This window comes from Urechidicola vernalis, assembly GCF_031846385.1.
In the GTDB taxonomy this organism is placed as follows: domain Bacteria; phylum Bacteroidota; class Bacteroidia; order Flavobacteriales; family Flavobacteriaceae; genus Urechidicola; species Urechidicola vernalis.
Genome location: NZ_JAVRHV010000003.1, coordinates 57,672 through 288,357, shown reverse-complemented (window position 1 = coordinate 288,357; position 230,686 = coordinate 57,672). Strand labels below are relative to the sequence as shown.

Genomic DNA, 230,686 nt, shown 5'->3' with positions numbered 1-230,686 from the left:
ATAAAAATGAATTAAAATTAGGTCCTTTTACCGGAGAACCTACCGAACATACAATTATTCCATTTGGAAAAGGAATTTGCGGACAGGTTGCCGTTAGTAATGAGAATTTTGTAGTTCAAGATGTTTCTGAACAAGACAATTATATTTCTTGCGGTTGGAAAGTAAAATCCGAAATTGTGATTCCCATTTTTGTTAATGGAAAAAATATTGGGCAAATTGATATCGATTCTCATACTCCCAATACTTTTACAAAAAAAGATGAAGAATTATTAGAATTTGTTTGTGAACAAGTGGCTAAAATTGTTTAAAAGTAACGTTTGAATTAACACATTTTTAGGTTGTAGAACCTAATCAGTTTTAGTAGTTTTGCGTGAAACACACAACACACAAAATGAGCACTACTAAAACAGTAAAATCAGCATTAATTTCGGTATTTCACAAAGATGGATTAGGTCCTATTGTTCAGAAATTAAACCAGTTAAATGTAACTATCTACTCAACCGGAGGTACAGAGAAATTTATTAAAGATATGGGAATAGATGTTGTTCCTGTTGAAGATTTAACCTCTTACCCTTCTATTCTTGGAGGACGTGTAAAAACATTACACCCAAAAGTATTTGGTGGAATTTTAAACCGAAGAAATAACGCAGGTGATCAATCTCAAATTGAAGAATTCGAAATTCCAGAAATTGATATTGTAATTGTAGATTTATATCCGTTTGAAAAAACGGTAGCAAGTGGTGCATCCGAACAAGATATTATTGAAAAAATTGATATCGGTGGAATCTCACTTATTAGAGCGGCTGCAAAAAACTACAAGGATGTAATCTGTGTTTCATCAATGGAGCAATATGATGAATTCTTAAGTGTTATTTCTGAAAACAATGGAGCAACAACCATTGAACAACGCAAATCATTTTCCGCAAAATCATTTGCCGTTTCAAGTCATTACGACTCCGCTATTTTCAATTATTTAAATGATGATCAGCCAACATTTAGACAAAGTTTTGATACTGTAAAACAATTACGATATGGAGAAAACCCTCATCAAAAAGGATATTTCTATGGTAATTTGGAAGAACTTTTTGATCAATTGCATGGTAAAGAATTATCTTTCAACAACCTATTAGATGTTGATGCTGCTGTTAATCTTATTCGTGAATTTAAAAATGAAGCCCCTACGTTTGCTATTTTAAAGCACAACAACGCTTGCGGATTTGCACAAAGAGACACATTGGCTCAAGCATATGTTGATGCCTTAGCAGGTGACCCTACTTCAGCTTTTGGTGGCGTGTTAATTGCAAATAAAGAAATTGATGAAGCAACAGCTTCGGAAATTCACAAATTATTCTGTGAGGTTGTAATTGCTCCTTCTTTTACAGACGAAGCTTTATCAATATTAAAAGGAAAGAAAAATAGAATTATTTTAGTTCAGAAAGATGCTGATTTTCCAAATATTAGTTACAGAACTGCATTAAATGGGGTTTTAGCACAAGACCCAAATAATGTTACAGATACTAAAGAAGATTTAAAAAACGTTACTAAGAGAGTTGTAACAGATGCTCAAATAGAAGATCTACTTTTTGCATCTAAAATTTGTAAGCACACAAAATCAAATACTATTATCTTGGTTAAAAACAAACAATTATGCGCTGGCGGAACGGGACAAACAAGTCGTGTAGATGCTTTAGAGCAGGCAATTGCAAAAGCTAATCATTTTAAGTTTGATTTGAAAGGTGCCGTTATGGCGAGTGATGCATTTTTCCCATTCCCTGACTGTGTTGAGATAGCAGACAAGGCTGGAATTAAGGCGGTTATTCAACCAGGAGGTTCAATAAAAGACCAGTTATCTATAGATTATTGTGATGAAAATAATTTAGCTATGGTAATGACTGGAACACGTCATTTTAAGCATTAATTTTATTACATTTGTGAATTAACCTCAATACAAGAATACAATATGAGCTTTTTCGACTTCATGACTGAAGACATCGCTATTGATTTAGGGACTGCAAACACTTTAATAATCCATGAAGGAAAAGTGATTGTAGACGAACCTTCCATTGTTGCTCGAGACAGAATTTCTGGTAAAATTATAGCTACCGGAGATAAAGCTAGTTTAATGCAAGGAAAAACGCACGAAAACATCAAAACGATTAGACCGTTAAAAGATGGGGTTATTGCCGATTTCGAAGCATCGGAACAAATGATAAAGCAGTTTATCAAAAACATCCCTAGTATTAAAAAGAAATTTTGGACACCATCTTTACGAATGGTAATTTGTATTCCTTCTGGTATTACTGAGGTTGAAAAACGAGCGGTTCGAGATTCAGCTGAACATATGAACGCAAAAGAAATTTATCTAATACACGAACCAATGGCAGCAGCAATTGGTATTGGAATAGATATTACACAGCCTAAAGGAAATATGATTATTGACATAGGTGGTGGTACAACTGAAATTGCAGTAATTGCATTAGGTGGAATTGTTTGTGATAAATCTGTTAAGGTAGCAGGTGACGTCTTTACAAATGACATCGCTTACTACATGAGAACACAACATAACTTATATGTTGGGGAACGCACTGCTGAAAGAATTAAATTAACTATTGGGGCTGCTACCGAAGAATTAGAAACTCCACCAGAAGATATGTTGGTTCAAGGTAGAGACTTACTAAGCGGAAAACCAAAACAAGTTCAGGTATCTTATAGAGAAATTGCAAAAGCACTTGACAAATCTATTCTAAGGATTGAGGATGCTGTAATGGAAACACTATCGCAAACTCCACCAGAGTTAGCAGCTGATATCTACAATACTGGAATATATTTAGCTGGAGGAGGTTCAATGCTTAGAGGATTAGATAAAAGATTGTCTAGAAAAACAGACTTACCTGTTTATGTAGCTGAAGATCCATTACGTGCGGTTGTTAGAGGAACTGGAATTACTTTAAAAGATATTGAAAAGTACAGTACTGTTTTAATGAAATAGTAAAATTCCGCTAGCCATCTCATATGCAACAAATATTCAAGTTTATTGAAAAATACAGGTACTTCCTACTTTTTTTGTTGCTAGAAATTGTTGCGCTTTTTTTTACAATAAACCATCATTCTTATCATAAAAGTAAGTTTATTAATTCGGCTAATTTTGTTACCGGTGGCATCTACAAAAGAATTAGTTCAATAAACGAATTCTTTAGTTTAAAAAAAGAAAACAGCCGGCTAGTAGAAGAAAATATTCGGTTAAAGAACCTTTTAGAACTGACCCCTTATAAAATTGATTCTTCATTTACTGAAAGTATTGACACTTCTTTTTATTATCAAAAATTTAAGTTTACATCTGCAAAAATTACAAATAACAGCTATAAGAGCAGAAACAACTTTCTAACAATTAACAAAGGAACCATTAATGGGATTACTCCAGAGATGGCCGTAGTAAATAGCCATGGAATTATAGGTGTCACTCACAATGTATCTAAACACAATGCTACTGTTATTTCCATTTTAAATAACTACTCACAAATAAATGTAAAGTTGAAAAATAATGATCATTTTGGCTCTCTAACTTGGAATGGCAAAGACTATAAAACTGTTCAATTACTAGATTTACCAAGGCAAGCGCAATTAAAAGTAGGAGACACAATAATTACTGGAGGAAAGTCAGCTATTTTTCCAGAAGGAATTTTAGTAGGAACCATCAAAGATGTTAAAATTAACAACAACACTTTCGAGCCAATTGACATCGCCTTATTCAATGACATGAGTTCCATAAAAAACATCAACATTATTACAAATTTAGAAAAACAAGAAATTAAAGAATTGGAAGCCAGAAATAATGAATGATTTTATAAAAAATATAATTTGGCTTTTTCTATTGGTACTGCTACAAGTATTAATATTTAACAACATCAATCTGTTTGGGTATACCAACCCTCTAATCTACGTTGTATTTGTCTTTTATTATCCCCTTAAAAAAGAAAAAGGTGCCTTTTTATTTCTCAGTTTTCTCTTAGGTTTGTTTATTGATTTTTTCTCGAACTCTGGAGGAATTCACGCTGCAGCAACTTTATTCATTGCATTTATTAGACTACCCCTGCTAACGTCAATTTTAAATAAAACGGATTTCGATTATCATCTATTTAATATTAGAAGTATTTCATTTTTTAAAGCCTTTTCGTTTATTTCTATCCAGGTTTTAATTCACCATTTAATCGTTTTTAGTTTAGATTATTTCAGTTTTAGTGATTTCGGAAAAATAATTTCCAAAACGCTTACAACATCTGGATTAACTATCGTTTTAATTTTAATAGGAATCGTATTATTTACTAAAAAGAAATAAAGTGCAAAAAGGAGCATTACTCTATATTTCGGTAATTCTAGTCGGCGTTATATTTATAGGCCGTCTTTTTTATTTACAAGTATTAGACAATCCTTACCAAACTTCTCCCTTAAATAATGCTTCTATCAAAAGAATTTACGACTATCCTGAAAGGGGCTATATATACGATAGAAACCTTGAATTATTAGTTGCTAATGAGCAAGCCTATGACGTTATGGTAATTCCAAAAGAAGTTAAACCATTAGACACTATAGAATTTTGTTCTCTTTTAAAAATTGACAAAGCGACATTCCTTAAACAATTCAATAAAGCAAAAAAGTATTCTACTTGGCTACCACATGTATTTATAGGACAAGTTTCTAAGGAAGATTACGGTCCATTACAAGAGAAACTTCACAAATATAAAGGCTTTTATATTCAAAAAAGGTCCATTAGAAAATACCCGATGAAAACTGCAGCGAATATTGTTGGCTATTTAAGTGAGGTAAATGAAAACAAAATTAAAGACAATCCATACTACCAACAAGGAGAATTGATTGGACATATGGGAGTTGAGCGAGTTTACGAGAACACCTTAAGAGGTGAAAAGGGCGTAAAACGAATTCAAAAGGACAGATTTAACAGAGAAATTGGATCTTACAAAGAAGGACTTTACGATTCACTGTCTTCTCCTGGTAAAGACTTAACGCTTTCGCTAGATGCGGTTCTTCAACAATATGGAGATCAATTAATGACAAATAAGCGAGGTGGAATCGTTGCGATTGAACCTTCAAGTGGCGAAATTCTTGCTCTTGTTAGCGCTCCCACTTACGATCCAAATAAAATGGTAGGAAGAATTAGATCTAAAAATTCTTCAATTTTCTTTGGAGATACCATTAGCAAGCCAATGTACGATAGAGGATTACAGGCTCAATATCCTCCAGGCTCTCCATTTAAAATCATTACAGGACTTATTGGCTTGCAAGAAGGCGTAATAGACGAAAATACAATGGTTACCTGTAATCATGGTTTTCGATATGGACCAAGAAATAAAATGGGTTGTCATCCACATGCAAGTAAGGTTAAATTGAACTTTGGAATTTACACCTCGTGTAACGCCTATTTTGCTAGTACATATTTAAAAATTCTAAATAAATATGACAAGGTTCAAGATGGAATGGATGCCTGGAGCGAGCATTCTAAGAGTTTTGGATTGGGTAATTTTCTAGGCTATGACTTACCAAGTGGACAGAAAGGTTTAATTCCGGATGGTGATTATTATGACAGATGGTACCCCTCTAAAAGATGGGCATCAACTTACACAATTTCAAATGCTATTGGACAGGGAGAAGTTATAACTACACCTATTCAATTGGCAAATATGACGGCCGCAATTGCAAATAGAGGTTATTATTACACACCCCATATTGTTAAAAATATTGAAGGACAAGAATTAGATAAAAAATTCACTACAAAACATGTCACTACCATAGATAAAGAACATTTTGAACCAATAATTGAAGGTTTATCCGATGTTTTTAATCATCCCGATGGAACGGCCTACGCATCTAGAGTTAGTGACATAGAAATATGTGGAAAAACTGGAACAGCTGAAAATTTTGCAAATATAAACGGTGAAAGAACTCAATTAACAGATCATTCTATTTTTATCGCGTTTGCACCAAAGGATGATCCGAAAATTGCGATTGCCGTATTTGTTGAAAATGGCTATTGGGGTTCTCGTTGGGCGGGACCAATTGCAACTTTAATGATTGAAAAGTATTTAAAAGGCGACACAAACAGAAAATATTTGGAGGAAAGAATGTTTAATGGAAGTCTTCAGGAAGAATATAACAGTCAACTAGATAGTTTATACCGTGCAGAGGGAAAAAAATAACATATTTAAAGGAGTCGACTTTTGGTTAGTTATCATTTATGCCGCTTTGGTATTTATTGGCTGGCTTAATATTTATGCTGCATCAACTTCAGAAATTCATACAGAAATTTTAGATTTTTCCTCGAGATACGGTAAACAATTAATTTGGATTGGACTTACCATTCCTATTATAACTATTGTTTTATTCATAGAAACCCGCTTTTATGAGCGCTTTTCATCTCTTTTTTACCTCGCCGCAATTCTTTCCTTGTTAGGTTTGTTTCTTTTTGGAAAAAATATCAATGGAGCAAAATCGTGGTATGCTATTGGTAGTTTTACATTGCAGCCAACTGAATTTGCAAAAGCTTTTACCGCCCTTGCAGTTGCAAAACTTTTAAGCGACAATGCTTTTACCTTTAAACCGTTTAAAAACCATATCAAAGCCCTATTTATAATTTTATTTCCAGCATTTTTAATAACGCTGCAACCCGATCCTGGTTCAGGTTTGGTATACCTAGCGTTTCTTTTTGTTTTTTATAGAGAAGGACTTCCTGCTTACTATTTTGTATTGGGTATAATTGCCATTGCCTTGTTTCTACTAACCATAAAATTCGGTTATTACGCATCTATTCCAATAATGATTTATGTCTGTGTAATTCTATTTTTAGCCTTTATTGCATATACAGCTACTTATAAAAAGAACTACCTAAAACATCACTGGATTCAACTCACTGGCCTTTTATTTATCACCTGTCTTTATATATTAAGTATCAACCCAATCTTTAATAATGTATTTGAGCAAAGACATAGGGATCGTTTTAATATTGTATTAGGAAAAACAACTGATACCCAACAAACGGGTTACAATACAGACCAGTCAATAAAAACAATTGCTTCTGGGGGTTTTTTTGGTAAGGGCTATTTAGAAGGAGATCGTACTCAGGGAAAATTTGTTCCAGAACAAGATACAGATTATATATTTAGTACCGTAGGAGAAGAATGGGGATTTGTAGGTGGCGTTCTAGTTATCGTTCTCTTCGTTATCTTCATTTTAAGGATATTGAAGATCGCAGAGCGCCAAAAAACAACCTTTAGTCGGGTATATGGCTATAGTATTGCCGCCATTTTCTTTTTCCACTTTTTAGTAAATATTGGAATGGTAATCGGTATACTACCAACTATTGGAATACCCCTGCCCTTTTTTAGTTATGGCGGATCATCTCTTTGGGGATTCACCTTGCTTCTTTTCGTATTTATTAGACTCGACGCCAATAGAGCGTATGAATGGTAAACTGTGGTTTTTCTTTACTCCAAACTATTAGACACAAAAAAAACCGTTCAAAAAATTGAACGGTTTTTAAATTCCTTTAAGAAGTTTCTTATAACGCTGCTACCTGCTTCGTTAATTTAGACTTTAAGTTCCCTGCTTTGTTCTTGTGGATAACATTGTTCTTCGCCAATTTATCCAACATTGCAGCTACTTTTGGCAATAATGCCTCAGCCTCTTTCTTGTCAGTTGTAGCACGTAAGTCTCTAACTGCGTTACGAGTTGTTTTGTGCTGATACTTATTTCTCAACTGCTTAACTCGGTTACTTCTAATTCTCTTTAATGCTGACTTGTGATTTGCCATTTCAATTAATTTGTTTAAAAAACTTGTAGTCCGTAGGGGAATCGAACCCCTGTTACCAGGATGAAAACCTGGCGTCCTAACCCCTAGACGAACGGACCATTATTTATTTCTTTTCCTTAGCGGTTGCAAATATACAACCTTTTTTAAAATCGCAAAGTTTTTTTTTATTTTTTTTAATATGCTTTTGCAAAAAGAACTCTTCTGTCAGATTTCTTACCTGAAAACACACATATACCCTCTTCTATAACCGTATCATTAGGGATACATCTTATTGTTGCCTTCGTTAAATCTTTTATTTTTTCTTCGGTTTCTATAGTTCCATCCCAATGCGCAGATACAAATCCTCCTTTACTTTCTAAGACCTCCTTAAACTCATCAAATGAATTTACTTCTGAAATATGGTTTTCTCTATAATCTAACGCCTTGTTAAATAAATCATCTTGCATTTGCTTTAAATTCGATGCTACAAAATCTACTGTTTCATCAATTGCAATTGTCTGCTTTTCTAAAGTATCCCTTCTAGCAATCTCCAACGTTCCATTTTCTAAATCTCTAGGCCCCATCGCAATTCTCAATGGAACTCCCTTTAATTCATATTCTGCAAATTTCCATCCAGGCTTATGCGTATCTCTCTTATCATACTTCACAGAAATACCTTTTGCTCTAAGCTCTTTAGTAAGTTCGTTTACCTTTTCTGTAATCGCATCTAATTGTTCATCTTTTCTGTAAATAGGAACAATTACAACTTGTATAGGAGCCAAATTAGGAGGTAATACCAATCCTTTATCATCTGAATGTGTCATTACCAATGCACCCATTAATCGAGTAGATACTCCCCAAGAGGTAGCCCATACATGTTCTCTCTTTCCTTCCTTAGATGTAAACTGAACGTCAAATGCTTTTGCAAAATTTTGACCTAAAAAGTGTGAAGTTCCAGCTTGTAACGCTTTTCCATCCTGCATTAACGCCTCAATAGTATAGGTTTCTAATGCCCCTGCAAAACGTTCGCTTTCAGATTTAGAACCTTTTATAACTGGCATTGCCATGAATTTCTCTGCAAAGGTTGCATACACCTCTTGCATTTGTTTAGACTCTTCAATTGCTTCCACTTCAGTAGCATGCGCAGTATGCCCTTCTTGCCATAAAAACTCAGCCGTTCTTAAAAACAACCGTGTTCTCATTTCCCAACGGACCACATTTGCCCATTGATTAACAAGAATCGGTAAATCTCTATAAGACTCAATCCATTTTCTGTAAGTATCCCAAATAATTGTTTCTGAAGTAGGACGAACAATTAACTCTTCCTCTAACTTCGCTTTTTCATCAACTACAACTTTTCCGTCTTCATCGTTTTTCAACCTATAATGAGTTACAACTGCACATTCTTTGGCAAATCCATCAACGTGACTCGCTTCTTTAGAAAAGTAGGACTTTGGAATAAAAATTGGAAAATATGCGTTTTCATGTCCTGTTTCTTTAAACATCCTATCCAACTCAGCCTGCATTTTTTCCCAAATAGCATAACCATAAGGCTTTATAACCATACATCCTCTCACTCCTGAGTTTTCTGCAAGATCGGCCTTTACAACCAATTCATTATACCATTTAGAATAGTCTTCTTCTCTCGTTGTCAATTTCTTACTCATCCCTTAAAAGTTTGGCACAAATATTGTGTTAATGATAATATTATTATAATTTCGACAAAACTACTTATTTTTAGTAGTTCGACATAAAAAAACTCTATGATTATGAAAGTTTTTTACAATATTAAATTCAAAAATCACGGACTTGGACTCCTCCTAGTTTCATCTCTCATACTTGTTTCTTGTGGATCTTATGAAAGTGTTTACAATGATTTAGACGGAATTTACACTACCCAGAATGCCGATGTTATTGTTTTAGAAACAAGGCAACCAACTGAAGCCGAGATCTATTTTGCTCAAAAAGTTGAAGAATATGGAGCAATGGAAGATGGAGATTTAATTACAGATGTCGACGATTTATATTATGATGATCAATATGCTGTTGCAGATAGTACCGGCACACAATACGTGTATGTAGAATCAAATGCGCCATGGGGTTATTCTTCCGATGTTCAAATAAGTTTTAGTTTTGGAGTTGGAATGGGCTATGGTTATTATGGAGGTTTCTATGGTGGTTATTATGGAGGTTATTATCCACCATACTGGGGAGGTTATCCACCGTATTGGGGAGGATACCCACCATATTGGGGAGGATACCCGCCTTATTGGGGTGGTTACCCACCTTACTATGGAGGCTACCCACCGTATTATAGGCCATACGATTCTTATGGTAGAAGAGACTCTTATAATACAGGAGGAAATTACGGCAGAAGAAATGTAGCTAACAATACAAATTCAACTAGAAATGCTGTAGCATCTAACGGCAGAAGGACTGGAACAAGCGCTAGAACCAGATCTGTTTCTGATATTTTAAACGGTACAAATAGTAACAGACGTGTTGCATCCACATCAAACACCAGAACTTCTAAATTAAGTTCTTCCAAAGGCAGAACTGTATCTGGATCAAACAATAGAGCGGCTGGAACTAGAACAGCAAACTCTTCGTCTAGAAGCATTGTAAGAAACTCTAATAGCAGGCCTTCTAACTCGAAAAGAATTATTTCTAATCCACATAGATCACCAAGCAATTCTAACAGAGTAGCTAGCGCTTCAAGAAGTTACTCTAGTAGACCTTCTAGTTATTCATCGAACAGAGGCACGAGCTCAAGAGTTATAAGAAATAGTAGTTCTAATTCTTCTTCCTCAAGAGCAACCTATAGTAGACCTTCAACAACAAGTCGAAGTTCTTCAACAAGAACTAGTTCTTCTTCAAGGTCTTCTTCGAGCAGTAGAAGTACTAGTACTAGATCATCAAGTTCCTCAAGCAGGTCATCTGGCGTTTCATCTGGAAGAGCTGGTGGAGGCCGAAGAAATAACTAAGTACAATCCTGATTTAAAACTTATTAAAAATGAAAAAAATATTTTTCTATACGGTATTACTATGCTCAATTTCTAGTTTTTCACAGTCGATGGGATACAACGATCTAGGTGCATTATTCACAAGTGACGATAATTATGGAACCGCTCGATTTCGAGGAATGAGTGGTGCTTTTGGAGCCTTAGGTGGAGACTTAAGCGCTATAACTATTAATCCGGCTGGAGCAGCTATTTTTCTAAATAGTGAAGTTTCTACCTCTATGAGTTTTAGAAACGAATCCATTAACTCTAATTACTATGGAACCAATACAAAAGTGACCAGAGACTTTACTAATTTCTCCCAAATTGGGGGTGTATTCGTTTTTAATACTGGACAATCGAATTGGAGTAAAACATCTTTCGCATTCAATTACAATACTCAAAAAGATTTCAAAAGTAGGTGGGCCGCTAATGGAAATAGTAACTATCCTACATTTATATATGATGAGTTCGATAATTTATATCTGTTTTCTGATGGTCAGTATTTTGATAATTACACAGATGGAAGAAACGATAAATACACTTTTTCATTTGCATCTCAATATTCTGACAAACTCTATATCGGAGCATCATTTATAACAAATGATATTCGTTTTTATCAGTCGATTTATTTAGAAGAAGACAACCACGATGATGATGGAAATCGATTATTAGGACAACTTTCCGAAGACCTTTCTACCTGGGGAACAGGCTATTCTTTTAATATTGGAATTATTTCTAAACCAAATCAAAATATTCGCTTAGGGCTGTCATATCAATCACCAACTTGGTATAATTTAATCGAGGAATTTTATTCTGAAGGAAACTTAAATGGATTCGATTATTCTATGAGGTCTCCAAGCAAAACAACAGCAAGTTTTGCCTATATTTTTAACCAAAGTGGATTGATCAGTTTGGATTATGCTTATAAAAATTATAGCGGAATAGAACTGAGTCCTAACTACGACTTTAGTGAAGAAAACAGAATTTTTGACACCGATTTTAGAGGAACTTCAGAACTACGTCTTGGCACAGAATGGAGATTTAAACAATTAAGTGCAAGAGGTGGATTTCATTATCAACAAAACCCTTACAATGGAGCACCGTCATCATTTGACACAAACGGCTTTTCAGTTGGCCTTGGATATAACTTTGGTTTTGTAAAATTAGATTTTGCATATGAAGACGCAAACTATTCTAGCACATATGATTTTTACCCACAGTATGACGAGGTTGACGCGGCCTACTTAACAAATGACAATTCTAAATTCATCGCAACAATCGTTTTTAGTATCTAAATAATTGTTTAATAAAACTTCTCACCTCCAAGGTAACTTTATGGTGGTGTTTTATTTTCTTAAAAGACTAAAATGCCCTTTTCTATTTTTTATTTCACCGTTAGTATCAATTAGTTGAACTGAGAACCAATAATCGTCCGATGGGAGTTTAACTCCATTGTAATAGCCATCCCAGCCTTCTCCTAAGGGATCCACATTTGCTAATATCTTTCCAAATCTATCATAGATATAGATTAATGAAGTTGGATAAAAATCTTGACTCACACCTAAAATGGTCCAAGTATCGTTATGTCCGTCATTATTTGGAGTGAAAAATTTAGAAAATCCAATTACGGATACTTCTAACATAGCTAATCCACAACCGTTCTTATCTCGCACATAAATGGTGTGCAGACCGGGCATAACTTGTTCAAATAATGATTGATCTTGAAAAGGCCCTAATTCATCATCTAGAGCAAATTCATAATCACCTAATCCTAAATTGTTATTTTCATTATTTATGGTAATTGTGTTATTGGATGAATCATCTGTAATGGTGACATCATCGTGGTCTAAAATTGCAATATCCGATTCTATCACTGTTACAGTTTTTGGAAACGATTCACAATTCAATCCAGAAGTAGCAATAACGGTATATACACCTCCTACTGAAACTTCAACTGTTGCCTCTGTACTAATAACTTGGTTATTCTCATCAGTCCACTCATACGTATAAACATCTTTAGGATTAAAGGCTTCTAATATTATTGGCGGTAAGTTTAAACAAACTACGGCTTCTGAAATCACTTCAAATTCTGGGCGTTCATATACAATTAATTCTAAGAAAGGACCTACTCCAAAGCAAGCGCCATTGTCATTGCTTTCTACACGGACATATAAAGTTTGGTTTAAAGGAGCCTCACTCATATAATCGCTTTGAGAAACAATTTCATTCTGTTCTAACTGTGCATCGTTTTGGTTTGTATAATAATGCACCGAAAGATTTTGTCCGGATGGGAACTGAGCAATCATATCAGATGAAGCTTGAGTAAGGTCAAATAAATGCAGTCCATCTATAGTGTCATCATTATCACAAGTTTCTAAAGTATAACTGTACCCAGCAGGGAAAGAAGTTGTTGAAACTTCTAAAGATACTGTACTTACCCTATGACAGCCATCGATAGTTTCTACTCTTGCATAAACCGTTGCAGCTGTGGCATTGTTAAAAGGTGATGGGTTTACAGCATTTGAGCCTGCATCGGCATCTACCATACTTAAATGATAAGTTACTGTCACATCCGTTGCTCCGCCAGTGATATAAGCATTTGCTTCTTCTAAATTGTAATCTGTAAAACCATCTGGATTTCCATCTTCATCACAATTTTTAAATATCATGGTAGGTTGAATTACAGGTAATTCAAAGACCTCAATTGTAAAGGAGGTGTCCGAATAACAAGAACTTTCTAAATTGTTTGCCATACGAACATATATTGTTTGCCCGCCAACTACGGTATTTTGAAAATTAATCGGATCCAAAATTTCACTTGTAGGGTCATAATTAGAGGCCGTAAAATAAGTCAAGGTAAACTCCGAAGCCGCTTGTCCATTTAAAATATCTATAGACCTTTCCGTTAAATCAAATACAATAATACCATCGGTGTCAGTTCCTACAGAAGTATTATCACAATAAGCAACAGGCGTAATTGACGTGTTATCTAATGGGAAAGCAGCGTTATAGACTTCTAAGCCAAAAGAAGTCGTGTCGTAACAACTAGGATGTAGAGTGTTTTCAACTCTAACAAAAATTGTTGTAAAACCATTTTCATGTGGACTTATAATCGGATTCAAATTTAAATCGGCGTCATTTTGAGAAGCATGATAGGTAATAACCATACCAGGTTCTGTATTTATAAGCGCATTTTGTGATGTTAAATCAAATGACATAGTGCCATTATTATCATCATCACATAAAATCATATTGGCAGGTTGAGTTGCAATTGGTGTATCAAAAATTTCCAATTCTAACGGTTTTACCCCAAAACATCCCCCAACAAAAGACTCCATTCGAACCCAAATAGTTTGTGGATTACTAATATTCTGATAATTACCAATAATTGAATTTATAGAGTTAATGGCATCATTTTCGGTTAAATAATATGAAACTGAAACTCCTGCCCTACCATTTTTAATTGAAGTATCATTTAAAGTCAAATCAAAGTCCCAAACACCATCGTTATCAATATCACATACATTCACTTTTTGCGTAACAAAATCTATCTCCCCTTTAATCGAAATTTCAAAATCACTTACAGCAAAACACTGAGTAACTGTACTCTCTATACGAGCATAAATAATTTGAGGGTCTGAAATATTTGCGTAAGCACTAGGAGAACTTATTGCGTTATTTCCAGTTTGTGCGTCATTGTTATTTGCAAAGTATTTCACATCAACATTCGACTGATTACTTATTAGTTTAATTGAGTTTGAAGTTAGATCAAATAATGTTGAATTATCTAGCACTCCATCTGAATCACATTCTTCCAAATCATATGTGGTCCCAATAGTTGGAGGCGTAGCCACCGGAGGAGCATTAAAAGTTGCACTACCAGTCCAATCAATTTTAAAATTACTAGAGCCAATAGGTCTATCAATTACCAAAAAATAACTTTCACCGGCGTTAACATTTAACCAATTCACAAAACTGTTTCCATCAGCACCCGGCCCTTCAGATGTATCGAAATCACTAGATCGCATTCCCGTTAAATTATTTCCTTGGTTTGCCGCGCTTGGATTAGTTGTAGAACAACGGATGGCTTGTCCTATATTGGAACAACTTGCATTTGGGCCAAAAATAAAAAAATCAAAATCTATATTAATATCTGTATTTGTGGTTCCGTTCGTATTTGTAGGTGTAATTTCAAAGCCCAAAGTACCTCCTGAATTGATTTTTAGAGATAACCACAGGCTATTATTTTCTTGACTCGAACATGTATTTGAACCTGCCAATTCTTGAATCCCTACTCCAGTTGCACTTAAATCTTCATAATTGCTATTACCACAAACAACAATAGCATCAACACAATTATTCTGTGAAAAACTAATCCATGACGCAAATAGCATCAAAAAGAGAAGATTCTTTTTCATTAAACAGTTAGCAATTTTAATTTGAACAAATATATCAAAATCCTTAGCCATAGATTTAGTATTTTTGCCAAAAATTTAAATATCAATGCAAAGCATTTCCGTTTCTATTCAGGCAACTAGCAACTCATCCATTATAAAATTTGCACACACGGGGCAAATCACAAATGGTAGTTACGAATACAATAATATTGATGACGCAAAAAATTCAACTTTAGCGCAAGAACTATTTCATCTTCCTTTTGTAAAAAAAGTTTTTATAAGTGCTAATTTTGTAGCAATTGAAAAGTTTGATATTGTTTCATGGAATGATGTTCAAGAAGAAGTTAGAGAACAATTAGAGAAATATTTAAATGATGGGAAATCTTTAATTAATTCAACATCAAAATCTCCGTCTAAAACAGGAATTGAAATTTATGCGGAAACAACACCTAACCCTTCAGTTATGAAGTTTGTAGCCAATAAAATGATTGTTTCACAAACGTTTGAATTCAAGAACATCGATGAAGCCAAGGACTCTCCGATCTCAGTAGAATTATTCAAATTTCCATTTGTAAAAGAGGTTTTTATTTCTGAAAATTATATTTCAATTACGAAATATGAAATGGCAGAATGGTCAGAAATTGGACAAGAAATAAGAGGCTTTCTTAGAGAATATATTACCAAAGGAAAAATCATAATTTCAGAAAAAGCAGCTCCTATTGCCGAGAAAATTAGCAAATCTAACGCTGGTAATTACGATGAGATCTCACTACAAATCATTAGCATTTTAGATGAATATGTAAAACCAGCCGTTGCTTCAGACGGAGGTAACATTCAATTCGCTTCTTACGAAGAAGACTCTAAAACCGTAAACGTAATTTTACAAGGTGCTTGTAGCGGATGCCCATCTTCAACAATTACATTAAAAAACGGAATTGAAACGATGTTAAAGCAAATGATTCCGAATAAAATTGAAAACGTAATTGCCATTAATGGTTAGCAATATGTCAGAAAACATAACTCCATACAAAGATTCCGATTTAGGAAAGAAAGAGCAGGTTGCCCAAATGTTCGACAATATTTCGGAAAACTATGACGGCCTTAACCGTATGATTTCGTTTGGAATAGATGTAAAATGGCGTAAAAAAGTAGTTGCAATTGTAAAGAATGGAAATCCAGAAACCATTTTAGACATTGCTACCGGAACAGGTGATTTAGCTATAAATTTTGCAAAAAACACGAAAGCAACCTCCATAACCGGTTTAGACATTTCAGAAGGAATGTTAAATGTAGGTAAAGAGAAGATTGCAAAAGAAGGTCTTTCAGACAAAATTGAAATGGTTTTAGGTGACTCTGAAAATCTTCCCTTTAAAGACAATACATTTGATGCTATTTCAGTTGCTTTTGGGGTTCGAAATTTTGAAAACCTTAAAGTTGGGTTAGCAGAAATTTTAAGAGTATTAAAACCAGGCGGAACGTTTATCGTTTTAGAAACTTCATTACCTTCTAAAAGCCCTTACAAAGAATTTTACAATTTCCATAGTAAAACAGTTATGCCATTAATGGGTAAACTCTTTTCTAAAGAAGGTTCAGCATATACCTATTTATCGGAATCTGCATCTAAATTCCCATATGGAGCTACATTTAACAATATTTTAAAAGAAATTGGGTTTATAGATGTAGAAAATAAACCACAGACTTTTGGTGTAGCGACCATTTATACAGCTACAAAATAATATGAATAAAGTATCAACCCTTATTTTTGGTGTTCTTTTTTTGCTTTCTTATCAACTTAGAGCGCAAAAAGAAGTAATAGAATATCAAACGGGTTTTGATGCTAAAACTATTCATTTTGGTTATTATTTAGGGTTAAATAAAAAAGGTTTCAAAATAAATTACACCCAACCCAACACCTTTGTAGAAGTTCAATCTAGTCTTGGTTTTAATATTGGAATTATTGGAGGTTGGAAAATAAATGACTTTGTTACATTAAGACTTGAACCGGGACTTTCCAGCAACACCAAGGAACTTGCTTTTACAAACATAAAAGGTGGAGCACGAGATAGTATTAGAAAATTAGGAGGTACTTATTTAAGAGTTCCATTATTAGTAAAACTAAATACAAAACGTTTAGGAAATATGCGACCATACGTTGTTGGAGGCGCTTCTTATGATTATAATTTCTCAAGTAATGAGAACCATCCTGACGACAATTTTAGTGGAGAGTTTAGAATGAAAACTCACAACTTCTCTTACGAGATTGGACTAGGGGTTGACCTTTATTTATATTGGTTCATATTCTCTCCATCTATTAGAGGAGTCTTTGCTATAAACAACGAATTAAAGCCTGATCATACACCAAATAGCCCTTGGACTGAACCTATAGATTATTTCGGAACTCGAGGAGTATTCTTGAATTTAGCTTTCCACTAACTCCTTTTAAATTCACTAAGCAATATTGCCGTTGCGGTTGCAACATTTAAACTTTCGGTAAGTTGAGTTTTTCCAAATTTTGGAATGGCAATTTTATTTGTAATTAATTCAGACACTTCCGAACTTATACCGTTTGCTTCATTACCCATTACCAAAATCCCATTTTCTGGTAAAGACGCTTTATATACATTTTCTCCATTCATCATTGCCGCATAGATCGGTAAATTCGAATATTTAATAAACTGCTTTATATCTGTATAAATTATCGACACACGAGACAAAGATCCCATAGTAGATTGCACCACTTTAGAGTTGTAACAATCTACTGTGTTTTCTGAACAGATCAATTGTTCCACACCAAACCAATCACATAAACGAATAATCGTTCCCAAATTCCCTGGATCATTTATCTCATCCAAAACAATTGAAAATTTTTCCAGGTCTTGTTTTTTAGGTTTTGGAATTTTGAAAATTCCTAAAACTTCATTCGGAGAATTCAAATTACTTATTTTTTTTAATTCAACAGCAGAAATCACCTCTACAATTTCACTATCCAACTGATTTGAAAAATTTTCCGTACAAAATAATTTTTCGAGCGAAAAATGAGAATTCAAAAACTCATTTACACCTTTTACACCTTCAACAATAAACAAGTTATTCTTAGTTCGGTACTTTTTTTGATGTAAACTTTTTATTAATTTTATTTGGTTTTTGGATAACATATTAAAGTGTTATTTTTGAACAAATTTAAACTCTTATTTGTTGAAAAACAACTGCATTGTATCGTACATTTTTTTAGGAGTTATAATTCTTCTTCTTTCCGCTTGTAATGCTATAAAACATGTAAATGAAGGTGAGCACTTGCTCAAAAAAAACACCATCAAAGTCAATGACAAAAAAAATATTGATGATGAGGTAAACACCTATTTAATGCAACGGCCAAACAGTTTGGTTTTAGGAATTCCTGTCTCTTTAAATTTCTACAATCTTGGAAGCAAGAATTTTCTGCACCCATATGAGATTTGGAGAGATTCATTTCCAAAACGTCATCGGTCCTTTTCAAAGGCTTTTTCAGAAAAACAATCGCGAGGATATCGAAACTTTAAAAACAGCATAAATGAATGGTTTTTTAGAAGTGGAGAAGCGCCTGTTGTTTTAGACACTTTAAAAACAGTGGAGACCGCAAAAAATTTACGTGACTATTTTCAGAGTGAAGGATATTTTCGAGCAACAGTAGATTACAAAGAAACTTTTAAAAGTAAGAAACGTGTTACCGTAGAATATAACGTAAACACAGGTAAAGCATACAAAATAGATAGTATTTCTAAAAACATAAGAACTCCTATTCTCGATTCTATTTATGAGAAAAACAGCAATGCTTCATTAATTAAAAAAGGAAATCAATTTCGATTCAAAGATTTTGAAAATGAAGCGGATAGATTAACTTCAATTTATAGAAACACTGGAATTTATCATTTTAATAGAAATACAATTCATTTTGACGCAGATTCTTCTTTAGTTCCCTTCAAAGCAAATATTCATTTAAACATAAATAATCGACTTATTGAAGAGAATGATAGTATTTATTCGACTCCTTTTCGTGTTCAAAAAATATCAAAAATCGATGTTTATACTGATTACTCTTTTAGCCGAAAAAATGATCCATATAACGCAACAGACACTTACAATAAATATACGTTCCATGCACATGATGAAATTAAATACAACTCCAAACTTTTAACAAATAGTATTTTTATATACCCAGATAGTATTTACAAAGATGAAGATCGAGATTTGACAAGAAAAAACTTAAGAGGCCTCAAAAATTTTAGACTAGTAGATATAAAATATACAGAGTTAAATCAAGACAGTTTAGCTGCTCAAATATTTTTAACACCTTATAAGAAATACTCTTTTGCTGTTAACACTGAATTGTCACATTCAAACATTAAACAAATGGGTGTGTCAGGTAAAGTTTCTATTATGAATCGAAACATTTTTAGAGGGGCCGAGATTTTAAATTTTTCTTTACAAGGTTCATTCTTTAATTCTACTGATGTTGCAGACCAAGACAAAAATATTTTCTTTAATGCATGGGAATTTGGAGGTGATGTCTCTTTAGAAATTCCAAGAATACTGTTTCCTATTAATACTACCAAAATAATTCCTAAAAACATGGCACCTAAAACTAATTTCACTTTAGGTACTAGTTTTCAAAAAAACATTGGCTTAGACAAACAATTATTTACAGGCATCATAGGGTATAACTGGCAGTCTAGCAAAAAAATAAGACATCGTTTTGAATTAATAAATGCGCAGTTTATTAAAAATCTAAATCCAGAATCGTATTTCGAGATTTATACTTCTGAGTATAACGATTTGATTGATGTTTCTGAATCCATGTCAGAAACTATTACAATCCCTCCTGAAATGTATGATGATAACGGAAATTTAATTCCGCTTGATTTCATTGACTATATGCTAGACCCAAGTAACAACTTTGAATCTAGCCATCCAAACGAGTATGGAGATACACAGAACATAGATAGCAAGTACAATATTATTACAGAAAATGTTTTGGTCCCTGCAATTACCTATGAATTCACCTATAACAATCGAGAAGATTACAAGGACACTGACTTCTCTTTTTTCAGAGTGCGCCTTGCATCGGCCGGAGCACTTACAACTCAATTTGCAAAAGAAACACCTGAAAGTTCTAACAAGGAATTATTTGGAATTCCGATTGCGCAATACTTAAAAGGAGATTTTGAATACAAGAAATTTTGGGGGATGGGAGACGAAAACACGCTTGCCTACCGTGCTTTTTTAGGAGTTGCTGTTCCTTATGGAAACTCCTCAACCATTCCATTTAATCGAAGTTATTTTATTGGTGGAGCAAATGATTTACGTGCTTGGAAAATTTATGATTTAGGTCCAGGCTCAACTGAAAACGACTTAGAATACAACGTTGGAACGCTGAAATTCTTAACAAGTTTAGAATATAGATTTAATATCCTTAACAGTTTCAAAGGTGCCATTTTTGCTGATGCTGGAAACATTTGGGACATTACCAATTCTGAACTTATTGAAGAGGAAGGTAAATTCACTGGAATTAGTTCTTTAACAGACATAGCCTTAGGAACTGGGTTCGGAGTACGTTATGATTTTAATTTCTTAGTGGTTCGTTTAGATTTAGGCTTTAAAACTTACGAACCCTATTTAGCCAAGGGTAAGAAATGGTTTACGAACTACAACTTTAACCATTCGGTATTCAATTTTGGAATCAACTATCCTTTTTAAATTGGCAAATATGCCACCCTTATTCTATCGAATTTCAATTTTAAATTCCGCTTTTTTCATAATTTCGTTTTTTTATCCAATTACACTTTAACAAATAGTTAAATAAGTAAGAATCACGTTTAATTTAGTAAATTTGCAACTCAATTTAATAAACTATCAATATGAGTTACAATATTAAACCTGGAGTTGCCACAGGAAATGAGGTGCAAGAAATTTTCAAACTTGCAAAAGATAAGAACTTCGCAATACCTGCGGTAAACGTAATTGGATCAAATACAATTAATGCAGTATTAGAAACTGCTAAAGAATTAAATGCCCCAGTTATCATCCAGTTTTCTAATGGTGGAGCACAATTTAATGCCGGTAAAGGACTATCTAACGATGGACAAAAAGCGGCAATTGCTGGTGGTATTGCAGGAGCAAAACACATCCATTTAATGGCGGAAGCCTATGGTGTACCAGTTATTTTACATACTGACCATTGTGCTAAAAAATTATTGCCTTGGATCGATGGTTTATTAGATGCTAGTGAAAAACATTTTGCTGAAACTGGAAAACCATTGTACAGTTCTCATATGATCGACTTATCTGAAGAGCCAATAGAAGAGAATATTGAAATTTGTAAAGAATATTTAGCTCGTATGAGCAAAATGGGAATGACTTTAGAAATTGAATTAGGTATTACAGGAGGAGAAGAAGATGGTGTTGACAATTCTGATGTTGATGTTTCTAAATTATACACACAACCAGAAGAAGTTGCATATGCATATGAAGAATTGCTAAAAGTAAGCCCACAATTTACAATTGCCGCTGCATTTGGAAACGTACACGGTGTATACAAGCCAGGTAACGTAAAATTAACTCCAAAGATCTTAAAGAATTCTCAGGAGTATATTTCTGAAAAATATAATGTTGCTCCAAACACTATTGATTTTGTATTCCATGGTGGATCGGGATCAACTGTTGAGGAGATTAGAGAAGCAATTGGATACGGAACTATTAAAATGAATATAGATACCGATTTACAATGGGGTTTTGCTACAGGTATTAGAGATTTCTTTGGTAAAAATGCTGAGTATTTAAAAGCTCAAATCGGAAACCCAGAAGGTGCTGATGCTCCAAACAAGAAATATTATGATCCTCGTAATTGGCTGCGCCAAGGAGAGTTGACTTTTAAAGCGCGTTTAAAACAAGCATTTGAAGACTTAAACAATATAGATACCTTATAAGAAGTTATAAACTTCATTTAAAACAATTTTATAAAGAGAAACTATTTGTAGTTTCTCTTTATTTTTTTAGTAAATTGCCCCTCTATTTTAAACTTTAAAATCCTACTATATGTCATCTTGGTTTAAACGTAAAGACAAAGGAATTCAAACTCCGACTGAAGAGAAAAAGGATGTTCCTAAAGGCCTGTGGCACAAAACGCCTAGTGGTAAAATTGTTGATGCAGACGAATTAAAGCAGAATTTTTATGTTAGTCCAGAAGACGGATATCATACAAGAATTGGGAGTAAAGAGTATTTTGAATTGTTGTTTGACAACAACGAGTTTAAGGAATTAGACGCGAAAATGACCTCAAAGGATCCTTTAAAGTTTACAGATTCTAAAAACTACCCAGACAGATTAAAAGCAGCACAGGCGAAAACCAAGTTAAAAGATGCTGTAAGAACAGCAGTGGGAAAATCATTCGGTAATGAGTTAGTTGTTGCTGCGATGGATTTTGCTTTTATTGGTGGTTCTATGGGAAGTGTTGTTGGTGAAAAAATAGCACGAGCTGCAGATTATTCATTAAAAAATAATATCCCGTTTATGATCATTTCAAAATCGGGTGGAGCAAGAATGATGGAGGCTGCACTTTCGCTAATGCAATTGGCAAAAACTTCTGCAAAATTAGCGCAATTAGCTGATGCGGGAATTCCATATATTTCATTATGTACAGATCCAACAACAGGAGGTACTACGGCTTCATTTGCAATGTTAGGAGACATTAATATTTCTGAGCCTGGAGCTTTAATCGGGTTTGCTGGACCACGCGTAGTTAGAGACACTACAGGTAAAGAGTTGCCAGAAGGATTCCAAACAGCAGAATTTTTGTTAGAACATGGTTTCCTTGATAAAATTGTTGAGCGTAAAGATCTAAAGAAAGAAGTCAACCTTTATATTGATTTAATTTTAAATCAACCTATAAGATCTTAGAATGCGAAACAGTCGGATTTTCATTTTACTTTTATTAACTTTTTTGATTAATGCCTGTAAAACACAAAAACCTGAAGTAATCGCTGTAAAGGAAATACCTTATTTTACATTTTACACCTTAAATTCAGAACGTTTTACAAAAGACAGTTTTGATAAAAAACGCACAAAACTTATTTTGTATTTCAATTCGGAATGCGACCACTGCGCAAAACAAGCCAAGTGGTTACGGAAAGAAATAGATTTATTTTCTGATTTAGAACTTACATTTATTTCGTTTGAAGAAATGAGTGCTATTAAAGCATTTAGAGATAAACATGATTTTACTCAACCAAACATAACCTTTTTACAAGATGCGCGTCTAACGTTCGCTAATAAGTTTGGTGTTGGTGAATTCCCAAGTATATTACTCTACTCAAAAAAAGGTAAATTAATCCATAAGTTTGAAGGAGAAACGAGAGTAGAAAACATTATACCATATATGCAATAAAATAAGGTGGAGCAAACGCTCCACCTTATCTTTTTCATAACAACAATTTACACCTAATTTAATCTCTTTTTGGAAGTGTTACTTCAATTACAGTTCCATCATCTAAGGTCAAAGTTGCCATATTATCGCACTCACCTTCTCCAAAATCTAACACTCCATGCCTATCATTCTTCGTTAAATCTATAGATCCGCTAATTATAAACCTACACTCTAAATTTCTAATTAATGGATTCACAATTTGAGCCGTAATCTCCGTTCCATTTTTTCTTACAGTATTCCAATTACCTGTTGTAGAATAAACATTATCACTCCAAATCCAAGTATCCGAACCTGCAATCATTTCTCTCACTTTCTCTCCTACTCTAGAAGCCGTATCACCATTATCCCAAGTAACCATAATATCAAAAGTACTTGTAGATTGTGGGTTTCCGTTTTCATTTTCTCGAGTTCTAACAATTGTTTTACTTCCCTCAATTAATTTTTTATTCACTCTATACCCATCGAAAGTTACCGTAATTGTTTTAGTTTGTAAATCTGGGTCTTTTTCATAGGTCATCATAATAATTCCTGCAATAAACCTACCGCGTATTTCACAACCTTCACCAAAATCTAAGGTTACAATTTTCATATTTTGTTCTGTTACTACAGTCTTTGTTAAACACTCAGGAAAAAATTCTGGGCCTCCTTTATCAGTTTCACTTTTATCTAATACAGCCTTTGTAGATAGTGCACTTGCTCCTTCAACAAGCACAAAGGCCTGTTCTACATCCACACTAATATCATCCATTGCTGCATCTATTTCTTCAATAGCGGAAACATCTTCTGCTGTCAAACTTTCTTCAAATACTGTTGCAACCTCATCTTCAGTACAACTGATTAATGCGGTTGTTAGCGCTAATGCTAAAATTCCTTTTCTTAATACATTTAATTTCATAATTATAATTTTAGGGGATTACTTAATTTTTTGCTTTCCAATTATAAAACAACTCATTATAAAAAACTCCTACTTCCGGTTTTCATTTTATCTCATTTCTTAAAAATCTAGGGACATAATCATCATTGTTTTTATTTAACTAATAGATTGCCAATCAAAATAATAATAGTATCTTTGCGCCTTGATTCTTCGGACTCAAAAAATTACATAAAAATTATTAAAAATTAATGTTAGCATGTATTTAACAAAAGAAAAAAAAGCAGAGATATTCGCAAAACACGGAGAAACTGCAACAAACACAGGTTCTGCAGAAGGACAAATTGCATTATTCACTTACAGAATTAACCACTTAACTGGGCACTTAAAGAACAATCACAAAGATTTTAACACTGAGCGTTCATTGGTTAAATTAGTAGGTAAAAGAAGAAGTCTTTTAGATTATTTAATGAAGAAAGATATCTTAAGATATCGTGCAATTGTGAAAGAATTAGGATTAAGAAAATAATTCATAAAAAAGAGGCTCTACGCCTCTTTTTTTATTTTTATCCTAACATTTTCAAAAAAAGAAAGTTAAACTTTTCGTTGGCAATAAACACAACACAACTGTTAAAAACCAATAGTTTAATTTAAAATTTAAAAACATTTATGATTCCAAAAGTTTACAAAGAGGTCATAGACCTTGGTGATGGAAGAGAAATTTCTATCGAAACAGGAAAATTAGCAAAGCAAGCACATGGTAGTGTTGTTGTTCAATCTGGAAAATGTATGTTATTATGTACAGTTGTTTCAAATTACAAGCAAGCAGATGTGGATTTTTTACCATTAACGGTAGATTACCGCGAAAAATTTGCTGCAGCGGGTCGTTATCCAGGTGGATTCTTTAAAAGAGAAGCAAGACCAAGTGACGGAGAAGTATTAACAATGCGTTTAGTGGATCGTGTTTTACGTCCATTATTCCCAAAAGATTACCATGCAGAAACGCAGGTTATGATTCAGTTAATGTCTCATGACGAAAATGTAATGCCAGAAGCGATGGCTGGATTAGCAGCATCAGCAGCGATTCAATTATCAGATTTCCCATTTGAATGTGCTATCTCTGAGGCTAGAGTTGGACGTGTAAACGGAGAATTTGTAATAAACCCAACACGTGCTCAATTAGCAGAATCTGATCTTGAAATGATGATTGGAGCTTCAGCAGATTCTGTAATGATGGTTGAAGGTGAAATGGATGAGGTATCTGAAGAAGAAATGGCAGATGCTATCAAATTTGCACACGAAGCTATTAAAGTTCAGATTGCAGCTCAAGAACGTTTGGCGGAAGCAGTAGGTAAAAAAGAAACTCGTGAATACGAAACTGCTGAGGTAAACGAAGAATTACAAAAAAGAATACATGAATTAGCTTATGACAAATGTTACGCTATTGCTAAGAAGGGAACTTCAAAAGCAGAACGTGGTGCTGCATTTGCTGAAGTAAAAGAGGAAGTTAAGGCTTCATTTACTGAAGAAGAGATGGAAGAATTTGGTCATCTTGTTGGAGGTTACTACAGTAAAGCAGAAAAAGAAGCAGTTCGTGAATTAACATTGAGCGAAGGTGTTCGTTTAGATGGACGTAAAACAGATGAAATTAGACCAATTTGGTGTGAAACTAATTATTTGCCATCCACACATGGTTCTTCTGTATTTACGCGTGGAGAAACTCAAGCTTTGGCAACCGTTACTTTAGGTACATCTAGAGATGCTAATAAAATAGACATGCCATCTTACGAAGGAGAAGAGAATTTCTATTTACACTATAACTTCCCTCCTTTCTGTACAGGTGAGGCGAGACCATTAAGAGGAACTTCAAGAAGAGAAGTTGGTCATGGTAACTTGGCTCAACGTGGATTAAAAGGAATGATTCCAGAAGATTGTCCTTACACAGTTCGTGTTGTTTCTGAAGTATTAGAATCTAACGGTTCTTCTTCTATGGCAACTGTTTGTGCTGGTACAATGGCAATGATGGACGCAGGTGTTCAACTTAAGAGACCTGTTTCTGGTATTGCAATGGGGTTAATTTCTGATGGTGATCGTTATGCCGTTTTAAGTGATATATTAGGTGATGAAGATCACTTAGGAGATATGGACTTTAAAGTAACGGGTACTTCTGAAGGAATTACTGCTTGTCAAATGGATATCAAGATTAAAGGATTATCGTACGAAATTTTAGTAAATGCGCTAAAACAAGCACGTGAAGGTCGTTTACATATCTTAGAGAAAATTACTGATACAATCGCTGCTCCTGCTGAGAGCGTTAAAGAACACGCGCCAACTATGGTAACGCGTAGAGTTCCTAACGAATTTATTGGTGCTTTAATTGGTCCAGGTGGAAAAGTAATTCAAGAGATGCAAAAAGAAACTGAAACGACGATCGTTATTAACGAAGATCCAGTTACAGAGGAAGGTATCGTAGAAATTTTAGGTGTAGGAAGCGAAGGTATTAATGCTGTTATGGCAAAAATAGATGCGTTATTATTCAAACCTGAAAAAGGAAGTGTATACGAAGTTAAAGTAATTAAAATGCTTGACTTTGGTGCAGTTGTTGAATATATGGAAGCACCAGGAAACGAAGTGTTATTACACGTGAGTGAATTGGCATGGGAACGCACAGAAAATGTATCTGATGTTGTAAACATGGGAGATGTATTTGATGTTAAGTATTTCGGTTTAGATCCAAGAACACGTAAAGAAAAAGTTTCTAGAAAGGCATTGTTAGAAAAACCAGAAGGTTATGTAGCAAGACCACCTAGAGACAATAACAGAAGCGGAGGTCGTGACAATAGAAGAGACAATCGCGGACGTGATAATAGAAGAGATGATAGAAAAAGAGATTAATAATTTTTTTTATTGACATATTAAAAACCTCAAAATTTATTTTTTGAGGTTTTTTCATTTAAATAAATTTGCACTAGAATCTCTTTCCAATACTTATTCCAGCACGAGGGTAATACTCTTCTATAATATCTGTATTAATAAAATTACGTCCTGCTCCTAGGTATAATTCAACCAAAAAACCATTTTTATTTACGAATTTCCCTCCTATTGCAAATCCAGCACCAAATCCGGTTTCAAATTCTACTGGTGGAGGTGTCCCAAAATAAATCCAAGTTCCATAGTTTATTTCTTCTGAGTAAAATGCCATGTTCCCTTCAATAAAAAAACCACTGGCTTCTTTTTTTCCGAAAAACATTCTGTAATAGGGCGTTATTCCATATTTCCACATACTGTTCTTCTCATTTAATGTATGCATTAATGAAATTCCAAGACTGGAATTTTCATTCAAAATATGCTCATACGCAATATCAATAGTACTTCCAAGAAGATACATTAGATTCAATTTTATTTCATTTCTAACTGTTTTTTCCTTTGTAATTTCAACTTCTTGAGAAAATGATCCTACGCTTATTAATAACAAAAAGAATACAGCAATTTGCGATTTGACTTGGCTCTTAATCGATTTCATAGAGTTTAGTTTTTAGTTAATATTAAACCTTAAGCATTACGAATGACCTTAATACTTCGTATTTTAAAATCATTGAATTCAAAAATAAAATCAATTAATGTTCTCATTATCCTAGAATTTCCATCAAATACAAATTCGGACAATTAACGATTATTTCGGACTAGTCAACTGGCCCTCAATGTTTTTCTCGATAACTAGAAGGCGTTTCTGAAGTGAATTTTTTAAACGCCGAATAAAAAGTAGATTTTGAATTAAAACCACATTCCAAACCAATTGCAACCATAGTATAAGAGGCAAACTCATCATTTGACAGAATTTCTTTTGCCTGTTCAACTCTTAAAGAATTAATAAAATCGGAAAAATTATAATTACTGTAAGAGTTTATTAATTTAGAAAAATGACTTTTACTCATTCCTAATTCATAACTTAACTTCTCCATACTCAATAATGGATCTAAGTAATATTTACTTTCAATAATATACTTTTCTATGACCTCATACTCTTTGATGTGTTTTTTATTTCGTGAATTTGTTTGTCCTTCCGCAAATTCATCATCGAATTTTGGAAATATCAAAACTCCTCCCGCCTCAATAGAATTTCGTAAAAAAATACGATCTTGAACTACATTGTACTTATACACTCCTTGATAAGCAATCCAATACAATAATATTGAATCTCCTAAACGTAATGGATAATAAGCAATCATGCTACCATTTATATTTGAAATAATAACGGCTACAATCCAAAGAATCATTAAAACACTCCCAAATCTAATAAACCACTTTAACCAATTTAAATTATCGTATGCTAAAATTGGAGATACTAAATCATTCTTTTTGAAAATTAATATACTCGCTTTAAAAAAAATGAATAGGCAAAATAAAACATTAAAAATTTCTTCAAAATTTTCGTATTTTTTAATTAAAGCATCGTTTCGGTTCGGTACATAATAGTAAACTGCAGAAATTAAACTTAATCTAAGAATCAATTCAAAAACAAAAACTAGTAAAGTTAATTTTAAAAAATAATTTACTTCTTTTTCTATTCTTAAAAAATGGGTGGAAAATGCATAAAACATCGGAAAAATTAGCAGATACCATGGCAATTGCAACTTACTAATAAAAAAATTAGATGGTATAAAATCATATTCTATAAGCCAGGCTTGTAAATTATTTAATGAAATAAAAAAAACAACTAAATTCAAAAAAACAATTGCTTTTTGAAATTTCTTTTTTACAAAAATGGTAATAAGGATAAATGTAAACCCTTGAACAACACCTGCAATTAAAAAAAAATTGATTACTGAAACAAGATTCATGATAGCAATTTACTAAAAAACTAAGTAATAATTTAAGACTACCAATTTGACCTTAAAACGATATTTTAATATTTTACACTGTTTTTTTGTAACAAAACAATCAACTCTTACGTATATATATTTGACACCTAAAAATTATTAGATGAGACAACTTAAAATTACCAAGCAGGTTACTAATAGAGAAACTGCATCATTAGACAAATATTTACAGGAAATTGGTAAGGTAGATTTAATTACTGCCGATCAAGAAGTAGAATTAGCACAACGGATTAAAGCCGGAGATCAAGTAGCTTTAGAAAAGTTGACAAAAGCCAATTTACGTTTCGTTGTTTCTGTAGCAAAGCAATACCAAAATCAAGGATTAACATTGCCAGATTTGATTAATGAAGGGAATTTAGGTTTAATTAAAGCGGCAAAACGTTTTGACGAAACTCGTGGATTTAAATTTATCTCATATGCTGTTTGGTGGATTCGTCAATCTATCTTACAAGCCTTGGCAGAACAATCTAGAATAGTTCGTTTACCATTAAACAAGATTGGTTCAATTAACAAAATTAATAAAATGTACGCTTTCTTAGAACAAGAAAACGAACGTCCTCCTTCTGCAGAAGAAATTGCTAAGAAATTAGATATGACAATTTCTGATGTAAAAGAATCTATGAAGAATTCTGGACGCCATGTATCTATGGATGCTCCTTTAATTGAAGGTGAGGACTCTAATTTATACGATGTATTAAATACGGGAGAATCTCCAAATCCGGATAGAGTTTTAATGCACGACTCTTTAAAAATCGAGATTATCCGTGCCTTGGAAACATTAACCCCTCGTGAGGCTGATGTTGTTCAATTATACTTTGGTTTAGGAGATGCACACCCAATGACTTTAGAAGAAATTGGAGAAACATTTGATTTAACCCGTGAGCGCGTTCGTCAAATTAAAGAAAAAGCAATTAGAAGACTTAAACATACTTCTAGAAGTAAAATCCTAAAAACATATTTAGGATAATAAAAAAGTAAAACGTTATAGAAAATGCCGAGCAAATTGCTTGGCATTTTTTATTTCAATTTCAATCAAACTTTTATGCACTTTTTAATTTGACTCCCTATCTTTGCAAAACATAAATCTTTTTAATTTTAACACATGACAAAACTAATTGCTCCTTCAGTACTTGCAGCAGACTTTGCAAACATTCAACGTGATATAGAAATGCTGAACACAAGTGAAGCAGATTGGATTCATATTGATGTAATGGACGGTGTTTTTGTACCAAACATTTCGTTTGGAATGCCAGTAATAAAAGCGATGAAACATCATGCTAAAAAAACGATGGATGTGCATTTAATGATTGTAGATCCTGATAGATATATCGAAACATTTAAAAGTGTAGGTGCAGATATTTTAACTGTTCATTATGAAGCCTGCACTCATTTACACCGAACATTACAAGCCATCAAAGCGGCGGGTATGCAAGCTGGAGTAGCGCTAAATCCACATACACCTATCAGCGTCTTAGAAGATGTAATTAAAGACATTGATTTAGTATGTATTATGAGTGTTAATCCTGGTTTTGGCGGACAAAGTTTTATTGAAAATACTTACAAAAAGGTTATTCAATTAAAAGACTTGATTGAAAAATCTGGCGCTTCGACTAAAATTGAAATCGACGGAGGAGTTACGGATAAAAACGCGCATCAACTAGTTGCAGCAGGTGCAGATGTTCTAGTTGCTGGTAGTTTTGTTTTTAAAGCAGAAAATCCAATTGAAACTATTAAAAACCTGAAAGCCTTAGCGAACAGCTAAATTTAAAGTGTTGCAGTATTTAATATAATCGGTTTTACATTTTTAGCATAAGTTCGGCCAATTACATAGCGCATTCCACCTACTTCAACACTATTGCCTTCAATCATATCAATTTTATCTAATGATATTGTAAAGGAGCGATGAATTCGTAAAAATTTATCAACCGGTAAACCATCGGTAAAACTTCCTAAGGTCTGATGAATGATATAATTTTCAGTAGTCGTAATCAGCTTTAAATAATCTTTTAAACATTCTACCACCAACAACTCATCAAGGTAGAGTTTTTTCATCCTTTTCTTTTCTAATTTTATAAAAATAAAAGGCTTATCTAACGTCTCATTTTGTACAGTTTTAGAAACTGACAATATTTTATTTACTTTATTTACAGATTTTACAAATCTTGGAAAACTAATTGGTTTTACTAAGTAATCCAATACATCTAAGTCATAGGTTTCTGCGGCAAATTCTTTATATGCACTTGTTATTATTATTATTGGCCTTTTCTCTAAACTTTTAATAAAACTTAAACCGTCTAAAATGGGCATATTAATATCTAGAAAGATCAAATCAACCGCATTGTCATTCATAAAACTCAAACCATCAATAGCGTTATTAAATGTTTCTAACAACTCGAAATTATCTATTTGATTTAAATAGTTTTTAATAACGTTTACCGCTAAAGGTTCATCATCAATAATTATACATTTAATACTCATTATACTTTTATTTTAAGATTCACAGTAAAGTTGTTGTCTTTATTTTCAATTGCCAAATCAAATTCTTCCTCCTTATACCCTAGTTCCAACCGCTTCTTAACATTATTAAGTCCAATACCACCAGATGCATTCATTTTTTTATTGAAGTCATCTGTATCTGGAATGGGGTTTGAAATGCTAAAATAGAGGAAACTCTGAGTTATATCAAATTCAATTTTTATTTTAACTTTTTCAATCGTTTTACTGACTCCGTGCTTAAATGCATTCTCAACAAAAGACAAAAGTAAAATAGGTGCAATTTTCTTCTCTCCTATTTCTCCTTTTATATTCATTTCAATTTCTAACTTTTCTCCATACCTCAAACGTTCCAAATCCAAATAATTTTGAATACAAACTATCTCATCTTGAAGACTATTTCTTTTTGATTTTGTTTCGTATAAAAGATATCTCATTAATTCGGACAACTTCAATACAACTTGAGGGGTCTTTTTTGAATTCTCCAATGCTAGGGAATAGATATTATTAAGTGTATTAAAAAAGAAATGCGGAGACACTTGAGTTCTTAAAAATAACAACTCTGTTTCTAATTGCATCTTTTCCAAATTTGTAACCCTTCTATGTTCAGCTATCCAATCCATGGTAATTTTAATAGAAGTAACTACTGCAACTACATAAAACTCTCCAATTGACATATCTAAGGCATAATTAGCGGTAAATGTATTTGTTACTTCAGGACCTTCTGGCCAAACATTATGACTTATTAAATAGTATGTTAGATTAAACTTAAGAACAACAACCGCAAGAATTGAGACTACAAGTAAAACTATATATGACAAATATTTTCTTTTAAAAACAAAATTTGGCATTAAATAATAAATATTAAAATACGCCAACATCATGTGTATTGGGAAACCTATCGCTGTTGTTTTTAAAGAATATAAAAAATCATTATGAATACCAGCCCAACGAATTGTATTTAAACTAAAATACAATAGCCAAAATATGGCATGATATCTAAAGGTGATTTTAAATGTTTTTGCAGATTCTAAATTTCTATATTGATCGGTTAATGGCACAGATTTGTTTTTTGTTGAAGTTTAGCAGATACGAACTGCCATACGTCTAAATAAGTTTTACAACTAGGTAAATTTATAAATATTTATAGAACAAACTAAAATTTGCGCAACTGTTGAAAAAATATTTTTCCATTATTTCCATTATTTTTTTAGTTCTGTATTCTTGTTCAAGGTTAAATGAAACAGTTACTGTAAAAAATACAACTCTAACTGACTATGTAAATCCTCTTATTGGGACGGGTGGCCATGGGCATACTTATCCGGGAGCAACAGTTCCCTTTGGTATGATACAACTAAGCCCTGATAATGGCACTTCAGGCTGGGAGTGGTGCTCTGGATACCATTATTCAGATTCTATAACAATCGGATTTAGTCATCTGCATTTAAGTGGAACGGGTATTGGTGATTTGTACGATATTAGACTTATGCCAATTAATAAAAAAGTTGATTTAACAACACCTATTAAATCGCGAGATGATATTCCTTATAAATCTAGTTATACACATACTCAAGAAGTTTCAAAGGCGGGTTATTATAGCATAGATCTCATTAATCACAATATTAAGGCAGAATTGACCACAGACTTAAGAACAGGATTTCATAAATACACCTATGCAGAAAATGACACCCAATCAGTAATTATTGATTTAGGCTTTGCAATAAATTGGGATAGATTGACCGAAAGTGGATTAAAAATTGAAGATAAATTTACTATTTCGGGTTACAGACATAGTACAGGATGGGCAAAAAATCAGAAAGTATTTTTCGTTGCAAAATTTTCAAAATCATTGAAAGAATATGACTTAATTGTTGACAGCAAATACGTTGAAAAAACAAAATCAGTTAAAGGCACAAAAACTGCTGTTCAACTTTTTTTTAACGATGTTAATAATGAAAGTCTTGAAGTTAAAGTTGGACTTTCATCGGTTAGTATAGAAAATGCTCTTGAAAATATGAGCGATCATATGGAACGTTTTGAATTTGATAGAATTAAGAATGAGGCTGAAAAAAAATGGGAACAAAACCTAAGCAAAATTCTTATTGAAACTCCTAATGACTCATTAAAAGAAATATTCTATTCCGCCCTATATCATACTCAAATAGCACCAGTAACTTTTAGCGATAAAAATGGTGCGTTTAGACAAAGTAATGACAGTATTTATAAAACTGACAAATTTGTTACATATTCTTCGCTATCACTTTGGGATACCTTTAGAGCAGAACAGCCATTACTTACCATATTAGATCCTAATCGCGTGTCAGATATTGTAAACTCTATGTTGGTATACTATAACCAAAATAAAACTTTACCTGTTTGGAATTTATATGGAAATGAAACCAATACTATGACGGGCTATCATTCCATACCAGTTATTGCCGAAGCTTCTTTAAAAGGAATCACAGGTTTTGATATTGAAAAGGCTTATTCCGCAATGAAAACAACTATGATGCAGGATGCTCGGGGACTAAGTATCTATAAAGAGTATGGCTATATTCCATATAATTTATTAGATGAATCGGTTACAATTACCTTAGAATATGCCTATAACGACTGGTGTGTGGCACAAATTGCCAAACTATTAAATAAACAAGAAGATTACAAATACTTTTTAAATCGCTCCAAAGCATACAAATACTTGTTTGATCCTGAAACTGGTTTTATGCGAGGTAAAAATGATACAGGTACCGGTTGGCACGAACCTTTTGATCCAAAATTTTCAGCACATAGGGTACATGCAGACTATACCGAAGGAAATGCATGGCAACATAGTTGGTTCGTTTTACACGATACGAATGAACTTATTAAATTACATGGTGGCAATAACAAATTCAGTAATAAATTAGAGCAATTGTTCACTGAATCCTCTGAAATAACAGGCGAAAATGTTTCTGCTGACATTTCTGGTTTAATTGGGCAATACGCGCACGGAAATGAACCAAGCCATCACATAGCTTATATGTTTAATTTTGCTAACCAACCCTGGAGAACCCAATATTGGGTCAGAGAAATTTTAAAATCTCAATACTTTGCTACACCAGATGGGTTAAGTGGAAATGAAGATTGTGGTCAAATGTCTGCTTGGTATGTCTTTAGTTCAATGGGGCTTTATCCTTACAATCCTTCTTCTGGACTTTATCAAATTGGTAGCCCATTATTTGAAAAATCTGTCATTAAAATTTCAGAAAACACTAACTTTACAATCATCGCTGAAAATGTTTCTGATAAAAATAAATACATTCAATCTGCAACCTTGAATAATGTTAATTTTAACCGAACCGTTTTAATGCATCAAGAATTAAAAAACGGAGGCACCCTACATTTTGTAATGGGTGATGCACCCAATAAGAATTGGGGAGTCCATTAATAAACGTTAAGCTAATTAGTTTTATGAAAATTTTCTCTGACAAAGGAAGAATACACTCTATTGAATTGATAACAAACAAGAGCAAAATCAGATTGTCTTGTCTTTTTTTACTTATGATATCAACTCAACTATTCGCGCAAAGTATGAGTGGTATTCTACCAAAATCATACATTGCTAATTACACCACGAACGCTATTAAAATTGATGGTATTGCAAATGAAACGCAATGGAAAGACGCAATTTGGACGGATGAATTTATTGATATAGAAGGTGTAAAAACTCCAAAATATAAAACCAAAGTAAAAATGCTTTGGGATGATGAATATTTTTATTTCTATGCAGAATTAGAAGAGCCTAATATCTGGGGAGATATTACAAAAAGAGATGCCGTAATTTTTTACAATAATGATTTCGAAATTTTTATGGATCCTGATGGAGACTCTCATAATTACATGGAGTTTGAAATGAACGCATTAAACACCGTTTGGGATTTATTCTTAACCAAACCTTATAGAAATGGAAACAAGATTTTAGATAATTGGGATATTAAAGGAATGAAAACCGCTGTTTTTATTGATGGCACCTTAAATGACTCCAGTGATAGAGATACTAAATGGTCAGTTGAAATAGCACTTCCATGGAGTGTTCTTTTGGAGGGCTCTTCTTCTACTTCTATTCCAAAAAACAATTATTGGCGAGTGAATTTCTCAAGAGTTAACTGGGATTTTGACATAAAAGATGGAAAATACTCTAGAAAAAAAGATCCAAAAACAAAAAAACTATTACCAGAATACAATTGGGTTTGGTCGCCCCAAGGTGTTATAAATATGCATGAACCTGAAAAATGGGGCTACGTATTTTTTGCTGAAAATGAAAAACAAAAAAAATCATTTCAATTAACTAATGACGAATATATTAGATTACAACTTTTCGACATTCATAATAATCAGCGAAACTACTACTCAAAAAACAAAAAATGGAATAAGGATTTGTTTCCAAAATCTTTATTAATAAAAGAAACTACTATAAATATTACCACCGAAACAACAAAAACAAGTTATGTGCTTTCGGTGAAAAGCCCCTTTACGAACAAAACCCTATTTATAAACAACGAAGGAAAATTGACTACACATTAAATCATGAAATTTCTAAAACCTATAGTTACTATTGTTGCAATCACATTATTTTCTTGTATAACTGAATCAAAAGTTTTCACAGAAAAAGATATTACTATAATTCCAAAACCTGTTAAGACTGAATTAGGTCAAGGCAATTATATCATCGATAAAAATACTGTTATTGTCACTACTGAAGGAGTAAATAAAAATACAATAACTCCTTTTACAAATCAGTTTAAGATTGTAGCAGGAACTGCATTAAAACAAGTCACTTCAGACAATAAACCATCATCTAACTACATTGAATTATTAATCGACATTTCTTTAGAAAAAGAAGCCTACAAATTACAAGTTACCAAAAATGGAGTTTCGATTTCGGCTAGTGACCATAACGGTTTTGTATATGCCATACAATCTTTACGACAACTTTTACCAACTGAATTCGAAAGTACTTCTATGCAGAATACCTCTTGGATCTTACCTGAAGTTACAATTGAAGATGCTCCAAGGTTCGCATACAGAGGTTTAATGCTCGACGTGTCTAGACATTTTTTCGACAAGGATTATGTCCTTAAAACTATAGATAGATTGGCCTATCATAAAATGAATGTGCTTCACCTTCATTTAGTGGATGATCAAGGTTGGAGAATTGAAATTAAAAAATATCCAAAATTGACCGAAGTAGGTGGATTTAGAGTAGATCAAGAAGATGCTGCTTGGTCAGCAAGAGATGTTAACAAGCCTTCGGACCAAGTGACCTTTGGAGGATTTTACACGCAAGAAGAAATTAAAGAAATTGTGAGCTACGCAACATCCAAGGGAATCGATGTTATTCCAGAAATTGAGATGCCAGCACATGTTATGAGCGCTGTTGCCGCCTACCCAGAATTATCTTGCTTTGAAACTCCGATCGGAGTTCCATCAGGAGGTGTTTGGCCAATTACTGAAATTTACTGTGCTGGAAAAGAATCAACTTTTGATTTTTTAGAAAACGTACTAACCGAAGTAATGGATTTATTTCCTTCAAAATATATCCATATTGGTGGAGATGAAGCAACGAAAACAAACTGGGCTACATGTCCCCATTGCAAAAAAAGAATGAATACTGAAGGGCTACATGATGTTGAGGAATTGCAAAGTTATTTCATTAAACGAATGGAGAAGTTCATCAAAAAGAATGGTCGAAAATTAGTAGGTTGGGATGAAATTATAGAAGGCGGTCTCGCCCCGGATGCAACCGTTATGAGTTGGCGAGGTGTAAAAGGAGGTCTAGAAGCAGCAAAGCAAGGGCATGATGTTATTATGACTCCTGGCACTCATTGTTATTTTGACCATTATCAAGGACCTCAAAACGAAGAACCTGTTGCTTGGGGTGGTTACACCACTTTAAGCAAAGTATATCAATTCAACCCAATTGTGGATTCTATGACAAAAGAAGAAGCGGCACATGTTCTAGGAGGACAAGCAAATTTATGGTCTGAATATGTTCCTTCAAATGAGCATTCGGAATACATGATATTCCCAAGACTTGCGGCAATGTCCGAAGCACTATGGAGTCCTACCGAATCTAGAGATTGGGATGACTTTTCTATAAGAATCGAATCTTTATTTGAACGTTATAAACACCAAGGAATTAATTATGCAGAAAGCGCTTATTTAGTTACTGAAAACACTGAAATAAATATTGAAAATAAAACAGTTCAACTGTTTTTGAAAAATGAATTCCCAGTTTCAGATATTCGTTATAATTTAACGAATGAACCTTTAGATAATTCTGCTATTAAATATACAGAACCTATACAATTAACAAAGACGACCAATATAAAAGCGTCGCTTTATAAAAATGATAAACCAATTGGACGAGAGTTTAATAAAACGATTAAATTTCATGAAGCCGTTGGTAAAAAAGTGACCTATACAGAAGAACCTAACAAACGTTATCAAGGTGTAGGAAACTTTAATATGGTTAATTCGTTAAGGGGTACTAAGAACTTTCATGATGGACAATGGCAAGCGTGGTTAAACAAGGATATGGAGATCGTTATAGACTTAGGAACTAAAATAGATATGAACAAAGTAACAGTTGGGTCTATGGAAAGTCAAGGACCTGGCATTTATTATCCAATTGCCGTAGAAATTTCGATTTCTAATGATGGAAAATCATTTAAAAAAGTTGGTGAAACAAAAAGAGATTTTGTTAAGAGTGGAGATGTTACTCTTAAAGATTTTGTTGTAGAATTCACAAAAACAAATTCTCAATTTGTGCAAATAAAAGCCATTAACTATAGTAATATTGCACCTAATGGTGGTATATTTTTGTTTGTAGATGAAATTTTGATAGAATAATTCCACATAAATAAAACCAAAAGACAAATCTCATTTCAAATTTTACGAAATGAGATTTTTTTTTTAGTCGAACCTTAACCATTAACATTTGGTAATTCATCGAAAAAAGACGTTTAAAAGACCATGTTTTAGTATTTTGAACAAAATTTATCATTGTGCCACAAAAAAAGTTTTCATTTTTAAAATTAGGTCTCTTCTTTTTCATTCCTTTTTGTCTCGTAATTCTCGTGAAAATTGGAAATAATAAAATGAGTTCTTCTGAACCTAGTTATCAGGAATATGCAAGTTCAAATGCATTATCTAAAACAATCGTACCTGATAAAATTGATTATATTTTTGATGTTAAACCAATTCTGTCCGACAGGTGTTACCTATGTCATGGTCCAGATGAAGGTACTAGAGAAGCAGGGCTGAGATTAGACATTAAAGAAAATGCTTTTGGCGCCATTGGAGAAAACTTAGATAGACATGCCATAATTCCTGGCGATTTAGAAAATAGTCAACTAGTGTTTAGGATTAACAATCCGGACCAAGAGAAAATAATGCCACCGGTACATTCTAATCTCACCCTTTCAGATTACGAAAAAAAGGTTTTAACAAAATGGGTAGAACAAGGGGCCGAATGGAAAGATCATTGGGCGTTTATTCCACCAACAAATCCTAACGTTCCGGAAATTGAAAACAACATTTTAGCCGCCAATGAAATTGATAATTTCATAATAAATAAACTATCTCAAAAAGGACTTACTCCTTCTGAAAAGGCAACAAAAGAAAAACTAATTAGACGAGTTTATTTCGATTTAACAGGCCTACCTCCTACGCTTCATGATTTAGATAGTTTTTTACAGGATCAAAGCGAAAGTGCTTATGAAAAAGTTGTTGATAAACTTTTAGCATCTGAAGCATACGGAGAACGCATGACTTCAGAATGGTTGGACGTTGCTCGATACGCAGATACACATGGATATCAAGATGATTTAGAACGTGTAATGTGGCCATGGAGAGATTGGGTAATTCATGCTTATAATAAAAACTTACCGTATGACGAATTTATTAAATGGCAGTTAGCAGGAGATCTATTACCTGAAGCTACGCTCGAGCAAATTGTGGCCACTGGCTTTAACAGAAACCATAAAATAACTCAAGAAGGAGGTGTAATTGATGAGGAATATCGTGTAGAATATGTAATGGATAGAACCAACACCACTGCTAAAGCTTTACTTGGTCTTACCATGGAATGCGCACGTTGTCATGACCATAAGTATGACCCTATTTCTATGGAAGAATTTTATGGGTTCTATTCTTTTTTCAATCAGTTAAAAGAAAAAGGGCAAATTGGTTATAGCGAAATTCCAAAACCTAATATTGAAATTACACCAAAGGAAATTGAAGACGTTCTTTCGTTTATTAAAATGCCAGATTCTATTGAAAAAGTGAATCTTATGGTTATGAAAGAAGATGATGATTTTAAAAGAAAAACGCACATTTTAGGTAGAGGCGTTTACGATAATCCCACTGAAGAAGTTGAATTTTCTACACCGGCTGCTTTATTGGAATTTACCGACGAATATGATAAAAACAGGTTAGGTCTGGCCAATTGGTTCTTTGATGAAAAGAATCCGCTTACGGCTAGAGTGGCAGTGAATAGATTATGGCAACAGATGTTCGGTGTTGGACTTGTTGCGTCTATGGCAGATTTTGGAAATCAAGGTGATCTTCCTTCACATCCAGAATTGTTAGACTGGCTAGCAATAACCTATAGAGAAGATGGATGGGATACGAAGAAAATGTTGAAAAGAATTGCAATGTCTCAAACCTACCAGCAAACATCTAAAACAACTCCAAAACTGCAAACGACCGACCCTAACAATGTTTATTTAGCAAGAAATACTAGGGCAAAATTAACCGCAGAAATGATTCGTGACAATGCGCTTTCTGTTAGTGGATTGTTAGTTGAAAAAGTAGGCGGACCAAGTGTAAAACCCTATCAACCAGAAGGTCTATGGGCTGAAACTACATCAGGTCAAGGGCTTACAAAATACATACCTGACACCGGAGAAAGCTTACACCGAAGAAGTTTATATACGTTTTGGAAGCGTACTGTACCTCCTCCATCTATGACAACTTTTGATGCTGCCAGTAGAGATGACTGCACTGTACAACGTCAAAAAACGAGCACACCATTACAAGCACTTGTAATGTTAAATGACCCTCAATTAATAGAAGCATCTCAAACGTTAGCTGTTGAAATGCTAAACAAAAGTGAACTTTCCGATGAAGAAAGAATTACATCTATTTTCAGAAAAATCACCTCTAGAAACCCTGACAGTTCTGAATTGAATAATTTGATGGAATTTTTAGAAAATTCTGAAAACAACTTTAATCCAGAAACATCGAAAATTGAAACGAGCAACGAAAATATTGCTCCAGAAAAAATATATGGTTTATCAACTTTAACAAGTTTGGTATTTAATTTAGATGAAGCCATCGTAAAAGGATAATTATGGAAGAACATTTAAAGCATCATTTAAATAACAACAGAAGACATTTCTTAAAAAAGGTAGGGTTGGGAATAGGCGGATTGGCTGCTGCTTCTATGATAGACCCTTTTAATATGTTTTCTAAGGAAACTAGTGTTAACCCAACTGGATTAAATCTACCACATTTTGCACCCAAAGCAAAACGTGTAATTTATTTATTTCAAAGTGGCGGACCTTCTCAATTAGATTTATTCGATTATAAACCTATGTTGAATAAAATGAGAGGTCAGGACTTACCAGACTCCATTCGTAAAGGACAGCGATTAACGGGTATGACTTCTGGACAAGAACGATTTCCATTGGTTGGTAGTAATTTTAAATTTAACCAATATGGAGAATCTAGAGCATGGGTAAGTGAAGTTATGCCCTATACTGCTAAAATTGTAGATGAATTGTGTTTTATAAAAACAATGCATACCGAGGCCATCAATCATGACCCGGCAATCACTTTTTTTCAAACAGGATCACAACAATCTGGCAGACCAAGTATCGGTGCATGGATGAGTTATGGTTTAGGTAGTTTAAATGACAATCTTCCAACTTTTTCTGTACTACTTTCTAGAGGTTCTGGTAGACCGTTTGGCCAACCATTATATTCGCGTTTATGGGGGAATGGTTTTTTAAGTTCCCTGCATCAAGGTGTTCAATATAGAGCTGGTAAAGACCCTGTTTTATATTTAAAAGATCCTGAAGGAATGAGCAGAAGTGAACGTCGTAAAATGCTAGATCACCTTAGCGAATTAAATCAAAAACAAGAACAAGAATTTGGCGATCCTGAAATAAATAGTAGAATTGCACAATATGAAATGGCCTATAGAATGCAAACTTCTGTTCCAGAAACCATGAATATTGATGAGGAACCTGATCATATTATTCAAATGTATGGCGCCGACGCTATGATTCCTGGCACCTATGCCGCAAACTGTTTATTAGCAAGAAGATTAATTGAAAAAGACGTTCGTTTTGTTCAGTTATACCACATGGGCTGGGACCAACATGATAATTTGCCAACACAATTAAGTGGGCAAGCAAAAGATGTGGATCAAGCCACTGCTGCTTTAATAATGGATTTAAAACAACGTGGTCTGTTAGATGACACATTGGTTATTTGGGGTGGTGAATTCGGAAGAACTAACTACAGCCAAGGGGCATTAACGGATACAACTTATGGCAGAGACCATCATCCAAGATGCTTTACCATGTTTATGGCCGGTGGTGGAATTAAACCTGGATTTACTTATGGAGAAACAGACGAATTCGGATATAACATTGCAAAAGACCCAATGCATGTTCATGATTTACAAGCAACCTTAATGCACTTAACCGGAATAGATCACACAAAATTCACTTATAAACATCAAGGACGTAGATTCAGACTAACCGATATAGCCGGTCATGTTAACCACGATATTTTAAGTTAACCCATTTTTATGAGCAGACGTAGTTTTTTAAAACGATCATCATTTGCCACCTTAGGCATTTTATCGAGCCCAATGTATAGCAGTGCTTTTTCAATTGGAAGAAATGAAGACATTATCATAGGTCATAATTCGTACCAATATAAAGTTGATATGAATTGGGGGAATTTAGATCCAACCAAAACCCCTGTTAAGGACTGCCATGAAATGGTGCAAGATTCAAAGGGCAGATTGGTAATGTTAACCAACCACACAAAGAACAATGTAATTATTTACGATAAATCTGGCAAACTTTTGGAAACTTGGGGAACCAATTACCCAGGAGGCCATGGATTAACATTGCTTAAAGAAAATGGTGAAGATTTTTTATTGATAACCGATTATGAGAGACATCAAGTTATAAAAACAACTATTGATGGTAAAGTTGTTTTTGAAATTGACTTCCCTTCAGATAAGACTAAGTATCCAACCAAAGACGAATTTAAACCAACAGAGACTACCGTTCTACCAAATGGTGATTTCTATGTTGCAGACGGTTATGGAAATCAATTTATTTCACATTACAATCATAAAGGAGAATTACTAAATATGTTTGGCGGAAAAGGAACCGACAACAATCAGTTTTTGAATGCGCATGGTATTTGCTACGATGATAGAGATCCAAATAATCCTTGCCTACTAATTTCTGCAAGAGCTCAAAATGTATTGAAACGATTTAGTTTAGAGGGCAACTATTTATCATCTATTCCGGTTCCCGGGGCGCTAATTTGCAGACCAGTTATTCACAAAAAAGACATTTATTTTGCCGTTCTAAAATCTAAAGAAGCACCTAATGAAGATTCAGGGTTTTTATTAATTATGGATGAAAACAACAAAGTTGTTTCATGCCCTGGAGCAACGGTGCCAAGATATGAGCAAGGAAAATTAAACCAATTGTATCAAAGTATTAGGTTATTTCAATACCCTCATGATGTGTGTGTAGACGATGAAGAAAATCTATACGTTGCACAATGGAATTCGGGGCAATCCTACCCTATAAAATTAACTCGAATATGAGAACGATAGTTTTCTTAATAATAACTTTAGCGTTCATATCATGTAGTAAAAAAAGTTCTTCTAATTTTTTAAAAAAATCTGAAGTTCAATTGGTTCAACCAACAATACATATATCTAATCAATTAATTGATTCTTTTGTAGTCTTAAACGCAGAATTGAACTATCCGAATGTCGAAATTAGATACACAACAGATGATTCTGAACCTAATAAGGATTCAAAATTGGTTGATGGAGAACTGAAAATTACAGAGCCCATAAATTTTAAATTTAAAGCATTCCATCCAGAATTAGTGCCAAGCCAAACTATTACAACATCTCTTGCTAAAAAAGGAAAATCTATTAAATCAATTCAATGGATTTCAAGACCAAGTGAAAAATATTCTGGGTCTGGAGAAAATACATTGACCAATCATACAAAGGGTTCTTTAAATTTTGGAGATAAGCAATGGTTAGGGTTTGATAATAAAGCACATGCCACTGTCTATTTTGAAAAGCCTACAGATATTTCATCAATTGATTTAGGATATTTATCTAGTCCTGGCTCATGGATTTTTCCTCCTAGATTAATTAAAATTTCCATTTCAAAGGATGGAAACACTTTTATTTCAAAAGAAATTACTGAATTAAAGTCCTTAGAAAAAAATGTAAATTCTTCAATACAAATACTAAACATACCAATAGAAGAATCCGTACTTGCAATTGAATTAGAAATAGAAAATGAATCTGAAATCCCATCATGGCACGAAGGCAAAGGAAAAAAAGGCTGGTTGTTTATGGATGAGTGGATTTTTAATTAATTATTAAATAGATGCTGAAAAAATATATTCTCACATTTCTAATAGGGGTTATTTCTATCTCTACATTTGCAAATAGCGATTCTGAGGAACCTTCTAGACTAATTTTATTTTTAGGCCGGTTTCATCCATTGATTTTACATCTACCTATTGGAGCCCTTCTAATAACATTTTATTTAGATATTGTTGGACGATTAAAAAAACAATACCAACATAAGGCAGTTCATTATTCTTTAGGGTTCTCAGCTGTATTTGCAGTATTAACATGTTTACTAGGTTATTTTTTATCCTTAGAAGGAGGTTATGATGAATCCGTACTCGACTTCCATTTTTATTTAGGAATTGCAGCAGCGGTTATGATTATCGTCCTATTCTTTATGAGTAAATCCACTCAGAAGAATACAAGGTTACTTTTCTTTCCCTTTTTTGTTTTAACAATTGCATGTTTAAGTGCAGCGGGGCATTATGGAAGCGTCCTGACACATGGTGAAAATTTTATTACAGAATACGCTTATGCACCACAAGAAGAACCTTTAATTTTGGAAGTTGATAGTTTAAAAATATTCGAAAATGTTGTGTGCAAAATCTTAGATGATAAATGTATACAGTGTCATAATTCGACCAAAAAGAAAGGGGATTTATCTCTTCTAACGAAAGAAACCATTTTAAAAGGAGGTGAAAGCGGAGTTATTCTTCATCCAAAAGATCCGTTTGAAAGCCTAATATATTCGAGTGCTTTACTTCCAATTACAGACGATGCTCATATGCCGCCTGAAGGAAAACCTCAACTTACTAAAGACGAATTATGGGTGTTAAAATATTGGATTCGTAATAATGCAGACTTTCAGACTAAAATCCATTCACTACCTGTTAATGATACTTTAAAACGAATTGCAACAAAGTATCTTATACTCGAGAAAAAGAAAATTCCATTTGCATCGGATTCCGATATTTCAAAAGTTCAGAAATCGGGCTTTAGTGTTACTTCTATTGTTCCCAACAAACCTGAATTAACCGTTAAATTTTTAGGAAAAAACGCAACGAAAGCAAACCTAAAAAAATTAAACAATATTGTAGAACAAATTGTTGAATTAGACTTAAACAATTCTGGAATCTCAGATAACATGTTAGGAAATCTAGAACGTTTCTCAAATTTAAAAAGACTTAGGCTCGATAATACGGATATTGCGGATAAAACCTTATCAGCAATAACCAATCTAGAAGATTTGGAGTTTCTCAACCTGTACAATACTAAAATTACTTTAAATGGGTTAAAAGATCTTTTAGAAAACAATCCTATTCCAAAGATTTATACATGGAGTTCAGAAATTGCTAGTAGTGATGTGAGTAATATGGAAAAAGAATTTAATGTATCGATAAGCAATGGTGTTTTTGATGGATTTGTAGAAAAAGTAGCCTTAAAAAAGCCCGTTTTAAACACAGAAAAAACCCTTTTTGTTGATACTATATCTATTCGTTTAGAAACAAAAATGAGAGGTGCAGAAATTCGATATTCATTGGACAGTACACAACCTAATGAACATTCGGAATTATATACAAAACCAATAATTTTAAAGGAAGGTGCTTATTTAATGGCACGCGTATATAAAAACAATTGGTTACCAAGCGAAACATTAAATCGGAGTTTTTCTAAAATCGGAGTACAAATTGAAGATTTCTCATTAAAAGTTAATCCTGATAAAAGATATCCGGGAGCTGCAAAACTATTTGATTTTGAAGAAGGATCTTTAAATTTTAGAGATGGAAAATGGACTGGATTTAACGGATTAGATATTGAAGCAATTGTAGATTTAAAAGAGCAAAAATCTATTTCTTCATTATCTGTGAATTGCTTAGAAAACTTCAACAATTACATTTTATATCCAAATAAAATCTCTTTATACACTTCCAATTCCAAGCAAGGACCTTATAAATTTTTAGGAAGTACAAAAATTAAAAGTCTAGGACCATCCGCTATTGGCCATATAAATCGTTTCGTTGTAAAAATTCCCGAAACCAAATCACAATTTTTTAAAATAATAGTTAGTAATCCAAAAAAGTTACCCTCATCGCATCCCGCTGCCGGAGATAAACCTTGGATATTCGTAGACGAAATAATGCTACATTAACATCATATTAGAATCAACTTAATGAAACAATTCAAATTACACTTTATAGGATATTTAATTCTAGCCCTTTTTATTGCTTGTGATAAAACAACAGAGACTAAAAAGGTCGAATCAACTGCTCAATCTTTAGTAGATTATGTAAATCCACTAATGGGAACGGATTCTAGTTTTAGCCTTTCAAACGGAAATACCTACCCAGCAATTGCAACTCCTTGGGGAATGAATTTTTGGACGCCCATGACCTCCAAAATGGGTGATGGCTGGACCTATAAATATGATGAAAATAAAATTAGAGGCATCAAACAAACACATCAACCAAGCCCATGGATTAATGATTACGCTGCTTTTTCCTTTATGGCCACAACTGGAAAATTAAAATATAAGGAAGATGAAAGAGGTTCATGGTTTTCTCATAAAGCGGAAACTGTAAAACCTCATCATTACCAGGTGTACTTGGCAGATTATGATGTTACTGCTGAAGTTTCTCCAACCGAAAGAGCGGCACATTTTAAATTTACCTTTCCAGAATCTGATGAATCTTACATAATGCTCGATGCCTTTTTTAAAGGTTCCATGGTAAAAATTTTACCTAAAGAAAGAAGAATTATTGGGTATTGCAGAAACAATAGCGGTGGGGTCCCAGATAATTTTCACAATTATTTTGTCGCAGAATTCGACAAGGATTTTGAATTGAATCATACATGGGGAGATGACTGGAAATTGATTGAAAACTCAACTGATAACGAAGGGAATCATGTTGGTGCAATAATAGGGTTTAAAACAAAGAAAGGAGAAAAAGTACATGTAAAAGTGGCTTCTTCATTCATAAGCCCAGAACAGGCACAATTAAATTTAGACAGAGAGATTGGGACTGACTCTTTTGAACAAACAAAAGCAAAAGCAAAGCAAGCATGGGAGAAAGAATTGAGCAGAATAGAAATTGAAGATTCGAATACTGCCAATATTGAAACTTTCTACTCTTGTTTGTATCGTGTTTTACTTTTTCCAAGAAAGTTTTATGAATACGATGAAAACAATGAAGTTGTTCATTACAGTCCTTATAACGGAGAAGTTTTACCTGGTTATATGTTTACTGATAATGGTTTTTGGGATACGTTTAGAGCGGTATTTCCATTTTTTAATATGATGTATCCAGAATTGAATAGTAAAATAATGGATGGTTTGGCCAATACTTACAAAGAATCTGGTTGGTTACCAGAATGGGCTAGCCCAGGACATAGAGATTGTATGATCGGCTCCAACTCTGCCCCAATTATTTCCGATGCTTTCTTAAAGGGTGTAGACAATATGGATGCAGAAGTTTTATTAGAGGCCATGCTTAAAAACGCCACTGAATCTGAAGGTAGGCCAGTAAACTCTGTTGGAAGAGCGGGAATAGATGAATATAATGAACTAGGTTTTGTGCCTTACAATATTGGAATTCATGAAAATGCTGCACGTACGTTGGAATATGCATTTGCTGATTTTACCATTGCTAAAATGGCTGAAAAACTAGGCAAAGAAGAAATAGCACATAAATATTATGAACAATCTCTAAACTATAAAAACCTATTCGATCCAGAAACCAATTGGATGCGTGGTAAGAATAATGATGGCAACTTTATGACGCCATTCAATCCTTTAAAATGGGGAGACGCTTTTACAGAAGGAAATAGTTTGCATTATACGTGGTCCGTTTTTCATGATGTTCAAGGGTTGATAGACTTAATGGGAGGTAGTGATAGTTTTGTAAATAAATTAGATGAAGTGTTTGAAATGGCTCCAGAATTCGATGATTCTTACTACGGATTTACCATTCATGAAATTAGAGAAATGCAAATTGTAAACATGGGGAATTATGCACACGGAAATCAACCAATTCAGCACATGATCTATTTGTATAATTACGCTCAACAACCCTATAAATCGCAAAAAAAGATTCGCGAAGTTTTAACTAAATTATATTCAGCAACTCCAGATGGTTACTGTGGTGATGAAGATAATGGACAAACCTCTGCTTGGTATGTATTTAGTTCTTTAGGGTTTTATCCTGTAACTTCTGCGGTTGATGAGTATGTGATTGGAAGTCCTTTATTTGACAAAGCAACGTTACATCTGCAAAACGGAAATACTTTTACCGTTTCAGTAGAAAACAACTCAAAACAAAATTATTACATCCAAGATGCTACCCTAAATGGAAGGCCTCAAGAAAATAGTTTCTTAAAATTTGACGATATTCAAAATGGAGGTCAATTAAATTTTAGAATGGATAGCACTCCAAATAAAAAATGGGCTTCAAAACCAGAAAATGCTCCCTATTCACTGAGTAACCAACAGCCCATTAAAAAATAAATTTAAAATGAATAAATTTTCCATTTCGATTATACTTCTATTAGCTGCAGCATTTGTTTGTAATGCGCAAGAATTAACTGATTACGTAAACCCATTTATCGGCACCTCTAATTATGGAACCACAAATCCAGGACCAATCGCTCCAAGAGGAATGGTTAATTTAACACCATTTAACGCTGCGGGAAAACAAAATAAATTTGACAAGGATAGTCAATGGTTTTCAACCCCATACGAACATACAAATACTTTTTTAACCGGTTTCAGTCATGTTAATCTTAGTGGAGTTGGCTGCCCAGATTTAGGTGTGTTGTTGCTAATGCCAACCACAGGTAACTTAGAAACCAATCATTTTAAATATGGGTCTACGTACAAAAATGAAAATGCCGAACCTGGCTATTACAGGGTAGATATTGACAAGTACAACGTAATAACAGAACTTACGGCATCTAAAAGAGTTGGAATTAGTCGATATACATTTCCGAAAGGAAAATCTAATGTTTTATTGAACCTAGGGCTTGGATTAACCAATGAATCTGGCGCTATGGTACAAATAGTTTCGGACACAGAAATTGAAGGAATGAGAACGGTAGGTTCTTTTTGCTACAACAGTCCAGAAAATGCCTATCCCGTTTATTTTGTTGCTAAATTTTCAAAACCCGCAGATGAATTTGGAACTTGGAATACTCCTAAAAAATACGATGGTGTAGAAGCACAATGGATGGGTTATAATGGAAAAACCAGAATCATGAATAACAACACTAAAATGATTGCTGGTGATAGTATTGGAACATTTTTTACTTATAATTTTAAAGAGAAAAGCACCGTTGAAGTAAAACTTGGAGTTTCGTATGTTAGTATTGAAAATGCAAGAGAAAACCTTGAAAAAGAAACGATGAACAAATCGTTTGAGAATGTAAGAATCGAAACCAAAAACAAATGGAATGAAACGCTATCCAGAATAAAGGTTGAAGGTGGAACTGAAGAAGATAAAACTATTTTTTATAGTGCACTATATCATACACAAATACATCCAAACACATTTAATGATATAAATGGCGATTATCAAGAAATTGGTACGGGCAAAGTTGCCAATACCGACAGAACTCGATATACTGTTTTCTCATTATGGGACACCTATAGAAACACACATCAACTGTTATCTTTAATTTTTCCGAAGCAACAATCGGATATGATAAAAACCATGTTACAGATGTATGACGAAAACGGATGGCTTCCGAAATGGGAATTAAATTCGACTGAAACATTTACAATGGTTGGTGATCCAGCGGCAGTAGTAATAGCCGACACCTATTTAAAAGGCATCAAAGATTTTGATGTAAATAAAGCCTATGAAGCCATGCTTAAAAGTGCTGATCAAATTGAAAACAATCCCGTTCGTAAAGAATTAAAGGAATATTTAGAAAGAGGTTATATCACAGAAAAATCTACAAAGAGTGGTGCTGTTTCAATTACACAAGAATTTAATATTGCTGATTTTGCTATTGCCCAACTCGCAAATGAATTAGGAAAAGAAGAAGACGCGAAACGATTTTACAAGCGCTCTACTACTTATAGAATACTCTTTGACAAAGAGTTTAACCTTTTACGACCTAGAAGTAAAGATGGAACTTGGCATGAGCCGTTCAGTCCAGATACCGGCGCCAATTTTGTCAAAAACATAGCGTTTATAGAAGGAAATTCTTGGCAATATACCTTTATGGTAACTCATGACACTCCTGAACTCATTAAGTTAATGGGTGGCAAAAAAGGCTTTGTAAATCAGTTGGAAAAAGTGTTTAGCAACAAGCAATTTGACATGGCCAACGAACCTGATATTGGTTATCCATATTTGTTTAATTATATAAAGGGTGAAGAACACAGAACTCAAAAACATGTAAGCAACCTTATTAAAACACATTATAAAAACAATTCAAATGGAATTCCTGGAAACGACGACACAGGTACTATGAGTTCTTGGTTGGTGTACAGTATGATGGGGATTTACCCTATTATACCTGGCAAGCCTGTGTATACTATTACTAAGCCAGTATTTGATAAAGTAACAATTGAATTAGATACTGAATATTATAAAAATAATTCTATTACAATTACCAAACAAGGTACTGGAGCAATTGATAAAATAGAATTGAATGGGAGGAAGTCTGATTTCTTTATAAGTCATGATGAATTGGTAAATGGAAATAATTTAAACATCATATTAAAATAGCATAAAAAGATTTTCATCATTAAATGACAGTTGAAAAATTTAACATTTTGCTGGTTTCTGCATCTATAAACTATGAATAAACTTAGAAATAATATCACGCTACTTTCATTATCAATGCTATTCGTTGTGAATTTTTTTGGACAATCTTCAACTAAACTGACATATGGTAGTTTAAGTGATGTTGGATTAGATTCGGTAAAAATTTATTCTAAGGTCGATTCTATTATGACTTTAGGGATCCTGAACAAGGCCTTTCCCGGTGCTCAGGTTTTGGTTGCGAAAAAAGGAAAAATTGTTTTTCATGAAGCCTATGGTTTTCACACTTATGATAGCATTCAAAAAGTAAATTTGAATGATGTTTACGATCTTGCTTCTGTTACTAAAGTATTAGGCCCCTTACTTCCAATTATGAAATTAGTAGGAGAAGGAAGAATGGACTTGGATATTCCTTTTTATAATTTTTGGAAGCCCTGGAAGAATGATAAATCCAAAAAAGACTTAACTCTTCGAGAAATTTTAGCCCATCAAGCAGGGCTTAAATCTTACATTGTGTTTTTAGCGGAAGTGTTAAAAAAGGGTAAGCTAAAGCATCGATATGTAAGAACATCCTATTCTAAAAAATACAATCAACAAGTAAATGACAGTCTTTACATCAATAAAAATTTTCATAATAAAATTTATCGAAAAATCAATAAATCCAGGGTAAAAGAAGACAAGAAATATGTGTATTCCGGCTTGAGTTTTTTGCTCTATCCACAGATAATATCCGACATTACCAAAACCGAATACAGCAACTATTTATACGAAAACTTTTACGAACCCTTAGGACTAAATAGTTTAACCTACAATCCAAAAGCAAAGAATTCCAATCAATCTTTCATCCCAACCGAAAAAGATACTTTATTCCGTCATACAACGGTTAATGGCTATGTACATGATGAAAATGCCTCTTTGTTTGGCGGCGTATCGGGCAATGCTGGTCTTTTTTCAAACGCATTTGATTTAGCAGTAATTATGCAAATGTTAATGCAATATGGTCAGTACAATGAGAAACATTATTTAAGAGAGAAAACGGTTAAAGAATTTACATCAGTTCAATATCCAGAAAACGACAATCGACGTGGATTGGGTTTTGATAAACCACTTTTAAACAATTCCGCACTACCATTATCTGAGGCTTATCCAGCACCAGAAGTGAGCCCTGAAAGTTTTGGACATAGTGGATTTACTGGAACGTTTGTTTGGGCAGACCCAACACATGAATTGGTATTCATTTTTCTGTCTAATCGTGTATATCCAACAAGAGATAATAGAAACTTGTATAAATTAAATATCAGGCCAGCTCTTCAACAGGTTTTTTATACTGAAACCAACTAAACTTATTAAGACGATGAAAACTAAAACAAAACGACACCTAGGTAAAATTATATATTATAATCTTCTTTTCGTTTTAGTTCTTTCCTGTACTAGCAATTCAAATACCTTAGTTAATAATGGACATACCGATTATGAAATAGTACTGCCAAAAGACGCATCGAATAAAATTCAAAAGGCGGGTGAACAACTTCAATTTTACGTTGAAAAAATAACCGATGTCCGTATTCCAATCGTCAGGAATAATGAAGCGACCTCAAATAAAAATTACATTTATTTAAAAACGAATCCTGATCAAAAACATCAAATTCAAATTGAATCAATCGACAAAAATATTTTTATAAGTGGTTGGCATGAGGAGGCTGTACAAAATGGGGTTTATGAATTTTTAGAGGCATACTTAAATTGTAAATGGTACTCTCCTACAGTTGAAGATATCCCAACTTTAAAGGTGCTAAAACTAGCGCAATTTGAGTCATATTTTTACACGCCGCCAATAACAACAAGAACAGTACATTCTCGCTTATTTTATCAGAATGAATCTTTTGCTAATAAACATAAAGTTACCACGCTAGCATTCCCTAAATATGCACCTTCAGCAAGAGTTCATACCTTTCATAAATTTTTACCTGAAGAAAAATTCTTTGAGGAACATCCGGATTATTTTGCCTTGCGAAATGGAAAAAGAGTCCCAACACAATTGTGTTTAACAAACCCTGAGGTGCTAGATATTGTTAAGGATTCTGTATCCTCCCTTTTTAAGAGATATCCAAATTCTTCTGTTGTTTCTGTTAGTCAAGATGATAACCAACAACATTGTTTATGTCAAAACTGTAAAGCCATTGATTTTGAAGAAGGGAGTCCTTCTGGAACTATGATTCAATTTGTAAATAAGGTGGCGGCCGACTTTCCAGATAAAACCATATCAACACTTGCGTATCAGTACACAAGAAAGCCATGTAAAACCAAACCACTACCGAATGTTTTAATTACACTATGTTCTATTGAATGTGATAGAAGTGGCTCTATAGAAGAAAAATGCCCTGATTTTTCTGAAGATTTAAAAGGATGGGGGAAATTGACTGAAAATATTAGAATATGGGATTATACGACGCAGTTTACAAATTTCCTAGCTCCATTTCCAAATCTTCAAACCATCGAACCAAACATTTCCTTTTTTAAGGAGAATAATGCCAAATGGATATTTGAACAACATAGCAATAATCCGAGTGAATTATTTGAACTTCGATCATATGTTATGGCCAAATTACTATGGAACCCAAAATTAAAAATGGATGATTTAATTTCTGAATTTACAAATGGCTATTATAAAGAAGCAGGTATTTATATTAAAGAATATATAGATTTAATCCACGCAAAAATTAACGAGGACCCTGATTTCTTTTTGTTTTTATATGGCGATCCGTCTCAGGCTTTTGACTCCTACTTAAACTCTGATTTACTAGAACAATACAATGAATTGTTTAACGAAGCTATAAACGCAGTGAAATACAACGATGATTTAATTCAACGTGTAAATTCTGCGAAACTAGGCGTATCTTATGCCATTTTAGAGGCTTGTAAAAAAAGTATTTCTTCTAAATTTAGATTAGTTAATAAAGATGCTGATGACAATCCTCAAATTAATCCTTTCGTTAAAGAAGAACTGACCAATTTTCACAAAACTTGTAAAAATGAAAACATATCACTAATGAATGAAATGGGCTTTACGGTTCAGGAATATGTTAACAATTATAACATTGCGTTAGAGGTTGTTATGAAACCTAACAAAGGGTTAGGTAAAAAGGTAATCTTACTTACAAAACCAAAAAAATACGCAAATGAAAATCCACAAGTACTAACAGATGGAGCCATCGGAGGTAATAGTTTTTATGCGAACTGGTTAGGTTTTGAAGGAAATCATATGGAAGCAATTGTGGATTTAGGGCAAGAAATGCCAATTAGTTCTATCTCCACTGCATTTTTACAAGTGACCAATCATGTTGTCTTTTTCCCTATTGATGTGACCTATTCAATTTCTAATGATGGAAAAAAATTTAAACCTATTGGCATCGTTAAAAATGATTATCCTCTCATAAAAAAGAGTAAGGTAAATGATATTAAATATTTTAATTTAATTATTAATGAGGTTAAGACAAGATATATAAAAGTTTTTGCAAAAAGCATGAAACAGCCTCCTTATTGGCATCATGCGGCTGGCACAAAATCTTGGATTTTCGCTGATGAAATAATTATTGATTGATACGATTCAATAAAGTTATTTTATTATTCCAATCTTTTTATATAGTTTTAACATCTTCTAGTTTCTTAGTTAAAAATCACATCCGACCGTCATTTTTAATTAAAATCTTCAATACCCATGGGTCTAAAAAAATCTTTTGACAGTAAAGACAACATCATACGTGTTGCATTCTCACTTTTTTTAAAAAAGGGGTTTAAGGAAGTTACCATTACTAATATAATGGAAGTCACCAAATTGTCTAAAGGTGCTATTTACCATCATTTTAAAAGTAAAGAAGAAATTTACGCTGCAACTTTAGAAACTTATTATTTTGAGTTGTTACAACCAGATGGTGTAGATTTTAATTCTGGTAGTTTTAAAAAGGATATCGAAAGTTTGTACAATTATGTGGCTGAATTATTTCATAATATTGAGAATATATCGAAAAATGATTCAGACTATCCTATACGGAATTATTTTAGTTTTCAATTAGAAAGCGAAAAAAACACAGCCATTCGAGGGCAAACAACTCAGGCCGTTGCTGAGTTTAGAAAAACTGTTGAAGATATCGTTATAAATGGTTTTTCAAACCATCAAATTAAACCCGAATTGGATGTAAAAACAATCACGCTTCAGATTATCGGAATGGTTGAAGGGGTTGCTGTACATCATTCCACTCTTAAGGACAATGTAAAAGAAATTTTACTTAAAAAATACCAACTTGTATTTGATTCTTTTCTTTCGTTTATCTGCAACGAATAAATTGGCTCTCGACTTTTAAGCAACTAAACTACTCACAATAAGCAGTTTCCAAAAGTTAAATTTTGATTTTTTATTTTCTTAATTTTATTTTAAACAAAAAAAAATTTTATATTGCAACCGAACGAACGGTCGGTTTGTAAAAATTTTAACTTAATTTCTAGTTAAATCAACAATAAAAGAGCTTTGAAATAGAGAATTCCTCAACCGGAAAACCAGTATTAATAATCAAAAATTATTAAATTTATGAACAAACTATTACTAACACTATTTGCAATTGTTTATTCCATTGCAAGTTATTCTCAAAAATCAGTTTCTGGACAGATTCTAGATCAAGAAACAAAAGACCCTCTACCCGGAGTTAGTGTAAATGTCAAAGGGACCGAAAAAGGTGTCCCTGCCGATTTTGACGGTAATTACTCAATAAGCGGAGTTGACGAAAGTACAATCCTTGTGTTTTCATTTATTGGTTATAAAACTCAAGAAATTTTAGTTGGATCTCAAACTATTATAAACGTGCAATTAGAGATAGATGCTCAAAGTTTAGACGAGGTTGTAATTACGGCTTTAGATATTGAGAGAGACAAAGCATCATTGGGGTATTCTGTTCAGCAGGTCGAACCAGAAGAGTTTGCTGTTGCGCAAGAAAATAACGTAATGAATTCTTTACAAGGCAAGGTTTCAGGCCTTCAAATTACACAAGGTAATACAGGTGTAGATGGCTCTTCAAGGATTTTATTAAGAGGTATTACGACTATTGACGGCTCTAACAGACCTTTGGTTGTAATTGATGGTATTCCTGTTTCCAATAGCAGTAGTGGTGGAAATCCAAACGGAGGTATTGACCGTGGTGACGCTCTTTCTGACATAAACCCAGAAGATGTAGCCTCTATAACTGTATTAAAAGGTGCAGGAGCAGCGGCTGCTTATGGATCTTTAGGTATGCATGGTGTAATTTTAGTTACGACAAAATCAGGAACGACTCAAAATGGAATTGGAGTTACTGTAAATTCTTCTTTTAATGTGACTGAAATAATGTTAACTCCAAAATTACAAAACGAATATGGGATGGGTGCTTTCGGCGCTTTCTCGCCTATTGGAGGTGATGGAAGACCGAACTTAGACTATCCAAGTTCTTGGAGTTACGGACCAAAAATGGAGGGACAAGATTATGTAAACTGGTTAGGAAATGATGATGTGTTTTCTCCAAGAGAAGGCAACCCATACAAAGAATTTTATCAAACTGGTTATTCCTTTACAAACGGAGTTGCGTTTGAAGGAAATACAGACGAGAGTTCTTTTAGAGTATCCATAACAAACCAAAATACAGACGGAACAATCCCTAACAATACCTTAGATAAAAACACGATTAACTTTAGAGCGTCGTCAAATTTATCTGACAAATTAAAGATAGATGGCAAAGTAACTTATATAAAATCTAAAGTTAAGAACAGACCGGAATTAGGAGAAGGCGCGGCAAATACCGCACTTCAACTAGCCTTAATGCCTAGAGATATTCGTTTGGAAGATGCCAAAAACAATATAGAAGATGCAGACGGAAATGAAATAAAATGGAACTTAGACAACACATTTAACAACCCGTATTGGGCACTTAAAAATGTGTATAATGAAGATAATAGAGATCGCTTTCAAGGAGCCTTTTCTGCAAAATGGGATGTTTCTGACAACTTCTACATTACCGGTAAAACAGGTTTAAACTATGTAGTTACAGACTTCACTACTCATGCAGCAGCAGGTGCACAAGCGCAATACAACGGACTTGGAGGTTATTCTAATTCTAGCAGTAAAAGCACTTCATGGAACTCTGATATTTTAGGAACCTATACTAAGGATTTTTCTGGTTTCAACGTAACCGCTAGTGTTGGTGCTAATTACCGCTCTGATGGTGGTAGTTCAATAAGTGTTTGGGGAAGCGATGAAAAAGTTCCCGATTTTTATAGAATCTCAAACTATGCTGTAGTAGGAGATTCTGATTACGAATGGGAAAAAATTGTGTATTCATACTATGGTCTTGGTCAAATAAGTTATGGTGGTTATGTATATTTAGATGCAACTATAAGAAACGATAATTCATCTGCATTACCAGCAGATAATGATTCGTACTGGTATCATTCAGAAAATCTAAGTTTCTTATTTTCTAAATTCTTCGGAATTGAATCTGACACTTTTAACAAAGGAAAGGTTAGAGCATCTTACGCTAAAGTAGGTAATGACACAAGTCCTTATAGAACACAATCATCTTATAGTATTAATCAGGCAAGAACATTAGATTATACTGTGGCTTCTATTCCGGGGTCATTGCCAAATCCAAATCTTAGACCAGAAGTTTCTCATTCTTGGGAAGTAGGTACAGAACTTGGATTCTTCAACAATAGAATCCATTTAGATTTTACATATTATGAGACATTAACAGAAGATCAAATTATGGCTGTTCCAATTTCTGGAAGTACAGGGTTTTCTTCTTATACCACAAATGCTGGCTCTATCAAAAACAAGGGGTTTGAAACACAGTTAAACCTTGTTCCTATTCAGAATGACAAGTTTACTTGGGACATGGGATTATCAATTACCAAAAGTAAATCAACTGTTGAAAGTATTGATGAGTCCTTAGAGAGTATTACACTTAATTCTTTAATGGGTGTTTCTATAGAAGCAAGACCAGGGGAGGAATTTGGAACAATTTACGGACTGGATTATTTACGAGATAATTTTGGAACAAAACTAATTACTGATGAAGGGTTGGCGCAACCTGGAGAGCGCATTAAACTAGGCTCAATCAACCCAGATTTTTATGGAGGTATTTCTAATAACTTTAGTTTCAAAAACTTCTCAGTTAGAACTTTAATCAGTTATCAAAGCGGCGGTGAATTCTTCTCTTGGGGAAGAGGTTACCGACAAATGTTTGGAACGGACGCTACCTCACTTATAGGTAGAGAAACAGGAATCATAGAAGAAGGAATTAATGAAAACACTGGGTTTGAAAACACAGTACCAATCAGTCCACTACTTAAAAATTACACCAATAATTTCGTTAGTAACATCAGAAAAGATTTAATTTTTGATGCTTCAAATGTGAAATTTAAAGAATTGGTTATTTCTTATGACATACCTAAAAAGGCATTGAACAGTGTCGGTATCCAAGGTGCAACGGTTTCGGCTGTAGGAAGAGATTTGTTCTTTATCTACAATCCGAATGGAGATTTAGATCCTGATGCAAGTAATGGAAGTAGTCCAACCGCAACAGCGCTAGAACATGCTTCATTGCCATCTACTAGGACTTATGGAATTAATTTAAGACTAAACTTTTAAAATAAACTAAGATGAAAAATTTACAAAATATAGCATATAAGGTTTTAGTTATTTTATTGGTTGGATTCGTAGTAACATCTTGTGAAGACACTTTAGAAGATGTTCGTGAAAATCCAAACAACGTTACCAGTATAGATGACGCACCGTTATTTGCCAATGCGGCAAGAAGTTTATTTAATGGAACCTTAGATGAAGGTTCATATAGATTTGCTGGACAATATGGCCATTATTATGTAGCCGGAAGTACGGCAAGACAACCAGATCAATATACTGACGGTTTTGATGGAAATTACAATGGAATTTATAATGGCATGTATAGTGGTGTTATAAAACATATTGAAGAAGTTCTTGTTTTAACATCTGAACCAGAAACGGAGAACCCTGTCCGCCATGCAATTGCTGATGTGGTTGCTGCCATGGGATTTGCTAGAATTACTGATGGGTTTGGAGAAGTTCCTTACACCGAAGGTGGCAAAGGAAAAACAGAAGATATCTTAACACCAAAATACGATACACAAGAATTTATTTATAACGACCTAATTGATCGTTTATCACAAAGTATAAATGTTCTAAAAACGGCTGATCCAGCAATGGGATACCCAGACTCTGATCCTGTTTTTGATAATGATTTAGATCGATGGGTACGTATGGCAAACTCAATGCGATTGCGCTTAGCAATGCGAATGCGTTTTGTAAATCCAACGCTGTCTCAACAAGTAGTAGCACTTTGTTTATCGGAACCTTTAATGGAAGACAATGCACATAATGCTTATATGATAGAAACTGAAGGACAAGGAAATGCATGGTACGGAAGAAGAACAGGATTTCCTTCTATTAAAATGTCTACAATGTTTATTGGTCAATTAGAAGGAACTGCAGATCCTAGATTATCAGTATTTGTTGAAAAGGACGGGAATGGAAATTATACAGGTCAGAAAAACGGATTGAATGATGAGGCTTTTGGTCAATCAGATTTTGCAAGTAAGTCAGATATGGGAATTCCACTTTCTTCAAAAGACAGTAAAATTTTCCTAATGACAGCTTCAGAAATATATTTCCTTAGAGCAGAAATTGCATTGATTTATGACAACAACCCTACTGATGCAAATAACTTATACAGAATGGGAATTGAAGCATCCTTAGAACAGTGGGATATAGATGCTGCAGAAATCACATCGTTCTTGGCAAGCCCAACTGCTACACTTACTGGTTCAGTTGATGAGCAAGAAGAGCAATTAGGGACACAAATGTGGATTGCTTTAACGCCAAATTATTACGAAGGTTGGACTCATATTAGACGAACTGGATATCCTGTTATTGAACAAAGAACAGATCCTGATTTGGAGAAAGGTGCTACAAATGGAATCTTACCTACGCGTTTTTTATATAGTTCATTTGAGATGAGTTCTAACGGAACAAATGCTTCTGAAGCTATTAACAGACAAGGTGCCAATAAAATTGATACGCCAATTTGGTGGGATAAAAACTAAAAATGACAACGATGAAAAAATTTAAAAATATGAAATCATTCAAATTATTATTTATAGCCATTTTGTCATTAGCATTGGTACAATGTGATGACGACGATGATGATATGGTCATGCACAAACCATTGTCAGACTTTCAATTTTTAGTTGAAGGTTCGTTAGTAACATTTAATGGAAAAGTCTCTGATGATACTGATTCTTTTTCATGGGATTTTGGTGATGGAAATACGAGTGCAGAAGAAGATCCAGTTCATGCTTATGCAGCAGCCGGAGATTATGAAGTGAGTCTTACAGCTGTGGGTTCTGGAAGTTCTTTTACAGAAACAAAAACTGTAACCATTTTACCATCGTTAGAAATTCTTTTAACTGGTGGACCGGCAAAACCGGAAGGAAAATCTTGGAGATTGAAAGCGGCATATACTGCAGGTATTGAAGGAGCCAGTGGTGTAGAAAATAGTTTATCAATTTTTCAACCTTCTATAGATAATTTATTACATGCAGTAGGGTTAGGTGCTTCATACGAGGATACGTTTACCTTTATTCATGATGGTAGATATGTAATAGACAATAAAGATGGAAACAGTTTAATGGGATTAATTTATGCTAATTTTGAAAGAGGTGCTGATATTAGAGAAGTCTCTTGGGATCCAAATTTGGTACCATTGGCAAATGTATTATATACGCCTGCAACTGATGCAACTTGGAGTATAGATGAAGAAGATTTTTCTGTAATGGCTACTGACCCAGCAACAGGAGCGCCTTATCAGGCAAACTTCACTGGACATCAAAGATTAATTACTGGTGATTATTTCGGATTTAAAGATGCAAATGCCTTTACAATTATTAAAAGTATTGATGAAACAACTATGAATGTAGCCTTATCTATTGGTGCTGTACCGCATCCTGATTTGTACACATTCCCAACGTTAATGTTCCATTTGTCTTTTGAAGCAATGTAATTAACAAATAAAATTATTGAGCCGTAGAATCAAGGAACTCCAAAATTTGAAAGAGTTCCTTGATTTTACAATTTAAAAAATGAGAAAAATTAAAAACATATATCAACTCCTATTGGTTTCAATTAGTTTGATTCTTATGGCTTCATGCTCTAATACAAAGAGTAATGAAGAAAAGGAATACGTTGAAGTTAAAAATAATTCTAACGATATCACATTAAATTCTAATTGTCCGCCAGGATTTCAATTAAATGAAAACAATGAATGTGTTGCTCGTAATTTATACGATCAATATGTTTACGATACTTACGAGAACAGAGGTGTTGGTGGATTAAAATCTGGCTTACCAAAAATAAGAGAAGGTTTTAGCCCACAACAAATAGATTTAGGAAGATATTTGTTTTTTGACCCAGCCTTATCTGGCGATGGTTCTGTCTCATGCGCAAGTTGTCATGACCCGAACCAAGGCTTTAGTGATGGCAAAGCTCTCGGAACTGGAATACATAATGCAAAAATGAAGCGCTCCTCCCCCACACTTTGGAATGTTGGTTATTTAAAAAGTCTTTTTTGGGATGCAAGGGCAGGTAGTTTAGAACAACAAATGTTAGGGCCGTTGTATTCGGAAGAAGAAATGGGTAACACTGAAGAACAATTGTTTGAAACCTTAAATGGAATCGAAACATATCGCGAATTATTTGCAAAAGCTTTTCCAAATAGAGATTATAATGATAGTATTCAATTACATGAAGTTTATACATCTATCGCAGCATTTGAAACCTCTTTGATTTCATTAAACAGTAAATATGATCAATATGCACATGGGTATCATGAAGCATTGAATGAAAACGAAATTAAAGGATTAAATATCTTTAGATCATTTGTTGCGCGTTGTGCGGAATGTCACACGCCACCGCTATTTACAAATCAGCAAGTAGCCGTAATTGGCACTCCAGAACAAGATGGATTACCATTGGATCCTGGAGCGGAAATAACTTTTAACGACCCATCTAGAAGAGCAGGTTTTAAAGTACCTACTTTAAGAAATATTGAAAAAACAGCACCATATATGCATTCGGGTAAATTCAAAACACTTAGAGAGGCGGTTGAATTTTACACCAAAGGACGGGGACATGCCGTACCCGAAGGAGAAGATTTATTTATTCATTGGCATATTTGGGAACCGAATTTAACAGATACAGAATTAGATCGCTTAGTCGATTTTTTAAAGACTTTAACGGACGAATCCTTTAAACCAAGAATACCGAAGGTTTTACCTTCAGAATTAAAAACAAAACAAAACAACTCATAAAAACAAAAACCATGGGAACATCTAAAAAACCATCGATTGGAAAACGAATATTTTTTGCCCTATTATTTATAGGAGCAGGAATATTTGCTGGCTACAAATTATTTAGCCCAACTGCAGAAACACAATTGGTCAAAAACGCGTTGTATAGAAATGCAGGAGCTGGAGAAGCTGTATTAAATCAAGCGAAAGAATTTACTGGAGAAATTTTTGAAGTAAAGGATGGAGATTTAATAATGGATGCTGTAAAAAAAGCAAATGCGGGAGACTTGATAAGAGTTTATCCTGGAACGTATTCTGAAACGGTATATGTAGATAAAAATGATATTACTTTTCAAGGTATTATTGAAGATGGAGAATGGCCAACTTTAGATGGTAAAACAGAATTGAATGATGCCTTTTTATATTCAGGGAACGGTATTCATATTGAAGGATTCAAAATTACTAAATACAAGGGTAACGGAATTATGGGGCAAGCTGGAAATAACTTTGTAATAAGAAATAACTGGGTTATAGACACTGGTGTTTACGGTATTTTCCCTCAGTATGGCAAAAATGGACTGATTGAATACAATACGTTAACTGGTATTGAAGATGCTGCCATTTACGTTGGAATGTGTGATAATATAGATGTTTTACATAACGAAGTTTTCGGTAATGTTGCAGGTATCGAGTTTGAAAACTCGCGCCATTGTATTGCAGAAAACAATAATGTTTATGACAATGCCGGTGGAATCTTAGCATTCATTACTCCGGGGTTACCTATAAAAACTACTTATGATATTATTATACGAAACAACTTTGTAAATGCTAATAATCACGAAAATTTTGCTACTCCAGGGTCAACAGTAGCAGGGATTCCTCCAGGAACTGGAATATTAGTAATGGCTGCCGATGATGTTATTATTGAGGATAACATGATTACAGGAAACGATAATGTTGGTATTTTAATTACTGACTTTGAAAGCGGTGGCATAAAAGCGTCTAGAGATCCAGAATCTGAACCAAACCCAGATAATGTAACCGTTTTAAACAACTATATGTTTAGAAATGGCAAAAATCCAATTGGAGAGGTAAAATTATTAATGAAGGCTCAATTTAAAGACAGAGGTCCTGATGTGTTAGCTATTGGCGGTGGAACTGGTAGTACTATTGCAAACCGAGATCGATATGTAACTTTTGGTATTGGTAAATTTGGCAACCCTAAAATTGAAACTTCTTATGGCGTAAAATCTTTCTTATTAGATAAACCGGCAGAACATAGAGATATAACAAAAGAGCAATTGGGTGAGTTCACATATTACGGTGTTTGTTCTGGATGCCATGCAGTAAACCAAAGACTTATTGGAGTTCCTGTAGAAGTTATTCAAATGATTTATAAAGACAGACCAGAAGCGATGGTAGAATACATGAGTGCTCCAAAAAATTTAAGAGAGGATTATCCAGAAATGCCACCTCAAAATCATTTATCACCAGAAGCAAAATTGGCAGTTGCAGAATACATTTTAACCATTGGAAAATAATATTATTCAACCCTAAAATTTGATTTATTCCTTAATTTAAATTCAATAAAAAGGCTCCATTATGGAGCCTTTTTTATTTTAAAATTGATCTAATAAATAATTGATCAAATCAGTTGTTGTTACAATACCTACTAACTTCCAATCATCCACAACAGGTAGGGCATGGAATTCGTTATTCGCTAAAATATGAGCCACATCTTTAATAGTTGTAGTAGAAGAGACACTAACCAAATTTTTTGCCATTACTTGTTCAATGGTAAACATATTATAGACAACGGCATCCACCGTATTTTCGTCTTCATTAAAAGAATCTGCAAAACTGATACGAAGTAAATCCGTATAGCTAAGTATTCCGATAATTTTTTCACCACTTACTACAGGAATATGACGGATTTTATTTTCTCTAAACAACTGTTCGGCCTTCATCAGGTTATCTGTCGTATTTAAAGTTATTATTTCGCTTGTCATTATGGTTGATACTGGAGCACGTTTTTTCATGATATATACATTTAAATTATGTATAAAATTAATCCTCTAAATGGTTAAAAATCATGATAAAAGTCATTAAAACGAATTAATTAGTACTTAAATAAAGTAATTTAAACTTTTAGACCTCAAAACAATTATTAGTCATTTTTTTAACCTCTTTTAAAAGTAATTGATCGAAGGTATATTTAGTTATTAGAGAATGTTAGTGGTACAAAAAATATTATCCTTAAATTGTTGAAAAAATTCAATGCTATGAAAATATTACTTGCGCTTATCTTATTATGTTGTTTTTCAATAATCACCATTCATGGACAAGAAAAATCACTTTTTACACAAGAAGAAGTAATCTATAATAGAAAGCACGGTATGGCCTTAACAATGATAGTTTTAAAACCAGAAAAGGCAAATAGAAAAGGAATTGTTCAGGTAGTAAGTGGATCATGGTATTCTGGTTATTCGCAATTGGAAAATGAAATTAGTAATGCAGAACCATTTCTTGAAAACGGATATACTGTTTTTGTAACAATTCACAGTTCAAACCCTAGATTTGATATTTCAGAGGCTGCTTTGGATATTAAACATGCGGTTCAATACGTACGCTTCAATTCTGAAAAGTTTAACATTGACCCAAACAATATTGGAATTACTGGAGGCTCTGCGGGAGGGCATTTATCTTTGGTTGTAAATACATCTAGCGATATTAAAAATCTAAATTCCAAAAATCCCGTAAGAAGGGTTTCTTCTAAAGTGCAAGCGGTTGCTGTTTTTTATCCTCCCACCGACTTCTTAAACTGGGGGCAACCAAATGCATATATGAATTATTTAGAACATTCTCCAATTTTGGCTGAATCATACGTTTTAGGAGCCATGACTTATCACGAATATGACTCTATTAATGTAGTATACAAACCTATAGCTGATCCTAAATTACTTAAAGAGGTAATAACTACTGTTTCTCCGGCTCAATTGGTTAGTAAAGATGATGCTCCAACATATATTATTCATGGAGACATGGACCAGGTAGTGCCATTGCAACAATCACAGCATATTCAAAAAAAGTTCGACAGCATTGGTGTCCCATTAATACTTAAAATAAAACCAGGTGCAGATCATGGATGGCAAAACATGAATGAAGACCGACAAGAATTTGTAAATTGGTTTGATAAATACTTGATTGAGGAATGATTAATAAATGCCGAATTTTTTAAGAATCGACCATTGAATTTCCGGCAATAAATCCACCTGTCCAAGCATTTTGAAAATTAAAACCACCTGTTACGGCGTCAATATCCAACACTTCTCCTGCAAAAAACAAATTCGGGTGTAATTTGCTTTCAAATCTTTTGAAGTCTATTTCCTTTAAATTTACTCCTCCAGCAGTAACAAATTCATCCTTAAATGTACTTTTACCATTGGCATTGAAAACTCCTTTGGTTAATTGATTTGCTATTTCTTGCAGTGTTTTATTACTTAAATCTGCCCAACGATTTTGAGCTTGTACACCACTAATATTACCTAAACGCTCCCAAAGTCTTCTGGATATATCAGTAAAAGGAGATTTTTTTAAAACTTCTTTTTTGGGTTGTTTTCCCTTTAGTTCTTTCAACTCATTAAATACACTTTCCGTAGCACGAGATAACCAATTGACCTCAACATTATATTGGTAGTTTTTATCTGCTAAAATACGTGCGCCAAAAGCAGATAATTTCAATACTGCAGGTCCACTCATTCCCCAATGTGTTATTAATAATGGTCCTGAAGATTCTAATTTTGTTTTTACGATCTTCACCGTTGCGTTCGGAACCGCAACACCCATTAAATCTTTTAAACGGGGGTCATTTATATTGAATGTAAATAATGATGGAACAGGTTCGACTATTGAGTGTCCTAAAGATCTACATAATTCCCAAACCTTCGGGTTACTTCCTGCTGCAATTAATAATTTGTCAGCGATTAGGACATCAGAACTCGTTGTTATTTTAAATTGATTTCCTAAGGGTTCTATAGTAGAAACATTTTGCTGAAATTTCACTTCAACTCCTGCCTCATTAGCACTCTCAATTAAACAATCAATAATTGACTGCGATGAATTAGACACAGGGAATATGCGATTGTCGTCTTCAATTTTTAATTCTACTCCCCTATTTTCATACCATTCCATAGTATCACCTGTCATAAACTGATGAAAAGGTCCTAGGAGTTCCCGTTGACCTCTTGGGTAAAATTCCACCAATTCTCTTGGTGTAAAGCAAGCATGTGTTACATTACAACGTCCTCCGCCGGAAATCTTTACTTTTTGCAATCCACTTTTCCCTTTTTCAAGGATCATCACTTCTGCTTCAGTATTCGCTTCTGCTGCAGTAATCGCCGCAAAATAACCAGCAGCACCTCCACCTATGATTATTATTTTACTCATAAAATCATGTCATTATATGGGATTACTGTTTCAAACCCTTTTGATTTAAAATAAGCCGGAGTGCTATCATTACCCGTTGCCAAAACAAAATCTCCGCCCCAAGCACCTAAACTTTTAATCGCTCCAAAATAATCTCCAAAAACAATTTCTTTTATAGGTTTATTCTGAATTATTTCTGAAATTAATTCTTCATGCCTAACAATCAAATCTTCAAACCTCTTTAACTGATTACAATGAATCATTTGTTCTGTAATTTCATTTATCATATCAAATGCATTTGATTCCAAACCATTTCTTTCTCTATATCTTTTGATCCCCTTTTTACTATCTTGTTTTTGGTTTAGGTGAACGAAAAACAATTTATCGGCAAATGGTGGTTTAAAATCCAATGGAACGACTTTGTAATTGTCATTTAAAATTTGATAAGTAATTGGACTATCGTTTTGAGCACAAGCGATATCATAACCACTCCCTCCAAATGATTTTTGCAACAATAAAAACGCATTTACATCAGCCCATTGGGCAATATTATTAATTAATGTAGAGGATGTTCCTAAACCCCAATCTCGTGGAAAAGACAAATTTGTTTTAACCAATAAACCACCTGTTTCATTTAAGAACTTAGGATTCATTTCTCTTGACGCTAGTAATATTCTATGAAGCGTTTGCGCAATGGATTCTTTTGAATCCTCAAAATTAGCATCAAAAGCTTCATTTATTATTCTTAAATCTGGCAATCTAAATTCGGCTTGGAACCAACAATTTTCATCAACATCATAACTCTCCCAAACAAGCACTGGCTCTTTAATAGGTTCTACCACCAAATCCTGTCCATACTTGGTTGGAATTGCCAATGCTACTGCTCCATCTAAAACCAGATATTCGGCAGATAATAATAATTTTCCGTTACTATAGTATTTTTTCAATGATAATAGATTGCTGTCATTCTGAACATCGTGAAGAATCTTGTAAAAGATATCTCGCTTCGCTCAATATGACAATATTACTTATTCTTCAAATTATTATAGGCCTCCACAACTGCACTATGAGACACTTGCTTATTTGCAAAGTAATTCAGCAAATACGTTTTTTCTTCTTCCGTTGCATCTAATTGCTTTATTATATTAGATAAATGCATTTTCATATGTCCGTGCTGAATACCAGTAGTAGTTAGTGCTCTTAAAGCAGCAAAATTCTGTGCCAAACCTGCAACTGCAATAATTTCCATTAATTCTTTTGCAGACGGATTTTGCAATAAGTCTAAAGAAAACTTAGACAATGGATGTATACTCGTAAGACCTCCAACGGTTCCCAACGCCAATGGAATTTCAATCCAAAATTTAAAAACACCATTCTTTATTTCACAATTAGATAAACTCTTATATCGTCCACTTCTGGCAGCATACGCATGCGCACCGGATTCTATTGCTCTGAAATCATTACCTGTTGCGATGACTACGGCGTCAATTCCGTTCATAATTCCTTTATTATGAGTCACTGCCCGATGAGGCTCAGCATTAGCGATATCCACCGCTTGTTTAAACTTTTGCGCCAAAAATTCAGCGTTTTCACCATACAATCTATCCACAGGACAACTTACCTCTGCGCGCACCAAACATTCTGGAACATAATTTGAAAGAATGGACATTACTATTTGAATATCATCTTTCTCAAATTCTTCAGCAATAGCTTCTAAACACGAATTGATAAAGTTCGCTCCCATTGAATCAACCGTTTCAAAAGTAACATGCAATTGATAATAATTTTCTAGTTCCGAAGTTCTATCGCGCAACTCAATATCCAAAATTCCACCTCCACGCTTACGCATGTTTTTAGTTATGGATTCAGTCGCGGACAACAGGTCTTCTTTTTTAGATACAAAATATGCTTCTAAATCATTAAAAGCGCCATTATGCATAAAATGAACCTGTCCAATTTTAGTAGTTGAAAGCACCTCTGCTTTAAAACCTCCTCTTGTACTCCAAAACTTGGCTACCAAAGAGGCCGCTGCAACAACAGAACTTTCTTCAATAACCATGGGAATAGCAAACTCCTTACCATTAATAACAAAATTAGGAGCAACACCCAATGGTAAATAGAAATTTGAAATTGTATTCTCTATAAAGTCATCGTGTAAATCCTGTAATACCTTATTAGAATTCCAGTATTGATGCAATATTTCCTTTGTATTCTTTTCATTGTTAAAAAAGGTTTTAACCACCCAATTTAATTTTTCTTCTTTCGTAAATTTTGAAAATCCACTTACGGTTTTAGTCATGTCACTAATCTAAAATTGAAGCTTCAAAGGTAACTCAAAAATTAATGAATTTACTTTTGTGAAAAACTAAAAAAAAGAACGCGCATAAAATCAAAGGAAAATTTGTAACATTGGGTCGATTTACTACGTTCCATAAAATTTAATTACTTTTAGGGGCATTAAATCAAAAAAAACTGCTCTAAATAAAGAATATTACAATTTTATTATTTTAAACTTCAACAACACACTATGTCAGATACTGCCGTAAACACACAAGAACCTCAGATGTTCGGACACCCAAAAGGACTTTTTTACTTATTTTTTGCTGAACTCTGGGAACGTTTTAGTTTCTATGGGATGAGAGCGTTATTAACGCTTTATATGGTTGATGAAATTTTTCAATCACTTTCAAATAGAGATTATGCAACCGCTGTAGTCTACGCTTCATACGGATCAATGGTATATGCATCGACCGTAATTGGAGGGCAAATTTCTGATAAAATTTTAGGAATGCGTAGTTCGATATTTTTAGGTGGAATTTTAATGGCTGTTGGTCATTTTGTTTTAGCTATAGAAAACGATCTGGCATTTTTTTTAGCACTTGCATTTATTATTGTTGGGAATGGGTTCTTTAAACCTAATATTTCAACTTTTGTTGGGGCCCTTTATAAAGATGGAGATGTTCGTAAAGATTCTGGTTTTACTATTTTCTACATGGGAATAAATATTGGTGGATGGATTGCACCTCTACTTTGTGGTTGGCTTGCAATGGAATACGGATACCATTATGGATTTGGTTTGGCAGGAATAGGAATGTTAACCGGACTAATTTTCTTTTGGAGCGGAATAAAAAAGAATATTTTTGGAAATAAAGGATTACCTCCAAACCAGGAAGTATTTGAGAAAAAAGTATTTGGAATTCCTCAAAAAACTTTGATTCCTGTAATTTCAGTATTAGCTGTCCCTTTAATTGCATATATCCTTTCTGCATATGAAGCAATTGCTGGCGGCGAGACATTTTTAGGAGATGAAACGATTGTAGGTCTTCTATTTAAAATTATCGGAATTTCAATTCTGGTATATCTAGGAAAAATTATGTTCAATGCTACTTTAGAAGAACGTAAAAAATTATTCATGGCCGTTCTTATTACATTCTTCATGACCATGTTCTGGGGGTTCCATGAATTATCAGGAAGCGTTATTACCTTATTTGCAGCCAGAAATGTTGCTTTAGACGGAATCATGACTGCAGCACAAACCAATTCGTTAAACTCAATGTTTATCATAATTTTGGCAATTCCGATCTCCTTATTATGGGGCTATTTATCTAAAAAAGGATTAAATCCTAGAACACCTTATAAATTTGGTTTTGGGTTGATTATGGCTGGGGTATGTTTTTATATTTTATCTATAAGTAAAGGAAGTGCTGATGAAAACGGTATGGTTCCATTTGCATACTTATTGATAATGTACTTTATATTATCAATAGGTGAATTATTTATGTCTCCAGTTGGTCTGTCTAAAATAACTGATTTATCACCAAAGAGGATTGTCGCTTTTATGATGGGAATTTGGTTCTTATCATCTGCATATGCATTCCAAATTGTTGGATTCATTTCAAAACAATTGGCAATTGAAAGTACAGATGCTAACGTTGGCGGGTTAGATACTTTAGGTATTTACACAGATGGATTTGGCTTAATTGCCCAATACGCATTAGGCGCTGGAATTATTGTTGTTATTTTCTCTCCGTTAATGAAAAAACTAATGGGCAACGTCCACTAAAAAAATATTTAAGCCTTCTGAATTCTTCAGAAGGCTTTTTCTTTACTCTTAAATTTTAAAACATGAGCGCAACCTTAGAAAAAAATGAGTTCAGCCTCCTAGGCCATAAACCCGCCCTGTTCGTTTTATTTTTCACAGAAATGTGGGAACGCTTTTCATATTATGGTATGCGTGCCATATTCGTATTATTTCTTACAGCATCATTTACTGATGGCGGTTGGGAATGGACCCGTGAAAGAGCCTTAGGTCTATTAGGAATTTATACAAGTTCGGTATACCTAACACCAATTATTGGAGGCTGGATAGCGGATAAATTTACAGGTTATCAAAAAGCTGTAGCATTAGGTGCTTTCTTAATGACACTAGGCCATGCTTCGTTAGCATTTGAAACTGAAATTATGTTCTACGTTGGTGTAGGTTTACTAATTGCTGGTAACGGATTATTTAAACCAAATGTAACTTCTGTAGTAAGCGGATTGTATGATAAATATCCGGAAAGAAAAGATGGCGCTTTTACTATTTTTTACATGGGTGTAAATTCAGGCGGATTCTTAGGAGTTCTTTTATGTGGTTTTTTAGCGACTAACCTAAGTTATTCTTGGGGTTTTGGATTAGCAGGAATATTTATGTTCTTAGGGACGCTTCAATTTTGGTTTGGTCGTAGTATTTTTGAAAAAGTTGGTGTTGAGCCGACCAAAAACAATACTGAAGAAAAGGAAACAGAATTAGATCCTAAAATAGAGACTGTACCAGCAAATGTTCAGAGAGATAGATATATAGTTGTAGGGATTTTAGCCTTTTTTGTAGTGTTCTTTTGGGCGGCATTTGAGCAAGCCAGTGGATCTATGAATATCTTTGCCCGTGATTATACACAACGTGCTTTAACCGGCAATTCGGCTTTAACCTTTAAAATAATTGACACACTAATAACCGTAGTTCCATTAGGTATAATATCCTGGGTTTTACTAAAATTATTTGCTCAAACCTTTAAGTCTATATCCTTGTCCAATATTACGTTAGGAATTAGTTTTTTAAGTATTTGGGGGATTGCGATTTGGAAATTAACCGTCATTCTACCGGGCGACAAAGCAGAAATTGAAGCGTCATGGTTTTTAATTTTAAACTCCTTGTTTATTATTGGTCTTGCACCATTGTTCTCTAAATGGTGGGAAAGTAAATACAACCCATCTGCCGCCATGAAATTTGGAATCGGAATGCTATTACTTGGTATAGGATTTGGGGCATTGGCCTATGGGTCTAGTACTATTCCTCAAGGTGCTAAAACAGCATCTGTTAGTTTAATATGGCTCGTTTTGGCTTATCTGTTACATACAATGGGTGAACTATGTTTGTCACCTGTAGGGCTTTCATATGTATCAAAATTAGTTCCTCCAAAAAAGATTGGAGTTATGTTTGGCGTATGGTATTTAGCAATTGCTGCGGGTAATAAAATTGCACATTGGGTTGGCGGATCTATTGATGCAATTGTAGAACAGTATTCAATGTCTTATTTCTTTTTAATTTTCACTATTGTTCCAATTACGGCAGGATTGATTTTAATCTTGTTAAATCCATTAATGAAAAAATTAATGCACGGTATTAGATAGAATTCAATTTTTTAATACGAAAGCTCCTTTTTTCCCTGTATAGTGAAAAGGAGTTTTTTGTTGAATACAAGTTTCTTCCCATCTCTGAACATAAGACTTGTAATTTGAACCATCGGCAACAATAATTTTTGGTTGCAAACTTTCTAATACTCTTTCTAAATTTACTTTGGGAGATTCTATTAACACTACTATTAAAGGGTTCATTTCAGGAACTTTATACAGCCCCAGACTGTCAATAATCAAAATGGTTTGATCTCTAAACATATCAACTTTAATCATTTCATTTTTAGCAATCAAATCAATATTTCCAACTCCTAAGTTATATTGTTTTAATATGTTCTCCTCCAAAACTTGAGTCGAATCTAAGGAATGATTTATTTTTACATTCCCCCCTATTCTTTTCCCAAAAATTGACTGTCTAGATTTGTAAAAAACAATCCATTCATTTTTTGATTTGACATTGTATTCTTCATATATAACAACACCTTGTAACATCAAAATAGAACTCAGTAAAAACATCATTCTTGAAAAAGTCCATCTTTTAAAAATTGAAATCAATGCCACCAAAAAAAGATAACAGGCTAGCATTTTTAGTAAAGTCATCGGAATTTCTTGAAATAAAAAGGACTCCTGTCTACCAATCCAATCAACTGCTGAATTCATGTAACTAATAACTTCATTATACAATTCAAATAATTGTTTGGGTAACAGGTTTAATAAAGAAAGAATAATTACCAAAAAACCACATCCTAAAATAAAACCTAGAAACGGAATGATTATTAAATTAGATAAAAAGAACAATCCTGGAAACTGATGAAAATAGAACAAACTTAAAGGGAGAACTCCTAATTGCGCTGCTATAGAAACCGTTAATAACTGCCATAAGTAATCCGAGGTCTTGAATTTTGGTTTCCAAATATTATAAATTAAAGGTTGAATTAAAACAATTGCATAAACGGCTAGATAACTTAATTGAAACCCGACTTCGAATAAAAAACTTGGTCTAAATAGCAATAATACAAACATAGACATTACCAAAGTGTGGAACACATTTGTAGGTCGTTTCGATTGCCACCCAATGGCAACTGCTGTAAACATGGTGACTGCTCTTATAATTGAAGGCGACATACCCGCCACAAATGCAAAGGACCATAGAAACACTATAATCAAAATCAACTTTAATGATTTACCAAAACGCAGCCTTTCTATTGGCTTTAAAATAAAATTCAGCAACAATAGAATAATTCCAACATGCAATCCGGACAATGCTAAAATATGGATGGCTCCAGCATTGGCGTAACTTTGGAGTAACTCTTTAGAAACTTCACTTCGTTGCCCAAGAAGCAACGCATTCATAACTGCTAATTCGTTTTCTTTAAACCCTTGTTTTTCAAGTGCGGTGTTTATGCTTTTCCTAACATCTTCAGCTAGCCCAAGAAATGTCGCTTTATCACTAGTCAACATTAACACTTCACTTCTGTTGGAAGTAACTTGATGATAAATTTCTTTTCTTTCTAAATACTTCCTGTAATTAAAATAATATGGATTTAAGGGTTTGTTAACCTCTCGAAATTCTGGGTTCAAAAACAACCTATTATCAACATTATAATTGGGGAAACTATCTTTTTCTAGATTCAACAAAACCTTACCAAATAAGCTCTCACCATTTATACTTTCTATTTCAACAACATATTTGTTGTGATAATTTGAAGGTGCCAAAACTTCAATTATGCGAGCCTCTGCAAGATTACTTTGGTCAAGTTTATATGAATAATGATTTTTATAGAATTTATCTTTATGAATTGAAGTTGAAGTTATTCCAATTACTAAAACGAGCGCATATGCAATGAAATTAAAATGGTGTTTACGCTGAAATGTTTTATTTGAAAAATAATATGACACTAGTAAACAACTCAGTAAAATCAGAAGAATGGGAAATAAATATTTCGGTTCAACTTTAAAATTAGAGCCAACCAAAATACCAGCAATTAAGAAAAAACAAAATTGCCCGGGAACAAACCGAAACATCTTTAACATAGCAGGTTAAAGATACTTATTTTCAGCGATTTAACCTACAATCAATTTTGCAGCATTCTCACTTGCTCCTTTGCCACCTAACCTTTGCTCGAGATCAAAATAATCTTCAAATAGTTTTTCTCGCTGTTTTTCGTCTAATAATTTTTGCAACTCACCCTCTAATCTTTTTTCATTAAAGTCATTTTGAATCAATTCGGTAACTACTTCACGATCCATAATTAGATTTACCAACGAAATAAATTTGAGTGTAATAATTCTTTTCGCAATTTGATATGATAACCAACTTCCCTTATAACAAACAACCTCCGGCACTTTAAACAAGGCTGTTTCTAAGGTTGCAGTACCCGAAGTTACCAACGCTGCATATGAGACCGAAAGCAAATCGTAGGTTTTATTATCAATAAACTTTACATCGGTATCTTTTATAAAACCTTGATAAAATTCAAAGTCTTGACTTGGCGCCCCTGCAATTACAAACTGATACTCCTTAAACTTTGCAACCATTCTTAACATTACCGAAAGCATTTTGGTAATTTCTTGTTTTCTACTCCCTGGTAATAATGCAATAACTGGCTTCTCTGATAAATTATGTTCCCTTCTAAAAGCAACCTCATCAACCTGAGTTCGGTCTGAAATAGCGTCTAAAAGTGGGTGGCCAACAAAATTGACATTGTAATTATACTTTTTGTAAAAGGCCTTTTCAAAAGGTAAAATAACATACATGGCATCGATATCTCTCTTAATATCTTCTACCCTGCCTGCTCTACTTGCCCATACTTGAGGAGAAATATAATAGTTCGTACTAAAACCTTGCTGCTTTGCCCATTTAGCAATTCTAAGATTAAACCCAGAATTATCTATAAAAATTATTTTGTCTGGTTCATATTCAGAAATATCCTTTTTACAAAAACTTATGAAACCAAGAATCGTTTTTAGGTTCATTATAATTTCTGCAAAGCCCATAAAAGCTCTTTTTTTATAATGCAATACCAAGGTACCCCCAACTGCCTGCATTAAATCACCTCCCCAAAATCTAAATTCTGCTTTTGGGTCTTCCTTTTTAATAGCCTTCATTAAGTTAGACGCGTGCAAATCTCCTGAGGCTTCACCGGCAATTAAATAGTACTTCATGATCAAATAAACTTTAAAACTGAGACTGTCACTGCAAGAAGAATTGTAAATATCAACACACCCCTTGCTCTATAATCTTGTTTCTTTTTTATGAATACAAAAAACACAAACAAATTAGGAATGGCTGCTAAGGTTAGTACTTTACCATATAACTTTCCCTTAATTATAAAATCGATCGTTTCGTCAAAACCTAAATCCGAAACGAACTCGGCATATCCAAAAAATCCGGTAACGGTTGCAATAATAGCAACTACAAAACCAATGGCAATTTCTTTATTCATAAATCCCAACTATTTAAATTTTGAATTGCATGATACGCGGTAAGGTCATATTGAACTGGTACTATTGATACATAATCATTTTCTAATGCCCATTCGTCTGTATCTTCTCCTTTATCATGATTCACAAATTTACCAGAGAGCCAATAATATTCCTTTCCAGTAGGACTTTCTCTTTTATCAAAAGTCTCTTCCCAATTACCCTTGGCTTGTCTACAAATTTTAATGCCTTTGAATTTATTTTCTGTTTTCGGAAAATTGACATTTAAAACTACTCCTTCCGGAATACCGTTTTCTAAAACATTCTTTGTTATAGATAATATCTCTTCATCTAAGTGTTCAAAATTAGCATCTAAAGAATAATCACATAATGAAAATCCGATAGCTGGAATTCCTTCAACCCCTGCTTCTACCGCCGCACTCATAGTACCTGAATAAATTACATTTACTGAAGAATTTGAACCATGATTAATGCCAGAAACACATAAATCAGGTTTTCTATCTAATGCCAATCTTACGGCCATCTTAACACAATCTGCTGGAGTACCAGAACATTGATATTCCGTCTGTGGGCCATCATCAATTTTCACCTTGTTAAATGTTAAGGTCGCATCAACTGTAATAGCATGTCCCATACCACTTTGTGGACTATCAGGCGCAGCCACGACAACATCACCAATCGAATTCATTAATTGAATTAATTTTCTAATTCCTGGCGCTGTAATACCATCATCATTGGTTACTAAAATCAAAGGTCTTTTACTCATAATAACAAATCTACGTTATTTTAAAATAGTAGCCGACATCCAATTTTAACATTTTATAAGGAGTAGAAAAAAACGGAATTCTGTATCATTGTTTTTAAATCCGCTGATCTCATGAAAAAACTAATAATGATTGCGTTGTTTGTAAGTTTTATTCAAATAAACGCACAAACAAAAGGCGAAGATACTTGTCCATGCTGTACTGACAAACATGCTCAATTCGATTTTTGGCTCGGTAATTGGACAGTTTATAATACAGACGGAAAAATTGTTGGAGCCAATACTATTACGAAATTGTACGACAAATGTGTTTTGAAAGAGGAATGGATTTCAACAGGAACTAGCAAAGGGACAAGCACCAATTATTACAATAAAAGTGATAAAACGTGGAATCAATTGTGGGTTGATAATTCTGGCTATTCTTTAGAATTAAAAGGAAAATTGATAGAGAATAAAATGATTCTTAAGAGTGAATTAATTGAAGGACAAAAAGGCTGGTATTATAATCAGATTAGTTGGACTCCAAATAAAGATGGTTCAGTTACCCAATTATGGGAACTTTTTAAAAAAGATGGAACTTTGATTCAGGAATCATTTAGAGGAATTTATAAAAAAGAAAAATAACATTAGGAATTCACTAAAATCGTAGTATTTTAGTGCGTTACAAAACATTTCATTAGAAAACAGGAAGATTTATGAGACGAAATTTGAAATTTTTATTACCAATTATTTTAGCGGCTTTAACTTTAGTTAGTTTTAACCATAACAGTGTAACATCAGATGAGAAAGATAAAGTTTTAATCAATCTTCTAAGACATATTTTGTCTTCTGGACATTATGTAGAGCAGGATATAAACGATGCATTTTCAGAAGTCGTGTATTCAAGTTTTATAGAAAGTTTAGATTCTGGAAAACGGTACTTTATTCAAGATGATTTAAACGAGTTCTCTGCTTACAAAACATTGATCGACGATCAAATTTTAACAGAAGATATGACGTTTTTTAATTTGGTTTACAACCGATTTATGCTAAGAGTTGAAGAAGCAAAATCTTTTTATCCTGAAATTTTAAATCAGCCTTATGACTTTACCAAAAACGAAACGCTAAGTGTTGATTATGAATCTAACAGTTTTGCAATTGATAAAAATCAATTATATGACAATTGGAGAAAGCAATTAAAGTTTAGTACGTTATCTAGAATTCATGATAAATTATCTGATAAAGAAGGTGAGACGGAAGATGGAACTATGTTAACTTCTGTTCAACTTAATGATGCTAATTTTGAGGCTATAGAAAAAAATGCAAGGGAGAAAACTAAGGAATATTATGACGAGTTTTATGATAGAATGAGTGATTTTGATCATACAGATTGGTTTGCTTCGTATCTAAATAGTATTACAGGTGCATTTGACCCACATACTACTTATTTCCCTCCTAGAAATAAAAAACAATTTGAAGAGCAATTATCTGGTAGAATAGAAGGTATTGGTGCACGACTATATCAAAAAAATGATTACATCTATGTTTCTGAATTAGTTCCTGGTGGTCCGGCGTGGAGAGCAGGAGAATTAGAGGCTGAAGATGTTATTCTTAAAGTAGCACAAGGTAAAGAAGAACCTTTGGATGTTGTTGGAATGCGTTTAGACAAAGCCATCGAATTTATAAAGGGAAAAAAGGGAACTGAAGTAAGATTAACTTTGAAGAAAATAGATGGTTCTATTGAGACGATTTCGATTGTACGGGATGTCATTGAACTGGCCGAAACTTTTGTAAAATCAAGTATTATTGAAAAAGACAATAAAAAGTATGGCGTAATTAACCTACCCGCCTTTTATATTGATTACAACGATAGAAACGGAAGAAATTGTGCCGAAGACATGGCCCAAGAAATTGAGAAATTAAAATCAGAAAACATAGATGGTATTTTAATTGACTTAAGAAATAACGGAGGTGGTTCTTTACCTGCTGTTATAGAAATGGCCGGGCTATTTATAGAAGATGGTCCAATTGTACAAGTTAAGTATAAAAATGACGAACCAATAGTGCATAAAGACAGAAGTCAATCTATTTTATGGGATGGACCAATGGTGGTTCTTACAAATGAGTTCTCGGCATCTGCATCAGAAATTTTTGCTGCGGCAATGCAAGATTATAACAGAGCAGTTATTCTAGGCAGCAAACAAACATTTGGAAAAGGAACTGTGCAAAGTATTGTAGATCTTAACAGATATAAATATCCTGAAGATTTGGGTGGTTTAAAAATGACCATTCAAAAATACTATAGAATAAATGGAGGTTCGGTGCAGTTAGAAGGTGTTAAGCCTGATGTTATTTTACCATCTAGATATACTTATATGGATATTGGAGAAAAGGATTATGACAATGCATTACCATGGGATCAAATTAAAAAAGCCACCTATGATAAGTGGGGGTATTATTCAAACTTTGATGAGGTTGTAGGTAACAGTATCAGTAGAATAAATGATAATTCTCAATTCTTATTAATTGATGAAAATGCGAAATGGCTTAAAGAAGGGCAAGATGATAATACTATTTATTTGAACTATGATAAATATAAATATGATTTAGATAGTAGGTCTGAAGAAGGAAAGCGCTTTAAAAAGTTAACTGAGTACACTACTGATCTTACATTTAAATCTCCGCAATATGAGACAACCTTAATTGCTAATGATTCTGTATTAGGTCAAAAGCGTGTAGCGTGGCATAAAAACTTATCAAAAGACATTTACATTGAAGAAGGATTAAATGTACTTGATGAATTAAAGATAAAAAAAGAAGTGGAATTGGTTAAGAACTAATTCTTCTAAAAATATTTAAAAAGCCGCCTAAATGGTGGCTTTTTTATTTTATAAATGTAAATCTTATTCAAAATTTAAACGACAATTATCTGAATTTTAGTTCTTAGTCTAATAGCAATCTGTTAACATCTGAGCATTGGATTCTATTTTGTCCAATGTTAATGTTGCGCTGTTTTGCATTATCTTTTCTAAAACCTCCGTCACTCCCTTTTGCATGGCAACTGAACCGCACAGCATAAACACAGCTCCATTTTCTAAAGCAGTTATCACTTCACGCTCTTCGCTTTCAATAATATCTTGAACATAATTTCTATCCTGCTCTTTTGAATAAGCAATGGATAATTTAACGTTACTATTATTACGTATTTCTTCTAACTTGTTCTTATAAATCTTATAGGATTCAAAAGTTCTTCCTCCCCAAATAAAATAAACCTTTACATTAGATTTCGCTTCCTCTAACATCCCCAAAAATGGTGTAATTCCAGTACCATTAGAAATCATCCAAATCTCTTTCGCCTTTTTTGGCAAATGAAATTCCTCATTTTTTTCTACAGCCCCTTTAAAGGTAGCTCCCACTTTCATCTCACTTAAAAACGTAGAACAAACTCCTTTATCATGTTTCTTAATACTCAATAAAATATCATTTTCACATTTTGAAATCGAATATTGACGAATGGTACTGCTTTCAGGTGGAAGTATATTTAACAAATCTCCCGATTGAAACCGTGTTCTTTTTTTAGGTCTTAAAGTAATTAGAAAGGTATTATCGGAATTTAATAATGTACGTTCTACAACCTCAAATGTCTTTTGCCGCTTTGGTTTTTGTTGTAATACACTTAGATCCATCTGTAACTTTATTTCAGATGAAGCATTCCATAATTTCTCCCACGATTTAAAATCTTGTTGAGATTGATCATTGATTTTAACCAGTCGCGTTGCTTCCACAAAATTAGGATGCTGTTTAAATAAATTTTGAACCTCATCTGCAAATTGACAATAATTAGGGTAAGATTTTGAGCCAAATCCAACAATGGAATATTTCATTTGATTTAAAGGCGAAACTTCACTAAATATCTTTTGAAACTTTCTTGCATTACTCGGTGCATCTCCATTTCCATAAGTGGCAGTAAAAACAATTATTTGTTTCGCATTGACATAGGTTGAATAATCATTTAAAGAGGCTACAAAAACTTTCTTACCTACAGATTTTAAAGCTCTTTGAAAAATACTAGCAAATACATTAGTACTTCCGGTTTCAGAACCGATAAGCAACACGAAGTCACACGAATCCTTATCATCTACTTTTAAAACCACCTTCTTTTTACGTATCCTTTTTATACTCATTTTTAGTCCAGAATACATAAAAAACAACATGCTTAAACTAGATACCAATAGAATCAATGACCACAGAATACTCCCTTGACCTGTATGTAGCGTCATACTTAATCTTGAGGCTAAAGTCACAAAAGGAAAAGAGGCTTCACTCAATACTTTTCCATTATATTGATGTACAAACTGCTCCTTATCTTGTAGCGTTAATTCAAAATAATCTTCCTCATCTGGAGAAAAAGGAAAGACCAATTTTCTTATTTCAGAAAGTTTTAATTTGGTAAAGTCCTGAATTATTTCTCCAGTTTCATATTTAACTGTAGTATGTTTTAAATCATTATTAGGTAGTAATGAAAACTTTTCTGCGGAAAGATATACTCCGGTTAAGGCTAATATAAAAATGGGAATTAAAAACCAGCGTCCTAAAATAACATGGTAGCGCTGTCCCCAATCTTTTTCTTGGACTTTCGTAAACCATTTTTTTAAACCTCCTTGTCGTTCTGCCAACAAAAACAATCCAGTTATGGTAATGATGCATAATAGAAATGAAATAATACCGACAAATCCACGTCCAATAGATTTTAAAAATAAAGAGCGGTGGAAATTGGTTACAAAACTAAAAAATGATGATTGTGGTTTAACATCACCTAGTTTTTCACCCGTTATTGGGTCGATATAAATAGTTTCACTACTACCATCGAAAGTAAAAACCGAGGCTTTCACAAAATCATCAGAAGAGACTTCTATATCTAGGACTTCTTCGTAATTCTCTTTTAGAACAACGATTGTTTCACTTAGGGTTACCTGATTAAAGTCAGAAATTTTATAGTCTTGTATACTTTGAGAAATAGGCTCAAATGCTAAGATTGCCCCTGATACAGAGGCAATCAATAAGAATATTGCTGATATGGCAGCAACTAAGAAATGACTATATCGCCAAATTGAACCAACCATTCATTATTTTTGAGGCATTAAACGCACATAGCGAATAAAACCAGTTCCTTCTTTTTTCGAACTCAAATTTTCGGTAGTCAATTCAAACTCCAAATCTGCTACATGATATTCTTGCTCTTCTACAGAAGTTTCAAATCGTAATTTATGACCATTATCAATTGCGTCCGTTGGAATGTTAATTACATTCATACTGCGTTCACCACCAGCAATGGTTTCACCAGTAATGGCATCAATATTTGGGCGTTGCTTTCCATGAAATGCCCACCATTCTGTAATGTCGTTATACCACTCTTTATCATCTCCTTGCACATACAATGTTTCTTTATAGTTACCATCTGGATCTAATAAAGAAATAATTATATAGGCGCCTTCACCTTCATAATTAATCATTTGAACCATGCATTTAACACTTGTTTTGTCATTCATTTTTGAAAATGACATCAAAGTGAAAACTCCAATTAAAACAGTGATTGCTAGTTTTGAAATTTGCTTCATTACTTTAGGAAATTTAAATCAGTGTTAGTTTGTTGCAGTAATTCGTTTTCTTGAGCTAAATCATAAACTGACTCTTCAAAATCGGTAGTAACTGATTTATCGGCCCCGTTTTTAATCAGATATTCTAGTGCTTTTGTATCTATAGCTTTCATTGCTGCTAAATGCAATGGTGTTAAGCCATCGTCATTTTTAATGTTAATATCTACATCAAGAGATTGAACCGTTTCTAATAAATACATATCATTTCTTTTTACTGCCAAATGCCAAAGGTTATCACCTTTAGACTGTTGTTCTGTAAAATCCAATCCTGTCTTTTTCAGCACATCTAACTTTTGGTTAAACACCTCAACATTATTGCTACGGTATCCTGCTATTAAATAATGGGCCAATGAATTTCCTTCCGTATCTTTTATACTAGCATCTGCTCCATTCGATAATAAATATCCAATTACCTCTAAAGAATTTCTTTGTACTGCTTTCATTATCGCCGTTTGACCTTCCTTGTTTTGGGCATTTACATCAGCATTATGTTTTGAGATCAATGCAATATTTTTTAACGTATTCCCACTTGCAGCATTTATAAATGCTGTATTTCCATTGGAATCTGCTTGATTCACATCAACACCTTTTTCTATAAAATAGGTGATTAATGCACCATCTTTATCTCTTAATGCAGCCCAGTGTAATGGCGTAACACCATTCTTTGTAGTAATATTTGGATTTAATCCTAAACTTTCTAAATATTTAAAATCTTCTAAATCATTTATTCCAATTCTTATTCCGTTACTCGCATTTATAAAAGCATTTCCTCCAATATTGTTCAATGATTTATAATCAACTCCCTTCTCAATTAACAGATTTAAAAAGTCTTGATTTATTTTTTTGGAAGCATAATTAAATATTCCGTCGCCATTGTCATCTGTGCTATGAATATCTAATCCTTTAGAAGTAAAATATTTAATTAAGGTATCATCTTTTAAATTTGATGCAATGTATAAGAATACATTTGCTCCATATTTATTTTTTTGATGAATGCCTTCTTTATTATTCTCTATACATAAATCATAAATTCTAGTATCAGAAACGCCAGCACCAGCTGCAAAATGCATTACTGGAGAACCTTTATCATCTATATGATTCATATCTGCTCCATTTGCAACCAAATATTCCAACACTTCAAAATTCGATCTAAGAGCGGCCCAAAAAGCATAGGTTCTACCGTCGTGTGTATTCTTATTCACATCGTTACCTTCTTGCTTAAGTAAGTGTAGAATTATCTCATTGTCAACCTTATCAAGAATCGCAAAAACAACAGGGTCAAAAGCTCCACTATTCATTTCTGTTGGATCGTTTCCTGCCGCTATATCTTTTTTAACTTGTTCTAAACTTGGGTTCGATTTAAAATACCCTCGTTCCATAAATACATTCTGTGCAAATGAGGTTACAGATAGCAACAATGTAACAATAATTAAAGTTATTTTATTTTTCATTTTATACATTTTCTCAATTGCTCATAAAGCATGAAATATCTGCTGCAAATATAAAATAGAATCAATCTAAATAAAAATAATAAATAACTTTTTTTTATCCCAAATTTTCGGAAAAACTTAAACATCTTAAATAGTAAAAACCCCAATTCAACAAATTGAATTGGGGTTCTATATATTTATTGGGAAAATAAATTAAATTTTGATAAATATTTTTCGTTTATAAAGTATGTAAGCAACAAGCCATAAAAACACAACATGAGAAATGGCATAGGCTAAAGAACCATTTAAATCACCTAAAATGGGCACTAAAATATCGGTGTAATAATATCGCAACAATCGCACAGTATCTCCTGCTTCATTTGTAACTTTCATAAAACCTAAAATACCACCAATCATTCCAGATAATACATAAATAAACAACGGGTTTGTTCCAAAATGAATAAATGGTATAAAGATTTTCTTTACTTCCTTTACGTCAATCAACCATAATAACAACGCCAAAAACAGCATTGCCAATCCACCGGTATAAACTACATACGAACTTGACCAAATTGGTTTGTTAATTGGAAAACCAAGATCCCAAATTTTTCCAAGAATTACCAATCCAATTCCAATAAAAATTAGTTTTTTAATTCCATTTAATACACTACCAGATCTTTCTACAATGCTTCCAGTAAAATATCCAAGTAAAACGGTTACAACTGCGGGAATAGAAGAAACCAACCCTTCCGGGTCGAATGGTATACCATATCCTCCATAGATATGATTTTCTCCAACTAACCAAAGGTCTACTTTTCGTACAATATTACCCTCGAGGTCATAAGTTCCACCGAAATGAATAATTGCCCAATAACCCAATAAAAGAATAATTGAAGCATATATTAATTGTTTCAAATCAAATTTCATGCATAGTATTGCCGCTAAAGCATACGCGATTGCAATTCTCTCCAAAACACCATAAACTCTTAAATTTTCAAAGTCAAAATTTGGAAAAGCGTTTAAGAACAGTCCAATTAAATAAATTAAAACAAACCTTTTGAAAACTTTTTTAAGCCCAGTTGAACTTAACCCTTTGCCATACTTTTTAAAGGAATACCACATAGAAGCACCCACAATAAAAAGAAAAAATGGAAAAACTAAATCAGTAGGTGTGCATCCATTCCATGGAGCATGTAATAATGGTGCATATACATGCGACCAACTTCCAGGCGTATTTACCAAAATCATTAGTGCAATGGTAAGCCCTCTTAGAACATCTAATGCTAAAAGTCGTTTAGTTGCCATTATTTCTTTTTCATTCCTACTTTATGCCCAACCGTAGCGTAGAATAATATAAATGCATAACAAGGAATCAAAATCCAATACCCCGATGTTGCAGCTTGAGCTTGTGCAGCTGCTTCTGAAATCCCTTGAACAATTAATTCCTCTCTTTTACCATCTACTAAATTTCCATAAAGTGGAGGGATAATTGCACCACCGGCTATTGCCATAATTAACAAGGCAGACGCCGTTTTTGTAAATCTCCCTAATCCTTTTAAGGTTAATGGCCAAACTGCTGGCCAAACCAAACCGTTAGCAAATCCTAACAAGGCAACAAAAATAACAGAAGTGAATCCTTCTGTAAATAAAATTGCAATTGAAAATAATACACCTAATACTGCACTTAATTTTAAAGCAGTATCTTGTTTTAAATATTTTGGAATTAAAAGTACTCCAATAGCGTACGAGGCGACCATAGCCAACAACGTAAATGTTGTAAAGAATTTTGCATCAGCGGTTGGAATACCTAATGATATACCGTAAGCGATAATTGTATCTCCGGCAATCACTTCAACACCAACATATAAGAATAATGTAATTACACCTAACCATAAGTGTGGAAATTGGAAAATACTTGTTTTTGTAGTTTCTCCATCTGCGCTTTCTTCAATTGGCTCAGCCTCTACATGTGGTAGCGGTGCTTTACGAATTAAAATACCTAGGATAACAAGTACAACTGCCATTACAATATAAGGAGTAACTACAGAACTCGCCATTTCATTTAACATGGCATCTTTCTCTGCTGCACTTACAATGCTCATTTTATCCTGGATACCATCAATCCCTTTTAATAGAATTGCTCCAAAGATTAATGACCCTAGAGCTCCGGCTACTTTATTTGCAATTCCCATTATTGAAATTCTTTTAGCGGCACTATCTATAGGCCCAAGAATTGTGATGTATGGATTGGATGCCGTTTGAAGAAGTGTCATTCCTAATCCTTGGATAAATATACCTGTTAAAAAGACCCAATATGTTCGTGCATTTGCTGCTGGAATAAATACCAAAGCTCCGATCGCCATAATAATAAGACCTAGAGACATACTTTTTTGATATCCTATTTTATCAATTACCTTAGATGCAGGTAATGCCATAAATACGAATGAAATATAAGATGCTGACGCAACCAAATAAGATTGAGACTCCGTTAGTTCATTTATTGTTTTCATAAATGGAATCAACGCTCCATTAATCCAGGTTACAAATCCGAATATAAAAAACAATCCCGCTATAATTGAAATTGGTACAATTGTGCTTTTTGGTTGGTTAGATGTAGAACTCATTAGTGCTTTTATTTAAATTAAGTTTGTCTAATAATATTTGACCACATAGTCAAATCCGCTCTAAAGTACCAATTATTAAATGAGTTAAAAATAAATTCTATTAGCGACCATTTTTAACGGTCGAAATAACAGATTTTAGACATAAACACAATTAAGCACGTGTTTACCCCTTTAATTCGGTTGTGTTTAGAATTTTTTGCTTTGCAACCTGAAGGTAGTTTCTCCCAATCGGGATTCTTCTATTCGCAATTTTTACAGAATTACCTTCCAAAAAAGTAATTTTATTAATTGCGATAGTGAAAGATCTATGAATCCTTATAAAGTATTCGCTCGGTAATTCTTCAGAAATACTGGTCATAGATTTATGAACCAAGTAATCTCCTACAGTAGTAATTACTTTTATGTAATCTTTTAAACTTTCGATATATAGAATATCATTCAGTTTAATTTTCATTAATTTTTTATCAACTTTTAAAAAGATATAGGGCTCTTCTTTTATAGAAACTTCCGAAGAAACATCTCGTTCTAAATTTAGCCTGTTTGTAAGTTTATTCACCGCTTTTAAAAACCTAGGGAAAGGAATTGGCTTTACCAAATAGTCTAAAACATTTAAATCAAAACTTTCTACTGCATATTCTCTAAATGCCGTAGTTATAATGAAATGTGGTTTGTTTGTTAATGACCTAATAAATTCTAAGCCATTCATCATAGGCATATTAATATCTAAAAAAACCACATCAACATCTTTGTTTTCAATGATTTGTAGCGCATCAATAGGTGAATTATAAACACCCACCAATTCAATTTTCTTAAATTCTTCTAGGTGTCTTTTAACAATACTAATTGCTAATGGTTCGTCATCTATTATTATACACTTAACTTTCATTAAATAGGTATTTTCAAAAATACTTTATAGGTGTTATCAATTATTTTAGTTGAGAGTTCAAATTTAGAATTATATAACAATTCTAACCTTCTTCTAACGTTTTTATTTCCTATTCCATGCTTAATTTTTTCATCTGTTCCTTCAGAAAAAGTGTTTTCTACCTTAAAAATCAGAAATTCATCATGATTATTAATAAATTCAATTTTTATTTGAACATTGTTATTCTTCTTTATTCCATGCTTAAAACAATTCTCTATGAAAGGCAGAAATAATAATGGAGGTACATTTATTTTATCAATACCTCCAGAGATATCAATCTCCGAATCAATATCTTCTCCAAATCTTAATCGTTCTAAATCTATATAATTATTAATATAAGTAATCGCATCAAATAATCGAACATGAGACTCACGCACATCATATAAAATGTATTCCATAATGTCAGACAACTTCAAAATAACACTCGGTGTATCATCTGATTTTGCCAATGCTAAAGCATATAAATTATTGAGCGTGTTAAAGAAAAAATGTGGCTGCATTTGAGATTTTAAAAAATCTAATTCAGTACGCAGTTGCATTTCCTGAAGTCGTTCTACTCGCTTCCGCTCATGTATCCAATCTGCAGTTAGTTTTATAGCAGTAAAGAGGGCTGTATGACCAATACCTATGGTAAATACTTCCACAACATGATTAAAAGAAAACCCCGTTTCCTCATCTGTAGATTCAGGCCACACATCTGGGTTTATCCAAAAATAAATACATGCCGTTCTAACTATATACCAAACACATAACAAAAGAAAAAACAATAGAACATACCTCTTATATTTTTTCTTTAGAATAAATTCTGGAATGAGATAATAAATATTGACATAAACCAAAATCATAGTAAAGAAAACCGTAACTAGGTTAGATTGAAAAGAATACCAATAATCTTCATATCTGCTTCCCCATCTTATTACTTCAAAAATGAAGTAGGAAATCCAAAACATGATATGATACCTCCTTGGTATGGATCTATTTGAATTATTTGTAAAATTAATTTTCAAGAATTACATTTTTCTAGTTTTCAAATTTGATGAAATTAATTTTAAATTGACCTTTTATTCTTAATAAATTCAATTTTCATATACATTACAAAGCAAAAACATTAATACGACCTTTTCTGTATTCTATTGTTTTATTAATGTTGTTTATAGATTTTTCTTTTCTTCACTTTGGCTTACAAGTATTTTTGCAATTAAAATATATATAGTTATGGTTTCTAACAATATCAATTACAAGCCTGCAGGTCAATTCGAAGACACGCGATTTGAAAAAATTCACAATGTAATTTTCTCTAGTTCAGACGAAGCATCAATTTGTGTTGCCCATGAAATTGCAGATTTGATAAAAAGTAAACAAGCAAAAAATGAAGTTTGCGTGCTAGGATTAGCAACGGGTTCTTCTCCAATTCGTGTTTATGAAGAATTGGTTAGAATGCATAAAGAAGAAGGGTTGAGTTTTTCTAATGTAGTTTCTTTTAATTTGGATGAATATTATCCAATGGAAAAAAACAGCATTCATAGTTACCACTATTTTATGCACGAGCATTTATTTAACCATATAGATATTCCTGCTGAAAATGTGAATATTCCAAGTGGTACAGTTTCTACAGAAGAATTACATCAATATTGTATAGACTATGATTTAAAAATAAACGATTACGGTGGCTTAGATTTCCAATTATTAGGAATTGGTAGAACTGGGCATATTGGATTTAACGAACCTGGGTCACATTATAACTCAGGTACAAGAAGCATTACATTAGACCATATTACACGTGTAGATGCTGCGCCGTCGTTTTTAGGAATAGATAATGTTCCTAAAAAAGCCATTACAATGGGTATTGGTACGGTAAAAAAAGCAAAGAGAATTGTGTTATTAGGATGGGGTGCTAATAAAGCTTCCATTTTAAAGGAAACCATAGAAGGAGAAATATCATCTGAAGTACCAGCAACGTATTTACAAGAACATCATAATACCACTTTTGTAATTAACAAAGAAGCCTCTGAAGAGTTAACGCGTTTTAAAACTCCTTGGCTAGTTGGTCCTTGTATTTGGGATGACGAAATAATTGGGAAAGCGATTGTTTGGCTGTGTGAAGTTACCGGAAAATCAATTTTAAGACTAACGGACAAAGATTACAACGACAACGGAATGTCGAACTTATTGGCTGAAGGAGGATCTGCTTATGATCTAAACATAAAAATGTTTAACCAATTACAGCATACTATTACTGGTTGGCCAGGTGGAAAACCAAATGCTGATGACACTTCGCGACCAGAAAGAGCACAACCAGAAAAGAAAAGAGTGATTATTTTCAGTCCACATCCTGATGATGACGTCATCTCAATGGGAGGGACTTTTGACAGATTAGTTGAGCAAGGTCACGATGTTCATGTAGTTTATCAAACTTCAGGAAACATAGCCGTATCCGATGAAGAAGCATTGAAATTTGCTGAAGTAATGAAGGATATCTCTCCGAACAATGGAATATCAGATTCAATTATAGAAAGTATCAATAGAAAAACGACTAAATATGAAGACCATATTGATGTACGTAATTTAAAAGGTTTGATTAGAAGAAGAGAATCTTTGGCTGCCACTCGTTTTGTTGGTGTTCCTGATGAAAATATACATTTTCTAGATCTTCCATTCTACGAAACTGGAACGGTAAAGAAAAACCCAGTTGGAGAAGCTGATATCGAAATTGTTGCTAACAAAATTGATGAGATTAAACCACATCAAATTTATGCAGCAGGTGATTTAGCAGATCCTCATGGAACACATAAAGTTTGTTTAGATGCTATTTTTGCAGCCTTAGAAAACTTGAAACACAATGATTATATGAATGATTGTTGGGTCTGGTTATATAGAGGAGCTTGGCATGAATGGGACATTCACCAGATTGAAATGGCTGTCCCTATGAGTCCTGATCAAGTATTAAAGAAAAGAAAAGCTATTTTCTATCACCAGTCTCAAAAAGATGGCGTTATGTTCCAAGGAAGTGACACCCGAGAATTCTGGGTGAGAGCAGAAGATAGAAATAGCGATACAGCCAAAAAATATCAATCTTTAGGACTGGCAGATTATGCTGCACTTGAAGCCTTTAAACGTTACCATTTCTAAACACCTCATATAAAAATGAAAAATACATTGATTAAAAAATACATTTTATTAATTGCAATTGTAGCAATTGGAATTTCTTGTACTAAAGAATCGGAATCGACAGATTTAAGTTCTGCAAATTTAATTCCAATACCTCTAAAAATTGAAGCGACTGCAAAAGAATTTAAACTGAATTCAAATACAGTGATTTCAACATCAGGAGATATTGATTTTAAAAAGGTTGGAGAGTTTCTATCAGAGAAACTAAGCCATCATAACTCACTCGATATCAAAATTGAGGAAAGTGCAAAAAAGAATGTAATCAATATTATTAAAGATGAAAATTACGGATTGACATCTAACGAAAGTTATGAATTGATTGTTGACGAAAATGCGATTACAATTAAAGCGTCTTCAGATGAAGGTGCATTTAGAGCAATTCAGACTTTAAGACAATTAATTCCAATAGAAGCAAACCCAAATGGAGAAAGAATTGTTTCCACGGGAAAAATTTTAGATGAACCAAATTATGGCTATAGAGGCTCTATGTTAGATGTTGCAAGGCATTTCTTTCCAAAAGAAGATGTTTTCAAATATATCGATGCAATGGCTTACTATAAAATGAATGTATTGCATTTACATTTATCGGATGACCAAGGTTGGAGAATTGAAATAAAATCTTGGCCTGATTTAACAGCAGTTGGTGGGCATACGCAAGTTGGTGGAGAAGCTGGTGGTTTTTATACACAAGAGGATTATACGGAAATAGTAAATTATGCCGCAAAACATCATATTACTGTAATTCCTGAAATCGATATGCCGGGTCATACTTATGCTGCTTCTGTTGCATACCCTCATTTAAATGGTGCAAAAAAATCTATCGAAGTATTAGACAATCCAACACCGGATAGAAGAACTCTATTATATACCGGAATTGAAGTTGGATTCAGCACATTTGATGCAAGAAAAGAAACGACATATGAATTTGTTGATGATGTTGTTAGAGAAATTTCTGAGTTAACTCCTGGACCATATTTCCATATGGGTGGAGATGAAAGTCATGTAACAAGTGATGAAGACTATGATTATTTTGTTGAACGCGTTGGAGAAATAGTTCGTAAATATGACAAAAGAATGATTGGTTGGGATGAAGTTGCAAGAGTAGACAAAGACCCAAATTCTGTTGTTCAATTTTGGGATAAAGAAGACAATGCTAAAATGGCGAAAGATAAGGGGATGAAAATCATCATGTCTCCTGCAAAAAAAGCGTACTTAGATATGAAATACGATACCTTATCAAAATTCGGTTTACATTGGGCTGCTTATATACCAGTTGATGTGTCTTATAAATGGACTCCAGAAAAATATGTTGAAGGGATATCAAAAGAGAATATTTTAGGAGTAGAAGCACCTCTTTGGTCTGAAACAATAAGCAAGACCGAAGAACTTGAGTATTTAGCTTATCCAAGAGTTATCGGAATTGCAGAAGTTGGGTGGAGTATAGAAGAAAATCGTGATTGGGATAATTACCGTGTACGATTAGCTAATCAAACACCTTATTTAAATCAGATGAATATTAAATATTATCCATCAAAATTAGTTGATTGGGTAGAATAATTTGATTCATTCTAATAGTTAAAAACAAAAAAGAGTTCACTATATGAACTCTTTTTTGTTTTTATTACTAGTTATTAATACTGAATTTTTTAACTCCAAGCCTTTCTTATAAAACTAATAAAGTTCTTAGACATTATATTTTCAATATCATTTTGAGTATAACCTCTATCTTTTAACAAACCAACTATTTTCTGCAAATCTGCAATTGTATCCAAATCATAAGGTGTTTGTTCTTTTCCAAATGCACCATCTAAGTCGGTTCCAATTCCAACATGCAAAGAATCACCTGAAAGTTGACAGATATGATCAATATTATCTATCATTTGTTTAAGAGAAACATTCATTCCTTTGGGTGTCGATTCTCCTCGCACCCAATTAGGCACCATCATCCAAGTATCTAAAGCAATTCCTATTACTGCATCTCTACCAATCAATTCAATAATTTGCTCGTCAGAATATTGACGATTGTGATTTACAAATTTTCTACAATTGTTATGACTCGCCCAAACAGGCCCATCATATATCTTCATGGTCTCCCAAAAACTAACATCACACAAATGGGTAGTATCAAGAATTAACCCCAATTCCATTATTTTATGCAATAATTCTTTTCCTTTTACGCCAATACCACCAACAGAATCTGTTCCATGAGCATAAGTCCCAGGCCCATAATGTGCAGGTCCAATTGCCCGTAATCCACTTTCAAAAGATTTTTCTAGATGCTCCATTGTAACAATAGAGTCTGCCCCTTCTAAACTTAGAATATAGCCAATTGGGCTATTTTCCGTTGGATTTTCCCAATCCATTAATTGTGCTTCAAATTCAGCCAGATTTGTAATGGCTTTCATCTCTCCTATCGCTTCCATTTCTTTATACCATGCCAATTGTCCCTGTGTTTGTGCCCAAGCTTGTTGTGGTGAATTCCAACCTGGCAACATACTGTCCTTTTTTACGTATCTCGCAATTTGCGTAGCAACACAAATACCAACCTTACCTTTTCTCATTGCATCCAGAGAAACAGTATTTAGTCCCCTATCGGGTTTATCTGTCATACCAATTTCACTTTTACGAATTTCTTCTACGGTCCAAGTTAAATCTCTATTCCACTCTAAGGCATTCATTGCCAAATCTAAATGCGCATCAAATACAAACATCTTTCTATATTTTTAATTGATGATCTCGTGCAACCACCTTCCAATTCTCTCTTATTTTATTATTCTCTACAACATGAACTTTACCATATTTAGTAACAGTAGGACAAATATGAATCGGCAAAGCATACAAACCATCACCAATTTCAAATTCATTTGTATCTTCAATCACCAAATGTTCTTCGTGCTGATCTAGTTGAGAAATATCTATATTTCCTAAGAATTGCACTCTAGGAAATGCCATTTCAGAAGCCACAGACTTATGCCCTAAATCGAGACAAACTGTTTTTTCAGTAGGTTTACTTACCACACGCGTAAATAAAGTAGCGGCCGGTAAAAAATTCAAATCCTCATATCTATTACCATAGCCAGCATCCCATAGAACGGGAGTCCCAGGACTCACCTCCACCCCTGCCCTTTGTGCGTGAATTGGAAATGTGATAGAACCTCCGGCAACGATTGTATTAACATTAACACCTTCATTCTTAAGTTCTGACTTTAAATCAATAACCGATTGAAAGTCATGGTCACATTTCTGTTTTCTATGTTTTTCATTTGCTATATGAATGTGACCATCATAAACATGAAATCCCGATGAAATAACAGCATCATTTTCCTGCATCCGTAAGAACAACTCTTTTGCTTTTTCACCAGGAATAATTCCTGTACGGTTCATTCCATTATTAATATCAAGCCAAATTCTAACTTTTTTGTTTTCTTGATTTATCAGAAAAACTAACTGGCTTAAGGTTTCTTCATTATCAACTAAAGTTGAAAATTTTGTTTTTGGATATTTCTTTAATAATTCGATATACCTCTTCAATTGAGATCCTACAGGTTGCATCGCTATCAATACATCTTCTGCTTCACAAATACCTAATAATTCCGCTTCGGAAATAGTAGCGCACTTAAATTTATAAATACCATAAGATTGTTGTATCCTAACCAATTCTTCAATCTTATGAGTTTTAATATGTGGCCTAAGGTTTTCAGTACCTCCAGCTATTTCAATCATTAATTCGATATTCTTTCGAATTCGATCTGGATACACCAATAACGAAGGAGAGACTAAATCATCTGTACTATCAATCCGAAACCATTCCATAAACTAAATTTATTTATGCAATTCGAATACGGCTTCTACTTCTACCGGAATTCCATCAGGTAACATCATACCGACTGCACTTCGAACTCCAATACCATTTTCTTTCCCCCATATTTCAGCCAACAACTCAGAATATCCGTTCATTACAGATGGATGATTGATAAAATCTGGTGTGCAATTAACCATTCCTAACACCTTAACAACTCTTTTAACGCGGTCTATATCACCAAAATGAGTTAAAATTGCAGACACCATTGTCAGGCCCACCTGTCTCGCTGCTTCATAACCTTGTTCAATAGTCAAATTATCTCCAAGCCTTCCTTGCATTAGACTTCCGTCAAAATTAACGGGAGCATGACCAGAGATATATAAGAAATTATCTACTACTAAAATTGGTTTATATACGCCCGCCGGTTGAGGTGGAGGAGGGAATTTAAGCCCTAATTCTTTTATCTTTTCTGAAGGTTTTATAATCATAATTATTAATTTTTATACAAAGTTATTTAAAATTAGAGCGCCTACAAGACCAAGCACTCCAACTGTGGTTTCCATTACTGTCCAAGTTTTCAATGTATCCTTAACGGACAAATTAAAATATTCTTTAAACATCCAAAAACCACCATCATTTACATGCGAACACATTAAACTCCCAGCTCCAATAGCAATAACCATTAATTCTGGACTTACCCCAGTTGTCGATACCATTGGCAAAATTATTCCTGCTGCGGTTAAACCTGCAACAGTTGCCGATCCAACACAAATTCGTAAAATAGTTGCGATTAACCAGGCTAATATTAATGGCGAGATGGAAGACTCTGATAACAAACTTCCAATATAATCGCTTACTCCGCTGTCGGTTAATATTTGTTTTAATGCACCGGCACCGGCAATAATTAATAATACCATGGTTATACTTGAAATTGCTGTAGAAACTGATGTCATTAGTTCCTTCATTTTTTTTCCTCTAGATAAGCCTAAGGTATAAATCGCCACTAAAACCGAAATGAGCATTGCCATTATTGGGTTTCCAACAAATCCAATAATATCATTTAAAATAAAGTCACTTGGTAAAAACGTTAAAGCGATGGTAGAAAAACCGATAAGAATTACCGGAAGTAAAGCGCTAAAAACACTTATAGCCATACTCGGCATTTCATCATCTTTTAATATTACAGGGTTATAAAATTCCATTAAAGGCGTTGCATTTACATTTTTTATTGTTCTAGTAAACAAAGGCCCAGCAATTATTATAGTGGGTATAGCGATTATAATTCCGTAAATTAAAGTTTTACCAATATCTGCACCAAACATAACAGCAATTGCAGTTGGCGCCGGATGGGGAGGCAAAAAACCATGCGTTACAGATAGTGAGGCTAGCATTGGAAGACCTACATAAATTAAAGGTAATTTAGTTTGGGCTGCTACGGTAAATACTAAGGGAACTAAAATTACAAATCCAACTGTATAAAACATTGGTATCCCTACTATAAACCCAGTTAGCACTAACGCCCACTGAATGTGTTTTACACCAAATTTATCTACTAATTTAGAGGTGATTCGTTGTGCTGCACCACTATCTGCCACCAACTTTCCAAGCATTGCTCCCAAACCCAATATTAGCACCAAGTAACCAAGCGTTTTGCCTATTCCTGTCTGAATCGAATCTATAACACTCTGCAATTCCATACCGCCAACAATTCCTACAAAAAGGCATACGATAATAAATGAAATAAATGAATTCAGTTTAAAGCCTGCTATCAAAATAAAAAGCAGCACAATTCCTATAAGAACAATGAGTAATGGCATTTAGTTAGTTTTTGAAATTAGTTTCACGAATATAATTAAAACGATCGATTATCTTCAACTTATCAAAATAGAATTCTTCCTTTTTTCGAGATTGTTAAATGGACATATTTTCAATTATATAATCTGCAATTATTAGGTGAAATATCATATGAAACTTAGTATAAAAGCATTACTCCTTTTGATTGAATTTTCCTGTTTTTTCTTCTAAACTATTTTATATATTTGCATAACTTTCAAATAAACTATGGCATACAAAAGAATCTTGCTTAAATTAAGTGGCGAAGCGTTAATGGGCGAACGCAATTACGGAATTGACCCAAAACGTTTGGCGGAATATGCCGAAGATATCAAAGAAATTACAAATCAAGGTGTAGAAGTTGCCATTGTTATTGGTGGTGGAAACATTTTTAGAGGAGTTGCAGGTGCCAGTAATGGTATGGATCGTGTTCAAGCTGATTACATGGGGATGTTAGCCACCGTGATTAATGGATTGGCATTGCAGAGTGCATTAGAAGATGCTGATATTCCAACTAGATTACAGACTGCTATAAAGATAGAAGCAATTGCAGAACCTTTTATTAAAAGAAAAGCAGTTCGTCATTTAGAAAAAGGGCGTGTTGTTATTTTTGGTTCTGGCACAGGAAATCCTTTTTTTACAACAGATTCGGCTGCAGTTTTAAGAGCTATTGAAATTAACGCTGATGTTATTTTAAAAGGAACACGTGTAGATGGAATTTATGATTCGGATCCTGAGAAAAATACTAACGCCATTAAATTTGACAAACTTTCTTTTGATGATGTATTAAAGAAAGGTCTTAAAATTATGGATACAACTGCCTTTACGCTAAGTCAAGAAAATGAATTGCCAATAATTGTGTTCGACATGAACACTCCGGGTAATTTATTTAAAGTAATTGCAGGTGAAAATATTGGTACCATTGTTAAGAATTAATAAACAAATTAAAATTTAGCACCATGAATGAAGAGATAGATTTTATAATTGACACGGCAAAAGAACAAATGGATAATGCGATTTCTCATCTAGAAAAATCCTTGAGGAATATACGAGCAGGAAAAGCAACACCGTCAATGCTATCTGGAGTTAGTGTTGATTACTATGGTTCGCAAACACCTCTTTCTCAAGTTGCAAATGTAAACACACCCGATGGTAGAACAATTTCTGTTCAACCTTGGGAAAAATCTATGTTGCAAGAAATTGAAAAAGGAATAATGATTGCAAATCTAGGATTCAATCCTATGAATAACGGTGAAATGATTATTATCAATGTTCCTCCGTTAACTGAAGAGCGAAGAAAACAATTAGCAAAACAAGCAAAGGCCGAAGCAGAACATGATAAAGTAAGTGTAAGAAATGCGCGAAAGGATGCTAATAATGAAATTAAGAAATTGGATATTTCTGATGACATGAAAAAGAACACTGAGGGTACAATTCAAGAACTTACAGATTCATATATCAAAAAAATAGACGAAATGTTTGCCAAAAAAGAGGTAGATATTATGACAGTTTAATTACTCTCCTTTTAAAATTATTAAAATCCGTCAATTGGCGGATTTTCTTTTTTTAAAACCTCCATTTCCTCTTTTATTTTTAAGCCTAAAAACTATTTCTTTTGGTATCTTTGTGCCAAATTTTTCTAATGAATTTTTGGACGAAACTTTCTCGGCTGATAATTAAAGGCCGAATTCCTATATTGTTGCTAATTGCCGCTGCAACGTACTTTTTAGTATTACAAACAGAACATCTTAGATTTTCTTATACCGAAGCAAATTTATTACCAAGCGATCATGAAGTAAATGTTGAATATGATCAGTTTTTAGATTTATTTGGAGAAGAAGGGAATGTAATCATAATGGGAATCAAAGATTCTACCATTTTTAACCCTGAGAAATTTAATGCCTGGAATACTTTAGCCAAAGAAATAAATTTTTTTGAAGAAGTTGACTACTGCATTTCCATTGGAGATATAAAGAAATTAGTACGAGATGATGCCAATAGAAAATTTGGAATTGCACCTATTCTTGAAGATACGCCTACTACAAAAGAAGAAGTTCTAGCAATTAAAAAAGAGTTATTTAACAACTTACCGTTCTATGACAACATCTTATATAATAAAGAAACCGGTACCATTCAGACGGTAATTTACCTTGATAAAAAAATTGTCAACACATCAAAAAGGAAAGACCTAATTCTAGGTAAATTTACGGATATCGTTAACAAGTTTGAGAATGATACTGATTTAAACATCCGTGTTTCTGGGATTCCATATATAAGAACCCTAAATGCTCAGAACATAGAAAATGAAATGGCCATGTTTGTTGGTCTGGCACTGTTTGTTACGGCATTGATTTTCTTTTTATTTTTTAGATCCTTTAGAGCAACATTTATAACCTTATTAATTGTTAGTATTGGTTGTACTTGGGCATTTGGACTAATTGGACTTTTCCGCTTCGAAATATCGGTTTTAACCGCTTTAATCCCTCCATTAATTATTGTTATTAGCGTACCCAATGCTATATTCTTAATTAATAAGTATCAACAAGAAATTAAAAATCATGGGAACCAAGCCAAGAGTTTACAACGTGTTATTTCAAAAGTTGGAAATGCTACTTTAATGACCAACATTACCACGGCGTCTGGGTTTGCAACATTTATCTTTACAAAGAGTTCTATATTAGTAGAATTTGGAATATTAGCATCTATTAATATTATAGCCGTGTTTTTATTAGCATTGCTCATTATTCCAATTATGTATAGTTTTCTGCCTGTACCAAAAACAAAGCACCTAAAACATCTAGATAGAAAATGGATGGGGCATATAGTAGATTGGATGGAGAAAATGGTACGACAACATAGATTTGCTATTTATGTTACTACGGTCATTCTAATTGTTGCCAGTATTATTGGTATTTACCAAATGAAAATTGCTGGTAGTTTGATTGATGACATGCCAAAGGACAAAGAATTCTATAGCGATATAAAATTCTTTGAAGAAGAGTTTGGTGGTATTATGCCTTTAGAGATTTTAATTGATACTAAAGAACCGAAAGGAGTAATGCAATTACGAACGCTTAAGAAAATTGAAAGACTTAATGAGACTATTGATGAAATTCCTGAATTGTCAAAATCATTATCTATTACCAATTTGGTAAAATACTCCAAACAAGCCTATTACAACGGTATTCCAAAGTATTATCAGTTACCAACGAATCAAGATAAAAATTTCATTTTGTCATATGCAAAAAATGCCGGAGGCGATACTGATTTGTTAAACAATTTTGTAGACTCGACAGGTCAATATGCTCGATTAACCACCTACATTAAGGATATAGGTACAACCGAAATGGAAGCTATTGAGGCCCGCTTAAAATCTAAAATTAATACAGAATTTGAAGAGGATAGATATGACGTTACTGTAACTGGAAAGTCACTGGTTTTCTTAAAAGGAACCAAATATTTAATTAACAATTTAGTATTGTCGCTGTCATTGGCCATTATTCTTATTGCCTTATTTATGGCCTTTATGTTTCGTTCATTTAAGATGATTTTAATTTCCATTATCCCAAACTTCTTACCACTTCTAATCACGGCTGGTTTAATGGGATATTTTGGCATACCTTTAAAACCTTCAACTATATTAGTATTTAGTGTTGCCTTTGGTATTTCTGTTGATGACACCATTCACTTTTTAGCCAAATACCGACAAGAATTACAAGCCAATAATTGGAAGGTGAAAAAATCAGTTTATGCTGCTCTGAGAGAAACAGGTGTAAGCATGTTCTATACTTCTATTGTATTGTTTTTTGGATTTTTGGTTTTCACAGTATCTAGCTTTGGAGGAACCGTTGCCTTAGGTGGATTAGTATCTATAACCTTGTTATTTGCAATGTCTTCTAACCTATTATTATTACCGTCAATGTTATTGTCTTTAGAATCAACAATAGCCAATAAAAAAACGTTGAAAGAACCAACATTACCCGTGTTGCCTATTGAGAATCTTGATGATGATGACAAATAAGATTCTCTATTTTTTAATAGATCAATCTTTTTCTAAAGCAATACATTCAGTATCTTTGCACCTTAATTTTTAATAGACGATTATGAGCACGATTGCTGAATTATTAAGATCAGATAAGTTGTTACAAGATGTAACGATTAAAGGATGGGTTAGAACTTTTAGAAGTAATAGATTTATTGCGTTGAATGACGGTTCTACAATTAATAATATTCAGTGCGTACTTGATTTTGAAAATACAGATGAATCTTTATTAAAAAGAATCAATACTGGAGCAGCAATTGCCGTTACAGGAACATTGGTTGAAAGTCAAGGAAAAGGACAAAAAGTAGAGATTCAAGTTGCCAATATTGAAGTTTTAGGTGATTCTAATCCAGAAGAGTATCCTATTCAACCGAAAAGACATTCGCTAGAATATCTCAGAGAAAATGCACATTTAAGAATTAGAACAAATACGTTTAGTGCTGTAATGCGTTTACGGTCTGCACTTTCTTATGCGGTTCATAAATACTTTACAGAAAATGGTTTTTACAATTTTCATGCACCTATTATTACGGGATCTGATGCTGAAGGGGCAGGAGAAATGTTTAAAGTAACAAACTTTGAAGCAAATAAAGCTCCTACCGACGAAAATGGCAACATAGATTATTCTCAAGATTTCTTCGGTAAAGAAACTAACTTAACCGTTTCAGGTCAGTTAGAAGCTGAAACTTACGCGATGGCCTTAGGAAAAGTTTATACATTTGGCCCAACATTTAGAGCAGAAAACTCTAATACAACAAGACATTTGGCTGAATTTTGGATGATTGAACCAGAGATGGCTTTTCATGATTTAGACATGAATATGGATTTGGCAGAAGATTTCATTAAGTCCGTTATAAAGGATGTTTTGAGCACTTGTAAAGATGATTTAGCCTTTTTAGAAAATAGATTATTACAAGAAGAAAAATCTAAACCTGCGAATCAGAGAAGCGAAATGTCATTAATTGAAAAATTAAAATTTGTTTCAGACAACAACTTTAAACGTGTTAGTTATACCGAAGCAATTGATATTTTAAGAAATTCGAAACCAAATAAGAAAAAGAAATTTCAATTTCCAGTAAACGAATGGGGTGTAGATTTACAAAGTGAGCACGAACGCTATTTGGTTGAAAAGCACTTTAAATGCCCGGTAATTTTATTTGATTACCCAGCGAACATTAAAGCATTTTATATGCGATTAAATGATGATGGTAAAACCGTACGTGCAATGGATGTGTTATTCCCGGGTATAGGAGAAATAGTTGGAGGAGCACAACGTGAGGAGCGTTTAGATGTTTTAAAAAACAAAATGGAAGTATTAGGAATTGAAGAAGAAGAATTATGGTGGTATTTAGATACTAGAAAATTCGGAACTGCCGTGCATAGTGGTTTTGGTCTCGGATTTGAACGACTTGTGCAATTCGTTACCGGTATGGGTAATATTAGAGATGTTATTCCTTTCCCAAGAACACCGCAAAACGCAGAGTTTTAAGAGTAAAAAGATACACCCAAAAGTGTATCTTTTTTTGTAGATTTACTTTATGTTAAAACAGTTTCTACAATATAAACTTTCGCAAAAACTATCGCCTCAGCAGATTCAGTTAATGAAATTGATTCAGTTACCTACACAAGCGTTTGAACAGCGAATGAAACAGGAAATTGAGGAGAACCCTGCCCTTGAAAAAGGCAAGGAGGATAGCGATTCATTCGACGATCAAAATGAAGATGATTTTAATGATACAGATTCAGAATCAATAGATACCGAAGACATTAATATTGATGAGTATTTAAGTGACGATGAAATACCATCGTATAAAACACAAACAAACAATTACTCTGCTGATGATGAAGACAAACAGGTTCCATATGCTAGTGGAACAACTTTTAATCAACATCTACTAAGTCAATTAAATACGTATAGCCTTTCTGAACAAGAAGAATCTATAGCTGTATTTTTAATAGGAAGTATTGATGAGAGTGGATACATTAGAAGAGAAATAGATGACTTGATTGATGATCTCGCCTTTACTCAAAATATTTTCACAACTAAGGAACACGTTCTAAAAACACTGAAAATTGTTCAAGAATTAGACCCTGCAGGAGTTGGAGCACAAAACCTTCAAGATTGTTTATTGATTCAGTTAAAACGAAAACAAGAAACCCCTGTAAGAACCTTAGCAATTGACATTATTGATAAATCTTTTGAAGCATTTGCGAAAAAACATTACAACAAAATATTTCAAAAATTCGGTTGTTCTGAAGATGCTCTGAAAAATGTTATAGCCGAAATTGAAAAACTAAATCCTAAACCAGGAGGGTCGTTTGTTGGGAACAATAAAATTGCAGAGCAAATTGTACCAGATTTTACGATTAAGATTATTGATGGCGTCTTAGAGTTAACATTAAATAATAGAAATGCTCCTGAGTTACATGTTTCTGCAGAATATAATAACATGTTAAAGGGCTATAAAGATTCAAAAACAAAAACAAAATCTCAAAAGGATGCAGTGCTATTTATAAAGCAAAAATTAGATGCCGCCAAATGGTTTATTGATGCCATTAAGCAACGACAACAAACACTATTGGTTACAATGAATGCTATTATGCATTATCAAGAAGAATTCTTTTTAACCGGTGATGAACGTAAGTTAAAGCCGATGATTTTAAAAGATATTGCAGAAAAAATTAATATGGATATTTCTACGGTATCACGTGTTGCAAATAGCAAATATGTTACCACTCCATATGGCACAAAACTCATTAAAGAATTCTTTTCTGAATCAATGAAAAACGACCAAGGGGAAGATGTGTCCACAAGAGAAATCAAAAAAATCCTTGAAACTGTAGTAGCCGAAGAAAACAAGAAAAAACCTTTTACTGACGACAGGTTATCAGAAATTTTAAAAGAAAAAGGATATCCAATTGCTAGAAGAACTATAGCAAAATACAGAGAACAACTAGATATACCTGTTGCTAGGTTAAGAAAAAAATTATAGTAGATGAAATTTACAAAACTAATTTCTTACATTTTACATCCAATTGTAGTGCCTATAATCGGTACTATTCTCTATTTTATATTGATACCAAGACATATAAACAAACAATGGGAAATGATGGTGATCGGTGCTGTTTTTGTCTGCACTTATCTCCTACCTTTGCTTTTTCTTTCTCTTTTAAAAAAATCTAAATCAATAAATAGTTTTCATTTGGTTAGTCCTAGAGAAAGAAAATTTCCAGTTCTATTTTTTGTTTCTATTTCATTACTTATGGCATCTTTGATTAAAAAAGGTAGCTCAACCTATGAATTAGCCCTTTTTTTTTACGGAATGACCATTGCTCTTATCATAACTTATTTTTTACTTTATAGAAATTTCAAAGCAAGTTTACATATGATTGGGATAGGTGGAATGATTGGTTTTTTTATTACTCTTAGTATTTACTATCAAATAAACCTACTGTTATTATTGTCTATATTATTTGTAATGTCTGGAATAATTGCAAACTCTAGATTGAGTTTAAATGCTCATTCTAAAACGGAAATTCTTATTGGCTTCTTAATTGGTATCTGTTGTCAATTTGCAATATATTCTTTATAGTATATAGAAGATAAGGCCTAAATTCAACTGATTCATATTTATGGCTTCCGAATCTATATACGCATCTTTAAACAGGTCGTTTAAACCATAATATACATGTAAATTTAAACTGCTATAACCTACCGAAAGTGTTAGTCCATATTGTACTTTATCAAACTCATTTATACTCTTCACAATAATTGTTTCAGAATCATCCACAAACTTTGAATTTGCAATAAAAACATATCCTAATTTTAAACCTGCATATACTCGCCAAAAATTATACTTTGTCGGAGTAGAATTTCGCCAACGGAACTCAATTGGAACTTCAATTGAGTGGCTTGCAAATCTATTACTTCGGTAAGCGTCAGATGAAACAATTGTATATTTAGTTTCACCAGAAATCTCTTCTATTTTCATGTTTTGGATATAAACATTGTACGCATATCCAAACCCTACACCAAAACCAACATTACGTTGTTTATTTAGAGGGATGTCTCGAATATAGCCTATCCCTATTCCGCCTGATATTCCATTCTGAATAAAGTCGGTTGGCTGCTCTAACAAAGCATTATAACTAAATCCAAAATAAAACTGATCATCAAAATACTTATTATCAACAAAAGTAGAATCAGTTTGCCCCATACAATAAAGAGATGAACACAGGAAAGATATTAGAATAAAAACTCTTTTCATATATACAAATATAAAGAAAAGCGGCTACCAAAAAATGATAGCCGCTTCTAAATATAATTTAATAAAAAACTATTTCAATTCTCCAGGACGTGCCGAATACGTAACTTTTAATGCATTGATTTCTCTTAACTCCTTTTTAATGTCATTAATAGTACCAACACTACAGTTCTCATCTGCTTTTATCATGGTTGTCATATAATCACGCTCGTCTTCGTTAATTCCTTCACGAGCAGCAAAAATAAAACTTCTTACTTCCTTTACATCCGATATCTTATCGTTCAATTGAATCTTATCTCCTTCTCCGTAGGCATCTTTATCTTGAGCTTCACCTACATAGATATAACTAATCAATCGTTTGTCTTGTAATTTTTTAATTTCCGTTGCATTAGGAATTTGTTGCGCTACCATAACAGTAGTTTCACGCATTGTAGTTGCAACCATAAAAAAGAACAATAACATAAATACAATATCAGGTAACGACGCCGTATTAATTGGCGGCAATCCTTTTTTCTTTTTGCTAAATTTAGACATGTATTCTTTTTTTAATTAATTGTTTTCTGATTCAGAAATAATCTCAGGGTACATTGCACGAATTCTTTTAATCTTCGATTTAATAGACTCATTAGCTTTGTCCTTTTCCAAGGCAATTACTAAATCTGAATATGAAATTCCATATTCCTCTTGAGATAATCTATTTCTTAAAGTTGTATACGCTGCACCTAACTCATTCTGAACTTTAATAAACATACCGTACGACGTACTTCTATCTGTTTTTAAAGAAATTACAGCTTTATTAGGATGATCTGATGATTCTGGGTCTTTTGCCCCTTGACACCAATCACATTCCTTTCCAACTTCTTCTCCAAAAGGAATAATTGCGTTTCCTATTCCTCCTCCGTTATCAATAAAATCCATTGCCATTTGGCGAACATCTTTTACTTCTTTGTAATCGCCTTCTATTAAAAGGTCATCATTCTTATTAAGAATAACTTCGAATACGTTCTTTTCTTTAATAACTGGCGGTGGTGGCGCATCTATTGGTTGCTTCTCCGGCAACCTACGCGAAATTCCTGCATCCACATCCATCGTTGTCGTTACTAAGAAAAATATCAATAGTAAGAACGCGATGTCGGCCATAGAACCTGCGTTAATTTCTGGTGTGTCTCTTCTTGCCATGTCCTAAATTAATTTTTAGCAAACATATCCTTTACAGACCCCCATAATACTGAAGCCAAACCAATCGCTCCTAAAAAGTATGAGAAAATGATAAGTGCACCTGCATTTTTAGAAATTGATCCCTTTTCACCAAATTCGATTACTTGTCCAAATTTGTTAGTTACTTCTCCATCACTAGATACAGAATATGCAATGATAAAAAACACCGCTAACAGTCCAACACTTAAAAGTGCCTTTTTTAATGCCGCACCGTTTTTCAACAGACCCAATAATGAGAATCCTACCGCTAAAACAGTCGTTACTATAAGCATTACTATAGTAAAGGAAACAAATGGATCTACAACACTAGTTTGCAATTCAGCATCAGTCTCAACAGCCTCACCACCCATAATAACTCTTACTAAAAGAATTATACCGATAATACCTAAAGCTGCGGCACCATATTTTGCTATTGTATAAAATTTATTTGTCATAATGTCTTATTTTTTGTGAGCAACCAAAAGGTCTACTAATGAGATAGAAGCATCTTCCATATTATTTACAATACTATCAACTTTTGCGATGATATAGTTGTAAAAAATTTGAAGTATAATTGCTACTACAAGACCAAATACAGTTGTTAATAATGCTACCTGAATACCACCTGCAACCGTTGCTGGAGACATTTCGTTAGACGCAGCAATATTATCAAATGCTTTAATCATACCAATTACAGTTCCCATGAACCCTAACATTGGTGCCAATGCAATAAATAATGTTAACCATGAGATGTTTTTCTCTAATAATCCCATTTGAACTCCACCGTAACCAACGATAGCTTTTTCTGCCGCTTCAACTCCGTCGTCAGAACGATCTAAACCTTGATAGAAAATAGCTGCAACAGGTCCTTTTGTATTTCTACAAACTTCTTTAGCTGCTTCAACACCTCCAGATGCTAATGCTTCCTCAACAGAACCAATTAACTTCTTAGTGTTTGTAGTTGCTAAATTTAAATATATGATTCTTTCAATTGCAATTGCAAGACCTAATATCAAAGCAATTAATACAATCCCCATAAAGAAAGGACCTCCTTGAATGAATCGTTGTTTTAGTTCTTGATGAAAACCTTTTTCGCCGTCAACTTGTTCTGTCTGTGTGTCATCCTGTGCATACGTTGTTTGCGTCGTTCCTAAAAACAATAATCCTGTAATTGCTAGGATAGTAAATAATTTTTTCATTGTGTAATAATTAATTGTTATTTTATTAAATTAGATTATGGGTTAAAGATATAACATTTTTGCAAAAAAACAATTTAGCGCGGAGAGAAAGGGATTCGAACCCCCGATACAGTTTCCCGTAAACACGCTTTCCAGGCGCGCGCCTTAAACCACTCAGCCATCTCTCCTAAATTGCAAAATTTTGCGATTGCCAAGTAACAAAAAAATGTTGGTTCATGAAAGTTTTATTTTTAAATAAGCAATAATTAAAACTTCACTAAGACTTTAAGAAAAATCAATCTTTTTATTGTCAATTGTTTAACGTTTTTCTTAAATCTCAATTATTCTTCTAAGCAATTTCAAAAAACCGATTCTTTAACGCATCATTTCACCTCTTAATGGTGTTTCAAAAACCTCTTTAAACTGAGTATTCGGAATTTTTTCACCTAATAGATACATTAATTTAGCCAAAGCACTTTCGGTTGTTAAGTCCTTACCGCTTATCAAACCTATTTTTTTTAACTGAACACTTGTTTCATATAAACCAAGTACAACACTTCCACTTGTGCACTGTGTAGTATTAACAATTTTAATGCCACGTTTTATGGCATCTCTTAGAGCATTCACAAACCATTTATCTGTAGGTGCATTTCCAGATCCAAAGGTTTCTAATACAACCCCTTTTAACCCATCAATTTCTAACACGCTGCGTACTACCTTTTCAGTAATCCCAGGAAATAATTTCAACAAAACAATATTCTCTTCTAAACGCTTTCTAATTTTAATTTTTTTAAACCTTCTATTTTGTAACAATAGATTCTCACTAAATTTAAGATGAACACCACTTTCTCCTAACGGTGGGTAATTTGGAGAAGCGTATGCTTCGAAGTTTTCCGCACTAACTTTTGTTGTTCTATTTGCCCTGTACAATTTATATTCGAAATACAAGCAAACTTCTGAAATTATAGGTCTCCCTTTTTTCTGAGCTGCTGCTATTTCCAAAGAAGTTATAAGGTTTTCTTTTGCATCTGTTCTTAAATCTCCGATTGGCAATTGCGATCCGGTAAATATTACGGGCTTGGATAAGTTTTCGAACATAAAACTTATTGCGGATGCAGAGTATGACATTGTATCCGAACCATGCAACACCACAAACCCACCAAAATTGGAATAATTGTCTTCAATTACTTCAGTAATTGTAATCCAATGCTTAGGATTCATATTTGAAGAATCTATCGGCTCATTAAATGTATAACTTTCGATTTCACAATTTAAATGTTTCAATTCTGGAATATGCGTAAGTAATTTATCAAAATTAAATGCTTTCAAGGCTCCAGTTTCAAAATCCTTAGTCATTCCAATCGTACCTCCAGTATAAATGAGTAGAATCTTGGGTTGTTTTGCCATTTTGTCGTTTATTTTGAATTGGAATACTTTATGCAGTAAAATTACGTATTAATAATAATTAAATTGAAACTCTAAAAATATTAAATATGGCAATAGGATATATAATCTTTGGTGTAATTGCATTAGCAGGTTGGATGGTGCAATCCAAATTAAAAAGTAAATTCAAAAAATACTCGAAAATGACACTACAAAATGGGATGTCGGGTAGAGAAATTGCGGAGCAAATGCTAAATGACCATGGAATCTATGATGTACAAGTAATTTCAACTCCTGGTAGACTGACAGATCACTACAACCCAAAAGATAAAACTGTAAATTTAAGTGAGGCCGTTTATAATCAAAGAAATGCTGCGGCTGCCGCTGTTGCGGCTCACGAAGTTGGGCATGCCGTTCAACATGCAACCGCTTATTCATGGTTACAATTCAGATCTAGTTTAGTGCCAATGGTTGGTATTGCCAGCAAACTTTCTATGTGGGTAATTATGGCCGGTATATTCTTTCAGTCATTCCCAATCTTATTACCACTTGGAATCGTATTATTTGCAGCAACGGTGTTCTTCAGTTTTGTTACATTACCAGTAGAATACGATGCAAGTAATAGAGCCTTGGCTTGGCTAGGAGATAAAAACATGTTAACGCAAGAAGAGCAAGCCGGTGCACATGATGCTTTAAATTGGGCTGCGCGGACATATGTAGTTGCTGCACTCGGTGCCCTTGCTACATTAGTATACTATATAATGATATACGCAGGACGAGATTAATTATAAACTAATTTGTCTGTCAATATGTTGATCTAGCGATATAAAAGTTTCAGTTCTTGCAACTCCTTTTATATTTTGAATTTCAACGTTTAACACATTCATTAAGTGTTCATTGTCTCTACAAAGAATCTTAATAAAAATAGCATAATTTCCCGTGGTATAATGACTTTCAATTACTTCGGGGATTTCTTTTAATCTTTTTATTGCTGCCGAGTTTTTACTTGCCGCATCCAAAAAGATTCCAACAAAGGCCAATGTTTTATAACCAAGTACTTTCGGATTCAATACAAATTTTGAACCAGCAATTAATCCTGAGGCTTCCAATTTTCTCAAGCGTTGATGTATAGCAGCGCCTGAAATTCCAACTTCTCTAGCAATACTTAAGATTGGTGTACGTGCGTCGTCAATTAACTTTTTTAAAATAATCTTATCTATACCATCGATATGTAAGGACTTCTCTTTCATTTGAGTTCAATTTGAAATCAAAAATAAAAAAATAAAGGATATGATTTCTCATATCCTTTATTCTATATTCTAATTTGAAACTAAAACTAAGCTTGCATTTCAAAATCTTCCATAAACTTCGTTGTATAATTTCCTGCAACATAATCAGGATTATCCATCAATTGTCTGTGGAAAGGAATCGTAGTTTTAATTCCCTCAATAACAAACTCATCTAAAGCCCTCTTCATTTTATTAATCGCCTCTTCTCTTGTTTGCGCTGTTGTAATCAACTTTGCAATCATAGAATCGTAATTTGGAGGAATGCTATAACCTGCATATACATGCGTATCCAATCTCACTCCATGACCTCCTGGTGCGTGTAAAGTTTCAATTCTACCTGGTGAAGGTCTAAACCCGTTATGTGGATCTTCTGCATTAATTCTACATTCGATTGAATGTAATTTTGGCTCATAATTTTTTCCAGAAATTGGAACACCAGCAGCCACTAATATTTGCTCACGAATCAAATCAAAATCAATTACTTGTTCCGTAATTGGATGTTCTACTTGTATACGTGTATTCATTTCCATAAAATAGAAGTTACGGTGCTTGTCAACTAAAAACTCAACAGTACCTGCTCCTTCATATTTAATATATTCTGCCGCTTTCACAGCTGCCTCTCCCATGTCCTTTCTTAACTTTTTAGTCATAAAAGGAGAAGGAACTTCTTCTGTTAATTTTTGATGACGTCTTTGAACAGAACAATCTCTTTCAGATAAATGACATGCTTTTCCATAAGAATCTCCAACAACCTGAATTTCAATATGGCGTGGCTCTTGAATCAACTTCTCCATATACATGGTATCGTCATTGAACGAAGCCATTGATTCTTGACGCGCATCATCCCATCCTTTTCTAAGACTTTCTTGTTCCCAAACAGCACGCATACCTTTACCACCACCTCCAGAAGTTGCTTTTAGCATAACAGGATACCCCATTTCTTCTGCTAATTTTTCAGCATCTTCATAAGTATCAAGAACACCATCAGAACCAGGAACTACAGGAACACCCGCTTCTATCATAGTTGCTCTAGCAGAGGCTTTGTCTCCCATTCTATTAATCATTTCGGCAGAAGCACCAATAAATTTAATATTGTGCTCTTCACATATCTTAGAAAATTTAGCATTTTCAGACAAGAATCCATACCCTGGATGTATAGCATCTGCATTTGTGATCTCAGCTGCTGAAATAATATTTGAAATCTTTAAATAAGATTCTGAACTCGGTGCAGGACCAATACACACTGCCTCATCGGCAAATTTGACGTGTAAACTATCAGCATCTGCAGTTGAATAAACAGCTACAGATTTTATCCCCATCTCTTTACAGGTTCTAATAACTCTTAGAGCTATTTCACCTCTATTTGCAATTAATATTTTTTTAAACATAACTCAATTGAATTAGAAGTTTATAAATTAAAACTTCAGAATTAATAGCAAACTAACTATGATGGATCTACCAAGAATAAGGGTTGCCCAAACTCAACTGGTGAAGATTCATCTACCAACACCTTTACAATTTTACCAGATACTTCTGATTCAATTTCATTAAATAATTTCATTGCCTCAACAATACAAACTACTGTATCTGCTTGTACCGTATCTCCAACCTCTACAAAATTCGGTTTATCTGGAGAAGGTCTTCTATAGAACGTTCCAATAATTGGTGATTTAATTTCTATGTATTTAGAATCATCACTACCTGCTGCAGGAGCTGCATCTGTTGGTGCCACTGCAGGTACTGCTGCCGGAGCCGCTGCTGGTGCAACTGCCATAGGCGCTGCTTGAGCCATCATTGGTGCTTGATGCACAATTGTTGTTTCAGGAGTACTCGATCCTGCCTTAATCGTGATTTTAAAATCTTCTCTTTCTAATTTAACTTCGTTAACTCCAGATTTAGAAACAAACTTAATTAGGTTTTGAATATCCTTTAATTCCATAAAATATAATTTTTACGTTGATTTTTTTATCTATTATTATGAATTGTATGCCCATTTAAAATAAATAGACCCCCAAGAGAATCCACCACCAAAAGCGGCAAATACAATAGTATCTCCTTTTTTTAATTGAGATTCGTAATCAGCCAAAAGTAATGGTAATGTTGCTGAAGTTGTATTTCCATATTTTTCAATATTTATCATAACTTGCTCTTCCGCTAAACCAATTCTGTTTGCTGTCGCGTCTATAATCCTTTTGTTGGCTTGATGTGCAGCCAACCAATTTACATCTTCTTTTGTTAGATTATTTCTGTCAAGTATTTTCTCACTTACATCAGCCATATTAAATACTGCGTTCTTAAATACAGTTTTTCCATCTTGATGCGCAAAGCATTCATGTGCTCCAAAAACCTCTCCTTTTTTAAGTGGATTAACAGATCCTCCTTTAAGCACTCTTAAGAATTCTCTACCAGAACCATCTGTTCTTAAATATTCATCTTGCAATCCCAACCCTTCTTCATTTGGCTCAAACAATACGGCTCCAGCTCCATCTCCAAAAATGATACATGTTGCTCTATCCGAATAATCAATCATTGAAGAGTTCTTATCTGCACCTATTAAAAGCACTTTCTTATACTTTCCCGATTCAATAAAACCAGAAACAACAGACATTCCGAATAGAAAACTCGAACAAGCCGAATCCATATCAAATGCAAAAGCATTTGAAGCTCCAATTTCATGTGCAACATATGCACCTGTACTAGCAGCTTGCATATCTGGTGTGGCCGTTGCCACAATTACTAAATCAATTTCTTTGGGATCTAATTGAGATTTCGACAACAAGTCTTGTGCTGCCTTTATGGCTAGGAATCCTGTTCCTTTACCACCCTCTTTTAAAATTCTTCTTTCTTTAATTCCCGTACGAGTGACAATCCATTCATCATTCGTCTCTACCATCGTTTCCAAAATCTTATTCGTTAACACGTATTCTGGAAGATATTTTCCTACGGCTGTAATGGCTGCAGTTAATTTAGTCATACTTGAAAAAAATTTTACTTATAAAAGTGTGTCAAAGTAATGAAAATTATTTTTAAAAAAAGCCAAAAGCAATCAATTTTCATTCATTTTTGATTAAAAAGCATAAAAAAACCCTCAAATATGAGAGTTTTTTACATTTTTTATGTTTTTGCTATTTATGCTTCAGCAGCTGTTGCATCTATAACAATTTGCCCACGATAGTATAATTTTCCTTCGTGCCAATGTGCTCTATGATATAAATGCGCTTCTCCTGTTGTTGGATCTACAGCAACTTGAGGAACTGAAGCCTTGTAATGAGTTCTTCTTTTGTCTCTTCTTGTTTTCGAGATTTTTCTTTTAGGATGTGCCATTTTTATTCGTTTTTATTCGTTTTTAATTCTTTTAACTTTGCCCATCTAGGGTCTATAGTTTCTTTTACTTCTTCTTTTTTCTTTTCAAATTCCTTCAACTTTTCTAATACTTCTGATTCTAATGTCCCATCCTCAATTCCTGGATGTACCTTTTTAATTGGCAAAGACAATACTACCATTTCATACATAAACTGAGCAACATTTAGTTGATAACTATTATGAGGAATAATTAAAATCTCATCATTATCGTCATCATATTCATCGCCAAACTTTACAATTAATGAAAGTTGTCCGTTAACTTTCAATTCAAAAGGTTCTCCTGTAACGTCGCAAGCAACAATTACCTTACCCTTAGAATTAAATTCGAGATTAAACATGTTGTTTTTTTTCTCGAACAATAAATCAACTTTCAATTCAGCAGTATCAAACTCATCATATTGAAAAAACTCAAAGAACGTGTTATCAATTTGATAACTGAATTGATGTTTTCCTAACTTTATTCCTATAAAAGATATTTCAAATTCTTTTAAGTCTTTCATTTCGAACATCAATTTGAGCGTGCAAAGATAAAAAAATAACTGTAAAAACTACCTCAAAGTTTATTTTTTATTTTCTCTTTGAAACTTTTAACACATTTTGAGTTAACTCCTTAAAATTGACTCTATTTCTATGTATTTCGATAGCACTAAATAAAGCTTCTTTAAAAGAACTTTCATCTGCCATTCCCTTACCAGAAATATCAAATCCTGTCCCGTGGTCGGGTGATGTTCTTACCTTATCCAATCCCGCTGTATAATTAACTCCATTACCAAAAGATAATGATTTAAACGGCGCCAAACCTTGATCATGATACATTGCTAACACTGCATCGAAATTTTTATACGCTTTCGATCCAAAAAAACCATCAGCAGCATAAGGTCCATAGACTAATTTTCCTCCATCTTGAATTTTTTGAACCGTAGGCTTTATCACTTCTTCATCTTCTTTCCCTATTACCCCATTATCACCACAATGTGGATTTAAACCTAACAAGGCTATTTTTGGTCTTTCTATACCAAAATCTTGTATTAATGAATTGTATAGTACCTTCACTTTCTGAGTAATCAAATCTTCTGTTATAGCAGATGAGATTTCTGAAACTGGAATATGCCCAGTTACTAAACCTACTTTTAACTCATCCGTCATTAAAATCATTAGACTGCTTCCTTTTAACTCACTTTCCAAGTATTCTGTATGACCTGCAAAATGAAAATCGTCCGATTGAATATTCTCTTTATTAATAGGAGCGGTCACCAATGTATCAACAAAACCTTCTTTCAAACTCTTCACTGCCGATTTTAATGAAAGAAAAGAATATTTTCCACCAATTTCATTACTATGACCAGGTGAAACCTCGACATCTTCTTTCCAAACATTTAAAACGTTAATCTTTCCATCGACAACTTGTTTTATATCAGAAATTACCTGAATCTGAATATTAGGTGCAACTTCTTTCTTATAAAACGCTACTACTTTTGACGAACCAAACAAAATCGGCGTACAAAAATCTAACATTCGCTTGTCATTAAATGCTTTTAAAATCACTTCGATTCCAATTCCATTTATATCACCCAAAGAAATACCAACTTTTATTTTATCTGTCGCTTCCATTCACTCGTTTATGCTTAAATTTGAGACCTCAAAAGTAATCAATAAAATCGAGAATTATGTTTACCGGAATCATCGAAACCTTTGGAACAATTAAATCTATTAAGCATGAAAACACGAACGCTCATATTACGGTAAAAACCGAATTTACTTCGGAATTAAAAATTGACCAAAGTGTTGCTCATAATGGCGTATGCCTTACTGTTGTTTCTTTAAAGGATGACGAGTATGTTGTAACCGCAATCCAAGAAACATTAGATAAAACCAATTTGAATACTTGGAAAGTTGGAGATTTAATTAATTTGGAGCGTGGCATGCAATTAGGAAATAGACTAGATGGTCATATTGTTCAAGGTCATGTAGATCAAACTGCGACTTGTATTGGAATAGAGCCAATGGATGGTAGTCATCTATTTACTTTCGAATACGATAAATCTAAAGGAAACGTAACAATTGAAAAGGGGTCTATAACTATAAATGGAGTTAGCCTGACCGTTGTAAATTCTAAAAACAATTCGTTTAGTGTTGCTATAATTCCTTACACCATTGAACATACAAATTTCAAGAATTTTAAAATTGGAACAATTGTAAATTTAGAATTTGATGTAATTGGAAAATATGTTGCCCGTTTAATGCAACAATAAAATTATTCTTCCCTTTTACGAATTTTAGACACTCCGAATAATAATCCTGACACTAATAAAAAGATCAATCCTCCATCAATAGGAAGTCCAACTGGTGGGGGTGGTGGGGGTGGTGGGCCTTGAGCGAACATTTCCGCACTCCAAACCAAAAACAAAGCAACCACCGCAAGTTTACGGTATGCAAACATCTTTTTCATTTCTACTAATTGGGGTTAATTGTAGTCACTAATTTCACAAATATACATATTATAAAATAATCCCCACAATTATTAAGCATCGGCAAAAGAACATCTTCTTGTTCTAAACCAACCAATGAAAACATGCTAACAACATTACTTTCGGTGGCAAAAATAATATTTTAAATTAAATTTGAGGTTGTTTTTTATATTTTTATGAAATTCAACCAATTATACACACATCAATTCGCATTTAATTCGATTCAATTACTAAAAAATCTTCAGTGAATAGTGATTTCTTTGTGTTAATATCTAATTATTAAATAGAAATCAATTGAAACAAAAAAGACTTGTAATTTCTTACAAGTCTTTTGTTTCAATTGTGGACCCACAAGGGCTCGAACCTTGGACCCCCTGATTATGAGTCAGGTGCTCTAACCAGCTGAGCTATGGGTCCTGAAACTGGGTGCAATATTACTATATTTTTACAATCTGCACAATATTTTATCCATTAATAATTCCAACTTTTAGGCAAATAGTAAATAATCACTACATTAGCTAAAAAGACCTATTATGAATAGAAACCTATACTTCGTACTTTTAATGTTTGCTAGTTTTAGTTTATCCTCTTTTAGCCAAAATAGAGGTGATAAATTTGGAGATCATATGCGTTATGGTGGTAGTGTTAACCTTGGATTTAGTAATAATTTTACAACTATTGGAGTTGCACCAAGTGCCATTTATGATTTTTATAATGGCTTTAGTGCGGGTGCTAGTATTAGTTACTATTATACCGAAAGAAAAGATACTTTTTTTGATTATAAATCAAATGTGATTGGAGGTAGTTTAATAACTATGTACAGTCCATTACCTTACATGCAATTGTCCGCAGAATTTGAGCAATTAAATGTTAACAGAACTGAAGGAATTATTGATATAGATCCTTATTGGGTTTCTGGACTTTATTTAGGAATTGCATATTTCACGGGGAATGTTTCTTTGGGAATAAGATATGATGTTTTATATGATGATGGACCACAAGGTAGTATTTTTGGGTCAGCTATATCTCCTGTTCTTAGAGCCTATTTCTAAGCCACACTTTTTGACATTCTCTCTTTAAAATTTGTTTAGAAACTTGGACAGATAATTTTTCAATATCTGAACCATCTAATTTTTTTATTTCCGATTCTGAAATATCTATACGATATAATAGATTGAGATAATCGGCAAAATTTCTGTTTATCAAATTATAGATAATAGTGATCAACCTATTTTGTAATTCATTTGCTTTAACGGTTGATTCGATCTCATCGGGAATACCCGAAAATCGGAAATCCTTATTCAATTGTTCTAATAATTTAGGATACAAATTATCCGTTTTAATTTTATCTAAAAATTGAAGTGATTTTTCTTCTCTAGGCATTTCTTTGCATCAAATTTTGACCAAACTGTTTCAAAAACTCTTTCTTTTCGGATGCAATATCGATTGCTTTCAAATTCTCAAACGCCAAATTAGTGTATTTTTTAATTTCTTCTAAAGTCGCTTCGGAAGCACCTGATGATTCAAAAATATGTTTAACCTGTTTAATTTTATTAAAGTTCTCTTCCAACTTCGTACAGTATAATTCTTTCAAAATTACTTTATCTGAATTTTTAGCATTTATTAAAGCGGTTAAATACAAAAATGTTTTTTTATTCTCAATGATATCGCCTCCTACTTGTTTTCCAAAAGTTTCTGGGTTTCCGAAAGTATCAAGGTAATCATCTTGTAATTGAAAAGCGATACCTAAATTAAGTCCAAACTCATACACTTTTCGGGCATTTTCGCCATCTGCATTTGCTATAATAGCACCAAACTCCATAGCACAGGCTATTAAAACAGATGTCTTTAAAGAAATCATTTTAATATACTCCTCAATAGTTACATCATTTCGTGTTTCAAAATCAACATCTAATTGCTGACCTTCACAAACCTCAAGAGCTGTTTTACTGAACAACTGTATTAATTTCTTAAATGTCTTAGACTCATATTTATCAAAGCATTGATACGCCATAATCATCACGGCATCACCAGAAAGAATACCAGTGTTTACATCCCATTTTTCATGCACCGTTACATTTCCTCTACGCAACGGAGCATCATCCATAATATCATCATGAATCAAGGTGAAATTATGAAAAACCTCAACCGCTAATGCAGCATCCATTGCCTTTATATAATCTTCACCAAAAGCATCTGCAATCATTAGGGTTAATAAAGGTCTAATCTTTTTTCCTCCCAATCCCAATATATAGGTAATAGGGTCGTACAAATTCTTAGGCTCTTTACTTTTAATTTTTGTCTCTAAAAACTGTAAGAAATCTAACTTTAATTCGGCTATCACAATATTATTTTTTTTGTAAAAATACTTCTTGACATAATATTAAGGTTAAAAAATTGTAAAAACTTTGGAAACTTTTTGTGTGTTAAAAGTTTCCAAGTTACATTTGCCTCGTTATTGAACAACACATGAAACAAAAAATTTTAGAAAAAGCCGGTGAGTTATTTATAAAATATGGCTTTAAAAGTGTTACTATGGATGAGATTGCCGATCAAATGGGAATCTCTAAAAAAACCATTTACACGCATTTTAAAAACAAAACATTACTTGTTAAGGAAACAGTGATGTCTTTTTTTGATATGATTGCACACGGTATTGATTGTATTTGCGAAACTCAAAAAGACCCTATCGAAGAGTTGTTTGCAATTAAAAATTATACCCATGAAAATTTAAAAGATGAATCCTGTTCATCTCATTACCAATTACAAAAATATTACCCCGCAATTTTTCAAACACTAAAAACAAGACAATTAGAATTGATGAAAAGTTGTGTGAAAGATAATTTAGAAAGAGGAATAGCATTAGGACTATTTAGAGATGATTTAGATATCGATTTTATTGCACGAATTTACTTCACTGGAGTTGTCGGAATTAAAGACGAAGAAACATTTTCTCCAGAAGAATTTAATTATCAATATTTATCAAGCACCTATTTAAACTATCATATCCGTGCAATTGCTACAGAAAAAGGAAAACTAAAACTAGAAAAACTATTATTGAAAAATGAAAACTAAACTATTACTTCTAATCACCTTATTATCCGTTACCCTTTATGGCCAAGACGTTGAAAAAACAACGTTTAGTCTAAATGAAGCCGTTGCCTATGGAATGGAAAATGCTTATGAAATTGACTATGCAAATAAGGATGTTGAAATCGCGGAACAAAGAGTACGTGAAACTACAGCAATAGGACTACCACAAGTTAACGGAGCAGTAGATTATCAAAATTATTTAAAACAACCAGTATCCTTATTGCCAGCAGCTGCCTTTGACCCATACAATCAAATTAGAGACTTAGATGATTATTACCAAGTAACACCCGTTCCTGGCAACCCTGTTCCAGGAGCGCCTGAAGGATTTATTCCGATTAATTTTGGAACAAAACAAAATATTTCAGCTTCCGTAATACTAAATCAACTAATATTTGATGGCTCCTATTTAATTGGCTTAAAGGGTGTAAAAGTATATCTAAAACAAGGAGAAAATGCCAAGTCAAAAACAGAATTTATTGTAAAACAAACAATAACGAATGCTTACACTTACGTGTTGCTTGTTGAAGAAAACTTGTCAATTTTAGAAAAAAACAAAACTGTTTTAGAAAGCAACTTAAATCAAACCTTAAAACTGGTAGAAAACGGTTTTAGTGAAGAGCAAGATGCACAACAACTTCAGTTAACTCTATCTGCAATTATTAATGAAATAAATAGTACAAACAGAGTAAAAGCTTCAGCATATAAACTTTTAAATCTTGGTTTAGGACTGGATATAAATACACCAATTACTTTGACTGAAACGTTGGAATCTTTGTTAGTCTCAAATCTAAATTTAGGTTTAACTTCTCAAGATTTTGATATTACCAACCATATTGATTACCAAATTGCGAATACGAACAAAGAATCATCAGAATTACTTATGCGATTTGAAAAAAGCAAGTACCTACCCTCTTTGAACGGATTTGTAAATGTAGGAACCGCCGCTAACAACGATCAGTTCCAGTTTTTTAATAACGACCAAAAATGGTTTGCTTCTTCTGTACTAGGGGTAAATTTATCTGTCCCTATTTTTAGCAGTTTTAGTAGAGATGCAAAAACGCAACAAGCTAAGATAGATTTATTAAAAGCAGAAACGCAATTAACGGAAACAGAACAACGCTTAACGGTAGAGCTACAAGATGCACGAAATGATTATCAATTTGCTGTTGAAAGTTATAATATCTCTAAAGATAATATGGCATTGGCCGAGAGTATTGAAGGTAAGGAAAATACCAAATTTTTTGAGGGTGTCTCAACAAGTTTCGACTTAAGTAACGCTCAAAACCAATTGTATTCTAGACAAAGAGAATACTTAGAATCTATACTCTATTTAATAAATTCTAGAGTAACCTTAGAAAACGCATTAAACATAAAATAGAACTAATAAATAACTTGAAAATGAAAAATATACTAACTATCGCAATCTTATCACTTTTGATAATTTCATGTGGCCAAAACGCATCAAAGTCTATTGATGATATCGTTGCAGAAAGTAATCCTGAGGCACTTAAAACGAAGCGAAATGAATTGAAAAAAATTCAACAACAAAATGCAACGGATCTTAAAAAAATAGAAGATGAATTAGCTAAACATAGTGCTGATGCTAAAAATCCATTAGTGACTTCTTTTACTACAGCAACTGTTGAGTTTAAGCATCATTTAGAAATTCAAGGGAATGTCGTAACCAAACAAAATATTCTAATTTTTCCAGAACATGCCGGGCTATTGACAAATGTATATGTTAAAGAAGGACAGAAAGTTGTACGAGGTCAAGAATTGGCAAAAATAGATGATGGAGGTCTTAGTCAACAATTACTTCAATTAGAAGCGCAAACAGCTTTAGCAAAAACTACCTACGAACGTCAAAAAAGACTTTGGGAACAAAAAATAGGTTCTGAAATCCAATACCTACAGGCTGAAACTTCCTATACAGCCCAAAAGAATGCTACCGAACAAATGAAAGTTATGCTTTCTAAAACCATCGTAAGAGCTCCATTCTCTGGAGTAATTGATGATGTATTAACGGAACAAGGAACTGTCGTTGCTCCTGGTCAATCTCAATTAATGCGTATTGTAAATTTAGACAACATGTATATTGAAGCAGAAGTTCCAGAAAACAACTTACGAAATATTAAAAAAGGGAAATCGGTTGAAGTTTTCTTCCCTGTTTTAGGAAAAACAGTTCACACAAAAGTGAGACAGGTTGGTAACTATATCAATCCAAGTAATAGGTCTTTTAAAATCGAAATTGGTATCCCGAATAAAAATGGTGAAATTAAGCCTAATCTTACAAGTCGTTTAAAAATTAACGATTACACAAATGAAAATGCCATTTTAATTCCTCAAAGCATTATAACTGAAAATGCTAATGGCGAACAATATGTATATACAATTACAGATAAAAACGGAGATAAAGGTACTGCTAAAAGAGAGATTATCGAAACTGGTAAAACACAAGGAGATTTTATTGAAGTACTAAGCGGAATTAAGGTTGGTGATGAAATAATTGAAGAAGGAGCGAGAAATGTGAACGAGGGGCAAATTGTAAAGGTGCTGACTAAATAAAAACTGCTATGACTGACAAACAAAAAAAGTTAGATAAGGAATTTGGTCTGTCTTCATGGGCCATAAATAATAAAACAACTATATATGTTGTAATTGCCTTGATTCTGTTTTTAGGATTCTCAGCATACCAAAGTATGCCAAGAGAAAGTTTCCCAGAAATTAAAGAAACAAAAATTTATATCAACTCTATATTCCCTGGAAATACAGCTGAAGACATTGAAAAATTAATTACCGACCCGATTGAAGATAAATTAAAAACGGTTAGTAATGTTGTAGAAATTACTTCTACATCTCAAGAAGATGTTTCTATGGTAATTGTAGAATTCGACGAAAACATTTCCGTTGAGGCCGCGAAACAAAAAGTAAAAGATGAAATAGATACAGAAACATCCGGAGAAGATTGGCCTACATTTAATGGAGCTAAAGTTGAGCCAAATGTGTTTGACTTAAGTATGTCTGAAGAAATGCCAATTCTAAATATTAATATTTCTGGAGATTATCCGGTAAAAAAATTAAAAGAGTTTGGTGAATATCTAGAAGATGAAATAGAAGGACTTGACGAAATTAAACAAGTTGATATTCGTGGAGCACAAGAAAAAGAAGTTGAAGTAGCGGTAGACATTTATAAAATGATGGCTGCAAAAGTGAGTTTCAACGATGTTATGACTGCCATTCAAAATGGTAACACAACCATGTCTGCCGGAAATTTAATTGCAAGCGGACAGCGTAGAACTATTCGAATTATTGGTGAAATTCAAAATCCGTCAGAATTGGAAGATTTTGTTGTGAAATCTGAATTTAACAATCCTATTTACTTAAGAGATATTGCCGATATACAATTTAAAGAGAAAGAACGCACTACGTTTGCTCGTGAGACAGGGAATAGCGTTGTAATGCTCGACGTAAAAAAGAGAGCTGGAAAAAACATGGTTGCTGCCGCAGAAAAAGTTTATGAAATAATTGAAGAGGCTAAAACCAATCAATTTCCATCGAATTTAAAAATTACGGTTGCAAATGATCAATCAACAAAAACAATTGGTCAAGTCGATGACTTGGTAAATAATATCATTTTCGGAATTATTTTAGTGGTTACGGTATTAATGTTCTTCTTAGGGTTTAGAAATGCACTTTTTGTTGGATTTGCAATTCCAATGTCTATGTTCATGTCCTTAATGATTTTATCTGCTTTTGGCTATACCATGAACACAATGATCCTATTTGGATTAATTATGGGGCTTGGAATGTTGGTAGATAACGGAATTGTAGTTGTAGAAAACGTCTATCGTTTAATGGACGAAGAAGGCATGTCTCGTATTGAAGCGGCTAAAAAAGGAATAAGTGAAATCGCGTTTCCAATTATCATTTCAACTGCTACTACGGTTGCAGCCTTTGTGCCTCTTGGCCTTTGGCCAGGATTAATGGGGCAATTTATGATCTATTTCCCAATAACACTTTCTGTGGTTCTTGGTTCTTCATTGTTCGTAGCAATTTTCTTTAACTCGGTATTGGTATCTCAGTTTATGAAAATTGAAGATAAAGAAATGCCTTTAAAAAACATTATTGCTATATCTGGAATCTTAATATTTCTGGGTCTATTCATTTTCTTTGTTGGAGGAAGTGCCAAACTGTTAGGAACTGTAATGATCTTTACAGCATTTATGTTGTGGGTTTATCGATTCATATTAAGAAAAGCAGCGAATTTTTTCCAGAACAAAATCTTAACAAGATTAGAACGTGTGTATGAAAAAACGCTGCGTGCAGCATTAAAAGGATGGAGACCTTATGTTATAACAATAGGAACATTCATATTACTTTTTGTTGCCTTTGGAGGGTTTGGAGCATCTGTTGCTTCTCAAAGGACTAAGATTGAATTTTTTCCAGATAACAAACCGAATCAAATTATAGTTTATATCGAATATCCGCAGGGAACTGATATTGATAAAACAAATGTAATTACCAAAGAAATTGAGAAGCAGGTTTACTCCATTATGAATGCTGAAGACAATATGGACGGCGATTTTAACTATTTGGTAGAGAGTGTTGTTTCACAAGTTGGAGAAGGTGCAGGTAACCCTCAAACTGATGGTGGATCTACTGCAGAAATGCCTCATAAAGCGAAGATTACAGCTTCCATGAGAGAATATAAATATAGAAAAGGGCGAGATAGTGAAACTTTGCGTAAAACGGTGCAGGAAGCTTTAACAGGTATTTACCCTGGTGTTCTTATCTCGGTAGAAAAAGATGTGAACGGACCTCCTATTGGGCATCCTATTAATGTTGAATTGGAAGGTGAAAATTACGACGAATTGATCGTAACTGCAGAACGAATGCGTGAATTTATCAATTCAAAAAACATTGAAGGAATAGATGAAATCAAGATTGATGTAAACAAATCTAAACCTGCAATGTTGGTAGAAATTGACCGTAAAAAATCCGGAGAACTCGGTGTTAATGCTGGTCAAGTAGGACAACAACTAAGAAACTCTATTTTTGGAGCCAAGGCAGGAATCTATAAAGAAAGTGGAGAAGATTACGATATTTACGTTCGTTTTAATGAAGAAAATAGATACAATACTTCTGCCATTTTCAATCAGAAAATCACTTTTAGAGACATGGCCTCGGGTAAAATCAAAGAGATTCCTGTATCGGCTGTTGCAAAACAAAAGAACACCTCAGGTTTTAGTGCTATTAAGCATCGCGATCTAAACAGAGTAGTTACCGTATATTCTGCACTTGCACCTGGCTATACAGATGCTACTGTAATTGTTGCTCAAATTCAAGAAGAGATGAAAACTTTTACAAACCTTCCAGATGGTGTAAAAGTAGATTATACAGGTCAAATTGAAGAGCAAAATGAACAAATGGCCTTTTTAATGGGAGCCTTTTTTAAAGGATTGGCATTAATTTTCTTCATCTTGATTTTCCAATTTAACTCCGTTTCAAAACCAGCAATCATTATGGTGGCTATCTTCTTAAGTTTAATAGGTGTGTTTGGTGGAATTGTGATTACTGGTTCATCCTTTGTTATTATGATGACAATGATGGGAATTATTTCACTTGCCGGTATTGTAGTAAATAATGGAGTTGTATTACTAGATTATACGCAGTTACTTATTGACCGTAAAAAAGTAGAAGAAAATATTGGCGAAAATGAAAGATTATCAATCAATGGAATTTATGAAAGTATTGTAATTGCCGGTAAAGCTCGTTTAAGACCGGTATTATTAACAGCAATTACAACCATTTTAGGATTGATTCCGTTAGCCATTGGTTTCAACATTAATTTTTACACATTGTTTAGTGAATTTAACCCAAATATTTACTTTGGAGGTGACAACGTTATATTTTGGGGTCCATTGGCATGGACTGTAATTTACGGACTGTTTATTGCTACCTTCTTAACTTTAATTGTGGTACCAATTCTGTTTTATTTAATTAACAAATTTAAAGTTTGGTTAAATAAAAAAGGGATGGCAATCACCTCTTAATTCAATTTAAAAACCGAAGCAATTTGCTTCGGTTTTTTTTATTTATAAATGAATCCTTTTTCATTGCTTTTAGTTATTTTCGAACAATGATTTCTCAAAAAATATATACAGTAGATGAAGCCAAAAGAGCTATAGAACGCTATTGCGTATATCAAGAAAGGTGTCATAAGGAAGTTGAAAAGAAACTTATTGCTTATAAAATGATTCCTGAGGTTAGAGATCATATTATTGTGCACCTAATAGAACACAATTTCTTGAACGAAGAACGTTTTGCAAAAAGTTTTGCTCGTGGAAAATTCAATATTAAAAAATGGGGAAAACAAAGGATTACGCGTGAATTAAAGTTTAGAGAAATTTCTGCTTACAACATCATATCTGCATTAAAAGAAATTTCAGATGAGGATTACCTTCTTTCATTTAATGAATTGGCTGAGAAAAAATTTAACGCAATTAACGAAACGAATCACTACAAAAAAATGAAGAAGTTGTCAGATTTTTTATTGTATCGCGGTTGGGAATCTCAATTAGTTTATGAAAAAGTAAACGAGCTTGTAAAATAATTCCACTAATTATGTACATTTGGAAACCACATTAAAATTAAAGTGTTTTCAAATGAAAAAATTCATCCTACTCTTAAGTATTCTTACGCTTACAATTGGCTATTCTCAAGACAATTTAGATTTGTCTTATTACATTTCTGAAACAAATTTAAATCCTGATATTCCAACACCTGAAAGCATAATAGGGCATCCAGTTGGAAAATGGCATATTACCCACGACAAACTAGCGCAATACATGTACGTTTTGGCTGATGCGTCTGATAGAATCACCATAGAAAATAGAGGCAAAACATTTGAAGACAGACCATTATTACTTCTTACAATCACTGCGCCAGACAACCATTCTAATCTAGAAAATATTAGAACGGCACATGTTGCTTTAACTGAAAATGGATCGGAAAACTTAGATGTTGCAGAAATGCCAATTGTTGTTTACCAAGGGTTCTCTATTCATGGTAACGAGCCTAGCGGTTCTAACGCAGCATTGGTTGCCGCTTATTATTTAGCCGCGTCACAAAGTGAAGCAACTAAGCAACTACTAAATGATGTGGTCATCTTATTTGACCCAGCGTTTAATCCAGACGGATTACAGCGTTTTGCATATTGGGCAAATACCAATAAAAACAAAAACTTAACGGCTGACGGAAATGACCGTGAATACGACGAAGTTTGGCCGGGTGGAAGAACCAATCATTACTGGTTTGATATGAATCGTGACTGGCTACCTGTTCAACTGCCAGAATCTAGAGCTAGAATTAAATCATTTCATAAATGGATGCCAAACATCTTAACAGATCATCATGAAATGGGAACAAATTCAACATTCTTTTTTCAACCTGGAATTCCTAGTAGAACCCATCCTTTAACACCAAAATTAAATCAAGAATTAACGGGGAAAATTGGGAATTACCACGCCAAGGCATTGGATAAAATAGGTTCACTATATTTTACGGAAGAAAACTATGATGACTTTTATTATGGAAAAGGATCAACATTTCCAGATGTAAATGGAAGTATCGGAATTTTATTTGAACAAGGAAGTTCTAGAGGTCATTTGCAAGAATCTAGCAATGGAATCTTAACCTTTCCATTCACCATTAGAAATCAATATACTGCGGCAATGTCTACCTTAGAAGCTGCGCAAAATATGCGTGAAGAAATTCTTGCGTACCAACGTAATTTTTATAAGAACGCAGGAGGAGAACAAGAAAACAAAGCCATTATTTTTGGTGATGAAAAAGATGCTGCAAAAACATATCACCTTGCAGAAATTTTAAATCGTCATAAAATAAAATTTCACGAACTAAAGAACGATGTAACATTAAATGGAAAAAACTATAAAAAAGGATATAGTTATGTTGTTCCTAAAAATCAGAAAAACAACCGCTTAATTCAAGCAATGTTTGAAAAAAGAACGACTTTTCAAGACAGCTTATTTTACGACATTTCTGCATGGACCTTTCCACTAGCCTTTAATTTAGATTATATAGAAAATGCATCTTTAAACAATGCGGGCGCATTAGTAAATGATTTACAATTTAAACAAGGTAATGTCTCTCAAAAAAGTGATTATGCTTACGTAATGGAATGGCATGAGTACTACACACCTCGATTGTTAAATCAATTATTAGAAAATGGAATAAGAGCCAAGGCGTCTACGAAACAATTCACCTCTAATAATAAATTGTACGATTATGGAACTATTCTTATTCCTGTTGAAAATCAAATACTAAATTCGGAACAAATTTATGCGTTAGTATCGAAACTTGCAGATGAGAACCATGTTCAAATAGATGGTTTGGATACCGGATTGACTATTGGTATAGATTTAGGAAGTAATGGATTTAGAACTGTTCAAAAGCAAAAAATAGCCCTAATTGTTGGAGAAGGGGTCTCCAGTTATGATGCGGGTGAAATTTGGCATTTATTAGACCAACGTTATGATATTTCAATAACAAAATTAGACACGCAACATTTATCAGGTGCAGATTTAAGTTCATACACAACTATAATTGGAACCAATTTGCGTTATTTAACGAAATCAGCAACTTCAAACCTAAAAGAATGGATACAAAAAGGCGGAACGTTTATTGGTTACAGAAACACACTTAGCTGGTTAAACTCTCAAGAACTTGCCAAACTAGAATTTAAGAAATTTAGCAGAACCGCAACAAATGTTTCTTTTGAAGAAAGAAGAGATTATAGTGGTGCACAGAATATTGGAGGTGCTATTTTTCAAGTCGATTTAGATCGCTCACATCCTATTAACTTCGGTTACAAGAACGATCAATTAGCAATGTTTAGAAATACTTCTATATTTATGGAAGCTGATAAAAACAGTTACAACAATCCAATTAGATATACTGAAAATCCTCTTTTAAGTGGTTATATTTCTAAACCAAAATTAGACAGTCTAAAAAGTACGGTACCTTTTAAAGTTTCAAGATTAAAAAAAGGAAAAATATTGTCTTTTACAGACAATACCAACTTTAGAGCGTTTTGGTACGGAACCAATAAACTACTTATGAATGCTATTTTCTTTAATGGCATGATGTAAAAATAAATTAACAAAAAAAAAGCAACCTATTTAGGTTGCTTTTTTGTTTAAATGGTCTTGTACTTGTTAATCTGCTTGTTGTAAATATATCTGATGCCAATCGTGCATCGTGTTTTGAGAACTATACCCTTGTAAAGAACTCAATTGACTTTGTGTTAGATTTGCTGTTAGAAGTACTCCGTTATTCATTAATCGTCTTAAATTTAAATAAGCAGAACATTGCAAATTCTCCATTACTTCTTTCCACTGGCTCTTTGTATACCCAACTGGAGTTGAATAATTTTGAGATTGAATTAACTGCTGGATGCTATCATATACGTCAAAATAAAATCGTTTCACTCTAGAAACAGTGCTTTTTACTTTTGAAACTTTTACTTCTTTAGAACTTGTTGATTTTTCAACTTCTTTATTCTTTCTTTTTCTTTGATAAGGAAACATAACTATAAGTTTTTAAGATTATTATAGTTCAAATGTACTCCTGATCAATGGAATAGAACACGACATTTCATGTCCACAAAAAACCCTTGATTTCTCAAGGGTTTTAAAAACTAACTATCAAATTATGAATTTTTTAGAACTCATCTGTTCCAAAAATATTTTCATTCTTTTTAATTTCTTTCTTCTTTTTGTTAAATGCGTAAGAAACACCAAATTCAACAATCGGTCCTACTCTTAAGTATTGAGTCTCTTGATAAAATATTTCTTGACCAGCGCTATTAAATGCCTGTGTATCTAGTCCCGAATCATTAGAGCCTAAGATATCTAACCCTTTTAGATTAAATGTTAAATTCTGAACATTTTTAGGCGCATAGTTTATCGCCACATTAGCCATATAAAACAAATCGTTTTGTCCTTGTGCAGTTACTGTAGCAGATTTAACATCAAAATCTGTAGTAAATTTAAATTGCTCCGATAAATCAAAATTAGCATTCCCTTTTAAACTCCAATTGGTGCTCCTATTATCTTCATTATACCCAAAGATTTCTCCTCTAACATTATAATGATATACCGAACCACCTAAGAAAAATGTTGCCCAATCGCCTGCTACAAAGTTTGCATTTAATTCAACCCCTAAAGATGTAGAATTCCCTGCATTGGTATAACTTCTAATCAACACCAATTCTTGCTGGTAAATTGTATTCACCCTAAAAATGGCATTGTCAACTCCTCTGTAAAATCCTGTTAAATTTATTTTTTGCTTCCCTAATTTTTTGTCGTAACCCAACTCAATATTATTCACATATTCTGGCTCTAGATTTGGGTCTCCAACAACAAATACTTCTAAATGACGTCTGTATAAAAATGGTGCCATATTTTTAATTGGAGGACGGCTAATTCTTCTACTTCCAGCAAAATTTAATTTACTCGTTTCATTTAATTCATAATCTGCATGGAATGTAGGAAACCAATCTAATTGTTGTATTTTAAAAGTATCATCACTAGGTCTATTAAAAATGGTAAAATAATCAGGATTTTCAACTTCCATTACTTGATCTGTATATTCCAACCTTAATCCGGCTATATAATTAAATCTTCCAGCGGAACCTGAATAATCCAAATACCCGGCATATATACCTCTTGTTAAATCAATTCCGTTTTCTAAATCAAGTACAGGACCATCTAACTGTTCATAATTAAATTTTCCATCTATACTAAAATATTGAGGTTGTAACCCTACTGCAAAACTATTCCCATTTTCGTATTCTTTTTCATAATTAAATGAAAATCTATACCCGTCTAAAGGAGTTTCATCCGTTTGATTGTAGTGCAATGTTACTTCACCTATTTCATCCGTTAATGGGTCATACTCATAATTTAAATTGTCTAACTCTCTACTTAAATTCGAATTTTCGTATGAAAAAGAAGTTGAAATCTTAGTCAATTCATCTATTTGATGAGAAAAATCTATATTAAAATTATGAAATTTACCATAACGATTATCCGTATTCGGATTGTAAATCCACTCCTCATTTACAGGCACTCCAGGTATAGGATTTTTATCTGCATCGCCGAAGAAATTATTGTAAATATAGAATGCTGATCTCCCTTCCGTTCTATTACCATACATATAAGAGGTAGACAACAAACTAGCTTCCGATATTTTGTAGTCTAATCCTACGTTTACTGATTGAGATTCGTACCACTCAGGTCTTTCTCCACTTGCAACCATATGCTTATATGCACCGGTAGATTCATCTAAGATTCTCGCGTCTCCTGTACGTTCCCCGTTTACGTTTTTATCACTTATATTAAATCCACCATACAATAAAACCTTACCGGTTCCATACATTAAATTTACACCAGAATTATAGCGATTATCCGTCATTTCATAGCCGCTATACTTATCGGTTGTATGCCCCCAAGGTGCACCACCAATAGTACCATTCACACTCATAGAAAACCCTTCAACCCCAACTGATTTAGTCGTAATATTTATGATTCCTCCTTTACCCTGAGCATCAAACTTAGAAGTGGGAACAGTAATAACATCAACACTTACCATTGCATCACTAGATATTTGCCCTAATAACATGGTAGCATCCATTGCAGTCGGCTTTCCGTTTAAATACACCACAAAATCTTGAGTACCACGAACTGAAATTTGCCCATCAGGATTAACCGAAACCGATGGCAACTTGTTTAAAACATCAGTAGCAGTTCCACCCCTAGCGGTTTCAAAATCCGATACTTTGTAGGTTTTCCTATCAATTTTATTGGTTACTGTTCTTGTTGTTGCTTTTACCTCTACTTCTTCAAGCGCTTCACTAGCATGAGTTAATTTTACCGCTCCTAAATCAACATTTAAATTTTGAGTAGAAATAGAAACGTCTTTAATTGTGATGGATTCATAGCCTAAAAAAGAAATGACAACATTGTAAGCCCCAACTTTTAGATTTTCAATATTAAAATTCCCGTTAAAATTGGAAGTCGTTCCTATTGACAATGCCACTCCGTTTTGTTGTAAAGAAATTGTAGCAAAAGGAATTATTTCAGAAGTATCCTTATCCGAAATAGTACCTGATATACTGCCTGTTTTTTGAGCATTTAGTGTTCCGAATAACAAAACGGAACCGAGCAACAATAAAATATTTTTCATTTTTAATCCTATATTAATCTCGCGATACGAAAAGTGAATTGATTGATTATAATTTCGGTGCGAAAATAAGTAGGAGCCCTAATTCTAATAAGGTATTATGCGTTCTTTTGAGGGGTGTATAGGGTTTTATTGCAATTCGAGTACGGTTAAAATTGGTCTGTGATCAGAAGCAATCTTTTCATCGATGACACGCGACTCAATTATACGCCATCTATGTGCCGGCCTAAATAATATATAATCAATTTTTTTTGTTGGGTTATCTGCAGGATATGTATAATCAGAGAACTTAAATGAAGGTTCCCAATCTTTAAATAAAACCTGCATTGCTTCACTTGTTGGTTCCGCATTTAAATCTCCCGTAAGAATGGTTGGCAAATCTGAATCTGAAAATAATTCGTTTAATGCTACAGCTTGATTAATTCTATCTGTGGCATCTTTGGTATGATCTAAGTGTGTTCCTACAAACCAAATTGTATCTCCACTTTTAAGTTGGACTTGAACTTCTAGTGCGGCTCTAGGCTCTTTGTTTTCTCTAGCCGGTAAAGCATGGTTCTGAGTTGATAAAAATGAATAACGAGACAAAACACCTTCGCCGTAACCTCCACCATCAAAATCCATAGCTTTTCCAAAAAGTGGAGCCATTTTAGTTCTTAAACCTAATTCAGTAACCAAATCATAATTCCTTGCTCTCTTGGTTTTATTGTCTACTTCTTGTAAAGCAACTAAATCTGGTTGTACATCATTAATTACTTTAGCCAATAAATCTAAATCGAATTTCTCATCTGCTCCTACGGTTTCTCCATGATAAATATTGTAAGATAATACACGTACAATTTTTGTAGAATCTATTACCATTTGCGCTGAAGTAATAGCAGAATTTACAAGAAAAAAGAATAACAATAAAAATGATTTAAGTACTTTCATGCCGATAAAAAAATGAGAATTAGTAACGAATTAAAGGTAGTCAAATATCTTTAGTAACTAAAAAAGTTGCTAAACAAAAAAAGCATCTCAATTGAGATGCTTTTTGCGGTCTGGACGGGACTCGAACCCGCGACCTCCTGCGTGACAGGCAGGCATTCTAACCAGCTGAACTACCAAACCGTTGCTGTTAGCGGATGCAAATATACTCGTGTTTTTTAATTCTGCAAAGGAAAAATGAGAAAATTTATAAAAATTTTTGGCGACTAATTAAATACGAAATCAAGACTGTTTCAAATCCCTTTTGAATGTCAACCGGCACATAATCTATCTTATACTGCATACACTTCAATTTCAATTCATTAAAGTACGCATCAATACTTTCTTTGTATTGCTTTTGAATGGAATCTGCATATAAATTAATTTCCTCACCGGTCTCTACATCTACAAATTTTTTAGGTCTATTGTCAAAATCAAAGTCTTTTTCAAACTTACCATCATAAGTATGGAATAAAACCACCTCATGTTTATTGTATTTTAAATGTCTTAAGGCCTCAAACAACTCCTCTTCTTTCTTATCGGACTGAAACATATCGGTAAATAAAAAAATTAAAGACCTTCTATGTATTTTTTCCGCGATTTGATGCAACACTTTATATGTTTCCGTCGTCTTTTTTGAATTAGAAGACAGCAAGTCTTCCAATTGCTTTAACAACATTCTTCTGTGTGCATCACTTCCTTTTTCTGGAGCGTAATAATCAATTTGATCAGAATACACACTTAAACCAACAGCATCTCGCTGTCTTTTCAAAATTTCTAACAAGGCTGCCGTCGCAATTGCAGAAAACCCTATTTTATTTAAATTAGAAATTGTTGGCTCCTCTATAACCGGAAAGTGCATAGAAGCCGAATTATCTATAATTATATGACAGCGCAAATTGGTTTCTTCTTCGTATCGTTTTACATATAACTTGTCCGTCTTTGCAAATAATTTCCAATCTATATGACGCGTACTTTCACCCTTATTATATAATCTATGTTCTGCAAACTCCACCGAAAACCCATGAAAAGGACTTTTATGCATTCCTGTTATAAAACCTTCTACCACTTGTCTTGCAAGCAATTCAAGGTTTTTCAATTCAGAAATATGTTTTACCGCAATTTTACTCATATATATAACAAATATAGTCAATTGTCATTCCCATAAAAAAGAGAATCAAATTTTCAAATGAAATTCTCAATAGGTTTTAGATTCTTGACTACGTTCAGAATGACATAAAAAAAGGCTCAACTTTCGTTGAGCCTTCATTTATCTTTGGAGCCTGCTTCTTATAAAGCGGCATCAATTTTTCCAGTGTATGTTGTTTTGGGAGCAACACCAACTTGCTTATCAACAACTTCTCCGTTTTTGAACAACAATACTGTTGGAATGTTACGTACACCATATTTAGCAGCAAATTCCTGATTTGCATCAACATCAACTTTACCAACAACTGCCTTTCCTTCGTAATCAGTAGCAATTTCTTCGATGATTGGCCCAACCATTCTACAAGGTCCACACCATGCTGCCCAAAAATCTACTAATACTGGTTTGTCTGACTTTAATACTACTTCATCAAAAGTTGCATCTGTTATTTCTAATGCCATAATTTTATTTTTAATCCGTTATTAATTCGTTTTTACATTGCAAAAATAGAAAAATTATCCCCTGAATTTTATGAATTTTATCAGTTTTATTTATAACAGTATTTAGGAAACTAATTTTAAATCAACTAAAATATTGCTTTTGCAATAGCCTGGATGTTGCTCGACTTACCCATAGAATAATAATGCACGCCTGGAACGCCTGCCGCTATTAATTCTTTACTTTGTTGAATGGCCCATTCAATTCCGACTTGGCGCACTTCTTTATTATTTGAGCATTTTTGAACTTCTTTTATTAAGGCTTCTGGCACATCTAAGCTAAACACTTGAGGCAAAATTTGCATGTGTCGTTTTACCGCTACAGGTTTTATTCCTGGTAAAATTGGAACATTTATTCCCATTGCTTTTGCAGCATCACAAAACTCAAAGAATTTTTGATTGTCAAAAAACATTTGCGTAACCACATAATCAGCACCTGCATCTACCTTTTCTTTTAATCTCATTAAATCGGTTTGCATGCTTGGAGCCTCCATATGCTTCTCTGGATATCCTGCAACTCCCACACAAAAACTAGACGTGTGTTTCGTTTCAATTTCATCGTGTAAATAATTACCCTTATTCAATTCTGAAATTTGTTTAACCAAATCAGACGCATATGCATTACCTCCATCTGTAGGTTTAAAATATTGTTCGTGTTTGGCAGCATCACCTCTCAATGCCATGATATTATCAATGCCTAAATATTGACAATCAACTAACACATACTCTGTTTCTTCTTTTGTAAAACCACCACATAATACATGTGGCACTGTATCAACATCGAACTTATGCTTTATTGATGCACAAATACCAACTGTACCTGGGCGCATCCTCGTAACTTTACGCTCTAACAACCCATTCTCTCGTTTTACATAAATACATTCTTCTCTTGATGTAGTCACATCAATAAAAGGAGGCTTAAATTCCATCAAAGGCTCAATATTATCATATAAATCCTTGATGTTTTGCCCCTTTACTGGCGGAACCACTTCAAAAGAAAATAAGGTTTTTCCGTTGGCATTTTTTATGTGATCTGTTACTTTCATTTATGCTGAATTTAGTTCAGTATCGTTTTATTTTATATGATGAGACACTTCGACAGGCTCAGTGTGACATTAACTATCTACAATATTTGGGTTTAACCATTTCTCGGCTTCTTTTAAATCTACTCCCTTTCTTGCTGAATAATCTGCTACTTGATCTTGAGTGATTTTTCCAAGTCCAAAATATTTCGCTTCCTTATTTCCAAAATAGTATCCAGAAACAGAGGCTGCCGGCCACATGGCCAAACTCTCTGTTAATTCAACTCCAATTCTTTCTTTCACCTTTAAAACTTCCCAAATCGTTAATTTTTCTGTGTGATCTGGACAAGCAGGATACCCCGGCGCAGGACGAATACCTTTATATCCTTCTTTGATTAATTCTTCATTAGATAGTTCTTCATTAGCAGCGTAACCCCAATAATTAGTACGGACTTCTTTATGTAAAAATTCTGCATATGCTTCTGCAAAGCGATCTGCTAAGGCTTTTACCATAATAGCATTGTAATCATCGTTCTTAGCCTCATAGGCCTCGGCCAATTCTTTAGTTCCAAATCCAGTTGACACACAGAAACAACCCATATAATCCTGAATTTCGGAATTTTTGGGAGCAATAAAATCCGCCAATGCAAAATTTGGTTTGCCTTCTCTTTTATCTAACTGCTGACGAAGAGTTCTGAAAATGTGTTGTTCTTTTTTGAGATTCTTCGTTTCACTCAGAATGACATCCACCTCAATATCATCGTCATTAATTGCGTTCGCAGGAAACAATCCAAATATTGCTTTGGTTTTAAGCAACTTCTTAGAAACGATTTCTTTTAACAATTTTTGAGCGTCTTTGTATAACTCCGTTGCTTGATCTCCTACAACCTCATCTGTTAATATCGCCGGAAATTTACCATGTAAATCCCAAGATCTAAAAAACGGGCTCCAATCTATAAATGGCAATAATTGCTCTAAAGTAATATGCTCTAAAACGTAGGTTCCTAACTTATTTGGTTTAGTAATTTCTGTAGTATTCCAATCTATTTTGAATTTTCTTTCACGAGCCACATCTAAAGAAATCATTTTCTTTTTCTTAGTTCTCTTCAAGAAATTATCTCTAAACTCTTCATAATCCGATTTCAATTCGGTTATATAAGAATCTGAATCTTCTTTTAACAAATCTCCTGCAACAGTAACCGCTCTAGACGCATCATTTACATGGACAACTGCATTTTTATATTGTGGGTCAATTTTCACTGAAGTATGCGCCTTAGACGTTGTTGCACCACCAATCATTAATGGCAACTTAAAATTAAGTCTTTCCATTTCTTTGGCCAAATACACCATTTCATCTAATGATGGTGTAATCAATCCGCTCAACCCAATAATATCTACATTTTCTTCTTTGGCTTTTTCAATGATCTTTTCAGGTGGCACCATAACACCCATGTCAACAATTTCATAATTGTTACATGCTAATACAACTCCAACAATATTTTTTCCAATATCGTGAACATCGCCTTTTACCGTTGCCAATAAAATTTTTCCGTTAGAATCAGACGAACCTTCCGTCCCTAAGGATTTCTTCTCTTCCTCAATAAATGGTAGCAAATGAGCAACCGCTTTTTTCATTACACGGGCAGATTTAACAACCTGCGGCAAGAACATCTTCCCTGCACCGAACAAATCACCAACTACATTCATTCCAGTCATTAAGTTTCCTTCAATTACGTGAATTGGTCTTTCTGCCTTGGAACGCGCTTCTTCAACATCTTCAACTATATACTCATCAATTCCTTTTACCAGGGCCCTTGTAATTCTATCTTGTAAAGGCTCTTCTCTCCAAGACAAATCAACAACAACCTCTTTTTTCGTTCCTTTTACCGTTTCAGCAAAATCTAATAAACGTTCTGTTGCATCATCTCTTTTATCAAGGATAACATCCTCAATATGCTCTAATAAGTCCTTCGGTATATCATCGTAAACCTCTAACATTGCAGGGTTCACAATTCCCATATTCATACCTGCCTCAATGGCATAGTATAAAAACACGGAGTGCATGGCTTCTCTTACTGTATTATTTCCTCTAAAAGAAAAAGACACGTTACTCACACCACCACTTACACTAACATGTGGTAGATTTTGACGAACCCATCGCGTTGCTTCAATGAAGTCGATTGCATTTTTTCTATGCTCATCCATTCCTGTAGCAACCGGAAAAATATTTAAATCGAAGATAATGTCTTCAGGTGCAAAATTTACTTTTTCGACTAAAACGTCATAAGAACGTTTCGCAATTTCAATTCTTCGCTCATATGTATCGGCTTGTCCAACTTCATCAAAAGCCATCACAATTACCGCAGCACCATAACGTTTTATTTTCTTAGCATGTTCTATAAACTCAGCCTCTCCTTCTTTTAAACTAATAGAATTCACCACACATTTACCCTGAACAACTTGCAATCCCGCTTCAATGATATCCCATTTAGAGGAATCTATCATTAACGGAACTCGTGCAATATCTGGTTCAGAAGCAATTAAATTTAAAAAGCGAACCATTGCTGCCTTTCCGTCGATCAAACCGTCATCCATATTCACATCAACAATCTGCGCTCCTCCTTCTACCTGATGACGTGCAATAGCCAACGCTTCATCGAACTTCTCCTCTTTTACCAAACGTAAAAACTTACGAGAACCTGCTACATTAGTACGTTCACCAACATTAATGAAATTGCTGTGCTCGTCAATAATAAGAGGTTCTAAACCGGATAATCTCATCGGTTTTCTCTGGATTGTATTTCTATTTTGATTACTCAACTTCACTTAATTTTTTGAGACTTCTCGACTAGGCTCGAAGTAACTTTATTAATTAAAAATTACATCTATTTATAATGCTGAACCGTTGGAAATGGCTCATAAAAATGATGTAATAGTTTTTTCCAATCTTGATATTCCTGTGATTCTCTAAATCCTATTTCGTGATCCTCTATGGTTTCCCAATTCACTAATAGAATAAATTTATCATCTTCTTCGATACACTTTTTCAATTCGTGAGAAATATAGCCCTCCATTGAACAAATAATTATTTGTGCTTTCGAAAAAGCTTTTTCAAATTCATCCGACAATCCTTTTTTGATATTTAAAATGGCTACTTCTAAAATCATACCTCTCTTGGAGCATAATTAGATGCAACTTCAGCAATTGCATTGATATGCTCAGGAGTTGTTCCACAACAACCACCAATAATATTGATCAAACTCTTATCTAAATATTCCTTTATTTTCCCGGCCATTACTTCAGGCGTTTCATCATATTCTCCAAAAGCATTAGGTAAACCAGCATTTGGGTGTGCAGAAACTCCAAAATCTGTTCTATCTGAAACGACTTGTAAATATGGTGTTAATTGATCAGCACCCAACGCACAATTAAATCCAACCGTTAACAAATCTAAATGCGATACTGAAATTAAAAATGCTTCCGCTGTTTGACCAGATAAAGTTCTTCCAGATGCATCTGTAATAGTACCGCTTACCATAATTGGAATATTAATTCCTCTCTCTTCATTCACTTCTTCGATGGCGAATAGTGCTGCCTTTGCGTTTAAAGTATCAAAAATAGTTTCTACTAATAATATATCGACCCCTCCATCGACTAAGGCTTCCGTTTGTTGTTTGTATGCAATACGCAATTCATCAAAAGTTACAGCTCTATATCCAGGATCATTTACATCTGGAGACATGCTCGCAGTTCTGTTCGTTGGCCCAATAGAACCTGCAACAAACCTTGGTTTGTTGGGCTCTTTTGCTGAAAACTCATTTGCAACCTCCTTGGCTATTTTTGCTGATTGAAAATTCAACTCATATACCCATTCCTCCATATCATAATCTGCCATGGCAATTGTAGTCCCAGAAAACGTATTCGTTTCTACAATATCCGCTCCGGCTTCAAAATACTTTGCATGAATTTCTTTAATGGCTTTTGGCTGTGTAATAGACAACATATCATTGTTTCCTTTAACCGAAGTATGGAAATCTTTAAATTGTTCCCCGCGATAATCTTCCTCCGTAAAATTGTACTGCTGAATCATGGTCCCCATTGCTCCATCTAACACGAGAATACGTTCTTTTAATATTTTTTTTAATTCTGACATTCTTTATGACTTCACTTATGCATTTCCTCGGTAGAGGAAACGATGGCAAAGATATTTAATCTACTTGCCAATTACTATATAGATTCCCTAAAAAAACCCTCAATAAATTGAGGGCTTGTCTTTTATACTTCCGATTCTGGTGCGAGTTCAATTTCGAGTCCCTCTAACTCGGGGGTTATGGCTATTTGACAGCCCAACCTGCTATTGTCCTCTACATAAAATGCCTCCGCTAACATTAAATCTTCATCTACGCTCATTTCTGGTAATTCATGATTAGAATGTACGTAGCACTGGCAAGACGCACACATGGCCATTCCGCCACAAATACCTACTGTACCTTCTGGAGCCAACTCATAAGCTCTAACCACTTCCATAACATTCATTGCCATATCTGTTGGGGCTTGAATATCATGTGTTACACCATCTCTATCCTTAATTTTAATATTTACGTCTGACATTACTTTTTATTTAAAAAAGGTTCCCGAAAATTCGGGAACCACAAAAATACTCATTTTCGTATTTCTTATTGATAGGATTACCCTATACTTTTTACAACTGCTGCTTCGGCTTTCTTAGTTTCTCCATCGAAACCAGTTACACCATTTACCGTTGTGTATTTCATAACATAACGCTTGCCTGGATTGATGATATTATAAGCATATTGCACAGCAATAGTTGCTTCATGGAAACCACATAAAATCAATTTCAATTTACCAGGGTAGGTGTTTACATCACCGATCGCAAATACGCCCGGTATGTTGGTTTGATAATCCAAGGCATTGTTCACTACGATAGCGTTCTTTACAATTTCTAATCCCCAGTTACCTATTGGGCCAAGTTTCGGTGACAATCCAAATAACGGAATAAAGTGATCTGTTTCTTTTAAAAATTCACCTTTCTCTTTGTGCTTTATCTTGACAGAATCTACGTGATTTGTTCCGTAAATTTCTTTTACTTCAGCATCAGTAATTAGGTTTATTTTACCAGCGTTGTATAACTCTTCAACTTTCTCAACCGAATCTAAAGCTCCTCTAAATTCTTTTCGTCTATGTACCAGTGAAACTTCACTAGCAATATCGGCCAAATAAATAGACCAATCTAATGCAGAATCACCTCCACCTGCTATAACCACTCTTTTATCTCTGTAAATTTCCGGATCTCGAATAATATATTCTACTCCTTTATCTTCAAAATCTGCTATACTTGGAATTGGTGGTTTACGCGGCTCAAAAGAACCTAATCCTCCTGCAATAAATACCGCTGGAGCATAATGTTCTGTTCCTTTATTTGTTACAACTTTAAAAGTTCCATCCTCTAATTTCTCAATAGTTTCAGCACGTTCACCTAAGGTATATCCCGGTTCAAATGGTTTAATTTGTTCTGCTAAATTATCTATTAATTCACCCGCCATTACTTCTGGAAATCCAGGTATATCGTAAATAGGTTTTTTAGGGTAAATCTCTGAACATTGTCCTCCAGGTTGCGGCAATGCGTCTATTAAATGACATTTTAATTTTAATAATCCTGCTTCAAATACGGCAAACATCCCTACTGGCCCTGCCCCGATTATTAATATATCTGTTTTAATCATTCGTTCTAAGTATAAAACTTTGTGTTAATTTATTTAATCTTGAAACCTTTTCTGAAAAGTTCCCTTTAATTGTTCTTCTATAAATATTTAAATTTTCTACAAGGTCATCAACATTCTCTGGAATTACTTCCTCAAAAAATTGACGTAACCTCTTCGCCATTGTAGGTGATTTACCATTGGTAGAAATTGCAACTTTTACGTTGCCCTTTGTAACAATACCTCCTAAATAAAAATCGCATAAATCAGGAGTATCAGCAACATTAACTAACAGCTGCTTTTGTTTTGCATCATAATGAATCTCCTTATTCACATTTAAATCATTAGTAGCAGCAATAACCATATGTTGTTTATGTAGCAGATTGCTCGTATATGGCCTCCACATTAATGGGATCTTATGTACTTTAGCCAAGGCTATTATATCTTTAGAGAATTCTTTTGCAGCAACTACCACATTTGCATTTGGGCTCGATTTTAATAAAAAAGATAATTTCTCAAAACCAACGGTACCCCCACCAATGATCATTACATTGAGCTTGGATACTTTTAAAAATACTGGATATAAATCGTTCTTCATCATACTACGGATTTAAGTTCAACTTCTCTAAATTCTTCAATCGACTTTACAAATAATTTAGCATCTTCTAAATATTTCAAAGCGAAGTCTTTTGAAGGTTTGTTTTGGTTAATTTGATATACAAATGTACTAAAATTGGTTGGTAAATTAATGATTCCTGTTTCTACAAAATGCGAATCAAAATCTCTTACAATTCCAGCATGTGTATTTGTCTTTTTACTTTCTGAAAGCAATAAGGCCTTTGCCGCATTCACAATGGCTGCATAGGAATGATAAATGCTATCTGACCATTTCTCAATTACTATTGTTTCTTCAGCATTGGCAATCTTTTCCTCACTTTCATAAATCAACGTTTGAATAAGATCAATAACAACTCCTGCACACTCTCCTACTCCTATTGCCTTGACATATTTTTTATCATTACCCCAATCTATAAAATCGCTTGGAATTAGATTTTCAATATTGGCCAATGGTTTTAATAATTCATAAAAATACTTCTCCCCTTGTCGGTCGTAGTAATTTAAAAATCTTTCTTCTTTTTCAGCATTTTTTCCATAATCATTTAGCAAATATCTCAAGGCTTCATCACCTCTTTTACTCGGAATTTTAATCACCTTATCAGAAAACCGTCCGTTTCCATTGCCCAAATTTCCTCCACCTAACAGCACCTGCAATGCCGGAGCAACTTGTTTGTCCTTTGTTCTAATTGTCATCCCTTGGAACCCAATTTCAGACATGTTGTGTTGTCCACAAGCATTCATACATCCACTAATTTTAATGGTAATATCTTTGTTATTCGTATACTGCGGATATTCCGTTTTTAAAACCTCCTCTAATCTATCCGCAATTCCAGTACTACTAGAAATTCCTAGATTACATGTATCAGTTCCAGGGCAAGCCGTAATATCTTGAGTTGCGTTATAACCTAATTCAGCAAAGCCAAGTTTACCCAATTCCACAAAGAAAAATGGTAATAACTCCTCTTTTACATGCTTTACTAAAATATTCTGACGTAAGGACAAACGCAATTCATCACCTGCATAATTCTTAATTAAATCGGCAAGTAATCGTGCTTTATCAGTATAAAAATCACCTAATAACACTTTTATTCCAATAGCAAATAATCCCTCTTGTTTTTGTTGAATCACATTAGATTCTTTCCATAATTCAAAGGCTTCAACTTCGTAGCTTTTAACGACTGGATTTGCAATATGTGACAAATCGATAGGCTGTTCAAACTCATTAGTATCAATAGCAACGGTATGATTAGACAAAGCCAATCTTTCTTCATTTACCAATTCAACAAAAGCATCAAATCCAATATCTTTTATCAAAAATTTCATTCGAGCTTTAGCTCGTCTAGATCGTTCTCCATAACGATCAAATACACGTAAAACACCTTCCATTAGTGGAATAATCTTATCCGACTCTATAAAATCATACAACACATCACCATGTCTAGGCTGCGACCCTAAGCCACCACCTGCAAGGACTTTAAACCCTTTCTTCCCATCTTTAATTTTGGCGATAAAACCTAAATCGTGCATATAGCTCAAACCTGTATCTGCCTCCGTCCCAGAAAAAGAAATTTTGAATTTACGTCCCATTTCTTGACAAATTGGGTTTCTTAAAAAGAAACGAAATAAGGCATCTGCATACGGAGATACATCAAATGGCTCGTCTTTATCTATCCCAGCCGTTTCAGAAGCTGTTACATTTCTAACTGTATTACCACAAGCTTCACGAAGTGTGACATCACTCTTTTCAAGTTCTGCCCACAACTCTGGAGTCCTATCTAAACTCACATGGTGAATTTGAATATCTTGTCTAGTTGTTATATGCAAACGTCCTCGAGAATATTCATCTGACACATCACAAATACGGTGCAATTGATCGCTTGTAACTCTACCAAAAGGCAATTTAATTCGAATCATTTGAACACCTAATTGACGCTGCCCATAAACTCCTCGAGCCAAACGTAAACTTCGGAACTTCTCTTCATCTACCTTGCCCTCTTTAAATTCTCGAATCTTACGTTCCAATTCAATGATATCTCTCTCTACAATTGGATTTTCGAATTCTGTTCTAAAACTTTGCATAATTAGTGTTCTTTGTTAGTTTATTCTAATTCTTTTAAGCGTGCAAACCACACTCTCTATTCTCTAAAACTTTTGTTGGATCAAAGTATTTAAATTCGTTCGGCAATTTTCTCTCTTCTAAATACAGATCTAGTTCTGTATCTGACCAATTATAAAACGGGCTTACTTTTAACACACCATCCGCACTTAATGATAAAATATCGATACTATCTCTAAATGCAGTTTGTCCTTTTCTTAGATTCGTAAACCATACATCAGGTTGATGCTCGGTCATAGCACGTCTAAACGGCTCTAGTTTAACTTGCTCTGTAAATAATTTATGGTTTGGATCCTCTATTTGAGGAATTCCAAGTGTTGCATCTCTATGACTTGTCGTTTGTTTCGGAACGTATAAATGTACATTCAACTCTAATTTTTCAATTAACTCGTTAGCGTGGTTATAAGTATTTGGAGTATTATAACCGGTATCGCACCAAATTACTTTTACATCTGAATTCACCGATGTTACCGCATTTAAAATTGCCACTTCATAGGGTCTAAAATTTGTCGTTACCACTGGGTTTTGAGCCACCTCTAATGCCCATGAAATAATTTCTTCTGGCCTTTTACCTCTCAACGATTTATTCAATCTCTCAACTTCTGCTCTATTTAATTGTATGCTCATTTGTACTACATTTAGGTTCTTTTCTTCATCCTTTGTCGATATAAAAGTAATTTCCTATCGACTTACTAGACTTAAAGCAGCAAATGTACACTATTTCTATTACCCTACAAGTTTGATAGGATAAAAATAACGTTAAATTTAAAAAATTATTCTGAAATTAAATCAGCCAAAGAAGTATGGCGAAAAATTTGAAGTGTACTATCTCTAACCTGAATCATCAACTTATTAACGCTACACGCATTTTCGTCTGGGCAATCGTCACATTTTTCATAGAAATTTAAACTAACACATGGTAGCATAGCAATTGGTCCTTCTAACACGCGAATAACATCAGTCATAGGCACGTCAGCCGCATCTTTAATTAAATAGTAGCCTCCACCTTTTCCTTTTTTAGAACCAAGAATTCCGGCTTTACGCAATGTCAATAAAATACTCTCCAAAAACTTTTGAGATATGTTTTCACTCCTAGAAATTTCAGCAATTTGTACCGGACCTTTTACATCTCGGCGTGCTAAAAATGTAAGTGCTTTTAATCCGTATTTTGTTTTTTTCGAAAGCATAAACCTATTAAATTGATAGTTTGAATAGGAAGTAAAAATGCGAAAAATCTTTTACATAACCTAACAAGCCCATTTAGTATGGGTTTACAAGAAAACTTTTACTTTGGAATTACTTTATCTATTTGTTCTAAAACAGTAGGACCCGCTTCAGCACCTGCAGACATTCTTGTTAAATATTCAGCATGTGGTATAGTTGTTCCTTCTTCAAAATATGAAGGTTTTAAAATATAGCCCATTGCATCTAAGGTAAGTCCCATAACAAACTTTGGTTCAGAATTCATTAATTCTTTTGAGTAAAATGAATAGGCAGGAGGTGTCTCTCCAGGATGAGTTATAAATTGTGCGGAACCAATTGAAAACCATGCAACTTCTGTTGTTGTCGTTTCTCCAATTTCTCTTTTTATAACTCCTAATTTAGATAACTGACTCCAACCAGGATTTGAAACTGGTAATTCAAACACGCTATTAGCAAATTGAATCTTAGATGATTCCATTGGCTTCATTTGTTTCAACTGTTCTTTAACTGCATTTGCTAATTCTGTTCCTCTTTTAACTCCAATTTCGAAAGATTGATTTTCTTTATCAGGTTGAACCCAACCACCAATTGCTCCCTGCAAAAAAAGATGTTCTCCTTTAACTTCTTTAGCCATTTCATTGTAAAAAACTCCTACGAAATCTGCTGAAACTTCATTATGAACTGCATCGTAAATTGTAGGATGACATGCAAAATTAGTTAACGAAGCAACATTCTTTCCTGAATCATTTAAAAATTGTAGTACTGTTAATGATCTATCTATTTCAGGTTCAGAAATATTATGTACCCACTTTTCTCCAAACGTACCTGCTGAATATCTCGTTGAAACAGGATCTAGATTCTTACTTGCCTTAGCAATTACTTGCGCCGTAGTTTCTATCATCTTCTCCATATACTCATCATCCACACCACTTTCTATTTGACTTGCCCCCCAAATTCCCACAACATCGGGCCCTGTATGCACGTGGTTAGAACTAATAATAATACGTTCTGCCGGTAAATTAATAGTTGAAATTAAACTAGCTGCTCTTTTCCTTATTTTTTGAACATCTGGGTACAAAAGTCCAATACAATCTAATGTAACAATTGCCAAGGAAGATTCACCATTATTAATTACGACTGCTTTAGCGTAAATGGAATCATGTACTCCCGTAAATTTCCGATTCTTTTTATCTCCAGCTATAAACATTCCAACATTCGGATTAATATTCGATGAAGATGCACCAGCCATTAACTGCTTTTTTTTGGTAACTGTAGAACAATTAATGCATAATAAAAGAGTAACAAATAAGGCAAAAACGTTTTTCATAAATAACTTTCTATATTATCAATTTTTACAATCCTTGACTAAGATCCGAAATAATATCATCGGCATTTTCTAATCCAATAGATATTCGCACAGAACCATCTGTAATCCCAACTTCCAATCTATCTTCTAAGGCTAATTTACTATGAGTTGTCGAAGCTGGATGTGTTACAATAGTTCTAGTATCACCTAGATTGGCAGAAAGTGAACACATTTTAATTTTATTTAAGAAATTTCTACCTGCTTCTATACCTCCTTTTACTTCAAAGGCAATGATATTACCTCCTAATTTCATTTGCTTTTTTGCAACTTCGTATTGTGGGTGCGATTTTAAAAATGGGTATTTAACCCAATTTACTTTCGGATGTTCTTCTAAAAACTCTGCAATTTTAAATGCATTTTCACAATGTTTTTCAACTCTTATTGCTAGTGTTTCTAAACTTTTAGATAACACCCAAGCATTAAATGGAGACATCGCTGGCCCAGTATTCCTTGAGAACAAATAAATTTCTCGAATTAAGTCCTTTCTACCAACCGCTACTCCTCCAAGAACACGTCCTTGACCATCCATTAATTTGGTTGCAGAATGAACAACGATATCTGCACCAAATTTAATCGGTTGCTGGATATATGGTGTAGCAAAACAATTATCTATTACCAATAGTAGATTATGCTTTTTTGCCAAGGCTCCTAATAACTCTAAATCAATGATATCAATTCCAGGATTTGTTGGAGATTCAGCATATAATATTTTGGTATTTGGCTGAATTAAACCTTCAATATCTTCAGGTTTGTTAATATCGAAATACGAAGTTTCTATGTTCCATTTTGGCAAGTACTTTGTAAATAAAGAATGTGTTGAACCAAAAACAGATCTCGCAGACACTATATGATCTCCACTTTTTAACAAAGCCGCAAAGGTCGAAAAGATAGCAGCCATACCAGTTGCAAAGGCGTAACCGTCTTCAGCACCTTCCATTTTTACAACTTTTGAAACAAATTCGCTTGTATTTGGATTCGAAAATCTACTGTATAGATTTTTCTCTTTCTCTTCTGCAAAAGAAGCTCGCATATCTTCGGCATCATCAAATACAAAACTGGATGTAACATACATTGGAGTAGAATGTTCTGAAAATTGAGAACGCTCATTTTGCGTTCTTATCGCTTCTGTTTCAAAATTGTAATCACTCATAATTTCTATATTTATACATCTCGACTCCGCTCGATGTGACTTATTTTATTTTAAAAAATATCTTTCAACAAAATATTTAATTGGTCAAATTCTATTAAAAATCCATCATGACCATAAATAGATTTTATCTCCTTTAATTCATTTCTTACACCTGCTTCATTAAGTAACGCTTCTGTTTCAACATTCTCTTCTGGAACGAAGAATATGTCTGTATCAATCGTAACCTGAGTCACTTTTGCCTTAATCAATTTCGCAACTTCGACGAACTCTCCTCTTCCTCTAGTAATATCTATATGCGTTAATAAATGATTCATTAACTGATAAGATTCTAGATTAAATCGTTCTTCAATTCTTTTTCCATGATGCAACAACCAACTTTCTGAATTAAATATCCCTAACTCTTCATTGGTCGATCTGTTAAATCTATGTTTAAATGAAACGGCTGTTCTATAAAAAAGCATCGCCATTAAACGTGCATCGTGCATTGGTCTTTTTGAATTATTCAATATTTGCTCTTGTGTAAGATTGTGTGCAATAATCCAATCTGAAGTTTTCCAATCAGATCCTAAGGCAACCAAGTGCTCCATTAAGTCTGGAAACAACACCGCCATTTCCCATGCAATTCCTCCTCCTAAAGACGGTCCAATTACCGCGTAAAGTTTAGAAATCTCTAATTTTTGTAATCCCAAACCAAATATTTTTGCAATATCTCTAGGTTTAAAATCTTTATAGTTTTTGATGAGTTTATCAGAATTCTCGTCATATCCATTTCCAGGAATATCAAAAGAAATAATAGTGAATTTATCAGTATCTATTAATTTCCCTTTTCCAATAATTCCACTCCACCAACCATTTTCTCCAGCAACTTCTGAGTTTCCGGTTAAAGCATGACTTACCTGCACAATTGGAGCTGTATGTAATGGCTTTCCAAAAATTTGAAACGTCAAATCAAAATTTGATGTATAACCTGTTTCAGTTGTAAAATCTGAAATTGTAATATGTTGTAATTGTTGTGTCAACGTACTTAACTTTTAATTTAATACGATTGAAAATGAAATAAGGAAAGTGAATTGTTTTGAAATTCATCTGTTATCTATCCAATTTGGTAGAATTTAGCACCTTCTTTAAAAGTAAAGGGTTGCTAAGGCTTCATCGGGTCTAATCCCTCTGCCTTTCTTTATAACACAATCAATAAGTATCTGAACTTGACCGCAAAGTAATGCATAAAAAAAATAGCACGCAATGAATTTGAAATTTTTCTTTAAATTTCAAATAAGAATTGAGAATAAGCAACATTGGCCACCTATTCTCAATCTGAAAATTTAACAATTCTTAGTTTTAAGCCAATGCTTGTTCAATATCTGCAATAAGATCAGAAATAGCTTCTAACCCCACTGACAAACGAATCAAGTCTTTGGTGACACCACTTGCTTCTTGCTGATCATCATTTAATTGTTGATGTGTAGTGCTCGCTGGATGAATAATCAATGATTTAGTATCACCAATATTGGCTAATAAAGAGAATATTTTTGTTTTATCAGTAAACGTTTTGGCCGCATCAAAACCACCTTTAAGACCAAAAGTTACAATTCCACTTTGTCCTTTAGGTAAATATTGTTTTGCTAAATTGCTGTATTTACTACTTTCTAAACCAGGGTAATTTACCCAAGCAACATTGTCATTTGTCTCTAACCATTTTGCCAATGCTAATGCATTTTCGCTATGTTTTGCAACTCTAATTGGTAAGGTTTCTAATCCTTGAATAATTTGAAATGCGTTATATGGACTTAAGGCTCCGCCATAATCACGCAAACCTTCAATTCTAACTTTGGCTATATATGCAATAGCACCCAAGGCTTCGGCATAATTTAATCCATGATAACTTGGGTTCGGCTCTGTAAATTCGGGGAAATTACCATTGGCCCAATCAAAGGTTCCAGCATCAATAATAACCCCGCCTAGTGAATTCCCTTGACCTCCAATATATTTAGTTAAAGAATGAATTACAATATTTGCACCATGTTCAATTGGGTTCAATAAATATGGAGTTGCAACTGTATTATCTACTATAAATGGAATTTTAGCCGCTTTGGCTTCTTTAGATATTGCTGCTAAATCCAACACATCTAATTTTGGATTTCCTAAACTCTCTACAAAAATGACCTTGGTGTTTTCCTGAACCGCTTTTCCAAAATTACTTGGATCAGAAGCATCTACAAAAGTTGTTGTAATTCCCAATCTTGGCAAGGTGTTATTTAAAAGGTTGTAGGTTCCTCCATATAGCGAACTTGAAGCCACAACATGATCTCCACTTTTCAACAAGGTTAATAATCCGGTTGAAATCGCAGCAGTTCCAGAAGCAAAAACTGCCGCGGCAACTCCACCCTCAATCGCTGCCAAACGTTGTTCTAAAATATCATTTGTAGGATTATTTAATCTTGTATAAATAAATCCAGGCTCTGCAAGGGAAAATAAATTTGCAGCATGATCTGTATCATTAAAAACATATGAAGTTGATTGATAAATTGGCACAGCACGTGTTCCTGCTGTAGTTGCTGTATCGTGTCCCGCGTGTAATGCTTGCGTTGAAATTTTTTGAGTACTCATTTTATATCTTTTTATATTTTTTTGACTTTTTTTTATTTAGCCTTCATTTCGGTATTACCACTGGGCTCTTTTTTAGTTGTGGCAATACCCAAGCATTATCATTATTTTCATGATTTCTTCATTTTAATTTTTGATCAAAAAAAAGCCTCTGAACAATTCAGAGGCTTTCAATTTTATTGTGAAATATTCAAACAAAACAACCCTCTGCGTATAAACTACACATCATAAAGCCCATTTTGTTAGATATTTTATTCATTACCCTAGTTAATTGGTAGGCAAATATAAAAGAATATAAATTACATGACCAAATAAATTATGAAGAAAATTTTATTTTAATTCGGCATGTCCAAAGCTGACTAAGAAATCGACGCACCAAATACTTACCACGTTGTATTTATTCAAATCGGTGCCATTAGGAATGGCGTATTCGTAATTGCCTGAAAGACCTTTTAGATCGCCTAGATCTACAAAATCGGTAGAATTTTTATCCGTAGAAAGATATACCAATAGTTTTGGTCCATCATCTGATTTAAAGTTTCTGAAAATTAATTTCGTCATTTCTTTATTCACTTCAGCTGTACCCGAAGTTGGGTGTGCATCAGAAACAAATGAACCACTGATAAACGCGTTTGGGGCAATCATAGGAGAATTTACATCTACAACAGGGTCTTCTGGAATTTCCATATCATCAGAAGAACTGCAAGAAATATTGACTACTAAAAGAAGAACAAGTAAAAAGTTTAGTTTTTTCATTTTAAATGGTTTAATGCTTTTAGTCCTTAAAATCAATTCAACTTACAAATAAAATAATTCGATTATTTTTTTAGGTATTGATTTTAATTGTTATAAATTTGCACCCGAATCACAGAGGAAAAATTTGAACTGATTGCAACCTCTTCAAAAAAAATGCTAAAGCAGTAAGTGTATACTTCCCTTTGGCTTTTACTTTTTTTCTGGATTCTCTAAAACATTAAAAGTTAAGACTATGTCATATTTATTTACATCAGAATCTGTGTCGGAAGGACACCCTGATAAAATTGCAGATCAAATTTCAGATGCATTAATCGATCGTTTTTTAGCGTTTGATAAAAGCTCAAAAGTAGCTTGTGAAACCTTAGTAACAACCGGTCAAGTAATACTTGCTGGAGAGGTAAAATCTACGGCTTATTTAGATGTTCAAAAAATAGCTAGAGATGTTATTAATAAAATTGGATACACCAAAGGAGAATATATGTTCGATGGTAATTCTTGTGGGGTATTAAACGCAATTCACGAGCAATCGCGAGATATTAACCAAGGTGTAGATAGAGCCTCTTACGACGAGCAAGGAGCTGGAGACCAAGGAATGATGTTTGGTTATGCTACGAAGGAAACGGAGAACTTTATGCCATTGGCGTTGGATTTAAGCCACCGATTATTGATTGAATTGGCTGAATTAAGAAGAGAGTGTACCGACATTCCTTATTTACGTCCAGATGCAAAGAGTCAGGTTACGATAGAGTATTCTGATGATAATGTACCACAACGAATTGACACGATTGTTATTTCTACACAACATGATGAATTTGATGCCGATGAACCAATGTTGGCAAAAATCAAAGAAGATTTAGTTGGTATTTTAATTCCAAGAGTAATTGCAAAATTACCTGCTAAAATTCAGGCATTGTTTAATGACGAAATCACCTACCATATTAACCCAACAGGGAAATTTGTAATTGGCGGACCGCATGGAGATACAGGATTGACAGGAAGAAAAATTATTGTGGATACATACGGCGGAAAAGGAGCGCATGGTGGAGGTGCTTTTTCTGGAAAAGATCCAAGTAAAGTAGATAGATCAGCGGCGTATGCCTCTAGACATATTGCAAAAAATTTGGTAGCGGCAGGAGTTGCTGATGAAATTTTAGTTCAAGTTTCATATGCTATTGGTGTAGCTCAACCAACATCTATAAATGTTGAATCTTATGGAACTACTAAGGTTGATTTAACAGATGGTGAAATTTCTAAAGTGGTAGAGCAATTATTTGACATGCGACCAGCAGCTATTGAAAAACGTTTGAAATTACGTAACCCAATTTATTTAGAAACTGCAGCTTACGGCCATATGGGTAGAACTCCAGAGGTAAAAACCTTAGAATTTACATCTACTGAAGGAAGAACCGTTGCGTTTGAAGTAGAGACTTTTACTTGGGAAAAACTAGACTATGTAGAAAAGGTAAAAAGCGCTTTTAATATCTAATAGAGCACATATAAAGTGAAAAGCAGCAGGAGAATATAATTCTTCTGCTGCTTTTTTATATATAGAAATCAAACCTCTAAAAACAGTTCGATTGACACAATCATTTAGTCGTATAAATTATCTAATAATTACAAATTATATTTAACTGTAAACATTAAACGCAACGGCATTACGTAATAACTTGTAGCCGTTGTAAATGTTTCGTTAAAACTGTCTCGGTTTATAGATTCGTTATCGGTTAAGTTCTTACCTGAAAAGATAAATTCCCAATGGCTATCTTTCTTTTGATAAAACAAACTAGCGTTTAAAAAAGAATAGGTGTTTTCTATAGTATTGGTTCCATCTCTATAATTATAATAACTATAATCTGCTATAAAACTAAAATCTCGTAGAAATACTACATCTAATTTCGCAAAAGGTCTGTCGGTTGTAAAATCACTACTTCTTGTAGATGAATCGTACTGATTAAATGTTTTGGCATACCCAATTTCCAAATTTGGTGCAGTTTTAAAATTGGTAGCAAAGCTTGCTGTATAATTTTGAGTAAATGATTCTGAAACATTTGGTCTGTTATTTACAATACCATTTAATTTTGAATAATTTAAACGGGCGCTTGCATTTACTTTAAACTTTCCAAATCTACGACCATAACGCGCATTACCACTAACAACTTCGTCTGCTAAATTCGAATTAAATGGTGTATTAATCGTTTGGTTAAATCCTGTAAATTCTGAAATATTTTTTATATCATTTGCCTTCTTAGAATAGGTGATTGAAGCGTTCATATTTGTAAAATTGAACATACTAAAACTGAAAAAGTTCAAATTAAACCTATTATAAACCGCACTTTCTAGGTTTCTATTCCCTTCAAACATAGAGTTGAAGTTGTTTAGAATATATCCTTCAGACAACCTGTTAATATCGGTATACTCACGTGTCATGGAATAATTGAATCTCAAATTTTGAGATTGTTTTATTTTCCATTGAACTAGTAGGTCCGGTAAAACCTCAACATCCGTATTTGAGTTTTCTGTTCCTAACTGAGTATCTTCTGTAAAATAATTATGAACAGTAAATCCTGGGGTAAACGTAAACTTTCCAGTTACCGCTTTATAATGCGCACCTAAGAACACATCATTAAATTGGAATTTTACATCGTTAGTTAACTCTTCATCTCCGAAGTCAAGGCGATCTCCATTATTTAAAATTTGAAAAATATTAGAATCAAAATTTTGATGACTAATCGTACTTCCCAACGTAAAATTTATATTGCTTTTATTATTTAATACATAGTAATAATCTACTTTACCATCAAATTTAGTAGTGCGCACGTCTTTTTGTTGAGACATATCATACACCGTTTGTGGAACGGTTGGAATAATATTATCGAATGGTTGGCTACTTCTTAAATAATTCAATAATGGGTTTTCTTCTGTATACAAATGTTGCATTTCTACAGAAACTACATTGTTATCATTTAGCACCTTATAGTAACTCAAATTTTGATTAATTGAAGAAGGAGATTGCTCTTGATTGTCTACAATATTCTCCGTGTTTCCATTTACAAAAGATTCGATACCTCCTATTTCTTCTTGTTTCGATGTTTTCATTAAGACATCATAATCAAAATGCGTTTCCGCATCAGGTACATAATTAGCACTTAGCTTTAACATTCCTAATTTAGAACGCTGACTATTTACACTTTCTCTAATTTCTAAATTATCTGTTACTATATTTCTGGTAACAGTCTCGGTAAACATATCTACTTCAGAATCATTAAATATGGAGAAACCACTAATGGTTAATTCTTTTTTAGGCGAATACGTAAAATTGGCTGCACCAAATCGTGAAATCACTTCTTGTGCCATATTATTTTGCATCGCAGAAAAACCCAATCCTCCGTCAGAAACATTGAAACTTGTACCTCCTCTTCTCATCATGTTTTGAAAACCTCCTGAAAACCGATAAAAATCTTGTCGTGTAAAAGGCACTTCCCCAATATTATTTAAATCTGCAATGATATTTATACTTGTTTTTGGGCTGTAATAGAAAAGTTTAGGATGCACTAAGTAGCCTTCTTCCGTTCCGACCCCTGCTGCAATATCTCCAAACCAAAAGTTCTTTTTCCCTTCTTTTAATTTAATATTGATGGCAACATTATCAGAATCATCTCCCATTCCTCTCATTGGTGAGACTTCGTTGTAATTTCTTAATACTTCTATTTTATCAACTGCGTTGGCTGGTATATTTTTAGAGGCTATTTTAGAATCTCCATCAAAAAAATCTTTCCCTTCTACCATAACCTTCTGAACCGTTTTTCCTTCGACTTCAATCTGCCCATCCTCAGTAATTTCTACCCCAGGAAGTTTCTTTAAAACATCTTCTAATTTTTTCTCCGCGCCGTTGGTAAAAGAATCAGAATTATAAACAATGGTATCACCTTTTATAGTAACAGGCATATCAAAGGTAAGTTCAACCTCATTTAAGGTATTATCCTCCTCTTTCAAAGTGAAGTTTTGCGCAATATCAGCAGAGCCATCAGGCAAATTTACTTCTGAATTTTGCGTTTCAAAACCAATATAACTGATTCTAAAACTATAGGTATTATTAGTAGGAAGCACTAATTTATATTCACCCTTATCGTTGGTAATAGAGTACGATTCAACTTTGTTAGATCCTTTTACAAACGCAATAACATTTGCTAGTTCTAATGGGTTTCCTATACTGTCTTTAATTGTTCCTTCTACTCTAGCCGTTTGAGAATAAGACGTGAATCCTATTAAAAATAGGACAAAAAATATATTTTTCATTTAGTTAGTTGAATTTAAAAAACGCTTAAGTATTCTTTAGTTTCGAGAAGGTCTACCACCGCCACCTCTTCTTTCATTTCCATACATCTCGCGCATTTCTTTCATTTTTTTAATAGTTATTTCCCTATACTCTTCTGCTGTAACTACCTCTCCTTTTTTTGGCATTTTAATTTCAGCTTTCTCCTTTGGGTTTAGCACTATTTTCGTGCAAACGATTTGCGTATTATCAGCATTAATTTCTAGAATTAACCCTGGCAAACCCCAATACGAATCCGGTCCATGACTAACCGGAATATCTGGTGTATACCAAGCAACCACTTCTATTTCTTTTAAAGAATCCTTTGGTTTATCGGTAGTATCATTATTATTTCCTCCTCTTCCTCTTCCAAATCTAAAAGCCTCTACATTTGGTGCCATCTTCTTAGCAACTGCCTTGAAACACAAATGTTTCCCAACTACTTTAGACTCATCTAAAAATTCCCATTCCAATTTTTCCAATTCATCCTTTACCAAAAACTCTTTTCCCATTAAATTTTGTTCCTGAGTATATTGTTGGTCTTTAATGTTTTTATAGTTTTTCCCTGCTCCAAATCCACCAAATCGCATACCTCTACCTCCTTGTCCTGGCCTGTCTAATTGTTCTTCTTCTTTGTATATAGACTCCGTTGAATTGAAACTTAATTCAAATACTTTCTCAAGACGGCTTTTCATTCTCTCCTTAATTCTCTCTTGCTGATCTAATGGAATATTGCTCCCTTCCAAATTTAAATCTATAGTGGTTTTGGTTTGGTACGTGGCTTTTCCTTGAAAACCTTGCCCAAACGATAAAATGCTTGAACATAGAACTAAGAAAACAAAAAGGGTCATTGTATTTTTCATAACTAAACTATTTATAATTCATTTAAACCTAAGACTTCAAAAATTACAAAAAGTTTAATCAACTATTAACCCCCTATTCTAATACTAATGGACTCACCGCCTCCGCCTTTTCGTTCTCTTCCTCCATATTGTTGCTGCATCTCCTTCATTTTCTTTTCCATTAACTTTCGATACTCAGTTTGATTCACCACTTTTCCACTTGTTGGCTCTTCAATCTTATCCTTAGTATTCATTACAATTTTAGTGCATAAATAAGACATACTATCTCCATCATGCAATTCTAAAATAAGACCTGGCAAGCCCCAATAATCGTCTGGCCCATTACTTACAGGAATATCTGCAGTATACCAAGCCGTAACTAAGCGTTCATTCTTCTCTCTTTCAACATCTTTAGATTTTTCTTCATCATCACTATCTACTCTAAAAGACATACTTTCTACTTCTCTTTTAGCCACCGCTTTAAAACATAAGTATTTACCGATAATTTTTGATTCATCTGTAAATTCCCAGTTATAAGTTTCTAATTCATCTTTTACTAAAAAACTCTTTCCAAATAAATCTTGTTCATTTGCAAACTTTTTAGTCTTTGTATTCTTGTACTGTTCTAAACCAGCATTTCCACCCATTACCATTACACGCATCCCTCCTGATTGGACATTACCAGACGGAGCATCTAGTTTCTCCTCTTCTTTATAAATTGAAGCCTCTTTATTAAAAGTTAATATATAAGTACGCTCAAATTGCTTCTTTAACATGGCTTCCATTTTTTCTTTTTGAGCATCGGACATTTCAGAATCTTCAAGACTCATTTCCATTTTACGTTGAGTTTGATAATATGCTTTTCCCTGAAAATCTTGTGCATTTACCAAATAACTAATCAAGAATGCACAAATAGTAACTAAGTTTAAAATAAGTGTTTTCATTTTTTTAAAAGTTTAAATTATATCTACAAAAGTAACTGGCATTAGTACAACACAGCGTTAATGAGTGTTAATGAGTGTTAACCGCCTTTTTCCTTCTAATTTAACTACTTACTTTTGAACCAACTAATACTAAACAATCACTAGTCATGAACAAAAATATAATCCTTACAATTGTTTTTCTAAATATTACTTTTTTTGGGTTTTGTCAATCCAAAACAAGACCAGAAATTAAGGTATCAACAGTTTCAGATTTTAAAATTGAAACCGATAATTTTGAAGAGTTATCAGATTTTGATTGGAATATGATTAAAGAAATGTTTGAAAACAACGATCCTGAAGAAAATATTACTTTAGCATTTGTTTACATCAAAAAACCAACAGATTTAAATGAGGCTATTTACATAGATGATTTAACATTTAAAATAACAGGTAAATCTTCAGAAATTGATAAACTGACAAAACAAATGCAAAAGACATTGTCTAAAATTGCAAAAATAGATTTTAAAGCAAAATAATATTATTTGAAATAGAACTGGAATGAATACTAAAAAATATCAATGGATTATCATATTAATTGCGGTTACAATTGTAACTACAATTGCCGTGCAGTTCTACTGGAATTTCAAAAATTATATTGAAAATAAAACACGTGTAAACAATGAAATTCAGAATAGTTTAGACAACGCAATTGATGAATATTATAGTACCATTTCTAAGGACAAATTCTTAACGATAGTTAGTTACGACAGTATTAATAACAATCATAACTTATTTGCAAATTTCCAATCAGACATATCGGACACAAGTTCAAATAGTAAAAGAAAATTTAAAATAAATTCATTAGAAATAAAAACTGATGATCCTGAAGAATTTGAAAAAATGCCAGACCTCATCAATCAATTATTGTTTGATGGAGACAGTATGGAATTTGAAGACTTAAATGAAAAAGACACTCTTATAGAAAAAAGACCATTACGCATTTATCATGATAAAAAAAATACGGATAGTTTACGCGTTATAAAGGGAATTCAGTCCGTGATGATTGCTTTTTCGACGGATACGATAAACATAAAGCAATTAGATTCACTATTTTTAAATCAATTGGCTAAAAACAGTATTTCTACTCCTTATTATTTTGAATTTAAAGATCGTGACTCAATTTTACAAACCAACAATATAGAAAGGTTAATATTTGATTACAAAGTAGGTTCAAAATCGACTTATTTAAGAGATCATCAAACTTTTACTACGTTTTATAAAGATCCAACTTCAGCTGCACTAAGGAAAAGTTCATTCGGCATTCTTTTATCTTTTATTTTATCCTCTGCAGTAATACTATGCTTATTTTATTTATTAAAGATAATCAATCAACAAAAGAAACTTTCAGAGATTAAGAATGACCTGATCAGTAATATTACTCATGAGTTCAAAACACCTATTACAACTATAGGTATAGCACTAGAAGGATTGCAAAATTTTGACGCCATTAAAAGTCCTGAAAGAGCACAAAGTTATGTTAGCATGTCTCAAGAGCAGTTAACTAAACTAAACTTGATGGTTGAAAAACTTTTAGAAACGGCAACCTTAAAAAATGGCCAGTTTACTTTAGAAAAAGAGCGAACGGATGTGGTTTCATTAATAAAAAGTATTGCAGAAAAACAGCGTATTGCAAACCCATCTGCAACCATACAGTTTTCTTCAGCTTTAAAAAGCAAAGAATTTAATTTAGACATATTACATTTTGAAAATGCCATATTAAACCTGATAGATAATGCCATTAAATATGGAAATGGATTGGTAGAAATATTAATACAAGATGATTCCTCCGTATTAATTATGGATAACGGCCCAGGGATTCCACAAAACCAACAAAAGAAGATTTTTGAGCAGTTTTATCGAATTCCAACTGGCAATGTCCATGACGTAAAAGGCTTCGGTATTGGCTTGCATTACACTAAAAAAATTATCGAAAAGCACGAAGGCCATATCAGTGTTCTTAGTAAAAAAGGAAAAACAATTTTTAAAATTTCTCTCGCCCATGGATCATAAAATAAAAATATTATTGGCGGAAGACGAACCCGCCTTAGGTCAAATTATTAAAGAAAGTTTGACTACACGCAATTTTGATGTTACACTTTGTACTAATGGTGAAGAAGCATTTCAACAATATAAAACCGATGCTCCGGACATATTAGTATTAGATGTTATGATGCCAATTAAAGATGGTTTTACATTGGCAAAAGAAATTCGTTTTGAAAACGAGCATATTCCAATTCTTTTTCTAACAGCAAAATCACAGGTTAAAGATGTTGTTGAAGGGTTTGAAATTGGTGGTAACGATTATTTAAAGAAACCTTTTAGCATGGAAGAATTAATCGTGCGAATTAATGCTTTATTAAAACGGCAAAAATCTAAAAATGAACCGATTAATATTGGAAAATATACCTTTGACTTGTTAAAACAAGAATTGTTATTTGGCACTTCTAAAGAAAATTTAACACATAGAGAAGCACAATTATTATGGCATTTACATATTCAGAGAAATAAGGTATTAGAACGCTCAATAATTTTAAAAAAATTATGGGGTGATGATGACTTTTTCAATGCCCGAAGCATGGATGTTTTCATTTCAAAACTCAGAAAAAAACTAAAACAAGACGCAAACATTCAAATCATTAATATTAGAGGTTTTGGCTATAAAATGATTTGCTAAAGTTTTTAATAATTATGGTCACATTATTTTATTCCAGGTACTTTCGACATTTACTTGTTTACCTCTTTTATAAGATTACAAATCGAAAACCGTTAGCATTTTTTCGGGTGAAATGATAAACTTCAAATCATACACTAAAACACAGATTTTAATACAGTGCAATTCATCAGTGTTGATAAAACCCTTGTTTTTAATCGATATTTGTATTTAGAGAACACTTTGATTCACTAAAAAATAATTAAATTAGCATTCTGTTTTTCTTAAAACTTCCTATACTTTAATCGAAGCAAACAGACTAACAAACAAACCTTTATAAGGTAAATCAAATTTTAAAGTTTATAAAAAATAAATTATGCACGTAGCCATTGCAGGTAATATTGGAGCCGGAAAAACAACCCTCACAAAACTTTTAGCCAAACATTATAAATGGACACCGCATTATGAATCGGTTGATGAAAACCCATATTTAGATGATTTTTATGGTGAAATGGAACGTTGGAGTTTTAATCTTCAAGTATTCTTTTTGAATAGCAGATTTAGACAAGTTTTAGAATTAAGACAAAGTGGTAAAAATATCATTCAGGATAGAACCATTTATGAAGACGCCAGTATTTTTGCTCCCAACCTACATGCAATGGGTTTAATGACCAACAGAGATTTTAACAACTATGCATCTTTGTTTGAATTGATGGAAAACCTAGTAACTCCTCCTGATTTATTAATTTATTTAAGAGGAAGTATAGAGAAGTTAGTGGGACAAATTCACAAGCGTGGACGCGACTATGAAAACACCATTTCTATCGATTATTTAAGTAGATTAAATGAAAGGTACGAGGCATGGGTTAGCCAATATAGCAAAGGAAAATTATTAGTTATTGACATCGACAATTTAAACTTTGTAGACAATCCAGAAGATCTTTCTTCTATAATAGAACGTATAGATGCCCAGATACATGGGTTGTTTTAAGAAAATATATTAGTTTCATTGCACTACTAATAATTGGATAATGAACGAAAGTATATTTCTTATTTCATTTGTACTTGCTAGTATGATTAGCCTATCACTACTAGCCCAAATTTTTAGAGGTCATAAATCGCATTTTTTTTTAGGAATCGTGACCTTAATTTTCTCATTTGAACTGTTATTTTCTTGGGGAACATTTTCTGGTTATAACGCAAATGCTGATAATTTTCCTATCTCACTTTTATTGTATTATACGATAATTCCTCCTTCGCTGTGGATATTTGTACAATTGAATACAAATGATAATTTCAAGATTAATAAATGGCAACTTGCTTTATTTCTTCCTTTTCTGATTGAAGTTTCATTACAAACTCTTTCCTATCATGGAATACTCATTTTAAGAGAAAACCTTTTATGGATAATTTTGTCGGAGTATATTCCATTAGTTTGGATGACAGGAGTTATGATTAGTTTTTGGATTAAAACTTCTCAATCTAATCAGTTGTTTAAATTTAAGGGTAAAGGAGTTATTTCGAATTTTAGATTTTTCTCTTTAATGTGTAGTCTTTCGCTTTTAAACCTTTTTTGGATTGTTTTTTCATTCATTGGCTGGCAATATTTTGAAGTTATAGAATATACGCTCATTTTTCTTTTCTTCACTATTGCATTCCTTATATTTTTAGAGCAACAGTCTTTTCAAATGTTTTCAAAATCAAACTCTGACTATACACATTTCAACGATGAACAAACTTTACAAATAATCGAATCATTAATGGAGAACAAAAAGCCATTTCTGAAGCCTCATTTTCCAATAAAAGAATTAGCGCAAGAAATACAAATACCATCAAGATATATTTCTTTTCTCATCAATCACAAACTGAACAAAAACTATAAGGAGTACATCAATTCCTACCGTGTTGAATATTTTCTAACGAAAGCTCAATCGAAAGAAATAAGTACTAAAACCATATTAGCACTAGCACTAGAATCTGGATTTAACTCAAAATCTACGTTCAATACTGTCTTCAAATCGCAAACGGGTAAAACCCCATCCGAATACTTAAAATAAGTGCCATAACGTGAAATAAAACGTCCTGAAACGTGTTTCCGGTCGATAGTAATTAAGATTATGATTTTATTTGCTCTAAAATTTAATCATATGAAAACATTAAAAATCCTTTTATTTCTATTCCTTTCGATTTCAATTTTTAGCCAACACAAAGAAGTAGCTATAACATTTAAAAAAAACACTGAATTATTTGGCTACATTATTGAACTAGCCGACCCCTCTGAAAATGATAAAAACAACCCCATTTATAAAATAATTCATTCCTACGAAGAAGATCTAAATAATGACTCCATGACCAAAATTTTTGAAATTGGAGGAAGTATGGGGTATGGATTTCTTGAAAACTTCTGCTATATATTGCCAGAATTACCATTTGACAACACTTTTGATATTGAAAATCATATTAGAAATATTTACGAACATTTGTCCAATGAGAAATCAATTCAACTAATTAAACTGGCTAATGCTCTTAATCAATTCGCATTAACATCTAACTTCCAAACTGTTTTCGATAATTTAGAACCATACCGTGATAAGATTCAGTTACTATTAGAAGAAAATAAACCTTCATTTGAATTATTGCAAGAATTAGAAACATTCTATAATCGAAAATTTGAAAATTATATAATAGTGCCAAGTATTACTATTTGGCCTTCAGCCGCATTTGGAGGTTTTGAAAACAATATGAAAACGGCGGTATTCACTTTAGGACCATTGGAAATTAATTTTAATTTCTCTAACAGTAAATCATTTAAGGAATTAGCAATACACGAATTTGGGCATTCATTTGTAAACGACCATGTACTGAAAAACTCTGATATTATTAAAGAAACAAACCACCTGTTTAGCCCTATGAAAGAGACCATGTACCCGCAAGGTTATCACAATTGGGAAACTTGTTTAATTGAACATTTTGTTCGAGCAGGAGAAGTCATTATTCCAGAATTGCTTAACGATGCAGAAAGTAGCAACTCATTGATGGATGAATATGTGAAGAACCGACAATTTAATTATTTACCCTTTATCGTGGAAAAACTAAAATACTATCGACTTGTTAAAAAATACACTTACAATGATGCCGTTCGACAAACATTAATTGAATTAAAAAACATTCCCCAATAAAAAAAGCCAGCAAATTGCTGGCTTTTTTTTTATTTATTCAGAATCGTGATTAGCTTTTCTTAACCACTTTTTTCTTTTCTATTTTCACTTCAATCTTATCGCCATCTTTTACTTCAGACTGTAGTTTTTCGATTTGTGCTTCAATCTCTTCTTCAGTTCCTTCAACCTTTGTAGAAACTTCAACTTTCTCGCCGTCAACTTCAGAGATAATTGTTATAGTCCCCGTTGCAACATCAGAATGTTCAGCATATACCTCAACTTTAATTTCTTTATGCATCTCTTTTGAACCTGTATGTTCGTTAGAAGAAGTACTTCCTAAAATTGGAGCAAGTACCAATCCAACTAAACATGTCAATTTAATTAAGATATTCATAGATGGTCCAGAAGTATCTTTAAATGGATCTCCAACCGTATCTCCAGTTACTGCCGCTTTATGAGCCTCAGAACCTTTAAATGTCATCTCACCATCAATTTCTACACCTGCTTCAAAAGATTTCTTAGCATTATCCCAGGCACCTCCAGCATTGTTTTGGAAGATAGCCCACATAACACCACTAACACATACACCTGCCATATAACCTCCTAACGGCTCAGCACCAAATGCCAATCCGATTATAATCGGTGTAATAATCGTAATCAATCCAGGAATAATCATTTCTCTTAATGCTGCTTTTGTAGAAATATCTACACACTTAGCATACTCAGGTGTACCAGTCCCTTCCATAATTCCAGGAATTTCTTTGAACTGACGACGTACCTCATGTACCATTTCCATGGCCGCTTTACCCACAGACTCCATTGCTAGTGCAGAGAAGATTACAGGAATCATTCCTCCTACAAATAACATTGCTAATACATCTGCCTTAAAGATGTTAATTCCATCAATACCCGTAAATGTAACATACGCTGCAAATAAAGCCAAGGCAGTTAATGCCGCTGATGCAATTGCAAATCCTTTACCAACTGCTGCAGTTGTATTACCAACTGAATCTAATATATCTGTACGTTCTCTAACGTGACTCTCTAACTCACTCATTTCTGCAACACCTCCTGCATTATCTGCAATAGGTCCAAATGCATCAATTGCTAATTGCATCGCTGTTGTAGCCATCATTGCCGATGCTGCTAATGCAACACCATAAAATCCTGCTAATTCATAAGAACCATAAATAGCTGCTGCAAATAAAATAACCGACAAGAAAGTAGATTTCATTCCTACCGCCAATCCTGCGATTATGTTCGTTGCTGCTCCAGTTCCAGAATTTTGAACAATGTCCATAACTGGCTTCTTACCTAAAGAAGTATAGTATGCTGTAACCACAGAAATTAATGCGCCTACCGCTAGTCCAATGCATGCCGCATAGAATACGTTCATTGCTGGTACAGTTACATAGCCTTCACCAAAGAATTTCATTTCCATTGTTTCTGGCAACATCCAAGTAATTAAAAAATAACTCGCTGCCAATGTCAAAATAATTGCCACCCAGTTACCTAAATCTAACGCTTTTTGAACCTGTGCCTCTTTTGCATCGTTGTTCTTAATTCCAACTAAAAATGTTCCAATAATAGACGCTAAAATTCCAACACCTGCAATTACAACAGGCAAAAGAATTGGCCCCATGTTATTGAAGTTGTCTGTAAATTGAGAACCGCTAGCTAAACTAATATCTTGAATCACGTAGTTACCTAAAACCATTGCAGCCAATACTGTAGCAACATACGAACCAAATAAATCTGCTCCCATTCCTGCAACATCTCCAACATTATCTCCAACGTTATCTGCAATTGTTGCCGGGTTACGAGGATCATCTTCTGGAATTCCCGCTTCAACTTTTCCTACTAAATCTGCACCAACATCTGCTGCTTTTGTATAAATACCTCCACCTACACGTGCAAATAATGCAATAGATTCAGCACCTAAAGAAAAACCTGCAAGTGTTTCTAACACGATGGTCATATTTTCATAAAAAGAACCATCATTCCCCATGAATTGCCCAACGAAAAACATAAATATTAAAGTTAAACCTAGTACTGCCAATCCTGCAACACCAAGCCCCATAACAGTACCTCCGCCAAATGAAACTTTTAATGCTTGAGGCAAACTAGTTTTTGCTGCTTCCGCTGTACGTGCGTTTGCATCTGTTGCAATACGCATCCCAATATTTCCTGCAAATGCCGAAAATACAGCTCCTATAATAAACGCTGGAACGATCATCCAATGTGTATGAACTCCTTCTACAGTAGTAATGAAGAATAATGCGATTGATGCGATGACAACAAAAATTGCCAACAATCGGTATTCAGCACTTAAAAAGGCCAAGGCCCCTTCTTTAATACTTTTAGAAATACTTTGCATTCTTTCATTACCGCTTGGTTGTTTTTTAACCCAAGCCATTTTAACTAGCATAAATACCAGTCCTAATACTGCCAAAGCAACTGGCACGTATATAATATTAGATTCCATATTATAGTTTTAATTAATTAAGTGGAGCAAATGTAGTAAAATAAGGGAGAATAAAAAACCTCCTAAAAGTCAAACTTTTAGGAGGTTTTAATATGCTTAATTCACATTAATTAAATGGTAAAATTTCCATTCGTTTTGTGCTCACTATTTTCATATCTTTCGATGCATTTTTCAAGGATTTCATAAGCTTCTTCAGCATTACCCCAATCTCCAACATCAACTTTTTTCTTCTCTAAATCTTTATATACTTGAAAGAAATGCTCAATTTCTTGAAGCCTATGTGGATTCAATTCAGAAATATCTCCCTTCTTACTCCAAATTGGATCCGATACAGGAACACAAACTATTTTTTCGTCTGGTCCTTTCTCATCGGCCATATGGAAAACACCAACGGCTTTTACTTCCATAACGCACATCGGAAATGTTGGCTCATGCATTAAAACCAATACATCTAATGGATCTCCATCTAAGGCTAAAGTTTCTGGAATGAATCCGTAATCTCCCGGATACATCATTGAAGAAAATAACATTCGGTCAAAACGAATTTTATTCAATTCAAAATCATACTCATACTTATTTCTACTTCCTTTTGGAATTTCTATTAAGACATCAAAAGTCTTGGTTTTGCTAATTGTCATCTTCTAAATTTTGGAGTGCAAAAGTAGTGAATATCAACAGTTAGCCAAAGTAAAATCTACTAAAATTATGTTTTTAAAAACGGAATCCAAAGGAGCCCTTGATTCCAAAATTGTTAGCGTTAGGCATATCTCTATAACTTCCCCGCCAAATAAAGTCTAAACGAAACACTTTAAATATATTTTCAATCCCTGCACTGTACTCAAAATAAACGTCTTCTGGAGCCTGATAAATAACATCGGAAGCATTGATAGCAATGTTCTCATCCGATATACTTCCCCAAACCGATTTGAATCCTACAACCTCCCTAAAGTTTAACTTTTTTAGAAAAGGAATTTTAGAGAAAAAGCGTCCGTTAAAATGATGCTCTAAGTGCACTGATGCATGAGTATCGGTAACAAAATCATAATAATCTAATAATGCGTATGTGTTCGGAATTACAAAATAGGATTGGTTACCAGGAACAACACTCAATAAACCGAGCGGTACTTCGCCAAATATTTTCCCAGTCTCAAAAGTGGTATATAGCCTACCAAAACCTCCGACTAAAAAACGCTGATGGTAATAAAATTGCAACTTATGATAATCGAAATCCGAATCGAAAAGATTTGGAAGTCCACGTGTGTAATTAACCAAAATCCTTGCGTAATCCTGATTTACGTCATTTCGCTCAACACCGTAACCGATGGTTTCTCTTTTCGGCGTCAATTGCAAGGTAAAATCAAATTCTGCTTGTTTCACCTGAGATTGAGTATCTCCGTTTTCATCAAAATAATCAAGATTAAATTCTGGAGATGCGGACTTTAAAGTCCTATATGAAATACCCGTTCTAAAGGTTACATTTTTCTTGGGTTCAGCCGTAACTAAAAAGTTAGATAAATTTATCGAGGTTAACTTATTAGAATCACCTGTGGTAAAAAATGCGGATGAAGCAAAACTACGCCCCAAAATATCATTTGTCGTGGTTAAACTCACTCCAATTTGCTCCACATCTCTACGGTTACCACCACTTAAAATAATACGGTTCTTTTTATCAACCATCCACTTACCAGACAGTCCGTATTTAACCTGATCGTCCTTAAAACCATAAGCCATATAACCTTGCAAACGCCAAGGTTCATTCCCTCCAAAATAGGTTCTTCCACCTGCCCGAATTCGAAGCCCTTCGACATCATTCATTCCAAAAGTTGAGAATATCGGTCCAAAATCGAAGTTATTGAATTCTACATAACCAGACCCCAAAATGGTAACTAGACTAGTAATTCGTTTAAATTTAGGAACGGTACTTAAAGTGTCTAACATTTTGTACACCCCTAATTCATCTTTACTCAGTTTCTCTTGTCTGTTTTCATCCCAATATGTTTCATCACGTACATAAATACTTTCATCATTTATATCCGCTTCAGCCTTATAGAAATCTTCTCCTTTGTCTTCATTGAATTTATAATTCCGGTACATAGTTGTACGCTTCCCGTACATACCTTTAGATTTTTCTTTCTTACCTATACTAAAATCAGAAAGCATAAAATCTTTCTTCAAAAGAAAAACTGAATCATTTAATACGTCATATTCTTGCTCTATATAAATATCTTTAATCCAATTAATATTTGCACTTTTATTAGCGTACATATTAATTTCTTTAACCGCGAAAGTCGAATCATTTACCCAAAAGTCACCTTTAAAAGTAAGTTCGCCCTTTCTACGTGGGTAATACACAATATTATAACACCATTTATTATCTATATACGCACTATCGGTTAATGCATAATTGTAGGTTAGTAAACCTGTTTTAGAAAGTGGACTTACAAAACTCTTGTCAAAAATTTTAATATAATTATCATAGATATTATACTCTAAATACAAGTCTTTTATATAGGCTATAACATGTTGATTCGATTCAAATCCAGAATTTTTATTACCTACTAAATCTTCTCTTTTTCTTTTAGACTTGTTATTTCCATAGGTCTTATATACAGCTTCATTAATAAATATTGGCAAATACGATTTACCCGTAACTCTTGAAGTATCTACATTATCAAAAATAAATTCCATCCCCTTATAAATCTTACGTTGCATCATAACGCTATCTATATTATTGAGGTCGAATTCTAATTTTTCATACTTCTCATATTCATATTGATCAAAAAGATTGGTTCCGTTTTGCCTCTTTTTTTCCCATATTTTTCTGAGAATTGCAACCGCTGGATTTCCTTTGTTTTTAATTCTGCCAGAATAAATGACCACCTCATCTAGTTCATCACTATCTTCTTCTAGAACTATAGCCAAATTAAGATCTCTATTTTTAACAGTTAATTGTTTTGTTTTATAACCAAGGAATGATACTTCTATCTGCGTGTAAGTCTTATCCGATTCTAAATAAAATTTTCCGTCTTCGTCTGAAACTGTACCTACAGTAGAACCAACAAAAACAACATTGGCAAATGGAATGCTTTCCCTATTTTCATCAACAACCACTCCCCCTATTTTTACTTGAGCAAAAATAGTAGTAGCGAATACTAGAAATAATATGGAAAACAGTTTCTTCTTCATAAATAAAAAAACCTTTCAAAGACTATAGTTTGAAAGGTTTTAAACGAATTTTATACGTTATTATTTTACGTACATCACTTCTTTAACCGCCTTTACAACATCTCCTGCATTTGGCAACCACTCTTCTAAAAGAACTGGTGAAAATGGTGCTGGAGTATCGGCAGTCGTTATTCTTTTTATTGGTGCATCTAAATAATCAAATGCATTCTCTTGAACTTGATATGTAATTTCAGAAGCTACACTTGCAAAAGGCCAAGCTTCTTCCAATACTACCAATCTATTTGTTTTTTTAACAGACTCGAAAATAGTAGCATGATCCATTGGGCGAACCGTTCTTAAATCAATGATTTCACAAGAAATTCCATCCTTTTCTAATTCATCTGCCGCTTTGTAAGCCTCTTTAATAATTTTACCAAAAGAAACAATAGTTACATCCGTTCCTTTTCTTTTAATATCCGCAACGCCTAAAGGTAATATGTATTCTCCTTCTGGCACTTCTCCCTTATCTCCATACATTTGCTCAGACTCCATAAAAATTACTGGATCGTCATCACGAATTGCGGCTTTTAACAACCCTTTTGCATCATATGGATTAGAAGGCACAACAACTTTTAATCCAGGTGTATTCGCAAACCAGTTTTCAAACGCTTGTGAGTGCGTTGCTCCTAACTGACCTGCAGATGCCGTTGGTCCTCTAAATACAATTGGACATGGAAACTGACCGCCACTCATTTGACGAATCTTTGCTGCATTATTTATAATTTGATCAATACCTACTAAGGCAAAGTTAAAGGTCATAAACTCTACAATTGGTCTATTACCTCCCATTGTTGACCCAACTGAAATACCTGCAAAACCAAGTTCAGCAATTGGAGCATCTATCACTCTTTTTGCCCCAAACTCATCTAACATTCCCTTAGAAGCTTTGTAGGCTCCATTGTATTCTGCAACCTCTTCACCTATTAAAAAAATAGACTCATCTCTGCGCATTTCTTCGCTCATTGCTTCGCAAACTGCCTCTCTGAATTGTATTGTCTTCATTTACTATTAATTTAAGAACGCAAAAATAAAACATTTCAGACAATTTTGAAGTCTTTTTCATTTTAAAATATGACAATAATTTAGGCTATTTAGTCCAACATTATCAATTCATATCCAATTTAATTCAAGTTAACTGATATCATATAATAAGATAGTTCATACTCCATAATTTTATAATAATTTTACTATGCATGCATAGTATTTTACGAAAAAAAGTCATAACTTCGTACCGTTATAAATCCATTATATCAATTTTAAAAACTGTTTAAATGAAAATATTAGTTTGTATAAGTCACGTTCCTGACACGACTTCAAAAATAAACTTTACAGAAAATGACTCGAAATTCGACTCGAATGGAGTTCAATTTGTGATTAATCCATATGATGAATTTGCACTTACACGTGCCATGTGGTTTAAAGAAAAACAAGGCGCTAGTGTTACCGTTGTTAACGTAGGGAGTTCAGTAACAGAGCCTACTTTAAGAAAAGCCTTAGCTATTGGCGCAGATGACGCAATAAGGGTAAATGCTGAACCTTTGGATGGGTTTTTTGTAGCCAAACAATTAGCTGAAGTTGCCAAAAATGGCGGTTATGACTTAGTACTAGCAGGTAAAGAATCTATCGATTATAATGGCGGTATGGTCCCAGGTATGATGGCCGCAATACTAGACTGTAATTTTGTAACGGCTTGCGTTGGATTAGAAGTTGAAGGATCTAGTGCTACAATTAGAAGAGAAATAGATGGAGGTAAAGAAACACTTTCTGCAGATTTACCTTTAGTAATTGGTGGACAAAAAGGATTGGTTGAAGAAAAAGACCTTAGGATACCGAATATGAGAGGAATTATGATGGCTCGCAAAAAGCCTCTAAACATTGTTGAACCGGTTGCTTTTGAAGCAACAACAACTACTGTTAGTTTTGAAAAACCGGAAGCCAAGGGTGCTTGTACAATGATAGATGCAGGGAATTTAGATGAACTTATTTCATTATTGCACAACGAAGCTAAAGTAATTTAATCAATATCCAATCGAAAAGACTTTAATCATTTAAAATTAGATGAATGATTCAAAAGTTTAGGATTAAAAAATCAGAAATATGTCAGTTTTAGTATATGCCGAGTCATCGGAAGGAAAATATAAAAAAGTAGCTTTTGAAGCTACATCATACGGTAAACAAGTTGCAGATCAACTCGGAGTTGATTTACATGTTTTAACCATAGGTGGTGAGAACCCATCTGAACTTGGTGCTTATGGAGCATCGAACATTATATCAGTTAATAATGTGACAAATAATTCGGACGCTAAAGTAGTTGCGAATGTAATTAAGGAAACTGCAAACAATAAAGGCGCAACTCTTATCATAATCGATTCAAGTGCTAATGGATTGTCTATTGCTCCGTTAGTTGCTGTTAATTTAAATGCAGGATTGGCTACAAATGTAGTTGCTGTTCCCTCTAGTACAACTCCTTTTGTAGTTAAAAGGAAGGCATTTTCTAACAAAGCATTTAACAGTACCGAAATTTCATCTGATGTGAAAGTAATTGGTCTCGCTAAAAACTCATTCGGAATACTTGAAAACAACGTAAAGGCATCTGTTGAATCATTTGATGCACCAATAATTTCGAGTGGAATAAGTTCAACTTCATTAGATAAATCAACTGGTACAGTAACAATTGCTGATGCAGATACCGTAGTTTCAGGTGGGCGTGGATTGAAAGGTCCGGAAAACTGGGGTATGATTGAAGAACTCGCCACGGTTTTAGGAGCAGCAACTGCTTGTTCTAAACCAGTTTCAGATTTGGGATGGAGACCACATAATGAACACGTTGGACAAACAGGAAAACCTGTATCATCTAATCTTTATATTGCCATTGGTATTTCAGGAGCGATTCAACATCTTGCCGGAATAAATGCATCAAAAGTTAAAGTTGTAATCAATACGGACCCTGAAGCTCCATTCTTTAAAGCTGCAGATTATGGCATCGTAGGAGATGCATTTGAGGTGGTTCCTAGCTTAATTGAAAAGTTAAAGGCTTTTAAAGCCCAAAACGCATAATTTTTGTAAATTGTGCCGCGAAGGCTGTCTAATTTTAGATTTTCTAAAGGTCTTGAATTAGACAGTTTTTTTTTGCATTATGATTAACGAAAAAACGTTCCAAATTGAGTTTAGTTAGATTAGATATAAAAGGAATTTCATATAGCCAAACACAAAGTGGTGCATATGCCTTAGTATTGAGTGAGGTTGATGGATCGCGAACACTTCCAATTGTAATTGGCGCTTTTGAAGCACAATCTATTGCAATTTCACTTGAAAAAGAAATAAAACCGCCCAGACCCTTAACACATGATCTTTTTAAAAGTTTTGCTGACAGGTTTCATATTATTATTAAACAAGTTATCATACATAAATTGGTAGATGGTGTTTTCTACTCTAGTCTAATTTGTGAAAGGGATGGGATAAAGGAAATTATAGATACTCGAACATCAGATGCTATTGCTTTGGCAACTCGTTTTGATGCACCAATATTCACCTATGAAAATATATTAGACAAAGCGGGTGTATATCTAAAATTAAAAGACGAGGAAGAGGTTGAAGAAGAAGAGTTGATTTTAGAAGATTTAATTCCTGAAACCATTGAAGAAACTTCATATTCTTCTGAAAGTTTAGAGTCGTTGAATCAAAAATTGTCGGAAGCTGTTGCTAACGAAGACTACGAATTAGCGGCTAAAATTAGAGACGAAATAAACAAAAGAAATATCTAACTTATATGAATAAAAAACTGCTTTTAACTATTGGTATGCTCTTTAGTTTTATCGTAACAAATGCTCAAGATGCAGCCCAAGCAGGTATCATTCCAAGTCAAGGCATTTCGCTTTCCTCAGTTTTAAGAGGTGTATTAGGAATGGTTTCTCTTATAGTTTTAGCCTTTCTTTTTAGTTCTAACAAAAGAGCCATTAATTGGAAAACAGTTGGAATTGGTCTTGGAATTCAGCTTTTTATTGCTATAGGTGTTCTAAAAGTTCCATTTATTCAGGTTATTTTCGAATCTATCGGTAAAATATTTGTTAAGGTTCTTGATTTTACTAGAGCTGGTAGTAAATTTTTATTCGAAGGGTTAGTTGTAGATATGGATACGTTTGGATTCATTTTTGCATTTCAAGTCTTACCAACAATTTTATTCTTTTCCGCACTAACTTCTGTATTATTTTATTTGGGCGTGATTCAATGGGTGGTAAAGGCATTTGGCTGGTTATTATCTAAACTATTAAAAATTTCTGGTGCTGAGAGTTTAAGTGTTGCAGGAAATATATTCCTTGGTCAAACCGAGGCTCCATTATTAATTAAGGCTTATTTAGAAAAAATGAATAAGTCTGAAATGCTATTGGTAATGATTGGAGGTATGGCAACAGTCGCTGGAGCGGTGTTAGCCGCTTATATTGGATTTTTAGGAGGCGACGACCCCGTATTAAGATTACAATATGCAAAGCATTTGCTAGCGGCCTCAGTTATGGCTGCACCTGGCGCAATTGTTATATCAAAAATTTTATACCCTCAAACAGAATCAATTGATACAGATGTAAAAGTATCTTCAGATAAGATTGGTTCTAATATATTAGATGCGATTGCAAACGGGACCACCGAAGGATTAAAATTGGCGGTAAATGTAGGTGCCATGTTATTAGTATTTGTTGCTTTTATTGCAATGATAAATTTTGGATTTGACAAAATAGGTCATTATACAGGAATTAATGAATGGGTAATTGCAAATACAAGTTATGATGGCTTGTCTTTAGAATTAATTTTAGGTACCGTTTTTGCGCCTTTAATGTGGTTAATTGGTATTGCCAGTGAAGATATGATGATGATGGGGCAGTTATTAGGAATTAAACTTGCAGCAAGTGAATTTGTAGGATATATACAATTAGCAGAATTAAAAGATGTGGCTAGTGCAACACATTTAACTTATAATAAGTCAATTATTATGGCTACTTATATGCTTTGTGGATTTGCAAATTTTGCATCCATAGGGATTCAGATAGGTGGAATTGGTTCTTTAGCTCCAGGTCAGCGTAAAGTATTGTCAGAATTCGGAATGAAAGCACTAATTGGTGGTACCATTGCCTCATTAATGTCTGCTACAATTGCAGGAATGATTATCGGATAATAATTATAGACATTTCCTGTTTTATCATCAATTCCAACACACTAAATTTTCGTTAATAACTTTTAATGAAATCAAAGACTTTAAGGAATCAACTCATTGGTTTTTAATTATTTTTAGCAACGAATTTTACGCGAAAAAAATCTCTTATTTTAATAGATTAAGACTCAATCATGAAACAATACTTAGACTTAATAAAGCACGTTCAAGAAAACGGTTTTGAAAAAACTGACAGAACAGGAACAGGAACCAAAAGTGTTTTTGGTTATCAAATGCGTTTTAATTTGGAACAAGGGTTTCCAATGGTTACGACTAAAAAATTGCATTTAAAGTCAATTATTCATGAATTATTGTGGTTTTTAAAAGGGGATACAAACATTGATTATCTTAAAGAACATAATGTAAAAATTTGGGATGCTTGGGCAGATGAAAATGGAGATTTAGGTCCAGTATATGGTCATCAGTGGAGAAATTGGAATAGCGATGGTATCGATCAAATTACCCAAGTCATCAATCAAATCAAAAATAATCCGGATAGTAGAAGAATGATTGTCTCTGCTTGGAACCCTAGTGTTCTACCAGATACTTCTGTTTCATTTTCTGAAAACGTTGCAAATAACAAAGCTGCGTTACCTCCTTGTCATGCATTTTTTCAATTTTATGTTGCCGATGGCAAATTGTCTTGTCAATTATACCAGCGTAGTGCAGATATATTTTTAGGCGTTCCTTTTAACATTGCTTCATACGCATTATTGGTAATGATGATGGCGCAGGTTTGTGGTTTAGGCTATGGCGATTTTGTACACACCTTTGGCGATGCACACATTTACAACAATCATCAAGAACAAATAGATTTACAGTTATCTAGAGACCCAAAACCACTACCTACAATGAAATTGAACCCTGAGATTACAGATATCTTCGATTTTACATTTGAAGATTTTGAATTGGTAGATTACAATCCACACCCAACTATTAGAGGTAAAGTTTCTGTTTAAAATATTCAAATGAACAATTCAAATCAAGTGGTTACAATAATTGCAGCCATAGCAGAAAACAATGCATTAGGCAAGAATAACGATTTAATTTGGCATTTACCAGCCGACTTGAAACGCTTTAAAAAAACAACTTCTGGCCACCATATCATTATGGGTCGAAACACTTTTGAATCTATTGGTAAACCTTTACCAAATAGGACAACGGTTATAATTACAAGAAATAAAGATTATAATGCAACTGGTTGTATAGTAGTAGACAGTTTAGATAAAGCTTTAGAAGTTGCAAAAGAGGATGAATCTCCTTTTATAATTGGTGGTGCTCAAATATATGAACAAGCCATTAATTTAGTCGATCAATTAGATATTACTGAAGTACATCATCAGTTTGAAGCAGATGTATTCTTTCCAGAAATAGACATGAGTATTTGGGAGGAAGTAAAAAGAGAACACTTCAAAAAAGATGAAAAAAACGATTTTGATTATAGTTTTATTTCATACATAAAAAAATAGGTGAGTTAAACACTCACCTATTTTTCCTTGTTATTCTAAATAAAATTACTTTTTAATTTCTTCTATAAAAGTTTCTCCTTTATATTTCAGAATAACTGAATACTCTCCTTTTAGCAATTCTCCAGTATTTATTCTTTTTCCAATAATATTCTCTCCTGTCACTAATTCACTATACAAAAGTCTGTCGTAACTATCGTAAAACTTAATATCTAAGGAATCCTCCTTGTTTAAGGATAATAGGGTAATATTCACCATATCTTGATCAACAGTTACACTTGGTTTATAAATTACTTTTTCCTCTTCCTCTAAAATCACTAATTCTTCATTAACAATTTTAAATGGTATTTTTCTAATTTTTGTTTCTCCATGAAACTCTAAAAAATAATTTCCGTTTGATAAAAACTCAAAGTTATAATTCTTAGAAAACCTTGTTGCATTTACAAGTTCTGTATATAAACTTACGCCCTCTTCATCTGTTATTTCAAAATTTACATTATCTGATAGTTGAGATAAAGTTAAATTCACAAGTTTACTTTCGATCTTCGATAATTTTATAGCCGAATTTAAATTTTCTGCATTTGATAAGAAACCAACCATTAGCGCTACTAAAACAATACTTCTTTTCATTAAATTTTTCATGATACTACTATTTAAATTTTATACTGCAAATGTATATGCAACATCCAAGTTACAAAACAGCTATATTGGTACTTTTGTATCTTATTTTACCCTGTATAATTACTAATTAATGCTTTTAGGTTAATTTAGAGTATTTTTTTGGTAAAAATGTATATATTCAAACTTCTATAATGAATTAACTTTGCATAAAATACATTCAAATGAAAACACCAAAACCAACATTTGAAAAGATTAGCCCAGAATTTGGAAGTTCACTTCGTGTTAAGCAACACAATGAACAAGTAGAAAACAACCTACCTTTTTGGCATTTTCATCCAGAGTTAGAATTAGTATACATTAACAAAGCAAAAGGGAAAAGACATATTGGTAGTCATTTGTCCTACTTTAATAATAGTCAACTCATTCTTATAGGAGCCAATTTACCTCATAGTGGCTTCACGGATAGATTTACTTCAACTGGAACTGAAACCATTGTTCAATTTCAAGAATCCTTTTTAGGTAAAGATTTTTTTGAAATCCCAGAATTGCACATGATTAAAAAATTATTTGAACGCGCTAAGAAGGGAATCGTTTTTGGTATTGAAACAAAGAAAAAATTAAATGATCAATTACTTCAGTTGAATTCAACAACTGGTTTAAAACGAATACTATTATTCATAGAAATCTTAAACGAACTTTCATTAACAGAAGATTATACAATATTAAATGCTGACGGCTATAGTTTTGAAGTTAAACCTCAAGACAATTTAAAAATCGACATCATTTTTGATCATGTAAGAAATCATTTTACACGAACTATTCCTTTAGAAGAAATTGCAAGTAAAGTCAGTATGACAGTTCCTGCATTTTGTAGATATTATAAAAAAGTAACTGGTAAAACATTTACCCAATTTGTAAACGAATTCAGAATTGTACACGCTACTAAATTATTGACCGAAAGTCACTCTAGTATTACCGAAATATGTTTTGAGTGCGGGTTCAATAACTTTTCACATTTCAATAAATTATTTAAAAAATTTACAGGAAAAAGTCCTTTAAAATATAGAAATGAAATGAAGCAGCTAGTTATTCAATAATTAATTCAAATAATTCTATACTAAAAAAGAGATACAAATTGTATCTCTTTTTCATTTTAACTAATTAACTGACTACTTAAGAATGTGAAATATTCGATAAATAGTATTTAAAACTACATTTCAAAATTACATTCAATATTCGAAAATTAACAGCTTAATTTAAACCTATTTCTAAACTATTTTAACTTCTATAATAGTAAAATATGTAAATTTAAATAGTGAAATTAAACTAAATAAAAGTATCCTATTTAATATCAATTGAATATGGAACCAATGCCTGAATTCCATCGTATTGAGAAAAATTCTTCATTTCTTTATATATTTTAAAATTGGTCTCTCCCAATTCATTTTTTATATAATTCTCTTTTAGTTTGGCAAAAGGGATCAGATTAAAGGAATCTTCAAAATCCTTTTGAAACTTTGGATATTCCGTTATTCTATATTCGGAAATATTAGCCAACTCTGAAGCTTTATCTATTGCATCATTCAAACTACCAAGTTCATCTACTAGACCATTCTCTATGGCTTCCTTTCCAGTCCAAACTCTTCCTTGTGCAACAGCATCTACTTCTTTAAAAGTCATGTTTCTACCATCTGCAACTCTATTCACAAATGTTTTGTAAATCAACTCTACCCCTTCCTTACGTTCATTATAAAAATCATTGGTCATAGGTTCGTAAAAACTGTACCCCATGGCTTGTTTATTTGTAGCTACTTGCTCGGCATTAATTCCAATATTATCTACCAAACCACTTAAATTAGGAATGGTTCCAAATACACCTATTGATCCAGTTATTGTGGTTGGCTCTGCATAAATCATTTGCGCCCCAGCAGCAATATAATAACCGCCGGAGGCAGCCATATCTCCCATTGAAACTACAAATGGTTTTTCTTGCTTTAGCAATTCCAATTCGCGCCAAATTAAATCACCCGTCAAAGCTACACCTCCTGGCGAATTCACCCTTAATACAACCGCTTTTATTTTTTTATCCTTTTTAATCTTTCTTATGGCTTTTATCATGCTCTCTTGACCAATAACGGTTTCATCTCCTTTCCCATACAACATGGTTCCTTGAGCATACAACACAGCAATTCGATTAGATGCTGTAGATCTAATTCTTCCTTTTCCTGAAGAAATATAATCCGATATACTTACATAATTGGTCTTGGCACCAACCAATTCATCTACAATCTCTTCGTATTTATCTTTATAAATGGCAGCGTTTATCATATCGAACTCCACAGCCAATTCTGTAGTTCTAGTTAATAATTCATCAGCAATATTATTTAAATCTTCAATAGTTAACCCTCTACTTGCTCCAATATCTTCTAAAAATTCTCCCCAAATTGAATGTAGGAAAGAGCTGATTTGTTCTCTATTAGCAGCACTCATTTTATTGTCTAAATAGCCTTCAACAGCACTCTTATATTTTCCATGCCTAATCACTTCCATCTTAACGCCATATTTTTCCTGAAAATCCTTATAAAATAGGCGCTCAGTAGACAAACCTCTAAAATCAACGATACCAGTTGGTGTTACATATAAAGAATCTGCAACCGAACTTAAATAGTAATTCTTTTGTGTATAAATATTGGCATAAGAAGTAACAAATTTACCGGCTTGTTTAAACTCTTCAATTTTGTTTCTGATGGATTGCGTCTGAGAAATTCCAGCATTTACCAATCCGTTAGAAATGCTAATCCCTTTAATATTATCATCTTGCTTTGCGCTTTCTATAGCATTAATAATTTTACTCAACTGCAAAGTTTTAACTGGAAACAATGTCTCAAAAGGATTGTTTGTACTCGGTACATAATCCGCAACACCATCTTCTAAATTCAATACCAAAACAGAATTGGTTTTAACCACTACTTTCTCAGATTCACTAGTAGTGGAAATCATCCAAATTAACATTAAAAAACCAAGTCCAAAAATTACGAATAAGGCAATGAATGAACCCAAACAACTGGTAAGTAGACTTCTAAAAAATTTCATGAAATATGCTGTTATATTAAGTTTTGAACATCCCTAAAAATGTTCATAATTTGAAAGACAAATATACACTTTTCTTCTAGAGGTTTCTTTTCTTTGTAGCAACGCATGAAAATTGTAAGAACCACATATTTATCAATTGGAACCAACAAAGGAGACAAAGAAGAAAACCTTCAATTAGCGGTAAATGCTATTGCAGAATCGGTTGGAGCAGTGCTCAAAATTTCTTCCATCTATAAAACTGCATCTTGGGGATTTGATGGAGACGATTTTTACAATATCTGTATTGAAGTTTCTACCAATCTTAATCCGGAAGCCTTAATATCAAAACTTTTAGGTATTGAAAAAAGTTTAGGAAGGATTAGAACAAATTCAGAAGCATACACGTCAAGAAAAATTGATATTGATATACTTCTGTTTGAAGATGAAATTATATTTTCCCCAAATTTAGTTGTTCCTCATCCTAAAATGTTACAACGAAAATTTGTAATGGTTCCTTTAACGGAAATTGCTCCGAATTTTAGACATCCAATAGAAAAAAAAACCATATTAATGAGTTTACAAGGATGCAGTGATAAAGGCGATATTGAAAAAATTGATACAGCCTTGACAAGACCAATAGCTCTATTTGAAAAGTACAATTATATTGCCATTGAAGGAAATATTGGTGCGGGTAAAACCACGCTCTCTAAAATGATAGGAGACGATTTTAATGCTAAATTGGTTTTAGAACGCTTTGCTGACAACCCTTTTTTACCAAAATACTATAAGGATATGGACCGTTATGCTTTTCCTTTAGAAATGAGTTTTTTAGCCGATCGCTACAATCAATTATCTGAAGATTTAGCACAATTCGATTTGTTTAAAAACTTTATCGTATCGGACTACTATATTTTTAAGTCGCTCATTTTTGCACAAGTTTCTTTGCATAAAGATGAATATGCCCTTTACAGAAAAATATTTGATGTAATGTATAAGGAGATTTCTAAACCAGACATTTACGTTTATTTATATCAAAACACAGAACGCTTATTAGCAAACATAAAAAAACGTGGTAGAGATTACGAGCAAGAAATTGCTCCTGAATACTTAGATAAAATTCATGCTGGTTATTCAACATTTATAAAGTCGGAAAAAGAACTTAATACGTTGGTTATTGACGTTTCAGAATTAGATTTTGTAAACAACCCTGAAGATTACAGGTATGTAATTAACAAGATTTCGGAGTATTAAACTCCTGACTAATCCAATTTATTAATTTTTCAACTCCAATTTTTCGGCAAAATAATCGCAAAAATCGCGCATAGTAGCGCTCATTTTTTCATCTTGAGTTGCTGTTTCAAAAGTATTTGCCATAGAAACTAAGGTTTGATGAAAGAATTGTTTCATTTCGTCTACAGGCATATCTTTAGTCCACAAATCTACTTTTAGTGTATCTTTTTTATTAGGATCCCAAACTGAAATTAACAAGGCTTTTGCTTCAGCATTCTTAATCGCTCCATCTTCTGCACTCCAACTCAATTCCTCCGGAATTTTGTTTTCGTCTAACCCAACTTTAAATTCTATTTTAGAGGTGCTTTGTACCGCCATCGCTTTTTATTTTCTTGGTTTGTATTTCGACTGCCTAAATATATCATCTGACGCCGTATTCATTAATTGCTGCAAAGTTACATCATTATTTTTCATATACGAGCGAACAATTTGCCAACCTATCCATTTTCCAATTCCCCCGGGTGAATCATTATCTGATGCCTGGTAAAATTTTGAAAATGGTGCTAAATCTATAAACCTGGTATTTAAAGATGCATCAGAACTATACAACAATTCATGTTCCATAAAGTATTTCCAAACGTCCGTTTCGTTAGATACTGCCCAATTGAATTTTTCTTGAGTGTATCCAATTTTTAAATAGTCATCAGCCAATGGAATCAAAACATCCAAAGCATAATAAAGTTTACCTTCGTTAATTATTTTATCTAAAAATATTCTTGAATGATGCTTCTGATAGAACGATTGAAAAATAGTTGAAGCAACCGAAACCATCATGTTTTCCTTGTTGTAATTCTGAGATATGTACTTTGGGAAACTTACATAAACTTCATTTTCAGAACCAAGAAACATATCTAAAGAAACAAACAGTAAACTATCTGCATAAATCACCGGGTATTCATAATCTAACCCCGAAATATGCGTAATTATTCTTGGTACTTTAAACTTAGGGTAATTGTATGTAATGTGCTGAAACAATGACTCAAACTCAGGTATTAGCGATTCAAAATCTCCAAAAACACTATCTGCTTTCTTATACAATAACAGGTCTTCTTCATTTTTCATTTTTTGAATCCAAACACTATCGTTCACCTCCTTTGGAAACATGAAATCGAACTTTTGTTTTAAACTTAGTAAGTCGTTCTCTGAGGCTGTATAAAATTCTTGATCAAATCTTTCAACTTGGATATCCACATCGATCTTTGCTATTTCAGGATTTATTTTTTGTTCGGTTTTACAGGACAAAAACACTAAAAACACTAAAAAAACACTAAGAATTCTTGCCATATATTTTGCTATATTTACACTCATTTTTTTACAACGCACAAAAATACTAAATAGTTTAGGATGGACTCTGAAAAAATAGTGAATCATATTGTAGATTGGTTAAAAACCTATGCCGAAAATGCAGGCGTAAAAGGATTTGTAATTGGTGTCTCAGGCGGGATTGATTCCGCACTAACATCAACCTTATGCGCAAAAACAGGTCTTCCATTGCTTTGTTTAGAAATGCCTATACATCAAGCCGAAAGTCAAGTAAGTAGAGCATTGAATCATATAAGTTGGTTACAAGATAATTTTAAAAATGTTTCTTTAACTAAGGTAAACCTAACACCGGTTTTTGACAGTTTAGTAAGTGAGTTACCATCGGTAGACAACGAAGAAGACCGTTTTATGTCATTGGCCAATACACGAGCTCGATTGCGAATGACTTCTTTATATTATTTTGCTGCTCTTCATGGCTATTTGGTTGCAGGTACTGGTAATAAAGTAGAGGACTTTGGTGTTGGATTCTATACAAAATACGGTGATGGGGGTGTAGATTTAAGTCCGATTGCAGACTTAGTTAAAACACAAGTTTATGAATTAGCAGGTCATTTAGGTGTGATTGAAGAAATTTTGAATGCAGCACCGACCGATGGGCTTTGGGGTGATGACAGAACAGATGAAGATCAGATTGGAGCATCATATCCGGAATTAGAATGGGCAATGGAAATGGATGCTTTGCAAAAACAGCATACCGACTTTGAAGGAAGGTCACTAGAAGTTTTCACAATCTATAAAAGATTGAACAACGCTAACAAGCATAAGATGAGTCCGATACCAGTTTGTGAAATACCTAAGGAGTTGTTATAATATCTAAATCCTTTAATAACATACGTATCTTTTTTTGAATACGTTGTTTGGCGCCATTTGTAAATGCAAATGGAATTCCTGTTTTCAATAAAAATACGCGGTAGTAAGTAGTTATTGTTTTCATAGCAATTTGGTTGTATTATACAATTAAAACAATTGAACCTTTAAAATCCCTACTTACAGAAATTTAAGAATCTATATTTTAATAGCACTAGAAAAGGTAAAGGCCCACATTTACATTCTTATAAAATGAAATACGGGGCAAATATGTACTAGTTAAAAAATGAAACTTAAATACTCTTATAGCAATTTTTAAAGAGGTGTGTTTCTAATTCATTTCAAATATACAAAAATAACCCTTGAAAAACAAGGGGTTGTCTTTAGGACAATGACTAAACACAATTTATTTAAATTACCCTATTTAGTTGTTTGGCAATTTTTCGTTTGAGTTCCGAATAATCTACAACTTCGACAAGAATATTTTCGTTGGAACTTTCTTTTGATAATTCAGTCTTCAGTGTTGCGATTTTCTCTTCAATCAATACTCTTCTTAAATTATAAATGGTATCAGAAACCATTTTAGGCAATTCTGATTCAACCTCTTTTACAATTACCTCCTTACGCTTCCAATCACTTAAGGTATGCTTTTCATCATCCATAAGAATATTAGTCACCATCTGCGCAATATCGTTGTTATGATGATTGATTAATTTATCTGTATTTACTGCTTCTTCCTGATTTAATTGATGAATCATATCGTAATAAATCTGCTGAAACAAATTATCGGTAAATTCTACCTCATCTTCTTGTAAACTCAAGTATATTTCTTGTGCCACTTTAGATTCGTAATATTCTTTTTTTCTACTTAAATCATTCTCATTATCATCTGGGACCTGCTCAAAATCTGCTGTCTTATTTCCGTGCAACAACAATATCTTTATGATCTCCTTTTCGTATTTTAATTTCTCATTCACCTTTTCTGGAGCATCCGTTTTTTGCAAAACGGGTTCAGGAGGTCTCATTTGCACCGGTTTCTTAGAGGCGTCTCTTTGTTCTTTTTTAAACATTTGCGCCAATTCACTAAACAAAACATTTTCAGAAATACTCATAATACGAGCACATTCTTGAATATAAACCTCGCGTTGTATTCTATCCGGAATTTTTGAAATACTCACCACAATATCTCGAATCAACCCTGCCTTTTTAACAGGATCGTCTTTAGCCTCTTCCATTAAAAGAGAAACTTTGAAATTGATAAAATCTTGTGAACTGGTACTTAAGTATTCTTTTAATTCACCAGTAGAAACGCTGCGGGCAAAACTATCCGGATCTTCACCTTCAGGAAATGTCAATACTTTAACATTCATACCTTGCTCTAGAATCAAATCAATTCCTCTTAAGGATGCTCTTATTCCTGCCGCATCACCATCAAAAAGAATTGTAATATTAGGCGTTAATCTGCGAACCAATCTAATTTGGTCTGATGTCAATGCTGTTCCAGAAGAAGCAACAACGTTCTCTACTCCATTTTGATTGAATGAAATTACATCCGTATACCCTTCAACTAAAAAACAATTATCTTCTTTTGCTATGGCTTGTTTTGCATGATAAATACCATACAAAATATGGCTCTTATGATAAATTTCACTTTCCGGTGAATTTAAATACTTCGCTGCCTTTTTATCGTTTATTAAAATACGACCACCAAAACCAAGCACGCGCCCACTCATATTATGAATCGGAAAAACTACACGACCTTTAAATCGGTCGAATTGTTTGGTTTCCTTAACTATAGTAAGTCCCGTTTGTGAAAGGTATTTTATGTCATACCCTTTTTTTAAAGCAGCATCTGTAAAGGCAGTCCATTCATCTAAACTATATCCTAGTTCAAACTTTTTTATAGTTTCATCTGTAAAGCCACGTTCTTTAAAATAGGATAAGCCTATTGCTTTCCCTTTCGGATGATTTAGTAAAGTTTCATTGAAATAATCACGTGCAAATTCAGAAACCAAAAGCATACTTTCTCTCTCACTAGCTTGCGCCTTTTGCTCATCGGTTTGTTCGGTTTCATCTATTTCAATATTGTACTTTTTAGCCAAATATCGAATAGCCTCTGGATACGAATACTTTTCGTGCTCCATTATAAATGAAATGGCATTTCCCCCTTTACCTGTTGAAAAATCTTTCCAAATTTGTTTGACAGGAGAAACCATAAATGAAGGTGATTTCTCGTCTGAGAATGGGCTTAACCCCTTAAAGTTACTCCCGGCTTTTTTCAGTTGTACAAATTCGCCAATGACCTCCTCTACACGAGCAGTTTCAAAAACACGATCGATAGTACTTCTTGAAATCATAAATTAGGATACCGCTTTTAACTTCTTGAGTTTCGCTTTTGAAATTTTCTGCTCTGCATACTTCTTAGTAACATGTAATTCCTTTGTTTCAGAACCGGGTAACTCAAACATAGCATCAGTTAAAATAGCCTCGCATAAAGAGCGTAATCCTCTTGCTCCTAATTTATATTCAACGGCTTTCTCTACAATGTACATCAATGCTTTCTCATCGATCGTAAAATCTATACCATCCATAGAAAACAACTTTTGATATTGTTTTGTTATAGAATTCTTTGGTTCCGTTAAAATAGCTCTTAGCGTTTTTTCATCCAACGGATTCATGTGCGTTAATACTGGTAATCGACCAATAATTTCTGGAATCAATCCAAAAGACTTTAAATCAGTTGGCAATACATATTGCAATAGATTTTCTTCGTCTACCTTATCTTCCGATATTGAAGCGCTATAACCAACTGCTTGTCTATTTAATCGTTTACTGATAACTCTATCAATGCCTGAAAAGGCACCACCTGCAACAAACAAAATATTCTTAGTATTTACCTCAATAAACTTTTGGTCTGGATGTTTTCTTCCTCCCTTAGGTGGTACGTTTACAACAGTTCCTTCTAATAATTTTAACAAAGCCTGCTGCACACCTTCACCGGACACATCACGTGTTATTGAAGGGTTATCTCCTTTACGAGCAATTTTATCTATTTCGTCAATAAAAACAATTCCTCTTTCAGCTTTATCTACATTATAATCTGCCGCTTGTAATAAACGCGTTAAAATAGTCTCAACATCTTCACCAACATAACCGGCCTCTGTTAAAACAGTAGCATCGACAATACAAAAAGGAACATTCAACATTTTTGCAATTGTACGAGCAATTAAGGTTTTACCTGTCCCTGTTTCACCTACAATAACAATATTACTTTTTTCAATCTCAATCTCTTCTTCCTCCTCTTTTGTATTTTTCTGAAGCAATCTTTTATAATGATTGTAAACCGCAACCGCCATAACACGTTTTGCATCGGTTTGCCCAATCATGTACTGATCTAAAAATTTCTTGATTTCAACTGGTTTTTTAAGAACAATTTCAGAAGACAAAGCATCTGATTTTCCATCCGCTACTTCTTCAATCACAATACCATGTGCTTGTTCAATACACTTGTCGCAAATATGCGCGTCAAGCCCAGCAATTAATAAATCGGTTTCTGCTTTTTTTCGTCCACAAAATGAACACTCTAAAGTTTCATCTTTTGCCATAATCTTTCTTCTTTTATATCATTCTGAATGTAGCGAAATATCTTTTAGATTCTTCACTCCATCAACTTCAAGTTGATACGTTCAAAATGACACTATTTCCTTTCTAAAATTTCATCAATCATCCCGTATGCTTTCGCTTCTGCTGCTTTCATCCAATAATCTCTATCAGAATCTGCATGAACTTTCTTTACTGTTTGACCAGAATGCTTCGAAATAATTGCATACAATTCATCTTTCAACTTTAATATCTCACGTGCCGTAATTTCAATATCACTAGCCTGTCCTTGCGCACCACCTAATGGCTGGTGAATCATCACTCTTGAATGCGGTAAGGCAGAACGTTTTCCTTTTTGACCTGCACACATTAAAACAGCCCCCATAGAAGCGGCCATTCCTGTACAAATTGTCGCAACATCTGGCTTTATAAATTGCATTGTATCATAAATTCCCAATCCAGCATAAACGCCACCTCCTGGTGAATTGATATAAATTGAAATATCCTTTGAATTGTCTACACTTTCTAGAAATAATAATTGTGCTTGGATAATATTTGCAACAGAATCATTTATTCCTGTTCCCAAAAAGATAATTCTATCCATCATTAAACGAGAAAACACATCCATCTGAGTAATATTCATCTGGCGCTCTTCCATAATATAAGGAGTCACATTACTTACAATTTTATCGTAATACATGCTATTAATTCCGTGATGTTTTGTAGCGAATTTTTCAAATTCTTTTCCGTAATTCATATGAATTGGTGTTTTAAATAATAAGGGGGTAAAAATACAAATTTTAAACGAATTGTAGTTGTCGTAAACAATCTAGAAAAATTGCTCTTTTTTTTATTATTTTTGGTCTAACGTATAACCTTTAAAATAACTTATGGCTAACGGAAGATTAGAATTTAAAATTGGAAACCTTGAATTTGTTGGTGAGGGCGAACAAGATTGGGTTACAGATCAATTAGATAAAATGTTAGAGCGTTTACCTGATTTGGTAAATCAAAGTAAAAAAACCGTTCAAAAGACAGATGTGATAAAGACAACGGCTGAACCAGTGGAGCAAAGTCATCCTACGGATTTATTTTCAACTCCAAAGCCTACCACAAAAAGAGCCATTCCAGAGAATTTATCTACTTTTTTACGTAGCAAAGACTGCATTGACAAACAACGCAGAAAGTTTTTAGGTACTGCCGTTTGGCTACAATTAAATGGAAAACAACGCATTAAAACTAAGGAAGTAACAGATGCATTACGTGCCGCCCGACAAGTGAAAATTACAAACCCTAGCCATCAATTAAACCAAAATATTAGCCAAGGGTTTTGTCAAAAAGAAGGAAATGGATTTTATGTAACTCCACAAGGAGTTGAAAATATTATGTAGCAATCACATTAAAGCATAAAAAAACCGCCTTTAATTAGAAGCGGTTTTTATTTTTTATAGATTCTTCGCTTTCGCTCAGAATGACACTTTTTACTTATAAACTTCTTTTACAAAGTTTTCATAAGTGATTTCTTTTGTCTTAAATGTCATGTTCTCTTTGTAGAATCCTAATAATTTATTGCTAATCAATTGATCTTGCAAACGTTTTGCCTCTTCTTGATTACCTAAAACTCTATTAGCAATATCTTCCAATTCTTTCTCTTCTGGATTTAAATTTCCGTACTGTGCCATTTGCGCTTTAATAAAGTCCTTAGCATAGTCTTTTAACTCGTCCATAGTTACCTGTAAGTTGTTGTCTTTAATAACTTGTCCTTCGATTAACTGGTAACGTAATCCTTTTTCAGATTTTTCAAACTCCTCTGCGGCCTGCTCTTCAGTTAAAGGATTCTCTCCTGCAACTGCCAACCATTTCTTTAAGAAATTTGCTGGTAAATCAAACTTTGTATTTTCAATTAAATACTCAGTAATTGCATTTAATAATTGTTGATCTGCTTGCCCTAAGAATTGCTTTTCAGCATCTTCTTTAATTTTTTCTCTTAACTCAGTTGCAGACGTTACAACACCTTCACCAAAAATCTTATCAAATAATTCTTGATCTAAATCTGCTAACTCAGTAAATGTAATATCTTCAATAGTAAACGCTAAAGGAATTTCTAATCCGTGAACAGCATCATGATCTAAACCAGTTGCTCCCATTAACTTATGCTCGTCTGCAAATAAACCTTTTGATTTTAACTCAACTACAGCACCAACATTTTGACCAATAAATTTCTTTTGGTTTACTTTTCCTTTGATATCTTCTAATACAAAATTGAATTTCTTTTCAATTTCTTTCTCTTCATTTACAAAAGTTCCAGTAACATTTACTCCTGTTTCTACAACATCTTTGGCAGACATTTTTCCGAAACGTTTTTGTAAATTCTCAACTTCTTTATCAATTAACTCTTCGTCAGCAACGATGTTATATTGTGTAATTTTCTTCCTAGCGTCTAATTTAACATCAATAACTGGTGCTAATCCTAATTCAAATTCGAAAGAAAATTCTTGCTCATCCCAAGAAAAATCTTCTTGAACTTTAGGAATTGGATTTCCTAAAATATCTAATTTCTCTTCTACTAAGAATTTGTTTAATGAATCTTGAATCAATTTATTTACTTCATCAATCATTACTGATTTTCCGTATTGCTTTTTCACCATTCCCATTGGAACGTGTCCTTTTCTAAATCCTGGAATTGTTGCATTTTTACTGTAGTCTTTTAAAACTTTAGCAACTTTTTCTTTGTAATCAACTTCAGAAATCTCGATTTTCACAACTGCATTTAATGCATCAATGCTTTCCTTTGTAATATTCATTATGATACTAATTTATTATTCTTACTAAAAACCCGCGATTATCGTTCGATAATTGCGGGTGCAAAATTAGTGTTTTTTTATGAGGTCGCAAAGCATTAACTACTTCAAATTCAACTTTATTTATCTTTTTCTAAAAACGAAAACAAGACAGATTGTAAAAAGGACAAAAGGATACTAAATAACAGCGCTACCCAAAATCCATCTACTTGAAAACCACTTACAAAATAGTCTGCTAATAAAATTATGACTGCATTGATAACGAACAAGAACAACCCTAATGTTACAATCGTTGCGGGCAACGTAAAAAATATGAGTAATGGTTTTACCGTTATTCTCAATAACCCCAAAGCAATTGCCACCCATATGGCAGAAGTATAACCTTCTACATGTACCCAAGGCAAAACTTTAGCCAATACTACAACCGCCAATGCGGTAAGAAGAATTCTCAATAATGTTTTCATAATTTGTTCAGATTTTTAGTTAGACTTCTAAATTACGAAAATTAAATTCTATCTGTTTAAAAATTGAAAGGACTCCTTATAAAAGTCTGTTGGATTATCAGCATGTAACCAATGACCTCCATCCTTAATCGTTACAATTTTTGCATTAGGGAAATGAGCATTGATCAATCCAACATCATCAGAACCAATATAACCAGATTTTTCACCACTTAAAAACAATACCTCTCCATCAAATTGTGTGAACGAAGGTAAGGCAACAGTTATTTCTTCGTAATGTTCGGTTAAACTCTCCAAATTAAAACGAAATCCGAAATTCTCTTTGTCAATTCGCATTACATTCTTCATCAAAAATTGACGCACGCCAAATTCTGAAATATAATTCTTTAGCACTTCTTCAATGTCGTTTCTAGATTTTTGCTCTGAAAAATCAACCTCATTTAATGCGGTTAAAATATCTTGATGATGTGGTGGGTAATATCTTGGTGAAATATCTGCAACCAATAATTTGTCTACCAAATCAGGATATTCCACCGCAAATAACATAACTGTTTTTCCGCCCATTGAATGACCTAATAGATTCACTTTATCAAAACCAAAATGTTTTACGTAGTCGAGTAAATCATCTACCAATAGTTCATAATCAAAATCATCCGAATGAAAACTACGACCGTGATTTCGCTGATCTATTAAATGCACCTCATAGTGCTCGGAAAATTTATTTGCTAGGGTTTTCCAATTATCGCCCATACCTAAAAACCCATGTAAAATTAATAAGGGCTCCCCCTCACCTAATATCCTAGAATGCAATAATTGACTACTCATTTACTAAGATAATTTATGCAAATACATATTAATTACGTTCTGCAACCCTAAATACAGTGATTCCGAAATTAAAGCGTGTCCAATCGAAACCTCATCTAAAAAAGGTAAACTTTGCGCAAAAAACTGAATGTTATCCAAACTTAAGTCGTGCCCTGCATTCACATCCATTCCTAAATCATGCGCTAATTGTGAAGATTCTACATACGGTAAAACAGCCTCTTTATTTCCTTTTGCAAATTCAACAGCATAATTTTCCGTATACAATTCGATTCTATCTGCCCCGGTTTTTGCTGCGTTCTCAATCATCTTTGCATCGGTATCAATAAATATCGATGTTCTAATGTCATTACTTTTAAATTCAGAAATTACCTCTTGTAAAAAAGATTGATGTGTAACGGTGTCCCAACCAGCATTAGAAGTGATTGCGTCAACAGCATCTGGCACTAAAGTTACTTGAGTTGGTTTCACGTCCAAAACTAAATCTATAAACTTCTGAATCGGATTTCCTTCAATATTGTATTCTGTTTTGATAGTAGGCACCAAGTCATAAGCATCTTGATAACGAATATGACGCTCATCTGGTCTAGGATGAATCGTAATCCCTTCTGCTCCGAAATTTTGAATATCAATGGCGGCTTGCTCAACATTGGGCGAATCTCCACCTCGAGAATTACGCAATGTTGCTATTTTATTAATATTTACGCTTAACTTTGTCATCTGAAAATTTTTACAAAAATACCCTAAAATTAGAGATTCTTAAAGAATTGTTATTTTTTTTAAGTCGAAATGATTTGGTCGTATTTTTGAAGAAATTGAAGTATATTCGTACGAAATGAAAATATCTGAATACATATCTAAGGATGTAAGTGCATTGACGTTAGAAACTTCTTTTTTAGAAGCCAAAACAGTGTTTAATGAAATGCCTTATTCACATTTACCAATAGTCGAAAACGACCAATTGGTAGGTTCAATATCTGAAAGTGATGTGTATACTACGGAAAATGAATTAACCGAGATTGGTAATTATCGGCACTTATTTGATCATTTTCACATTCAAGTAACAGATAATTGGATTGACATTTTAAAAATGTTTGCAGCTAGCGAAACAAATATATTACCTGTACTTTCTGAGAAAAATAAATACTTAGGCTTTTATGAGTTAACGGATATTTTGCATTTTTTTAACGACACACCTTTATTAAGTGACGACGGATTTTTCTTAGTGATCGAAAAAGGAATTAAAGATTATTCATTTAGCGAAGTTGCTCAAATAGTTGAATCTAATGACGCAAAACTTATAGGAATTTTTATCTCTGGCTACAAAAATGATTTGGTTCGTATTACCCTAAAAATTGCATCGATAGAAATTAACGATATTATTCAGTCATTTAGAAGGTACGGATACAAACTCCTTACCAAACATAAGGAAGATTTGTTGTTAGAAGAATTAAAAAACAGATCTGACTACCTTCAAAAATACCTAAACATATAATTATGAAAATTGCAATCTACGGTCATTATTTCAATGAGGATGCCATACAATATGTTGAAGATTTATTAGAAGCGTTACACGAAAAAAATGCAGAGATTTATATTGAGTCTGACTTTTTAAAACTCATTCAATTACATACCTCAATCAAAGAAGATTATCCAACATTCAACAACCATACTGATTTAGACACTTCTTTCAACATCTTTTTTACCTTAGGAGGAGACGGAACCATTTTGAGATCAATCACTTATATCCGAGACTCTAATATACCCGTTATAGGTGTAAATATTGGGCGGCTTGGATTTTTAGCCACCGTTCAAAAAGAGAAAATTAAGGAAGCGGTCTCTGCACTTCACAACAATGAATTTGAGATTAAACAGCGTTCATTGCTTACCGTGAATACAAAACCAGAAAATACAAAAATCGGTTATTTGCCTTTTGCTTTAAACGAAATAACCTTAAGCAGAAAGGATACTGCTGCAATGATTACCGTTGAAACTTATTTAAATGGCGAATACCTAACATCTTATTGGGCAGACGGCTTAATTATTGCCACACCTACTGGCTCTACAGGCTATTCATTAAGTTGCGGAGGACCAGTCATAACACCACAAGCAAAGAGTTTTGCTATTACTCCCGTGGCACCCCATAATTTAAACGCAAGACCTTTGATTATTCCCGATGACACGCATATAAGAATGCGCATCGTAGGGAGAGAAAAGGATTGTTCACTCTCACTTGACTCTAGGATTGAGACCATTGAAAAAGGAACTGAAATTTTTGTAGAAAAAGCGCCTTTTAATTTAAAAATGATCGAATTAACAGGCAACTCATTCATTCAAACAATCCGTAAGAAATTACTTTGGGGAGAAGACACGCGTAACAAATAATTCTTCTAACCACTTTTTTTACAATATTTTACCTTAAAAGCAGTTATCAAAAAAGTGCTTTTAACCTATTTCATTACGAATTGAAATACCTATATTTGCACGCTATTTTATTATGATAAAAAAGTTTTTATTTATTACGATACTTTTTGCTTCGGTTTATACCAATGCTCAAATCAATGAAATAGGGATTACGGCTAGTGGTAGCAACTATGTAGGTGACATTGGAAGAGAAAATTTCATTTACCCAAATAATTATGCAATTGGCCTTATATATAAATACAATTTAAACCCAAGAATTGCCTTGAGAGGTACCTATACATATTCAAAAATTTCTGCAGACGATGCTGATTCCGAAAATCTTGCACGTCAAATGAGAAATTATAAATTCACAAACACCTTGCACGAATTTGCAGCTGGTGTTGAATTTAATTTTATTGAATATGATTTATCTACACGCGTAAAAACACATACACCTTACATTTTATTAGAATTTGCGGGTATTAATTACAATGTTGCCGCTTCAGAATCATCTCCAGGGGTTTATAATTATGAAGGGAAAACGTCTTTTTCTATTCCATTTGGATTGGGTTATAAATTTAAAATTGCAGGTCATTTGGCTGCCGCTATAGAAATTGGCATGCGCTATACGTTTACGGATGATCTCGATTATAATAACGCTTCTATTCCTGCATTGGATTTCGGAAACCCAAACAACAACGATTGGTATGCCTTTTCAGGCATTAATTTAGTTTACACTTTTGGCCGACCGGCTTGTTACGCAACACCTAAATAATTCATGAGTTTACTCGATCAAATAGACAATACTAAAGTACCCAGTCATGTGGCCGTGATTATGGATGGAAATGGTCGTTGGGCTAAACAAAAAGGTAAACCAAGAGTATTTGGTCATAAAAATGGAGTGAAAGCAGTGCGTGAAACCATTGAAGCTGCCGGAAATGCTGGAGTAAAAGCATTGACCTTATATGCTTTTTCAACTGAAAACTGGAATAGACCAAAGGCAGAGGTTAAAACCTTAATGACATTACTTGTTAGTTCATTAAAAAATGAAACCAAAGAGCTTATAAAAAACAACATTAAATTACAAGTAATCGGATCTCAAGAGACGCTTCCGAAACAAGTGTTATCTGGTCTTAACAAAGTAATTGAACAAACCAAAAATAACACAGCATTAACACTTACAATTGCCTTAAGTTATGGGTCTAGAGAAGAAATTGTTAATGCATTTAAAAATATTTCTAAAAAAGTTGTTAATAAACAACTTTCACTAGAAGAAATTGACGAAAATATTATTAATAATCATTTATATACGTTTACTTTGCCCGACGTTGATTTAATGATCAGAACAAGCGGAGAAAAACGAATTAGCAACTTCCTTTTATGGCAAATTGCATATGCTGAATTACACTTTACAGATGTGCTTTGGCCTGATTTTACGAAAAATGATTTTTACAACGCAATATTAGATTATCAATCCAAAGAAAGACGGTTTGGTAAAACAAGTGCGCAAATTAAGACATCAAATGAGATATAAATTATCCTTTATACTTTTTACATTTTTATTCATCTCTACAACTATTCTCGCTCAAGAGAATGTTACTCAAGATACTATTAAAACTAAAGAAACACCTCCCAAAGCCACTAAACAAAGTGGCCCTATCGTTTATGAAAAAGGGAAGGCATATGAACTAGGTGGTATTACCGTAACTGGACTTCAAAAATTTAGCGAACAAGCGGTAAAAGTATTTACTGGTTTAAAAGTTGGTCAAGAAATTAGAATACCTGGCGACAAACTTTCCAGTGCAATTAAGAAGTTATATGAGCAGAAACAGTTTAGTTCCGTAGACGCATATATTACGCAAGTAGATGGTAACACTATGTATCTTGAATTTGATGTTCAAGAACTACCTCAACTTAGTAATGTTACTTTTTCTGGAATCAAAAAGAGTAAGTCAAAAGAGTTACAAAAGGAAACACAACTTACTACAGGAGCAATGATGACCGACAACTTGTTGGTTACATCTCAGAATTATATTGAAAATTCTTTCAAAGAAAAAGGGTTTTTAAATGCTAAAGTAACCTTAAACTCAAGAGTAGATTCTACAGATACCAACTCTAAAGAAATGCTTGTTCATATAGACAAAGGGAGTAAGATAAAAATAAAAGAAATTATTTTTGACGGAAATGATCAGGTAAGTGATCAGACGTTGGCTGCGGCAATGAAGAATACGAAAACCAAATTTTTTGGTCGTTTTTGGAAAGGCTCAAAGTTTATTCAAGATAAATTTGATGAAGACTTGGAATCTATTTTAGCTAAGTTTAGTGAAAAGGGACATAGAGATGCAAGAGTATTAGGCGATTCTATTTCTTGGAATGATGATAACACAGTGAATCTTCATATTGCTTTAGAGGAAGGTCAAAAATACTACTTTGGAGGCATTACATACTTAGGAAATAAAGTTTATACAGACGAGCAACTAAACAATCTTTTACGTATTAATAAAGGAGAGGTTTACAACTCTAAAGTTCTAAAAGAGCGTGTTGTTGGCGATGGTAGTCCAGACTCAGAAGACATTGCATCTTTATACCAAAACAGTGGATACATTTTTTCTCAGGTAACTCCGGTTGAGACTAGAGTAGAAAATGATTCTATTTATGTACAAGTTCGTATTTCTGAAGATGAGCCTGCAACTTTAAAAAGAGTTACAGTTAACGGAAATGACAAGACGAATGACCATGTAGCTTACAGACAAATTAGAACACGTCCGGGTTACTTATACAGAAAAGATGACATTATAAGAACAATACGAGAATTAGGGCAATTAGGATTCTTTGACCCAGAAACAATCACGCCAGATTTAAAGCCGAATTACATCGATAAAACGGTTGACATAGACTACACAGTTGCTGAAAAAGGAGCGAGCCAAATAGAACTACAAGGTGGTTACGGTGGAGGTTCATTTATTGGTACTCTTGGACTGTCGTTTAACAATTTCTCTATTAGAAATATATTTAACAAAAAAGCATACAAACCATTACCAATGGGTGATGGCCAAAGTTTATCGTTAAGACTTCAAAAGAGTAGATATTATACAACATCAAGTTTTTCATTTACTGAACCTTGGTTAGGAGGTAAAAAACCACAGTCATTATCATTCTCTATTTACAATTCTAAACAATACAGATATAATTATGTAACTCGAGACGTTGATAAAGATCAACGATTAGATATTATAGGTGCTTCTGTTGGTTTAGGGAAAAGACTTTCTTGGCCAGATGATTACTTTACCTTATCTCAAACTGTAAGTTTACAGAGATATGATTTAAAAGACTATCCTATTGGCTCTTTTACATTCGATACAGGTATTTCTAACAATTTATCTTACCAAATTGTATTAGGTAGAAACTCTGCCGGTCCAAATCCTATATTTCCAACTTCTGGATCGGATTTCGCTGTAGGCGCAAAATTAACGTTCCCTTATTCTTTGGTTAACGATAAAGATTATTCGACGCTTCCTGATGAAGAAAAATACGAATGGCTAGAATACTACAAACTAAATTTTAAAGGTAAATGGTATACACAATTATTTAGTAAAATTGTATTAATGTCTAATGCTGAGTTCGGTTTCTTAGGTTATTATAACGATGAACTAGGTTATTCTCCTTTTGAAAGATATTATGTTGGTGGTGATGGACTTGCTCAATTCCAATTAGATGGTAGAGAAACGATTGGTTTAAGAGGTTATGAAAACTCTCAAGTTTCATCTATACAAGGGGGTACTATTTATAACAAATTTCAATTAGAAGTAAGATACCCAATTACTTTAAAACCATCTGCATCAATTTATGCACTAGGTTTCTTAGAGGCTGGTAATTCTTATGATGGATTTGATGAATTCAAAGCCTTTGAATTAAAAAGATCAGCCGGATTAGGTGTTCGTATATTTATGCCTGCATTTGGATTACTAGGAATTGATTTTGCACATGGGTTTGACCCATTACCTGGTAGAATTGAAAAGTCTGGATGGCAGACACATTTTATAATTGGACAACAATTTTAATTTATTACATTTGTGTAAATTGGCATGATATTTTCTAATTACTAATAGTTATGACAAAAAAAATTCTTTTCTCGATAGTTCTATCCTTAATTGGGTTGACTTCCTTTTCTCAAAAAGGACAGAGAATTGCATTTGTTGACATGAATTATATTTTAGAAAACATCCCTGCATATAGCCAAGCGCAAGAACAACTTAATAAAAAAGTACAATCTTGGCAGCAAAACTTAGATAGAATTACTACTGAAATTGAGACGATGAAAACCGACTTAAGTAACGAAAAAGCATTACTTACAGAGGATTTAATTTTAGAAAAAGAAGAAGATATCGCTATTAAAGAAGCAGAATTTAAGAAAATGGAGGCGCAATATTTTTCTTCTGAAGGAAATCTATTTTTATTGCGCAAACAATTAGTAACTCCTATTCAAGATCAAGTATATAACGCAGCTCAAGAAATTGCCAAAACACGTCGTTACGACTTTGTATTTGACAAATCTTCTGATCTTATAATGTTATATTCTAACAAAGCTAATGACATTAGTGAGTTAGTTTTAAGGTCTATTGTTAGAGGAGAAAAAGTTTCTAAAGCGAATGAAAAACGAGCTACAAGAGCAACACCTACTCGTGCTACTCCAACAAACACAAACAATACTGCTCCAACAAATCGAAGAAGTACCGTTGCTTCACAGCCGGTAGTAAATCCAAATGCCACAAAGAATACCGAAACAGAGAATACTGAAATAGACGCATCTGAAAACACGACTAAATTACCTGTAGAAACTGAAAGTTCCACTAACACATCAGATCCGTCTGAAGTTAGTTCAGATAAGAACAGCATCGATGCAAGCGTTAAAACTGAGACACAAGAAACTACTGTTGTAGAAGATCCAAAACAAAAAGCAATAAACGAAAGAGAGGCTAAGCACCAAGCGGCTTTAGACAGAATTGAACAGCAAAAGATAGATCGAGCAAAGAAACGTGAAGAGCAGAGATTGGCTATTGAAAAGAAAAGATTAGAACGTTTAAGAAAAAGAGATTCAGTAAGAAATCAACTTAAAGATAATAAGAGTAAACCCGTAGAGAAAAAAGAAGATTCGAATAACGAAAAAGAAGACGAACAGAAAGAAAACAACAATTAATTAAAATTCACAAACAAAAGTAAAAATGAGAAATTTCAAAACATTCGTATTAATTGCAGTAATGACCTTAGGATTTAACAGCTTGCAAGCACAAGATAATGTTGCACACGTTAATTTTCAAGAAATAGTGGAATTAATGCCAGAATTCAAGGCAATGGTTGCTGACGTAGAAAAGATGGGAAAAACCTTTGAAGATGATATAAAGAAAGCTGCAGAGGATTTACAAGCAAAAATGACAAAATACAACAGCGAAGGTGCTACTCAAACACCTGAAACTAATGCTAAAAGACAAGACGAAGTTGTTAAAGAAGAGCAAGCGCTATATGCTGCACAACAACAAGCACAACAAGCATTACAGAACAGAAGAAATGAATTGTTAAAGCCTATCGTAGAAAAGTTAACAAAAACTATTGAAGATGTTGCCGCTGAACAAAACATTGAGTATGTTATGGACAGAACATCTCTTATTGTAGCAAAAGGTACTGATTTGAAACCTTTAGTATTGACTAAATTGAATATTACTGAGTAAGTAATATTTCTTTATAAATATAAATCTCGCTTGGAATTTATTCTTAGCGAGATTTTTTATTTTAGCAATATGCAAAAACCCATCGGAATTTTCGATTCAGGTATCGGAGGTACTTCAATTTGGAGAGAAATTAACACTTTACTTCCAAATGAGAACACTATTTATTTAGCCGATAGTATCAATGCTCCTTACGGAGAGCAAGCTCCAGAAAAAATAATTGAATTCTGCATAAAGAATACTGAATTGCTTATTCAAAAAGGCTGTAAACTGATAGTTGTCGCGTGTAATACCGCAACAACGAATGCAATTGACATTCTACGAGAGAAATACGACATTCCTTTTATCGGAATAGAGCCAGCCATAAAACCTGCGGCGATTAATTCAAAAACAAACAGCGTTGGCATATTAGCAACAAAAGGAACATTGAGCAGTTCACTTTTTGCTAAAACATCTGAAGAATTTGCCTGGAATGTACAAATTACGGAACAGGTGGGAACAGGGTTAGTGACACTTATAGAAACTGGAAAATTATATTCTGATGAAATGACAAATCTACTCCACAACTATCTAAATCCAATGCTAGATAAAAACATAGACTACTTGGTCTTAGGCTGTTCTCATTACCCTTATTTAATTCCACAAATTAAAGAGATTCTAGGCCCAGAAGTAACTATAATAGATTCAGGATTGGCTGTTGCAAAACAAACTAAAACTATTGCAGAAAAATATAACCTTCTTAATAAATCTAAATCCATCCAGAACAATCAGTTTTATACAAATTCAGATGTTTCCATAATTGAGCATATCCTAAAAGACCTTAAAGAATTCATTCAAATTTCTCACTTAAACTTTTAGTCCATTAATAAATTTAACGGAGCCCCTGTAAGTTCAGTATTATCATAGGGTATGCCAAGCAATTTCAATATTGTAGGTGCGACCTGCGTACTGTACAACTGTTCATTTTTATCAATTTCACCTAAAGCCTCGACGTTATTTCCAAAAGCAATTATCCAGACTTGATCGGCTCCTTTTATATTGCTACCATGATGTCTCCAATTATCAATTGGTTGTGTTCCTCGACCGTGATCAGAAGTTATTATAAAAACGGTATTCCCTTTATAAAAAGGATCTTGTTGCGTAAACTCCCACAAATCCTTTATCATGGCATCTGTTCTGTTTGCCGATGTTATATAAGACTTATATTTTCCTTGATGTGCAAAATCATCGGTTTCACCATAAGAAATATATAACAACTCAGGATGCTTCTTCTTCATATACTCTTTCGCAAAATTATGGGTAAACGCATCTAAACGAACCGTACCCCACAATACTGGAGTCTGGTCTTGCATTTCATTTAAAAGTTCTTCTCTATCTGTTAAATCATCTCCAATAGCATTTTCATACCCCGCATTAACCGGCACTCCAGATCGCGTTTCATTTATGATATAAGGAAACACATCCCAACTTCCGAAAGCCGCAACATTACCGTTATATTCTTTTCTAGAATTGACCAATTCTAGCACTGTCTTATTTGGGTTGTTAAATTTATCGTTACTTGTTATTCTTTCATCATCAGCCTTACCCGATAAAATTTCATTATAACCTGGATATGAAAACCACATCTTATTTGTTAGGGTAACTTTACTTCCTAATTCAATGTTTCCATGAATTTGCCCCATTTTGACAACTTCATTCCAAATAAATGGAAGCAACGCTTCTCTTCTTTCTTTAGCGGTTTCTAACCAATATTTGTTTTTTAACCAATCCGGATTACTCACATATTCTTCATTAACAATTAATTTTTCATCGGCTCCCGCAAACAATTCCTGCCACCTGAAACCATCTAATGTAATTAATATAATTTTTGAATTTTCAAGTTTATTCTGAGAATAACTTACTGAAACTACAGAGACAAGTAAAAAAAGTAAAAGGCGTTTTATTGACATGGAAATAATTTTTTTTCTGACACCAAAATACAGTATCTAAATGAATAAATCAAAACACTTATTAAGATTTAAAATTTATTCCAATAAAATACCAGAAGTGAGTTTTATTTAGAAAGAAGCGTTGATATTTGGACATCCTGCAGCTCTTTGAGGCTTACACAAAAGATTAAATCCAAGTGAAATTTGATGATAACCAGCATCATCAAATAACAGGTCTCCAGTCTGTTTAGTATAAGTATAAGACACCATAAATTTTTTGAAGTTTACGCCAACAATTGGTGACAAATAACGTAATTCTTCAATCGTATTCCCATCAAATCCTTGACGGTAAGAAAGACCAGCCCAAATTTGAGCATTATCTAAAGTTTTATAAGCCTTAACATTAAAATCGACAAATTTCTCACCAGTTCTCTCAATCAACTGGCCCATAATTGAAGGCTCAAACTGAACAGCATTATCTTGTCCAAAATAATAACCTAAAGTTAATAAATATCTCCTTAGATTCAGAGGTTCATATGTATCATCATATAGATCTCTAGCAGTTAACAATAAATTTTTTACAGTAAAATATGAAGAAAACCCCTGATTGTGATACGCCATTCCAAAGTCTGTATTGAAGTAATTTCTACTCTGAACAATTTGAGAAATAACCGGATCAGGAATTACAAAAGAAGATTCATCAACACTGTTTTGAATCATCATAAACGAAAGTCCAAATGATAATTGATTCACATCATCTATCCTACCTAATTCAATATGATATGCATATGTTAATTGTAAACCTTGTTGAGAATGATATCCGTTTTTATCATTAAACAAAATGGCTCCAATACCATTTTTATACCCCAGTCTAGTATGAAAACTTAAAGTTTGTAACTCTGGTGCATTGTCTACACCACTCCATTGATTTCTACCTGTAAATCTTATTTTACCACAATTCCCAATACCAGCTGCTGATGGGTGCACTAAATAAACATTATCAGATAAATAATCCGTGTAAATAGGAAGGGTCTCTTGTGCTGAAACGGGGCTAGGGTTTAAAACAAAAAAAAGAAATATTAAAAAGAGATATGTAAATCTACCCACTTTAAACATAAATAATTAGCGTAATTTTTTATATAGAATCCAAATATAAAACATTTGACTACTATAAAACTGTTAAATTATAAATTTATTGCGATTTACTTTCGAAGTAAACTGAAGTGACCTCGGTACTGCCTTGAAGCTCCAGCTACATCTACCAATTGCACAATGTACCAATAATCTGAAGATAATGCTTCCACATTTTGATAGGTTCCATCCCATCCTTGATGAGCTCCTGTAAAAGTAGTTAGTAATTTTCCATATCTATCATAAATAGAGATATAAGACTCAGGAAAAACTGTTTGATCTAATCCTCTTACTTGCCAAGTGTCATTTTCATTGTCATTATTTGGAGTAAAAAAGTTTGGAAAACCTAATACATGAACCGTAATCTGAGACAAACCACAGCCGTTTTTATCTCTAACATAAATAATGTGCTCTCCAGGTATAACCTGCGTAAATAGTGGGTCATCTTGATATGGCCCAAAACTGTCGTTTAATGAAAATTCATAATCTCCAATTCCCAAATTCTGATTATCGGTTATTAATCTGATCGAATTATTAGATGAATTATCATTTATTTGGACATCATCCTGAGTTATAACTGCAATTTCAGATTCTGAAATTGTTATTGATTGTGGAAAAGATTGACAACCTAAACTTGAAGTCGCAATAACCGTGTAAATGCCACCCTGTAATATTTCCGCAAATGGCTGATTACTTATCACATTACCAGATTCATCTGTCCATTCATAAGTATACGTTACATTGCCATTATAGGTAGAAACTGTTAGCGGAATATCATTCATACAAACAATTCCAGTTTCATCCAAATCAAATTCTGGCCTTGCATTTACTGTCAGTTCTATAACAGGACTTACACCATAACAACCTCCATCGACTGAACTCTCTACACGCACCCAAATAAACTGATTAAACGGTGTTTCATTTACATATGCCGATGCTGGATCAATTACATTACTCTCTAGCAAGGCGTCAGATTCATTTCTATAATAAGATACTCTTAAATTCTGAGCATTGAATAATGCTAAAATTTCGGAAGTGGTTTGATCAAGGTCAAATACATGTAATCCATCAATAACTGCATCGTCATCACATGAAATTAAGTTTCTACTATATCCAGGTGGAAACCCAGTAATGCTTACGACTAAATCTACTTGAACAATTCTATAACAGCCATTAACAGACTCTACTCTGCCAAATAAAGTAGGTGAGATCGCATTTGAAAAAGCACTTTTATTTTGAGGATTAATTCCTGCTGCAGCATCAATTGGCGAAAGGTGATAGCTTACTTGCAAAGAACCATTTCCTAATGATAAATAGGTGTCTGCCTCATTCAAATTAAAATCAATCACTCCATCTGCTACGCCATCTTCATCACACTGTTGATAGGTAAATGTTGTTAACATTGCATTTGGTAAAGGTCTTACCTCAATATCAAATGATGTATCCGAATAGCAAGAAGTATTGTTTGGGTTGCTATTCATTACTCGAACATAAATTGTTTGTCCATTTATAAGAGTATTGGTAAATGCACTTGGATTCGAAATTTGATTCAAATAAGCAGCATCTTCAAAATAGCTTATATCAAATACAAAAGGTGATTGTCCATTTAAAATTAGTGTTTCATAATCCGTTAGATTAAATGTGTAAAATCCATTCGTATCATCCCCATCAGAAATATCATCACAATATGACATTACAGGAATTTCTGAAGGCGCAGGTGGTAATGCAGAATCAAATACTTGTACAGTAAAACTAGTTGTGTCATAACAATTTGCAAATCCATTGTTGTAAATCCTAGCATATACTGTTTCAAAGGCATATGGAGTTACATTGGTATAAGGTGTTGGTAATGGATTCAATCCACTATCAGCTTCGGCTTGAGTTGCAAAATAATCAATTGCAAATAAGGCAGGATTTTGAGGTCCTAAAATATCCGCATCCATCAACGCATGAAAATCGAAGGAATAAAAACCATCATTATTATCATCGCACTGCTGAATATTTGTAGGTGTATTTGCAATTACAGAAGCCAATACTTCTAGTTGAAACGATGTGATTGCGTAACAACTAGAGCCAGGTGTTAATTCTGCTCTCACCCATACCGTTCGAGTTTGTGATGAATAGGTTGCTGGGTTTATAATCCATCCTTTTCTATCATTTGCGTTCACCTCGTCTTCATAGAATGTAATATCCAATCCTGAATTGGTTGGATCTATAAAAGCTAATTGTGCATCTAAATCAAAAATCATAAAACCATCACCATCATCATCGCATTGCTGTAAATTAGGTGGCTGAAAAATTGTAACTGGTTGAGCCACTCCTAAATCAAATGATACAACATCGTAACAATTTGTATTTCCTGTATTTTCAATTCTTACCCAAATGGTCTGACCACTAGTGATATAAGGACTCGTTTGAGGTGCCGCTGCTGCTCTTGCAAAAACTTCAGATTCATGATAAGTAACATTCATATTCGCTTGGCCATTAACAATGCCAACCGTTTGAGATTCTAGATTAAAACTTTCAACACCATCACCATCAATATCACAAAAAACCATATTATTCACGGCATTTGCCACAGGTGTATCATGAATGGTTACTACTATATCATCTTCTAATACCACGCCTGTAGTACTATCCGTAACTTCTACTTTATAATTTCCAGTTGTATTCACCAACAATGTAGCCGTATTTTGAACAGGGACCATCGATTCAAATGCGTTAGTTGTATTATTATACTCAAACCATTCATAACTAACTGCTGCCCCAAAAGTCGTTGCATTTAAAACAGTCGATTGTCCAGTACACAAATCTCGATCTGGACCTAAATCTACCAAAATAGAGCAATCTAAAGGATCTGTATTATTATCAATAACTGCTCCTTCCCAAGTAATAGAGAATCCTGCATTATTACCATCATATTGATTGATAAAAACAACATATTCATCTCCAGCATTAGCATTCATCCAATCATCATAAGAAGCCGTTTGTGTTCCCGAATTTGGATCTAGACCAACACCAGTATAACCTGGATCGGAACTGTAATTACAGGCAATAGGAGTTCCTAGTGCACCACAGGTTGGATTTGGTCCATAAACTGCAAAATCCCAATCCTCTCCTAGAGAATTTGGAATAATATTAAATCCAAACTCACCACTCTCTGCCAATTTCACCTTAAACCAAAAAGAATTTGTTTCTATAGTTGTTGCTCCTAATCCCAATCGTAAACATCCAGACTGATTTCTACCATTAAAATCATCAATACCAAAACCATTAACAACGCCCCCCGAATTTGCATCTGTACAAAGGGGTAAAGATGTAGAACAGTCAGATTGACTATAACTTTGAATTACATAAACGAATAAGCACACTATGAATAGATAGTACTTTTTCATACATTTAATTTAGGGGTTAACAACTAATTGCAAAAGTAGCAATTATACCTTTACAACTCTCAAACATAAGTTTTTATTATGAATTCTCCCATTTTGCAATAGATTATTTTAACAACTTAACTATTAAATGATTAGCAACTTCCTTTTAATTCTTAAATTTACATGGATAAAAAATCACAATAACAGCAGTTTAAATCAATTCTCATGAAATTAGCATCATTAACAAATCAAATAGAGTCTAAAACGGACAAACCTGCAATTTCTGTTTTACTAGACAATGACTTTCATAAAGAAATTAGAATCTGTTTTAAAGAAGGCCAACTAATGAAAGCACATAAAACAGGTTTCCCTATAGTTGTTGAAATCTTTGAAGGTGCTATCGATTTTGGAGTTGAAAATGAAGTTTTTTCATTAAAGAGAGGAGACTTAATTTCTTTGGACCCTCATATTGTTCATGACTTGAAGGCTATTAAAGAAAGTATTGTTAGACTTTCGCTTTCAAAACACGACGCAACTAGTAGGGTTAAAAAAGTAATCCACTAATTATTTAAAAATATTAATTAACTTAGCTGAACAACTATTAAAATTAAAATTATGAAAAATACCACTAAAACACTCTCGCTCTTATCGATGTTACTTTTATTTTGTTTCGCCTTAGGAACGACATCGACTTTTGCGCAGGATGCAGAAAAAGATGCTAAAAAACAAAAGAAAATTGCCAAACAAAGAAAACAATTTCAAAAAAATAAAAGCAATGCCCTAAGTGAAATGTATAAAACTTATCCTGAATCTAAGGCTAAAATGGGAAGTTCATACGGATATGCTGCATTCGCAAATACAGGTGTAAATTTATTTGTATTGGCTTCTGGTAATGGTGGAGGAATGTCTCATAACAATGCAACAGGACAAGAGTTATATGTAAAAATGATTTCTTATGGAGCTGGAGTAGGAATTGGTTTAAAAAAGTACTTCGCAGTTTTTCTATTTGAAGACAAGGCGGCCTTTGACAACTTCTTAGAAGTTGGATGGTCTGCAGATGGACAAGCTGATGCAACTGCTGATACAGGAAAAGAAGGTGAAGGAGGGTCTGCTGCTGTTGGAATGAATGTTTCGCGAGGTGTAACTTTATATCAAATTGCTGATAAAGGTTTGGCTTTACAAGCAACAATGCAAGGAACCAAATACATTGTATCCGAAGAATTGAACGGGAAATAAAAAAAACGCTTTTAATATAATTTATCCTCTTTAGACTTCTAAAGAGGATTTTTTTTGCTTAAATATAAATTTGATTACACGACACGAGAAGTCGTAAACTTTTCTAATTGGTGCGTATACATTTGTAGTATCAAAATTGATAAACAAACAAATTATAAAACACATTAAATTAACAAATCATGAAAAGTAAAATCAACGTAATCGCCGCTTCAATCTTAACTTTATTCTTAACAATAGGATTATCCACTTCTTATGCATCAAATACAAATGATGATAAAAAAGAAAAGAAAATGGCTAAAAAGCGTAAATCATTTCAAAAAAATAAATCAACAGCCTTAAATGAAATGTATAATGCATACCCTGAATCTAAAGCAAAAATGGCAAATGCATATGGCTACGCTGCATTCGGTAATACAGGTGTGAATTTATTTGTATTGTCTTCAGGTAACGGAGGCGGTGTTGCTCATAATAATGCAACAGGAGAAGAATTATACGTCAAAATGATATCTATGGGCGCTGGTGTAGGAATTGGATTAAAAAAGTACCATGCTGTATTTATTTTTGAAGATAAAGAAGCATATGATTATTTTCTAGAAGTTGGATGGTCTGCAGATGGGCAAGCTGATGCAACTGCTGATACTGGAAAAGAAGGTGAAGGAGGATCCGCTGCTGTAGGAATGAATGTTTCAAGAGGCGTAACATTGTACCAAATTGCAGATAAAGGATTGGCTTTACAAGCAACATTGCAAGGAGTTAAATACATAGTGGCTAAAGACTTGAACGGAATGAAATAAGCGAATCAAAAGATTTAACCCCAAATAAATAAACCTCTCTAAAAGTTGGAAAACTTTTAGAGAGGTTTTAAATTTATAGCACATATATAAAATTGCCATGATCTTATTAAGAAAAACTATATTATTATTTTTTACTTTTTTTCTTTCAGTGCAAATAAATGCACAAGACACCAAGCCTATTTCTAAATTTAAAGACAGTCTAGATGGTGCTATAGATTTAAGTAATTTTTTATTAAATCTACATGGCGTTTTACCTGTTGTAATGCCAATTACTGAGCCTGCGGTAGATTATGGAGCGGCAGCAATTGGCCTATATTTTTTAGGAAAAGAAAACAAAGAAGGAGATAAGAAAAAACCAGATGTTATTGCTGCTGGTGGAGGCTACACTGGAAATGACACTTGGTTTGCAGGAGGCGGTTATATAGGCTTTTGGAATAATGATAATTTACGATACCGAGGAATTTTAGGTTATGGAAATATTAACCTAACCTATTACGGTTTATCAGATCGAAATTTTGCGCGAAACCCGAAAGAATATAATATTCAAAGTTGGTTCTTTTTACAACAAGCCGTTTGGAGAATTAAAAATAGTAACTTCTTTTTAGGTGGTAAATACCAATTAACAAAAACGAGCACTCGTTTTTTTGAAAATATTGATTTTGGAAATTTAGAATTGATAAATAGTGGTCTTTCCTTTATTTCAGAATTTGAAAACTATGACAATATTTTTTCTCCAACTCAAGGAACTAGAATTCACTTTAGTTATGATCAAAATCTTGAGTTTTTAGGAAGTGATATTGATTTTTCAAAAGCCAATTTCTTCTCATTATTTTATTTTGGAGGCACCGAAACTTGGACTCCTGCTTTACGAATAGAAATGTTGTATTCTAGTGACAATACTCCATTTTACGCAAAACCATATGTAAAACTTAGAGGAGTTCCAGCGGTTCGCTATCAAGGAAATTTTACTGCATTGGTTGAGACAGAACATGAATTCTCTATCTCCAGAAGATGGAGTATTGTTGGTTTTGGCGGGGTCGGGGCTGCGTTTAAAGCGATAGACGATTTAAATACAGACGAAACTGTTTGGAATGTTGGATCAGGTTTCCGATATTTAATTGCACGACAAATGGGTCTAAAAATGGGAGTAGATGTGGCAAGAGGGCCAGAGGAATTTGGGTTCTATGTAACAGTCGGCTCATCTTGGCTAAAGTAATTTTATGAATAAAAAACTACTTCTTTTTGGTTTTTCAATCTTATGTTCGGTTCATCTTTTCAGTCAAGAAGATTTTACCGAAAAAAATGAAATCATAACTGATCTTGCCATAAATGATACTATTGAAAAGAAAAGTAAAATGCTTCCTTTTTTAATTCCAATTACTGAACCAGCTATTGGATATGGAGCCATTATTGGCGGATTACTTTTTGTTCCAAAAGATGATCCTGAGATTCAGTCGGACATGATTGTATTGGCTGGTGGCGCTACTACTAACAGCACTTGGTTTACAGGTGGTGGCTATTTCGGGTTTTGGAAAGATGATACTGTTCGATATGTCGGTTATGCAGGAGGCGGAAAAGTAACTATGAAATTTTATGGCCTTTCTGATTTAGGGTACGGAAATCCATTCTATTTTGATCAACGTATATTTTTAATAACGCAACAATTAGAATTTAGACTTGGAGAAAGCAACTTTTTCTTAGGAGGAAAATATCAGTTATCAAGAGTAAGTGTTCCTCACAATGTTCAAACTAATCTTTTTTTTGATTTAAAAGATTATAAAATAACCAACAGTGGTGTTTCCTTCATCGCTGAGTATGACAATCTAAATGATTTTTTAACTCCTACCAACGGTGCAAAGGTTTATTTTAGTTATGATCAGAATTTAGAGTTTTTAGGAAGTCAAAGAGACTGGGGAATGGTAACATTCTACTCGCATTTATATCATCGAGCAAGTGATCTTTGGGTGCCATCACTACGATTAGATTCAAAATTTGCAACAGGCAACCCGCCATTTTATGCATTTCCGTATGTAGAACTAAGAGGAGTTCCCGCATTAAGATATCAAGGTAGAATAACCATGGTTGCTGAAACTGAACATTTAATAAATCTTACAAAAAAATGGGGTGTGGTAGGATTCACAGGAATTGGTGCCGCGTTTAAATCGTTTGAAGAATTTCATAATGAAGAAGTAATTTGGAATTTAGGATTTGGAGCTCGATACAGGCCTATTGAAAGTATGCCCGTCCGTTTAGGTGCCGATTTTGCCAAAGGACCAGAAGACTTTGCTTTTTATATTTCAATTGGATCAGCTTGGTAATAGAACGTTTAAGAAAAAATGATACTTTTACACTATTCAATCCCTACATAAACACTTTATAAATGACACTCAAGTATTTTAAAACAATCTCTTTTCTATTAAGTGTTTTATTTACATTATCTCTTTCAAGTCAAAATGAGGTTGAAAAAACGAACGACCTCATCAAAAAATTTTCAAAAAAGGATACTGTTAAAAGAAAAAGTAAGTTACTCCCTCTCGCAATTCCTATTACTGAACCAGCCGTAGGTTTTGGAATTATAGTTGGAGTTATGCACAATATCACTAAAAAAGATTCTTTAGAAAAACCAGATATGGTTGCTGGTATTGCAGGAATTACTACCAATGGAACCTGGTTAGTAGGAGGTGGTTATTTAGGTTATTGGAAGCAAGATAATTTACGATTTACTGGATTTACAGGCTACGGAAATATCATCATGGATTATTATGGATTAGGAAGTGAAAACCCTATCCAATTTGATCAAGAAGCTTTTTTCCTTTCACAAGAATTATTATTTAGATTAGGAGAAAGTAACTTTTTTATTGGTGGAAAATACCAACTATCTACTATTTATATAAATCCAACTTTTTTCCCAGAACGAAGTATTGACTTAGATGAACTATTTAAAACTGTAAATAGTGGAGTATCAATAGTTACCGAATTTGATAATTTAAATCATTTTCTTTCTCCAACTGAAGGGTATAAAATTGAACTAAGTTATGACCAAAATTTAGAAGTCCTGGGCAGCAGAAGAGACTGGGGGACACTTAACTTAAATATAAATATGTATTGGCCGGTGAATGAATGGTGGGTTCCGGCACTTAGAATTGAATCGCATGTCGCTACAGGCTCACCTCCCTTTTATGCATATCCCTATGTAAGTTTACGAGGAATTCCGGCACTTAGATATCAGGGTAAGACTTCTTTAGTTGTAGAAACAGAGCAACTCATAAATTTTGCACCAAGATGGGGTGTTGTTGGATTTACTGGAATAGGCACCGCAATTAAATCGGTAGACCAAAACGACAATGAAGTCGTTTGGAACGCCGGATCGGGTATCCGATTCTTAGCCTCTCGAAGTATGGGTGTAAAATTAGGCGTTGATATTGCAAAGGGCCCTGAGGAGTGGGCTTACTATTTTACGGTAGGTTCAGCTTGGTAATTTTTTAGTAAATTTACTTAGCTAAAAAATTGAAGTCTAATTTAAAAAATACAACCATGAAAAAGTACCTAATCATATTTACATTCACCTTATTTCTTATGTCTTGCTCAAACAGCGACAATGGACTTGAAATTGTAGAAAAATATATTCATTCTGTAGAAAATAACGATGCCAAAACTATGGAAACATTGCTTGCAGATAAGTATATTGGTTATGGGCCTTCATTTGGAGATTCCATTACAAAGCCATTAGCCTTAAAAAATTGGGAAGCAAGCATGGGTGATATTTACGAAAGTATAGAATATAAAAAATCTAGAAATGCACTTGTAGAAGTAGTTTCCGGAGAAAACAAAGGTAATTGGGTTTCTAATTGGGCAGAATTACATATTAAATATAAAAAGGACAACTACGAAGTTGATATTTGGGCCAATACCATTTATAAAATTGAAAACAATCAAATTGTAAAAAGTTATACGTTCTACAACGAAGCAGATGTTTTACGACAATTAGATTACGTTTATATCAATTCCAAATTTCTAGAATAGACAAACTGACATTCTATGTCGTTTTACCACTAAAAGTTCTGCAATATATTTGAACTATCAATAACTTAAAAATTAAAGAAATTATGAAATATTTAAAATTATCAATCTTAGCCTTAGGATTATTTGCATTTGGTAATAGTAATGCACAATCAACTACAACCACTACTCCTCCGCCTTCTCAAGGGATTTCTAAAAGTTTAGGTTTTTATATTATACCAAACAACGGACAAGACGTAACACAAACTCAAAAAGACGAGTCTGACTGTTTTTTATGGGCAAAGGAGCAATCGGGATACGATCCATTGAATCCTCCAACGGTTACTGCAGCCCCAGTTGAAAAAGGACCAGATGGTAGTGCTGTACGTGGTGCTGCAAGAGGTGCCGCTGCAGGCGCAGCAATTGGCTCTATCTCTGGAGATGCTGGTGATGGAGCAGCATATGGAGCAATTGTAGGAGGTTTAAGAGGAAGACGTGCTTCTAAACAACAAGCAGCACAGCAAGAAGCCGCAAATCAGCAAGCTGTTGAAAGCAAAAAAACAGCACTTTTAGATGATTACAAAAAAGCATATACTTTATGTGTAGAGTCTAAAGGATACAGTATAAAATAAGAAATAGTAATCGAAAAAAAGGGAGGTCAAATGATCTCCCTTTTTTTATTTTCAAAAATTACAAAAACAACAGAGCACCTAAACAATAGCTTCTATTCTATCAATAGAATATTTTTAATTTAAGAGGGACACCCTCTTAACATAAACACTTGTATATCAGTGTTTTTTTTCTTACATTATGAGCACCTCTATAAGTTTAATTAAACTCTTTTGTTATGAGACTGATAAAAAAATTAAACAAATGGGCTAATTCGCATGCCTATTACCCTATTGACATTTTAAGAATTTCGCTTGGTGTTTTTTTAATTTACAAAGGAATCTTCTTTTTTAGGAACCCGAGTTTTCTTGTGGAATTATTAAATGAAATGCAATTTGATAGTTTCTCTGCCCTAATGTGGTCTGTACATTATGTTGGCATGTTCCATTTTGTAGGAGGTCTAATGTTAGTGTTTGGCCTATTAACCAGACTATCTCTAATTGTTCAACTTCCTATTTTTATAGGAGCTGTAACTTTAAATTTTTTCGGAACGATTCATCCTCAAAATTTATTAGAATCGTCTTTAGTATTCCTAGTTTCTATTTTCTTTATCCTTTATGGTTCAGGAAAACACTCTCTGGATTACGATCTAAAAATGCAAGCTTAGGAAACAACGTTAGAAATAGAACATCAACCCAAAACTTATACGCATGGCGTCTCTAGTTTTGTCATCTATTATTTCATTTCCGTTTAAAGTACCATTAACATCAAGTGTTTTAGATCCATAATCTAATTCCAAACCAAAGGTCATTCTTTCAAAAGGGTCGTACATTATGTTTACAATACCATAGCCGTGTTTATTATCAATATCACCGTTTATAAGAGCGATATCATCAGTATCTCCGTCGTAAATTAATCTAGCAATATCATTCGTATAATAACGAGTATAACCTAACACAAAATTTGTATGAATCTTTGGAGTCCAAAAATGTTCATATGATGCCCAACCACCATAAGATGGCGTTGCCTCAAAATTCCCATCAGAAGTTGGAAACCCATCATATCCAAATCCTGCTACACTGGTAATGTATGCAGTAATTCCTTTACCTCCTGTAAATTGATATTGGAAGTTATTTCTATCTTTTTTTAGCATTCCCGAGAAAGAAAACCCATACCCAATAAAGTTGTCTTTTACATCATTAAATTTATAATTGATACTTCGAATCATAGATGCAAAACGAATATGCCCCCATTCTTTCTCATGCTTAACACCAGCAATAAAATCTGGCGTAGTTTGATGGGCATCATCTACTAATGGCTCTATTTCTCCGTACTTATTATAATCAGATTGCGGAGCGTCTAAGGCTAAAATAAATCGCCAATCTGGGTTTCCTCCAATAGTATTAAAATACTTAATATGAGGTGACCGTACCCAAACTCCAGATGGAGGACCTTCCCATTCCATAATGTTTGGCCATAAAGCTTCATCTCCAAATGAGGCCCAGCCCTGTCCTATTTGCCAATTCGCAAATTCTACATAAGCTTTTCGCAAGCGCATTTGCCCATTTCCTCCCCAAAAATCAAACTCGACAATCGCATAAATTTCTTTTCCATTTTTCTCCATTAAAGTTGTTTCAAACTTCAATTGAGATTGATACATATCCATACCAAAACTACCAGAATCATCGTCACCAAATACATCAATTTGACCTACATTAAAAGTATCATTGCCCTGTAATCCGCCAAAAACATCATAGTAACCGTTCAATTTAATATTCGCTCCTAAACTTGCTTTGAACTTAGGTTGTCCATGAAGAGAGTCGTTTGATCTCACAGTTAAATAACGTTCTTGAGCATATGAGGTAAACCCGATTAATATCGCGCCAATAAATAGTAGTGCTTTTTTCATAATAGCAATGTTTACAATTTGGTATTGTAAATTTACTAAAATGATTTTAATGCAAATCAGTTATTATTCTTGAAAAGACTTTACACATCACAGATAGTAATCCCTTCTCTTAAAGCAGCAATCTTATCATCATAAGTCGGAATAAATTCTTGAGCTACATAGCCTTTAAATCCGGTTGCAACAATAGCTTTCATAATAGCCGGATAATTTAACTCTTGAGAATCATTAATTTCATTACGCCCAGGAACACCTCCAGTATGATAATGCGAATAATACTTATTGTATTTTCTAATCGTTGAAATTACATCGCCTTCCATTATTTGCATATGGTAGATATCATAAAGTAGTCCAAAATTCTCCGAACCAATTTTCTCTACTAATTGCACTCCCCAAGGAGAGGTATCACACATATAGTCCTTATGGTTTACTTTACTATTCAACAACTCCATTACCAAAGTAACACCGCGCTTTTCACCTTGCTTAACCAAAGCTTCTAAACCAACTGCACAGTTTTCTAAACCAACTGCGTCATCCATTCCATGTCTATTCCCTGAAAATACAATAACTTGTTTTACCCCTGCATCCGCAGCTTTATCAATTAATCCAGTGTACTTTTCTTGTAATTCTTTATGATTTTTTGGCTCGTTAAATCCATGAATAATATTGGCAAACTTATCTGTTCCTAGAGAACATTCTAAACCATATTTAATTGCAATAGCCCATTCATTTGGAGTTAACAAATCCAACCCTTTCAATCCTATATCCGCTGATTTTTCAGCCAATTCTTCCAATTCAATTCCACTATAACACCAACGACATGCCGAATGATTGATATTTCCTTTTAATTTTAATGGACTCATTTTTAAATCGGTGTTTGGGGTTGTTAATGATGTTGTTAATCCGCCGACTGCCAATGCGCCTGCTCCTAATGAAATATTTTTAAGTACGTTTCTTCTATCCATGTAATGTAAAATTGATGATTGAATTTTGCTAAAACTAAAAAAATAAAATGGGCTACGCACGAGATGCTTTTAAATACTGACAAAAGCATGTCATTTTTATCAATTCCGTAAATAAAAATTAGTGTATTTTTGCTTTTCGTAATTCTAAAAATCAAAAATGAAAAAATTAACAACTAGCCTACTTGTGTTAACTACACTACTAATATTTAGCAGCTGTAACAGCGTTAAAGTTTTAGGTTCATGGAAATCTGAAAAGGCAAGTACTATAAACGATAAAAATATTTTAGTAATTGCTAGAACGGCCAACCTAACGGCGCGTGTTCCATTTGAGCAAGAAATTGCGAAACAAGTGCGTTCTAAAGGCATTAAAGCAACGGAGAGTTATAAGAAATTTCCTACAATGAACCCAAATGCTGAGATGACCGAAGAGCGAATGAATAATGTAAAATTGATTTTAGAAGAGCAAAAATTTAACGGAATTATTCTAACTGTTTTAAAAGACAAGCAAACTTCTACAACGGTTTCTGAATATGGTGGCGGTTATTATACCGGAATGCCTTATAGTGCCATGTACCCAAGTTATTATGGCGGGTTTTACGGCTACTATGCACACCCTATGTCCTATTCTACCTACGGAATTGTCTCTTCGCCAGGTTATTCTGTAACAAAATCTACTACTTATGTTTTAGAAACGGTTATTTACAATATGGATTTACCGGCAGATGAACAAATTATTGGAATTGTAACCACAAAGGTTAAGGATCCAAAAAACATTGATAAGATTGCGAGCAAATACGTAGAAAAAATTGTAGCAGATTTTAATAAATAATTTCAATTTATTCTAAAATAAAAAACCTCCTGAAATTTCAGGAGGTTTTTTATTATTCGTTAAATCTGTGATTTTATTTAGAGTCAAGTGTTTCCTTTCTCAATGGTAAGGTTCTAATTAGATTTTGTCTTTTCCATGCATCTTCTGAAATTTTTTCATAGCGTCCGTTTTCTTCAACTGGAAAACGAATTGGTTGCCCAGGAAATACGTCTTTAAGAACCTTAGAATCTTTCACTATAATCGTTCCATTCACCAAAACATATGGAATTCCGGTAGTTGCCAATCCCTGACTACCCGATTTAAAGTTTGCATTTTCAGTTACATTTTCCGCGTCAAAAATTGTGATATCCGCTATCATTCCTTCCTGTATTCTTCCTCTTTCCTGCATCACTTTTAGCCCTGTATCTCCCATAAATTTTGCTGGCCAATAACTCAATTGAGATAAGGAATGCATTAACGGTACTTTTTGTTCTCTTGCAATTTTTAGAACTGCAGCATGGGTTCCTGCCACTCTTGGATGCCCTGCATATTTTGAAAAATCATCATCCCAAGACAAAAATTCTCCCTCACTGTTTAGACCTGGCATTCCGTCTCCTGCAACAATAAAACCTTCAACTTTTGTCCATTCTGGCAACCATTTTTTTCTAGGCGGTGAATAAGCAATAAGCGTTCTACCTGGTTCTTCTTTGGCAAATTTTAGAAACTCTTCTTTGGTTACGAATTTGTCTAACTGAGGATCGTAAATAGTCTCTTCATATTTATAACCCATTAGATCTTCCCAAATTGGTGGATTCACAATAGCAGCAGCATAATTCCCAGCACCTGCAATCCAAGGATAATAAGTTGCCCATACATTATATCCTTGCTTCCTAGCACTCGCAAGTAACTCTTGAGTTTCCCACCATCCAAAATCATTATCATGATGTATCTGTAAAGGAGCATTCAACGCCATTGCGTTGGCTATTAATTCTTTAGACCCAATTGGACCTTCAGTTGGAGGTGTTGCGCTTGGATGAAAACGATGATGTACAGACGTTACCCTTCCATATTGGCCTGCCAATTTCTGAGTTGTATACATTTCATAACTAACAATTGCTTTACCCGCATAACCGATGAGAGAACCTATACCTAGCGCGCCTTGTCTTAATTCTTCATCTAAAATTTCATGTACTTCGTTCATTTGAGCATAACTAGAAGTATCATTTGCCCATCCTTCATGACCATCTGCAGCAGACCCTGCTCGATGTACACTCAATGCATATGGCATAGATACATCTGGACCCGACAAATCTAATTCAGGATCATGGATTCTCATGCGTGCATATTCTTGCCCAGCAACTGTTCCAAAATTAGCTTGAGTTGTACCTGTTCGTTTCTCGTACCACTCTGGAATATTAAGAGCTCCTACTTCAAAATCCATTTGAGTTGTAACACCATCTCTTAAATTTACCTTTATACCCCAAGGATCTAGTCCGTGTTGTTCATAATCAATAAAACCTGGCCCCACTACCAGTCCAGTAGCATCAATAGTTTGACTTCCACTTATGTCACTCTCTGTAATGGCCACAATACGTCCATCTTTTATCCCTACATTTCTTACAGCATCAAAATTAGTTTCAGGATCCATGACTCTACCGTTTATAATGACCACATCATAGCCATCACTTGCAACGAAATCTTTTTTATTCTGACATGCGCTAAAAATTAGTACTAAGCCAAGCAGTGTAATAATTTTTTTCATTAGTTTTTCTTTAATTTATAAGTTATTTCAAAATTATAATTACCAAGGTCTTGTTAATCTTGGTGTAATATTGAATCTAAGTCCCCATTTAGGCCCAAAAGGATCTGGTTGTGATATGTAGTAATTGAATTGTACGCCTACCTTTACTGGAGTTTTCCCCATCATAATAGTTCTAAATGGACCTCCTCCAATAGGTAAAGTTAAACCTTCAGTTTTCCAGTTGTATGAAAACGGTGGTGAGGCTACAAACTGCCACCCATTGCCTAGGCCAACAAAAAACACATATTGACCACCCAATACATGGTGTTTATCTCCACTGCCCGATAATTGAAATGAATTGTTAATTATCAAAATACCTCCAGATTTTGCTCCTAATTTTCCAATTAATAAAGAAGGGCCTAAACGCCATTCGCCTCTTAAATCTTTACTGCTATTGGTTGGTATATTTGCTACGGCACCGTAACCAAACATAACCCCAGTTTCTGTATTTGTACCGGCATATAAAATATCAATCGGTATATCTCCAAAATGCAATCCTCCTGCCGATTCAAAACCATTAGATTTATAAACTGGCGCTGCAAAGTTGAACGTGAATAATGGTCGAATAATTAAATTCTTGCCATTCTTTAACGGAAAAGATAAAGGAGGCTGCACCCCTAATAAATTTATACTTTGATCACTAGCTCCCGGCAAGTCTCCTGTCATTTTCTGATAATCATAAAACATAGACAGGTTAAACATAGGTAATGTTGGATTTGACATTTCCTTTGCTATTTCATCCATAGACTTTTTTTCTTCAGAAGATTCTTCTTGTGCAAAAACAGTTAAAAAAGTGCAAAAAACGCATACTAAGGTTAGCAGAGAACTTTTCATATTCTTAAATTTTTAAGATAAATATACAAAAAAAAGCCGCTCTTAATTTCTATTAGAGCGACTTCTATATGTCAATACTTTATGTTTTATTACTTAAACTTAGACACTCCGTCTTTTAACCAAGCGAAGTATTCTTCTACATCAGGTGTATAAGCTACTGGTTCGTTTAATGATTTTTCATCATGCCCCATTAAAACATAATACGGCTGCGAATTGGTCTCGTATTTCAAGGCTTGTAATTCACTCCATTTCTGTCCAATGTATTTTAATTTCTTACCAGGACGCAATTTCGAATCTATTTCCATTCCTTCCGGCAATGGTCTTTTGTCATCTACATACAAAGAAATTAAAACGACGTCATTCTTTAGAATACTTAACACTTCTGGTTCTACCCAAACATTTTGTTCCATTTTTCTACAATTCACACAAGCGTGTCCAGTAAAATCTAACATAACAGGTTTTCCTATTTTTCTGGCATAAGCCAACCCTAAATCATAATCGTTAAAGGCTAAAATATCGTGTGGTGCCATTAGATGAGCCCCTTCCGGAATCTCACCAACATGACTACTTCCGCCTCCTGAGCCTAATTTTTCAAAGCCAACTCCGTATGGAGATTCACTATAATGTTGTGCTGGCGGAAATGCACTGATTAAATCTAACGGTGCTCCCCAAAGACCTGGTAACATATACAATGTAAATGATAAGGATACCAATCCTAAACTTAATCTACCAACAGAAATATGAGTTAAAGGACTATCGTGAGGCAACTTAATTTTACCAAATAAATACAATGTAAGTGTACCAAATATAGCAATCCAAATTGCTAAGAAAACTTCGCGTTCTAACCAATGTAATTGCAAGACCAAATCGGCATTTGATAAGAATTTAAATGCCAAGGCTAATTCTAAAAACCCTAATACAACTTTAACCGTATTCAACCATCCTCCTGACTTTGGTAATGAATTTAACCAACCTGGAAAAGCGGCAAAAAATGCAAAGGGTAACGCGATTGCCAATGAGAACCCTAACATCCCTACTATTGGGGCTGTACCACCTTTAGAAGCGGCTTCTACAAGCAAAGTCCCAACAATGGGCCCAGTGCACGAAAATGACACAATAGCCAGTGCTAAAGCCATAAAAAAGATACCAACCAAGCCACCTCTATCGGCTTGCTTATCAACTTTTGTTCCCCAAGAACTCGGTAAAACAATTTCGAATGCACCTAAAAAGGAAACCGCAAAAACAATTAATAAAACAAAGAAAATAAGATTAAACCAAACATTGGTAGACAGTGCATTTAGAGCATCTGCACCAAAAATTGCCGTAACTCCAGAACCTAAAGCAACATAAATGGCGATGATGGATAAACCATAAATTACCGCATTTCTAATTCCTGCTGCTTTCGATTTACTTTGCTTGGTAAAGAAACTTACCGTCATCGGAATCATTGGGAATACACATGGTGTTAGCAATGCTGCAAACCCTGATAAAAAGGCTATAAAAAAGATAGCCCAAAGTCCTTTTTTCTTTTTCTTTTTTGCATCTGAATCATTTACTTTTGACCCAATATCTGATGTTACATTAGATGTATTCTCTTCGCTATTAGCAGATGTCGTTGCAGGAACTGCAGTATCGAGATTAAATTCTAAATCTATTTCGGTTGGCGGTGAACATTGTTTGTCATCACAAGCCATAAACTCTACAAAACCAATGATTTTATTTACATCTTCAGAGATCTTTACTTTCTGAACAAACCTTGCTTGGTGTTCAAAATATTTGATCTCCATTTCAAAAACTGCATCTTGAACAGTAATACCTTTTTCTTCTAATGTGTTTCCTATGATTTTAATTTTCCCTCCTTCATCATCATAAATAAAAGATGTCGGAATTGGTCCATCATCAGGTACATCTTGAGAATATAAGTGCGAGCCCTCTTCAATGGTTGCAATTGAGATTAAATTATATTCCGTTTCTGAAATTTTCTCAACGCTTGTACTCCATTTTACAGGGTCGTAAATCTGAGCGTTTACAGTGGCACTTACCAACAATAAAAGTGCTATAATTAGTTTTTTCATTCTAAATTTTAGTTATGATTTTGGAATATCAAATGATAAATCCACTTCATTAGGCGGTAAACATTGTGTATCATTACAAACCATAAATTCTACCACACCATTTACAACAAATGCATCGGTTGTCTTCAATCGAATTCGTTGTTTAAATACAGCCTCGTCTTCAAAATACTTAATATCTAATTCAAAAACTTTATCGTACACTTCATGTCCTTTACCTTCTTTGGTATTTCCTTTTTTTAGAAAGTTAGTTGAACCTTCAAACACGAAAGTAGTTGGAATGGGACCATATTCTGGAACACTTTGAGAGTACACATGCCATCCTGCATCTATAGTAGCAGTTGCGATTAAATCAAATTCGTTCTCTGAAATTTTCTCAAAGCTTGTACTCCATTTTACTGGCTCTAATATCTGAGCTTGCGCAGCAACGCTCACAATTAAAATGAAACTGAGTAATAGTTTTTTCATGTTTAGTCAATTATAATCGCAAAAATCTAACAAACTATTAAATTTCTGCATTAACAAAATGTTAAAATAATTGAAAACAAATCTAGTAAACTCATTAGGAACTACTGCAATAATCCCTCCTAAATACGCTTAGATATACTGATTGATGATATTCTCAAACAATTCTTGCTTGCCACTTTTTAATGACAGCTCTCCATTGTCAACTGCTATTTTGTACAAATCATCCAATTTCAACTCTCCATTTTCAAAGGCTCTTCCATTGCCATTGTTAAACGAACTGTAGCGTTCTTCTCTCAATTTTTGATACGAGGAAGATTGAATTATTTTATCAGCGGTTAATAATGCTCTGGAAAAAGTATCGGCACCACCAATATGTGCATGAAACACATCTTCCAAATCGGTTGAATTACGCCTGATTTTAGCATCAAAATTAATTCCTCCACCTTGCAAACCTCCTGCTTTTAGAAATACGAGCATGGCTTCTGTTGTTTCTTGAATATTGTTTGGAAATTGATCTGTATCCCAACCATTCTGGTAGTCTCCTCTGTTGGCATCTAAACTTCCGAGCATCCCAGATTTTGCAGCAACCTCCATTTCATGCTGAAAAGTATGTTGTGCCAGTGTTGCATGGTTTACTTCTATGTTGATTTTAAAATCATTTTCTAATCCATATTCTTTTAAAAATCCAATCGCTGTTGCCGTATCAAAATCATATTGATGTTTCATTGGCTCCATCGGCTTAGGCTCAATAAAGAAATTTCCTTTAAATCCTTGCGATCTTGCATAGTCTCTTGCCAAGGTCAAAAACTGTCCCATATGATCTAGTTCACGACCCATATCAGTATTCAATAAAGACATATACCCTTCTCTACCTCCCCAAAAAACATAGTTTTCTCCATTCAAGGCAATGGTTGCGTCTAAGGCCATTTTTATTTGAGCGCCCGCTCTTGCCACAACATTAAATTCAGGGTTTGTTGCAGCACCGTTCATATAACGTGGATTGGAAAAACAATTTGCCGTTCCCCACAACAACTTTACTCCAGAGTCTTGTTGTTTGTTTTTAAGGTACTCCGTTATAAATTGAAGCCTTTGTTCCGATTCTGCTAATGTTGCTCCTTCATCTATTAAATCAAAGTCGTGAAAACAGAAATAATCGAATCCCATTTTGGTAACAAATTCAAATGCTGCGTCTGCCTTGTCTTTTGCTCTTTGCAAAACATCAGTAGAATTGTCCCACCCAAAATTTTGAGTTCCGGGACCAAAAGGATCGTCACCTTGTCCGCAGAATGTGTGCCAATATGCAATGGCAAACCTAAAATGATCCTTCATGGTCTTACCAGCAACCACCTGATCTGGATTGTAATATTTAAAGGCTAAGGGGTTGTCCGATTCCTTTCCTTCAAATTCAATTTTTCCAATTCCTTTATAGAATTCTTTATCTCCTATTGTTACCATTTTAATTATTTTTTATAATTGATACTAGTGATTTTTTCCATAATTGATATGCTTTTTCATATTCCGCTGCGTCAGCAATGGGTTTATATGTTTTAAGATAATCATTGCGCATAATTTGATTCCCGAAATTTTCAAAATCTCCATCTGTTAATCCTGCAGCTCTTGCAGCGCCAACAGCTCCTGTAGTGTCATAAATTTCAATTTCATGACCAATTAATGTCGCTACACTATTCGAGAATATTTCAGAACGAAATAGGTTGTCATTCCCTGCCCGAATTACTTTTATTTTAGCATTGTCATTTTTTAATATCTCCATGCCATACACAAAGGCAAAGGCAATGCCTTCAAGCGCTGCTCTAAATAAATGCCCTTGATGATGTTGGTTAAAATTTAAATTTAAAATATGATTTCCAACCACCTTATTTTCGAACATCCTCTCTGCCCCATTACCAAATGGAATAACTACAACTCCTCCAGATCCAACTGAAATTTCTGATGCTTTTACATTCATTTTTTCATACGATAAATCTCCGCAAATATTTTTTATCCAACGGTATTGAATTCCAGCACCATTAATATTTAGAAGTTTTCCAACCGTCTTATTATCAGTCGAATAATTGGCATGAGCAAAATTATTAATACGTACCGATTCATTTGAATTCAAATTTTTTGTAACGGCATAAAGCACTCCTGAAGTTCCTCCCGTAGCCGCAATTTCACCATTATTAAATACGTTTAAAGACAATGCATTATTTGGTTGATCTCCTGCCCTATAGTTAATCGGAATTCCAACCGGTAACCCTGTTAATCTAGAAGCCTTTTCCGACACAGTTCCTTGATTGGAAAAATTATCTACAACAGTTGGAACAAGTGATTCTTCTATTCCGTAATAATCTAACAACCAATCGGCAATTTTGTCATTTTTAAAATCCCATAATATCCCTTCGGAAAGTCCATTTTTGGTAGTTGTAAAATCACTTGTAAGTTTATGTGCAATAAAATCACCTGGTAACATAAACTTATGAATTTTGCTATAAATATCAGGCTCATGATCTTTAACCCATTTTAATTTAGACGCTGTAAAATTACCAGGAGAACTCAAAATATGAGCTTTACACTTCTCTTCACCTAAATCTAAAAACGCTTTATTTCCGATTTCTACCGCTCTACTATCACACCAAATAATTGCATTTCTGAGTGATTCACCTTTCTCATCTACCACAACCAAACCATGCATTTGATAGGCTATACCAATACCTAAAATTTCAGTTGGATTTATCCCTGATTCTTCAATAATTCTTTTGGTGCCTTTACAAATAAATTGCCACCATAAATCTGGATCTTGTTCTGCCCAATTTTTCATTGGAGCGCTAATCTCCATTTCTGACTGCGGTTCATTTAAAGTTAGACTGTTTTTGCCAGTACTAACGTTTACAAGTGCAAATTTAATAGAGGAACTCCCTAAATCGTAACCGATATAATACATGAATAAAGTTATAATCTTATGTCCTAAATTTAGGAATAAAAAGGGAATGAAAATATATTAAAATTGATAAAAATAATACTAGAAAATTGAGATTATCTCAACTCCTAAAAAATTAAAGCTCCAAATGCTTATGGGAACATTTGAAGCTTTCTCTTTTTCATAAACCTTACACATCTTAACTAAACCCAACAATTCTACTGATTTGTAGAAACGCTTAGAAGTATCTTTTAGATAGTGTAAAGTAACTACCAAATAAAATACCGCACAATACTCAATTTGAGTATTTTTTAGATAGAAAAGGTTTTGCTTTTGAAAATTCCAATCAATTCCCCTGTAGATGAAACATTCATTTTCTTTAGAATATTTCTTCTATGTGTATCAACCGTGTTTGGAGAAATACTAAGTTTAAGGGCTATTTCTTTACTTGTATTATCTAACACTAACAATCTAATAATGTCTCTTTCTCGATTTGAAATACCGTCAGTTAATAGTTTTTGAGAGAAGTTATTAAAATACATAGTTTCATACTCGTTTTGTTCGTTTAGCAAATTTGCCGAAGCGCAAACATCCATTTTTATTTGAGCATTTAACACCGTATAATGTGCCAATCCAATTATTGGTTTTCCTTCAGTATCGAACTCTAAAGGAGTTGTGTTTTGGACAACATTTACATAGGTGCCTTTATTATTCTTAACGCGATAATTCCAGGTATAACTCATTTTAGTCCGCGATTCTATGGAAATGGAATCAAGTGTATAAGTCATTAATTCATTTAAAGCCTTTAACCAAAGATCAATATCGTCTGGGTGAATTTTACTCCATAAATAACGCATGCCTTTTTCTTTAAACTCTTCGGGAGTATAGCCCAAGCATGCAAACATATTTTTACTTATATACTCAAATGATAAATTCTGTGTATTTGTAATGCAAAAAAAAGTGGAACTGTAAGGTAAAAACGTATCTAACTCAATAATTTTTCCAATGTGATTTTCTAACGAACCATGTCCATAGGAGTTAAATATTTTACTATAAATTTCTTTTACACGTTTGATCATAGCAGTAACTTAGAATTTGAGTTGGTCAAAATACTAAATGAATTGAAAGTTTTACATAAAAATCATCTGATTTTATGATGCATTCTTTGATAAACCAAACATTGCAGAAAAAATTAATATCTTGGACCATCTAAAACTATAAAATTTAATAATCAATTATGAAAAAAATCATGCAATCCACTGGGCTTTTAATCTGTATGTTCGTTTTGGCCAGTTTTACAATAACCAGCAATTCAAATGTTAAAAAAATATTAGGCACTTGGTCTTATGAAGTTCCTGATGCACCTTACGATTACCAGGAAGGCGATTTAATTTTTGAAAAGGCAGATGGAGAATTAAATGGTTATGCCAAAATTGGAGGATACAAAACCGAAGTAGACAATTTAGTGGTAGATGGAAAAAACGTTACTTTTTCGATGTATGTTGAAGACACTGAAGTAGAATTTGATTTGGAATTTGATAAAAAATCCTTCGAAGGAACTGTTTCTTATATAGAAGGAACACTGGATATTTCAGGATCTAAAAAATAATAAATCATTGAAGAACTCATAAAAAAGCAGCAATTAAAATCGCTGCTTTTTTGCTATTATTAGTTTTCTTAATCCAACTAATCAGTTATTATTTTACCCAATAGTTCACTGAGTTTTTAGACGATTTCAACACTACTTTATAGAATATAGATGTGTTGTTTTCTAATGAAATTATTGCAGACTCATCCATTGAATTTTTTTTCTTAACTTTCTTATACACATCTTCTATTCCTTCTTTAAAGTTGTTTGTTGTACATAATAAAATTTTTATTTTTTCGCTTTCTCCATGAGATTTCCAATTTAAATGTAACTCATCATCTTTTTTAATCACAGATAAATCACTAATTACTATATCATTTATAAACGATGTCCCATCTAATTCAAATGCCCTTTCTTCTGGAATATCAATATCTAAATGATTTAATACTGATGGCGCAATGCTTACAATACCAGGTTGATTTTTAAAGTGTTCATTAGTTTCTTTATTGGTTACAATCCAAGTTAAACGCTCACGCTCGCTTTGCCCTCCATGTCCAGTACCGTCTTTTTTATTTCTTCCATGATCTGTAGTGATAACTATCATCCAATCTTCATTGTATTTTTTCATTCTTTGCTTCAACGAATTCCAAACACGACCTACTTGTTTATCAGCTAGTTTTACAGCTTCATACATTTGAGGGCTGTCGCCAAATTTATGTCCTATATCATCGGTAAATTCTAAATACATCCAAGATACATCTGGCCCATTTTCTAGAACATAATCAGCCGCATGTGTAGAAACATGTTCATCAATATTAAAAATAAATTTTCGGTCTTCTGAATGCGGAAATTGAATCGTATCATGTTCAAAACCATCAAATGAATAATCGAATTTAAAACTGTTCGTAGTGCCCGTAGCTCCTTCTAACAATTTGGTTCTATTATCTAACCACGTAGAAAAAATTGCCGTTTTTAAATGCGGTTTAGACTCCTTTGCTTGTTTATAAATACTCCAATAATTGTAATTAGGATCGGTAATAGAATTCCCTTTTACGTTGTGTTTATGATACCAAGTACCTGTGAGTAAGCAATTGTATCCCGGCGCAGATATTGTTGGTGTTTGTGAATAGCCACCTTTTTCTCCGCCAACATGGGCTCTAGCATAGCCACCTTTGGCACTGATTTCGTCCAAATTTGGTGTTTCGACACTTTCAATAATATCGGCCGGAATTCCATCTAATAATATTAAAAATGCCTTTTTGTAATTGTCGTTTTTTTGTGAATAATTATTTAAAACTAGACATAGTAAAAGTGCCAGCAGACTCGATTTTAAATTACTCATAATAATTAGTCGTTTAGTTGAAAAGTGGTTACTACAATTCCATGGTCAGATGGATTTATAATTGTTTTGTTATTTATGGTTAAACGTTCATTAAAAAAAGATTTGTAGGTTGTCGATTCAATTGGAGTAATTGAAGGGCTTTTATAAAAAATATAATCTATACGATGCTCATCTACTTTCTCTGGCCAATCCCAAGTAATTCCAGGATGTGTAATTGGATTTGGATACATTTCCCTATAAGAATCTACCAAACCAATATCTTCGAGCACTTTTGTTCCATACCAAGGCACGACCAAACCATTGTGTTGTTCTTTTGTTTCTTCTCCCCAATCTAAATGCGAAGGTGTGTTCATATCTCCACCAAAAACCATCGGTATTGAGTCTGATTGTGCTGCATATTTTTTTATAACAGGTAGCATTTTATTAATCATTCTGTATTTAGCACCCGTTTGCTCCCATGCTAACAATTCATTTACTGATTTCTCTAGGTTCTCCGGTGCGTCACTCCAAGGCTCATAATGAAACCAATTAGAGAAAAAGTTCATTTTAGCTCCATGAACATAAATCTCTCTACCTCCTAAATAAAATGAGTTCTCCGTATCAATACGTTCCCCAAACGGAAACTTGGAATAGATTGATAAGTTAATTCGTTTATCATCTAATACGGTTCCTTCTTTAGCAATCAAATGAAAATTATACCCTAAAGATTCTGCAATTTTCTTCCCAGAACCATACGTTTCTACCATTAAAATAATGTCCGGGTTGATTTCTCTAATTATTTCAATCACATTTTCTTGACCATTTTCAATGTCGTTTCCTCCATGAAAAATATTCCATGCCATCACTTTAAAGGTTTTTGGAGGTTCCGGATTTACGAAACCGATAAACAAACTTGAAAAGAATATTAGAATAAAAATCTGCCTCATATTATGGTTGTGTTGAAAATTTATATATACAGATTGAAGTATAAATTTCTCCTGGATTCAAAATTGTTGAAGGAAAATTTGGTTGATTTGGACTGTTCGGAAAATGTTGAGTTTCTAAACAAAACGCACCTCTATATTCATACGTTTTACCATTTTTTCCTTTAGTACCACTTAAAAAATTTCCTCCATAAAATTGAATACCTGGCTCATCCGAAACCACCTCCATTACTCTACCAGATGTTGGTTCCACAACTTTTGCCACAGTTCTGACGCCTGCTCCATTAACCACAAAATTATGATCATAACCAGAACCAAATTCCAGTTGCTCATTCTGGTTGTATAAACCATTTGAAATTGACTTTAACCTTCTAAAATCGAAAGGAGTATTTTGCACTGAAATAATTTCACCTGTCGGAATTATCTCCTTATTTATTGGAGTAAAGTAATTAGCGTTTATTTGTAATAAATGATCATTAATAGTTCCCTTTCCTGCACCTTTTAAATTAAAAAAAGAGTGATGTGTTAAATTTATTGGTGTGGACTTATCAGTCGTAGCCCTGTATTTTATCGCTAGTGAATTATCATCTTTCAATTCATAAACTGTGGTAATCAAAACATTTCCAGGATACCCTTCTTCACCATCTTTAGACAAATAAGTCAATTCTAATTTTGATTCTGACTTTTGCTCAGCATCCCAAACCACAGCATTATAACCCTCTAATCCTCCATGCAAATGATTGACACCGTTATTAATTGTTATTGAATAAATACTATCATTTAATTTAAAGGTTCCATTTGCAATTCTGTTACCATACCTTCCTATTAATGCTCCAAAATATTTCTCTTTAGCCTCTATATATTTCTCCGCGGTATCAAACCCTAACACCACATCCTCATAATTTCCGTTGGCATCAACTACCCATAAGGAAACTACCTTACCTCCCAAATTTGTAATTTGAGAAATCATCCCGTTACTATTTCTCAATGTAAATAAATGTACTTTTTTATTCTGAATACCTTCATTAAAATTTGACGATTCAATTAATGACACTTGACTTTTATTAGAACAACTGTTAAGTATTAACAAAACATAAATCAACAAACCGAATTTATTTCTCATTCTTATAATTTAATTGATTCAAAGTTAATCATTGTTTTAACGAACACCTACATATAATCATCTTATATCAATACTATTTTTGCTTATATTTACCAATTTAGAAAAAAAATGTAATTTAATATGAAACTTCATTTAGTAGATAGAAGTAGTTTAAATGACTCTTCCTTTACGGTTAAAACCAATAAATACCCTAATTTTCTAAAATTATGGCATTTCCACCCAGAATTGGAATTGGTGTATGTTGCAAAAAGCAACGGAACACGTTTCATTGGGGATAATATTGAAAAGTTTCAGAAAGGAGAACTCTTTTTAATAGGTGAAAACCTGCCACATATGATGCTGAATGATGACCGCTATTTTGAGCCAAATTCAAAATTAATGGCAGAAGCCGTCGTAGTCCATTTTAAGAAAGAATTCTTAGGCAATGATTTTTTCCTAACCCCGGAAATGAAACATATTTCTAAACTTTTTGAACGTGCGAAACTAGGTATTCGGTTTAGAGAAATAGACAATTCAATTATAAACCAACTTACAAAATTAGAAAATCAAACACCTTTTGAAAAAACATTGGGTTTTTTAAATATTCTTAATTCACTTTCAAATTATAAAAATTACGATTTATTGTCAAGTCAAGGATATATAGATTCCTTTAATCATTTGGACAATGAACATATGGCAAAAGCTTACGCATACATATATAAGAACTTCACAGCAACTATATACCTTAAAGACGTGGCGGACGTAATTAATATGAACCCAGCTTCTTTTAGCCGTTTTTTTAAACGTGTAAACAGAAAAACTTTTTCTAGATTTCTAAATGAAGTGCGTATAGGCTACTCCTGTAAGCTGATGATTGAAAACCAATTAGACATCACTTCTATTTGTTTTGAATCTGGCTTTAATAACATCTCTAATTTTAATCGACAATTCAAAAGTATTAAAGAAATGTCACCAACAGAATACATAAAATATCACCGAAAATCATAAATACTAAATAAATAGGCAAAAAAAGTATTGGTGTTCGTAATTTCAGTGGTTGTATTTATTTGTAATCAGAGATAACTTTGACATTCATTAATTCGAAATTAAAACAAATGCAGTCAATTACAATTACAGGAGTTGAAATTAAAGATGTAAGGTTTCCTACAAGTAAATCTTTAGATGGCTCTGACGCCATGAATCCGGATCCTGATTACTCAGCAGCCTATGTTATTTTAAAAACAGATCAAGAAAATTTAGAAGGACATGGTCTAACATTTACAATTGGTCGAGGAAACGAATTGTGTGTGGCCGCGATCGAATCTTTATCTTATTTAGTTGTTGGAAAAACGTTAGAATCTTTCACTCAAAATATGGGTGATTTTTGGAAAATGATAACTGGAGATAGTCAATTACGTTGGCTTGGACCAGAAAAAGGCGTAATTCATTTAGCTACAGGAGCCGTTGTCAATGCCGTTTGGGATTTATATGCTAAGGCAGAAGGCAAACCACTGTGGAAATTGTTGGCGGATTTGTCTCCTGAAGAACTGGTGAATTGTATTGATTTCACATATATAACGGACGCCATTACACCTACTGAGACTCTAGAATTACTAAAATCTAAACAAGGAACAAAACAAGACCGTATTGATGATTTATTGCAAAATGGGTATCCTGCTTACACAACTTCTGCGGGCTGGCTAGGTTATTCTGATGACAAAATGCGCAGATTATGTAGAGAAGCCAAAGAAGAAGGTTTTAAACATATGAAAATTAAAGTTGGCTCTGACTTGAAAGATGATATGAGAAGAGCGGCCATTATTAGAGAAGAAATTGGAGATGATTTACAATTAATGATGGATGCTAACCAAAAATGGGATGTTGATGAAGCTATTGAAAACATGGCGCATTTAGCAAAATTTAATCCGTATTGGATTGAAGAACCAACAAGCCCTGATGATGTGCTCGGACATGCAAAAATTGCACAGGCAGTTGCACCTATTAAAGTCGCAACAGGAGAACATTGCCAAAACAGAGTTATGTTTAAGCAATTGATGCAAGCAGGAGCTATAGAAATTTGCCAAATAGATAGTTGTCGTGTTGGAGGTGTCAATGAAATTTTAGCAATCTTACTTATGGCCGCAAAATTTAAAATTCCAGTTTGCCCACATGCAGGTGGTGTAGGATTATGCGAATATGTTCAGCATTTATCCATGATTGATTATATTGCAATTAGTGGCTCAAAAGAAAATAGAATTATTGAATTTGTTGACCACTTACATGAACACTTTTTAGATCCTGTCGTAATTAATAATGGAGCCTATATGCCACCAAAAATAGCTGGCTACAGCATTACGATGAAAGAGCAATCATTGATTGATTATGAATTCCCTACTGGAAAAATTTGGAAGGATGAAAATTAAAAATTTAAACAAATGAAATTTAGTTTAGAAGGTAAATCTGCCATAGTTACTGGTGGCGGAAGTGGAATTGGAAAAGCAATTTCAAAAACGTTTGCAGAACAAGGAGCAAACGTAAACATCTTAGATTTTAATCTTGAAGCGGCCAATGAAACGGTTGCAGAAATTATAAATTCTGGAGGAAAGGCTAATGCATTTAAATGCGATGTTGCAAACCAAAAAGAAGTAAACGACATTACAAACCAAATACAAAGCAATCAACCAATTTCAATATTAATCAACAACGCAGGAATTGCGCATGTAGGAAACATTGAAGCGGTTGAAGAAGCTGATTTAGATCGATTGTACAATGTAAATATCAAAGGAGTTTACAATTGTTTAAAAGCCTGCATCTCTCATTTTAAATCAAATGGTGGCGGTGTAGTTTTAAACTTAGCCTCTATTGCTTCTTCAGTTGGTATCTCAGACAGGTTTGCGTATTCTATGACTAAAGGAGCTGTTTTAACCATGACGTATTCAATTGCAAAGGACTATGTAAATGACAATATTCGTTGTAATTGCATTTCTCCAGGAAGAGTTCACACTCCATTTGTAGACGGATTTATTTCTAAAAACTATCCAGGAAAAGAAGAGGAAATGTTCGAGAAACTTTCGAAAACACAGCCAATTGGCAGAATGGGTAAGCCAGAAGAAATGGCAAATTTAGCCTTGTATTTATGCTCAGATGAAGCAAGCTTTATAACCGGTACGGACTACCCTATTGATGGTGGATTTATAAAATTAAATGGATAGTTATGAATAAAATTTTACTTTTTTTACTTGCAAGCACCTTAACAGTTCAGGCAAACTTTGCACAATCAAATGTCGAAGATGAACTTGTTAAAAAAATAAATGAGAGACCGTATCCGCAATGGTTTAAGGATGCAAAACTAGGAATTTTCATTCATTGGGGATTGTACTCAGTGCCCTCTTATGGTTCTAAAGAGTCCTATGCTGAATGGTTTTTACGAGGTATTCAAACCAACGATACCTTACGAACCAAGTTTATGA

General features: G+C 33.5%; 198 protein-coding genes, 4 tRNA genes and 1 riboswitch (2 of these 203 only partly in view). Of the genes, 100 read left to right on the top strand and 102 right to left on the bottom strand.

Translation table 11 applies throughout. The features are described 5' to 3' along the window. The 7 genes from RM519_RS08410 to rodA all read left to right on the top strand — a co-directional run. Positions 1 to 308, top strand: partial view of a GAF domain-containing protein gene (locus tag RM519_RS08410; protein WP_311593255.1) — the 3' portion only. 130 nt of this gene lie to the left of the window's left edge; 308 of the gene's 438 nt are visible here — the last part of the coding sequence; its start codon lies beyond the left edge, outside the window; it ends in the stop codon at positions 306 to 308. An 83-nt stretch (positions 309 to 391) separates the two neighbouring features. Next, positions 392 to 1,918, top strand: coding sequence for a bifunctional phosphoribosylaminoimidazolecarboxamide formyltransferase/IMP cyclohydrolase (gene purH / locus RM519_RS08405; RefSeq protein ID WP_311593254.1), 1,527 nt, complete (start codon positions 392 to 394; stop codon positions 1,916 to 1,918). Positions 1,919 to 1,960: 42 nt separating this feature from the next. Further along, the gene (locus RM519_RS08400; protein WP_311593253.1) at positions 1,961 to 2,989 is read left to right on the top strand and encodes a rod shape-determining protein; all 1,029 of its coding nucleotides are present in this window, start codon (positions 1,961 to 1,963) and stop codon (positions 2,987 to 2,989) included. A gap of 23 nt (positions 2,990 to 3,012) precedes the next feature. Further along, positions 3,013 to 3,840, top strand: a complete 828-nt coding sequence (gene mreC, locus RM519_RS08395; RefSeq protein WP_311593252.1) for a rod shape-determining protein MreC — start codon at positions 3,013 to 3,015, stop codon at positions 3,838 to 3,840. After that, positions 3,833 to 4,336: a rod shape-determining protein MreD gene (mreD, locus tag RM519_RS08390; protein ID WP_311593251.1), complete on the top strand. Its 504-nt coding sequence runs from the start codon at positions 3,833 to 3,835 to the stop codon at positions 4,334 to 4,336. The genes mreC and mreD overlap by 8 nt, the downstream gene beginning before the upstream one ends. Before the next feature lies 1 nt (position 4,337). Further along, positions 4,338 to 6,212 carry a penicillin-binding protein 2 gene (gene mrdA, locus RM519_RS08385; protein WP_311593250.1) on the top strand — a complete coding sequence of 625 codons (1,875 nt, stop codon included), beginning with the start codon at positions 4,338 to 4,340 and terminating at the stop codon, positions 6,210 to 6,212. Then, positions 6,193 to 7,482, top strand: coding sequence for a rod shape-determining protein RodA (gene rodA, locus RM519_RS08380; protein ID WP_311593249.1), 1,290 nt, complete (start codon positions 6,193 to 6,195; stop codon positions 7,480 to 7,482). The genes mrdA and rodA overlap by 20 nt, the downstream gene beginning before the upstream one ends. An 88-nt stretch (positions 7,483 to 7,570) precedes the next feature. Here rodA and rpsT read toward each other — a convergent pair whose 3' ends face one another. The 3 genes from rpsT to proS form a co-directional block, all read right to left on the bottom strand. Beyond that, complete coding sequence (gene rpsT / locus RM519_RS08375) at positions 7,571 to 7,822, bottom strand: 30S ribosomal protein S20 (protein ID WP_311593248.1); 252 nt, start codon at positions 7,820 to 7,822, stop codon at positions 7,571 to 7,573. A gap of 26 nt (positions 7,823 to 7,848) precedes the next feature. Further along, positions 7,849 to 7,920 (bottom strand) — tRNA-Glu (locus RM519_RS08370). A 75-nt stretch (positions 7,921 to 7,995) separates the two neighbouring features. After that, positions 7,996 to 9,468 (bottom strand): proline--tRNA ligase, encoded by a 1,473-nt coding sequence (gene proS, locus RM519_RS08365; protein ID WP_311593247.1) that lies wholly within the window; start codon positions 9,466 to 9,468, stop codon positions 7,996 to 7,998. Positions 9,469 to 9,570: 102 nt separating this feature from the next. Here proS and RM519_RS08360 point away from each other — a divergent pair, with 102 nt between their 5' ends. Together RM519_RS08360 and RM519_RS08355 are read left to right on the top strand one after the other, a co-directional pair. Beyond that, on the top strand, positions 9,571 to 10,785 hold the full coding sequence (locus RM519_RS08360; RefSeq protein ID WP_311593246.1) for a hypothetical protein: 1,215 nt from the start codon (positions 9,571 to 9,573) through the stop codon (positions 10,783 to 10,785). A gap of 29 nt (positions 10,786 to 10,814) precedes the next feature. Next, positions 10,815 to 12,098 (top strand): OmpP1/FadL family transporter, encoded by a 1,284-nt coding sequence (locus RM519_RS08355; RefSeq protein ID WP_311593244.1) that lies wholly within the window; start codon positions 10,815 to 10,817, stop codon positions 12,096 to 12,098. Between the two features lie 51 nt (positions 12,099 to 12,149). On the opposite strand, the gene RM519_RS08350 is transcribed toward RM519_RS08355, so the two are convergent. Next, positions 12,150 to 15,272 (bottom strand): T9SS type B sorting domain-containing protein, encoded by a 3,123-nt coding sequence (locus tag RM519_RS08350; RefSeq protein ID WP_311593243.1) that lies wholly within the window; start codon positions 15,270 to 15,272, stop codon positions 12,150 to 12,152. Between the two features lie 34 nt (positions 15,273 to 15,306). Here RM519_RS08350 and RM519_RS08345 point away from each other — a divergent pair, with 34 nt between their 5' ends. Genes RM519_RS08345 through porT form a run of 3 tightly spaced genes read left to right on the top strand, consistent with a single transcriptional unit; the run spans position 15,307 to position 17,633 of the window. Next, positions 15,307 to 16,200: a NifU family protein gene (locus RM519_RS08345; protein ID WP_311593242.1), complete on the top strand. Its 894-nt coding sequence runs from the start codon at positions 15,307 to 15,309 to the stop codon at positions 16,198 to 16,200. A 4-nt stretch (positions 16,201 to 16,204) separates the two neighbouring features. After that, positions 16,205 to 16,936, top strand: coding sequence for a bifunctional demethylmenaquinone methyltransferase/2-methoxy-6-polyprenyl-1,4-benzoquinol methylase UbiE (gene ubiE, locus RM519_RS08340; RefSeq protein WP_311593241.1), 732 nt, complete (start codon positions 16,205 to 16,207; stop codon positions 16,934 to 16,936). Between the two features lies 1 nt (position 16,937). Continuing rightward, on the top strand, positions 16,938 to 17,633 hold the full coding sequence (gene porT / locus RM519_RS08335) for a type IX secretion/gliding motility protein PorT/SprT (RefSeq protein WP_311593240.1): 696 nt from the start codon (positions 16,938 to 16,940) through the stop codon (positions 17,631 to 17,633). Here porT and RM519_RS08330 read toward each other — a convergent pair. Further along, entirely contained in the window at positions 17,630 to 18,355 is a 726-nt protein-coding gene (locus RM519_RS08330; protein WP_311593239.1) for a TrmH family RNA methyltransferase, read from the bottom strand. The two genes, porT and RM519_RS08330, sit on opposite strands and share 4 nt — an antisense overlap. A gap of 40 nt (positions 18,356 to 18,395) precedes the next feature. Between RM519_RS08330 and tamL the strand changes: the two genes are divergently transcribed. From tamL to RM519_RS08310, 4 genes are all read left to right on the top strand, one after another. Further along, positions 18,396 to 20,933 (top strand): translocation and assembly module lipoprotein TamL, encoded by a 2,538-nt coding sequence (gene tamL / locus RM519_RS08325; protein WP_311593238.1) that lies wholly within the window; start codon positions 18,396 to 18,398, stop codon positions 20,931 to 20,933. A 161-nt stretch (positions 20,934 to 21,094) separates the two neighbouring features. Next, positions 21,095 to 22,162 (top strand): class II fructose-bisphosphate aldolase, encoded by a 1,068-nt coding sequence (fbaA, locus tag RM519_RS08320; RefSeq protein ID WP_311593237.1) that lies wholly within the window; start codon positions 21,095 to 21,097, stop codon positions 22,160 to 22,162. A 109-nt stretch (positions 22,163 to 22,271) separates the two neighbouring features. Further along, positions 22,272 to 23,132 carry an acetyl-CoA carboxylase, carboxyltransferase subunit beta gene (gene accD, locus RM519_RS08315; RefSeq protein WP_311593236.1) on the top strand — a complete coding sequence of 287 codons (861 nt, stop codon included), beginning with the start codon at positions 22,272 to 22,274 and terminating at the stop codon, positions 23,130 to 23,132. Between the two features lie 43 nt (positions 23,133 to 23,175). Then, positions 23,176 to 23,619 (top strand): peroxiredoxin family protein, encoded by a 444-nt coding sequence (locus tag RM519_RS08310; RefSeq protein ID WP_311593235.1) that lies wholly within the window; start codon positions 23,176 to 23,178, stop codon positions 23,617 to 23,619. A 58-nt stretch (positions 23,620 to 23,677) separates the two neighbouring features. On the opposite strand, the gene RM519_RS08305 is transcribed toward RM519_RS08310, so the two are convergent. Next, on the bottom strand, positions 23,678 to 24,553 hold the full coding sequence (locus RM519_RS08305; RefSeq protein WP_311593233.1) for a hypothetical protein: 876 nt from the start codon (positions 24,551 to 24,553) through the stop codon (positions 23,678 to 23,680). A 235-nt stretch (positions 24,554 to 24,788) separates the two neighbouring features. On the opposite strand from RM519_RS08305, the gene rpsO reads away from it, so the two are divergent. Further along, on the top strand, positions 24,789 to 25,058 hold the full coding sequence (gene rpsO, locus RM519_RS08300) for a 30S ribosomal protein S15 (protein ID WP_311593232.1): 270 nt from the start codon (positions 24,789 to 24,791) through the stop codon (positions 25,056 to 25,058). Positions 25,059 to 25,198: 140 nt separating this feature from the next. Further along, on the top strand, positions 25,199 to 27,424 hold the full coding sequence (locus RM519_RS08295; protein WP_311593231.1) for a polyribonucleotide nucleotidyltransferase: 2,226 nt from the start codon (positions 25,199 to 25,201) through the stop codon (positions 27,422 to 27,424). A gap of 73 nt (positions 27,425 to 27,497) precedes the next feature. Here RM519_RS08295 and RM519_RS08290 read toward each other — a convergent pair whose 3' ends face one another. After that, positions 27,498 to 28,052: a DUF3575 domain-containing protein gene (locus RM519_RS08290; RefSeq protein WP_311593230.1), complete on the bottom strand. Its 555-nt coding sequence runs from the start codon at positions 28,050 to 28,052 to the stop codon at positions 27,498 to 27,500. Between the two features lie 175 nt (positions 28,053 to 28,227). Continuing rightward, positions 28,228 to 29,370, bottom strand: a complete 1,143-nt coding sequence (locus RM519_RS08285; protein WP_311593229.1) for a helix-turn-helix domain-containing protein — start codon at positions 29,368 to 29,370, stop codon at positions 28,228 to 28,230. Positions 29,371 to 29,512: 142 nt separating this feature from the next. Between RM519_RS08285 and RM519_RS08280 the strand changes: the two genes are divergently transcribed. After that, positions 29,513 to 30,376 carry a sigma-70 family RNA polymerase sigma factor gene (locus RM519_RS08280; protein WP_311593228.1) on the top strand — a complete coding sequence of 288 codons (864 nt, stop codon included), beginning with the start codon at positions 29,513 to 29,515 and terminating at the stop codon, positions 30,374 to 30,376. 135 nt (positions 30,377 to 30,511) lie between these two features. Continuing rightward, positions 30,512 to 31,171 (top strand): ribulose-phosphate 3-epimerase, encoded by a 660-nt coding sequence (gene rpe / locus RM519_RS08275; RefSeq protein WP_311593227.1) that lies wholly within the window; start codon positions 30,512 to 30,514, stop codon positions 31,169 to 31,171. A 2-nt stretch (positions 31,172 to 31,173) separates the two neighbouring features. On the opposite strand, the gene RM519_RS08270 is transcribed toward rpe, so the two are convergent. Then, positions 31,174 to 31,887: a LytR/AlgR family response regulator transcription factor gene (locus RM519_RS08270; RefSeq protein WP_311593226.1), complete on the bottom strand. Its 714-nt coding sequence runs from the start codon at positions 31,885 to 31,887 to the stop codon at positions 31,174 to 31,176. Continuing rightward, a complete protein-coding gene (locus RM519_RS08265; RefSeq protein WP_311593225.1) occupies positions 31,887 to 32,963 on the bottom strand; it encodes a sensor histidine kinase in 1,077 nt (358 codons plus the stop codon). Before RM519_RS08265 ends, RM519_RS08270 begins: the two co-directional genes overlap by 1 nt. 110 nt (positions 32,964 to 33,073) lie before the next feature. On the opposite strand from RM519_RS08265, the gene RM519_RS08260 reads away from it, so the two are divergent. The 18 genes from RM519_RS08260 (at position 33,074) to RM519_RS08175 (ending at position 64,286) form a co-directional block, all read left to right on the top strand. Then, a complete protein-coding gene (locus RM519_RS08260) occupies positions 33,074 to 35,329 on the top strand; it encodes a GH92 family glycosyl hydrolase (protein WP_311593308.1) in 2,256 nt (751 codons plus the stop codon). A gap of 143 nt (positions 35,330 to 35,472) precedes the next feature. Continuing rightward, on the top strand, positions 35,473 to 36,465 hold the full coding sequence (locus tag RM519_RS08255) for a carbohydrate-binding family 9-like protein (protein ID WP_311593224.1): 993 nt from the start codon (positions 35,473 to 35,475) through the stop codon (positions 36,463 to 36,465). Between the two features lie 3 nt (positions 36,466 to 36,468). After that, positions 36,469 to 38,793 (top strand): family 20 glycosylhydrolase, encoded by a 2,325-nt coding sequence (locus RM519_RS08250; protein ID WP_311593223.1) that lies wholly within the window; start codon positions 36,469 to 36,471, stop codon positions 38,791 to 38,793. 248 nt (positions 38,794 to 39,041) lie between these two features. Next, complete coding sequence (locus RM519_RS08245) at positions 39,042 to 41,294, top strand: PSD1 and planctomycete cytochrome C domain-containing protein (protein WP_311593222.1); 2,253 nt, start codon at positions 39,042 to 39,044, stop codon at positions 41,292 to 41,294. Positions 41,295 to 41,296: 2 nt separating this feature from the next. Then, complete coding sequence (locus RM519_RS08240) at positions 41,297 to 42,754, top strand: DUF1501 domain-containing protein (protein WP_311593221.1); 1,458 nt, start codon at positions 41,297 to 41,299, stop codon at positions 42,752 to 42,754. A gap of 9 nt (positions 42,755 to 42,763) precedes the next feature. Then, complete coding sequence (locus tag RM519_RS08235; protein ID WP_311593220.1) at positions 42,764 to 43,807, top strand: NHL repeat-containing protein; 1,044 nt, start codon at positions 42,764 to 42,766, stop codon at positions 43,805 to 43,807. Continuing rightward, positions 43,804 to 44,604, top strand: a complete 801-nt coding sequence (locus RM519_RS08230) for an FN3 associated domain-containing protein (protein WP_311593219.1) — start codon at positions 43,804 to 43,806, stop codon at positions 44,602 to 44,604. Before RM519_RS08235 ends, RM519_RS08230 begins: the two co-directional genes overlap by 4 nt. Before the next feature lie 11 nt (positions 44,605 to 44,615). Further along, positions 44,616 to 46,730, top strand: a complete 2,115-nt coding sequence (locus RM519_RS08225) for a c-type cytochrome domain-containing protein (RefSeq protein ID WP_311593218.1) — start codon at positions 44,616 to 44,618, stop codon at positions 46,728 to 46,730. Positions 46,731 to 46,751: 21 nt separating this feature from the next. Next, a complete protein-coding gene (locus tag RM519_RS08220) occupies positions 46,752 to 49,082 on the top strand; it encodes a GH92 family glycosyl hydrolase (protein ID WP_311593217.1) in 2,331 nt (776 codons plus the stop codon). A 7-nt stretch (positions 49,083 to 49,089) separates the two neighbouring features. Then, a complete protein-coding gene (locus RM519_RS08215; RefSeq protein ID WP_311593216.1) occupies positions 49,090 to 51,309 on the top strand; it encodes a GH92 family glycosyl hydrolase in 2,220 nt (739 codons plus the stop codon). Between the two features lie 72 nt (positions 51,310 to 51,381). Further along, the gene (locus RM519_RS08210) at positions 51,382 to 52,686 is read left to right on the top strand and encodes a serine hydrolase domain-containing protein (RefSeq protein ID WP_311593215.1); all 1,305 of its coding nucleotides are present in this window, start codon (positions 51,382 to 51,384) and stop codon (positions 52,684 to 52,686) included. Positions 52,687 to 52,699: 13 nt separating this feature from the next. Continuing rightward, positions 52,700 to 54,946, top strand: coding sequence for a glycoside hydrolase family 20 protein (locus tag RM519_RS08205; protein WP_311593214.1), 2,247 nt, complete (start codon positions 52,700 to 52,702; stop codon positions 54,944 to 54,946). Between the two features lie 117 nt (positions 54,947 to 55,063). Next, a complete protein-coding gene (locus RM519_RS08200; protein ID WP_311593213.1) occupies positions 55,064 to 55,687 on the top strand; it encodes a TetR/AcrR family transcriptional regulator in 624 nt (207 codons plus the stop codon). A gap of 243 nt (positions 55,688 to 55,930) precedes the next feature. Then, positions 55,931 to 59,014: a SusC/RagA family TonB-linked outer membrane protein gene (locus RM519_RS08195; RefSeq protein WP_311593212.1), complete on the top strand. Its 3,084-nt coding sequence runs from the start codon at positions 55,931 to 55,933 to the stop codon at positions 59,012 to 59,014. A gap of 11 nt (positions 59,015 to 59,025) precedes the next feature. Then, the gene (locus RM519_RS08190) at positions 59,026 to 60,504 is read left to right on the top strand and encodes a SusD/RagB family nutrient-binding outer membrane lipoprotein (protein WP_311593211.1); all 1,479 of its coding nucleotides are present in this window, start codon (positions 59,026 to 59,028) and stop codon (positions 60,502 to 60,504) included. A gap of 11 nt (positions 60,505 to 60,515) precedes the next feature. Beyond that, on the top strand, positions 60,516 to 61,460 hold the full coding sequence (locus tag RM519_RS08185) for a PKD domain-containing protein (RefSeq protein WP_311593210.1): 945 nt from the start codon (positions 60,516 to 60,518) through the stop codon (positions 61,458 to 61,460). 79 nt (positions 61,461 to 61,539) lie between these two features. Further along, entirely contained in the window at positions 61,540 to 62,766 is a 1,227-nt protein-coding gene (locus tag RM519_RS08180; protein WP_311593208.1) for a cytochrome-c peroxidase, read from the top strand. A gap of 11 nt (positions 62,767 to 62,777) precedes the next feature. Next, positions 62,778 to 64,286 carry a parallel beta-helix domain-containing protein gene (locus tag RM519_RS08175; protein ID WP_311593207.1) on the top strand — a complete coding sequence of 503 codons (1,509 nt, stop codon included), beginning with the start codon at positions 62,778 to 62,780 and terminating at the stop codon, positions 64,284 to 64,286. Positions 64,287 to 64,364: 78 nt separating this feature from the next. Here the strand turns inward: RM519_RS08175 and RM519_RS08170 are convergent, their stop codons facing one another. Next, positions 64,365 to 64,784, bottom strand: a complete 420-nt coding sequence (locus tag RM519_RS08170; protein WP_311593206.1) for a CBS domain-containing protein — start codon at positions 64,782 to 64,784, stop codon at positions 64,365 to 64,367. A 243-nt stretch (positions 64,785 to 65,027) separates the two neighbouring features. On the opposite strand from RM519_RS08170, the gene RM519_RS08165 reads away from it, so the two are divergent. Further along, positions 65,028 to 65,960 carry a prolyl oligopeptidase family serine peptidase gene (locus RM519_RS08165; RefSeq protein ID WP_311593205.1) on the top strand — a complete coding sequence of 311 codons (933 nt, stop codon included), beginning with the start codon at positions 65,028 to 65,030 and terminating at the stop codon, positions 65,958 to 65,960. A 19-nt stretch (positions 65,961 to 65,979) separates the two neighbouring features. On the opposite strand, the gene RM519_RS08160 is transcribed toward RM519_RS08165, so the two are convergent. The 3 genes from RM519_RS08160 to RM519_RS08150 all read right to left on the bottom strand — a co-directional run bounded on the left by RM519_RS08160 (position 65,980) and on the right by RM519_RS08150 (position 69,469). After that, positions 65,980 to 67,191 carry a BaiN/RdsA family NAD(P)/FAD-dependent oxidoreductase gene (locus RM519_RS08160; protein ID WP_311593204.1) on the bottom strand — a complete coding sequence of 404 codons (1,212 nt, stop codon included), beginning with the start codon at positions 67,189 to 67,191 and terminating at the stop codon, positions 65,980 to 65,982. After that, complete coding sequence (locus RM519_RS08155; protein ID WP_311593203.1) at positions 67,188 to 68,117, bottom strand: GYDIA family GHMP kinase; 930 nt, start codon at positions 68,115 to 68,117, stop codon at positions 67,188 to 67,190. The genes RM519_RS08160 and RM519_RS08155 overlap by 4 nt, the downstream gene beginning before the upstream one ends. A 77-nt stretch (positions 68,118 to 68,194) precedes the next feature. Next, on the bottom strand, positions 68,195 to 69,469 hold the full coding sequence (locus tag RM519_RS08150) for a hydroxymethylglutaryl-CoA reductase, degradative (RefSeq protein ID WP_311593202.1): 1,275 nt from the start codon (positions 69,467 to 69,469) through the stop codon (positions 68,195 to 68,197). A gap of 228 nt (positions 69,470 to 69,697) precedes the next feature. On the opposite strand from RM519_RS08150, the gene RM519_RS08145 reads away from it, so the two are divergent. Together RM519_RS08145 and RM519_RS08140 are read left to right on the top strand one after the other, a co-directional pair. Beyond that, on the top strand, positions 69,698 to 71,233 hold the full coding sequence (locus tag RM519_RS08145; protein WP_311593201.1) for a peptide MFS transporter: 1,536 nt from the start codon (positions 69,698 to 69,700) through the stop codon (positions 71,231 to 71,233). A 62-nt stretch (positions 71,234 to 71,295) separates the two neighbouring features. Next, positions 71,296 to 72,840 (top strand): peptide MFS transporter, encoded by a 1,545-nt coding sequence (locus RM519_RS08140; RefSeq protein WP_311593200.1) that lies wholly within the window; start codon positions 71,296 to 71,298, stop codon positions 72,838 to 72,840. A 3-nt stretch (positions 72,841 to 72,843) separates the two neighbouring features. On the opposite strand, the gene RM519_RS08135 is transcribed toward RM519_RS08140, so the two are convergent. The 4 genes from RM519_RS08135 to surE are packed head-to-tail and all read right to left on the bottom strand — an operon-like array spanning position 72,844 to position 77,053. Continuing rightward, positions 72,844 to 74,868, bottom strand: coding sequence for a ComEC/Rec2 family competence protein (locus RM519_RS08135; protein WP_311593199.1), 2,025 nt, complete (start codon positions 74,866 to 74,868; stop codon positions 72,844 to 72,846). Between the two features lie 39 nt (positions 74,869 to 74,907). Next, complete coding sequence (lpxB, locus tag RM519_RS08130) at positions 74,908 to 76,008, bottom strand: lipid-A-disaccharide synthase (protein ID WP_311593198.1); 1,101 nt, start codon at positions 76,006 to 76,008, stop codon at positions 74,908 to 74,910. A gap of 2 nt (positions 76,009 to 76,010) precedes the next feature. Then, positions 76,011 to 76,289, bottom strand: a complete 279-nt coding sequence (locus RM519_RS08125) for a hypothetical protein (protein ID WP_311593197.1) — start codon at positions 76,287 to 76,289, stop codon at positions 76,011 to 76,013. Next, positions 76,286 to 77,053 carry a 5'/3'-nucleotidase SurE gene (gene surE, locus RM519_RS08120; protein WP_311593196.1) on the bottom strand — a complete coding sequence of 256 codons (768 nt, stop codon included), beginning with the start codon at positions 77,051 to 77,053 and terminating at the stop codon, positions 76,286 to 76,288. Before surE ends, RM519_RS08125 begins: the two co-directional genes overlap by 4 nt. A gap of 111 nt (positions 77,054 to 77,164) precedes the next feature. Between surE and RM519_RS08115 the strand changes: the two genes are divergently transcribed. Together RM519_RS08115 and RM519_RS08110 are read left to right on the top strand one after the other, a co-directional pair. Beyond that, a complete protein-coding gene (locus RM519_RS08115) occupies positions 77,165 to 77,674 on the top strand; it encodes a hypothetical protein (RefSeq protein ID WP_311593195.1) in 510 nt (169 codons plus the stop codon). A gap of 71 nt (positions 77,675 to 77,745) precedes the next feature. After that, the gene (locus RM519_RS08110) at positions 77,746 to 79,869 is read left to right on the top strand and encodes a carboxy terminal-processing peptidase (protein WP_311593194.1); all 2,124 of its coding nucleotides are present in this window, start codon (positions 77,746 to 77,748) and stop codon (positions 79,867 to 79,869) included. A 108-nt stretch (positions 79,870 to 79,977) separates the two neighbouring features. Here the strand turns inward: RM519_RS08110 and RM519_RS08105 are convergent, their stop codons facing one another. From RM519_RS08105 to RM519_RS08075, 7 genes are all read right to left on the bottom strand, one after another. Continuing rightward, on the bottom strand, positions 79,978 to 82,152 hold the full coding sequence (locus RM519_RS08105; protein WP_311593193.1) for a PepSY domain-containing protein: 2,175 nt from the start codon (positions 82,150 to 82,152) through the stop codon (positions 79,978 to 79,980). A 3-nt stretch (positions 82,153 to 82,155) separates the two neighbouring features. Continuing rightward, positions 82,156 to 82,647, bottom strand: a complete 492-nt coding sequence (locus tag RM519_RS08100) for a DUF2271 domain-containing protein (RefSeq protein ID WP_311593192.1) — start codon at positions 82,645 to 82,647, stop codon at positions 82,156 to 82,158. Beyond that, complete coding sequence (locus tag RM519_RS08095; RefSeq protein WP_311593191.1) at positions 82,647 to 84,137, bottom strand: ankyrin repeat domain-containing protein; 1,491 nt, start codon at positions 84,135 to 84,137, stop codon at positions 82,647 to 82,649. Before RM519_RS08095 ends, RM519_RS08100 begins: the two co-directional genes overlap by 1 nt. Before the next feature lie 192 nt (positions 84,138 to 84,329). Then, the gene (locus tag RM519_RS08090) at positions 84,330 to 85,421 is read right to left on the bottom strand and encodes an acyltransferase family protein (RefSeq protein ID WP_311593190.1); all 1,092 of its coding nucleotides are present in this window, start codon (positions 85,419 to 85,421) and stop codon (positions 84,330 to 84,332) included. After that, positions 85,421 to 86,740, bottom strand: a complete 1,320-nt coding sequence (locus RM519_RS08085; RefSeq protein ID WP_311593189.1) for a sugar MFS transporter — start codon at positions 86,738 to 86,740, stop codon at positions 85,421 to 85,423. The genes RM519_RS08090 and RM519_RS08085 overlap by 1 nt, the downstream gene beginning before the upstream one ends. A 163-nt stretch (positions 86,741 to 86,903) precedes the next feature. Then, a complete protein-coding gene (locus RM519_RS08080; RefSeq protein ID WP_311593188.1) occupies positions 86,904 to 87,626 on the bottom strand; it encodes a LytR/AlgR family response regulator transcription factor in 723 nt (240 codons plus the stop codon). After that, the gene (locus tag RM519_RS08075) at positions 87,626 to 88,672 is read right to left on the bottom strand and encodes a sensor histidine kinase (RefSeq protein WP_311593187.1); all 1,047 of its coding nucleotides are present in this window, start codon (positions 88,670 to 88,672) and stop codon (positions 87,626 to 87,628) included. The genes RM519_RS08080 and RM519_RS08075 overlap by 1 nt, the downstream gene beginning before the upstream one ends. 208 nt (positions 88,673 to 88,880) lie before the next feature. Between RM519_RS08075 and nagB the strand changes: the two genes are divergently transcribed. Then, a complete protein-coding gene (gene nagB / locus RM519_RS08070) occupies positions 88,881 to 90,794 on the top strand; it encodes a glucosamine-6-phosphate deaminase (RefSeq protein WP_311593186.1) in 1,914 nt (637 codons plus the stop codon). Positions 90,795 to 90,809: 15 nt separating this feature from the next. Next, positions 90,810 to 92,390 carry a beta-N-acetylhexosaminidase gene (locus tag RM519_RS08065; protein WP_311593185.1) on the top strand — a complete coding sequence of 527 codons (1,581 nt, stop codon included), beginning with the start codon at positions 90,810 to 90,812 and terminating at the stop codon, positions 92,388 to 92,390. Positions 92,391 to 92,479: 89 nt separating this feature from the next. Here RM519_RS08065 and RM519_RS08060 read toward each other — a convergent pair whose 3' ends face one another. From RM519_RS08060 to RM519_RS08045, 4 genes are read right to left on the bottom strand one after another with little or no spacing between them, the layout of a single operon-like run. Next, a complete protein-coding gene (locus tag RM519_RS08060; protein WP_311593183.1) occupies positions 92,480 to 93,544 on the bottom strand; it encodes a dipeptidase in 1,065 nt (354 codons plus the stop codon). Positions 93,545 to 93,548: 4 nt separating this feature from the next. Then, complete coding sequence (locus tag RM519_RS08055) at positions 93,549 to 94,646, bottom strand: D-TA family PLP-dependent enzyme (RefSeq protein WP_311593182.1); 1,098 nt, start codon at positions 94,644 to 94,646, stop codon at positions 93,549 to 93,551. A 9-nt stretch (positions 94,647 to 94,655) separates the two neighbouring features. Then, positions 94,656 to 95,123: a RidA family protein gene (locus RM519_RS08050; RefSeq protein WP_311593180.1), complete on the bottom strand. Its 468-nt coding sequence runs from the start codon at positions 95,121 to 95,123 to the stop codon at positions 94,656 to 94,658. Positions 95,124 to 95,135: 12 nt separating this feature from the next. Then, positions 95,136 to 96,452 carry a gluconate:H+ symporter gene (locus RM519_RS08045; protein ID WP_311593179.1) on the bottom strand — a complete coding sequence of 439 codons (1,317 nt, stop codon included), beginning with the start codon at positions 96,450 to 96,452 and terminating at the stop codon, positions 95,136 to 95,138. Positions 96,453 to 96,696: 244 nt separating this feature from the next. Between RM519_RS08045 and pyrH the strand changes: the two genes are divergently transcribed. The 6 genes from pyrH to RM519_RS08015 all read left to right on the top strand — a co-directional run bounded on the left by pyrH (position 96,697) and on the right by RM519_RS08015 (position 104,103). Beyond that, the gene (pyrH, locus tag RM519_RS08040; protein WP_311593178.1) at positions 96,697 to 97,404 is read left to right on the top strand and encodes a UMP kinase; all 708 of its coding nucleotides are present in this window, start codon (positions 96,697 to 96,699) and stop codon (positions 97,402 to 97,404) included. A gap of 23 nt (positions 97,405 to 97,427) precedes the next feature. Further along, positions 97,428 to 97,982, top strand: coding sequence for a ribosome recycling factor (frr, locus tag RM519_RS08035; RefSeq protein ID WP_311593177.1), 555 nt, complete (start codon positions 97,428 to 97,430; stop codon positions 97,980 to 97,982). A gap of 128 nt (positions 97,983 to 98,110) precedes the next feature. After that, entirely contained in the window at positions 98,111 to 100,489 is a 2,379-nt protein-coding gene (locus RM519_RS08030) for an efflux RND transporter permease subunit (protein ID WP_311593176.1), read from the top strand. Between the two features lie 82 nt (positions 100,490 to 100,571). Then, complete coding sequence (asnS, locus tag RM519_RS08025; protein ID WP_311593175.1) at positions 100,572 to 101,999, top strand: asparagine--tRNA ligase; 1,428 nt, start codon at positions 100,572 to 100,574, stop codon at positions 101,997 to 101,999. Between the two features lie 49 nt (positions 102,000 to 102,048). Next, positions 102,049 to 103,503 carry an RNA polymerase factor sigma-54 gene (gene rpoN, locus RM519_RS08020; protein ID WP_311593174.1) on the top strand — a complete coding sequence of 485 codons (1,455 nt, stop codon included), beginning with the start codon at positions 102,049 to 102,051 and terminating at the stop codon, positions 103,501 to 103,503. Positions 103,504 to 103,506: 3 nt separating this feature from the next. After that, positions 103,507 to 104,103 (top strand): hypothetical protein, encoded by a 597-nt coding sequence (locus tag RM519_RS08015; protein ID WP_311593172.1) that lies wholly within the window; start codon positions 103,507 to 103,509, stop codon positions 104,101 to 104,103. Here the strand turns inward: RM519_RS08015 and RM519_RS08010 are convergent. The 7 genes from RM519_RS08010 to RM519_RS07980 all read right to left on the bottom strand — a co-directional run bounded on the left by RM519_RS08010 (position 104,098) and on the right by RM519_RS07980 (position 108,557). Further along, positions 104,098 to 104,778 (bottom strand): porin family protein, encoded by a 681-nt coding sequence (locus tag RM519_RS08010; protein WP_311593171.1) that lies wholly within the window; start codon positions 104,776 to 104,778, stop codon positions 104,098 to 104,100. The two genes, RM519_RS08015 and RM519_RS08010, sit on opposite strands and share 6 nt — an antisense overlap. 69 nt (positions 104,779 to 104,847) lie before the next feature. Continuing rightward, positions 104,848 to 105,309 carry an ExbD/TolR family protein gene (locus RM519_RS08005; protein WP_311593170.1) on the bottom strand — a complete coding sequence of 154 codons (462 nt, stop codon included), beginning with the start codon at positions 105,307 to 105,309 and terminating at the stop codon, positions 104,848 to 104,850. Between the two features lie 15 nt (positions 105,310 to 105,324). Further along, a complete protein-coding gene (locus RM519_RS08000; protein WP_311593169.1) occupies positions 105,325 to 105,954 on the bottom strand; it encodes an ExbD/TolR family protein in 630 nt (209 codons plus the stop codon). 8 nt (positions 105,955 to 105,962) lie between these two features. Continuing rightward, complete coding sequence (locus tag RM519_RS07995; RefSeq protein ID WP_311593168.1) at positions 105,963 to 106,427, bottom strand: hypothetical protein; 465 nt, start codon at positions 106,425 to 106,427, stop codon at positions 105,963 to 105,965. Between the two features lie 6 nt (positions 106,428 to 106,433). After that, a complete protein-coding gene (locus RM519_RS07990; RefSeq protein ID WP_311593166.1) occupies positions 106,434 to 107,171 on the bottom strand; it encodes a MotA/TolQ/ExbB proton channel family protein in 738 nt (245 codons plus the stop codon). A gap of 80 nt (positions 107,172 to 107,251) precedes the next feature. After that, positions 107,252 to 107,338, bottom strand: a tRNA-Ser gene (locus RM519_RS07985). A 187-nt stretch (positions 107,339 to 107,525) separates the two neighbouring features. Continuing rightward, entirely contained in the window at positions 107,526 to 108,557 is a 1,032-nt protein-coding gene (locus RM519_RS07980; protein WP_311593165.1) for an asparaginase, read from the bottom strand. Between the two features lie 86 nt (positions 108,558 to 108,643). Between RM519_RS07980 and RM519_RS07975 the strand changes: the two genes are divergently transcribed. Next, a complete protein-coding gene (locus RM519_RS07975) occupies positions 108,644 to 109,318 on the top strand; it encodes a zinc metallopeptidase (RefSeq protein ID WP_311593164.1) in 675 nt (224 codons plus the stop codon). Here RM519_RS07975 and RM519_RS07970 read toward each other — a convergent pair whose 3' ends face one another. The 7 genes from RM519_RS07970 to pdxA all read right to left on the bottom strand — a co-directional run bounded on the left by RM519_RS07970 (position 109,319) and on the right by pdxA (position 114,796). Next, the gene (locus tag RM519_RS07970) at positions 109,319 to 109,783 is read right to left on the bottom strand and encodes an Lrp/AsnC ligand binding domain-containing protein (protein WP_311593163.1); all 465 of its coding nucleotides are present in this window, start codon (positions 109,781 to 109,783) and stop codon (positions 109,319 to 109,321) included. Positions 109,784 to 109,869: 86 nt separating this feature from the next. After that, the gene (accC, locus tag RM519_RS07965; RefSeq protein WP_311593162.1) at positions 109,870 to 111,210 is read right to left on the bottom strand and encodes an acetyl-CoA carboxylase biotin carboxylase subunit; all 1,341 of its coding nucleotides are present in this window, start codon (positions 111,208 to 111,210) and stop codon (positions 109,870 to 109,872) included. A gap of 56 nt (positions 111,211 to 111,266) precedes the next feature. After that, complete coding sequence (gene accB / locus RM519_RS07960) at positions 111,267 to 111,761, bottom strand: acetyl-CoA carboxylase biotin carboxyl carrier protein (RefSeq protein WP_311593161.1); 495 nt, start codon at positions 111,759 to 111,761, stop codon at positions 111,267 to 111,269. 36 nt (positions 111,762 to 111,797) lie between these two features. Next, a complete protein-coding gene (locus tag RM519_RS07955) occupies positions 111,798 to 112,796 on the bottom strand; it encodes a beta-ketoacyl-ACP synthase III (protein ID WP_311593160.1) in 999 nt (332 codons plus the stop codon). 155 nt (positions 112,797 to 112,951) lie between these two features. Continuing rightward, the gene (rpmF, locus tag RM519_RS07950) at positions 112,952 to 113,146 is read right to left on the bottom strand and encodes a 50S ribosomal protein L32 (protein WP_311593159.1); all 195 of its coding nucleotides are present in this window, start codon (positions 113,144 to 113,146) and stop codon (positions 112,952 to 112,954) included. 2 nt (positions 113,147 to 113,148) lie between these two features. Continuing rightward, positions 113,149 to 113,685, bottom strand: a complete 537-nt coding sequence (locus RM519_RS07945; RefSeq protein WP_311593158.1) for a YceD family protein — start codon at positions 113,683 to 113,685, stop codon at positions 113,149 to 113,151. Positions 113,686 to 113,752: 67 nt separating this feature from the next. Beyond that, positions 113,753 to 114,796, bottom strand: coding sequence for a 4-hydroxythreonine-4-phosphate dehydrogenase PdxA (gene pdxA, locus RM519_RS07940; RefSeq protein WP_311593157.1), 1,044 nt, complete (start codon positions 114,794 to 114,796; stop codon positions 113,753 to 113,755). Positions 114,797 to 114,852: 56 nt separating this feature from the next. Between pdxA and RM519_RS07935 the strand changes: the two genes are divergently transcribed. Then, entirely contained in the window at positions 114,853 to 115,437 is a 585-nt protein-coding gene (locus RM519_RS07935; RefSeq protein WP_311593155.1) for a riboflavin synthase, read from the top strand. 2 nt (positions 115,438 to 115,439) lie between these two features. Here RM519_RS07935 and RM519_RS07930 read toward each other — a convergent pair whose 3' ends face one another. Together RM519_RS07930 and RM519_RS07925 are read right to left on the bottom strand one after the other, a co-directional pair. Next, positions 115,440 to 115,625, bottom strand: coding sequence for a PID-CTERM protein-sorting domain-containing protein (locus tag RM519_RS07930; protein WP_311593154.1), 186 nt, complete (start codon positions 115,623 to 115,625; stop codon positions 115,440 to 115,442). Between the two features lie 371 nt (positions 115,626 to 115,996). Beyond that, positions 115,997 to 116,070: transfer RNA gene (locus RM519_RS07925), tRNA-Ile, on the bottom strand. Positions 116,071 to 116,186: 116 nt separating this feature from the next. On the opposite strand from RM519_RS07925, the gene RM519_RS07920 reads away from it, so the two are divergent. After that, positions 116,187 to 116,705, top strand: a complete 519-nt coding sequence (locus tag RM519_RS07920; RefSeq protein WP_311593152.1) for an alpha-ketoglutarate decarboxylase — start codon at positions 116,187 to 116,189, stop codon at positions 116,703 to 116,705. Here RM519_RS07920 and RM519_RS07915 read toward each other — a convergent pair. Both RM519_RS07915 and RM519_RS07910 read right to left on the bottom strand, forming a co-directional pair. Further along, positions 116,689 to 117,036 (bottom strand): hypothetical protein, encoded by a 348-nt coding sequence (locus tag RM519_RS07915; RefSeq protein ID WP_311593151.1) that lies wholly within the window; start codon positions 117,034 to 117,036, stop codon positions 116,689 to 116,691. The two genes, RM519_RS07920 and RM519_RS07915, sit on opposite strands and share 17 nt — an antisense overlap. Further along, positions 117,029 to 117,997, bottom strand: coding sequence for a polyprenyl synthetase family protein (locus RM519_RS07910; RefSeq protein ID WP_311593150.1), 969 nt, complete (start codon positions 117,995 to 117,997; stop codon positions 117,029 to 117,031). Before RM519_RS07910 ends, RM519_RS07915 begins: the two co-directional genes overlap by 8 nt. A gap of 125 nt (positions 117,998 to 118,122) precedes the next feature. Here RM519_RS07910 and RM519_RS07905 point away from each other — a divergent pair, with 125 nt between their 5' ends. From RM519_RS07905 to RM519_RS07880, 6 genes are all read left to right on the top strand, one after another. Next, positions 118,123 to 118,728, top strand: a complete 606-nt coding sequence (locus RM519_RS07905) for a TetR/AcrR family transcriptional regulator (RefSeq protein WP_311593149.1) — start codon at positions 118,123 to 118,125, stop codon at positions 118,726 to 118,728. Beyond that, a complete protein-coding gene (locus RM519_RS07900) occupies positions 118,718 to 120,124 on the top strand; it encodes a TolC family protein (protein WP_311593148.1) in 1,407 nt (468 codons plus the stop codon). The genes RM519_RS07905 and RM519_RS07900 overlap by 11 nt, the downstream gene beginning before the upstream one ends. Before the next feature lie 20 nt (positions 120,125 to 120,144). Beyond that, entirely contained in the window at positions 120,145 to 121,311 is a 1,167-nt protein-coding gene (locus tag RM519_RS07895) for an efflux RND transporter periplasmic adaptor subunit (RefSeq protein ID WP_311593147.1), read from the top strand. An 8-nt stretch (positions 121,312 to 121,319) separates the two neighbouring features. Continuing rightward, positions 121,320 to 124,799, top strand: a complete 3,480-nt coding sequence (locus tag RM519_RS07890; protein ID WP_311593146.1) for an efflux RND transporter permease subunit — start codon at positions 121,320 to 121,322, stop codon at positions 124,797 to 124,799. Between the two features lie 86 nt (positions 124,800 to 124,885). Then, complete coding sequence (locus RM519_RS07885) at positions 124,886 to 125,359, top strand: regulatory protein RecX (protein WP_311593145.1); 474 nt, start codon at positions 124,886 to 124,888, stop codon at positions 125,357 to 125,359. A gap of 52 nt (positions 125,360 to 125,411) precedes the next feature. Next, positions 125,412 to 127,916 carry a M14 family zinc carboxypeptidase gene (locus RM519_RS07880; protein ID WP_311593144.1) on the top strand — a complete coding sequence of 835 codons (2,505 nt, stop codon included), beginning with the start codon at positions 125,412 to 125,414 and terminating at the stop codon, positions 127,914 to 127,916. A gap of 66 nt (positions 127,917 to 127,982) precedes the next feature. On the opposite strand, the gene RM519_RS07875 is transcribed toward RM519_RS07880, so the two are convergent. The 21 genes from RM519_RS07875 to RM519_RS07775 form a co-directional block, all read right to left on the bottom strand. Next, the gene (locus RM519_RS07875) at positions 127,983 to 128,354 is read right to left on the bottom strand and encodes a hypothetical protein (RefSeq protein ID WP_311593143.1); all 372 of its coding nucleotides are present in this window, start codon (positions 128,352 to 128,354) and stop codon (positions 127,983 to 127,985) included. Between the two features lie 133 nt (positions 128,355 to 128,487). Next, entirely contained in the window at positions 128,488 to 131,013 is a 2,526-nt protein-coding gene (locus RM519_RS07870) for a TonB-dependent receptor (RefSeq protein ID WP_311593142.1), read from the bottom strand. 126 nt (positions 131,014 to 131,139) lie between these two features. Beyond that, positions 131,140 to 131,937 carry an endonuclease/exonuclease/phosphatase family protein gene (locus tag RM519_RS07865; protein WP_311593141.1) on the bottom strand — a complete coding sequence of 266 codons (798 nt, stop codon included), beginning with the start codon at positions 131,935 to 131,937 and terminating at the stop codon, positions 131,140 to 131,142. A gap of 106 nt (positions 131,938 to 132,043) precedes the next feature. Continuing rightward, positions 132,044 to 132,117: transfer RNA gene (locus tag RM519_RS07860), tRNA-Asp, on the bottom strand. A 64-nt stretch (positions 132,118 to 132,181) separates the two neighbouring features. Then, positions 132,182 to 133,105: a DUF58 domain-containing protein gene (locus tag RM519_RS07855; protein ID WP_311593140.1), complete on the bottom strand. Its 924-nt coding sequence runs from the start codon at positions 133,103 to 133,105 to the stop codon at positions 132,182 to 132,184. Positions 133,106 to 133,263: 158 nt separating this feature from the next. Next, positions 133,264 to 133,581, bottom strand: coding sequence for a thioredoxin (gene trxA, locus RM519_RS07850; RefSeq protein ID WP_311593139.1), 318 nt, complete (start codon positions 133,579 to 133,581; stop codon positions 133,264 to 133,266). A gap of 125 nt (positions 133,582 to 133,706) precedes the next feature. Then, entirely contained in the window at positions 133,707 to 134,663 is a 957-nt protein-coding gene (metF, locus tag RM519_RS07845; RefSeq protein WP_311593138.1) for a methylenetetrahydrofolate reductase [NAD(P)H], read from the bottom strand. 69 nt (positions 134,664 to 134,732) lie between these two features. After that, positions 134,733 to 137,420 carry a methionine synthase gene (gene metH / locus RM519_RS07840; protein WP_432280182.1) on the bottom strand — a complete coding sequence of 896 codons (2,688 nt, stop codon included), beginning with the start codon at positions 137,418 to 137,420 and terminating at the stop codon, positions 134,733 to 134,735. A gap of 104 nt (positions 137,421 to 137,524) precedes the next feature. Beyond that, on the bottom strand, positions 137,525 to 137,806 hold the full coding sequence (locus RM519_RS07835) for an antibiotic biosynthesis monooxygenase family protein (RefSeq protein WP_311593136.1): 282 nt from the start codon (positions 137,804 to 137,806) through the stop codon (positions 137,525 to 137,527). Next, entirely contained in the window at positions 137,803 to 138,792 is a 990-nt protein-coding gene (locus RM519_RS07830) for a homocysteine S-methyltransferase family protein (RefSeq protein ID WP_311593135.1), read from the bottom strand. Before RM519_RS07830 ends, RM519_RS07835 begins: the two co-directional genes overlap by 4 nt. A 122-nt stretch (positions 138,793 to 138,914) precedes the next feature. Beyond that, positions 138,915 to 139,250 carry a 2Fe-2S iron-sulfur cluster-binding family protein gene (locus RM519_RS07825; protein WP_311593134.1) on the bottom strand — a complete coding sequence of 112 codons (336 nt, stop codon included), beginning with the start codon at positions 139,248 to 139,250 and terminating at the stop codon, positions 138,915 to 138,917. A gap of 77 nt (positions 139,251 to 139,327) precedes the next feature. Beyond that, a complete protein-coding gene (locus RM519_RS07820) occupies positions 139,328 to 140,383 on the bottom strand; it encodes an NAD(P)/FAD-dependent oxidoreductase (RefSeq protein WP_311593133.1) in 1,056 nt (351 codons plus the stop codon). Next, positions 140,376 to 140,960 carry a precorrin-2 dehydrogenase/sirohydrochlorin ferrochelatase family protein gene (locus RM519_RS07815; protein ID WP_311593132.1) on the bottom strand — a complete coding sequence of 195 codons (585 nt, stop codon included), beginning with the start codon at positions 140,958 to 140,960 and terminating at the stop codon, positions 140,376 to 140,378. The genes RM519_RS07820 and RM519_RS07815 overlap by 8 nt, the downstream gene beginning before the upstream one ends. Further along, on the bottom strand, positions 140,957 to 143,056 hold the full coding sequence (locus RM519_RS07810; RefSeq protein WP_311593131.1) for a HEPN domain-containing protein: 2,100 nt from the start codon (positions 143,054 to 143,056) through the stop codon (positions 140,957 to 140,959). Before RM519_RS07810 ends, RM519_RS07815 begins: the two co-directional genes overlap by 4 nt. 34 nt (positions 143,057 to 143,090) lie before the next feature. Continuing rightward, positions 143,091 to 143,720, bottom strand: coding sequence for a phosphoadenosine phosphosulfate reductase domain-containing protein (locus RM519_RS07805; RefSeq protein ID WP_311593130.1), 630 nt, complete (start codon positions 143,718 to 143,720; stop codon positions 143,091 to 143,093). Between the two features lie 146 nt (positions 143,721 to 143,866). Beyond that, complete coding sequence (locus RM519_RS07800) at positions 143,867 to 144,280, bottom strand: RrF2 family transcriptional regulator (protein ID WP_311593129.1); 414 nt, start codon at positions 144,278 to 144,280, stop codon at positions 143,867 to 143,869. Positions 144,281 to 144,378: 98 nt separating this feature from the next. Further along, positions 144,379 to 145,623 (bottom strand): neutral/alkaline non-lysosomal ceramidase N-terminal domain-containing protein, encoded by a 1,245-nt coding sequence (locus RM519_RS07795; protein WP_311593128.1) that lies wholly within the window; start codon positions 145,621 to 145,623, stop codon positions 144,379 to 144,381. A 25-nt stretch (positions 145,624 to 145,648) separates the two neighbouring features. Further along, positions 145,649 to 146,812: a trans-sulfuration enzyme family protein gene (locus RM519_RS07790; protein ID WP_311593127.1), complete on the bottom strand. Its 1,164-nt coding sequence runs from the start codon at positions 146,810 to 146,812 to the stop codon at positions 145,649 to 145,651. A 50-nt stretch (positions 146,813 to 146,862) separates the two neighbouring features. Then, positions 146,863 to 147,831, bottom strand: a complete 969-nt coding sequence (locus RM519_RS07785) for an alpha/beta fold hydrolase (protein ID WP_311593126.1) — start codon at positions 147,829 to 147,831, stop codon at positions 146,863 to 146,865. Positions 147,832 to 147,898: 67 nt separating this feature from the next. Further along, a riboswitch (SAM riboswitch) is annotated at positions 147,899 to 147,998 on the bottom strand. Positions 147,999 to 148,150: 152 nt separating this feature from the next. Next, positions 148,151 to 149,419, bottom strand: a complete 1,269-nt coding sequence (locus tag RM519_RS07780) for an O-acetylhomoserine aminocarboxypropyltransferase/cysteine synthase family protein (RefSeq protein ID WP_311593125.1) — start codon at positions 149,417 to 149,419, stop codon at positions 148,151 to 148,153. Positions 149,420 to 149,746: 327 nt separating this feature from the next. Beyond that, entirely contained in the window at positions 149,747 to 150,172 is a 426-nt protein-coding gene (locus RM519_RS07775) for a DM13 domain-containing protein (protein ID WP_311593124.1), read from the bottom strand. A 232-nt stretch (positions 150,173 to 150,404) separates the two neighbouring features. Here RM519_RS07775 and metK point away from each other — a divergent pair, with 232 nt between their 5' ends. Then, positions 150,405 to 151,658, top strand: a complete 1,254-nt coding sequence (gene metK / locus RM519_RS07770; protein WP_311593123.1) for a methionine adenosyltransferase — start codon at positions 150,405 to 150,407, stop codon at positions 151,656 to 151,658. Between the two features lie 128 nt (positions 151,659 to 151,786). Here the strand turns inward: metK and RM519_RS07765 are convergent, their stop codons facing one another. From RM519_RS07765 to RM519_RS07755, 3 genes are all read right to left on the bottom strand, one after another. Further along, positions 151,787 to 154,468 (bottom strand): carboxypeptidase regulatory-like domain-containing protein, encoded by a 2,682-nt coding sequence (locus tag RM519_RS07765; RefSeq protein ID WP_311593122.1) that lies wholly within the window; start codon positions 154,466 to 154,468, stop codon positions 151,787 to 151,789. A gap of 36 nt (positions 154,469 to 154,504) precedes the next feature. Next, entirely contained in the window at positions 154,505 to 155,347 is an 843-nt protein-coding gene (locus RM519_RS07760) for a GLPGLI family protein (protein WP_311593121.1), read from the bottom strand. 65 nt (positions 155,348 to 155,412) lie between these two features. Further along, positions 155,413 to 156,270: a GLPGLI family protein gene (locus RM519_RS07755; RefSeq protein WP_311593120.1), complete on the bottom strand. Its 858-nt coding sequence runs from the start codon at positions 156,268 to 156,270 to the stop codon at positions 155,413 to 155,415. 146 nt (positions 156,271 to 156,416) lie between these two features. Here RM519_RS07755 and RM519_RS07750 point away from each other — a divergent pair, with 146 nt between their 5' ends. The 6 genes from RM519_RS07750 to RM519_RS07725 all read left to right on the top strand — a co-directional run bounded on the left by RM519_RS07750 (position 156,417) and on the right by RM519_RS07725 (position 162,138). Beyond that, on the top strand, positions 156,417 to 156,785 hold the full coding sequence (locus tag RM519_RS07750; RefSeq protein ID WP_311593119.1) for a hypothetical protein: 369 nt from the start codon (positions 156,417 to 156,419) through the stop codon (positions 156,783 to 156,785). A gap of 22 nt (positions 156,786 to 156,807) precedes the next feature. Next, positions 156,808 to 158,319 (top strand): sensor histidine kinase, encoded by a 1,512-nt coding sequence (locus tag RM519_RS07745; RefSeq protein ID WP_311593118.1) that lies wholly within the window; start codon positions 156,808 to 156,810, stop codon positions 158,317 to 158,319. Further along, positions 158,309 to 158,983 carry a response regulator transcription factor gene (locus RM519_RS07740; protein WP_311593117.1) on the top strand — a complete coding sequence of 225 codons (675 nt, stop codon included), beginning with the start codon at positions 158,309 to 158,311 and terminating at the stop codon, positions 158,981 to 158,983. The genes RM519_RS07745 and RM519_RS07740 overlap by 11 nt, the downstream gene beginning before the upstream one ends. Positions 158,984 to 159,335: 352 nt before the next feature. Beyond that, positions 159,336 to 159,950, top strand: coding sequence for a deoxynucleoside kinase (locus RM519_RS07735; RefSeq protein WP_311593116.1), 615 nt, complete (start codon positions 159,336 to 159,338; stop codon positions 159,948 to 159,950). A gap of 40 nt (positions 159,951 to 159,990) precedes the next feature. Next, on the top strand, positions 159,991 to 161,016 hold the full coding sequence (locus RM519_RS07730) for a helix-turn-helix domain-containing protein (RefSeq protein WP_311593115.1): 1,026 nt from the start codon (positions 159,991 to 159,993) through the stop codon (positions 161,014 to 161,016). A 90-nt stretch (positions 161,017 to 161,106) separates the two neighbouring features. Further along, the gene (locus RM519_RS07725; protein ID WP_311593114.1) at positions 161,107 to 162,138 is read left to right on the top strand and encodes a DUF4932 domain-containing protein; all 1,032 of its coding nucleotides are present in this window, start codon (positions 161,107 to 161,109) and stop codon (positions 162,136 to 162,138) included. Between the two features lie 49 nt (positions 162,139 to 162,187). Here the strand turns inward: RM519_RS07725 and RM519_RS07720 are convergent, their stop codons facing one another. From RM519_RS07720 to RM519_RS07705, 4 genes are all read right to left on the bottom strand, one after another. Then, the gene (locus RM519_RS07720) at positions 162,188 to 164,602 is read right to left on the bottom strand and encodes a sodium-translocating pyrophosphatase (RefSeq protein WP_311593113.1); all 2,415 of its coding nucleotides are present in this window, start codon (positions 164,600 to 164,602) and stop codon (positions 162,188 to 162,190) included. A 110-nt stretch (positions 164,603 to 164,712) separates the two neighbouring features. Then, positions 164,713 to 165,240: an inorganic diphosphatase gene (locus tag RM519_RS07715; RefSeq protein WP_311593112.1), complete on the bottom strand. Its 528-nt coding sequence runs from the start codon at positions 165,238 to 165,240 to the stop codon at positions 164,713 to 164,715. A gap of 73 nt (positions 165,241 to 165,313) precedes the next feature. After that, positions 165,314 to 167,788, bottom strand: a complete 2,475-nt coding sequence (locus RM519_RS07710; protein WP_311593111.1) for a DUF5686 and carboxypeptidase-like regulatory domain-containing protein — start codon at positions 167,786 to 167,788, stop codon at positions 165,314 to 165,316. A 60-nt stretch (positions 167,789 to 167,848) separates the two neighbouring features. Then, entirely contained in the window at positions 167,849 to 168,829 is a 981-nt protein-coding gene (locus tag RM519_RS07705; RefSeq protein WP_311593110.1) for a pyruvate dehydrogenase complex E1 component subunit beta, read from the bottom strand. Between the two features lie 269 nt (positions 168,830 to 169,098). On the opposite strand from RM519_RS07705, the gene RM519_RS07700 reads away from it, so the two are divergent. The 6 genes from RM519_RS07700 (at position 169,099) to RM519_RS07675 (ending at position 174,499) form a co-directional block, all read left to right on the top strand. Beyond that, positions 169,099 to 169,845, top strand: a complete 747-nt coding sequence (locus tag RM519_RS07700) for an electron transfer flavoprotein subunit beta/FixA family protein (RefSeq protein WP_311593109.1) — start codon at positions 169,099 to 169,101, stop codon at positions 169,843 to 169,845. A gap of 79 nt (positions 169,846 to 169,924) precedes the next feature. Further along, positions 169,925 to 170,884 carry an electron transfer flavoprotein subunit alpha/FixB family protein gene (locus RM519_RS07695; RefSeq protein ID WP_311593108.1) on the top strand — a complete coding sequence of 320 codons (960 nt, stop codon included), beginning with the start codon at positions 169,925 to 169,927 and terminating at the stop codon, positions 170,882 to 170,884. Between the two features lie 104 nt (positions 170,885 to 170,988). Further along, on the top strand, positions 170,989 to 171,591 hold the full coding sequence (locus tag RM519_RS07690) for a bifunctional nuclease family protein (protein ID WP_311593107.1): 603 nt from the start codon (positions 170,989 to 170,991) through the stop codon (positions 171,589 to 171,591). A gap of 35 nt (positions 171,592 to 171,626) precedes the next feature. After that, complete coding sequence (locus tag RM519_RS07685) at positions 171,627 to 172,994, top strand: NupC/NupG family nucleoside CNT transporter (protein ID WP_311593307.1); 1,368 nt, start codon at positions 171,627 to 171,629, stop codon at positions 172,992 to 172,994. A 170-nt stretch (positions 172,995 to 173,164) separates the two neighbouring features. Then, positions 173,165 to 173,989, top strand: coding sequence for a thymidylate synthase (locus RM519_RS07680; protein ID WP_311593105.1), 825 nt, complete (start codon positions 173,165 to 173,167; stop codon positions 173,987 to 173,989). Between the two features lie 27 nt (positions 173,990 to 174,016). Continuing rightward, positions 174,017 to 174,499 (top strand): dihydrofolate reductase, encoded by a 483-nt coding sequence (locus RM519_RS07675; RefSeq protein ID WP_311593306.1) that lies wholly within the window; start codon positions 174,017 to 174,019, stop codon positions 174,497 to 174,499. A gap of 45 nt (positions 174,500 to 174,544) precedes the next feature. Here RM519_RS07675 and RM519_RS07670 read toward each other — a convergent pair whose 3' ends face one another. Further along, positions 174,545 to 175,138, bottom strand: a complete 594-nt coding sequence (locus RM519_RS07670; RefSeq protein ID WP_311593104.1) for a T9SS type A sorting domain-containing protein — start codon at positions 175,136 to 175,138, stop codon at positions 174,545 to 174,547. 200 nt (positions 175,139 to 175,338) lie between these two features. On the opposite strand from RM519_RS07670, the gene RM519_RS07665 reads away from it, so the two are divergent. Further along, positions 175,339 to 176,214: an AraC family transcriptional regulator gene (locus tag RM519_RS07665; protein WP_311593103.1), complete on the top strand. Its 876-nt coding sequence runs from the start codon at positions 175,339 to 175,341 to the stop codon at positions 176,212 to 176,214. A gap of 244 nt (positions 176,215 to 176,458) precedes the next feature. Here the strand turns inward: RM519_RS07665 and sppA are convergent, their stop codons facing one another. Beyond that, the gene (gene sppA, locus RM519_RS07660) at positions 176,459 to 178,210 is read right to left on the bottom strand and encodes a signal peptide peptidase SppA (RefSeq protein WP_311593102.1); all 1,752 of its coding nucleotides are present in this window, start codon (positions 178,208 to 178,210) and stop codon (positions 176,459 to 176,461) included. Between the two features lie 105 nt (positions 178,211 to 178,315). Between sppA and folK the strand changes: the two genes are divergently transcribed. Beyond that, the gene (gene folK / locus RM519_RS07655) at positions 178,316 to 179,440 is read left to right on the top strand and encodes a 2-amino-4-hydroxy-6-hydroxymethyldihydropteridine diphosphokinase (RefSeq protein ID WP_311593101.1); all 1,125 of its coding nucleotides are present in this window, start codon (positions 178,316 to 178,318) and stop codon (positions 179,438 to 179,440) included. A gap of 21 nt (positions 179,441 to 179,461) precedes the next feature. Here folK and gldC read toward each other — a convergent pair whose 3' ends face one another. Beyond that, on the bottom strand, positions 179,462 to 179,797 hold the full coding sequence (gldC, locus tag RM519_RS07650; protein WP_311593100.1) for a gliding motility protein GldC: 336 nt from the start codon (positions 179,795 to 179,797) through the stop codon (positions 179,462 to 179,464). Positions 179,798 to 179,803: 6 nt separating this feature from the next. After that, positions 179,804 to 180,787: a gliding motility lipoprotein GldB gene (gene gldB, locus RM519_RS07645; RefSeq protein WP_311593099.1), complete on the bottom strand. Its 984-nt coding sequence runs from the start codon at positions 180,785 to 180,787 to the stop codon at positions 179,804 to 179,806. Between the two features lie 36 nt (positions 180,788 to 180,823). On the opposite strand from gldB, the gene nadE reads away from it, so the two are divergent. Beyond that, entirely contained in the window at positions 180,824 to 181,612 is a 789-nt protein-coding gene (gene nadE / locus RM519_RS07640) for an NAD(+) synthase (protein WP_311593098.1), read from the top strand. Here nadE and RM519_RS07635 read toward each other — a convergent pair. From RM519_RS07635 to clpP, 4 genes are all read right to left on the bottom strand, one after another. Continuing rightward, positions 181,596 to 181,736 carry a hypothetical protein gene (locus tag RM519_RS07635; RefSeq protein WP_311593097.1) on the bottom strand — a complete coding sequence of 47 codons (141 nt, stop codon included), beginning with the start codon at positions 181,734 to 181,736 and terminating at the stop codon, positions 181,596 to 181,598. The genes nadE and RM519_RS07635 overlap by 17 nt on opposite strands. 283 nt (positions 181,737 to 182,019) lie before the next feature. After that, entirely contained in the window at positions 182,020 to 183,966 is a 1,947-nt protein-coding gene (dnaG, locus tag RM519_RS07630; protein WP_311593096.1) for a DNA primase, read from the bottom strand. 3 nt (positions 183,967 to 183,969) lie between these two features. Next, positions 183,970 to 185,214: an ATP-dependent Clp protease ATP-binding subunit ClpX gene (gene clpX / locus RM519_RS07625; RefSeq protein ID WP_311593095.1), complete on the bottom strand. Its 1,245-nt coding sequence runs from the start codon at positions 185,212 to 185,214 to the stop codon at positions 183,970 to 183,972. A gap of 92 nt (positions 185,215 to 185,306) precedes the next feature. Continuing rightward, positions 185,307 to 185,966 carry an ATP-dependent Clp endopeptidase proteolytic subunit ClpP gene (clpP, locus tag RM519_RS07620; protein WP_311593094.1) on the bottom strand — a complete coding sequence of 220 codons (660 nt, stop codon included), beginning with the start codon at positions 185,964 to 185,966 and terminating at the stop codon, positions 185,307 to 185,309. 133 nt (positions 185,967 to 186,099) lie between these two features. Here clpP and RM519_RS07615 point away from each other — a divergent pair, with 133 nt between their 5' ends. Then, positions 186,100 to 186,600 carry a hypothetical protein gene (locus tag RM519_RS07615; RefSeq protein WP_311593093.1) on the top strand — a complete coding sequence of 167 codons (501 nt, stop codon included), beginning with the start codon at positions 186,100 to 186,102 and terminating at the stop codon, positions 186,598 to 186,600. Positions 186,601 to 186,690: 90 nt separating this feature from the next. On the opposite strand, the gene tig is transcribed toward RM519_RS07615, so the two are convergent. From tig to RM519_RS07595, 4 genes are all read right to left on the bottom strand, one after another. Further along, positions 186,691 to 188,013: a trigger factor gene (gene tig / locus RM519_RS07610; protein ID WP_311593092.1), complete on the bottom strand. Its 1,323-nt coding sequence runs from the start codon at positions 188,011 to 188,013 to the stop codon at positions 186,691 to 186,693. Between the two features lie 116 nt (positions 188,014 to 188,129). Next, positions 188,130 to 188,474 carry a phage holin family protein gene (locus RM519_RS07605; RefSeq protein ID WP_311593091.1) on the bottom strand — a complete coding sequence of 115 codons (345 nt, stop codon included), beginning with the start codon at positions 188,472 to 188,474 and terminating at the stop codon, positions 188,130 to 188,132. 48 nt (positions 188,475 to 188,522) lie between these two features. Next, positions 188,523 to 189,296, bottom strand: coding sequence for an alpha/beta fold hydrolase (locus tag RM519_RS07600; protein WP_311593090.1), 774 nt, complete (start codon positions 189,294 to 189,296; stop codon positions 188,523 to 188,525). 3 nt (positions 189,297 to 189,299) lie between these two features. Then, a complete protein-coding gene (locus RM519_RS07595) occupies positions 189,300 to 190,013 on the bottom strand; it encodes a pyridoxine 5'-phosphate synthase (protein ID WP_311593089.1) in 714 nt (237 codons plus the stop codon). A 115-nt stretch (positions 190,014 to 190,128) separates the two neighbouring features. Here RM519_RS07595 and RM519_RS07590 point away from each other — a divergent pair, with 115 nt between their 5' ends. The 8 genes from RM519_RS07590 (at position 190,129) to murI (ending at position 198,277) form a co-directional block, all read left to right on the top strand. After that, a complete protein-coding gene (locus tag RM519_RS07590; protein ID WP_311593088.1) occupies positions 190,129 to 190,788 on the top strand; it encodes a CBS domain-containing protein in 660 nt (219 codons plus the stop codon). A gap of 2 nt (positions 190,789 to 190,790) precedes the next feature. After that, positions 190,791 to 191,678, top strand: a complete 888-nt coding sequence (locus tag RM519_RS07585) for an NAD kinase (RefSeq protein ID WP_311593087.1) — start codon at positions 190,791 to 190,793, stop codon at positions 191,676 to 191,678. Positions 191,679 to 191,790: 112 nt separating this feature from the next. Beyond that, complete coding sequence (porG, locus tag RM519_RS07580) at positions 191,791 to 192,471, top strand: type IX secretion system protein PorG (protein ID WP_311593086.1); 681 nt, start codon at positions 191,791 to 191,793, stop codon at positions 192,469 to 192,471. A gap of 3 nt (positions 192,472 to 192,474) precedes the next feature. Continuing rightward, positions 192,475 to 193,230: an undecaprenyl pyrophosphate synthase gene (uppS, locus tag RM519_RS07575; RefSeq protein ID WP_311593085.1), complete on the top strand. Its 756-nt coding sequence runs from the start codon at positions 192,475 to 192,477 to the stop codon at positions 193,228 to 193,230. Then, positions 193,220 to 195,757: an outer membrane protein assembly factor BamA gene (gene bamA, locus RM519_RS07570; protein ID WP_311593083.1), complete on the top strand. Its 2,538-nt coding sequence runs from the start codon at positions 193,220 to 193,222 to the stop codon at positions 195,755 to 195,757. The genes uppS and bamA overlap by 11 nt, the downstream gene beginning before the upstream one ends. Positions 195,758 to 195,807: 50 nt before the next feature. Then, complete coding sequence (locus RM519_RS07565; RefSeq protein ID WP_311593082.1) at positions 195,808 to 196,893, top strand: OmpH/Skp family outer membrane protein; 1,086 nt, start codon at positions 195,808 to 195,810, stop codon at positions 196,891 to 196,893. Positions 196,894 to 196,918: 25 nt separating this feature from the next. Continuing rightward, positions 196,919 to 197,422 (top strand): OmpH/Skp family outer membrane protein, encoded by a 504-nt coding sequence (locus tag RM519_RS07560; RefSeq protein ID WP_311593081.1) that lies wholly within the window; start codon positions 196,919 to 196,921, stop codon positions 197,420 to 197,422. Positions 197,423 to 197,491: 69 nt separating this feature from the next. Further along, entirely contained in the window at positions 197,492 to 198,277 is a 786-nt protein-coding gene (murI, locus tag RM519_RS07555) for a glutamate racemase (protein ID WP_311593080.1), read from the top strand. On the opposite strand, the gene RM519_RS07550 is transcribed toward murI, so the two are convergent. The 3 genes from RM519_RS07550 to RM519_RS07540 form a co-directional block, all read right to left on the bottom strand. Then, complete coding sequence (locus tag RM519_RS07550; RefSeq protein ID WP_311593079.1) at positions 198,274 to 199,368, bottom strand: alkaline phosphatase family protein; 1,095 nt, start codon at positions 199,366 to 199,368, stop codon at positions 198,274 to 198,276. The two genes, murI and RM519_RS07550, sit on opposite strands and share 4 nt — an antisense overlap. A 108-nt stretch (positions 199,369 to 199,476) precedes the next feature. Continuing rightward, the gene (locus RM519_RS07545; RefSeq protein WP_311593078.1) at positions 199,477 to 200,463 is read right to left on the bottom strand and encodes a PorP/SprF family type IX secretion system membrane protein; all 987 of its coding nucleotides are present in this window, start codon (positions 200,461 to 200,463) and stop codon (positions 199,477 to 199,479) included. Between the two features lie 86 nt (positions 200,464 to 200,549). Further along, positions 200,550 to 203,873 carry a T9SS type B sorting domain-containing protein gene (locus RM519_RS07540; RefSeq protein ID WP_311593077.1) on the bottom strand — a complete coding sequence of 1,108 codons (3,324 nt, stop codon included), beginning with the start codon at positions 203,871 to 203,873 and terminating at the stop codon, positions 200,550 to 200,552. Positions 203,874 to 204,077: 204 nt separating this feature from the next. On the opposite strand from RM519_RS07540, the gene RM519_RS07535 reads away from it, so the two are divergent. The 9 genes from RM519_RS07535 to RM519_RS07495 all read left to right on the top strand — a co-directional run bounded on the left by RM519_RS07535 (position 204,078) and on the right by RM519_RS07495 (position 211,157). Next, positions 204,078 to 204,416, top strand: a complete 339-nt coding sequence (locus RM519_RS07535) for a cupin domain-containing protein (protein WP_311593076.1) — start codon at positions 204,078 to 204,080, stop codon at positions 204,414 to 204,416. Between the two features lie 51 nt (positions 204,417 to 204,467). Continuing rightward, complete coding sequence (locus RM519_RS07530; RefSeq protein ID WP_311593075.1) at positions 204,468 to 205,088, top strand: lipid-binding SYLF domain-containing protein; 621 nt, start codon at positions 204,468 to 204,470, stop codon at positions 205,086 to 205,088. A gap of 179 nt (positions 205,089 to 205,267) precedes the next feature. Then, positions 205,268 to 205,882, top strand: coding sequence for a lipid-binding SYLF domain-containing protein (locus RM519_RS07525; RefSeq protein WP_311593074.1), 615 nt, complete (start codon positions 205,268 to 205,270; stop codon positions 205,880 to 205,882). Between the two features lie 97 nt (positions 205,883 to 205,979). Further along, positions 205,980 to 207,098 carry a BamA/TamA family outer membrane protein gene (locus RM519_RS07520; RefSeq protein ID WP_311593073.1) on the top strand — a complete coding sequence of 373 codons (1,119 nt, stop codon included), beginning with the start codon at positions 205,980 to 205,982 and terminating at the stop codon, positions 207,096 to 207,098. A gap of 4 nt (positions 207,099 to 207,102) precedes the next feature. Next, positions 207,103 to 208,200 carry a BamA/TamA family outer membrane protein gene (locus RM519_RS07515; protein WP_311593072.1) on the top strand — a complete coding sequence of 366 codons (1,098 nt, stop codon included), beginning with the start codon at positions 207,103 to 207,105 and terminating at the stop codon, positions 208,198 to 208,200. A 62-nt stretch (positions 208,201 to 208,262) separates the two neighbouring features. After that, positions 208,263 to 209,360 (top strand): BamA/TamA family outer membrane protein, encoded by a 1,098-nt coding sequence (locus RM519_RS07510; RefSeq protein ID WP_311593071.1) that lies wholly within the window; start codon positions 208,263 to 208,265, stop codon positions 209,358 to 209,360. Between the two features lie 56 nt (positions 209,361 to 209,416). Further along, entirely contained in the window at positions 209,417 to 209,905 is a 489-nt protein-coding gene (locus RM519_RS07505; protein WP_311593070.1) for a nuclear transport factor 2 family protein, read from the top strand. An 83-nt stretch (positions 209,906 to 209,988) separates the two neighbouring features. Continuing rightward, on the top strand, positions 209,989 to 210,513 hold the full coding sequence (locus RM519_RS07500; protein WP_311593069.1) for a glycine zipper family protein: 525 nt from the start codon (positions 209,989 to 209,991) through the stop codon (positions 210,511 to 210,513). 215 nt (positions 210,514 to 210,728) lie between these two features. After that, entirely contained in the window at positions 210,729 to 211,157 is a 429-nt protein-coding gene (locus tag RM519_RS07495; RefSeq protein WP_311593068.1) for a DoxX family protein, read from the top strand. 9 nt (positions 211,158 to 211,166) lie between these two features. Here RM519_RS07495 and RM519_RS07490 read toward each other — a convergent pair whose 3' ends face one another. Continuing rightward, positions 211,167 to 212,399 (bottom strand): hypothetical protein, encoded by a 1,233-nt coding sequence (locus tag RM519_RS07490; protein WP_311593067.1) that lies wholly within the window; start codon positions 212,397 to 212,399, stop codon positions 211,167 to 211,169. Between the two features lie 80 nt (positions 212,400 to 212,479). Then, positions 212,480 to 213,361, bottom strand: a complete 882-nt coding sequence (locus RM519_RS07485) for a hydroxypyruvate isomerase family protein (protein ID WP_311593066.1) — start codon at positions 213,359 to 213,361, stop codon at positions 212,480 to 212,482. Positions 213,362 to 213,518: 157 nt separating this feature from the next. On the opposite strand from RM519_RS07485, the gene RM519_RS07480 reads away from it, so the two are divergent. Continuing rightward, positions 213,519 to 214,190, top strand: coding sequence for a hypothetical protein (locus tag RM519_RS07480; RefSeq protein ID WP_311593065.1), 672 nt, complete (start codon positions 213,519 to 213,521; stop codon positions 214,188 to 214,190). Positions 214,191 to 214,263: 73 nt separating this feature from the next. Here RM519_RS07480 and RM519_RS07475 read toward each other — a convergent pair whose 3' ends face one another. From RM519_RS07475 to RM519_RS07445, 7 genes are all read right to left on the bottom strand, one after another. Further along, positions 214,264 to 215,931 carry an amidohydrolase family protein gene (locus RM519_RS07475; protein ID WP_311593064.1) on the bottom strand — a complete coding sequence of 556 codons (1,668 nt, stop codon included), beginning with the start codon at positions 215,929 to 215,931 and terminating at the stop codon, positions 214,264 to 214,266. A 39-nt stretch (positions 215,932 to 215,970) separates the two neighbouring features. Continuing rightward, positions 215,971 to 216,804, bottom strand: a complete 834-nt coding sequence (locus RM519_RS07470; RefSeq protein ID WP_311593063.1) for a hypothetical protein — start codon at positions 216,802 to 216,804, stop codon at positions 215,971 to 215,973. An 89-nt stretch (positions 216,805 to 216,893) separates the two neighbouring features. Next, entirely contained in the window at positions 216,894 to 218,879 is a 1,986-nt protein-coding gene (locus RM519_RS07465) for a protein-disulfide reductase DsbD family protein (protein ID WP_311593062.1), read from the bottom strand. A 12-nt stretch (positions 218,880 to 218,891) separates the two neighbouring features. After that, a complete protein-coding gene (locus RM519_RS07460; protein WP_311593060.1) occupies positions 218,892 to 219,344 on the bottom strand; it encodes a protein-disulfide reductase DsbD domain-containing protein in 453 nt (150 codons plus the stop codon). Between the two features lie 129 nt (positions 219,345 to 219,473). Next, positions 219,474 to 220,799 carry a xylose isomerase gene (gene xylA, locus RM519_RS07455; RefSeq protein WP_311593059.1) on the bottom strand — a complete coding sequence of 442 codons (1,326 nt, stop codon included), beginning with the start codon at positions 220,797 to 220,799 and terminating at the stop codon, positions 219,474 to 219,476. 1 nt (position 220,800) lies between these two features. Continuing rightward, positions 220,801 to 222,285 carry a xylulokinase gene (locus RM519_RS07450; RefSeq protein ID WP_311593058.1) on the bottom strand — a complete coding sequence of 495 codons (1,485 nt, stop codon included), beginning with the start codon at positions 222,283 to 222,285 and terminating at the stop codon, positions 220,801 to 220,803. A 287-nt stretch (positions 222,286 to 222,572) separates the two neighbouring features. Beyond that, entirely contained in the window at positions 222,573 to 223,340 is a 768-nt protein-coding gene (locus RM519_RS07445; protein WP_311593057.1) for a LuxR C-terminal-related transcriptional regulator, read from the bottom strand. A 158-nt stretch (positions 223,341 to 223,498) separates the two neighbouring features. Here RM519_RS07445 and RM519_RS07440 point away from each other — a divergent pair, with 158 nt between their 5' ends. Then, positions 223,499 to 223,870 (top strand): hypothetical protein, encoded by a 372-nt coding sequence (locus RM519_RS07440; protein WP_311593055.1) that lies wholly within the window; start codon positions 223,499 to 223,501, stop codon positions 223,868 to 223,870. An 88-nt stretch (positions 223,871 to 223,958) separates the two neighbouring features. On the opposite strand, the gene RM519_RS07435 is transcribed toward RM519_RS07440, so the two are convergent. Genes RM519_RS07435 through RM519_RS07425 form a run of 3 tightly spaced genes read right to left on the bottom strand, consistent with a single transcriptional unit; the run spans position 223,959 to position 227,237 of the window. Continuing rightward, positions 223,959 to 225,191 carry an alkaline phosphatase family protein gene (locus tag RM519_RS07435; RefSeq protein WP_311593054.1) on the bottom strand — a complete coding sequence of 411 codons (1,233 nt, stop codon included), beginning with the start codon at positions 225,189 to 225,191 and terminating at the stop codon, positions 223,959 to 223,961. Between the two features lie 5 nt (positions 225,192 to 225,196). Beyond that, positions 225,197 to 226,117, bottom strand: a complete 921-nt coding sequence (locus RM519_RS07430) for an endonuclease/exonuclease/phosphatase family protein (protein WP_311593053.1) — start codon at positions 226,115 to 226,117, stop codon at positions 225,197 to 225,199. Position 226,118: 1 nt separating this feature from the next. Further along, complete coding sequence (locus RM519_RS07425; RefSeq protein ID WP_311593051.1) at positions 226,119 to 227,237, bottom strand: aldose epimerase family protein; 1,119 nt, start codon at positions 227,235 to 227,237, stop codon at positions 226,119 to 226,121. Between the two features lie 120 nt (positions 227,238 to 227,357). Between RM519_RS07425 and RM519_RS07420 the strand changes: the two genes are divergently transcribed. The 4 genes from RM519_RS07420 to RM519_RS07405 all read left to right on the top strand — a co-directional run. Continuing rightward, positions 227,358 to 228,224 carry an AraC family transcriptional regulator gene (locus tag RM519_RS07420; protein WP_311593050.1) on the top strand — a complete coding sequence of 289 codons (867 nt, stop codon included), beginning with the start codon at positions 227,358 to 227,360 and terminating at the stop codon, positions 228,222 to 228,224. A 107-nt stretch (positions 228,225 to 228,331) separates the two neighbouring features. Then, on the top strand, positions 228,332 to 229,639 hold the full coding sequence (locus tag RM519_RS07415) for an L-fuconate dehydratase (protein ID WP_311593049.1): 1,308 nt from the start codon (positions 228,332 to 228,334) through the stop codon (positions 229,637 to 229,639). A gap of 12 nt (positions 229,640 to 229,651) precedes the next feature. Beyond that, the gene (locus tag RM519_RS07410) at positions 229,652 to 230,428 is read left to right on the top strand and encodes an SDR family NAD(P)-dependent oxidoreductase (protein ID WP_311593048.1); all 777 of its coding nucleotides are present in this window, start codon (positions 229,652 to 229,654) and stop codon (positions 230,426 to 230,428) included. A gap of 2 nt (positions 230,429 to 230,430) precedes the next feature. Next, a protein-coding gene (locus tag RM519_RS07405) for an alpha-L-fucosidase (protein WP_311593047.1) crosses the window boundary here: on the top strand, positions 230,431 to 230,686 show its 5' portion. The gene runs 1,544 nt beyond the window's last position; 256 of the gene's 1,800 nt are visible here — the first part of the coding sequence; its start codon is at positions 230,431 to 230,433; its stop codon lies off the right edge, out of view.

Coding starts and splice junctions, on each gene's coding strand:
- purH (WP_311593254.1), top strand. CDS start 392: ATGAGCACTACTAAAACAGTAAAATCAGCATTAATTTCGGTATTTCAC.
- RM519_RS08400 (WP_311593253.1), top strand. CDS start 1,961: ATGAGCTTTTTCGACTTCATGACTGAAGACATCGCTATTGATTTAGGG.
- mreC (WP_311593252.1), top strand. CDS start 3,013: ATGCAACAAATATTCAAGTTTATTGAAAAATACAGGTACTTCCTACTT.
- mreD (WP_311593251.1), top strand. CDS start 3,833: ATGAATGATTTTATAAAAAATATAATTTGGCTTTTTCTATTGGTACTG.
- rpsT (WP_311593248.1), bottom strand. CDS start 7,822: ATGGCAAATCACAAGTCAGCATTAAAGAGAATTAGAAGTAACCGAGTT.
- proS (WP_311593247.1), bottom strand. CDS start 9,468: ATGAGTAAGAAATTGACAACGAGAGAAGAAGACTATTCTAAATGGTAT.
- RM519_RS08360 (WP_311593246.1), top strand. CDS start 9,571: ATGAAAGTTTTTTACAATATTAAATTCAAAAATCACGGACTTGGACTC.
- RM519_RS08355 (WP_311593244.1), top strand. CDS start 10,815: ATGAAAAAAATATTTTTCTATACGGTATTACTATGCTCAATTTCTAGT.
- RM519_RS08350 (WP_311593243.1), bottom strand. CDS start 15,272: ATGGCTAAGGATTTTGATATATTTGTTCAAATTAAAATTGCTAACTGT.
- RM519_RS08345 (WP_311593242.1), top strand. CDS start 15,307: ATGCAAAGCATTTCCGTTTCTATTCAGGCAACTAGCAACTCATCCATT.
- ubiE (WP_311593241.1), top strand. CDS start 16,205: ATGTCAGAAAACATAACTCCATACAAAGATTCCGATTTAGGAAAGAAA.
- porT (WP_311593240.1), top strand. CDS start 16,938: ATGAATAAAGTATCAACCCTTATTTTTGGTGTTCTTTTTTTGCTTTCT.
- RM519_RS08330 (WP_311593239.1), bottom strand. CDS start 18,355: ATGTTATCCAAAAACCAAATAAAATTAATAAAAAGTTTACATCAAAAA.
- fbaA (WP_311593237.1), top strand. CDS start 21,095: ATGAGTTACAATATTAAACCTGGAGTTGCCACAGGAAATGAGGTGCAA.
- accD (WP_311593236.1), top strand. CDS start 22,272: ATGTCATCTTGGTTTAAACGTAAAGACAAAGGAATTCAAACTCCGACT.
- RM519_RS08305 (WP_311593233.1), bottom strand. CDS start 24,553: ATGAAATTAAATGTATTAAGAAAAGGAATTTTAGCATTAGCGCTAACA.
- rpsO (WP_311593232.1), top strand. CDS start 24,789: ATGTATTTAACAAAAGAAAAAAAAGCAGAGATATTCGCAAAACACGGA.
- RM519_RS08295 (WP_311593231.1), top strand. CDS start 25,199: ATGATTCCAAAAGTTTACAAAGAGGTCATAGACCTTGGTGATGGAAGA.
- RM519_RS08290 (WP_311593230.1), bottom strand. CDS start 28,052: ATGAAATCGATTAAGAGCCAAGTCAAATCGCAAATTGCTGTATTCTTT.
- RM519_RS08285 (WP_311593229.1), bottom strand. CDS start 29,370: ATGAATCTTGTTTCAGTAATCAATTTTTTTTTAATTGCAGGTGTTGTT.
- RM519_RS08280 (WP_311593228.1), top strand. CDS start 29,513: ATGAGACAACTTAAAATTACCAAGCAGGTTACTAATAGAGAAACTGCA.
- rpe (WP_311593227.1), top strand. CDS start 30,512: ATGACAAAACTAATTGCTCCTTCAGTACTTGCAGCAGACTTTGCAAAC.
- RM519_RS08270 (WP_311593226.1), bottom strand. CDS start 31,887: ATGAGTATTAAATGTATAATTATTGATGATGAACCTTTAGCGGTAAAC.
- RM519_RS08255 (WP_311593224.1), top strand. CDS start 35,473: ATGAGTGGTATTCTACCAAAATCATACATTGCTAATTACACCACGAAC.
- RM519_RS08250 (WP_311593223.1), top strand. CDS start 36,469: ATGAAATTTCTAAAACCTATAGTTACTATTGTTGCAATCACATTATTT.
- RM519_RS08245 (WP_311593222.1), top strand. CDS start 39,042: ATGAGTTCTTCTGAACCTAGTTATCAGGAATATGCAAGTTCAAATGCA.
- RM519_RS08240 (WP_311593221.1), top strand. CDS start 41,297: ATGGAAGAACATTTAAAGCATCATTTAAATAACAACAGAAGACATTTC.
- RM519_RS08235 (WP_311593220.1), top strand. CDS start 42,764: ATGAGCAGACGTAGTTTTTTAAAACGATCATCATTTGCCACCTTAGGC.
- RM519_RS08230 (WP_311593219.1), top strand. CDS start 43,804: ATGAGAACGATAGTTTTCTTAATAATAACTTTAGCGTTCATATCATGT.
- RM519_RS08225 (WP_311593218.1), top strand. CDS start 44,616: ATGCTGAAAAAATATATTCTCACATTTCTAATAGGGGTTATTTCTATC.
- RM519_RS08220 (WP_311593217.1), top strand. CDS start 46,752: ATGAAACAATTCAAATTACACTTTATAGGATATTTAATTCTAGCCCTT.
- RM519_RS08215 (WP_311593216.1), top strand. CDS start 49,090: ATGAATAAATTTTCCATTTCGATTATACTTCTATTAGCTGCAGCATTT.
- RM519_RS08210 (WP_311593215.1), top strand. CDS start 51,382: ATGAATAAACTTAGAAATAATATCACGCTACTTTCATTATCAATGCTA.
- RM519_RS08205 (WP_311593214.1), top strand. CDS start 52,700: ATGAAAACTAAAACAAAACGACACCTAGGTAAAATTATATATTATAAT.
- RM519_RS08200 (WP_311593213.1), top strand. CDS start 55,064: ATGGGTCTAAAAAAATCTTTTGACAGTAAAGACAACATCATACGTGTT.
- RM519_RS08195 (WP_311593212.1), top strand. CDS start 55,931: ATGAACAAACTATTACTAACACTATTTGCAATTGTTTATTCCATTGCA.
- RM519_RS08190 (WP_311593211.1), top strand. CDS start 59,026: ATGAAAAATTTACAAAATATAGCATATAAGGTTTTAGTTATTTTATTG.
- RM519_RS08185 (WP_311593210.1), top strand. CDS start 60,516: ATGAAAAAATTTAAAAATATGAAATCATTCAAATTATTATTTATAGCC.
- RM519_RS08180 (WP_311593208.1), top strand. CDS start 61,540: ATGAGAAAAATTAAAAACATATATCAACTCCTATTGGTTTCAATTAGT.
- RM519_RS08175 (WP_311593207.1), top strand. CDS start 62,778: ATGGGAACATCTAAAAAACCATCGATTGGAAAACGAATATTTTTTGCC.
- RM519_RS08170 (WP_311593206.1), bottom strand. CDS start 64,784: ATGAAAAAACGTGCTCCAGTATCAACCATAATGACAAGCGAAATAATA.
- RM519_RS08165 (WP_311593205.1), top strand. CDS start 65,028: ATGAAAATATTACTTGCGCTTATCTTATTATGTTGTTTTTCAATAATC.
- RM519_RS08160 (WP_311593204.1), bottom strand. CDS start 67,191: ATGAGTAAAATAATAATCATAGGTGGAGGTGCTGCTGGTTATTTTGCG.
- RM519_RS08150 (WP_311593202.1), bottom strand. CDS start 69,469: ATGACTAAAACCGTAAGTGGATTTTCAAAATTTACGAAAGAAGAAAAA.
- RM519_RS08145 (WP_311593201.1), top strand. CDS start 69,698: ATGTCAGATACTGCCGTAAACACACAAGAACCTCAGATGTTCGGACAC.
- RM519_RS08140 (WP_311593200.1), top strand. CDS start 71,296: ATGAGCGCAACCTTAGAAAAAAATGAGTTCAGCCTCCTAGGCCATAAA.
- RM519_RS08135 (WP_311593199.1), bottom strand. CDS start 74,868: ATGTTTCGGTTTGTTCCCGGGCAATTTTGTTTTTTCTTAATTGCTGGT.
- lpxB (WP_311593198.1), bottom strand. CDS start 76,008: ATGAAGTACTATTTAATTGCCGGTGAAGCCTCAGGAGATTTGCACGCG.
- RM519_RS08125 (WP_311593197.1), bottom strand. CDS start 76,289: ATGAATAAAGAAATTGCCATTGGTTTTGTAGTTGCTATTATTGCAACC.
- surE (WP_311593196.1), bottom strand. CDS start 77,053: ATGAGTAAAAGACCTTTGATTTTAGTAACCAATGATGATGGTATTACA.
- RM519_RS08115 (WP_311593195.1), top strand. CDS start 77,165: ATGAAAAAACTAATAATGATTGCGTTGTTTGTAAGTTTTATTCAAATA.
- RM519_RS08110 (WP_311593194.1), top strand. CDS start 77,746: ATGAGACGAAATTTGAAATTTTTATTACCAATTATTTTAGCGGCTTTA.
- RM519_RS08105 (WP_311593193.1), bottom strand. CDS start 82,152: ATGGTTGGTTCAATTTGGCGATATAGTCATTTCTTAGTTGCTGCCATA.
- RM519_RS08100 (WP_311593192.1), bottom strand. CDS start 82,647: ATGAAGCAAATTTCAAAACTAGCAATCACTGTTTTAATTGGAGTTTTC.
- RM519_RS08095 (WP_311593191.1), bottom strand. CDS start 84,137: ATGAAAAATAAAATAACTTTAATTATTGTTACATTGTTGCTATCTGTA.
- RM519_RS08090 (WP_311593190.1), bottom strand. CDS start 85,421: ATGGCAACTAAACGACTTTTAGCATTAGATGTTCTAAGAGGGCTTACC.
- RM519_RS08085 (WP_311593189.1), bottom strand. CDS start 86,740: ATGAGTTCTACATCTAACCAACCAAAAAGCACAATTGTACCAATTTCA.
- RM519_RS08080 (WP_311593188.1), bottom strand. CDS start 87,626: ATGAAAGTTAAGTGTATAATAATAGATGACGAACCATTAGCAATTAGT.
- nagB (WP_311593186.1), top strand. CDS start 88,881: ATGGTTTCTAACAATATCAATTACAAGCCTGCAGGTCAATTCGAAGAC.
- RM519_RS08065 (WP_311593185.1), top strand. CDS start 90,810: ATGAAAAATACATTGATTAAAAAATACATTTTATTAATTGCAATTGTA.
- RM519_RS08060 (WP_311593183.1), bottom strand. CDS start 93,544: ATGTTTGTATTTGATGCGCATTTAGATTTGGCAATGAATGCCTTAGAG.
- RM519_RS08055 (WP_311593182.1), bottom strand. CDS start 94,646: ATGGAATGGTTTCGGATTGATAGTACAGATGATTTAGTCTCTCCTTCG.
- RM519_RS08050 (WP_311593180.1), bottom strand. CDS start 95,123: ATGATTATAAAACCTTCAGAAAAGATAAAAGAATTAGGGCTTAAATTC.
- RM519_RS08045 (WP_311593179.1), bottom strand. CDS start 96,452: ATGCCATTACTCATTGTTCTTATAGGAATTGTGCTGCTTTTTATTTTG.
- pyrH (WP_311593178.1), top strand. CDS start 96,697: ATGGCATACAAAAGAATCTTGCTTAAATTAAGTGGCGAAGCGTTAATG.
- frr (WP_311593177.1), top strand. CDS start 97,428: ATGAATGAAGAGATAGATTTTATAATTGACACGGCAAAAGAACAAATG.
- RM519_RS08030 (WP_311593176.1), top strand. CDS start 98,111: ATGAATTTTTGGACGAAACTTTCTCGGCTGATAATTAAAGGCCGAATT.
- asnS (WP_311593175.1), top strand. CDS start 100,572: ATGAGCACGATTGCTGAATTATTAAGATCAGATAAGTTGTTACAAGAT.
- rpoN (WP_311593174.1), top strand. CDS start 102,049: ATGTTAAAACAGTTTCTACAATATAAACTTTCGCAAAAACTATCGCCT.
- RM519_RS08015 (WP_311593172.1), top strand. CDS start 103,507: ATGAAATTTACAAAACTAATTTCTTACATTTTACATCCAATTGTAGTG.
- RM519_RS08010 (WP_311593171.1), bottom strand. CDS start 104,778: ATGAAAAGAGTTTTTATTCTAATATCTTTCCTGTGTTCATCTCTTTAT.
- RM519_RS08005 (WP_311593170.1), bottom strand. CDS start 105,309: ATGTCTAAATTTAGCAAAAAGAAAAAAGGATTGCCGCCAATTAATACG.
- RM519_RS08000 (WP_311593169.1), bottom strand. CDS start 105,954: ATGGCAAGAAGAGACACACCAGAAATTAACGCAGGTTCTATGGCCGAC.
- RM519_RS07995 (WP_311593168.1), bottom strand. CDS start 106,427: ATGACAAATAAATTTTATACAATAGCAAAATATGGTGCCGCAGCTTTA.
- RM519_RS07990 (WP_311593166.1), bottom strand. CDS start 107,171: ATGAAAAAATTATTTACTATCCTAGCAATTACAGGATTATTGTTTTTA.
- RM519_RS07980 (WP_311593165.1), bottom strand. CDS start 108,557: ATGGCAAAACAACCCAAGATTCTACTCATTTATACTGGAGGTACGATT.
- RM519_RS07975 (WP_311593164.1), top strand. CDS start 108,644: ATGGCAATAGGATATATAATCTTTGGTGTAATTGCATTAGCAGGTTGG.
- RM519_RS07970 (WP_311593163.1), bottom strand. CDS start 109,783: ATGAAAGAGAAGTCCTTACATATCGATGGTATAGATAAGATTATTTTA.
- accC (WP_311593162.1), bottom strand. CDS start 111,210: ATGTTTAAAAAAATATTAATTGCAAATAGAGGTGAAATAGCTCTAAGA.
- accB (WP_311593161.1), bottom strand. CDS start 111,761: ATGGAATTAAAGGATATTCAAAACCTAATTAAGTTTGTTTCTAAATCT.
- RM519_RS07955 (WP_311593160.1), bottom strand. CDS start 112,796: ATGACTAAATTAACTGCAGCCATTACAGCCGTAGGAAAATATCTTCCA.
- rpmF (WP_311593159.1), bottom strand. CDS start 113,146: ATGGCACATCCTAAAAGAAAAATCTCGAAAACAAGAAGAGACAAAAGA.
- RM519_RS07945 (WP_311593158.1), bottom strand. CDS start 113,685: ATGAAAGACTTAAAAGAATTTGAAATATCTTTTATAGGAATAAAGTTA.
- pdxA (WP_311593157.1), bottom strand. CDS start 114,796: ATGGAAGCGACAGATAAAATAAAAGTTGGTATTTCTTTGGGTGATATA.
- RM519_RS07935 (WP_311593155.1), top strand. CDS start 114,853: ATGTTTACCGGAATCATCGAAACCTTTGGAACAATTAAATCTATTAAG.
- RM519_RS07930 (WP_311593154.1), bottom strand. CDS start 115,625: ATGTTTGCATACCGTAAACTTGCGGTGGTTGCTTTGTTTTTGGTTTGG.
- RM519_RS07920 (WP_311593152.1), top strand. CDS start 116,187: ATGAATAGAAACCTATACTTCGTACTTTTAATGTTTGCTAGTTTTAGT.
- RM519_RS07915 (WP_311593151.1), bottom strand. CDS start 117,036: ATGCCTAGAGAAGAAAAATCACTTCAATTTTTAGATAAAATTAAAACG.
- RM519_RS07905 (WP_311593149.1), top strand. CDS start 118,123: ATGAAACAAAAAATTTTAGAAAAAGCCGGTGAGTTATTTATAAAATAT.
- RM519_RS07900 (WP_311593148.1), top strand. CDS start 118,718: ATGAAAACTAAACTATTACTTCTAATCACCTTATTATCCGTTACCCTT.
- RM519_RS07895 (WP_311593147.1), top strand. CDS start 120,145: ATGAAAAATATACTAACTATCGCAATCTTATCACTTTTGATAATTTCA.
- RM519_RS07890 (WP_311593146.1), top strand. CDS start 121,320: ATGACTGACAAACAAAAAAAGTTAGATAAGGAATTTGGTCTGTCTTCA.
- RM519_RS07885 (WP_311593145.1), top strand. CDS start 124,886: ATGATTTCTCAAAAAATATATACAGTAGATGAAGCCAAAAGAGCTATA.
- RM519_RS07880 (WP_311593144.1), top strand. CDS start 125,412: ATGAAAAAATTCATCCTACTCTTAAGTATTCTTACGCTTACAATTGGC.
- RM519_RS07875 (WP_311593143.1), bottom strand. CDS start 128,354: ATGTTTCCTTATCAAAGAAAAAGAAAGAATAAAGAAGTTGAAAAATCA.
- RM519_RS07870 (WP_311593142.1), bottom strand. CDS start 131,013: ATGAAAAATATTTTATTGTTGCTCGGTTCCGTTTTGTTATTCGGAACA.
- RM519_RS07865 (WP_311593141.1), bottom strand. CDS start 131,937: ATGAAAGTACTTAAATCATTTTTATTGTTATTCTTTTTTCTTGTAAAT.
- RM519_RS07855 (WP_311593140.1), bottom strand. CDS start 133,105: ATGAGTAAAATTGCGGTAAAACATATTTCTGAATTGAAAAACCTTGAA.
- trxA (WP_311593139.1), bottom strand. CDS start 133,581: ATGGCATTAGAAATAACAGATGCAACTTTTGATGAAGTAGTATTAAAG.
- metF (WP_311593138.1), bottom strand. CDS start 134,663: ATGAAAGTAACAGATCACATAAAAAATGCCAACGGAAAAACCTTATTT.
- metH (WP_432280182.1), bottom strand. CDS start 137,420: ATGAGATTATCCGGTTTAGAACCTCTTATTATTGACGAGCACAGCAAT.
- RM519_RS07835 (WP_311593136.1), bottom strand. CDS start 137,806: ATGATTTTAGAAGTAGCCATTTTAAATATCAAAAAAGGATTGTCGGAT.
- RM519_RS07830 (WP_311593135.1), bottom strand. CDS start 138,792: ATGTCAGAATTAAAAAAAATATTAAAAGAACGTATTCTCGTGTTAGAT.
- RM519_RS07825 (WP_311593134.1), bottom strand. CDS start 139,250: ATGTCAGACGTAAATATTAAAATTAAGGATAGAGATGGTGTAACACAT.
- RM519_RS07820 (WP_311593133.1), bottom strand. CDS start 140,383: ATGATTAAAACAGATATATTAATAATCGGGGCAGGGCCAGTAGGGATG.
- RM519_RS07815 (WP_311593132.1), bottom strand. CDS start 140,960: ATGATGAAGAACGATTTATATCCAGTATTTTTAAAAGTATCCAAGCTC.
- RM519_RS07810 (WP_311593131.1), bottom strand. CDS start 143,056: ATGCAAAGTTTTAGAACAGAATTCGAAAATCCAATTGTAGAGAGAGAT.
- RM519_RS07805 (WP_311593130.1), bottom strand. CDS start 143,720: ATGAGCATACAATTAAATAGAGCAGAAGTTGAGAGATTGAATAAATCG.
- RM519_RS07800 (WP_311593129.1), bottom strand. CDS start 144,280: ATGCTTTCGAAAAAAACAAAATACGGATTAAAAGCACTTACATTTTTA.
- RM519_RS07795 (WP_311593128.1), bottom strand. CDS start 145,623: ATGAAAAACGTTTTTGCCTTATTTGTTACTCTTTTATTATGCATTAAT.
- RM519_RS07790 (WP_311593127.1), bottom strand. CDS start 146,812: ATGAGTGATTACAATTTTGAAACAGAAGCGATAAGAACGCAAAATGAG.
- RM519_RS07780 (WP_311593125.1), bottom strand. CDS start 149,419: ATGAGTACTCAAAAAATTTCAACGCAAGCATTACACGCGGGACACGAT.
- RM519_RS07775 (WP_311593124.1), bottom strand. CDS start 150,172: ATGAAAAAACTAAACTTTTTACTTGTTCTTCTTTTAGTAGTCAATATT.
- metK (WP_311593123.1), top strand. CDS start 150,405: ATGTCATATTTATTTACATCAGAATCTGTGTCGGAAGGACACCCTGAT.
- RM519_RS07765 (WP_311593122.1), bottom strand. CDS start 154,468: ATGAAAAATATATTTTTTGTCCTATTTTTAATAGGATTCACGTCTTAT.
- RM519_RS07760 (WP_311593121.1), bottom strand. CDS start 155,347: ATGAAAAATACAATGACCCTTTTTGTTTTCTTAGTTCTATGTTCAAGC.
- RM519_RS07755 (WP_311593120.1), bottom strand. CDS start 156,270: ATGAAAACACTTATTTTAAACTTAGTTACTATTTGTGCATTCTTGATT.
- RM519_RS07750 (WP_311593119.1), top strand. CDS start 156,417: ATGAACAAAAATATAATCCTTACAATTGTTTTTCTAAATATTACTTTT.
- RM519_RS07745 (WP_311593118.1), top strand. CDS start 156,808: ATGAATACTAAAAAATATCAATGGATTATCATATTAATTGCGGTTACA.
- RM519_RS07740 (WP_311593117.1), top strand. CDS start 158,309: ATGGATCATAAAATAAAAATATTATTGGCGGAAGACGAACCCGCCTTA.
- RM519_RS07735 (WP_311593116.1), top strand. CDS start 159,336: ATGCACGTAGCCATTGCAGGTAATATTGGAGCCGGAAAAACAACCCTC.
- RM519_RS07730 (WP_311593115.1), top strand. CDS start 159,991: ATGAACGAAAGTATATTTCTTATTTCATTTGTACTTGCTAGTATGATT.
- RM519_RS07725 (WP_311593114.1), top strand. CDS start 161,107: ATGAAAACATTAAAAATCCTTTTATTTCTATTCCTTTCGATTTCAATT.
- RM519_RS07720 (WP_311593113.1), bottom strand. CDS start 164,602: ATGGAATCTAATATTATATACGTGCCAGTTGCTTTGGCAGTATTAGGA.
- RM519_RS07715 (WP_311593112.1), bottom strand. CDS start 165,240: ATGACAATTAGCAAAACCAAGACTTTTGATGTCTTAATAGAAATTCCA.
- RM519_RS07710 (WP_311593111.1), bottom strand. CDS start 167,788: ATGAAGAAGAAACTGTTTTCCATATTATTTCTAGTATTCGCTACTACT.
- RM519_RS07705 (WP_311593110.1), bottom strand. CDS start 168,829: ATGAAGACAATACAATTCAGAGAGGCAGTTTGCGAAGCAATGAGCGAA.
- RM519_RS07700 (WP_311593109.1), top strand. CDS start 169,099: ATGAAAATATTAGTTTGTATAAGTCACGTTCCTGACACGACTTCAAAA.
- RM519_RS07695 (WP_311593108.1), top strand. CDS start 169,925: ATGTCAGTTTTAGTATATGCCGAGTCATCGGAAGGAAAATATAAAAAA.
- RM519_RS07685 (WP_311593307.1), top strand. CDS start 171,627: ATGCTCTTTAGTTTTATCGTAACAAATGCTCAAGATGCAGCCCAAGCA.
- RM519_RS07680 (WP_311593105.1), top strand. CDS start 173,165: ATGAAACAATACTTAGACTTAATAAAGCACGTTCAAGAAAACGGTTTT.
- RM519_RS07670 (WP_311593104.1), bottom strand. CDS start 175,138: ATGAAAAATTTAATGAAAAGAAGTATTGTTTTAGTAGCGCTAATGGTT.
- RM519_RS07665 (WP_311593103.1), top strand. CDS start 175,339: ATGAAAACACCAAAACCAACATTTGAAAAGATTAGCCCAGAATTTGGA.
- sppA (WP_311593102.1), bottom strand. CDS start 178,210: ATGAAATTTTTTAGAAGTCTACTTACCAGTTGTTTGGGTTCATTCATT.
- folK (WP_311593101.1), top strand. CDS start 178,316: ATGAAAATTGTAAGAACCACATATTTATCAATTGGAACCAACAAAGGA.
- gldC (WP_311593100.1), bottom strand. CDS start 179,797: ATGGCGGTACAAAGCACCTCTAAAATAGAATTTAAAGTTGGGTTAGAC.
- gldB (WP_311593099.1), bottom strand. CDS start 180,787: ATGAGTGTAAATATAGCAAAATATATGGCAAGAATTCTTAGTGTTTTT.
- nadE (WP_311593098.1), top strand. CDS start 180,824: ATGGACTCTGAAAAAATAGTGAATCATATTGTAGATTGGTTAAAAACC.
- RM519_RS07635 (WP_311593097.1), bottom strand. CDS start 181,736: ATGAAAACAATAACTACTTACTACCGCGTATTTTTATTGAAAACAGGA.
- dnaG (WP_311593096.1), bottom strand. CDS start 183,966: ATGATTTCAAGAAGTACTATCGATCGTGTTTTTGAAACTGCTCGTGTA.
- clpX (WP_311593095.1), bottom strand. CDS start 185,214: ATGGCAAAAGATGAAACTTTAGAGTGTTCATTTTGTGGACGAAAAAAA.
- clpP (WP_311593094.1), bottom strand. CDS start 185,966: ATGAATTACGGAAAAGAATTTGAAAAATTCGCTACAAAACATCACGGA.
- RM519_RS07615 (WP_311593093.1), top strand. CDS start 186,100: ATGGCTAACGGAAGATTAGAATTTAAAATTGGAAACCTTGAATTTGTT.
- tig (WP_311593092.1), bottom strand. CDS start 188,013: ATGAATATTACAAAGGAAAGCATTGATGCATTAAATGCAGTTGTGAAA.
- RM519_RS07605 (WP_311593091.1), bottom strand. CDS start 188,474: ATGAAAACATTATTGAGAATTCTTCTTACCGCATTGGCGGTTGTAGTA.
- RM519_RS07600 (WP_311593090.1), bottom strand. CDS start 189,296: ATGAGTAGTCAATTATTGCATTCTAGGATATTAGGTGAGGGGGAGCCC.
- RM519_RS07595 (WP_311593089.1), bottom strand. CDS start 190,013: ATGACAAAGTTAAGCGTAAATATTAATAAAATAGCAACATTGCGTAAT.
- RM519_RS07590 (WP_311593088.1), top strand. CDS start 190,129: ATGAAAATATCTGAATACATATCTAAGGATGTAAGTGCATTGACGTTA.
- RM519_RS07585 (WP_311593087.1), top strand. CDS start 190,791: ATGAAAATTGCAATCTACGGTCATTATTTCAATGAGGATGCCATACAA.
- porG (WP_311593086.1), top strand. CDS start 191,791: ATGATAAAAAAGTTTTTATTTATTACGATACTTTTTGCTTCGGTTTAT.
- uppS (WP_311593085.1), top strand. CDS start 192,475: ATGAGTTTACTCGATCAAATAGACAATACTAAAGTACCCAGTCATGTG.
- bamA (WP_311593083.1), top strand. CDS start 193,220: ATGAGATATAAATTATCCTTTATACTTTTTACATTTTTATTCATCTCT.
- RM519_RS07565 (WP_311593082.1), top strand. CDS start 195,808: ATGACAAAAAAAATTCTTTTCTCGATAGTTCTATCCTTAATTGGGTTG.
- RM519_RS07560 (WP_311593081.1), top strand. CDS start 196,919: ATGAGAAATTTCAAAACATTCGTATTAATTGCAGTAATGACCTTAGGA.
- murI (WP_311593080.1), top strand. CDS start 197,492: ATGCAAAAACCCATCGGAATTTTCGATTCAGGTATCGGAGGTACTTCA.
- RM519_RS07550 (WP_311593079.1), bottom strand. CDS start 199,368: ATGTCAATAAAACGCCTTTTACTTTTTTTACTTGTCTCTGTAGTTTCA.
- RM519_RS07545 (WP_311593078.1), bottom strand. CDS start 200,463: ATGTTTAAAGTGGGTAGATTTACATATCTCTTTTTAATATTTCTTTTT.
- RM519_RS07540 (WP_311593077.1), bottom strand. CDS start 203,873: ATGAAAAAGTACTATCTATTCATAGTGTGCTTATTCGTTTATGTAATT.
- RM519_RS07535 (WP_311593076.1), top strand. CDS start 204,078: ATGAAATTAGCATCATTAACAAATCAAATAGAGTCTAAAACGGACAAA.
- RM519_RS07530 (WP_311593075.1), top strand. CDS start 204,468: ATGAAAAATACCACTAAAACACTCTCGCTCTTATCGATGTTACTTTTA.
- RM519_RS07525 (WP_311593074.1), top strand. CDS start 205,268: ATGAAAAGTAAAATCAACGTAATCGCCGCTTCAATCTTAACTTTATTC.
- RM519_RS07520 (WP_311593073.1), top strand. CDS start 205,980: ATGATCTTATTAAGAAAAACTATATTATTATTTTTTACTTTTTTTCTT.
- RM519_RS07515 (WP_311593072.1), top strand. CDS start 207,103: ATGAATAAAAAACTACTTCTTTTTGGTTTTTCAATCTTATGTTCGGTT.
- RM519_RS07510 (WP_311593071.1), top strand. CDS start 208,263: ATGACACTCAAGTATTTTAAAACAATCTCTTTTCTATTAAGTGTTTTA.
- RM519_RS07505 (WP_311593070.1), top strand. CDS start 209,417: ATGAAAAAGTACCTAATCATATTTACATTCACCTTATTTCTTATGTCT.
- RM519_RS07500 (WP_311593069.1), top strand. CDS start 209,989: ATGAAATATTTAAAATTATCAATCTTAGCCTTAGGATTATTTGCATTT.
- RM519_RS07495 (WP_311593068.1), top strand. CDS start 210,729: ATGAGACTGATAAAAAAATTAAACAAATGGGCTAATTCGCATGCCTAT.
- RM519_RS07490 (WP_311593067.1), bottom strand. CDS start 212,399: ATGAAAAAAGCACTACTATTTATTGGCGCGATATTAATCGGGTTTACC.
- RM519_RS07485 (WP_311593066.1), bottom strand. CDS start 213,361: ATGGATAGAAGAAACGTACTTAAAAATATTTCATTAGGAGCAGGCGCA.
- RM519_RS07480 (WP_311593065.1), top strand. CDS start 213,519: ATGAAAAAATTAACAACTAGCCTACTTGTGTTAACTACACTACTAATA.
- RM519_RS07475 (WP_311593064.1), bottom strand. CDS start 215,931: ATGAAAAAAATTATTACACTGCTTGGCTTAGTACTAATTTTTAGCGCA.
- RM519_RS07470 (WP_311593063.1), bottom strand. CDS start 216,804: ATGAAAAGTTCTCTGCTAACCTTAGTATGCGTTTTTTGCACTTTTTTA.
- RM519_RS07465 (WP_311593062.1), bottom strand. CDS start 218,879: ATGAAAAAACTAATTATAGCACTTTTATTGTTGGTAAGTGCCACTGTA.
- RM519_RS07460 (WP_311593060.1), bottom strand. CDS start 219,344: ATGAAAAAACTATTACTCAGTTTCATTTTAATTGTGAGCGTTGCTGCG.
- xylA (WP_311593059.1), bottom strand. CDS start 220,799: ATGGTAACAATAGGAGATAAAGAATTCTATAAAGGAATTGGAAAAATT.
- RM519_RS07450 (WP_311593058.1), bottom strand. CDS start 222,285: ATGTATTATATCGGTTACGATTTAGGGAGTTCCTCTATTAAATTTGCA.
- RM519_RS07445 (WP_311593057.1), bottom strand. CDS start 223,340: ATGATCAAACGTGTAAAAGAAATTTATAGTAAAATATTTAACTCCTAT.
- RM519_RS07440 (WP_311593055.1), top strand. CDS start 223,499: ATGAAAAAAATCATGCAATCCACTGGGCTTTTAATCTGTATGTTCGTT.
- RM519_RS07435 (WP_311593054.1), bottom strand. CDS start 225,191: ATGAGTAATTTAAAATCGAGTCTGCTGGCACTTTTACTATGTCTAGTT.
- RM519_RS07430 (WP_311593053.1), bottom strand. CDS start 226,117: ATGAGGCAGATTTTTATTCTAATATTCTTTTCAAGTTTGTTTATCGGT.
- RM519_RS07425 (WP_311593051.1), bottom strand. CDS start 227,237: ATGAGAAATAAATTCGGTTTGTTGATTTATGTTTTGTTAATACTTAAC.
- RM519_RS07420 (WP_311593050.1), top strand. CDS start 227,358: ATGAAACTTCATTTAGTAGATAGAAGTAGTTTAAATGACTCTTCCTTT.
- RM519_RS07415 (WP_311593049.1), top strand. CDS start 228,332: ATGCAGTCAATTACAATTACAGGAGTTGAAATTAAAGATGTAAGGTTT.
- RM519_RS07410 (WP_311593048.1), top strand. CDS start 229,652: ATGAAATTTAGTTTAGAAGGTAAATCTGCCATAGTTACTGGTGGCGGA.